This window comes from Salinirubellus litoreus, assembly GCF_037335815.1.
Taxonomy (GTDB): Archaea; Halobacteriota; Halobacteria; order Halobacteriales; family Haloarculaceae; genus Salinirubellus; species Salinirubellus litoreus.
Window position 1 is genome coordinate 1 of record NZ_CP147843.1, and the last position, 176,934, is coordinate 176,934.

109 protein-coding genes and 6 pseudogenes are annotated in these 176,934 nt (G+C 57.9%); 75 read left to right on the top strand and 40 right to left on the bottom strand.

The window, feature by feature from the left end; translation table 11 throughout:
* Positions 1-316 precede the first annotated feature (316 nt).
* Positions 317-799, top strand: a complete 483-nt coding sequence (locus WDJ58_RS25715; RefSeq protein WP_338918413.1) for a hypothetical protein — start codon at positions 317-319, stop codon at positions 797-799.
* A gap of 166 nt (positions 800-965) precedes the next feature.
* On the opposite strand, the gene WDJ58_RS25720 is transcribed toward WDJ58_RS25715, so the two are convergent.
* Positions 966-1,229, bottom strand: coding sequence for a hypothetical protein (locus WDJ58_RS25720; RefSeq protein ID WP_338918414.1), 264 nt, complete (start codon positions 1,227-1,229; stop codon positions 966-968).
* Positions 1,230-1,510: 281 nt separating this feature from the next.
* On the opposite strand from WDJ58_RS25720, the gene WDJ58_RS25725 reads away from it, so the two are divergent.
* From WDJ58_RS25725 to WDJ58_RS25750, 6 genes and pseudogenes are all read left to right on the top strand, one after another.
* Positions 1,511-1,900 carry a hypothetical protein gene (locus WDJ58_RS25725; RefSeq protein ID WP_338918415.1) on the top strand — a complete coding sequence of 130 codons (390 nt, stop codon included), beginning with the start codon at positions 1,511-1,513 and terminating at the stop codon, positions 1,898-1,900.
* A gap of 149 nt (positions 1,901-2,049) precedes the next feature.
* Positions 2,050-4,476 (top strand): hypothetical protein, encoded by a 2,427-nt coding sequence (locus WDJ58_RS25730; protein WP_338918416.1) that lies wholly within the window; start codon positions 2,050-2,052, stop codon positions 4,474-4,476.
* Positions 4,477-4,555: 79 nt separating this feature from the next.
* Positions 4,556-6,253 carry a hypothetical protein gene (locus tag WDJ58_RS25735; protein WP_338918417.1) on the top strand — a complete coding sequence of 566 codons (1,698 nt, stop codon included), beginning with the start codon at positions 4,556-4,558 and terminating at the stop codon, positions 6,251-6,253.
* Positions 6,254-6,715: 462 nt separating this feature from the next.
* Positions 6,716-8,146, top strand: coding sequence for a hypothetical protein (locus WDJ58_RS25740; RefSeq protein WP_338918418.1), 1,431 nt, complete (start codon positions 6,716-6,718; stop codon positions 8,144-8,146).
* Between the two features lie 269 nt (positions 8,147-8,415).
* A pseudogene (locus WDJ58_RS25745) lies at positions 8,416-9,320 on the top strand (replication factor A); the annotation flags it as partial.
* 970 nt (positions 9,321-10,290) lie between these two features.
* Complete coding sequence (locus tag WDJ58_RS25750; RefSeq protein ID WP_338918419.1) at positions 10,291-10,650, top strand: DUF555 domain-containing protein; 360 nt, start codon at positions 10,291-10,293, stop codon at positions 10,648-10,650.
* Positions 10,651-10,665: 15 nt separating this feature from the next.
* Here the strand turns inward: WDJ58_RS25750 and WDJ58_RS25755 are convergent, their stop codons facing one another.
* From WDJ58_RS25755 to WDJ58_RS25765, 3 genes are all read right to left on the bottom strand, one after another.
* A complete protein-coding gene (locus WDJ58_RS25755; protein ID WP_338918420.1) occupies positions 10,666-11,175 on the bottom strand; it encodes a TRAM domain-containing protein in 510 nt (169 codons plus the stop codon).
* A gap of 516 nt (positions 11,176-11,691) precedes the next feature.
* Complete coding sequence (locus tag WDJ58_RS25760; protein WP_338918421.1) at positions 11,692-12,036, bottom strand: hypothetical protein; 345 nt, start codon at positions 12,034-12,036, stop codon at positions 11,692-11,694.
* Positions 12,037-12,450: 414 nt separating this feature from the next.
* Entirely contained in the window at positions 12,451-14,220 is a 1,770-nt protein-coding gene (locus tag WDJ58_RS25765; RefSeq protein WP_338918422.1) for a hypothetical protein, read from the bottom strand.
* Positions 14,221-14,761: 541 nt separating this feature from the next.
* Here WDJ58_RS25765 and WDJ58_RS25770 point away from each other — a divergent pair.
* The 11 genes from WDJ58_RS25770 (at position 14,762) to WDJ58_RS25820 (ending at position 30,476) form a co-directional block, all read left to right on the top strand.
* The gene (locus WDJ58_RS25770) at positions 14,762-15,871 is read left to right on the top strand and encodes a Fic family protein (RefSeq protein WP_338918423.1); all 1,110 of its coding nucleotides are present in this window, start codon (positions 14,762-14,764) and stop codon (positions 15,869-15,871) included.
* A 176-nt stretch (positions 15,872-16,047) separates the two neighbouring features.
* Positions 16,048-17,022 (top strand): transcription initiation factor IIB, encoded by a 975-nt coding sequence (locus WDJ58_RS25775; protein WP_338918424.1) that lies wholly within the window; start codon positions 16,048-16,050, stop codon positions 17,020-17,022.
* A 375-nt stretch (positions 17,023-17,397) separates the two neighbouring features.
* Entirely contained in the window at positions 17,398-18,336 is a 939-nt protein-coding gene (locus tag WDJ58_RS25780) for a DNA polymerase sliding clamp (RefSeq protein WP_338918425.1), read from the top strand.
* A 53-nt stretch (positions 18,337-18,389) separates the two neighbouring features.
* Positions 18,390-19,199 (top strand): DUF6166 domain-containing protein, encoded by an 810-nt coding sequence (locus tag WDJ58_RS25785; RefSeq protein ID WP_338918426.1) that lies wholly within the window; start codon positions 18,390-18,392, stop codon positions 19,197-19,199.
* Positions 19,200-19,392: 193 nt separating this feature from the next.
* Complete coding sequence (locus tag WDJ58_RS25790) at positions 19,393-20,901, top strand: hypothetical protein (protein WP_338918427.1); 1,509 nt, start codon at positions 19,393-19,395, stop codon at positions 20,899-20,901.
* 486 nt (positions 20,902-21,387) lie between these two features.
* The gene (locus WDJ58_RS25795; RefSeq protein ID WP_338918428.1) at positions 21,388-22,578 is read left to right on the top strand and encodes a restriction endonuclease; all 1,191 of its coding nucleotides are present in this window, start codon (positions 21,388-21,390) and stop codon (positions 22,576-22,578) included.
* A 90-nt stretch (positions 22,579-22,668) separates the two neighbouring features.
* Positions 22,669-24,054 (top strand): helix-turn-helix domain-containing protein, encoded by a 1,386-nt coding sequence (locus WDJ58_RS25800; RefSeq protein ID WP_338918429.1) that lies wholly within the window; start codon positions 22,669-22,671, stop codon positions 24,052-24,054.
* A 348-nt stretch (positions 24,055-24,402) separates the two neighbouring features.
* Complete coding sequence (locus tag WDJ58_RS25805) at positions 24,403-25,878, top strand: AAA family ATPase (protein WP_338918430.1); 1,476 nt, start codon at positions 24,403-24,405, stop codon at positions 25,876-25,878.
* Positions 25,879-26,117: 239 nt separating this feature from the next.
* Entirely contained in the window at positions 26,118-28,754 is a 2,637-nt protein-coding gene (locus WDJ58_RS25810; RefSeq protein ID WP_338918431.1) for a VWA domain-containing protein, read from the top strand.
* 515 nt (positions 28,755-29,269) lie between these two features.
* Complete coding sequence (locus WDJ58_RS25815; protein ID WP_338918432.1) at positions 29,270-29,896, top strand: hypothetical protein; 627 nt, start codon at positions 29,270-29,272, stop codon at positions 29,894-29,896.
* Between the two features lie 184 nt (positions 29,897-30,080).
* Positions 30,081-30,476, top strand: coding sequence for a hypothetical protein (locus WDJ58_RS25820; RefSeq protein WP_338918434.1), 396 nt, complete (start codon positions 30,081-30,083; stop codon positions 30,474-30,476).
* A gap of 533 nt (positions 30,477-31,009) precedes the next feature.
* On the opposite strand, the gene WDJ58_RS25825 is transcribed toward WDJ58_RS25820, so the two are convergent.
* Complete coding sequence (locus WDJ58_RS25825) at positions 31,010-32,494, bottom strand: Cdc6/Cdc18 family protein (protein ID WP_338918435.1); 1,485 nt, start codon at positions 32,492-32,494, stop codon at positions 31,010-31,012.
* A gap of 586 nt (positions 32,495-33,080) precedes the next feature.
* Positions 33,081-33,365, bottom strand: a pseudogene (locus WDJ58_RS25830) (hypothetical protein); the annotation flags it as partial.
* A 562-nt stretch (positions 33,366-33,927) separates the two neighbouring features.
* Between WDJ58_RS25830 and WDJ58_RS25835 the strand changes: the two are divergent.
* The 3 genes from WDJ58_RS25835 (at position 33,928) to WDJ58_RS25845 (ending at position 36,651) form a co-directional block, all read left to right on the top strand.
* The gene (locus WDJ58_RS25835; protein WP_338918436.1) at positions 33,928-34,482 is read left to right on the top strand and encodes a DUF192 domain-containing protein; all 555 of its coding nucleotides are present in this window, start codon (positions 33,928-33,930) and stop codon (positions 34,480-34,482) included.
* Positions 34,483-34,607: 125 nt separating this feature from the next.
* Positions 34,608-35,222 carry a hypothetical protein gene (locus WDJ58_RS25840; protein WP_338918437.1) on the top strand — a complete coding sequence of 205 codons (615 nt, stop codon included), beginning with the start codon at positions 34,608-34,610 and terminating at the stop codon, positions 35,220-35,222.
* 901 nt (positions 35,223-36,123) lie between these two features.
* Positions 36,124-36,651, top strand: a complete 528-nt coding sequence (locus WDJ58_RS25845; protein ID WP_338918438.1) for a hypothetical protein — start codon at positions 36,124-36,126, stop codon at positions 36,649-36,651.
* A gap of 181 nt (positions 36,652-36,832) precedes the next feature.
* Here WDJ58_RS25845 and WDJ58_RS25850 read toward each other — a convergent pair whose 3' ends face one another.
* Positions 36,833-37,750 carry a hypothetical protein gene (locus tag WDJ58_RS25850; protein WP_338918439.1) on the bottom strand — a complete coding sequence of 306 codons (918 nt, stop codon included), beginning with the start codon at positions 37,748-37,750 and terminating at the stop codon, positions 36,833-36,835.
* A 129-nt stretch (positions 37,751-37,879) separates the two neighbouring features.
* Here WDJ58_RS25850 and WDJ58_RS25855 point away from each other — a divergent pair, with 129 nt between their 5' ends.
* The 5 genes from WDJ58_RS25855 (at position 37,880) to WDJ58_RS25875 (ending at position 48,065) form a co-directional block, all read left to right on the top strand.
* A complete protein-coding gene (locus tag WDJ58_RS25855; protein WP_338918440.1) occupies positions 37,880-40,534 on the top strand; it encodes a DUF1156 domain-containing protein in 2,655 nt (884 codons plus the stop codon).
* Positions 40,534-41,478, top strand: coding sequence for a hypothetical protein (locus WDJ58_RS25860; protein ID WP_338918441.1), 945 nt, complete (start codon positions 40,534-40,536; stop codon positions 41,476-41,478). The genes WDJ58_RS25855 and WDJ58_RS25860 overlap by 1 nt, the downstream gene beginning before the upstream one ends.
* 219 nt (positions 41,479-41,697) lie before the next feature.
* Positions 41,698-44,961, top strand: coding sequence for a DUF499 domain-containing protein (locus WDJ58_RS25865; RefSeq protein WP_338918442.1), 3,264 nt, complete (start codon positions 41,698-41,700; stop codon positions 44,959-44,961).
* A gap of 39 nt (positions 44,962-45,000) precedes the next feature.
* Entirely contained in the window at positions 45,001-47,634 is a 2,634-nt protein-coding gene (locus tag WDJ58_RS25870; protein WP_338918443.1) for a DUF1156 domain-containing protein, read from the top strand.
* Positions 47,635-47,669: 35 nt separating this feature from the next.
* Positions 47,670-48,065 carry a hypothetical protein gene (locus tag WDJ58_RS25875; protein WP_338918444.1) on the top strand — a complete coding sequence of 132 codons (396 nt, stop codon included), beginning with the start codon at positions 47,670-47,672 and terminating at the stop codon, positions 48,063-48,065.
* A 13-nt stretch (positions 48,066-48,078) separates the two neighbouring features.
* On the opposite strand, the gene WDJ58_RS25880 is transcribed toward WDJ58_RS25875, so the two are convergent.
* Both WDJ58_RS25880 and WDJ58_RS25885 read right to left on the bottom strand, forming a co-directional pair.
* A complete protein-coding gene (locus WDJ58_RS25880; protein WP_338918445.1) occupies positions 48,079-49,878 on the bottom strand; it encodes a hypothetical protein in 1,800 nt (599 codons plus the stop codon).
* Positions 49,871-51,103 (bottom strand): AAA family ATPase, encoded by a 1,233-nt coding sequence (locus WDJ58_RS25885; protein ID WP_338918446.1) that lies wholly within the window; start codon positions 51,101-51,103, stop codon positions 49,871-49,873. Before WDJ58_RS25885 ends, WDJ58_RS25880 begins: the two co-directional genes overlap by 8 nt.
* Before the next feature lie 118 nt (positions 51,104-51,221).
* Between WDJ58_RS25885 and WDJ58_RS25890 the strand changes: the two genes are divergently transcribed.
* Positions 51,222-53,081, top strand: a complete 1,860-nt coding sequence (locus tag WDJ58_RS25890; RefSeq protein WP_338918447.1) for a DUF4143 domain-containing protein — start codon at positions 51,222-51,224, stop codon at positions 53,079-53,081.
* A 316-nt stretch (positions 53,082-53,397) separates the two neighbouring features.
* Here WDJ58_RS25890 and WDJ58_RS25895 read toward each other — a convergent pair whose 3' ends face one another.
* Positions 53,398-53,928 carry a hypothetical protein gene (locus tag WDJ58_RS25895; RefSeq protein ID WP_338918448.1) on the bottom strand — a complete coding sequence of 177 codons (531 nt, stop codon included), beginning with the start codon at positions 53,926-53,928 and terminating at the stop codon, positions 53,398-53,400.
* A 21-nt stretch (positions 53,929-53,949) separates the two neighbouring features.
* Positions 53,950-56,619, bottom strand: a complete 2,670-nt coding sequence (locus tag WDJ58_RS25900; protein WP_338918449.1) for a DUF1156 domain-containing protein — start codon at positions 56,617-56,619, stop codon at positions 53,950-53,952.
* Positions 56,620-56,737: 118 nt separating this feature from the next.
* Here WDJ58_RS25900 and WDJ58_RS25905 point away from each other — a divergent pair, with 118 nt between their 5' ends.
* The 4 genes from WDJ58_RS25905 (at position 56,738) to WDJ58_RS25920 (ending at position 64,181) form a co-directional block, all read left to right on the top strand.
* A complete protein-coding gene (locus tag WDJ58_RS25905; RefSeq protein WP_338918450.1) occupies positions 56,738-58,495 on the top strand; it encodes a DEAD/DEAH box helicase in 1,758 nt (585 codons plus the stop codon).
* Complete coding sequence (locus WDJ58_RS25910) at positions 58,488-59,681, top strand: hypothetical protein (protein ID WP_338918451.1); 1,194 nt, start codon at positions 58,488-58,490, stop codon at positions 59,679-59,681. The genes WDJ58_RS25905 and WDJ58_RS25910 overlap by 8 nt, the downstream gene beginning before the upstream one ends.
* Before the next feature lie 254 nt (positions 59,682-59,935).
* Positions 59,936-61,288, top strand: coding sequence for a metallophosphoesterase family protein (locus WDJ58_RS25915; protein ID WP_338918452.1), 1,353 nt, complete (start codon positions 59,936-59,938; stop codon positions 61,286-61,288).
* The gene (locus WDJ58_RS25920) at positions 61,278-64,181 is read left to right on the top strand and encodes an AAA family ATPase (RefSeq protein ID WP_338918453.1); all 2,904 of its coding nucleotides are present in this window, start codon (positions 61,278-61,280) and stop codon (positions 64,179-64,181) included. Before WDJ58_RS25915 ends, WDJ58_RS25920 begins: the two co-directional genes overlap by 11 nt.
* On the opposite strand, the gene WDJ58_RS25925 is transcribed toward WDJ58_RS25920, so the two are convergent.
* Positions 64,182-64,565 carry a hypothetical protein gene (locus WDJ58_RS25925; protein WP_338918454.1) on the bottom strand — a complete coding sequence of 128 codons (384 nt, stop codon included), beginning with the start codon at positions 64,563-64,565 and terminating at the stop codon, positions 64,182-64,184. It abuts the gene before it with no gap.
* Between the two features lie 116 nt (positions 64,566-64,681).
* Between WDJ58_RS25925 and WDJ58_RS25930 the strand changes: the two genes are divergently transcribed.
* The 5 genes from WDJ58_RS25930 to WDJ58_RS25950 all read left to right on the top strand — a co-directional run bounded on the left by WDJ58_RS25930 (position 64,682) and on the right by WDJ58_RS25950 (position 77,096).
* A complete protein-coding gene (locus tag WDJ58_RS25930) occupies positions 64,682-68,032 on the top strand; it encodes a PD-(D/E)XK nuclease family protein (protein WP_338918455.1) in 3,351 nt (1,116 codons plus the stop codon).
* Between the two features lie 2 nt (positions 68,033-68,034).
* A complete protein-coding gene (locus WDJ58_RS25935) occupies positions 68,035-71,886 on the top strand; it encodes a UvrD-helicase domain-containing protein (RefSeq protein ID WP_338918456.1) in 3,852 nt (1,283 codons plus the stop codon).
* Positions 71,887-72,563: 677 nt separating this feature from the next.
* Entirely contained in the window at positions 72,564-74,351 is a 1,788-nt protein-coding gene (locus WDJ58_RS25940) for a DEAD/DEAH box helicase (RefSeq protein WP_338918457.1), read from the top strand.
* Positions 74,352-74,418: 67 nt separating this feature from the next.
* Positions 74,419-76,446 carry a hypothetical protein gene (locus tag WDJ58_RS25945; RefSeq protein ID WP_338918458.1) on the top strand — a complete coding sequence of 676 codons (2,028 nt, stop codon included), beginning with the start codon at positions 74,419-74,421 and terminating at the stop codon, positions 76,444-76,446.
* The gene (locus tag WDJ58_RS25950; protein ID WP_338918459.1) at positions 76,446-77,096 is read left to right on the top strand and encodes a restriction endonuclease; all 651 of its coding nucleotides are present in this window, start codon (positions 76,446-76,448) and stop codon (positions 77,094-77,096) included. The genes WDJ58_RS25945 and WDJ58_RS25950 overlap by 1 nt, the downstream gene beginning before the upstream one ends.
* Positions 77,097-77,156: 60 nt before the next feature.
* On the opposite strand, the gene WDJ58_RS25955 is transcribed toward WDJ58_RS25950, so the two are convergent.
* From WDJ58_RS25955 to WDJ58_RS25985, 7 genes are all read right to left on the bottom strand, one after another.
* Positions 77,157-77,453: a hypothetical protein gene (locus WDJ58_RS25955; RefSeq protein ID WP_338918460.1), complete on the bottom strand. Its 297-nt coding sequence runs from the start codon at positions 77,451-77,453 to the stop codon at positions 77,157-77,159.
* A gap of 90 nt (positions 77,454-77,543) precedes the next feature.
* Positions 77,544-77,744 (bottom strand): hypothetical protein, encoded by a 201-nt coding sequence (locus WDJ58_RS25960; RefSeq protein ID WP_338918461.1) that lies wholly within the window; start codon positions 77,742-77,744, stop codon positions 77,544-77,546.
* Between the two features lie 120 nt (positions 77,745-77,864).
* Positions 77,865-78,908 (bottom strand): hypothetical protein, encoded by a 1,044-nt coding sequence (locus tag WDJ58_RS25965; RefSeq protein ID WP_338918462.1) that lies wholly within the window; start codon positions 78,906-78,908, stop codon positions 77,865-77,867.
* Positions 78,908-79,381, bottom strand: a complete 474-nt coding sequence (locus WDJ58_RS25970; RefSeq protein WP_211611397.1) for a hypothetical protein — start codon at positions 79,379-79,381, stop codon at positions 78,908-78,910. The genes WDJ58_RS25965 and WDJ58_RS25970 overlap by 1 nt, the downstream gene beginning before the upstream one ends.
* A 3-nt stretch (positions 79,382-79,384) precedes the next feature.
* Positions 79,385-81,235 carry an ADP-ribosylglycohydrolase family protein gene (locus tag WDJ58_RS25975; RefSeq protein WP_338918463.1) on the bottom strand — a complete coding sequence of 617 codons (1,851 nt, stop codon included), beginning with the start codon at positions 81,233-81,235 and terminating at the stop codon, positions 79,385-79,387.
* A gap of 85 nt (positions 81,236-81,320) precedes the next feature.
* The gene (locus WDJ58_RS25980; protein ID WP_338918464.1) at positions 81,321-83,096 is read right to left on the bottom strand and encodes a HEAT repeat domain-containing protein; all 1,776 of its coding nucleotides are present in this window, start codon (positions 83,094-83,096) and stop codon (positions 81,321-81,323) included.
* The gene (locus tag WDJ58_RS25985) at positions 83,096-85,210 is read right to left on the bottom strand and encodes a vWA domain-containing protein (RefSeq protein WP_338918465.1); all 2,115 of its coding nucleotides are present in this window, start codon (positions 85,208-85,210) and stop codon (positions 83,096-83,098) included. The genes WDJ58_RS25980 and WDJ58_RS25985 overlap by 1 nt, the downstream gene beginning before the upstream one ends.
* 317 nt (positions 85,211-85,527) lie before the next feature.
* Here WDJ58_RS25985 and WDJ58_RS25990 point away from each other — a divergent pair, with 317 nt between their 5' ends.
* The 8 genes from WDJ58_RS25990 (at position 85,528) to WDJ58_RS26025 (ending at position 98,608) form a co-directional block, all read left to right on the top strand.
* Positions 85,528-87,093, top strand: a complete 1,566-nt coding sequence (locus WDJ58_RS25990) for an ATP-binding protein (protein ID WP_338918466.1) — start codon at positions 85,528-85,530, stop codon at positions 87,091-87,093.
* Between the two features lie 104 nt (positions 87,094-87,197).
* Positions 87,198-88,538: an ISH6 family transposase gene (locus WDJ58_RS25995; RefSeq protein WP_256031516.1), complete on the top strand. Its 1,341-nt coding sequence runs from the start codon at positions 87,198-87,200 to the stop codon at positions 88,536-88,538.
* A gap of 158 nt (positions 88,539-88,696) precedes the next feature.
* On the top strand, positions 88,697-93,496 hold the full coding sequence (locus WDJ58_RS26000; protein WP_338918467.1) for a homing endonuclease associated repeat-containing protein: 4,800 nt from the start codon (positions 88,697-88,699) through the stop codon (positions 93,494-93,496).
* Between the two features lie 129 nt (positions 93,497-93,625).
* Entirely contained in the window at positions 93,626-94,651 is a 1,026-nt protein-coding gene (locus tag WDJ58_RS26005; protein ID WP_338918468.1) for a hypothetical protein, read from the top strand.
* A gap of 462 nt (positions 94,652-95,113) precedes the next feature.
* The gene (locus WDJ58_RS26010; RefSeq protein WP_338918470.1) at positions 95,114-96,406 is read left to right on the top strand and encodes a tyrosine-type recombinase/integrase; all 1,293 of its coding nucleotides are present in this window, start codon (positions 95,114-95,116) and stop codon (positions 96,404-96,406) included.
* A gap of 484 nt (positions 96,407-96,890) precedes the next feature.
* Positions 96,891-97,802: a ParA family protein gene (locus tag WDJ58_RS26015; protein WP_338918471.1), complete on the top strand. Its 912-nt coding sequence runs from the start codon at positions 96,891-96,893 to the stop codon at positions 97,800-97,802.
* 14 nt (positions 97,803-97,816) lie between these two features.
* Entirely contained in the window at positions 97,817-98,257 is a 441-nt protein-coding gene (locus tag WDJ58_RS26020; RefSeq protein WP_338918498.1) for a hypothetical protein, read from the top strand.
* A 114-nt stretch (positions 98,258-98,371) separates the two neighbouring features.
* Positions 98,372-98,608, top strand: a complete 237-nt coding sequence (locus tag WDJ58_RS26025; protein WP_338918472.1) for a hypothetical protein — start codon at positions 98,372-98,374, stop codon at positions 98,606-98,608.
* 143 nt (positions 98,609-98,751) lie between these two features.
* On the opposite strand, the gene WDJ58_RS26030 is transcribed toward WDJ58_RS26025, so the two are convergent.
* Entirely contained in the window at positions 98,752-104,919 is a 6,168-nt protein-coding gene (locus tag WDJ58_RS26030; protein WP_338918473.1) for a hypothetical protein, read from the bottom strand.
* Between the two features lie 124 nt (positions 104,920-105,043).
* Here WDJ58_RS26030 and WDJ58_RS26035 point away from each other — a divergent pair.
* Positions 105,044-105,260: pseudogene (locus WDJ58_RS26035) on the top strand (AAA family ATPase); the annotation flags it as partial.
* Positions 105,261-105,338: 78 nt separating this feature from the next.
* Here WDJ58_RS26035 and WDJ58_RS26040 read toward each other — a convergent pair.
* The 10 genes from WDJ58_RS26040 to WDJ58_RS26085 form a co-directional block, all read right to left on the bottom strand.
* Complete coding sequence (locus WDJ58_RS26040) at positions 105,339-106,649, bottom strand: McrC family protein (RefSeq protein ID WP_338918474.1); 1,311 nt, start codon at positions 106,647-106,649, stop codon at positions 105,339-105,341.
* A 19-nt stretch (positions 106,650-106,668) separates the two neighbouring features.
* Complete coding sequence (locus tag WDJ58_RS26045) at positions 106,669-109,239, bottom strand: McrB family protein (protein WP_338918476.1); 2,571 nt, start codon at positions 109,237-109,239, stop codon at positions 106,669-106,671.
* 105 nt (positions 109,240-109,344) lie between these two features.
* Positions 109,345-109,734: a hypothetical protein gene (locus WDJ58_RS26050; protein ID WP_338918477.1), complete on the bottom strand. Its 390-nt coding sequence runs from the start codon at positions 109,732-109,734 to the stop codon at positions 109,345-109,347.
* 81 nt (positions 109,735-109,815) lie between these two features.
* Positions 109,816-111,387 carry an ATP-binding protein gene (locus WDJ58_RS26055; protein WP_338918478.1) on the bottom strand — a complete coding sequence of 524 codons (1,572 nt, stop codon included), beginning with the start codon at positions 111,385-111,387 and terminating at the stop codon, positions 109,816-109,818.
* A 238-nt stretch (positions 111,388-111,625) separates the two neighbouring features.
* Positions 111,626-113,620, bottom strand: coding sequence for a hypothetical protein (locus WDJ58_RS26060; protein WP_338918479.1), 1,995 nt, complete (start codon positions 113,618-113,620; stop codon positions 111,626-111,628).
* Between the two features lie 84 nt (positions 113,621-113,704).
* Positions 113,705-116,095: a VirB4 family type IV secretion system protein gene (locus WDJ58_RS26065; RefSeq protein ID WP_338918480.1), complete on the bottom strand. Its 2,391-nt coding sequence runs from the start codon at positions 116,093-116,095 to the stop codon at positions 113,705-113,707.
* Positions 116,096-116,161: 66 nt separating this feature from the next.
* Positions 116,162-117,601 carry a DUF7139 domain-containing protein gene (locus tag WDJ58_RS26070; RefSeq protein ID WP_338918481.1) on the bottom strand — a complete coding sequence of 480 codons (1,440 nt, stop codon included), beginning with the start codon at positions 117,599-117,601 and terminating at the stop codon, positions 116,162-116,164.
* Positions 117,602-117,690: 89 nt separating this feature from the next.
* Positions 117,691-118,149, bottom strand: coding sequence for a hypothetical protein (locus tag WDJ58_RS26075; protein ID WP_338918482.1), 459 nt, complete (start codon positions 118,147-118,149; stop codon positions 117,691-117,693).
* A gap of 1 nt (position 118,150) precedes the next feature.
* Positions 118,151-118,333: a hypothetical protein gene (locus tag WDJ58_RS26080; protein WP_338918483.1), complete on the bottom strand. Its 183-nt coding sequence runs from the start codon at positions 118,331-118,333 to the stop codon at positions 118,151-118,153.
* Positions 118,330-118,590: a hypothetical protein gene (locus tag WDJ58_RS26085; protein ID WP_338918484.1), complete on the bottom strand. Its 261-nt coding sequence runs from the start codon at positions 118,588-118,590 to the stop codon at positions 118,330-118,332. Before WDJ58_RS26085 ends, WDJ58_RS26080 begins: the two co-directional genes overlap by 4 nt.
* Positions 118,591-118,938: 348 nt before the next feature.
* Here WDJ58_RS26085 and WDJ58_RS26090 point away from each other — a divergent pair, with 348 nt between their 5' ends.
* The 3 genes from WDJ58_RS26090 (at position 118,939) to WDJ58_RS26100 (ending at position 123,766) form a co-directional block, all read left to right on the top strand.
* Positions 118,939-119,418: a hypothetical protein gene (locus WDJ58_RS26090; RefSeq protein WP_338918485.1), complete on the top strand. Its 480-nt coding sequence runs from the start codon at positions 118,939-118,941 to the stop codon at positions 119,416-119,418.
* A 229-nt stretch (positions 119,419-119,647) separates the two neighbouring features.
* On the top strand, positions 119,648-121,720 hold the full coding sequence (locus WDJ58_RS26095; protein ID WP_338918486.1) for a hypothetical protein: 2,073 nt from the start codon (positions 119,648-119,650) through the stop codon (positions 121,718-121,720).
* A gap of 1,563 nt (positions 121,721-123,283) precedes the next feature.
* Positions 123,284-123,766: a hypothetical protein gene (locus tag WDJ58_RS26100; RefSeq protein WP_338918413.1), complete on the top strand. Its 483-nt coding sequence runs from the start codon at positions 123,284-123,286 to the stop codon at positions 123,764-123,766.
* Between the two features lie 167 nt (positions 123,767-123,933).
* Here WDJ58_RS26100 and WDJ58_RS26105 read toward each other — a convergent pair whose 3' ends face one another.
* The gene (locus WDJ58_RS26105) at positions 123,934-124,197 is read right to left on the bottom strand and encodes a hypothetical protein (RefSeq protein WP_338918414.1); all 264 of its coding nucleotides are present in this window, start codon (positions 124,195-124,197) and stop codon (positions 123,934-123,936) included.
* Positions 124,198-124,479: 282 nt separating this feature from the next.
* Here WDJ58_RS26105 and WDJ58_RS26110 point away from each other — a divergent pair, with 282 nt between their 5' ends.
* From WDJ58_RS26110 to WDJ58_RS26135, 6 genes and pseudogenes are all read left to right on the top strand, one after another.
* Positions 124,480-124,869, top strand: coding sequence for a hypothetical protein (locus tag WDJ58_RS26110; RefSeq protein WP_338918415.1), 390 nt, complete (start codon positions 124,480-124,482; stop codon positions 124,867-124,869).
* A 149-nt stretch (positions 124,870-125,018) separates the two neighbouring features.
* Positions 125,019-126,506 carry a hypothetical protein gene (locus WDJ58_RS26115; protein ID WP_338918487.1) on the top strand — a complete coding sequence of 496 codons (1,488 nt, stop codon included), beginning with the start codon at positions 125,019-125,021 and terminating at the stop codon, positions 126,504-126,506.
* Complete coding sequence (locus WDJ58_RS26120) at positions 126,503-129,199, top strand: hypothetical protein (protein WP_338918488.1); 2,697 nt, start codon at positions 126,503-126,505, stop codon at positions 129,197-129,199. Before WDJ58_RS26115 ends, WDJ58_RS26120 begins: the two co-directional genes overlap by 4 nt.
* A gap of 489 nt (positions 129,200-129,688) precedes the next feature.
* Positions 129,689-131,119: a hypothetical protein gene (locus tag WDJ58_RS26125; protein WP_338918418.1), complete on the top strand. Its 1,431-nt coding sequence runs from the start codon at positions 129,689-129,691 to the stop codon at positions 131,117-131,119.
* Between the two features lie 269 nt (positions 131,120-131,388).
* A pseudogene (locus WDJ58_RS26130) lies at positions 131,389-132,294 on the top strand (replication factor A); the annotation flags it as partial.
* A gap of 970 nt (positions 132,295-133,264) precedes the next feature.
* On the top strand, positions 133,265-133,624 hold the full coding sequence (locus WDJ58_RS26135) for a DUF555 domain-containing protein (protein ID WP_338918419.1): 360 nt from the start codon (positions 133,265-133,267) through the stop codon (positions 133,622-133,624).
* Between the two features lie 15 nt (positions 133,625-133,639).
* On the opposite strand, the gene WDJ58_RS26140 is transcribed toward WDJ58_RS26135, so the two are convergent.
* The 3 genes from WDJ58_RS26140 to WDJ58_RS26150 all read right to left on the bottom strand — a co-directional run bounded on the left by WDJ58_RS26140 (position 133,640) and on the right by WDJ58_RS26150 (position 137,194).
* The gene (locus WDJ58_RS26140) at positions 133,640-134,149 is read right to left on the bottom strand and encodes a TRAM domain-containing protein (protein ID WP_338918489.1); all 510 of its coding nucleotides are present in this window, start codon (positions 134,147-134,149) and stop codon (positions 133,640-133,642) included.
* A gap of 516 nt (positions 134,150-134,665) precedes the next feature.
* The gene (locus WDJ58_RS26145) at positions 134,666-135,010 is read right to left on the bottom strand and encodes a hypothetical protein (protein ID WP_338918421.1); all 345 of its coding nucleotides are present in this window, start codon (positions 135,008-135,010) and stop codon (positions 134,666-134,668) included.
* A gap of 414 nt (positions 135,011-135,424) precedes the next feature.
* Complete coding sequence (locus WDJ58_RS26150) at positions 135,425-137,194, bottom strand: hypothetical protein (RefSeq protein ID WP_338918422.1); 1,770 nt, start codon at positions 137,192-137,194, stop codon at positions 135,425-135,427.
* A gap of 541 nt (positions 137,195-137,735) precedes the next feature.
* Between WDJ58_RS26150 and WDJ58_RS26155 the strand changes: the two genes are divergently transcribed.
* From WDJ58_RS26155 to WDJ58_RS26205, 11 genes are all read left to right on the top strand, one after another.
* Positions 137,736-138,845, top strand: coding sequence for a Fic family protein (locus WDJ58_RS26155; protein WP_338918423.1), 1,110 nt, complete (start codon positions 137,736-137,738; stop codon positions 138,843-138,845).
* A gap of 176 nt (positions 138,846-139,021) precedes the next feature.
* Positions 139,022-139,996 (top strand): transcription initiation factor IIB, encoded by a 975-nt coding sequence (locus tag WDJ58_RS26160; protein ID WP_338918424.1) that lies wholly within the window; start codon positions 139,022-139,024, stop codon positions 139,994-139,996.
* 375 nt (positions 139,997-140,371) lie between these two features.
* Positions 140,372-141,310 (top strand): DNA polymerase sliding clamp, encoded by a 939-nt coding sequence (locus WDJ58_RS26165; protein WP_338918491.1) that lies wholly within the window; start codon positions 140,372-140,374, stop codon positions 141,308-141,310.
* Between the two features lie 53 nt (positions 141,311-141,363).
* A complete protein-coding gene (locus tag WDJ58_RS26170; RefSeq protein WP_338918426.1) occupies positions 141,364-142,173 on the top strand; it encodes a DUF6166 domain-containing protein in 810 nt (269 codons plus the stop codon).
* A gap of 193 nt (positions 142,174-142,366) precedes the next feature.
* Complete coding sequence (locus WDJ58_RS26175; RefSeq protein WP_338918427.1) at positions 142,367-143,875, top strand: hypothetical protein; 1,509 nt, start codon at positions 142,367-142,369, stop codon at positions 143,873-143,875.
* Positions 143,876-144,361: 486 nt separating this feature from the next.
* Entirely contained in the window at positions 144,362-145,411 is a 1,050-nt protein-coding gene (locus WDJ58_RS26180; protein WP_338918492.1) for a restriction endonuclease, read from the top strand.
* A 230-nt stretch (positions 145,412-145,641) separates the two neighbouring features.
* On the top strand, positions 145,642-147,027 hold the full coding sequence (locus WDJ58_RS26185; RefSeq protein ID WP_338918429.1) for a helix-turn-helix domain-containing protein: 1,386 nt from the start codon (positions 145,642-145,644) through the stop codon (positions 147,025-147,027).
* A gap of 348 nt (positions 147,028-147,375) precedes the next feature.
* Positions 147,376-148,851, top strand: coding sequence for an AAA family ATPase (locus WDJ58_RS26190; RefSeq protein ID WP_338918430.1), 1,476 nt, complete (start codon positions 147,376-147,378; stop codon positions 148,849-148,851).
* Positions 148,852-149,090: 239 nt separating this feature from the next.
* On the top strand, positions 149,091-151,727 hold the full coding sequence (locus WDJ58_RS26195; protein ID WP_338918431.1) for a VWA domain-containing protein: 2,637 nt from the start codon (positions 149,091-149,093) through the stop codon (positions 151,725-151,727).
* A 515-nt stretch (positions 151,728-152,242) separates the two neighbouring features.
* Positions 152,243-152,869, top strand: a complete 627-nt coding sequence (locus WDJ58_RS26200; protein WP_338918432.1) for a hypothetical protein — start codon at positions 152,243-152,245, stop codon at positions 152,867-152,869.
* A 184-nt stretch (positions 152,870-153,053) separates the two neighbouring features.
* The gene (locus tag WDJ58_RS26205; RefSeq protein WP_338918434.1) at positions 153,054-153,449 is read left to right on the top strand and encodes a hypothetical protein; all 396 of its coding nucleotides are present in this window, start codon (positions 153,054-153,056) and stop codon (positions 153,447-153,449) included.
* A gap of 451 nt (positions 153,450-153,900) precedes the next feature.
* Here WDJ58_RS26205 and WDJ58_RS26210 read toward each other — a convergent pair whose 3' ends face one another.
* Together WDJ58_RS26210 and WDJ58_RS26215 are read right to left on the bottom strand one after the other, a co-directional pair.
* Positions 153,901-155,466 (bottom strand): Cdc6/Cdc18 family protein, encoded by a 1,566-nt coding sequence (locus WDJ58_RS26210; protein ID WP_338918493.1) that lies wholly within the window; start codon positions 155,464-155,466, stop codon positions 153,901-153,903.
* A 586-nt stretch (positions 155,467-156,052) separates the two neighbouring features.
* Positions 156,053-156,337, bottom strand: a pseudogene (locus tag WDJ58_RS26215) (hypothetical protein); the annotation flags it as partial.
* 562 nt (positions 156,338-156,899) lie between these two features.
* On the opposite strand from WDJ58_RS26215, the gene WDJ58_RS26220 reads away from it, so the two are divergent.
* The 3 genes from WDJ58_RS26220 (at position 156,900) to WDJ58_RS26230 (ending at position 159,623) form a co-directional block, all read left to right on the top strand.
* Positions 156,900-157,454 (top strand): DUF192 domain-containing protein, encoded by a 555-nt coding sequence (locus WDJ58_RS26220; RefSeq protein ID WP_338918436.1) that lies wholly within the window; start codon positions 156,900-156,902, stop codon positions 157,452-157,454.
* Positions 157,455-157,578: 124 nt separating this feature from the next.
* Positions 157,579-158,193 carry a hypothetical protein gene (locus tag WDJ58_RS26225; protein WP_338918437.1) on the top strand — a complete coding sequence of 205 codons (615 nt, stop codon included), beginning with the start codon at positions 157,579-157,581 and terminating at the stop codon, positions 158,191-158,193.
* 902 nt (positions 158,194-159,095) lie between these two features.
* Positions 159,096-159,623, top strand: a complete 528-nt coding sequence (locus WDJ58_RS26230; RefSeq protein WP_338918438.1) for a hypothetical protein — start codon at positions 159,096-159,098, stop codon at positions 159,621-159,623.
* A gap of 181 nt (positions 159,624-159,804) precedes the next feature.
* Here the strand turns inward: WDJ58_RS26230 and WDJ58_RS26235 are convergent, their stop codons facing one another.
* Positions 159,805-160,722 carry a hypothetical protein gene (locus tag WDJ58_RS26235; protein WP_338918439.1) on the bottom strand — a complete coding sequence of 306 codons (918 nt, stop codon included), beginning with the start codon at positions 160,720-160,722 and terminating at the stop codon, positions 159,805-159,807.
* 129 nt (positions 160,723-160,851) lie between these two features.
* On the opposite strand from WDJ58_RS26235, the gene WDJ58_RS26240 reads away from it, so the two are divergent.
* From WDJ58_RS26240 to WDJ58_RS26260, 5 genes and pseudogenes are all read left to right on the top strand, one after another.
* The gene (locus tag WDJ58_RS26240; protein WP_338918440.1) at positions 160,852-163,506 is read left to right on the top strand and encodes a DUF1156 domain-containing protein; all 2,655 of its coding nucleotides are present in this window, start codon (positions 160,852-160,854) and stop codon (positions 163,504-163,506) included.
* On the top strand, positions 163,506-164,603 hold the full coding sequence (locus tag WDJ58_RS26245) for a hypothetical protein (RefSeq protein WP_338918494.1): 1,098 nt from the start codon (positions 163,506-163,508) through the stop codon (positions 164,601-164,603). Before WDJ58_RS26240 ends, WDJ58_RS26245 begins: the two co-directional genes overlap by 1 nt.
* A 65-nt stretch (positions 164,604-164,668) precedes the next feature.
* Positions 164,669-167,930, top strand: a pseudogene (locus tag WDJ58_RS26250) (DUF499 domain-containing protein).
* A 39-nt stretch (positions 167,931-167,969) separates the two neighbouring features.
* Positions 167,970-170,600: a DUF1156 domain-containing protein gene (locus WDJ58_RS26255; protein ID WP_338918495.1), complete on the top strand. Its 2,631-nt coding sequence runs from the start codon at positions 167,970-167,972 to the stop codon at positions 170,598-170,600.
* 35 nt (positions 170,601-170,635) lie between these two features.
* Entirely contained in the window at positions 170,636-171,031 is a 396-nt protein-coding gene (locus tag WDJ58_RS26260) for a hypothetical protein (protein ID WP_338918444.1), read from the top strand.
* A gap of 13 nt (positions 171,032-171,044) precedes the next feature.
* Here the strand turns inward: WDJ58_RS26260 and WDJ58_RS26265 are convergent, their stop codons facing one another.
* Both WDJ58_RS26265 and WDJ58_RS26270 read right to left on the bottom strand, forming a co-directional pair.
* Positions 171,045-172,844: a hypothetical protein gene (locus WDJ58_RS26265; RefSeq protein WP_338918445.1), complete on the bottom strand. Its 1,800-nt coding sequence runs from the start codon at positions 172,842-172,844 to the stop codon at positions 171,045-171,047.
* Positions 172,837-174,069, bottom strand: coding sequence for an AAA family ATPase (locus WDJ58_RS26270; protein WP_338918446.1), 1,233 nt, complete (start codon positions 174,067-174,069; stop codon positions 172,837-172,839). Before WDJ58_RS26270 ends, WDJ58_RS26265 begins: the two co-directional genes overlap by 8 nt.
* A 116-nt stretch (positions 174,070-174,185) precedes the next feature.
* On the opposite strand from WDJ58_RS26270, the gene WDJ58_RS26275 reads away from it, so the two are divergent.
* Together WDJ58_RS26275 and WDJ58_RS26280 are read left to right on the top strand one after the other, a co-directional pair.
* Positions 174,186-175,523: a hypothetical protein gene (locus WDJ58_RS26275; RefSeq protein ID WP_338918496.1), complete on the top strand. Its 1,338-nt coding sequence runs from the start codon at positions 174,186-174,188 to the stop codon at positions 175,521-175,523.
* 197 nt (positions 175,524-175,720) lie between these two features.
* The gene (locus WDJ58_RS26280) at positions 175,721-176,044 is read left to right on the top strand and encodes a hypothetical protein (protein ID WP_338918497.1); all 324 of its coding nucleotides are present in this window, start codon (positions 175,721-175,723) and stop codon (positions 176,042-176,044) included.
* Between the two features lie 316 nt (positions 176,045-176,360).
* Here WDJ58_RS26280 and WDJ58_RS26285 read toward each other — a convergent pair whose 3' ends face one another.
* Positions 176,361-176,891: a hypothetical protein gene (locus WDJ58_RS26285; RefSeq protein WP_338918448.1), complete on the bottom strand. Its 531-nt coding sequence runs from the start codon at positions 176,889-176,891 to the stop codon at positions 176,361-176,363.
* Positions 176,892-176,934: the final 43 nt, after the last annotated feature.

Genomic DNA, 176,934 nt, shown 5'->3' on the forward strand with positions numbered 1-176,934 from the left:
TCTTCCCGAGATGGGTGCGGAACCATTACACTCTGGATGGTGTACTGTTCCAATTCAGCAATCATCTCTCTGTGTCCCGCGACCGCGGATCGAGAGCGACTCCGCCCGGGGCGGACTGCTTCCGCCTTACCGACCGGCCTGCTCCCTTCGTCGTAGACGGTATCTGAATATGCTTATGTACCACATTTCACCCACGATCAGGGAGTATACGGGCACTTGATCCCGACGTACGCACTGCGCACGTTCTGAGTCTTTTTCATCGAGAGGAGCAAGGCCACAAACAGGATCTGTCCACATGCCAACCGTCGCTACGATCGTGGATACAGCATTTAGACTGTTCGTCGTCGCCGAGTTGACGGCGAAGTACGTCGCACTCTGTACGCTCGTCGTCGGGCTGATGGGCTACTGGACGGCGGGGTCGAACGTCCATCGGTCGCTCCGCTATCGGGGGATGATCGTCGGGGCGTGTGCGGCACTCGTGGCGATCTTCGGTCTTGCCGCGTTCTACGACCTCGTCGCGTACGTCATGGCCGGGTCAGAGTTCCTCCCACCGGGCTGGCCGTATGGAGCCGGCGGCGCCAGCGAGCTGCTCCCGATCGCACAGGCCGCCTCTGGGATGCTCTCGTTTCTGGGGCTGGCCTGCTTCTCACTCGGGGCGGCGCTGTGGGCCGCAGGCGGACCGTACGGACAGGCAAGAACTCGTGGATACCACGGCATCACCTACGGTCTGGTGATGATCGGCGTCTCGATGGGGGGGACGCTCTTCACCGTCTTCGCAAGTGTGTTCACTTCGTTGTAGAGCCGTCGGAGACCCACAGCTGCAACAGAACAAGCGGAACCGCGAATGAGACTCGCGCTATTAGCCAACATTACAGAAGAGGAACCGAATGAGGCGCGTGTGAACAGTTGAGTAAGATGTGGGGGTTGGCTGGTGACCGGTCCTCGGGAGTTGTGACCGAGAGGCTCTAGTCGTCGTGATCGACGACTGCCTCGGTCCGGACCGACGGTTCGAAGTCATCTCGCTCAGCCGTCTCGTCACAGATCCGGGGGACGACGTTCCAGATGACGCTGTAGTTCTGGTGGATCTCGTCGGTTGTCGGAAATTCCAGCCAGTCAAGCAGTTCGTTCACCGCTTCGTCGTATGACTGATCCTGTAGGAGATTCCGATTGCTGTACGCGAGCAGGCGATCGCGGGTCCGTTCGCTGACAGGAATCGACTTCCTGCTCATGATTGGGACGACCTCCTCCTGGGGGCGGGGTCGTTGGATGGAGTCTTGGATTCCATTTGGCGTCACTATCCGTGTTAACTACCAGTCGGGTACCGCAACTACGAATCGAATATATGCAGTGTCCAGCACTCTTAACTCTTACTCTAAACCCCACAGAAACCGCATTTTGACCGGAGCAGACCGGCAATGTGCGCGATGCGTACGGGTACGCACCGCGCAAGTTTGCGCAGTGCGCATACTTGAAACTAAAATTATGCCCGCCCGACAACGTCGGTCGTGCAATGAACCTCAAGCACGCCGCCGAACGACTGCCGAACCGCCTCGCACGCCTCAAGTCGGCTGTGAGCTTCGAGACTGTCTTCATCACCGCCTTTGTTACCCTCGTGTTCTTTACCGGCGGCGCCGCTGCACAGGCGCCCACCGGCGGAACGGGCGGGGCGACGACCGGTTGGGAGACGATCCTCGACAACCTGTACAACGTCCTCTACATCACACTCCAGTACGTCGGGCTGACCGTCCTGGTGCTGGGGTTCATCGTCTGGCTCACCGCACGGAATAACTCCCAGCGCTCCGAAACCGGCATGAAGCTCACGATGGGCGGGGGTGCGATGGTGGTCGCCTACTTCGGGCTGGGCGCACTCGTCTCCCTGCTCGAGTTCATCGCCGGGTGATACCCCGTTCCCGGGGCAGCACAGCCGCCCGACTACCTCACCATTCACCTCATTCATGAGCCCATGACGCCACCAGCGCCGCATTTCGACGACCGACCACAAGACGAACAGCTCAACTCCCCCCGGGAGACATCGACGGAGGCCCGACGGTGAGTGATCAGAACCGGTCGGACCATCATGGCCGTGTACCGAGCGTCAGCGACGACGAAATCCGCACGGCTGTCGCCGCCCGCCTGCAGAGAACCGACGCGGGTCCCGGTACCACTGGGGACGAGGAAGGCCAGCCTTCCCCGGGGAGCGCGACCGGGGTCGGTCAAGAGACGTCCGACGCCAATTTCTCGACGGAGACAGGGCTGGGTGGTGACGATCCCGGTGGAAGCGAGTCAAAAGATTCCCCGGGCGAAGCAGAGCCGGACGACACGACGCGGCCATTCATCAAGATCACGCCGGCCCGTGAGCAGGTCACACCCGGTCACGTGGTTAAGGCGCTGTACGGACTCTACCGAACCGGCAGCGGCCGGCAGATGCCATTCGGCCTCGAACAACGACTCTCATTCGTCAGCACCCACCTCACCTTCGAATTCCTGATCCACAAACCGCGGGCCACCCAGCAGTTCGATTTCTACCTCGGGGTTCGCCCGTACGAGCGGGAGGCCTTCGAGACGCTGGCGGCGAACGTCCGGGCGATGTACCCCGAGTCGTTCCGCTTCGAGATCGTCCCGTTCTCCGTGGCTGAGGTGTTCGAGCCGTCCAAGTCGGGTGAGACGGCACAGCTCGACGCGTTCGAGGGGATCAATGAACTCGGCCAGCTGAAGGGCTTCGAGCCGTTGGACATCGACGCAGACCACTTACTCACGGAAGCGGGAGCGAGCGACTCAGAGGAGCAAGAGCCACCTGAACTGGTCCGGTGGCACGGCGTCGAAACAAAAAACAACGACTGGATGACCCTGCTCTCGCGGTTCAGTGAGCTGGCGCTGGACGCCGACGATGGCTATCGCTCGCCGCTGAGTGTTCTCCTCGAGCAGGCGCTCGCGACCGACGAGCCGTTCGTCTATCAGGTGGTGTTCAGGCCAAAGCACGACTGGACGAAGGATGCCGAACGCCACAAGCGCAACCTCAAGATGGGAACTACAGGGATGTGGAGCGCATTCAAGCAGGAGGCCGCAGCGACTTTGCTCGGGACATCAGAAGAAGAGCGACGCCAGCGTCACCGACCAGATACGCCCGAGCAAATTGGCGGGACCATCAGCGGGCCGGACGCCAGCGGGCAGTCCACCCAGCACAGTCGGATGGGCCAAGTCGACCTCAAACAGCCGGCCGTGACGTTCGATGTCTCCATCCGGGCCGCCGGCGATACGACCGCCATCGGCGGGATCGCGGGAGCCTTCACCGCCCTCAGCGGGCCCTACTACGGGATCGAGGGAAGTGTCCTAGGTGATGACGGCCGGGAGTATCGACAACTCACTGAAGCTGGACTCGGCCAGATCGGATTCCGGGAGCGCTTCGGTGACGACACGTCAGTTATCGTTGCCAGTCCAGACGAGCTCGCGAACTTCGTCACGGTCCCGAGTACAGGAGCACTCCCCAAGCCGAGTCGGGGAGCCTCTGGCGGGACGCCTGACGTCCGGTCACCCTTGACCGCGACCAACGAGGAACTCCTCCGAACTTTCGACACCGGAATGTGCATCGGCGAGGCCGAGACAGCCGCGCTTTCACGCCCGAATATCCCGGTCCACCTCACCGCCGAGCAGCTCACCCACCACGTCCTCCGGGCATCGACGACGGGCAGTGGGAAGACGACCGCAATGGTCAACGACGCCCTGACTGCATACGAGGAACTCGACGGCCCAACCGTTATTTTCGGCAAGAAGGGCGGCAGCATGGCGACCGAGTACAAACGGGCACACTTCCACCGGTTCGGCAACCTCGACGATATCGTTCACCTGCCAGTGCCGGGCCCGAACGGCGAACTGCCGGCGTTCCCGTTCTTCGACATCCGGCCACAACTCTCCGCCGGTATCTCGCGGGAGGCGGCCGTCCAAGAGAAAGTCGACCGGTACAACGAACTGCTCGCGTACGTCCTCGGTGAGGAACAGCACAATCAGGCGTTCGTCGCTCAAGAGATCCTCTCGAACCTGATCGTCGCGTTGTTCGACCCTATCCACGGTGAGGACGCGTACGCGATCAGCGACCTGCTGTCGGCGGCCACCCAGATGCAAGAGGCCGTGCCCGAGATGCAGCGAGCACAGAGGACAGGCGAAAAAATACAGGCCGATGAGTACCTCCCAGAGGTCGTAGATACCGATCTTAAGATAGCGCTGGAGAGACACTTTAGTGCGGAGCCACGCCGATTTGCGACCTCTATCGACGCGGTACTGAACCGAATTACCAAGCTTCGCGAACGGGATTTCGTCTGGCGGATGCTCAACTTCGTCCCCGAGTGGGATGAGAACGCAGAGACCTATGCTGACGACCAGATGCTGTTCGACCTGACGCGCTGCTCGACTCGAGGAAGGTGGTGCTTATCGATACGGGCGATCTCCGGCCAGCGTCGAGCAATCTGTTCACGGTGTTAGTGCTGGATTACCTGTGGTCGTGGGTCCGGCTGCGCAAGCGCTGGGACCGGGACGTCCCGGGCCTGCGGACGGCTACTGTGTGAACCTGATCATCGACGAGGCGGCACCAGTCCTGAAAGCGAGTCTGGTCCGCAACGAGATGATCCCCGACGCACGGGAGTTCGCGCTCGCCTTCGAGGTGATCGTCCACTTCCCCGAGCAGGTGAAACGCGACGCGCTGGACACGCGAGCGTACAAGGAAATCCTCCGGAACATCAACACCAAACTCATCGGAAAGCTCGCCATCGACGACGAACTCGCGACAACGCTGTTTCACGAGGACCTCGACGCCGAGGGACTGGCCAACCGGATCGCCTCGCTTCCCCGTGGAGAGTGGCTCGCACAACTCCCCGACACGGGATTCATGACCGACACGCCCGAGCTGGTGACACTGAAACCGCTCCCGATACCGCCGGGGCACAGCGATAGCGACGACCCCGTCGACGCCGGGACGCACCGTCCGGACTCCGGCGATCCAAGGAGTCCGGGACAGACGTTTCAGGAAGCTGATCACCTCCAGTGGTCGCGCACCCGTTTCACCTACTGTCTGTTGCCGGGGGTGAACTGTCCGCCCGACGCCGCACAGCGCACCGCCCGGTGGGGAGCCGGCGTCACGAACACCGGAGGCGGAGACGATGACGCGTCTACAACGGTCGAACACGCTGAGACGGAGTCAGATATCGACCCATCCAACAGGGTAGACGAAGATACCGACGGCGAGTCCTCGTCTGAACAGAGCGGAACACAGGGCCCGGAGACAGATGCCCGGGGACCATCCCAGTCCGGTGGAGCATCGAACCGATATGGCACCGTTCTGGGAACCGGCACGACATCCTCAACGAACGGCACGGATAGACCCGCTGACAACACGTCTGACCGGAACAGCGGTAAAGCCCGGTCAGGACGAGACTCGTCTGGCAGGGACTCCGCAGAATCAAACGACGACGCCTCACCCCCGGATGCCAGCCGGAACTCGTCAGGGGACGACCTAACCGAGCACGAGCGTCGGTTCCTCCGGAACGTGATCGCGGCGCTCAACGGCGAACTCGACGCCTACGAGCTCACCGAGTCGATGACGATCATCCGGAACCGCTCAGGAAGTAATATCGACGAGGACAAATTGGTCGAGCAGGGCTACCTTGAGAACCCCCACGTCGGGACGCGGAAGTACTACTACGTCACCGAGAAGGGCCAGCACGCGGTCGACCGGAAGCTGTACACCGGTCGTGATTACGGTGATCTCCACGAGAAGGTCCACCACAAGGTGTTCACCGAATGTTTCGCCCGGTATCTCGCGCAAACAGAGAGCCAACATGTCGAGAAGTATTACGAACCGATGGGCGGCGGAATGGTGTTCGATGTGGCTGGATTCATCGACCTTCCGGGGGGCCAGCGAAACCTCACAGCAATCGGGGAGGTCATCACGACGGTCAAACCTGAACGGGTTGTCAAGCACTACGACGACTTCGCGCAGTACGACGGTGTCACCAAGCACTGGGTCGTGAAGGATATCGACGTGACCCACGACCTCGTCCGGGCACTCCACGATGCTGGACGGGTGGAAACGGTGCCGCCGAAATCACTCCAGAATCATACACGTATCGCCGAGACGGTCTTCGGGGAGCATGGCGAGTGGCAGATTCACAGCGGAAGCGATATCGTCGAAGCTGTGCGGGCGTTCACCGCCGAATCGGAGGATGGAGCGATTGGCTGGCGGCGCCCTGAACGCGCTCAATAGCGTTGGTAGAGCGATCTGGAGCGCTGCTGGACTAGTTCCGCAAAAGACTGGCTTAGGGAGGGTATTGGGTACGCGATCAACCCCATCTCATTCCCGCTGCCGTCGGACGCTTTGGACTAGTCCATCGATGGGATCAACGCTCAACGCGTGGGCGGTTGGGCACCAGCCGTTTCGCGAGCGCGGCAACGGGGCGGAGAGACAGTTCCCAACCACCCCTACACAGCCATGTCATTGAATACTATCACCGAAGGTGCGATTCCTGATACGATCCGTACAGTCGAGCAGTGGATTTGCTGGCGCGAGGACGAGCGCGACGGCAAGCCAACGAAGGTTCCGATCAAACCGTACCGGACCAGCGGAACCCCGTTCGCGAGTGCGACGGACCCGGGGACGTGGCGGGACTTTGAGACCGCGCTGACGTATCATCGGGAACGTAATTCCCGTACCGATGGGGTCGGGTTCGTGTTCGACCCCGAGGCGGGAGTCGTCGGGGTCGACTTGGATAACTGTCGCGACGCCGACAGCGAGGAACTGGAGTCGTGGGCCACCGAGATCATCGACCGCCTCGATTCGTACACCGAGATCTCACCCTCAGGGACAGGTATCCACGTCCTCGTTGAAGGCGAACTCCCTGCAGGGCGGAATCGTCGTGGTGACGTCGAGATGTACGACCGGGACCGGTTTTTTACCGTGACTGGTGCGCACCTCCCCGGGACTCCCGCAGACGTCGCTCGCCGGCAGGACGCCCTCCTCGCTGTCCATTACGAGTTCGTCCAGACCGCTGGTGAGGACGAGGCGACCATGCTGACCGAGACAACGGCCCACGCGCCATCGAACGGCGCCGCGGGGGTTGGAGACGACGACACACCGACCCAACCGGTTGGCCCGAACTCGGGGCTGCGTCGGAAGTTCGGTCAGGACGCGCCAGCGGTGGACGACCCGGCCCTTGAGGCGGCGTTGCACGGGCTGACACCGGACGAAATCCCCGACCCTGTGCCCCGAACCATCGGCGAGGTCGCGGGGGCGGGTGTGGACCTACCGGATGCGGAGGTGCTCAGGCGGGCGACGGCCTCGAAGAGCGGGGAAACCATCCAGGCGCTTCTCGACGGCGACAGCTCGCTGTGGAGCGGGCAGGACAGCCGCTACCCGTCGCAATCGGAGGCCGACATGGGGCTGTGCTTCTTTCTGGGCTTCTGGACGGGCGGCGATCCCGAGCGGATAGACGAGCTGTTCCGGGCATCGGGGCTCTACCGGGAGAAATGGGACCGACGCCACTACGGCAACGGGGCGACCTACGGCGCCGTCTGCATCGCCCGGACGCTCTTAAAACTCGATGACTATTACAGCCCGCCGGCGAGCGACTCGTCGAAAGACGATAGCGACGGATGGCAGACATCGGGGGACTCAGCCGAAGGAGCCGACCCCTCCCCACCCATCCACGGAGCAGACCGGGGTCGTTCCACGAGGCGGTCGACGGGCGGTTCAGCGCCGTCGATCGACATGGGAGCAGTCGAGGACGCCCAGCGACTGGCGACCAGGGTGAAGCGCCAACAGGAGCAGCTTGACGCCTACGAGGAGCGGATCGCGGATCTCGAAACCCGGCTTCGATGGTACCGTATCGCGCTCGATCTCCAGTCCGGCGAGCCGCCTGTCCCTGGCGAGGACCCGCCTGAGAAGGAAGTCGCCACGCACGATAGCAACCCTCGGGGCGAGCCCGCCGCACCACCAGAGGGAGATCTCGATATCGGGGAGCAACGTACCGGTAACCGAGACGTTGCCAAGACCACAGAACAGGCACCGGGGCCACCCGAGTCGGATCACGAGGTGGAGGACTCGCTACCTGACGACAATGGGTCACGGCTGAGGCGGTGGCTCCGGCGCCGGTGGTCGTGACGAGCACGGAGCATCTCCAGCCTGGGAGCGAGACTCGATGACAGGGGTCGGGAGGGCGACCCGGTCGCTCACCGGTCCAGCCTGCCGCCCGGCATTTATCAATACCAAGGGAGTGAGGAGGCCGAGCACGACGCGAGATCCCGACGCGGTGTTGGAATCGCGAGCAGCGCTCTGAGCGTCCTCAGGAGAGCTTCGAGATGTCGCAGACCACCACGACCGAGACCGAGCTGCAGGACCGTGCGGAAACCATTACTACTCACCTCGACGCGATGACGGGGCCAGCGAGCGACGCGGCGGCTGTCGAGGCGGAAATCACCCGGCAGGAGATCGGGCAGCGGCTGGACGAGCTGGTCGCCCATCAGGTTCCGGTGGACGAGGCCGTGCGGACGGTCGTCCGCGGAATCATGCGCGACGCCAGCTTCGAGCAGTCGGACCTCCCGGCCGAACTCGCACGGCTGGCCGGGTACTCGGCGGGCTCGCGGTTCGAGCGCGCAATGCTCGAGGATGTCGAGGAAGCAGACCAGTGGATCGACGTCGTCGCCGAGGTCGTCGAGCTCTGGGAGCCCCGGAGCGAGACGATCGCCCAAGTCGGGCTGCTCGGCGACGAATCCAGCCGGCTCAAGTTCGTAAAATGGGAGAGTGCAGGGCTCCCTGAGCTGGTCGAGGGGGAGACGTACCGGTTCCACAACGTCGTCACCGACGAGTACCAGGGCCGGTACTCGGTGAGCCTCAACTCGGCGACCGTCGTCGAACCCAGTGAGACGACGGTCAGCGCGGCTGCCGAGGGCGTCACCGTCGGGGGACGCTCGTCGCCGTCCAGGAAGGCTCAGGACTCATCAAGCGCTGTCCCAAGGCGGACTGTACCCGGGTACTCTCGGGCGGGCGGTGTGGCGAACATGGCGCCGTCGAGGGCGAGTTCGACCTTCGGATCAAGGCAATCGTCGACGACGGCAGCCGGTCGGTCAACGCGATCTTCGACGCCGAGGCAACCGTCGCGGTCTCGGGGCTGTCGATGGCAGACGCCCAAAAGATGGCGATGGACGCTCTCGATACCAGCGTCGTCGTCGACGCCCTCACCGAGCGGGTGCTCGGCCGGTCGTACCGGCTGACTGGCCCGGTGGTGGGCGAGTACTTCCTCGTCGACGACGTGGCCGAGGGGCCCGCCGACGAAGACCTCAGTGACGAGGCGCTCGAGCCCGCGGTGACGGGCCGCCAGCCGGCCCAGCGAATGCTCGCGCAGGAAATCAACGCCTCGACGCACACCTTCCAGGAGTCCGACGAGGAGCGGGCCCCCGTGCTCAGCCTGTCCCCCACCGGCGTCGCGGTGAACCGTGTGCTGACCGTTGGAGCGCTCATTGAGGCGAGAGACGTCGGGTCGAGCAGCGAATACTGGCGTGGACGCGTGTACGTCGGCTCCGAGCCCGTGTTCGTCTACGCGGGCCAGTACCAGCCGGAGGCGATGCAGTTCCTCCAGCAGGCGGCTACGCCGTCATACGTCGCCGTAGTGGGGAAGCTCCGCTCCTACGAGGCGGGCGAGCGCGTGAACGTCGCCATCGAGCCGGAGTCGATCGCGACCGTCGACGAGCCGACCCGGGAGGCGTGGCTGGCTGAGGCGGTCGAACACACTGGCACGCGGATTGCGGCGTTCGAGCGCGGCGCGGCACAGGCGGCTGCAGCGGCCGAGCACTACGGCAACGATCTCGGCTCGATTGAGCAGGCTGTCACCGACGCAGCGAAGGAGCTGGGACTGGAGGACGCCAGCCCGTAGCCTGGCGCCGGCACCTCGGCGTTTGAAGAAGGGTTACCCCACACGGTCGGTTGATTAGTCCGGCGTGGGGTAACTACGGTATCAGCCGAAGACCAGACGCAGAGAGTCTCAAGCCAGTTTCGCGGTTACAAACGAGCAGGGAAGCAATCACGTCGACTCTGTAGCGAACCGTTCCCACCGATCAGTGTATAACCATTATGATAGATAGGTACATATTCTCCCGCTCCATGGAAATAGTACATGTTGCCGTAGACGGGGTGGCTCGGAGATATCCTGGGAGCACCACAGGAGACCCGTTCGCCAGGGTCTCGAAGATGGACATCCTCTAGCCCTCCGAACAGCGCCGACGTGTAACCGCTTGCCCTATACACCACCAATGACCCCCACATCCGACACGGACTGGCACGAAGTGACTTTCTCGGTCCCGTGGATCGTCCACAACGTCGCTACCGCACAGGACGCGATCAATATCGCCGTCGCCGAGCTCGGGAAGCGCGTCGCCAAGGCCGGTGAATCGATTCGGAACGCCGATATCACGGTCCAGTCGGCCTGCTGTCGTGGCTGTGAGACCGAGATGGACGTCGCGACGGTTGTCTCGGGCCGGGCGCTGGTCGGCCTGCTGTTGACCGTCGAAGTCCGGGCCAGTTGTCCCGAAGAAGGCGGTATTGTCAGCCAGCGCGAGATCGGCCCGCACGTCCCGGATACCCCCCTCACGCTCGTCGAGTCGTCTGGGTAATTCGTCGTTGTTCCCCTACGGCTCGACGACTTCAGCGAACGCGACGTTCTCGCGAACGGTCGTGATCCGGACGAGCGGCTGCTGGCCGATCTCGGTGTCAGGGACGAACACAACGTAGCCGGGACCGACACGGGCGAGACCGTCACCCTGGTCGCCGACGTCCTCGATCTGGAGACGACGCTGCTCTCCCTCTGTCACGGGGGGCTGGTCCGGTGTGCTGTCGGTCGAGGCCGACTGGCTGGCCGTCTTCGACGATGTCGACGGAGAAGAATCGCGAGCCGGATTAGGTGTCTCCCTCTGCCGAGCGAGTCGGGTATCTCGGGAATCATCGTCAGCAATTGTTGAGTTCCGGCGGTCGGTAGCCCCTGATGATGTTGACACGCCAGGATACACCCCAACTCGGTACGTCTCCTCGGATTCGAGCGTCTCTGGTTCGATTTCCGGTTGGGGAACCGTGATGACGTACTCTCCATCTCGTTCCTCGACGCGACCTGAGAACAAACACAACAGGGTGGACGAATCCATCGATACTACTTCTGACGGCACTTGGATATATCCGTCTAGTGGTCCGTCGACCGTCTATTGATGAGTTCGGTGGGTGTTCGACCCGCTCTTGGAAATCGAACGAACTGCTTTCTGTCAGAACGATCCTGCTGACTCGATGGAAATTCTGCTATCCCAGCGGAGCGTGAATCAACTATGGGACGCAAGAGACCGAGCTGTATTCCGTGCTCCAGAGCACGTGCTGCTGACTAGTCCGAGTGCGAAAGAAGCCGGGTTATGGGCGTGACAGCCCGGATGCTGCGCGTAGCGCTCAGCGGCGGGCTGGCGTCGGCGTGAGCGACAGCTCTCGCAGTTCTCGTGTCCTCCACCTGTCGGCTTCTCATCCGGCTATCGTTTCGCAGTCGTTCGGTTTTCTCTCCCTTGGTTGGGCTCGTCTCGACATCGTCCAAACAGTTATATCGTCAGTGGTAGTTTGTTCGGCCAGCAGAATTTCCATAGGTGAATACAGCGCGCGTATCGGCCAGAGCAGAGTTTGTTTTAGACGACCTCTTCGAGGACTGACTCACCACTACCATCCTTTGACTCCCATTCCCACTCGTCTTCGATGCGTACACGACCGTCGTCAAGCAGTTCAGCGGTGCCCACGGAGTGGCCACTCGCGGTTTCATTCTCTGTGTTGATCTGCGAATACCTGATGTCCCATTCATCTCCATCAAACGTTCCGACGAGATGGCCATCGACGATACTTCCACCTGTATAGTGTGCGTAAATCCGTTCGCCCTCCTGCTCAAACTCGAAGCGAGTATCTCCACTCACTTCCCCAGCATCGGTGTTTGCAACGCCAGCAAGCGTCCGACCATCAAGTGAGATATCTTCGGTCATAGACTGTTGTGCTATCCATGAGGTCAAAAAACCCCGAGAGGTGCGGACTACACCCTCTCTATCTCGCAGGCGGTGAGAGGGCTATCACCGAAACATCAATTCAAATCGCGTAATCACGAACCCATCGATCTACGGTTGACAGAACACTAACAGTACTGTACTGCTAGTTCGGCTGCCGCATCGTTCGCTATTTCGTATCGTTACCCCACAAGATCGGCGATCCACGCTCGTAGGGTGACATATGGTGAGATGCTACTTGAGATCAAGACAGAAGGTCAGCGGAGTCGGCACACACCGAATCCGGTGGCTCGTTCCAGTCAATCGGTCGGCGTCGAAAGAGAGTGTTAGAGTTCTGAGTCCGGTCAGAGACTCGCCGTGCTACAGTTCGCTACAATTCTACTCAGTCGTCAAACATCACCGATCACCACTCTTGCAATCGCTCTGATTGGCCGTCGCTCGCTCAATGATCGTCAGGGTACTGTCCCGGCGTGTTTCGAACGTCGGGTCGCCATTGTACCATCGCTTGATGACATCCTCACAGCGAACGACATCACCCTCCCGCAACTCGGGGAATCGGTGTGAACGAATGAGCGTCCGACCGTCGTCCGTTGGATCGGGCGTCGGTCGTGTCTCATCCCATTCGCTTTTGACCCACACAGCGAACTTCATCACGCCGGTATCGTCACTCAGCAGACCGGCCTGCTTGATGTCGGGATGGGTATCCTCGAACAGCCGGAGGATCGTTCCCTGGGTCGAGAATCGCCCACGCGTCGCCTCGACGGGCGTGTACCGGACGTTGCCGACTCGCAGGACGTTTCCTGAGTCGGTCGCCTCGGCGTCGGCCTGTCTGAGCAGAGCCTGTGTCGGATCGGCCCCGTCATGGAGGCGTTTCGCGAGCGCAATCGCCAGCGTCAGCCGTGACTTGCGAAGCTCAACCACTCGATCGAACTCGTCGTTCAGCAGTCGGTCTACCATCCGGGAGACCTGGTCGTGCTGTTCGGCGTCGAGGTCTGTGAGCGGCCGAATCCGCCTACGGTAGGCCTCAACCTGACGTTTCTCTCGAACGGCTGCAAGCTCGGCACTAGATGGCCTGGTCGCGGCGTATTCGTCGTACCGGTTGGCCAGCCACTTCGCATGACCCACCAGTTCGACGTCACCTGGCTGGATGTCCGGATCGGTCCGGGCAGTCAGGATGCCGTCAGTGACGCGGCGCATCTCGGCTTCGACCGCGAGAGAGTACTCGATCGATTCGAGTGAACTCCTCGCGAACTGTTCGGGTTCGTCGAACAGCTCACCGAGCGGAGTGAGTCGCCCGTCGGGCGTCTGCACTTCCAACTCTGCGGTCGGAACACCCTCGGTCGCATCTTCGGGCGTCGGGTCGGTTGGGATGTCGAGCGCACGGAGACGGTGCAGGCGCGCCTGTTCGGCAGCCGGCAGCGTCTCCAGCAGCTCGTGGTCGATACCGCTGTCCCAGTCCTGAGAACGGGAGCGAGCGGGCAGCAGCGAGGCGAGGTGACCCGGAGCAGTGTCCTGCGTCGTCGCGGAAGCTGTCCGTGCCACCATCGGCTCAAGGCCGCTCGCGATACCGATCATGCGCTCACCGTTCGGGTCGACGAGCGTCGGGCCCGCCGTGTGGTCGTAGTCGATCGCGAACGTCGTCGCCTGGTCGCCGGATCGCTCGGCAAACAGGAAACTCGCGTTCGTGCCGGTCGCCGCGGTGACTGCTCCAGCCTTGTCTGGCTGGTAGAGCGTGTCGCCGGGCGTCCAGTTGGCGTCGATGCGGCTCGCGGCGAGTCGCCCGGTCGGGGCAACCACCGGGTCACCGTCGGCTGTGTGTCCGTACACGCCGTCGACGGGTTCCGTTCGGGAGCCGTACTCGCCCTTCGAGGCGGTCCGTTCGGTGTACGCCGTCGAATCGTCAATTTCTGTCCCGTCAGTCGCGCTGCTCGCAGACGACTCGGTGTCATCATGCACGAGTGCGTGCAGCAACCCTGAGAGCATCCGCACCAGTGCGGAGCGATCCTCGGGGGAGCCGGCACGCTGGCGGCGCTTCCGGGCGGCCCGGAAGTTTTGGGATGGCGTGTCGGTCGGCCGCGTGAGAGCGGTCGCATCTGTCGTATTCGGTTCTGTCGTCTCGTCTTGAGTTCCCGATAACTTCTTATCAGGGTAGTTGCTACTGTTCATTGGAATTCCAACATTCCATTCGTGAGGCTCTTGTACAGCCTCACATTCTACACTCGTTAGCACCGCTTAGTTGTATCGCCGTTAGAGACCTCAGAAGTGGCATTTTCTGACGACCCCCACATAGACCCCACAACTGTTTCGACTGAGTTTCATCCGTCTGCAGTTACCCCACGTTACACGAGAGAGGAGGTTTGTGGGGTAACTACCGCCCGGGTCGTCACAAACGAGGACACTGGAGCCGCGTTGCTTCGGAAGAGAAAGCAGGTGCGACTGGTTGAGCATCTACAACAGGTCTCGGTATCGACTGAAAGCGTCAAGTCCTCGCTTAGACGAGAGGAGCACAAGTGACCCCCCAGCAAAATCCGCTGACGTACCCTCGGAGGTACTGAAAGCGAAGTTCGTCTATCGTTATCCTACTGACCGCTCAGCGGTACTTTAGATAACTGAAAGCCCAAACAATTATCTAAACAGGCCACAATTGAGGTGATAGATAACAATGCGGCCCGAAGATTTTGTTGAGCATTCTCCTGGCGAGATCGAGATGGTCGACGGGATCTTCACCTACAGTCCGGATCCGCTCCCGCCGGATCTCGACCCGTCACACGATCTCATTACGCAGAACGGCGAGGCAATGTACGCACTCGGACAGTTATCCGACCTCGAGACGTGGCTGGACTCCCCCGAGGTCATCCTCAGTCCGTTAGTTCACCGTGAAGCAGCTGACTCCTCGAGCATCGAGACGATTTCGCGGGTGACGCTCTCGGACCTGTACCGTCGTGAGGCCGGAGAAGATGTCGGCACGACCGACACCGAGCGCGCCGACATCGCCGAGGCGGCCAACTACATCGACGCAACACGTCTCGGAATCGAACTTCTCGAGGCTGGGGAAGAGATCGACCGGTCGCTGCTTCAGCAGCTTCACGAGGTGCTCATGAGCGGGGTCCGCGGTGCAGAGAAGCATCCCGGCGAGTTCCGTGAGGAACTCGTCGGTATCGGCGAGCCCGGACAATCACTTGATGAAGCTCGGTTCGTCCCGACGCCGCCTGCGAGCGTCCCGTACGCGCTTCGGAGTTTGTTACAGTACCTCCGGACGGAGTCGAGGTACGCACCGCTCATCGAGATCGCACTCGTCCACTACCAGTTCGAGGCGATCCATCCGTTTCACGATGGGAACGGGCGGATGGGACGGCTGTTGATCATGCTTGCGCTGTATCGGCGTGATATCCTTCCCGGGCCGTATCTGTATCCGTCGGCGTATTTCAACGAACGACGTGAGACCTACCTCGATCGGTTACTCGCAGTCAGTCAGGAAGGCGCGTGGACTGAATGGGTCGAGTTCTTTCTGGAAGGAATTGCGACCCAGAGCCGTGAGGCATACACCGTCGCCCGGGAGTTACTCGCGCTCCGGGAACGATACCGTGAGCAGTACGCAGGGGCCGGGGCGGTCGTCACTGAGCTGATTGACTTCATAATCCGCCAACCGTATTTCACCGAGCCCCAAGCGGTCGAGGCGACAGGCCGGTCCCAACCGGCAGTTAACAAGTGGGTCCGCCAGCTGTGGGACGACGGGGTCCTGCGCGAAACGACCGGTCAGCAACGAAATCGCCGGTATGAAGCGACGGACGTGTTGGATATCGTCGAGCCGTATTGAGCGGGCGCGTACTGGATGGTACGGTAGTTTCGCAATCATGTGATCCGCCCGCTTCGAATTTGTAGCGTCCTGCGTGCTCGTCTCGATGTGGGAGCGCGGTGGCCGCCTCCGATCAGATTTACCACCTACAACGGAGTGAGGGGAGCCGACCGATAGCGTCAATCCCCCCATGAACCATGTCACTGAGAGATATCTACGAACGGACGTTCGACGAGGACGTCCACAATGGAGAGCAATCTGGCCCAGCCTGTCCGGAGTGTGGTGGGATCGTCCACACCAACAGCATCGAGACGGCCTGCGAGGACTGCGGGCTCGTCGTCGAGGACCGCCCGATCGACCACGGCCCAGAATGGCGGGCATTCGACGATGACGAGCGCGACAGGCGCAAACGAACCGGACCACCACTGACGCCGACCCGCCACGACCGAGGACTGTCAGGCGAAATCGGCTTCGACCGGACCGACGCGAACGGCACCACGCTGTCGGGACAGAAGCGTCACCAGCTCGCTCGCCTCCGTCGCGAGCACCGGCGTGGGCGGTGGTCCAGCAAGGCCGAGCAGAACCTCGCCCACGGCCTTACGGAGGTTCGACGGATCGTCAGCGCACTCGACCTTCCACGGAGCCTTCGCGACCAAGCCTGCCAGCTTCACCGGACTGCTACTGAGGAGGATCTCATCCGTGGCCGGTCGGTTGAGGCGATGGCCGCCGCGAGCGTGTATGCGGCCTGTCGGTGTGCCGGACTGCCTCGGACGCTTGAGGAGGTGGGAGCGACGTCGGCCGTCTCCAACGAGCGTGTCCAGAACTCCTATGGAGTGCTCAACCGGGAACTTGAGCTTCCGACGGTGCCGATGGACCCCATCGAGTATGTTCCCAAACTGATCTCGACGCTCGATGTCTCACCGGTAACCCGGCAGCGGGCCGTTACTCTCGCCAGGAAAGTGACGACCAGCGGCGCCGCGAACGGGTGCCATCCGGCGGGCGTCGCTGCGGGCTGTGTATATCAGGCGGCCCAAGAGCAGGAGGAGCGGATCACCCAGGCGGAACTCGCCGACGCCGCCGAGGTCAGCGTAATGACAGTCCGTGCCCAGTGGAAGCAGCTCCAGACCATCCTCGACGAGCCGAGCAGCCAGTCTCAACGAGGGAACGCATGAACTCGTCGGATCGAGAAACCTCCCCGGCTGATGACCCCGAACCGTTCTTAGATCTCGAGAAAGCCGACTGGGTTCCCGGGGCAGCCTGTCCGAACTGTGGACACGGGGACGTGCACACGATTGTCCGCGCCGGGATCCTGTTCCGCGACATCGGGAGTTGGGAGGTCCAGGAGGTGTTGGGTATCTACGAAGCCTTCTGTTCGAACTGTGACTGGCTACCGCCTGTCCGTCGGGAGTGATAGTCCTGCGGCATCAGACGGAGAGTGAGAAGGTTCGAGAGCGCCATTTAACGGCTGCAAGATATCGAGGGGCCAACGAGCGAGATTCTGGATCCGATTGATCACGTCTCGCTCAGCCACGGCTCCTGTTTCTCCCATGAGTACTGAACCAGACAGCGAACCCGAGCCCGAAATCGAGCAGAGCGATACAGAACACACGGCACCGAGTGACGACGAGTCCGAGCACGGCGAGTCCACGACGGACAATCACCCCGAATCAAAAACAGACACGCCCAATGGAGATTCGGCCGAGAAGGCGTCCCCTGTCGACGATGTTCCCGATGAGCCACCGACATCGTTCCGGGCGGCGATCCGCGCGTCCCGTCTAAAGACCGTCCTCTCCCCGCTCCGGGCTCTCGTTGACGAAGCCCGAGTCCGCATCACCGAGGACGGACTGACTGTCCGGGCAGTGGACTCCGCGAATGTCGCGATGGACGATCTCGAACTCGGGGCGGCGGCGTTCGAGTCCTTCGAAGCCAGTCCGGGGACGTTAGGACTGGATCTCGACAGGCTCGCCGACCCCGTTGGCCTCGCTTCCAAGAACGACCTCATCCAGTTGTACCTCGACCCAGAGTCGGGGAAACTGATCGTTCTAGTCGACGGGCTTCGCTACTCATTGGCCTGTTTAGATGCGACGACGATCCGAGCGGAACCGACACTACCCGAGTTCGACTTGCCCGCAACGGTCAACGTCAACCGAGAGGCGCTCCAGCGGGGGGTGAAGGCCGCCGATCTCGTTGCCGACCACATCAGGATACGGATGGAGGACGGTGGCGAAGCACTTGTCGTCAAGGCTGAGGGCGATACCGACACTGTCACGCTCGAACTCGACGGTGACGACATCGACATCGTCACCGCCGGAGACGCTAGCGCACTCTTCAGTCTGGACTACCTGAAGAAGCTGGTCCGGACGATTCCGAAAGGAACCACTGTGACGATCGATCTCGGCGAGAGCTTCCCGCTGATACTCTCATACGCTCTCGCCGAGGGCGAAGGGACCATCACCCGGATGCTCGCGCCGCGGATCGAGACCTGAGTTGCGTCGAGACAGACCGTGTCACAGCTCGATCGACAGCGCCCATCTTACCTATGATAACCAACTATCGAAGATCCACGCATCGCGCCCGGAGGTATCGCGGCGAGCGAACCGTCGGTGGCTGTCTCGTCTACGCTGGCGACGACCTCCTCGACAAGCACCTGTTCGTCCATCCAGTTTCCCCGGGGGGATTCGACTGGAGCCCCGATGCCGACGACGACCGAGCCTGCCAGCTGGCGATCGCCCTGCTCGCCCCAACGTTCGGCCTCGAAGTCGCCGTCGACGACTACCACCTCTTCGCGACGAACTTTGTGAAGCGCGAACTGACCGGCAACACCTGGACAGTTCGGTCTCAGGACCTCAAGGAGGACGGGCTCCGCACGAAGTTCGCCCACCGCGAGTATCCGGAGAATACGGCACCATCACCCTCGGAAGTCAACATCGAGACAGTCGACATCGACGGTCTGAGCTATGCCGGGGAGATCGCTCTCGCCCGGCGGTATGACGACATCCTGTGGAATAAGGGCAATCGACGGGGCAACCTGCGTCGTCTCCAGGAGATACGCACCGGGGCGCTTGACCCGGCCGACGAACCCGTCTCGAAGCAGTGGGTCGGGACCCATCTCGGTTTGACGGCTGCCGCGGCGAAGCGAGCGTTGGCCGAGGAGTTCGAGACGATGGGCGAACTCGCGGCCTGGGTGTTGTACGCGACCACACTCACCGACCGCAGGAACATCGGCGAAACAACCGCTAATCGGCTCCGATCCCGACGCGGCGTTTTCATCCGGTGGTTTGGAGGCGAAGGGTACATCCCCCAGTACGATGATGACCAGCAAACGCTCTCGGGACAGCCGAGTCAATAGTCGGGAGAACTCTCCGTAAATAATTACATTACCCGCATAATGTGAGTCAAGATCCACTCTGAGAACGGCTATCCGGTCCAGCTATCCAGTGAATTTCTCTTCGACAGATGGGTGAAGAGTCCGAAAGCGGGCGATCGAACGTCTGGTGTGTCGTCTGCGGTGTCGAGGACTCTTCAGTCCACGAGACAAGATCATGGCTACCGATCAGTACACGCAAGGACGCGAGCGTAGCAACGGTTCAACGAGTAACTCCGAAGAGGCGAACGATCACGTTCCCGTTACCTCACTCCTCGCCGAGGAGCACACGCTTCGGTTCGCCGGGGTCACCGACGGCGACGCGGAGGCAGTCCCTGGAGACGACTGGTGTTCACCGGAAGCTTGGTGTGGCGACGACGACGTGACCCCGCTCGGAAAGGCACTCTCAATCCTGCCACGAGCCAGTTCCGGGGAACTCTGGGCGACCAACGAGTTCGTCGCGACTGACGGTGACGTCGACATCGCCGCTATCGAAGCAGTCCACGGCCTCGATGCCGACGCAATCGAAGAGACAACCGGGCGCTCGCTCGACGAACTGGCCGCTCAGGCTGACGCCGAGCCGGTCGTGTCCGTCGACGATCACCAGGATATCGTCGACCGGCGCCGGAAGGCACTGTGCGCGTTAGGCTACGACGTCCGGTTCCGCTGGCAGATCGCCTCCGATCGATACTCGATCATCAACCCGCAGGAGGCGTACCAGCCGATCGTCACTGCGCTTCAGCGTCGCGACGAAACCAACGCCTTCGGCTGGCTGAGCTACCGTGATTGGGGCGGTCTGTTCAAGATGTTCGTCGTCTGCCCCGGTCTCCGGCGGGAGATCGGTACACCAAACGAACCGATCGATATCGACGACGAGGCTGACCTCAACGCCCTCGGGTCGCATCCAAGTTCGGAGCGCGAAGTAGACGACAACGCGGACGAGGAGAACGAAGAACTGGTGGTCTACGGCGGCTTCGAGTCCGGCTACGACTTCCGCGGGACGCAGACGCTATGGGCCAAACCCATTCTGTACTTCCCTGACAGCGGGACGATCGTTCCCGATACGGGTCAGCGCTACACCCGCCGTCATTACGGGCGGGCGACTGATGCCGCCCACGAGCGTGCGAACGACCGGGTGCCCATCGACGAGTGGTGGGCGTCAATCTACGACGACGTCGAGACACGAATGGTCGATGTCGACCGGGCAGTACGTCAGGCCCGGGCAATCACGTACGATTTCGATGCGCTCCCGTTCTCGCCTGTCGACTGCTACCGCTACTGGGGTATCGCCGAGAAATACGCCTCCGTCGCGGCCGATCGGGCGACCAATCTCGCCGACCCTACGACTCGACCGACGGTGTTCAACCTGCAGCTGTCGCTACTGCTCGCGCTCCTCGAGGAGTACACCGGTTCGTGGGCATCGAACACCTATCAGGAGTATCTCGAAGTCGCCGGCGAGCTGCTTCGGACGCCAGCGATGATGATCCAACTGGCCATGCAGGAACACGACCGGCAAGTCGAAGACACGGCCGAACGGGTCCTCGCAGATGGCCAGCAGACGTTGAGCGATGCCCTCGAGGACATCGTCGACATCCCGGGCATCGATGTCGACACGGAAACCGCACTCTCGGACGGGGAAGCCCAGCGACTCCACGACCAGGTTCAGCAGCAGTTAGACGATATCTGATCTGAGGATTCTATCGAAACTATCACGCAGAGATATGTTTCAGTGACCGTGCTGAATAGACAGCGCTAATTCAGCGCTGGGCTGTACTCTCGAGCTAGTCATTCACTTTAGGCAGCGTAATAAGATTGAAACCTTCGAGCGATAACGTATAATTGGAGGGGATCATGCTCCGTTTTCGAAGCGGGGCTTGAGATCAATTGACATCCAATTATGAGGCGGCATAAGCCCCGTCCCTTCCGAAGGCTGTATAGCCCACAAAAAAGCTGGAGCCAATGACCGCCAGGGCTGTGAGGCCTCAATTCCCGAGGCCTTGGGGCCTCATCTCCCTCTGCGAGGGATAAATCGCTCTGCTAACTAGAACTCTTAGATTCGTCTTACCTCTGTCTGAGATAGGAGCTCTTACAAAAGCAGCGGCAACGCCTCTGTTCTCTGTCTTGAACCAGCGGGTTGCGAACCATTTTGCTACAGGGAAAGCAATCGGAGTGTATGGACGAACTGGAGTACGCATTGGCAAGTATCCGAGGCCATCCTTTCGAGAATTTTGCTATGGCGTATCTACGGGAACAGGGCTACAACGTTCATGAGAGCGGAAGGTCAGGCCCTGACGGAGGATGGGATGGCCAAGTCGAACTAGGTGGTAGGGAGGGTATCGCCCACGCCAGCGTCCAGGAAACATGGAGACAGAAGCTCCGGAGTGATGCAGAGAAAGTAGAGGATCTTGAGGAGGAGCGAGGAGAAGACTACGACCTCTTCGTCTTCGTCACCAACCAAGATGTCGGCGGCAGGCAGGAACTAGACATGGAGGACGAGATCAGGGACGAGTATGGTTGGAAGCTGAGGATTCATCACCGGGAAGAGATTCTCGGAGAACTCAGACAGAACAGCCAGGACTTGGCCGAGGACCTTCTCGACGTTGACCTGCAGAAGGACCACGATCATATCGAAGAAATAAACGAAATACTGGAGAATCAGATAGAAAACATCCAAGCCCGGGAAGGATATGCCAGCAAGCTGATTGAAGGTCCTGCTGTCGTCCTCCACATCATCCCGAACGGCGTGCTGTCGAAGAACAAAGCTCAGTCAGGGAGTATCCCGGAACCGGCCGTCCTCTTCGAGAGACTGACTTCCTACGGGGAACCCAAGGGCAAGTACACAATTTCATACGGAAGCGGAGGCTCCGGTAGCGAACACCACTCCTATGCCGTTCTTCAGAATGACGGTCTGTACGAATCAGCATCTGTTGACGCCTTCCACGAGAAACACGACGATATCTGGCTACAGGGTTTCATCCAAGAAAAAGTGGGCCTTGGTCTTGACGCATCCGTTGTGCTGGCGGCAAGGGTTACGGTCGAAGATTTGTCGGGGATGGGTTTCTCCGGCACCGCATTCGCATGGATATCTCTTCTTGACGCCGGCGACGTCAAACTGGTAACGCCGAACGACCTAGGCAGCAGTCTCCACAGAGCCCCGAAGACTATCGACACTGACCGGTACACCACAGAGTACGCCACGCTGCAGATCGGAGATCAGCAAGTGATAAAGGATCTTGAACCGATTCTCGACGAACTGTGGAGAGAGTTCGGGGCAGGCGATACCCCAAATATCGAAGACGGTCAGTGGGCGCTCGGAACCTACAACTCCAACGGAGAGACGGTTCTGCAGGAAGGCGACCGATAACACGTCCTTTCTGACCCAATTTTAATACTGAGATCTTTCCTGAGTTGCACAGTCTATTTGATGATCAAGAATCTGTTCGTTACATAAGAGATGCTTAGGGAGGAGGTAGAACAGCTGGCCGGTGAACTCACCGGCGACGAACACACTTGGGTTGACCTGAAACACCACTATCCTATCGACGAGGACAGTGGAAACGAGAAGAAAGCGGATTTCATCAAGGACATCGCCGCGATGGCTAACACAGTCTCTCTACAGCCAAATTACAGCCTCCGCTTCCTGAACGAGGATGAACGATATATTATGATCGGTGTAGATGACTCCGGCGACATAGTCGGAACCACGGAGGACCTCAGTGGATATACCAGTCTATTAGAAGTTGATACTTCCACGCCTCAGAACATACTGGCAGATTACCTGACACCGACTCCTGACATCGAGATCCACAAGTACAACGATACGGAGCCGTACCTCTGCTTGATCGTCGTCGAAGCCCACGATTCACCTCCGGTCACTATCAGTCGGGAGCTGGGGTCTGAACTATCGCGGGGAGATGTCTATATTCGAGATGGGGACAGAAACCGTCCGGCCCGACGGGAAGACTACCAAGACTTCGTCCAGTTCCACCTAGAGAAAGAGCGTGACTACATCACGGATGGGATCCAGCAGGTGGTCGGGATGAATATTGACTACCTCAGGGATCTGGGCGAAATTCGAGAAGTCGAGGCGGAAGATGATGACAACGTGATTCCCGTGAGTCCCGGCGAAGACGGACCAGACATCCAGTCCTCTTTGATCGATCCTATCGAACTTGACAGCATATCCCGGGAATTGAACGCGGACGTGACCAAATGGAGGCGCAGGGACCGACACAGCTGCAGCGAAGAAAGTCTGTACGACTACTATCTTAACACGGCCCAGTTAGATCTAGCTGAGGAGCAGCTGGCCTTCCTTGTCCAGAGTTCTTGGAACAACGGCCATCTCGGCTCCTTCTGGGTGTGGAGGATGGAGTCGAAAGATCCGCTTCTCCACGCAGTCAAGAACACGAATATCCGGTCTATGGAAAGCAACCACACGCTCTACCTGGGCCAGCTCTTGGCCTGTCTCGGCTCAGAGGATACGGCAGAGCAACTCGTAGACTACACCGGGATGAACGACCGTTCCTACAGAGGTCACGGATCGATAGTCCTCCGATGTGCAGAAGAGTCGGAACCTGATCACGCTTTGAGGGCGACAGGTACTACGGCCGCAGACGGTTTCGAGACGCCGGGTTGGACCTTGTCGACGATGGATCCTGAAGAACTGATAGATGTAATCGAGACGGCCTGTTCTGAGCTTCGCTCGGTTATTATCGAGTCTCCAGAAGCCAGTCCATCTGGTTTGAAAGGTTGGATGAGGAATGCTGAGACATATCTGGCATACCAAGATGATATGAGTGATGATCTAGATGAAAGAATCCGCTCGAACTTCGAGGCATAGCGGGGTATTGAGAATCCGTTGTTCAGGGGGAATGTGGCGGGCCCGCTGAACTCATCCTCTGTATGCAGCAGAGCGGTTCTATCATACTAACTGAATCAGCTGGACTAATTGAGACTAATCTTGAGGCAACGCGCCGATTTCTCGCTTCCAATCGAACGGCGGAGACTCCAAAAAAGGCAGTGATTGCGCCTCGACTCGGAGGCTCCAGAACGCACCCATACCATGTCATCCACAACTAGCGACGACGCGGACAGCCAGCCCGACGAACAGGCCGTCTTGAGCCACCTCGTACGACGACTCCTCCGACGTGAGGGGGGCCAGGTCCCGCTCGAACGAGTCACCCTTCGAGTGAGCGACTACGTCGATATCGGTGAACAGGCCGCCGCTGACCTCATCGACGAGGGTGTCGACACCGGGATCTACACGCTGGAGCGAGGTGCGGGCGGAACGACGACGATCACCGGCGTCACTCCCCACGGTCCCGAACCTGACGTCATCGTCGCGGCCTTCGGGGCCGCGGTGGACACGCCCGACTTCACCATCATCAGCGTCGTCACCGAGAGCATCGACGACGCCCTCCGGGAGGCGGGCTACGAAACGTTCGCGGACCTCGCTAACGCCGGTGTCGACGACCTCGTTGGGCTGACCGGGACGCTCACCGAGAGTCGGGCGGCAGCTATCCTCCAGGAGGCACCACAGCACGTCCCTGTCGGGACTCGTCTCGCATCTGCTGCCGCCCAGCGATACGCTCGCCGGCTCGACACCGAGACGGACCGCGGCGTGGCCCGAGTGGTCGATCTTGCGACTACCGATGTCGCCGTGGGCGAACCGGTCTACCGAACAGATGAGCTCGATCCCGACGCTCTCGAGACGCAGTACGTCAGCGCGGTCGATCGCAACGCCGACGATCCAGTAGCGACCGGCCTGCACGTCCTCGACGATCCAGATCATCCTGACGTGCCGAAGGCGGCGACCCACCCCGACGCTGGCGACGACGCGCTTCCTGTCGATGACGCCGGTGGGGTCGTCCCGCCGGCTGTCCCCATCGAACCGCGACTCCAACTCCCGCTCGATGAACTGCTCGCGAAGAAACTCGCTCGCGGACTGGTCCCCGTCCGCCTCGTCGGGCCGCGCGGCTCGGGAAAGAACTACCTGATCAAGTACCTCTGCCACGAGACAAACCGGGGATACGTCTCCATCGATTGTGATGAGGCGACCCACACCGAGGACCTCTTCGGACCACTGACGCCGACCGAGGACGGTCTGATTGTGCCTCGGACCGGCCCCGCCAAGCAGGCACTGCTGAACGGCTCGGTGTTGGTGCTCAACGAGTTCCCCGTGATGCGAGCCGGCGCCGCGATGGCGCTCCATCGCTTGCTCAACGAAGGGAAACTACTGGTGAAGGCTCACGGCGAGCTGGTCGAACCCCATCCGTCGGCGCGGATCGTGATCACGATGAACCCCCCAACCAGGGAGTACCGCGATTCCGAGCCGATGAACTCCGCCACCCGGGGGCGGTTCCGGGCGCTCGAACAGCCCTACATCCAAGACGTTGAGGTCGAACTCGACACGCTGGATGCTCAGGTCAACAGCGGCTACAGTGTCGTAGACAGAGGCACTCTCAGGAAGATCGTCCAGTTCGCCCATCAAACCCGCCAGAACGGTAACTGGCCCACGCTGTCGACGCGGAACCTCGTGGTCGTCTGCGAACACATTGAGGACGGCGCCGCGCCGAAGGCCGCGGTGAAGAACGAGGTGTGGGCGGTTGCTGAGCCAAATCAGTATCCCGGAGATACCTACGAGACGCTCGATGATTACCTCTGAGAGCTATCTCAACGAGTGATGGGCTCTATGGAAATCCACAGTACCTGATGGAGTTGGCGTGCTGTCCCAGTCTGTAGAGCATCCTGGGTCCGTCCCCGCACTGACGTCGTTGATTGGGTTCAGGACTGAATCCAGTAGTTACCCCACAACAGGATCACTTCCAAAGGTCGTGGGGTAACTGCTTTTGCAGATTTAGCGCCTGCAAGGGAGCGGAGAAGTTACACCTCCCGTTCCTCATCATGTCCAAGACCAACTCCGCCGGCGACTCGAATGCCCTCGTCGAAACCTTCACCCCCGACATCCACGCCCGGGTTCGGGCGTCAGCCGGTCGGCGCGACCGGCTCCGGTCCTTTCTTCAGGGTCATCTCCCGCCAAGCATCGATATCGAGATCGTGCTCACCCCTACAGTTCAGACGGCGGCGGTGTTGCCCGCCGATGTCGACGCGCTCGTCAGTAGCGACGCTACCGAACTCGAACGACGGAAAGCCGCTCAGTTACTCAAGGGCGTCGACGCCGAATTTCTCGTCCTCATCACGACTGCGCCGGCGCCGCTGGAGCGCGTCCCGCTGAACGACCAGCTCACCGCCGACCACGCCCACCAGTTCGGCCTCGCCTTCCACGAGCTCCTTCACATCCTCAAGACCGCGATTGCCCCAATCGCCACGTTGCTCGACGCCGAGGTCGATCCGGAATACCATCAGCACGTCCACGAGTTGATTAACATCGTCGAGGACGGCGCAATCGAGCACGAGGCGGTCCACGGCGCGAACTTCAGCGACACTACCGAGATCCGGCTCGAACTCACCCGCCGAATCCACTCGCAGACTCCCGACGACCTCAGAGATGGGCAGCAGGCACGCCTCTCGTTCTGGGACGCTGTGACCACCGCTCTGTACGACGCCGCGGTGTACCCGACCGGCACCACCGAAGTCCTGCTCGACGAGGGTGACGACCGCGTCGGCTTCGTCTCTGAGGCCGACGAGATCGCCTTCAAGATGGTGCGAGATGCGCTGGAACAACTCGCTGCTGATGCCCTCGCTATTCGGGGCGTCGACCTCGACGACGCAACCCACACGCACGACAAGACCGCCTCGGTCGAGCGGGCACGCCGCGTCATCGACACCTGGACGTCGACGCTCCAGCCGGTCGTCGCAGGGACCGTCGAGCCGACCGATGATTCGCAGGGGAACGAGGATACCACCTCAAGGAACGACGGTCATGACTGCTCCCCACCACAGGACGACCCGGCTGAAACCCCTGGGGCAGCCGGCGTCTCGCTCGATCGCGAGGAGACAAAGAATCCGTATCAAGACGTGTTCGACCACCCGACGGTGACGCCAGACCCCGACATAGATGATTCGAACGGCTCGGTCAGTTCACCTCCGTCAGATCTCGATGAACCCACCGGCGATCCCGCATCTCCTCCAGTCGAACAGAAAGGGAGTGGCCAGAATCGTGACGATCATCTGCCGGGGGCGGACGACGACTCAGAATCAGGGTCGGAACCAGCCATCAAGCCGGGCGAAGAGCTCGACGATCACCCATCGAGACCGCAAGCACTCGCGGCGGCTGCCGAGCGAGCCCGCGAAGACCGGGACGATCCGGGGAACAGAGGCGATCGCTCGTCTCCGTTGGGTCCTCAAAATGGTCGGACAGATGCCGACAAGGATGAAAGCCCGGCGCAGACCTCGCTTGAGGCGTTCCAGTCTGGATCGGCAGCGCCCGAGCCCTCCGAGGAAGGCCCAGAAGACGACGGGATGGGCGACCCAAAGCCGTCCAGTGAGGACGAACCAATAGACGGTCGCCCCGGCGATATCGATCACGAAGCAGCGGACGAGCCGTCGCCGGGGCCGGCTCACGGCGGCGACGAGCAGGTCGCACCGTCGCCGGCGGAGTACGAGCAGGGGCTTGAGCACGATCGAGAGGCGGCCCAGCGCGAGGCAGCACGGGAGCAGGTCGACCGGGGGGCCGTCGAACGTGAACTTCAGGAGCTCAATGGCGTGCTCGACCGGCAGCAGCGGGACAGTGAACAGTACTCTGGTGACGGGCCCAAGTCCGCGGCTGAGACGCACGACGCGAGGGGGAGCGGGGCTGGCCCAGAGAGCCTCGGCGACATCGTGTTCGCCCCGGTCACGGACGACATCGTCTCACCCGCTCAGTGGGCTGCCGTCGAGGACGGCGCCGCCCGCGTTGCGCAGGTCCTCGAGAAGGAACTCACACTCGAACGCCAGCGGGGAACCCGGACCGGTCTAACAGCCGGACAGTACGATACCCGCGCCGGGCACCGACTCGCAATCGGCGATCCGCGGGTCTGTGAGACCCCGACGCCCGGCCGGGAGAAGCGCTACGCCTTGGTGCTCGTGCTGGACCGATCGGGCTCGATGCGCAATGGCGATCCCGCGAAGATCGAGGTGGCCACCCGGGCGGTCACCCGGCTCGCCGTCGCTGCCGAAGGCTTGGGGATTCGTGTCGCCATCGTCGACTTCATTGACGGTCAGGCCCGTCTCGCGAAACCGTTCGCCGTCGAGACGCGTCACGTCCAGACGACGCTCCTCGATACCGACTGTGGTGGCGGGACGCCCCTGGCCGAGGCGATCGGTCTCGCCCGGACGGTCGTGGACACCCAGCGTGACGAGCCGTTGATCATCACCATCACTGATGACCGCCCGAGCGACGTCGAGGCCGTCAAACACGAACTCCGAGACTCGTATGCGCCGGTGTGTTCGCTAACGGTCGCGACTGACTGCGCACCGGGGACGCTCGCGCCGGACGCTTCAGCGCTGGCCCCGTACTACGAGCGGCAGGCGGCAGTGTACGATATCGACGCAATCGACGATCGGCTCGATCAGTTTGCGAGTCTCCTCACCGGATTGTGAATCTGCTATCGTCAGTCGACAGTAGTGTTCCTCGAGTGCCTTGTTCTGTCCAATCTCGTTCTTGATTTATCGATCACAAGGGGGTGAGGTAGACCCGATACTGGGTCGTCTCGAAATCCATGACGACAAGACGAATCCACACGAGTGATAGGGACCTCCCACCGCTCTCGCTCCCCCCTGGAGCGCTCGCAAAGACTGATCAGCGGCACCGCTACGATGTCGGCGACGAACCGCCCGCCATCGAGCCGATCGAACACCGTATCCGACTGGATTTGATGGCCGGCGGCCCGATCCGTCGGTCACACCTCCTCGATCAGCACAACCCATGGACGACTGATCCCGGTGAGTCCGGCCCCGACCCGTGGCGAGAGGCGGGACGGTCGAAACCGGCTGGCCTGCTGTACGCGGAGGCTTCCTGTCGGCGCACGCTCGGCGAAGAACGACGGTACTACGACCGCTTCGAGGCGAACCATTCGGCAGATTTAGACGACGTCCCCGCGTTTCTCGCCCACCGGTTGCAGGTCTGCCGGAGCGCTGAAGACCCACGTGCTGCTCTCAAGGACGAACAGGCGCGTCGCGAACGTTGGTATTCGACGATCATTCCCTGGATGAACCTCTACCACGTCCTGAAACGCTCATCGTACGGCTCGCTCCTGCCGCCCTCGGTCAGGAACGCCGCCGACATCGACGCCCTCACTGAGCAGAACGCCTTCGTCGGGATGATCGTCGTCAACGACGGCGCCGACATTCGGGCGGTGGCACAAGAGTACGGAGTCCCCGGCCGGTTCGTCGTTCGCGAGAGCGATCTCTCCTCGAATACCGTCGAATGTGCGCCGCTACCGAGCGACTTCGGAATCGATCTTCCGGCTCCGCTGCTGGTTGGGGAGTACGCCAGCGGGAGCCGGTATCCACTATTGCCCTGGTCGGACGGGTTGGTCTGTTCGTGTCCGTACAAGCACGACCGACCGTGGCGGGTTCTGTGCAAGCACGAGCTGTTCGCCGCCGTCGTTGCCAGCGGGGAAGATTCGATTTTCCTGCCGGTCACCCAGGGACTGGACATCCCGCATCGAGCGCGGCGGTTCGTGAGCCCGGCGATCGCCAGTCGGCACACGCCTCAAGCGGAGTCGAAGACTCACCGATGACCTCCGACAAGTCGGACAGGGTACGTGGAACTTCCAGAGTTACCCCACATTCCGCAGTATCTGGTTATCGTGGGGTAACGTGGAACAGTCACATCCTCCGAATCAAGCAACTGGGGTAGAGTTGGTACAGGGACTCTCATGACCCAAACCGAGTAGTTAATCGATTTCCCCGCCAAGTGGTCACATGCCACCCACCGAGGACGAAATTCCTGGTGACGACGACGCCCCTCAAAATAAGGAGGTCGATCTCGACGCGATCCGATCCGACCTGTCTGATATGCAATCGGACATCGAAGACCATCTCGCCCTGCTCAAACGCGGCCCCGAACTCCGAGAGAAACACCCCATCGAAAGCGAGGTCGATATTGACGTGCCACCAGCCGTCGCCGACTACGTTCGTGCGGTCATCCGCGAAACTGCCGCTATGACCGTCGAAGAGCGTAACCAGTTCCTCTACGAGGAGCTCCTCGGGTTTGAATTACGGACCACGCGGTACCACTTCCCCGATGGGGACGTTCTTGAAGCCGGTCCTCGCGAAATCGTGCTAAGGCACGATTCAGAGGGTGAGATCGAAGAATAGTGAGTGTCAGCTATTGGTGACCGACAGCGAATAGTTACCCCACAAAGAGAGATGTGAATAGGTTCGTGGGGTAACGTCTCGATCCCTGGAGTCGTTTCCTGGGAGCCGTGGTAGTCAGCAGGGAATGGGAGGTAGCATTGTCACCCACACGTCGGACATATTGCGGGAGGTTAACACTGACAGCGAACGAACTGATGTCTATCGGTGGTCAGAGCGTGAGAAAGTATGTGGTCCAATGAACCACGATCATTGCCCGACTGGGTTGAACGAGGATACCAGATCCTGTCGGCTGAGATTGCGGACGCCGGTAGTGAGGGGCTCCCTCGCGACCGTGCGCGTGAGCAACTCCTTGCCCACGGGGAATTTCCGGATGAGCCATCCGATGCGGAGTACGCAATAGACCACCTGCTGAATTCTGGATGGCTCTACGAAGTCGACGGCAAACTCCGGATCACAGACCCTGAACTGGAACGTGACGAAGTTTGAATTTCCAAGGGTTTCTCAACGGGGTGGTGTCCTCGTCCAACCCAAGTCTAGGTGTACCGTTCAAGCCCGGGCTGATCATCAGAGCCGATACTATCGAAGTCAATCGATGCGAATCGGGTAACGTTCTCTAGAACGTCTTTGACGATGTCCTTCTCGACTTGAAGTTCGAAGTGATACGCGGGACCACCCACCGACCCGCCGGTCTTCTTTCGAGCGTCGATGATTCCCTGCATGTCAAGCTCCTTTAGATGATCACGCATTCGTCGCTGCACCAGTTTGTCGGAGCCGACCTCCTCGGCGATGCTTTTGTAGACACCGTAGATGGGTTTGGTTCGAGCCGGCGTGTCGCCCGCCAGCTCAACAACGGTGATGGCGGCCAGAGTGAGCTGAGCCTGCGTCGTCATCTCGAGCATCGCCTCACGGACAGTTTCTTTCTCGACCTGTGATTCGGCGGCTCTAACGTGGCTGTCTTCAACCTTTGTGTCGCCAGCCCTGTCAGCGATCTCTCCCGCTTTTCGGAGATACTTGATAGCCTGCCTGGCGTCTCCTTTGTCTTGGGCGGCAATTGCCGAGACGAGCGGAATCACATCTGTCGAGAGAACACCGCTTCGGAACACGTACTCATCTCCCGAATTGTCGATCGTTACGACTTTGTCAGTGGATTCATCGACAGACGTGTTCTCGTCGATTGGAACGAGTTCTGTACCACGGAACCCTTTGGCTGCACGGCGCCTGAGGATCTGGCGCAACTGTTTGGCGTCGTACGGGGAGAAGAGAACCGAATCGTCGTAGAGAGAACTCTTGACTTTCGGGCTGAGATTATCCCGCCACTGGAGGTCGTTGCTGATGCCGATTACGCTCGGATACACGTTGTCATTCACATATCCTTGCGATCGAGCCCGAGGTAAGCTGTAGAGAATCCGGTCATCGGTTCCCAAAGAGTCGATTTCGTCGAGGACGATAATAATCGTCCCACCGATCTCGTTCATCGCGTCGTACATCATATCTACAACGGCATCTGTCGAGTAGCCAGTCGGACGGTCATTCCCTGTCAGTTCCATATAGATGCGTGAGGCCGCCCGGAAAGACGTGGAAATGTCGTGCGACTCACACGATATATATAGCGCGGTTAGGTCCAGATGATCGGACTCTTCTTTGGCGTGGTAACGGAGTTCGGAGAGTTCATGCTTAGCAGCAGCCGTCTTTCCTTGCCCAGCTTTCCCGTACAGGAAAACGTTGTTCGCTCCAACTCCTCGAGCGGCCGGGGAAAGTGCCATATGGAGCTGATCAAGCTCCTCGCTCCGTTCCGGTAATTCGTCTGGGTGGTGGTCCTCACGTAACACCTCCTCTTGATCGAAAATATTTGAATTGGATGCGTATCGTGACACTCTGGGAGATGATGAAAGCCCGAGGAATATAAACCCCCATGTCGGTAATGTCCGGGTCGTCCTCAACAGGAGGGTTGTCTCTCGGTAGTCGCCTGTCTGATTATCGAACACGGCATCTTTCCACGTTAGGAGGACTACCCCCACACACCACCATGTCCGCAATTTCAGACCTAAGAGAGAGGGGGTGGGAGAAAGCCAGACACGGTAACAAGAGACCGTGAACGGTCGGCTCTAGAACCAGAAACACGGTGGGGAAGGAGAAGTCACCGGCGCTCCTATACTATATACATATACTTTTCCACTAGGTAAGGTAAGGTAAGAGGAAGAGCAACTCTAGACTAAGTATAGGCTCGTGGTAGCAGCTGTTATCACGCGATTCATATACATCGCGCGGCTCTCGTGTGTTTTGGCGTATTCTCTCTCCCGGTGTAATTGCGGACAGGGTGGTGTGTGTGGGCTCACGTTTCCTGTCCAACGCCTCGTGAGAGCTGTCACGCTTCTACTTTTCCGGCAGCACTCTCGACAGACGCCAGTACTCCGTCAATCAATGTCTCCGTACTCTCTCGAGTTACGTTTGGATCTTGACTTCATTCACTCTTCCCTACGCTATTCGCCTTAGAGGAGAACTGAATCCTGGTTTCTGGTGTACCACTTCTGTGGCTGCAATTGCGGACACTGTGGTGGGTGGGCGATCGGCTAATCTTGGTTGGTGGGATTTTCTTCATGCGGCTCATCTCAAAGCGACATCCTCCTCGCCGTTCACAGCGAAGTCTCCCCGTACCGAGATGGGATACTTGTCGATCTGCGACACAACCTGTTCTTCCGTCTGGAACGTCCCGCTTTCGCGGTCGAACAGGTGAACCGAGGGCTGAGCTACACAACCGGTACTTCTATCCTCACCGTATGAACTCGGGGACCTGTACAAGCCACGATCGACGCGATTTACGTTTGTGTCACCACCACACCGGCCACACGTCTTCGATGTTCCCCGATCGCTTTCCTTCAACACCTCGACTCCGCATTCCTAACCCTGATGAAGATAGCCGAAATTGCGGACGTGGTGGTGGGTGCCGTCACAGCGACATCAAACAAGGTGGTGAAATTGCGGACGTGGTGGTGGGTGACTGGTGGAGAAAATACCACAATAGAATACCACGATTAGAACCTGAATGGATGGTTCCGAAATTGCGGACAGGGTGGTGGGTGCTGGGAAGATCGAGACGGGGAATGCCGAGAGTGAAATTGCAGACATAGTGGTGGGTGTCGTAGCAGCGGCATCAAACCGAGGAGGTGTAATTCCGAACATGATGGTGGGTGCTACGAGACGGTAACCGCTGCTCGGCGAGTGAAATTGCGGACACGGTGGTGGGTGCTCACGAGGGAAGCGAGGTCTGAAATGTCCGAGAAGCCGGCGTACGCAATGCGTACGCTCTGAATCTTAATGCTGCTGAGGAGCCAAAATTCGATATCTCGCGATAATGAATGACCCGGCGCTTTCAACACCAACTGCCGATCCCCCTGGTTCCGAGGAGAGTGACAAGAGATTACCAAACAATGCTCAGCTACGAGCGACGCTTGTGGCGGTCCTGGTAATCGGGGTGGCGGTCCTCGCGATTGCTGGCGCCGTTATCTTCCCGGAGATATTCGCTGAATCGCCGGGTATCGAGTCATCGGTGATCTCAGATGAGTCGCCGGCCCATCGGGTGTTCTTTGAGAACCAGCGCGGGCACACGCTGTGGGTATACGACGTGTGGGTGGCCGAGACAGGCCCCGAGCGTTACCAAGGTCTGAGTGGAACCGCGACGCTCCCCGACGATACCGGCCTGCTGTTTGTCTACGATCAAGAGGCCGACGACCGAGCGATCGTAATGCGCGAAATGAACTACCCGATCGACATCGTCTTCGTCGACGGGTCAGGGACCGTGACAACGATTCACTCGGCATCCCTCGAACCCGGTGTTCCCGAAGACGACCTGACACACTACTCCGGTCGAGCGCGGTGGATCCTCGAGATCCCCCACGGTACTGCAGAGAACCACGCCATCGTTCCAGGGACATCGGTCCGGATCACCGGGCCGACGCATTCGTTCGATTCGCAGTTGGTTCCCAATCGCGAACGTGATTTAATATGACGACACCAGCACGATCCCCCCACGAGACTACCACATCGAGCCGAACGCAGCCCCGATCTGGTCCCTCCCGCAGGCGCCTGCTGAGTGCGGTCGCGACCGCCGGACTCGGCGGGCTCGCCGGCTGTATGAATCTCTTCGGCTCTTCTGAGAGAAGTCAAGATGATTCCACGCCGGTAGGAGATTCGACGACGACCGCTCCTGAAGATCGTCCCGACCCGACGAGGTCGAACAATCCGCCGTCGACGAGTCCGACGGTCACAGGGGATCCACCCGTGACGGTCGAGTCCACGCCTGCAGTACGAACCGACGGGCCGGTTGATAGTCCCCCGTCGAACGAGTCCCCGTACGACGATCCCGTCGACGGGCTTACGGTGACCGGGGTAACCGTCCAGGTGGCCGACGAACGTCGGCGGGACAGTATGCTCCGGCTGGCTGATCAACTCACCATCGACGTGAAGGGTAACCGCTTCGAGGTGCGCGGCCGTGGGCACGTTGAGTGGGAGTGCGACACCGTCGGGCTCAGGACGGTGGTCGTCGATGGTCGTCACGCTCGAATATACGCCGAGACTCGTGAGGTGGAGTCTTGCCGGACGCCTGACAACCCGGCGGGCCGGGGTCCATGGTCTATTTCGTTCAGCATTGACGGACAGTTCGAGGGTGGTCGGCCGAATGCGTTGACCGCGAGTATCCAGGGACCGTTCATCGACAATTCGGGCGTGTTCGCCACACAATCTCTGTGAAGTTCTTGAATCGACTGGGGGGAGCCCGTTTGCCGGCAGTTTATCGATCACAATTGAGTGAGGGGCTCACCAGATGATCCTCCGTGACACCAATGACGACACCAACTGACTGCGCCAATCTCTCGACTAGTCCTCGAAATCGATCACCACGTCCTGCCAGCTCGCTACACACGACCCGGCAGACTCGGTTCGAGATCGCGAGGATTGCGATCGAAGCGCCACACATAGAGGCGACACTCACCAAACACGGTCTCCAGGTTGACTGCCGAAAACCGCAACGGAGGCTCGCGATGCCGACGAGCGAAGCGTTCGTCGACGACCGACCGGAGTTGAGGGCCAATCCCCCGGTGGCCCGGCAATAGATGCTCTTTCCGTCCAGCGATCCAACCCAGCAGACGCTTGAGGACAAGCCTGCCTCGCTCCGGTTCCTCTTTGAGGAGTAACCCATGGCTCGATTGCGAGAGCGATCCGGTTCCCATAGCTGTGTTACCCCACAATTAGGAGAGGGCCAGTTCAGTGGGGTAACTCTAATTGAACGAAGCCGACAGATCGCGCATTCGAGGAAGTTCACGTGAACAGCACAGATGACGGCGGAATTCGTGAGAAACTCCCGCCAGCAACGCTCCTCGATACCGACCAGCCACGACTCATTCGTGCCGGTGTCGCCTGCATGCACGATGTCGATACTATTCGAGCGTACGTTGCTTATGAGAATCAACACCAGAGACGGGGCTGGGTGCTCCGGCTCCTCGCCAAACGCGCAGCGACGCTTCGAGAGGATCGGTGAAACGCTGTTTCGAGCGCTCGCGGGCGCATATTCATATCACACCGGAACGAATTACTGACTACGTGGTGGAAATCTATGGCAGTTCAGCCTGGTTCGGACGGTGGTCGCGACTTCGTGACGATTTTCAAGACCGGATCGGTTGACCGCGACAACTATCCCAAGTTGGCCGAGCACTTACTCGAGGGTCGGACCCAACTCGCCGCCGAGACGGGGTATCTGATGAAGTTCGGCGATGTCTCTCACCGAGGACTGACGCCATTCGATGTCGCTTCGTTACACGATGTGCCTGCGTATCCGCTCCCAGAGGCAGCGCTAAAGTCGCTCCCGGCGCATGTCCGGGCCGATCTGGAGCGCAACGGCGCTGTCCAGCTGTTCGCTACGTATGACCGCGAAAATCACGAGTTCGAGGATATCGCGCTCGCATGGGAGGAACAGGACTTCCTCGAGCGGCTCGCCGAGCTAGTCGCTGGCGACTGCTCGCTCCACGAAGCGGTCGACTGGACGGTCGTTGAGGAGGCCAACCGTTACACCGTCGCCCAGTGGGCCGACATCAGAGGGGTCACCGAGGACGCCGTCCGCTCGAACGTCAATTCAGCCCGTGAGAAGCTACTTGCCGAAGAAGATCGCGAGTCTCTCGAATAGACCTATCGGATCTTTTGCAACAAGCTCAGCTTTGCACGTTTGCCTCAGAGAGGCCCGTGATCGGCATCATCCGTCTTTGCTACCGCCCTACATCATGCTCCAACTTCAACGTGCAAAGCTGAGCCGAATTAGGGTCCGATCGTGTGTAACCGGGACCTGATCTTGAATCGCTCTCAGAGCCTCAGAGCGAATCTCGCACCACATCGTCGAACTCGATCAATATTTGCTCGGGGACAAACTGTTCGAAGGTCACCCATCCATCCGGAAATCCGATCGTCACACGCGGATGCAGGGGTTCGCCGTGTTCCATTGAACGGACGTCCGTCGGGACGGTGACGAGTCCCGTCGCCGCGTTGAGTTCCGTATCGCCACGACGGAGTAGGTCTTCAACGATCGCGTCGGTACGAACGTCGGCTACGTTCCCAGCTTCTGGGTCCTTTGACCGGACCTCGATCTCTCGCGAGCTGTCCCGTGGATTCGTATTCCTCACTCGAAGCGTCGAATATCCATCAATACAGGCGTCTTCGAACTGTCCGCGGAATCCGGTGTCGAGGAAGGAAATTCGGGTTGCGTCATCTAAGCCAAGATAACTCAGCACAGCCTGTAGGGTTGCGTCTGCGGTACCGTCGTCGGAAGCCCGAACGGCGAGGAGCTGTGTCCTCGGTTTGAACGTCGCGACCGTAGTCGGTCGGTTTTCCTTCGAGATCGTCAGTTGCGTTTGTGACCCAGTGTCGGGGACGTTGCAGACGATATAGATGCGGTCGTGGTCTCTGATGGCTGTCTGGACTTCGGGTCCGTACGCACCCTGGGAACCTACGTCTCCGACTTGGCCGGTCGCTCCGTCGGGTGAGATCTGGCGCAGACCATCGACCTGGTAGTAGTAGACTGTCCGGTCTCCTGCAAAGCGGAGCTGTGACGCCGCCCGTCGGAGTTCGATTTGAGAGAGTTCGTCGAGTGTGTCGGCGAAGCTCCGGTCGTCGACATCGATGGGAATATCAGCCGCCTGGAGGACGCGACGACGGGCAGCTTGTGAGGGGAGATCTTGAATGAGTTCTTGTGGTGACGCGTCGTTTTGTGTCGGATCAATTGGTAAATCCACGTAGTGCGAACACCTGTCCGTGAGCAACAGTCCTCAGTTCGATGAAATAGGTATTTCGGAGAGGAACTCTGAGACGGCAGTTACGTATTTTTATATGGCTCCTGCGGAAAGCCTTCGTAAGGCTGACTCATGTCTGAGCAGGAACAATCTAAGCGGTCGGAGGGTCGTCCTGAGCTTCCTATTGAGCGTGGCTTCCCGATCGAACGAGTAAACGAAATTGCTGAGAAGGAAAGCCGGGCGAAACAGTACTACCGTCCGATTTACACGATGCACAAGTGGTGGGCGCGCCGCCCGGGCTGTCTCTTCCGTGCAATCACGATGTACTCGTTGCTTGACCAGAACACGACTGCTGACGATGTGGAAGTCTATGAACCCGGGGAGAACCAGCAGCTTGGTGATAATGGCCTGGATGAGAACGACCTTGTTGAAGCAATTGCGAATGTCGACATTGACGATCCTGAGCCACTCTGGGACTTCTATCCGAAGGATATCAGAATCAAAGATAAGAAAATTCTTGACCCATTTATGGGTGGCGGGACGTCCCTCGTTGAAGCGTCGCGTTTCGGAGTTGATTCAGTCGGTGTGGATCTGAACCCTGTTGCGTGGTTTGTCACTAAGAAACAACTTGATGCTGGCCAGACGGATGTAGAAAAACTTGAACATGCTTTTGAGCAAATAAAATCGGAGGTAGCAGAAGATATTCTGGAATATTATCGAACACCTTGCCCGAATGGTGACCACGACGCTGATGTGATGTATAATTTCTGGGCTAAGGAACTCGATTGCGTCTCTTGTGGCCATACAGTACCCTTATTTAAGGACTATCGAGTCGCCGCTGGACGTTATGAAAACGATAATAAATATAATGTCCTTTGTCCGGATTGCGGTGCTGTTACTTTAGTGGATGATTGGCAGGAAGAAAGTGAGTGTGAAGAATGCGATCATCGGTTTGTCCCCAAGGAGGGAAATGTCTCACGAGGTGGCTACTACAACTGTCCGGAGTGTGGACAAAAAGAAGCTATTTTAGATGCCATCAAGGGGGAAGAAGAATATGAACTTCAGCTCTATGCGGTTGAATATTACTGTAAAGAATGTGATCAGCAAGGGTTAGAAAAGAGTGCATATAAAGGCTATAAGCAAGCTGAGTCTGCTGATAAGCAACTCTTCGAAAAGGCAAAGCGAGAATGGAATACTAGGACAGATCTTCACGAGTATGTTCCTGAGGAAGAGATACCTCCTGGGCATATGACGGTTGACCGTAACCCCCTCTTCGATCATGGATATTCAGATTGGGTTGATATGTTCAATGAGAGGCAATTACTGTGCCTCAGTAAACTTCTAAAGTCTATTTCTGAAACCCATGACCAGAATATTCAGGAGTATTTGCTATTGACGTTTAGTGAGACGCTGAACTATAATTGTAATATGGTTGTCTACAATCCCGGCAAAAACCTTGTTGCGAATATTTTCAAGTCAAACTCTTTCGACCCTCCAAGCAGACCAATTGAAAATAATATTTGGGGTACTGCATCTGGCACAGGTACATTCTCAAACATGCGTGATATGATTCTTAAGGCAGTGAAGTATGCAAAAGCTCCTACTGATCGCTATATGGAGGATGGTGATACCAAAAAAACGGACAATTTCGCCCAACCCATCGGTATCAACTCTGAGGTTTATCAAGATGATATGCGGAATATCACTGCCGAAGATGAGTATGATGCAGTTATAACTGATCCACCATATTACGACAATATCATCTATTCAGAGGTAGCTGATTACTTCTATGTCTGGCAAAAGATCCTGCTTGAAAATGAGTATCCTGGATTTGATCGGGTGAAGACTCCGAGAGCAGAATCAATTGTTACAAATCCGTATCTGGATAAAAAAGCGGAGGACTTTGAGCATGAGATGAGTGAAGCGCTCAATGTCATTAACCGTGCTCTCAAGGAAGACGGAACGCTGGCATTCACCTATCACCATAGCGATGAAGAGTCTTGGGGTGAACTACTGGAATCCCTTTGTGAGAACGATTTTGAGGTGACCGCAACGTACCCAAGTAACTCCGATTTAAACAAATTCATCGGTGGAGAGGCCGTCGCCTTCGACATCGTCATCGTCGCCCGTCCAATGGAAAATCGTAGGCCCGTTTCCTGGGATTCGCTTCGAAGACGGATTGTTCGAACTGCAAGAGAAACTCGAGATATTCTAGAAGAACATCGAGAACTTGCAGGTGGAGATATCGGTGTTATTGAGATGGGGAAGTGTTTCCAGGAGTACTCCAAGCATCACGGCGAGGTTCACCGAGCAGGCGAATTGATGTCCGCGAAGGAGGTCGTCGATGAAATCTACGGAATCATTCAGGACAACGACCGTGGTGAGCAGGATATCTACCGAGATCTGCTTGAAGAGTGGAAGCCGACCTACGACGACCTGAATAAGCATCTCAAACGGTCTGACGCATCAGAAGAGCAGATGAAGGAAATGCAGCTGTTCCGTATGGACGGCAACGACTTCGTCCTCTGCCAATGGGACGACGAAAAACGTCAGGCGTATGTCCAGAACAAGGTTGAGGAGGGCAATGGCGATCTTACCAACCTCGACAAAGCACACTTCCTCCGCTACCACTTCGAGCAAGGAAAAGACCCGAAGGAATACCTCGAACGCTGGAACGACGACGCACTCCGTGAGCTCTGCGAGGGCCTCGCAGAAGCGACTGGTGACGAGACCTACCTAACAATGATTGGCGTGGATATGTCTCTTGATGCGTTCGGCGACGAATAATGATAGATCCGGATCAAATCGACTTCGTCAACGATATCATCGACAAGCCTGCTGTTGAGCCGTTTCTGAATGCAGAGTACGATAATGAGTGGGAAGAACAGCTTTTCGTCGATACAGTTCTCGTTCCTGTATATCTCTCGAAAAATCTCTCAGAGGCGGAATATAACTCTCTTATGTCGGACGAGCTGGTGAACTATGCTGCCTCGTTCTATGAACGATCTCGGATCTATCACTGGTTTTGGTCAGATTGGATTTCTTGGTATAGAGATGATGTTCAGAAACCGTATACTACAGCTCGTGCGGGTATCCATCTCTTTGCACCGATATATGCACAAGAGTTGGAAGGCCCCTTGCGGTATCAGATCTCCGCCTTGACTGATCTCCTAAACACGTACCGAGGTAATCACGGTGATTGGTCGGAGAGAATGTATGATGGTGATGAACGTCGGTATGTTCCTAGTGCCCTAAGCGATTGTATCCAGATCTCTCGCCAACTGCACGGGACCTCTGATAACGATGAATTGAATCAGGGGTTCGAGAATTTGACTTCGTCCCTAATTCTACTCGCCCAGCACGAATCATTCGCTGAGCAGCACGAGCAGGATATTGATTTCAGTAGCGTCCTGCAAGAATACGAAACCGACGATCATCCGAATACTGGTGATGTTCGAAATGCTATCGCACATGCTAATTACCACCTGGACTTCGAAGAAGCATTTGAATCGGATGAGAGAAATGTAGTCTTTGAATTGGGTGATCAGGAATTTTCTCTGAACGCTGATGGGGTGTTGTTGTATTTAGGAAAACAGCTTATGCTGAGCTACGCAATTAGTACGGGGATTACACTAGCTCTATTCCATGCCTCTCTTGAAACAGATTCGGACGAGTATATCTCTATTCTCTGGAATGTCCTCCCCGGAAGCGTCGACCAATCCCTCTTGTAATCTCGTATCATTAGAATCTACGAAGACAAGAGTTCCTTTCGTAGGCGATCAACTAGTCTCTCGAGATGGCTTTAGGCACGATATACGAAAGAACAACATAGTTATGTTCCTTGATGTCTATTTTGGAGTTTCTATGTTCGCTAAGATGATTTAATACTAGATTCTACCCTATTCAGATATATACTTTAATAAGATGGTCGTCCGTCGTGTCTGGTATACATGAGCGCCGAAGGAACTCTCGATACTACGATCGACGACGTGCTGACGCTCAGTCCGGAGCTCACCGAAGGGGATAGCCTCATCAAGGGCCAGATCCGCCTCTACGATGTCGACAGCGAGGCCGATACGCTGGAATCCGACGCAGAACGATTCTTCAACCGTACGCTGCTGACCGGTGGATTAGAGGACTCCCTGAAGCGACTCCGAGACACTCGTCGGGGCGAGGACAACAACCGCCTCCACGAGATGTACGGTCCATACGGGACCGGGAAGTCCCACCAGATGGTGGCGCTATACCACTGCTTCAACTCACCTGACGTGGTTGGCAAGTGGGCAGATGGTCGTATTGAGGGGCTTGGAGAAGCGCTCCCTGACGACGCATTACCGGTCGTCGTCTCCCTCCAGAAAGAGCAGTACGAGTACCTCTGGGAGCCGCTGTTCGAACAGCTGAATTACGAGCCGGACGAGGAACAGTACGACGAGGAGGGTGGTTACCCGAGCATCGACGTTATCCAAGACGCGGTCGGCGACCGTACCGTCGCGTTCTTCATGGACGAACTCGAGGACTGGTTCGGATCGCTCAGCGGTCGGCGGAAGGACGCGAACCGCGGATTCCTGCAGGCGCTCTTCGAGACGACCTCACGTCCGAACACGGAACTGTTCGCTTTCGTCTCTGTGCTCCGTGAGGGATCCGACGTCCACGATATCCTCTCCCGCGAGCCCGAGCGCGTGCAGGTCAACATGTCCAACCAAGTCGACATTCGGGACGTCCTCCGTCACCGACTCGTCGACTCTATCAACGATCGCTCGGCGATGCGCACGCTCGTCGATCAGTACATCGAAGCCTACGCGGACACGGACTACGTCGACCTTCCAGACGGGCTCCGCGAGGAGATGTACGACACCTACCCGTTCCACCCGATCCTCATCGACTCGCTGAAAACCCGCTACTTCGCGGAGACCGAATCGGGCGCGACTCGGGGGATGCTCTACCTTTTCGCGAAGGTACTCGTCGACCAGTACCAGAATACTGACCTCCTCACGCACGGCGAGGTCGACGCGGTCGAGTACAACGACGAGCTCACCCGCATCAACGTCGAACACTCTCGGCCGGACCGGTGTTACGACGACATTCGAGAGCGCCTCGCTGACGCGGACATCACCTACGGTCGACCTATCCTCAGCACCGTTCTCATCTACTCGCTCACTCCGGGGCTCGCGGAAGGCGCGACCACCTCCGACATCGTCATCGGGACCTACCACGCCGGCGACCGCATCAACGACATCATCGTCGACCTCGAGCGTCTCCAGGGAGAGGTCTACCACCTCTGGCGCTCCGACGACCGCTACGTCATCCGTGAGGATGAGAACCCGCGCTCGCTCGTGAAGAACGCTGCTCGCGACGTCGACGATGAAGACGCGATCGAGCTCGTCGGTGGCCTCATCGATGGCAATCATGAAGCTGTCACGGGCGGCGGCTTGTTTGGTTCGGGTGCCCACGCGGTCGGCTTCAACGTCGACGGCGAACTTGAGAACGTCCCTGATAGCCAGAACATCAAAACCGTCGTGAAGAACGGTCCCTGGGATGCTGACAGCGTCGGTGAGATCATCAAGAACCAGCCGGCCGGTCGGCAGTGGCGGAACACGCTCGTGTTCGTCCAGCCGAAGAACGGCAAGACCATCTCGCCCACCTCGCAGCAGGAGAAATTCCTCGGGAAGGCCAAGGAAGTCATCGGGGCGGAACTCCGAAAGGAGGACGAGAACCTGGCCGAGGAGATTCGCGAGGAGATCGGAAAGCTCCACGACGAGTACGAGGACGACCTCCTCGAACGCCTGGAGAGCGCTTACGGGGAGATCATCGACGGCGACGACCTCCTCAATGAGTTCGACTACGCGGCCGAGATGTCGCTGGAGAACTTCGTCGCCACCGAACCCGTCCTGAACGCCAGCAATATTGCCGCAGCGGCGGAGGCGGATCCCTTCGATCTCCAGCGCCACGTCTGGGACATTGTCCGCGATCGCCTCGATAGCCGCTCTGAGACGACCATCGACGACATCTACGAGCAGTTCCTGATGGAGCCGACGTATCCCATTCCGGGGAGCGCGCAGGCGGTCGTCAACGCCGTCGAGGACGGACTGGGGGACAAGCCGATCCTCGCACACGATGGCAGCGGTTTCAAAGATGAACTCCGCGGGCTGAATCAGGACACGGTACTCGTTCTAGAGAGCGACGTCGAGAAGTGGTCGACCGAGGAAGTCGAATCCGAACTCCGGGGGCGGTTCGGCGCCGGTACGAAGGAAGTCGATCTGGGTTCGTTCGAACTCGATCTTCGCCAGCGGACCGACGTGTGGATACATGACCAAGACCCAGAAGACGCGGTCAAGATGGCCGCTGGGCGGCTGGCGAACGCGGACCACTACGTCCTCATCAGCGGCAGTGAAATCCTCGACAAGGTTCGCTCAGACGCGACGCTCCGCGACGTCTCGGACGCCGAGACGATCGGGCCAAACGAAGTTCGTGACCGCATCGAAGAGACGGTTGATGCCGCCGGAGAAGCCGACACCAGCCAGGTGCTTACGACGATTCGGAACGACACCGAGGTGTACCTCCCGCAGGACAATACCGAGTCCGCGTTCCGCAGCGCGGTGAGTACGCTCCTGACCGATGGATTCAAACTCAAAACCGGGGGCGACTACGTCAGTACCCTTGGCGATCGTGAACCGACGTCCGTCGTCGTCGCGCCGATGGTTCCTGAGGATATCGGCGACCGAATTCTGAACTACATTGGTGACCTCGATGAGGAAGCCACCTTCCAGGTGCAGTCGATTCAGAGTGAATGCGCTGCGGGACAGCCCGAGGCAGCGGTCAAGCACTTCCTGCTCGCAAAGCTCGGAAAGGAGGACCCGCACTACGTTGTCGGCGCGACCGGCTCGGAGGATCCTGCAGACTGGTTCCCCGGAGCTGGGTTCCGCATCCCGCCGGAAGAGGGCTGGACCTTCGAATACCAGGGCGACAGCCCGGCCGAGATGCGCCAAGAGTGGAACGAATCACACGAATCCGGCTCCGTCTCCTACGGATCGCTTTCGTTCAACACCGATGGCGAGGGCGCGGCGCCGGGCGGGCTCCAAGGCGTTGCCGAGTTCCAGCAGGCACATACGGATCTCCAACTCGAGCTCGGGCAATCTCACGAGGTCGTCGCCGACATTCTGGAGAATATTCCTGAGTCTGCCACGAGCATCGACGTCACCATCCAGTTCGAATGACGCCCAGCTTCAAATACGAAGACGGGACCACCATTCACCATGTCTGACCCGGACGCGAACTCGCGGGATACGCTCCCTATCGAGCGGGGGTTCCCCATCGAGCAGGTGAACGACCTCGCTGACCGCGAGGGCCGCGCTAAGATGTACTACCGACCGCTGTCCACGATGCACAAATGGTGGGCGAGACGGCTCGGGAGCGTGTTCAGGGCGATCTCGCTGTACTCGTTAGTCGATGATCCTAGCGCTGTCGAAATCCATAGGGCAGACCAAGAAAATCAGAACCTTTCCGATTTCGGCGACGGCGATACAGAAGACACCACCACTGAGCATCTCGCTCAACTCATCGAGTCTGTCAGTCTCACCGAGCCAGACGCGCTCTGGGAGCTGTATCCGAAAGACGTTCGCGTTGATGGGAAGACCGTCCTTGACCCGTTCATGGGCGGCGGGACGAGCCTCATGGAGGCCATCCGATTCGGCGCAGCTGTCACCGGTGTCGATTTGAATCCTGTCGCATGGTTCATCTCAAAAAAGAGCCTTGAAGCTCACGAGGTTGATGCCGACGAGCTGCAACAGGCCTTCGACGATGTCCGAGCAACCGTCGCAGACGAACTCCAGTCTCACTATGAGACTACCTGTCCTCACGACGAGAACCACGTTGCTGACGTCGTGTATGCGCTCTGGGTACGGAAGCTAGACTGCACTTCCTGTGGCGAGACGATTCCACTGTTCAAAGATTACCGCGTCGCGAACGGTCGCTACGAGGACGACGACAAATACAACGTCTACTGCCCGGACTGTGAGTCCGTCTTTCTGACTGATGACTACCAAACCGAGTCCGTTTGTACGGAGTGTGGCTACGAGTACATCCCAGCGAACGGCCCAGTCTCTCGAGGCGGTAACTACGGATGCCCGTCGTGCGGTCTGCAGTATCCAATCGTCGATGCGATCGCCGACGGACAGTCGTACGCCGAGGATCTCTACGCGATCGAATACTACTGTACGGAGTGTGAGGACGAAGGCAAGGATCGAGCGATCTTCAAGGGCTACACCGCGGCAACTGAAAAAGATCGTACTCAGTTCGATCGCGCTAGCGAGGCGTGGCACTCTGCAGAGGAGTTAGATGCGTATATCCCTCAGAGTGAAATCCCCGAAGGTGCGATCACAGCAGCGTCCGGAATTAATGGAAACGATGTCTTCCGCCACGGCTACGAGACGTGGTCGGACATGTTCAATAATCGCCAGCTCTACTGTCTTTCGACGCTGCTCTCGGCCATCGATGACGTCGATAATCAGAGCGTCAAAGAGTATCTCCTCCTCGCTTTCAGCGACTCTCTGATGTTCCAGAATAACTTCGCACTCTACAATATCTCGGGGACGAAAATAGAGGGGATCTTCAGACAGAACTCCTACCAACCCCAGGTCGAATATGCGGAAAACAACGTCTGGGGAACGAGAGCTGGTCGAGGCACGTTCAAGAATACGTGGGAGAAAATCGTCAACGCCGTCGAGTTCGCCCACCAGCCAACAGAGCGGTACCTCGAAGATGGGGAACTCAAACAGACGGATTCGTTTGAGAACCCGGTCGGTGGTGAGTACACACTCCATCAAGGCGATGTCCGGGACGTTGAGCTCGAGTCGGAGTACGACGCCATCATCACTGATCCTCCGTACTACGACAACGTCGTCTATTCGGAGGTCTCGGACTTCTTCTACGTCTGGCAACGGCTGCTTCTCTCTGATGAATATTCCTGCTTCACGCCCGAAACGACGCCTCGTGAAGAGAGCATCGTCGCGAACCCGGCTATCGAGAAGGACGGAGCTACCTTCGAGAGGGAGCTCAAGCAGTCGTTCTCCCGGATGCGGGACGTACTGAAGGACGACGGCGTACTCACGTTCACGTATCGGCACAGTGGAATCGAGTCTTGGGGGACGCTCCTCGAGTCTCTGTGCGACGAAGGATTTGATGTGACTGCGACGTACCCGATCTCGGCCAATCTCACCGAGTTCGTAATGGGCGACGAACTCTCGTTCAGCGTGATCGTGGTCGCACGACCAATGACGGATCGCGACCCGATCAGTTGGGCTGCGCTTCGACGACAGATGTACAGGACTGCGCAGCGAACGGAAGAGGAGATTCAGGAAGGACAAACCATCTCTGAAGGCGATATCAGCGTCGTCCAACTCGGACGGTGTTTCCGAGAGTATTCCAAACACCACGGCAAGGTCCACCGTGAGGGAACCGTCATGTCCGCGACTGACGTTGTCGCCGGGATGTACGACATCATCGCTGGTGATGATGATGTCTCCCCCGACGAAATCTACCTGAGCCTCCTGTCGATGGGGGAGCCCACGTTTAACGATGTGAACCGTCTGTGTCGAGGAACTGAAGTCAGCCCAAAGGACCTCCAGGAACGGGCGTTTTTCGACACCACAGATGGCTTCACGTTATTGCGGTGGCACGATGAGCAGCGGATGGCTTACCTCCAAGCGAAAGCCCCTGACGAACTCTCTGCTCTCGAACGGGTGCAGCTCCTCCGATACGCTGCTGATGAGGAGACCAAACCCAGGGAAGAGAGCCGCGAACTGGAGGTCACAGGAGAAATGATGGACGTAGCATCCGAACTTGCGGACATCACTGGGGACGAGACGTTCCGTCAGATCCTCAGGGACTAACGTATTTCACACTCCTGTGAGACGTTCGTGATGACATGAGTGATATCGACGCAGTGGCGGGCTTGTATAACATCATCGTGAGCGGTGAGCGAGAGTCCGCCGAGTATCGGGTTCCCATCGAAGAGTTCGTGACGAAGCTCGAGAATCGAGACCTCCCCGACGAGATCTGCGTAGCCGGTCTCGAAGAAGTCCTTACCGAAGACGATGATCTCCGTGATCGGCTGGTTTCTACGATGCGGCAAGAAATGGATTATCTCAACAGCCAGCGCCCGTTACCAGCGATTCAATTCGTCGTCGACGGTGATGTTCAAGGTGCCGGTGATTCGTTCGACGTAGAGATCGATGATGAGTTCCACTCCTTGGAGCCAATTTTCGGTCGGCAAATCAAGAAGCGGGATTCGGGATGGCTTGTTGTACCGTTTCGCGTGTAGTACCCGTCAGGGGTTACATCAGGGGATATGGCCCTTCGATGCTAACCGAGGTGCCCTCTTGGTCAGATTTGAGGAAGTGCAGAGTCACTGTCCCATGATCGTCATTCCCCTCAGGTTCGTATATCGGGACGCAGGTCGTCTCGTGTTGCGGGTATTTTGGATGGTCTTCTTCGTCGGTCTTTGCACACGCCTCTTTGATTCGAGCCTTCGTCCACTGCCCCTGATTTTCTAGCTCCGGTTTGTTTGGTCCATAGGACGCGAATGCAATCGCTGCGATGACCCGGTCAGCGAACGTGGCGGCGTTGCTGATGCTGAACGGGCCATTCGTATCGTGAACCTCCGAGAGGGCCTCCTCTGAGACGCCACTGAGACTGAGGTGTGCATCGGAAGTCGCCTCGAAAACATGAAGTTCAGGATAGGTAATCGCGAGCGTCTCCAAGATGTACTTTCGGATGACCTCCTCGTAGTCCTCGCAAGTGAAATCGCCGTCAGGTGAGACGATCTCTATTTCTGCCCCAGTGTGTTGTACGGGAAGTCGAACGTTGCGATACTGCGGGCAGAGGAATGCCATCCGGTCGGTCTCCGTGAGATAGGCGTATGCGAACATCCTTGACCGGGATGCAGAGTCGTTAGCTGGGTTCTTGCCCGCTTGATAGTACTTGGAGTCCAGTACCGCGAGCGTTTGGTCTCCGTCTGTGAGGAGGTGATCGGGTTGGTGGCGGGCCTCGGCGTTTCCAGCGAAAGGATAGATCGGCGGCTCAGGCTTGCATTTGACCCCTGAGAGCTGATCCAGGTAGTCGATCTGGCGTAGAGCCTCCACTTTCCGGTTGAGAATCCGATTGGAGTAATCCTGGAACAGTTTATTCATACTCAGCGCATAGTCAACGAGGAGTTCCTCCGGGCCACCCCCAGCCTGGCCGAGCAACGTCGACGAGAGAATCGATTGACTGGTGTGGAACGCTCGACGGTAGTAATGGCGTTGTCGAGGAAGATCCTGGAGTGAGAGCCGACGATAGCCGCCGATTTGCTTCTGGCTACTCTGAATGCCCAACTTCTCCATCCGTTCCACCTCTTGGTGAACCATAGAGAGGAGTACGTCCTGACGGGGGTGCTGGTGGCCGTCCTGATCCTGCTGGAGCAACCTGAGGAGCAGCTTCCCGGCCATGTGGATTGTCGAATTCACAGGGTTAGCGTACTCGACCTGTGTTTCGATCCAAGTCGGAACCGGGTTCCCGGTTGCGTGATTCATCAGCGTTTGCTCGACGTCGATTGAACCCAGTCCTTCGAATCCGTTCCGGCGACGAATATTGAGATTTCGAACGAATCCCTCGCGTCGGATCGTTCGGACGCCATGAACGTAGTTGATCGCCAGGATGGCGATAATACGAGCGGATTCAACGCCGCTGGAAACCAACTCGTCAAGGGGGACTCCGTAATAGGACTGCGTTCTGTCGATGTCGTAGATCGTAAGCAGCATCTGGATGACGTGCTCCCAGGCAACTTTGGGTTCGACCTGGACACTCATCCCCGGGACCAGCCTCACAATGCCGACGACGTCGGAAGGCTCTACGTGGAGTGTGTCATCCACGAGGCGTACTGAAAGGACTTGAAGTGCATCAGACTCGGAATTTCGCCCGGATCGAGTCCGTAGTCGGGGGCGCTTCTTGACGAATTTGCTCCCCTCCCGAACGAAGTTTGCCGCCCGAAGTTCGTTATTGATCGTATCCGGATCGCAGTCCTCGATGATGAGCTTTCGATTCTCCTGAACGGAGCAGAGGGATGTACCGTAGTCGTAGCGGACAGCGTTACTCATAGGCGCTGACGCCCATCTCGCGTTCCTCAGCCTCCGCCTGCCGGTTCGCGAGGTCCATGGCGGGACTGAGGTCGAACGCCTCGAACTGATTGTCGAGCGTCTCGTAGTGACTCGCAAGGCGATTGATCTGGGGCAATGCCGCGGTGTTCAGGAGACGAGGCGCGATGTACGTGGCGAAGGCCTGCCCGACTGCGACATCTTCCTCACCTGTGTACTGACCCCCGTTCGCACAGGCATGCTTGAGAAACTGGGTGATGTCCTCGTAGTGCATCGGCCCGAACTCCATGATCCCGTCCTCACCACTCGTGGTGGTCCCTTCGTTGATCCCTTGATGATGACTCTCGAAGAGTTCCTGAAGCTTGTCGCGGTCAATATCCACATCGGATCCGAGTTCTCCGATCCAGCGGTCGAACAGGGAAGCCCGTTCCTCATCGCCGTAGCGGCTGAGTTCTATCATCGCGAAGCGACGAGTGATCGCATTGTCGAGTTCGTTCACTGTCCGGTCCGACATGTTCATCGTACAGATGATCTTGACGTTGTCGTTGAGCGTGAGTGGGTCGCCGTCGTCATTGCGGAAGATCACCTGGTCTTCGTCCTCGATAGCGGTATACAGCGGCCCGAATACCTGGGAGATGTCTGCCCGGGTGATTTCGTCGATAATGACGCCCCAGTTGTCCTGGTACTCGTTTGCCTTCTGAATGCCCTGGGAGACACAACCTGCCCGTCGATGGTACTCGATATCGCCGTCCTTCGTCTCCGGTTGGATACTACCGGTGATGTCCGCAGGTGTCCATGTTGGCGTCGCGGTATGGAGAGAATAGTCGATGCACGCCTCCAGTGCGAGCTGCTTTGCGAAATAGGTCTTTCCGGTACCAGTCGGGCCGTAGAGAACAATTGGCTTCCCGACTTCGATAGCGGTGAGAGCGTTTTTCTTGACTGTGTCCGGGACCAGCGTCTCGCCCAGATTGTAATTTCGTTGGGCGACGGTCTGTTTGACCTCGAACGGGGTGACATTTGAGGTCAGAAGGGCCTGTCGGACCTCATCACGATTTCCAGAGACGCGCCTGTCAATTTCCGCGTCTTCGACCAGATATCGTAATGCGTCTGGGCTAGAGGTGCGATTTATAAAGTCAGTCGCAGAAGCGCTCGAATTAACGATGAACCCTCTGAATTCCTCTGCCTCCTCGCGGTCGTAGTCCTCGAATTTCGGCGTCCCGCTACTCATTAATTGGGAAATATCGGGGGGCTACCATAAAACAACGTGTATAGATGGAAGAACGTGAGCTAGGGGGATACAAAGAAACATACCTATGTAGATTAATTGTGGAATTGAGACAGATCCCATGGCATTCGACTCGGAGTCATTCTCTTCTGGGCACACCCTCATTCAGCGACTTGAGGAATACAACCCGTGGTGGGAGCGCGGTCGAGAGGCGAGTCAAACTGGCGACTATTCATCGCTCCAGGACATCTTCTACCAAACATACGACGAGCTGCATCAGCAGCAACGGCGGTTGATTCCCATAACCGGCCCTGACGGGGCGGGAAAAAGCGCCCTCCTCGAGCAACTGGCCTCTGCGCATATCGACCCGGATTTCGTAGAGAAGTTCATTCGAGATGTAGACAGGCGTGAGCAGGCTCGAGAGCACCTCGTATCCCCCTCGAACGTCCTGTACATCCCTCTTCGAGATGATCCGGTCTTCCAACTTCAGCCGGAAGCTCAGCTCCGGGCAGCCGTGGATCACTTCGAAACGCACGTCCTGCGGCACCCCCGCTCATCCCCACACTACATCCTGTTAGATGATCTCCATACGGTTGAGCGACCAAACAAACGCGGGAATCAAGATGTCGGCCGGTGGGAACGCCTCCTTGTAGACTTGATTGCCGAGCACGATGACCGTCAGATCGTGTTCACGGCGCTTTCGAGAGGGTCCGTACGGGAGCGATTCGAGGAGACCGACCTTGCAGAAGTGAATGAAGGAATCCGCGGAGAGACACGCGAGCTGTATCCCATGGGTTTCGCCGATTTCCTCAAGATGCGATACCGGGATATCGAACTCGCGCCTTCGGCTGAGCGGTTCGATGAGGGCGCGGTTCGGAAGGCGTTACTGGACGCTGTCGAGGCGGGAGACGCTGACCGATTCGTAACCGAGGTCGAAGCCCAGAACAGCGACGCAATTGCTGACCCGTCGTCGATCCGGCGGGAGATCGCGAATTACTGTACGAGCGGGGGGATGCTGACGCTCAGAATCTCCGGTGACGGCGTCTCGATTGACGAGGAGCGATTTGTCGACGTGCTCCGTGGACGGGACGATGTCGATCTCGAAGCCCACCAACGAGAACTACTCAACGACTTCAGAGACGATCTCCTGCACGCCGCGACGAGCCTTGGAGGGGTGAAGGACGCGCTCGGCTTGGAGCGATTTTGTGGCCTCGCTGCTCACGAACACCCGACCGGGGACGTGCGGTTCGACGATCTGACCGAGGTACTCGATGTCGACCGTCGAACCCTCCGCGATAAGTATCTCAGCGTTCTCTCACGACTCCATCTGCTTTCGGCAGCACAGGAATACGACAATCAACGTCCACGGAGGCTCCGATTTTACCTGCGGGATCCGGGGATCACGAACGCGTTCCGTCGGAATGATCTCAATGACGTCCTCCGACGTGAGCCCGGACTAGACGAAGCTCTGGCGAAGGCGGTTGCATTTGATCACACAATCCGGTTGTCGAACACGCTCAACCATCCCCACGATCCGAAGCGTGGAGTAGTCAAGTTCTGGGTTGGGTCAAAGGGTACAGTCGATTTCGTGCCCAAAATACGCGGTACTCCCGTTCCGATACTATGGTCTCATAACCGTGCTCTGGACGAACTCCAGATGAGTCAAGATACGCCTGATTTCGATGCTTTACAGGAGTTCCTCGAGAGCGATGCCTACGAGAGCGAACGAGACCGAGTCGATGAGCAGATGTACAGTCCTGTGACGGACACCTTCACCAAGCAGCGGCGATCATACGTCGAGCAAGACGAGTACGGGGGTGAGCTCAGTGCTGACGGGAAGGCTGCATTCGACGCCGAACCAGCATTCGGGATGGTTCTTACAAATGCGCGGTCAGCTCTGGACGATGGAATTTCCGTCAATACTGACAGTTCGAAGCCGATCATTCAGGTTCCACTCTGGACGTATCTCCGGTTAGAATGAATGAATACAGGAATATATCTGAACATCGAGTAATTCCGATCTAAATCCGGGAGGCGTCATTCGGAACCTACTCAATTCCCATTTGTCGGACAGCGTAGCTTCGGGCGATTTAACGCCCGGAACTGTCGCGTGATTCCAACCGGGTGCCAGACGGCCCCCGACGTCGTCAGGCGCTTAGTGAGCATTTGAATACGGTAGAGATGTCAATCTATGCCGGCGAGGGGCGAGAAATCCGCAGGAAAAACACTCGGAAACGAAAGAGAGACTCAGAACACCCCGATTGTCCAGTCGCCTCTAACGAAGCGATGTTCCCTTGTCAGTTCCCCTCACGAACTATGTTTAGTAGTTGAGTACGAGTCTCGCGACCAATCGGAGCGACACCTGCTCTTTGATAGATGATGATATTCTTGACTTTGGATTCGAGTGCAGGGATGTCGATTGCATCTAATGCTCCCTTGGACGCTCCAAAACACCAAGTCGTGTTCTTTTGTGCTGTCGATAGGATATCATCCCATCTACTTCCAACTGTATTTTTGAAACTCGATGCGGAAAGAAGAACGACGATGATATCGGCAGTTTTTCCCGCCGAAACTATTGCGTTAGCGAATTCTTCCATGCTCTCCTCAGAAGAAGCGTTTTTACTCGCGATCTCTTGAATTGGGGTTTCCCCCTTCAAATAGCCGAATTCGTCGGAGAGGATGTGTAGCTCGGTTTCCGCATACTTAGATATCTCCTGCTCAAGATTTGAGATAGGCTCGAAAAGACCTTGGAAGTAGTGCTTAGCAATAACACCCTCTTCAGCATCAGCGGTAGTCTGAGCTCCTTCAGCAAAGATTGAGATGTTCATATTGTACCGTGATTGATATATTTAGAACTCCCCAAGGGTAGAGTCTGCCCCTAGGATACGACGGTAGGTGTCGTCACCGGTCGCATCGGCTAACCCTTCACAGAGTTCGCGGAGTTCGTCGTCCACGTCCCACTTAGAGAGATAATTCTGTGTGGACTTGCCCTGTTCGTAGCGATGGCGAAGTAATTGGGCCTTGTCAAGAGCGTTTAAGTCGTTACCATCACTTTTTACCCGGTCTTGAATGTAGGCTATACGCTTCTCATCATCCCACGTTCCGAGGATGAATTCACCCCCTTCAATACGGTAGAGATGCATATCTCGCATCTGTTCAGTACTTGCATCCGTTCCACGGGTGAGTTTGTTCAGATCGTTGTATGTAGCCTCCGGTATTTCAAGCAAATCAAGGAACACATCAATTTCCCCGATCTCGCTTCCCTCTTGAATAATGCCATAGATTTCATCAACTACTTCTTTTGCAGTCATTTCTTCACCTGCCCGCATCACCTTCCCGTGATGCTTGGAATATTCGTGGAAACACTCTCCCATCTCAATTACGCCGATATCACCTTGAGCAAGGTCTCGGTTTTCCTCAAGTTGCTTGTGCGTTTTCTGTGCTGTTCTGTGGATATTTCTTCTGAGACTGTTCCAAGAGATTGGCTGCCGCTCGCCCACTTTTCGGGCGACAATGACTATGTCGAACGAGACAGATTCGCCCTTCATAAATTTGTTTAGGTCAGAATTGATTGGGTACGTCGCTGTCACCTCAAAACCAGTTTCGCAGAGTGATTCAAGGAGCTCACCCCACGATTCAGAGTTGCTGTGGTGGTACGTGAAAGCAACTACTCCGTCCTCTTTCAACGCGGTATTGATGCGTGAGAACGCTTGCTTGAGTTCAGACTCAAACTCTTCGCTGCCTTTGCCCGAAGCCGGATTCACAACGATACTGTCAGCGCGCGGTGTATGTTCTGATTCAAAACATTCGTACTCCTGCTCAAGCATCGGCTGCAGCCAAACATAAAAGAAGTCAGATAATTCTGAATAGAGGACATTATTGTAGTACGGTGGATCGGTTATGATCGCATCGTACTCCTCTTCGGCGTTAATACGCCGCATGTCTCCTTGATGAATAGTGGTGTTTCGTCCGATAGGTTGGCCAAATTCTGCAGTCTCTTTCGTCTCACCGTCTTGGATATAGCGTTCCGTGGGAGAATTTGCATATTCTACGCCACGTTTTACCATATCCCAAATCGACTCAAACGTTCCTCGGCCATATTCTGCCCCCCATACATTCCCTTCGCACGCCTCACGGGGTGGATCAAATGAGTTCGATTTGAACAAGTGCTGTATTTTGTTATATGAATAATCATACCCGGTGAGCATATTGTTCGTGGGCAGAGAATTGCTTAAAGTCAGCAGTAGATATTCTCTCGCATTTTGGTTCTCGAGGTCGTTTATAGATTCTAATATTTTTGAGATGGAGAGGAGTTGGCGCTTATTGAACATATCAGTCCATTCATTGACACCGTGTCGGGGAAGGTTTCCATTCCCCGGCATTGTCCCATCAAATTGAGTAGCATCGGTCTTCCAACCGGGACGTATCGGTTTATCGGGTACAAATTGCCGCAAAGATTCACTGTCTTCCCATTCCTGTTCAGCCTCTTTATAACGCCGTCTGTCGTTGTCTGTAGCCGATTTATACCCCTTCGCCTTGGACTTTGAGGCTCCTTGTTCAGCACAGTGCGAACAATGGTATTCCAAGGCTGAGAGATGAAGGTCAAACTCTTCGCCTTCCTCAATCTGTTCTGTTATAGAGTATTTCTGCCCGCACTCAGTACAAATGTAATCCCCATAATCCACGTTACCTTGTTCCGGGACAAACTTGTATCCACACTCGTTACACGAACACTCTTCTCGCCAATCTTCTGTCAAAAACACCGACTCGCAGTCCGGGCAGAGTACGTTATACTTGTCATCATTCTCATATCTCCCTTTCCCGATACGAAAGTCTTGGTGTAGTGGGATCGTGTGCCCGCAAGACCGGCAATCAATCTGTTTCACCCAAAAGTTGTACATTACATCGGCGTCGTGGTCGCCGTGTGGGCAGGTAGTTTTGTAATAATTGAGTATATCATCTCCAACGTCAGATTTGACTTGCTTAAACGCTTCCTCAAGCTCCTCAACGCTCGTCTCACCTGCTTCGATTTCTTTCTTGGTAATAAACCAAGCAACGGGATTTAGGTCATACCCCTCAGCCTCAACACCGAATCGCGAGGCTTCCACGAGAGATGTTCCCCCACCCATAAATGGGTCGAGGATTTTCTTATTTCCAATTCGTACATCCTTAGGATAGAGCTCCCACAGGCTTTCGGGGTCAGCCATATCGACGTTTTCGATGAGTTCTTCTACTTCACTATGACCGCCCCCATATGCGTCAAGCGTCCCATTCTTTCCCGGCTCGTAGACTTCGACCTGCTCTGGGTCATCAAGGAGTGAGTAGAGCGAGATAGCGCGGAATAGACACCCCGGCCGCCGTGCCCACCACTTGTGCATCGTGTATATTGGGCGATACCATTGCTTTGCTCGCCCTTCTTTCTCAGCAATCTCATTTACCCGTTCAATAGGGAAGCCCCGCTCTATAGGGAGTTCTTTCCGTTCACTGCGTTCAGCAGAACGACCCGTTTCCTGAGACATTGTGAATACTCCATCCAATCCATCCGAGTCTCATAAATCCACTACACTTCGCGAGTTACTCTACAGGATGTACTTCCTCTACACAACCTATTTGTCGACATACCTGTTTCGTTGGACCATGGGAGAGCAGGACCTCGTTGACATCGAGGTCACACACGATGACCCAGACACTCTTGTAGACTCCTATTCCTCAGGAATTGCAGATTTTCCCTTCCACCGGCAGACCGTCGTCGCGAATCGACTCCTTTCGGGACAGCCAGACACAGAACTTCGTTCACTCTCCCGCGTCGACGAGGAGGAGGTCAAACTCCTCGAACACCAGGTCGACGCAGCTCACAGAGCTCTCTTCGAGATGGATGGGAAGGCACTCCTCGCAGACGAGGTCGGCCTCGGAAAGACGATCGAGGTCGGTATGATCCTGAAGGAGATGCACTACCGCGAGACCGACGACTCGGTGCTGATCCTCACCCCGGCCCAGCTGGCCAAACAGTGGCAAGGAGAACTCCTCGAGAAGTTCGGCCTCGAGTTCGTCTGCAACTACGACGACGAGTTTCAGGGATTCGATGCCCACAACTACATCATCGCGAGCATCGACACCGCCAAGAGCGACCGACACCGCGCGACCGTGCTCGCTCGCGACTGGGACGTCCTCGTCATGGACGAGGCTCACTACGTGAAAAACGAGGAAACCGATCGCTACGACCTCATCGACAAGCTCACCTACGACTACGCGTTTTTCCTCACGGCGACGCCAATCCAGAACGAACTGACCGACCTCTACAATATCGTCTCCTTGCTCCGGCCCGGCTTGTTCGGCAGTCGGGATACCTTCCATCACTACTTCGTCGACAATGGCCAGGAGACGCTCGTGAACCGGGACGAGCTACAGCGACGGTTGGGGCAGGTGATGATCCGAAATCGGCGTGAGGAAACGGACATCGACTTCACGGACCGTATCATTGACACGCGAACCTTCGAGCCGAGCGCAGCGGAGAAAGAACTCTACGAGGCGGTAACGGAGTACGTGCGAAGCGCGTACAGCCAGGACAGCGGCCAGAAGCTGGTGCTGATGCTGCTCCAGAAGGAGGTGGTCAGCAGCCCGGCAGCGCTGGAACAAACGATCCTCAAACAGCTCGAGGAACAGAACGAGCTAACGCACCGGGACGAACTCGAAACCATCCTCGATAAGATCGACGCGATTGATACGGTCACAAAACAGGAGCGGCTGTTCGATATCGTCGAGGAAGTCCGTGAGACCGTCGATATGGGTCGTGTTATCGTGTTCACGCAGTTCCGGGCGACCCAGCGCCAGGTCTTGCAAGCGTTGGATGAGCGGGGGTATACCACTCACGCGTTCCACGGCGGCCACTCAAGCCAGGAAAAGGAGGACATCGTAGATCAGTTCCGGGAGGAAGGTGGTGTCCTCGTGTCCACCGACGCGATGAACGAGGGTCGCAACCTCCAGTTCTGCAATATTATGGTGAACTACGATCTGCCGTGGAACCCGATGAAGGTCGAGCAGCGAATCGGGCGGATTCACCGGATCGGCCAGAAGCGCAAAGTCTACGTCTTTAATATGGGCCTGAAAGGCACTATCGAGGAATACGTACTGGAACGTCTCTACCACAAGATCGATCTCTTCCAACAGACGGTCGGAGAACTGAGCACGATCCTTACCCGGCTCGAGGACTCCGGGAAGAGCTTCGAAGACGAAATCTTCGAACGTCTCACCAATGCCGACTCTGAGGTTGAACTCGAGAATGACTTCGACTCGATGGCCATCGATCTTGAGAAGCAACAGAACCTCTCACAGAAGGTAGAGGAGTTCAACAGCGGCGTCTTCGAGAGCTTCGACCTGGGGGCAGACGATGACTGACGTGACTCACGCGGTGACACAATCCGCGCTGGAAGCATTCACTCGGGAGTATCTGAACGATCTCGGTGCAGCAATCCGTGAGAACGGAAACCGATGGCACGTGCGATTACCCACCCACGTGGACGTCGGTTTTAGTGACCGCAGCGAGTTCGAAATTGCCCTGGATGGCGAAATACGAGAGGAAGAAGAGAACTCTGTTTGTGTGCTCACGCCAGAAAGCGGATTCACGCAACAATTGCTCGATGAAGCGGCAGCGATGGCCACTGCCGGGCAACTCGCCCTGACGAACTCGATGACTGATGGTGACTATCGGTATCCCCCGTGGATTATGGAAAGTGACGCCGAGGTCGTGGACGCGAGGTTTAGCCCATACTACGATCGAACGGCCATTTGTGTGTTCGTACGTATTGACGTCGAGACGGTCAGCGAGTACCAGACTCAGTTCTTGGAAGCTGTGACGGTCGACGTTGAGTCGAAGGATCAGCTTCCCGGTGTGACAGAGATACTTGTCGACGAGTTTTTCAGCCCAAAATCAGGCTGGCGTGACGATGTAACTGTAGGGAGTGAGCAGAGCGACGTGACGATTGCTCCCGAGAAGCTGGCAGACACAATCGCTACCGGACAGAAGGTCGCTGTAGAAGGAGTACAGGAGGAGATTGACGAAATTCGTCAGTCGGCATCTCGCGCTGCTGATTCAGAATTTGAAGAGTACCGGCAGCTTCAGGAACAACGAATTAACGACCACCGCAACGAGATTGATTCGCTTTCGAACCGTCTTCAGAACTTATCTACGGACGTCGACAGCGCAGACTCGCAGCAACAACGTGTAAAGGCTCTTGAGAAGCGCCAAGAACTCAAAGCCGAAAAAGAAGACCTCGAAGCTGAACTGGAAGAACTCTTGGAGGAGAAGGAACAAGGGTACGCTCAGAAGCAACGGGAGATCTATCGCCGACACGCGATAGAGGTGAATACCAAACCCATTGCGTTCACGCTTGTGACGTACGAGCGAGGGGAAATCGAATTCACTGTGGGTGACGGTGATCGAACCGACATTATGCGTGCTCCATACGCAATCGGTGCTGGGATAACCGACGAAGTCGACTGTGAGAGCTGTGACTCGCGACTCTCGGCGGAGAATCCGGTCAGTATAGTTGCGGGAAGGCTTGGCTGTCAGAATTGTCGGTGACTCCGGTGAGGTGTGAATTCGCTCGGTAGCCGGCAGAGTCTCTGATAACGGGCTACGATAAATAGTCAGCACCACTGACCCGATGCGGTCATGTGGACATCAACGGCCGTCTGCCGATGATCGCGACAGATGGGTTCGATTAACCAACAGTGAAATCGGTTGGCGCCGCATTGTTGGTTAACGGACTCGAAAACGAATCGATCTGCCGGTGTACAGGAAACCTTGATATGAGCTTACTGTGACAGTCGTTATAAATGGGTATTCGGTTCCTGCATACCGCAGATTTCCATCTTGGCAGTCCCCTTCGTGCTGTCGAATCGGCTTCGGACCAGCTCGCAGAACAGCTTCAACGAGCGACACACGAAGCACTTCGTCAGGTAGTCCAGGTCGCAATTGACGAGGACGTGGACTTTGTCGTCGTCGCAGGCGACCTCTACGATCAAGAGGCGCGGTCCGTCTACGCGAACGAATTTCTCGTCGACCAGTTCGCTCGACTGGACGATGTCGATATTCCATGCTACGTGGTCCACGGAAACCACGATCCGTTAGGAGCCGGTGCGGAGAAGCTTCCATTGCCCGACAACGTTCACGTGCTCGGTACCGACAGCGTGGAAACCGCGCTGTACCCAAACGAAGCCGATCCCGAAGCTCGAATTCTCGGGCAGTCGTACGCGAGCCAATGGGAGAGTGACTCGCTATACTACCACTATACACCGCCGGACACAGCGATTCCGAATATCGGATTGCTCCACACGGGCCTGAATCCGGATGGGCGTCGATACGCTCCCTGTGGACCGAGCGACCTAGCACAGAAGGACATCGACTACTGGGCACTCGGACACATTCACACGCCACAGCTGGTTGATGGAGCACCGGCGGCGTACGCCGGGATTCCACAGGGGCGGCACGTCGGTGAACCCGCTGCTGGTGGCTGTCTGCTCGTCGAAGTGGAGGTCGGTACCGTCCCCGAAATCGAGTTCGTCCCGACGAGTCCGATCGTCTGGCAGGAGATTGCAGTCGATATTGATACTGCAGCAACGGACGATGGACATCCGCTGCGGAACCTCGCAGACGCGGAAGCACATCTCGATGACCGCATGTTCGATCTCCGGACCGCTGACCCGGCGACACTCACTGAAGGCCTCTCGATACCCGTTGCAGATACCGACTGGCAACCAGACGGATTCGTCTGTCGATGGACCTTGACGGGTCGGGGAGAGTTATTTGAGGCACTTGATGAGGAAGCAACGGACGTGCTTGCGAACCGCCTCCGGAATCGCAACAGCGGCGATTCTACATTCGTCTGGACCGAATCCGTCCGAGATCAGACCGCCCCACCACTCCCCGAACTCGACGAGTTGGTTGAATCTGACGAGATTATTGGCGAACTTGTCGAGTTAACCGAAGAGCTGCGAGACGACGAATCGGTCCGGGCGGACCTGCGAGCAGAGACTGGAGAGGTCTGGGAGTGGCGAACCGATGAAGAGCACGAGGACATCCCCGAAGACAGGGTTGACTTGGATGAGAACCGGCTCGACGAACTGATCGACCGGGCAGTCACACAAGCGATCAACGAACTCGCAGCACGGAGGCAGAATGCGAATTAAGAACTTCGACTTGGACGATTTCGGGTGTTTCACGCGCGCCCGTCTCCAGGATGTCAACGGAGGCCTCACCGTCATTGCAGGCCCACAGCGCGCTGGGAAGTCGACGTTCATGGAAGCGGTACGCCACCTAGGTTATGGAGTTCCGCGTGGCAAAGACCTCCCCCCGCCGACTGAGCAGTATGACCTCACGGCCGACGTTCTCGTAGACGGTGCCGAATATCAGCTGTCGCTCACAGGCTACGGCGAGCCGACCCTAGCGTCGCTTGATGGTAGCCCAGAACGGACCTTACAGGAGGTATACAGCAATCTCAGTGCAACGCAGTACCAACAACTCTTCACGATCAGTCTTGACGAACTTCGCCGCGTACCGACGAGCCTGAACGGCGACGTGAGTCTCTCCGCCGTCCTGCTGGGAGCTGCGTACGGTGACGTGCTTGAGATCCCCAAGATTCAGGAAGAGTTCAGCGAGACCGCCCGCCAAATCGGGGGCAAGCACGGCCGTGCGGTGTACGAACTCAAAGACCCGATTCAGGAGATTCAATCAGGGGTCGAAGAACGAGAGGCGGCCAACGCCCAGGTTGATGAGTTCAATCAGAAACAGGACGCTCGCAGTCAGGTGAATGAACGCATCGAGGAACTCGATGCCGAGGTCGAGGCACTTCAAACGGAACGAACGCGACTGAATACAGTTCTCGCAGAATACGAGGAGTTCGAGGCGTTTCAGGAACTGACCCAGGAACTGCACGACGTCGATGTCGACAAAATCGACTCATTCCCGTCAGAACGTCTTGACAGGGTACAACAGCTCCAGGAGCAGCTCGAAGAGGCGGATCAAGAGCAAACGACTGCAGAAGAAGAATTTACCGAACAGGTGTCAGTGGACGATTCAGAACCCTATCGTGACCGACTCCTTGATGCCCAGTCCACGATTCGGACGTATAGCCGAGAGGTAGCAGGCTGGCGTGAACGGGTCAAAACACTCACCGAACAACAGTCCGAGCTTGACTCGGAGCGTCGCGACCTCCGGTCGCGTGCAGCGGATCTCCGACCAGATTGGAACGAAGAAACGGTGCTCGACCGCGTGCGAGACATCGAGACGGATCTGTTTGCACGCGATGAAGTCCGATCGATCACGAACACCTACGAGAACATCCAGTCCGAATACGAGGACGTAGAGCGGGATCTGGTGGAAAAGGAAACACAGAAAGAACAACTCGCAGAGGATATCGAGGAGGCGACTGACGCATCATCTGGAACGGGTAACCCCATCCGTAACCAGCTCCCGATCGCCGGTGCAGGAGCCGTACTTGCGCTTCTCGCCGGGATTGTCGTTGCAGTCACCGCTGGGGCGATCTCAGGCGTTGTGGTCACACTCGTAGTTGCTTTTGCCAGTAGCGCATACGCCGCATCACGGATCGACTGGGAATCGCCTAACGTGGATGGCATGTCCGTCGAAACGCTCCGTGCTGAAAAGCGGAGTGTAGAGGCGGATATGGAAGGACTCCGTTCTCGGAAAGCAGAGCTCGAAAACGAGCGGTCATCCACAGGCGAGAAACTGGAGACGCTCCGCGATGACCTTGGGTTGCCTGCAGAGACCGGCCCAGCTGCCGTCCGTGAGTTCTATCGTGACCTCTCCGAGTTCCAAGCCGAACTCACCTCCCTCGAAGACGATGCTGAGACGCTCAAGGAGACAGAAACGGCCCTCCGGACAGAACTCCGAGACGTAGCCGAGACACTGGATGATATCGGTGCGCTCGATACAGAGGGGTTCGATCTGCTCGATGATGTCAAGAGGCTCTTTGCGGCTGTCGAACGTGCCGAAACCGACCTCGATTCAGCGGAAGCAGTCGTGGCTGCACAACGCTCCGTCAAGACTACCGAATCCGAGCTTCGTGACATCCTTTCAGAATGGGACGATGCTCCAGAGGTAGCTGATGCTGAGACGGATGCCATCATTCGTGCAGCCGATCAATTCCTCGAACGGGGCGAAGAGGTGACTGACCTAGTGGAGGCACGAGAACAGCGTGACGAGACTCACGCTCGACTTCACCGCCGTCTGACGGCTTCGGCTACCGCCGCTGCGTTTGAATCATACCGCGAATCAGCGGACGAGGACGACGAGTGGGTATTGAGAGCATTCGAACGCGTCGTCGAAGAGTATGCTGATGAAGAGGCGATCGAGACACGCATCGAGACGATCGACGAGAATATTGAGGATCGTGAAGATGAACGATCAGATTGCGTCGAACGAAGAGTCGAGTTGACGAACGAACTTGAGGAATTAGCCTCTGACGAGGACGTCCGGGAGGCCCATGCCACGATCGAGTCGGGGCGTCGTCGACTCGAACCGCTGGCCGAGGACTATGCGACATCCCGAATCGCGGAGTATCTCCTAGACGAACTCCACGAGCGGTTCATTGACCGGACGACTGGCCCATTACTCGACGAAGCGGGCGATATCTTCGCGAGGATTACAGATGGCACTTATACCGAAATCGACTCCACGAACGAGTTCGAGGATCTTGACTTCGAGTCAATCCTCGCCGATGGTCAGGCGCAACGTACGGGCGAACTATCGCGGGCAACGGCTGAACAGCTCTTTCTTGCCATTCGACTCGCCCGGATTCGCCGCCATGAGAGTTCGCTCCCGGTGTTGCTCGACGATTCTCTGACGAACTTTGATCCCGGCCACCATATCCGAACGCTTCAGACGATTTCAGAACTCGCAGACACGAATCAAGTCTTCCTACTGACGTGTCACCCTGAACTGCTTGACCGGGTCGACGCTCATACTGACACAGCCCAGTACTGGTGTCTCGAGGGTGGACGATTTGATGGCCCGTATTCGAGTCCTGACGAACCATCTGCACTCCTGCAGCCGCAACGTTCGTAACTATTCCCCGTTCTCTGCGAACTCTTCCGCATGTTGCAGGCGTGTCTCGAGATCCTCACGCGGGGACGCTGATTTACTAAGATAGCGTTCCAGAATACGCACTTCATCTTCGTATCGGTCGTCCTTCCGGTAGACGATAGCCAGATGTTTGTAGTACCACGGTGGGGGATCCGCAAACTCCTCATCCTCCTCAGCCTGAGTGATACACCATTTCAGCAACTCCTCAGCTTCGTCGTGGCGGCGTTCCCGTTTCATCTGTTTTATCGTATCGACGGCATCTGTGAAGTGATCGAACGAGTCAGTATCTGGACTCTCTGTCGCCCTATTTGTTGCACTGTCATTCTTCTCACCCTTGAGCGCACGCATCACTCGTCGGAACACCATTATCCAATACAGTCGCTGTCGCCCGCATAAAATGTTCTTTGGATAATACATCTAAAGGCCGTTTCATCGCCCGTTACTCCCGAACATTAATGCCTCGGTCGGGTAACGGATGGAGTATGTCTCGCCGGCTGTTACTTACTGGGCCTGATTTACCTGAGCTTGAATCACAGGCGTTCGATATTCTCAGTGACAGCGTGGAAACACAGCCTGAAAGTATCCTCTACCTCAGTCAACAGGACCATCCGCAAGACGCAACGAAAGATCGCTGGAAGGAATTCGGCCCTTCAGCAGGACTTCGTGTCGAGACGTTGGATAATCTTGCGTCACAGTGCTATGAACAGGACCAGTACAAGGGCCGGGTAACCCACGTCGATCGACCGCTCCTCTTCCGACTCGTTGAACTCGGTGTCGAAGGGATTTCGTCGCCTACGAATCCACTCAACACTGGCGACCAGTTCCCCCGGGCAGGGCTCGTACAGGAAGCCGAGACCCTATTCACCGAACTTGAGTTCGCTGGACTGCTCTCACCGGACGCAATGCGGCAGCGTCTCGAACAGGAGGGCGTGGGCGACCGCGCGGACTACGTCGCCGAACTGGCGGAAGAGATCGAATCTGCCCGACAGACACTCCTTGCTGATGAACTTCCGGAGACTTACCGTACCGAGCGAATGCATCACGCCACGACGGCAGAAACATCGCTCACAAACGTGTTCCCCTCAGTCGAGGCTGTTGTTCTCAGTGGGTTCACGCGATTCGACGCTCTAGAAGTAGACTTCCTCGAACGAATCGTCGATACCTGGCCGGCGATCGCTCTCCTCCCCAAGCAGATAGACGAAGACTCGGCCCCGGGTGTTGATACAGGCGCCGAACGAGCGCTAGAGACGTATTCCGACCTGGACTTCGTTCGACAGCACCACGATGAGCCTGACTCGTCAATTCTCGAAGCGCGACGGCGCATCACTCGCAGTCTCTATCGGCATCCCGACCAGTCGCCGTCGACCAGCGACATCAACGCGGCAGCGCTGGATCTGACGCTCACTGAACCGAAAACTGTCCCCGACGAGATCCGAACCGTCGCTCGAGATATCCGGAGTCGAATCTCGACAGGAACGTCGGCCGACGATATCGGCGTCGTCCTCACGAGTCCGGTTAAATACGCTGACCAGGTGCGGGAAGCTTTCGAGATGTACGAACTCCCGTTCAATCTACAAACCGAGATTCCCCTTTCCGAAACAGCCCTCGGCGATGTCGTCCAGACGGTCTGTCAACTCGCACAGGAACCTCGTAGCATCGACACGCTTCTCGATCTCCTCACGAACCCACTGGTCACCATTACGCAAACGGGAGAGAATCTCGATCACCACGAACTCGCCCGGGTGGCAGCTAGGGCAGAGACAAATCGGCTTGAATCGACTCTCGAACACGTTGACGACAGTCTCGCGGCAACGGTTACCTCTCTGACTCGGGATGCAGCCGCTCTGTCAGAGGTGTCACTCGAGGAACTCACCGGCCAACTCGAGGCCCTCCTTGAGCGTCTCGGCGTCTCAGCCGCACTAGAAGGTGAACAAGAACTCTCATCTCCATTTCGGGAACGTGAACTTCGTGCTCGTGACCGTCTCGACCGGATCCTTGAGACCCTCGCCCTCACAACACCGGTGGCGGACCCCGAAATCGGTGACAGCGTTGATCGGCTTGAACGCGCGCTCCATGGCGTCTCGATCCAGCAGAGCACCCGGCCACCCGATGATAGCGTCGTTGTCTGTAGTCTCGCCGAAGCCACTCTCCGGGAGTTCGAACATGTATACGTTCTCGGACTGACGACGACACAGTTCCCCTCAGATCCGGAGCGAACCGCTTTCACACGCCCTATCTACGATTCGCATCCCGACTTCGAGCAGACCGATGTCTCTGCAGAGGCACGGTATCACCTGAGCGTACTCCTCGGGAGTACAGCATCAATTCATCTCTCCATCCCCCAGCAGAGTGTTAGTGGTGAGCCTCACGTCGAAGCGGATATCCTGACTGAACTTCGGCGGCTTGTCGATCTCTCGGAGGTGACTATTGAGCCAGTTGACAGTGAGCCAGGATGTCAAGAAGACGTGCAGCGGGCAGTCGGCGAGGTACTTCCCGAGACATCTGAAGCACAAGTCCACGATCTACTCACTGAAGCAGTCGAAGCCGGGTCGGTTAGCACCGCCCAACAGGCCCATGTTCAGGCTGGTATTGCTTGCGCCGCGGCACGAGCAGGTCCCGAACTGACGCCCTACGATGGCCAGCTCACAGAAGAGACCGTCTCCCAGATTCACGATACGCTCAACCGCGAGCCGTACAGTCCGAGTCGATTGGAGACATATGCTGCTTGTGGGTTCAAGTACTACATGCGTCGTGTTCTCGGCATCGAAGCTCCGGATCGCTTAACGCGGGAACCCGACGCGAGCGATCGTGGCTCGTACATCCACGACGTGCTCGAACACTACTACCTGTCGTTACAGTCAGGGGGCAACGATCCAGTTCACCCAGGTGGCGACTTCGAAACACGACAACAACAGCTCCTCGACACTGCACTCGAGCGGCTTGACAATGCGTTCGATGATCGCGCCCAGACAGCGTTTCAGGAAGAATGGCTGACGTCAGTGCTCGCTGGACTCGGAACTCCGGACACCAATCCATACTATGGACCACATGAGACGCAAGACGGTCGTCCTGTTGCGCGGGGGCTATTCTATCGGTTCCTCGATCACGAGGCGGAGGAACCCGCAAAGACGACCGCTCGACCGACGTGGTTCGAAGGCCGGATCGGAAATCCCTATGATGCAGGCACGCCACTCAGCGACGACCCCGCAGAGATCGAGACACCACACGGCTCGGTCCCCATTCATGGACTCATCGACCGCGTCGAGACGGTCCCTGGAACAGACCCAACACAGGTTGTCGTCCGAGATTACAAAACTGGAAGCTCAATCCCCAGCGACAGTGATGCGCTGAGCGGGTTGAAGTTCCAACTGCAACTGTACGCGTTGATGGCCGAAGAAGCACTCGACGATGTCGAAGTAGTCGGTGGCGCGTACTACCAAGTCTCGCCCCCGAGTTCAGTCAATTCTCGCAGCGGGCTCCTCACCTCACAGGAGATGGCAGTGTATCATGGGAGCGACGATGTCGACACACCGCTGCTCCGTCACTCCTACCCGTACTTCGAGACTCATGAGGCGTTCCGACGATTCATACAAGAGACAACTCCACAACGCCTCGGGAATCTCGCCTCGGGCATCGCAGAGGGCCAATTCCACCCAACAGTCCTCGATCCATCGGACGCCGGATGTCGCTACTGTGATTACGCACACGTCTGTGACGTCCGCTCGCACCAGCGGAAGGAGGTTATCGAAGCAATCGACGACACGAGTGCGTCAGCGTACGTCCCGCTGAAAGCCAGGGGCCACGATCTCGAAGACATCGTGGAGGTGGAGTAACGATGGTCTCCTACGAGGACTTGACTGACGAGCAGCAACAGGCTGTCGATGCCCTCGACCGGAATGTGACCCTCACAGCCGGTGCAGGAACGGGCAAGACCACGACGTTGACTGCCCGATATCTGAAGATGATCGAACAGTCGCTCGCTGAACAAACCGACGGCGGTACAGGTGAGGCTCAGCTGCTTCCTGAGCACATCATTACGACGACGTTCACGGAGCGGGCGGCGAACGATCTCGAGGAGAGCGTCCGAACGGAAATCACTGATCGCATTGAGTCGCTCGATGTCGAGGAGTTCGATGCCTGGCGTACAGTTGCGGATGAACTCGAGCAAGGATACATCCACACGCTCCACGGGTTCTGTGCTCGGCTCCTGCGCGAACACGCGCTGACGATTGACGCCGTGGATCCTGGCTTCGATACGCTGGACGAAAACGAGACGACCGCACTGGTTCACGATACGGTTGGTAGCGTCCTCGAAGAATACGAGAACCACGAGGCAACGCAAACGCTAGCCCGGCGGTTCTCTCGAAGCCAGCTCCAGGACGTCCTGACCGATCTGCTGGGTGAGCGACCGGAGAGTCTTAAGTGGGCTAACCGGTGGGCAGACGCCACAGAGGAGGAATACATCTCATTCGTTGAATCGGCCTTGCATCCGATCGATCCGGATGAAGCCGCTGACCGACTTGCCCACCCCGACTTCGTCGCGGCCGCGACTACCCTGCGAGAGTTCGTTGAGAATCCCTCAGATATCGAAACCGGGGGCCAGACCTGGCAGCGTGCGGAAGGGGTTGTGGATCGACTTGACACCGGGTTCGATGATGGGGTCCCATCCCGAGCCAAGCAGTCGACGATTGCGGAACTCTGTATGCACCTCACCAAAGGTAGTGGGGAACGCTACGCGGGCTATACGGGAGCCAACACCCGGTGGAGAGACCATCCTCGAAAGACGGAGTTCGACAGCGCGTTCGAGACACTGGTCGAGACGCTCCAGCCCGAGGAGTACGCCGTCAATGTGGATCTGGAGATCGAATCGAACAGCTTCCCGTTTGTCCAAGCGCTTGCAGAGCTGACCCAAATCGCGGCTGCCGAGTACGAGGAACGGAAAGATCGGCAGAACGCTGTCGACTTCACTGATCAGATTTCCTATACCGTCGACTTCCTCAAAGCACCGGAGAACGCCGACATTCGCGAGGAGTTACGCGAACAGTTCGAGTACGTGATGGTCGACGAGTTCCAGGATACTGACCCACGCCAGTGGGACCTCATCAAGCTCCTGACGGCCAGCGACGGGGAAACGTTCGATGCCCAGAACGTGTTCGTCGTTGGTGACGTCAAACAGAGCATCTATCGGTTCCGGAACGCCGACGTCACGCAGTTCCGCGAAACGGCCACCACTCTCGAGCAGGTGTCCCGAGACGTTCGAAACACGGATACAGAAAGCGAGGACGATGACCAACTCTCGACGAACTTCCGAACGCTCCCGACGGTGCTGGAGTCGATCAACGAACTCTTCGAAGCCATCTTCGACGAGGATGGCGAGCCGTACGAAGCTGCGCCACAGTCACTGACGGCTGCGCGCGACGATCCAGCAGATCTCGGGACCGTGGAGTACCTCACGGTGCCAACCGACGCCGACCTCCGAGAGCACCACTGCGATCACTACGCGGACCTTGCCACAGCCGAGCCGGAACACGACACAGAGTTGGAGGCGATGGCGCTTGCCGCCCGCCTCTCCCAGATACTGGCAGAACCGCTTCAGGTCTACCCCGAAGAGGACGAAGCGGACGACGATAGGAGCGAGAGTGAACCTACTACCGAAAGCGGACTAAGTGACCAAGAGGGGACAGAGGAGAGTGATGAACCGCCGGAGCCACGGAATATCGAACCGAGCGATATTGCGATCCTCATCCGCAGCCGTACCCACCTCAAAAAGTACGAACGAGCGTTAGAAGAGGCGGACGTACCCTATTCGGTCGCCTCCGGGATTGGCTTCTACGAATCGACGGAAATCACCGCGCTGTTGAACCTCTTCCGGGCGCTCGCCGATCCAAGTGACGAACGCGCACTCTACGCAGCCCTTCGGTCGCCACTATTCGGGCTCACCGACGACACGCTCGCTCAGTTGAAACTCCACGACGACTCTGTGTGGGACGCACTCGCGACGAGTGAGCATCAGGAACTCCAAGATGCCTACGAACACCTGCAAGAGTGGCGTCACTTAGCGGGGGTTGGCGACAAGGAACCCGCTGGATTCGACGGGTCGTGGGCTGCGTATCTGACGCAGATCCTCGAGGATACAGGCTACTTGGTGAGTGTCAGCGCCGACGAACGTCCACAGCAGGCGATGGCGAACGTGGAGAAATTCCGCGAACAGCTTCGCGGATGGAGCAACGATGGCGTTCGGAGTCTTACGACACTTGTGAGTCGGATCGAACGCCGCATTGAGCTCGGCGGCCGGGAGAGCGAAGCTGACACGACCGGCGAGGGCGTCCAGATTCTAACGATCCACGATGCCAAGGGAATGGAATTCCCGTTCGTCGTCGTCCCGGGAATCGATCGCGAGTTCAAGGATGAAGCGGCCCTGGGCGGCGGGAAGGTCGAGTTCGAGCAGATTGGTGGCCAGCACGCAGTCGGGATGAAGGCACCAAGCCCGGACGACTTGTTCGAGATGGTGGACACGATCGCCCGTGACACGATTCGTGAGCGTCGTCGCGCCGAAGAACGCGCTGAAGAGAAACGCGTGCTCTACGTGGCCTGCACCCGGGCGCGAGACCATCTGCTCCTGAGCGGCCTCCACGAGTCAGCTGGAGAGACCGAGGAACCAACGATGACGGATCTCGAGGAGCCGGATCCTGAGTCAGCTTCAAGTTGGCGCGACTGGGTACAGCCGGAACTCCTCACCGAGGACGTGTGTACTGCCCTCGATTCCGATACCCACGTCCGGCGTACGTACGGTGACGGCGTGTACACCGTGTCGCTTCCGACACCGCCAACCGAACAGGTGCAACCTGATCCCGATATCGACCCTGATGTTGAACTGTCGCCGCGTCCGCCCAAGCCAGATGTCAGATTTCGGTTCTCCGCGACGGACCTCGCGTCACTCTTCGGGGAGTATGGCGAACTCCAGTTCGACGAAGACACGGGGACCATCTACGTCGAAGAGACCGACGATAGCGAGACGAGTCCGGAGAGTCGGCACGGTGAAGAGGAACCAACAACCGGAGAGAGTGAAGCAGACGGCCGCTCAACAGAGGAAGCTAGTGCCGAAACGGACGGCGTCGACGCGAGCGTATTCGGCGAGATGGTGCATCGACTCTGCGAACTGCGACCGCCAGAACCTCACTGGCCGCATCTCATGGAACAGACGCTTGTTGACGAGGGCGCTACGGCAGCACTCACACCCGGACTTCAGAACCGCGTGAGTACCCATGCCCAGCGCGGGATAGACTACGTTGACGAGCAAATCACGGACGTCGATGTCGAACACCAGTACGACGAGCTGTATGTTACTGCGGAATTCGAGCGCGGGGAGATATCGGGGTTCATCGACCACCTGATCATCACGCCTGACGCGTACCATATTATCGACTACAAGACAGGTGATGTCACTCCTGAGGAACTGGAAGCTGACGCTGAGTATTACGAGAATCAGATGAAGGCCTATGCGATTGCGCTGAACCAACAGGAGACTGGCCGTAGTGTCCGTGTTTCACTAGTGTTCACGACGCTCGATGATGCATGGGACGTTGAGTGGTCACCTGATGAGATTGAATCGATCAAGAAGCAGATCAGCGAAGAGATCTGGGAGCAATTCGACTCGCTTGAGCGAAAACGATCGCCATCAGTGTAGCTAAATCCCCTCGGAACACTCGCTGAGCAGATTTGAGAGTAACATGGAATTAACTCAACGAATTCCTCGTTCCACAAACCGGTCTCCTCACAGTTATCACAATCAACTGTGCGATCGCTAGCAGTGTCATCGGGCAACCACCATGGGGGGCCGTTCGCATCGACGGTCTCGGGGTCAAGTGTCCACGAGGGGATCTCGTCGTCCTCGTAGGCAAGTCGCTGACCGAGTTATTCAACACCCTCTGATGTGATGTATATCCGGCGAAGGCGTATCTCCAGTATTCGGTCCGGTATTCGTCGTCACTCTGTTCGATGACAGTGATGAAGTCGACGCCGTCGCTGATGACGGACGGCCCCGAATAATCATATCGAAGGTGAACCCCTCGAGGGTCCTGCTCTAACTCCCGGTCGTCGATCTCTATCTCCGCAACAATGTACTTCTCAGGGACGAGAATAGACGGAGTTCATAAAGAGCTTTCATATAGCTGAGGGAGAAGGTGAGAGGCTGGTTCTGTGTCTATTGAGGTTCTTCAGCGGTAATTGGTTAATGCGCTTGTTTGGGGATTGGATAAATTCAGGGCCAATAGAGCAAGGTACAGAACCCGCTAAAATACAATAGAGGGGACATTCACCAGACGCAACTTATAATTCCGTCTAATAGTTTTATCTGGTAATTAGATGGCAGCAGACGATCAATCACTCGTCGACACCACCTTCGAGTTAGAAGACTCCCCAGACATACTCGATAAGATCGGTACATCGGTTGACGAGGATCTCTCAGACCATCTCCTCAACATCGAAGCAAATCGTCTCTCGATCGCACAAAGCCAGCAAGAACTGCAATCCCTCGAAGAGATTGCGGACCAAGTCCAGCTGTTGGAACACCAATTGGATGCCGCACACCGAGCTTTGTTCCAAATGGATGGTAAGGCGCTGTTTGCCGATGAAGTTGGGCTCGGAAAAACCATCGAAGTCGGGATGGTGCTGAAAGAGATGGTGTTTCGGGAGGCTCATGATACGTTCTTAATCCTCACACCAGCACAGCTTGCAACGCAATGGCAGAAAGAAATGCGAGAAAAGTTCGGGCTTGAGTTTGCCTGCAACTATGATGATGGGTTTGAGGGTTTCAGCGAGTACAATAAAATCGTTGCCAGCATTGACACTGCGAAGCGGGATTCCTATGCCGACGAGATTCACAAGCGTTCGTGGGATGCATTAATCGTCGACGAAGCACACTATCTCCGTAACCAAGACACCAACCGCTACGATTTCGTGGATGACATCGAATATCAATATGCCTTCTTCGCCACGGCGACACCCGTTCAGAACGACATCACAGACCTATATAATGTTACAAATCTGATTCGGCCCGGGCTGTTTGGCACCGAGAGTGAATTCGAACGTCGATATCTCCCGAACGACGATTCTGGCGGGGTGCAGAATGCTGCCGAACTGAACCGCCAACTTCGGTCAGTGATGATTCGCCACAAACGTGGGGACACCGCGATTGATTTCACAGATCGCCAAGTGCGGACAAAGACATTCAAACCCAGTCAGCAGGAACAATCCCTGTACGACGCTGTCACAGACTACGTGAAGAGCCACTACTCGAAGCAGGCCGGACAGCACCTCGTGATGCTGATGCTGCAAAAGGAAGTGGTGAGTTCACCGTGGGCAGTCCTCAGTACTGTTGAAAAATGGCTGGACGGTGATGGACGAGATGTGAGGGGTCGAGAGCGCGATGAACTCCTCTCAATTGCAAAGCAGGCACGACAAATCGATCGAACCACCAAACAGGAGAAACTCTTAGAAATCATCCGTAGCGTAAACCAGCGGATGGATACCGGTCGGACAATCGTATTCACCCAGTTTCGCGCCACGCAAGACGCTATCGTAGACGCATTACATGCAGGCGCTGGCGGCGACGATGTCCCAGTACACCGTGTGAACGGGTCGTTATCAAGCGAAGATAAAGACAACCAGATTCAGCGCTTCAGAGAACGTGGGGGTGTCCTCGTCACCACCGACTCAATCAGCGAAGGCCGGAACATCCAATTCTGCAACGTCATCATCAATTACGATCTCCCTTGGAACCCGATGAGCGTTGAGCAACGAATTGGGCGGATCGACAGAATCGGTCAGGACCGAGATGTCTACGTATACAATCTCGCGTTAGAGGGTACGGTGGAAGACTACGTCTTGGAAAAGCTCTACGGGAAAATCGACGTTTTCCACCAGACTGTCGGGGGTCTAAAGGAAATTCTCTCCGAACGGGAGCAGTCCAGTGGACAGTTCGAACAGGAGGTCCTCCAGCAACTCATTGAAGCTGGCTCAGAGCGGGAACTTGAGAATAACTTCGAAGACATGGCTGTTGACCTCAAAGAAGACAAAGAAGCCGCGAAGAAGGCACAGGAGTTCAACGAAGAAGTGTTCGACGGCTTTGAGACAGGAGGCAACAAGGCATGACCTCAAGTTGTCTCTATAGAGGTCGGCTGGGGTCACAAATTACGAACGCTGTGATGCGGAGGGATGTATGAACTCAGAAGTCGATACGTCAATCCTGAATAGCGTCAACATCAAGCGCTTCACAAAAACAGTACTGGAAAACCACGGTGCGGAGGTTGACCAATCTAACAGTGCAAAATGGCAGGTCACATTCCCACGTGAACTCGCTAACCGATTGGACCGCGAAAACGGTACCCTGGTGTTTGACCCCGCAGATCGCGAATTAGGCGCTGGTGACCTGCTCGTCCAACCAGGGACGCGTGTGTTTTCGGCGCTCTTGGACCTGGTGCAGCAACCGGGCACAGTTGGGCAATTACGTTTAACGGAGGACGAATTACAGGTCAAACCTCCAACAGTACTGCAAGACTCGTCGTTGAATGTGAGCGTCACTGATTTCAGCAAACGAACTTCCGACTTTGCGCTGGCGTTCCATTTCCAAGTGCAGTTCGAGACTCCATCGTCGTTCCACAGTGAGGAGATGTTCTCCGTGACAATCGACCCAGAGAGTGGGACTCGACTCCCTGACCTCACTGCTCGACTCACGGCGCATCTCCCGCAGCTCCTCCAGCAGAACAACGAACACACCGCAGGTGAGATCCCCCAAGAGAAGATTCAGCAGGCATTTGAGGAAGCACAGCAGGCAGTAATTGATCGTTCCCGGCCTATCGTCTCCGAGATTCGGGATGAAGCTGATGAGACTGCTAGCGAACGGATAGCCGAAATTAGTGATTGGTACGAACAACGCCGAAACGAGCTTGATAAACAGATTAGTGAGCAAGAGAAGGAGATCCGAAAATGGAAGAAAAAGCGTCGAAAGGCGCGGAAAGATGAGACACGTCGTAGGTACATCAAGAGCCGAAAAGAGGCTGAACGGGAGCTAGAACAACTCAAGCAGGAGGTACAGCAAAAAAAGAACGAATTAGACTCAGAGGAGAGCCAGGAGATTGATGAAGTAATTGAACGGAACGAGGTCGACGTTGACGTATCATTGCTCGGTGTCACCGAAGTCACGTACGCTCGTGGCACACTGACACTGAACGTAAACTCGTCGCACACTGAGCGGGACATTGAAGTGTCGTATCTCCCCGCAACTGATGACTTCCAAGGATTGGACTGTGAAGTCTGCTCACAAGACCTCACCAAAGGGGTCCTACCACAGTTGTGTGCGAATGGCCATCTCGTCGGTGATCCATGTGCGACCACCTGCCGTAGCTGCGGATTATCGCACTGCGACGCTTGTGACAGTACCTCGACATTCTCTGAGTGCGAACTTTGCTGGGAGCCCGTGTGCAGCGACTGCCGGCAGACGTGCTCGTCCTGTAACTTACCAATCTGTGCTGACCACAGTGAGATCTGCCAGGCCTGTAACGCTACAACGTGCCGGTTGTGTGGCGAAGCATGTGAGACGTGTGGCGACTTCCACTGCGATACCCACTTGACGCACTGCCCGGACTGCGACGCCTATCATTGCGACGCTCATACTGAATCCTGTGATCACTGTGACTCTGTTCGTTGTCAAGCACACGTCGGACAGTGCAACGAGTGTGGCGATATCGTCTGTTCCGACCACGGAGATACCTGCGTCACATGCGGTGACATCCTCTGCGATAATCACATCGAGTACTGCACACCGTGTTCCAACGAGTCAGAGCATAGCGACCGTGGATTCTGCAGTACGCACGTAGTTCACTGCTCAGTCGGCGACGAAGCCCTATGTAGTGAACATCGTGACCTGAAAACCGTCGGCTCCGGGCAAGTGTGTGAATCTCATCGCGGATCTTGCAGTTCTTGTGATATACCTTACGCCGACACTGAATTAGATGACGGATGGTGCTCTGCATGTCGGTCAATAGGCGAGACTGACGCAGAAAAGATTCCAAGAGAGGTCGTCGATGAGTTCCGCTCAGTGAAAGCCGGGATGAACGAGGCGTACATGGTGATTCTCGGGAAGCAACTGCTTGGCCGCAACAAACTCATCGTATTTGACATCCAGTCTGGCGAAGAAATTCATCGACACAACGCAGGGATGCTGAAACAACTTATTGGAGGCTACTAATGACGGACCAGCACACTCTCAAGGAACAACTCCAAACCGCGGACTCGCTCGCTGAATTCCTGGAGACGACTGACGCATCAGACAGCGCCCAGGCAGAAACGCTCATCCAGCATCGCTGGGACCGGGAGATTCCCCACGACCGCGCTGTTGCGATCGTGCGTGAAGAACGCGAACGAATCACTTCCTACGACACGATTTCCAGGACTACGTCTGCTCGTTCCCCCCGGTACATGGACCTCACCGATCTAGAACTCGTTTCCGGATACGAGTTCGAACACATTCTCGCCGAGATTCTTAGCCGAGTCGATGGTGAAGCCCAAGTCACCAAGGCCTCCGGCGACCAAGGTGTCGACGTCGTTTGGTTTCGTGAATCTGAGACAGTCGGCATTCAGGCAAAAGCCTATGACAAGAAGAACCCGGTTGGTAACAGCGCAGTCCAAGAGATCTACACCGGTGCTACAGTACGTAACTCCGAATACGAAATCGATACTGCCGCTGTTGTCACCACCTCACGATACACCAACAGCGCCAGAGAAGCGGCCGCCAACTCAGACGTCACTCTCTACGGGCGCAAGCAGCTCGAAAAATGGCTCGATGACGCGGAACTAGATGCAGACAGTATGGGTGATATTCTTGCTGAAATACGGTAGTCCACCCCTCAGATTAGCCCGCGAATACCAAGTAGCGTTCCTACTGCTCGATAATTACACCTATTCACAGTCGTCGGCCTCAATAGCGACAACTGCCTCTCGAAGCTCACTGAGGTTTCCACCGTACTCGTCCTGTGCCTGAGCACCGAACGGGGCCTCCTCAGCCTCGAACACCTCGATCCGACCACTGGTCTGAGCCGCAGCTTCAGCAACCCCCGCTTCCCGAGTCAACTCATCAGCATCGGTGATCGACTCAGGCATGATGACGACGTTGACCCGATCTCCCAGCCCGTAGGTCCGAAGCCTGCCGACGATTGCGACGTAGGTGGGTGCCTCGGCCGCTCTGAGTGACGCCATTGCCTCGGACTGGTACTGGCCGGGGTAGACGTAGACGAGAAGTTAGCTGCGAAAACCTTCCAGTGCCAGTCCTCCGAATATTTAGCGACATCAGCAGTCTACAACGATACGCCCCACCGAGAGGTCTCGGGCCGTAGATTCTGTCCGTTCAGCGTAGACATCCTTCCGCAAATCAGAGTCCACAAGTTCAGCCCCTTTCGGTCCAACCATCCGAACTTCGACCCTCTTCCCTACCGCCTCTTCCCGGACTGGGTCGACAATGAAATGGCTACCATCGTCCTTCTCGACCACGCCATTCCCTGATTACTGAGTCGGTCAATCGTGGCCCAAAAAGTCCGACCGTCTGAGTTACCCATTATCGATAGACCTCCGTATTCATCAAAATGTTTTCCGACAATTCTGGGATGAAGCTCATTTCGTCGCCTCGTATTCGGTTGTGACTGCACGATCGCGTCGCAGTTTCTCACGAACGTTCTCGCTTCGACAATCGATATCCAGACGCCGTCGTTGCCAGTCCTCCCCAGATTTGCCGTTCCACACCCCGTATAGCGTTACCTTTGGGAGTCGCAGAACGCCGAAAAGCACCGAGAGCGTGTAGAGCGCATCCTGCAGTTCGTCCCATGTAACGGTCACCTTCCGTGGAATATCAACTGAGAAGCTCACATGTTGTGCGAGTACCCCTTCCTCGCGAGCCAGCTCGACGAACCCGTGGTCGTTGCTGAGGAGAATAACTCTCTTTCGACTATCTTGGTCGTACTCCGCGTAGGCGTCCACGATGACTTCGTCGCCCGTCTCACTCTCGATCGTATCCGCATACCGATGGTCGCGGAGACGGCGGTACTCGTAGAGTCCGAGGAACCCTTCACGATTCGCCCCAGCCGGCTGATTGTCCAGCCGCGCGAACTCGGACCCGAACGCATCCTCGAGGGCTCGCGTCTCGTAGTGATTGTAATGCCAGTTGAGTTCCTCGTAGATACCCGTCGCGAGGGCAAAGCCATTGACTGGGCTTCGTCCTTTGTCGTCACTGTATCGCTCCGCATCCAGTCGGAGTGCATCCGGCATCCGCCAAGCGAGTAAGTTCGTATCGATGCCCAGTGCCACGGGCTGATGGCCGGCGTCAAGGTCGGGATGCCCCTGGCGGCGGAAGAACGTCTCAACGTCCTCGCGATTTTCGATATCGATGAGGCCACCAGCAACGAGCGCTCGAATGTAGGTATCCTTGTCAGGCAGGTCGTCGTAGGCCTGTTCGCCGTATGTCGTGTGGAGTTCCTCGCGGGAATCCTGGTACGTGAGCGCGCCCTGTGTGAATCGGACCGTGGTTGCGACGGGATCGGAAAGGTCGATTTCGAGGAGTTCCCCGATCTCCTCACACGGATGCCGGACACTAACCGACGTGATTCCATCCGTGTACAGCGCGTTGAGGAGATGCGTGATGTGGTGGCGAGCAAGCTGCATTAGAAGACCTCCTGGAAGTCAACGAGTTCGACCACTGGTCTGGGGACATCGGGGTACAATCGGCCGTAGAAGCGGTTGTTCGAGACGTAGAGGTAGAAGACGTGGTCGGCCTCGAACTGAATCCCCGCCTGAAACGCGATCGCCGACATGAACTTTCGACCGGGAGTGACGTCGACCGCCGCCGTACCCCCCTCATCCTGTATCTGGGCAATCGGTTCACGGAAGTGCTCGACGATACCCTGGAAATCCGTCTCCGTCTCGAGGTGCGTCACGGAGAGGTCCGGGTCCTCACCGCCGTATTCGACGACCACACGCTCCATCATAGACGTGATGTCGTCGAACTGGTCACCGACGCCAGGATTATCCAGCACGTACAGTTCGTCGGGGAGGAATCCCTCTTCACAGGCCGCGATGAGAGGATTGATGACCGCCTCTAGGTTCGTGCTCATAGTTGTGAGCCACGCATCGACCATTGCTCAGCGACCCCCCGACTGAGCGGTACCGGCTTGCCATTGCTCGTGCTCGATCTCCGGATGCCGGACTGCTACTCGTCGAAGCGATTTGTACATAACGTGGAGCTCCCCGACCATCGTCTGGGCCTTATCGCGGAGGTCCGCAAGTTGAGCCTCTGGACTGGTGTCCGTCGACGTTCGTTGCTGCTGCGGGAGACGAAGCTGCGTGAGGTAATCCAGAATAGCGCTCGTACCGCTTGCTAATTGCGGGAAGATCTCGGCAACTTCGTAGACTGCACGTGGGTGGTCAGCAATGACCTCCTCAGCGACCGAGATATCGAAGGCTGCTTCGATCTCCGCTGGCGAGTCGTAGCCACCACTCTCGTTGCTTCGCAACAACGCTTCGCCGGCTTCGGCGAACGTGCCGACTAGCACTCGCGTCGCCCCCGCAATCGGATCCATGCGTTCGATGCCGACCGTGTCGGTCTCCGTTTCGGTTATCGGGTGCCGAATCCCTGCGAACGCTGCGTACGCCCGAACGAACGCGTCCGCTGCTGCCTGCCCGTCACGCTTGATTCGTTGCTGGTCTTGTTCGGGAAGTTCATCGAAGGCGTCGACGAATGGATACTGTGGCATAGGGACGAGCGTCGGCTGCGAGAAGCCCAGTTCCACATCGATGTCGATCTGTGGGCCAGCATAGGTGGAACATCGACCACTGTCGACCGCGTACGCTCGCCGTTCCCAGTCGAGCATCGCAGCCGTCGCCGGCGTCAGCTCATGGTACGCAGTTCTGATAGTGCGATGTGGCGCGGGATGAGGACGGTGTCCGATAGTCGCCTCCTGAAATTCACGAGCGGAAATGTACGCAGGTCCCTCGATTGTGCGTTCCTTGAAAACGAGCGTCCCGTCATCCATAGTGGTGTATCCCCTGCCGGGGATCTGCATCCGGATCGCCAGCAATCGCTGTGCTAATCGCTTGAGGCGGTCAGATTCCTCGATCTCTTCGATCCATCGATTCGGTATGTCGGTCGACCCGAATCGAGCGCCAGCGACAGCGCCGGCGATCGCACCGACAGTGTCCGTGTCGCCACCGCTGTTCACCGCCTGAACGATTGCTGTTTCGGCGGACTCAGCGGTCAAACCATAGTAGAGTCCAGCCTGGAGCGAGTCGACGACGTATCCAGAGGTCGCAAGCTGGGCTTCGGACGCTGCCGAGTCGCGGTCGCCGGTGACGACTTCCTGCACCTGCATGAGTGCCGTTCGAAGTTCGTCTGGAGCTGAATAGGTATTCTTGAGCGCGGTTCCGAGTGGGTCGCCTTCGTCGCGAATCAGGTTTGCGAGCGTTCGGTTGAGAATCACACAGCCCCACCTGCAGCGCGGGTCGGCATGTGTGATCGCCGACGAAAGCTGACTGACCTGAGTGAGTTCTGCATCGAAGTGCCGAAACGCGATCGCGTGCGGCGCACACCGCATCACGCTCCCGTTGCCGGCGTTGGACCCCTCTGGCCGCGATTCCCAGACGTCCGCGCCAGCGTCGTCCCACGACGTTCCCTGTCTGATCTGGGACAGGGAATCGCGCGTCATCAGTCCAATATCGAACGGGTCAGAATCGAGCCAATCGACGAACCGATCCGCCACATCGGCCGGATCGAACCCGCGATGGTCGACGAGACTCTCCGCGATACAGAGTGCCATCTCGGTGTCGTCAGTGATCGTCCCCGGTGGCTGGCCGTGTGTGCCGTGACCGAGCATCTCCGTTACTTCGCCGTGCTGGGATGCGATCTCCTCGGTGCTCTTGAATTCGACCGGTCGACCTAGTGCGTCACCACAGGCCACTCCAAGGAGACACCCCTCTGCGTTACGTTCAATTGTCATGGAATCACGATGTCATCCCTCTCGTATAATTCTGCACTAGCGAACTCTCTGGACCGAGTCAGCAAGCGGAACGTCGAGACCACCCTCATTCGTTGATCTGGGCGAGCGCCCACGATGCCCTCGTGCGGACATCGGCGTTGTCATCACCGTGTGCTCGGTCTTCCAGGGCCGAGGTCGCGTCTCGAGCACAGAGGTGCCCGAGCGCCCAGCAAGCGTTCTCACGGACGAGCGGGTTCTCGTCCGACAGCAACTCCACGAACGTCGGCGTGACGTGTTCGACCGACTCCGGGAAGTCCTCCGCTACGCGGCTAAGGGCACCGCTCGCATTGATTCGCGTGTAGGTGTCCTCGACCGTCAGCAATGCGGTGATCTCATCGGTGTATGGTTCAACTACGTCGGTGTGAACGATCGCCACGTCGCCGATTAGTCCGATCGCGTTGTTCCGGAGCTTGGGGTTGTCGACGTCGAACAGGGTCGCGACGTCGTCGACGATCTCGACGGCGATACTCGGGTACTCGCCCACGATCCGGCCGAGCCCAGCGGTCGCGTTCAACCGAACGCTGTCGGACAACGAGTCACGGAGGATGACTTCACCAAGTGTCTCGGCGACCGGTTTGACTTCTTCCGGATACTCGCGCGTGATTCGCGAGAGTGCGTACACCGCGTACTGGAGTCCGTCGGCGTCGTCCTCAACAATCGTTGCAAGCGCCGGAACGGCGTCCACAGCATCGTCGGGGTCTTCCTCGGCGATCGCGGCGATACATCTGGTCGCTTCACGCCTGACGGAGACAATGTTCGATTGCAGATACGGTACGAGTTCGTCGTTGAGCGGAGCGATTGCCCCCGGATCGGCATCACCAATGGCGCGGAGAGTGGCCAGCACGTCGGCCCGAGCGGGTAGCTCATCCCGTGCCAAGAGTGACCGTAGGATTGGAATCGCCGGCGTACAGTCCTCTGGGCGCACTGCCGCCACCCGACGAAGTGCCTGGACTGCTTCCTTCTCCCGGAACAGATCATCGTCTTCGCGATCCAGAACAGCGAGAATCGATGAAATACGGACCGCCTCTGGATTCGCATCGGCGAGCCGGCGGAGCCCGGTTGCCTCCTCGGCAGGCGTCTCTGCGCCCGCCGTGTACAGATTCGGTGGCGGATCGACCACGGAGAGCAACTTGATTGCGTCGACGGGAACGGTGAATTGGTCACTATTGGGGGCGAGCGGCGTGCATTGGAGCGCTGGCGCTGCCGAAGGCCGTTCGAGTGTCACCGCGTGCAGGGAGACGTCGTGGCACAGCTGGGTACGTTCGGTCCCATCGTCGATGTACGTGAGTTCGAATCCGGGTGCATCGGCTTGGTCGTCGAGAAACGACGACAGCATCGACGCGTTCGCAGGCATGATTCCGGCGGACGACGCGAGCCCACCGTCGGTCACTAGGTCACGAACCCAGGGGAGATCGGGATGAATCTCTCCTCGTTCGACGGCGGGAACGAACTCCCAGGCGTGGTAGTGCTCCCACCCGTCGATATCACTCAGATCGAGGTCGTCGACAACGACGTAGCCGTCCGCGTCCGGGTGCAGGTCGGCGATGAGTGATAGACGCTCGCGCCGGAGCGGGAACTGCTCGTACCGACCGTCGGGCTGTTTCTCGCCGAGCCACTCGTCCCAGTCGTCGGGGTGGCGGCCGACGATGTCGACGACACCCGGAATTGCGGCCTCCTCGGCCAGCGTCTGATTGCCGATAGCGTAGACCGCGTGCGGCGTCTCATGTGCGAGATGACGCACCCACTCCAGCGGGACGGCGTCGTGGCGGGGATGTGGATTCACGTCGACAGTCCAGTCACGGTCGAACGCGAACACGAGCATTAGTCACTCACCTCGCGCGGCGTCGCGGGCGCCTGCTGACACAGTGTTTCTAGGAGTTCCACCTCCTGCTGCATCGACTCATCATCCACAGCAGCCATCTCGTCTGCGAGGTAGCTACGAAGCTGGTCGAATCGCTCGGTATATCGATCAGGAGCGACCAGCGGTACGGACTCTCGCTCGTGCTGGCCGCGCTGGTCAGGAAGCAGCCAGTCGTCAACGCCAGTCGCGGCGTCAGCGCGGTCGTGGAGGTCCGCCGCCCACGTCTGGAGTTCGCGAGCGTACCTGGCCAGCGCGACGGCCTTCTGGACGCCCTCATGGGCGTATGTGCCGGACTCGTTGGGAACGTCGACGGTGACGCGCTCGGTGTACTCGCCACCGTCCCGTTCCGTCCACGAGGCGACCAGATCGAGATCGGCGTCCGAGCTCGTCTGCTCGAGGCGGACGAGGACGACGCCGCCCCGAGCCTCGCCATCTTGCTTGGCGGAAGGAAACAGGGTCCCGACGTGCATCAGGCGGTCAGTCGCGGAGTCCGCGGACGGCGACCCGTGAACTGCCTCGATCTCGTAGCCGTCTGCGTCGAGGTCGAGGTTCAGGTCGTACACCAGCGGGGTGACCATGTAGTCGAACTCCTCGCCCAGCCGACGCTCGAACTCTGCGGCCGAGTGGATGAAGTAGTGGTTCGCCCCACGGATGCCCGACAAGGTGTCCGCTAGCTCCGCGTTCGCGTCCAGCCCCATGCCGATGAACGTCGTGTGGACGCCCTCTGCGGCCGCGTCCGCGAACAGCTGCGTGAGTTCACTGTCCCCCGTCGTCCCCGTGTTTGGCATCATGTCGGTCATGAAGACGACACGGCGCTCAACGTCGGGACTGGGCGTCCCGTCAACCAGCATGTCGACGGCCGCCTCGAAACTGTCCGCGAGGTTCGTACTGCCGCCAGCAGCGATCTCGCGGATGTGGCGACGGATCGCCGGCATGTCCGTCGTTCCGACATCACGGAGGGGTTTCGCGACGTGGGCGCGGTGGTTGTAGAGGACGATGCCCAAGCGGTCCTCGGCGTGGAGCTGCTCGGTGAGCGCGCACAGCGACTGGGTCGCCGCGTCCAGTTTCGTCGCCGCGTCGTCCTCGGCCTCTCGCTTGCGCCCGTGTTCGTCGTAGTAGTACGCGTCAAAGGAGCTGTCCATCGAACCGGAGACGTCGAGGACGGCGACAAGATCCAGCCGCGGCCGCTCGAACTCGTCGACCGAGAGCGTCGAATCCAGCCCGACCGACAGGTACCGCTCTGTCTCCCCACTGATCGGGTGGTCGCTCATGGCAGCCGCGTAGCGCGGTGCGAACAGGGCATCCGATTCGGTCCGCGTGCCTGTCTCGAAGTGATAGTCGTAGAATAGTCCCTCGTCGCTGATCGCCTCCGGCTGTGGAGTATACCCGTTCGAGACGTTCTCCCGGAAGTTGGCCACGTCTTTCGCGCCGCCCGCGGCAAGTCCAACGGTCTCCGGGCTCGCCATGTCCGCACTTGCTGGCGCCGGTGATGCGTTCTCCATCACCTGATTTTCGAGCATCTGCTCGGCCTCGGAAGTCTCCCGATGTTCGTACGCGTCGACGTGACGCCCACAGGACTCACAGACGTAGCCAGGTGGGGTGACCGACCTATCGTCGTCCAACGGCGTCCAGTCGTTGACGAGCGACCGGTCCTCCCGAACGTGACGGACGGTCGCTCTGGCATCGATGATCCCGAACGGTTCCTCGAGGGAGAGCTGTGACGCGGCTTGCGTGACGGCTGCTCCAGCTGCGTCGACGACCTGTCCCGGTCGAAGCCGTCCTCCGCAATCAGGGCACTCGGCCCCGATGTCGTCTACTGAGGTGACAGGGGCAGCGCCCAGAAGCCCCGAGATACGGTGGGTTGCCCCAGTTTTCAGGCCTAGGAGTGCCTCACTGTCAGGCGTAGCGAGTACCGTGAACTGCTTCCCCGATTGATCGGCAACCAGTAAGCGGTGGACGTGTTCTCCGTCGCAGTCGATGGTTCGCCGAGTTATGAATTCGACTGCGATATCGTGACGCTTCCCATCCTCTATGTCCGCGTACATCGTATCCATGGTTTCTGTGTGGCCTGCCATTCCCCGGACAGCCAACGGGTAATCGACGACGGTGTGTTCGCTCGCCCCGGAAACGAGGAGGGGTAACCACCATCACGATGCGTCTTTCCCGACCTTCACACTCACCAGTGTGTACCAAGATGTGATAAATGCTTCGCCAACGGGCAAGATAGAGAAGGAATTAGATAAGAAAGGCGCACTACAGTGTTCTTTATATTGTGTCTGGAGGGTTATCTGCCTCTGGAGAATGGATTAGAGATAGATAACCGCCGCTATACTGTCGAGTATTGAGCCGAAACAATCATTGTGAAGGGCATCGTGGGTCAGCCAACAAACCCATGTCTATCGACGCTGGTGACGCTCTCGTCCGGGCGCTCCACGACCATAATCCGTGGTGGGAACAAGGGACAGAGGCATTCTCACTCCCGGCACGACAGAAGAGCGACTTCTACCATCTCGCCCGTCCCGACGAGTCCGGCAGCCAGTTCGAGGACCAACCGCTTCTCGGCCTCGTTGGACGGCGGGGCGTCGGGAAAACCACGCTCCTCCACCAGTTCATTCACCATCGCATCGAGACTGGCGACGATCCGGAACGATTCCTCTATCTTCCCTTCGACGCCGACCCGCTCTACCAACTCCAATCGGACGAACAGCTGCGACGCGCAGTTCGGTACTACGAGAGCAGGGTTCTCGGTCGCATCGAGGTAGACCGCCCACACTTCATCCTGATCGACGATATCCACCAGATCGAGCATCCGAATAAGCCGACTATCGACGGATGGGGCGTCCCCGTCGTGGAATTACTCGAGGACGTCCCGGGACGACACGTCGTCGTGACCGCCAGCGCCGGGATCCAAGTCGAACGGGAACTCGAAAGCGTCGCGATGCCGGGCGAAGACTACGATGTCCAGCCCATTCTCCCCGAGAAGTTCCGGGACTACCTCTTCACGCTGTATCCAGATCTTGAGGAAGAAGACACTCGCGTGAGCCCCACCTCTCTGCGAACCGGGGAAAACAGCCTGCCAGCGGCTCTCCAGAGTGGCGAGATCGAGTCACTCGTCGCAGAGCTTCGGCAGAAGTACGAGAAGGTTGCAGACGTCGAACGACGCATCCAGTCACAGGTCATCGACTACCTCGCGATGGGCGGCACCATCAGCTACGACCTTGACGGCGCCGCCGAGTCGGCAGCAGACCTGACGCCGGATGACTACGCGCAGCTGCGCGAGGACGTTCGCGATGCCCTCTACCAGGAGGTTCCTGGCTTCGAATCGATTCAAACGATCGCGGATCTCGAACGCCTCTGTGCGCTCGCCGCTCGGAATCGGGGGGTTGAGCCGTTCCGGTATCAGGACCTCGTCGAACTGTTCGACGTCGACCGGCGGACGATCGCCGATAGCTATCTTCCCGCGCTGGCAGAGCTGTATCTGTTGACCGGCGTTACCGAGTACGACAACAGTCGTCCCCGGTCGGTGCGACTCTACCTCCGTGACACTGGGCTAGTGACCGCGCTCGCCGACGGCGATGCCTCGACCGTCCGCAACGATTTTGACCGCGAGGCCGACCTGGCCCGCGTCGCGGCGTTCGACCACACGATGCGGTTCGCCTACGGGATCAACGCCATCCAGGGCAATAACGAGACGCCCGCCGTCCAGTACTGGCGCGGGCGAGAGGGTGAGGTCGACTTCGTCTTCGAGGTGGACGGAACCCCCGTCCCGATCGGGCTAACGTATCAGTCACGCGAGCGTGAGGAGTCACTGGAAGCCGTTCGAGAATTCAAAGAAGCGTACGACGTGCCACTTGGATTCATCCTCGCTGGTGATACGGTTCGAGGGAAACAACCTATTGAGGATCTCGGTGAGGGGATCGTCCAACTTCCGTACTGGTTGTACTTGCTCCTATGCTAGGTCGATACCTAATCGGTTGGTCGTGTCGCAAAGTCCTCTAGAATTCAGTAGTAACTGACTCCCCTGAGCAAGGGGACGCCTCTGGTGTCCACCCGAGGTGTCCCATGCACGCCACAATCGACGTGCGGTTGACCGTTAGCATCGATGACGACAAAACGATACCGCTGGCCACGCTTGCCGAGTTCATTACCGACCAAAACATCGAATCGGTCCTTCTCGAAGGACTCATCGAAAGCCTCGACGCGGGCCGCGTCGAGGCGCTCTGTGGCGAAAAACACGCTCACGGCAACGGCGAAAACCGGTTCCAACGAGCCGGTACTGATACTCGCACAGCCGTCACAACTGCCGGTGAACACGAGTTCGACCTTCATTACGTCAAAGACACAGCTGCTGATCACGACGAATCCAGTTACTTCCGGCCCGTCGAAGACGTTCTCGGCTTCGACGGCCAAAACCGCTATCAGCAAGACATCGCCGCCCAAAGCGTCGACCTCGCTACCTCACTCAGTTATCGTGATGCGGCAGATCACGGCGACGGCATCTTCGAGAGGATGCCGTCGCCGACCACCATCAACCGTCGCACCAAAGAATACGGCACCAAACTCAAGCAGTTTCTTCCCGACTGTGTCGCTGACACCGACGCTGACGCCGTTATTCCTGACGGCACGCACTGTTACAGCCAAGACGAAGACCGATCGTACCACTCTGTCCAAGCCACGCTTGGCGAAAACACCGCCAAGGATTCACGCTCTCTGCTCGATCTCTCGGTCAACGCTGACTGGGACGAGACAGCCGCCGAGCTCGAAGACATCGGTGCAGTCACTGACGACGCGACGGTCGTCAGTGACGGCGATAGTGGCATTGTCACAGCCTTTACCGACGAACACAGCGATCACCAACTCGATCTCGTCCACGTTGGCCGAACGCTTGACTACAACCTGTGGGACGACGGTGTCTTTTCGTTGGATCGGCGTAACCAGATCGTTTCGGAAGTAATTGAAGAAGTGTTCCATCTGAAGAACTCGGTCATCAAGCATCGGCCAGACGAGGAGTTCGCGGTGATCCGCGAGCGGATCACGCGAACGACCGAGCGTATCGAGAAGACAGCGTGGCAGTTGGATCAGTACGGGTCGGAGAAGGCGGCGAGGTATCTTCGGCGGTGGCTGCCGTCGATAGTGACGTTTGCCAAGCAGGCCATCGAGGGGTTCGAGGTGCCATGGACCTCGAACCCCGTCGAACGACTGATGGGCGAAGTCAGCAAGCGATGCAAGAATCAGTGGATGCGCTGGACGAAGGAAGGATTAGAGGCAATACTCCAGCTTCGGTTGGTGAAATACGCCGATCCACCTTACTATCAGTCGTTCCTCGACGAACTGCTCCAGCGACCGACCAAAACAGCAATGAACTGTGACCTCTCAATTGAGAGCACCAGAGGCAAACTCTAGACCGCTTTGCGACACGACCAATCGGTTGTGAGAACGGAACGGGAGATCTGTCGATTGCTGCCCCTGATGGAAGTCGTGATGGGCCGACGTACCAGGAGACGACAAAGCGTGTTCCTCACGAAAACATTCATACGATTGATAGGTAATAGGTGAGACGAATGGGTGGACTGGTTGATTACGACTACGACTTTTTCGACGAATACCAGTCCGACGTCCTCGCTGATCTGCCGTCCATAGAGCAACTCATTCGATTAGATGATGAGGTCGCAAATAAGGTCACGATGCCCCGATATGAGGGGCCTGTCGATCCGATCGAATGGAAATTCTTAGAAAAATATTACAGCAGCTTATTTGCAGACTTCATTACTGACCGCATTCAGGGCATCGTCGATACGGAACCCATCGAGACAAATCGAGACAGATTCCACGGATTCCGAGAGGACATTGTATCCTTAAATCAGAACCTCCCCGCACAGCGGTCAGCGCAAACAGGTGTGATTTCGAAGCCTGCAGAAACGGTTCTTCTCAAACGACTGCGACAGCTTAGCTTCGATCCGAGTGCGCTAGACGTCTCTCATATTGGGAGTGGTGGCGGTCTCTATCTGTTGGAGCTGTTCGTGACCGCCGCCCAGCAAGAAGCACTGTCAGATTCAGAACTCCTGACAGCCCTCCTTGACGAAGCCGATTCGCTGGGCAGCATGAGTAAAGATGCGGCCATGTCCCGCCTGCATCGGCCTGTCCTGATGGTCTCCCTCTGGGATAACCAAGAAGAAGGCCTCAACAAGTGGCTGGACAACGGCCGACACGGAATTCTCGAGATGGCGACGGCCACAGGGAAAACTGTGGCTGGAATCGCCGCCATCGCCGAGTGCTGCGGCGTCCTTCCGGAGGACCCCGACCACGAACCACGGACTGACGACGCGAAAATCATGATCGTCGCCCATTCGAACGCGATCCTCAAGCAGTGGGAGCAGGAGATACAGGAGAAGCTTGGCCTCCCGATGCCTGCCGGACAGACGGGTGAACAGGCAGACCGCGTGTCGTTTAGTAGTGGAGAAGTGGAGTTCTATACTGCACAGTCCCTCCTGCCACGATACGACCGTGATCTCGCCGACCAGTACGATCTCGTTATCTACGACGAAGTACACCACTACTCTAATTTAGATGGGTACGGGGCTGCCATCGACAGACCAAACTATCGGGCTGCGATGGGCCTTTCAGCAACGATCGGCGACGACGGTGAGCTGAAACGAGAGCAGCTTACCGAGCTGTTGGGTGATGTCGTCCACACGTACGGGGTCGAGGACGCTCGTCGCGACGGAATCATACCCGAATTCGACTGGACTGTACACCCAACGCCGCTCGACCCTTACGAACGGGAAGAGTGGGATGAGGCAACAGAGTCGATCTCCGACCAATTCAAGCACATCCGGCGATCGACAGCAACCAAGCGGATTCTCAAACAGATTCCTGTCCCGTTTACCGAACTCGAAGACCTCGGGGACTTCATTCGCGCACACGAGGCTGCGTCGATGGTCTTCGACGATGAGGACATACCCGATGAATGGTCGAACCTCCAGGCGACGATTCATTCGCGGACCTGGATCCGCCACCGATCACAGCCGAAGATCGAAGAGGCAATCGAACTGGCGAAGGACTATCTCGAAGACCCAGACCAGCCTGTCAAGCTCGTCATCTTCGCAATGGACATCGACACGGCCGACGAAATCGCAGACCAACTCGGGGAGGTGTCCGATCACGTCTATCGGGCACACAGCCAGCTTGAGACCTCCTCCAAGAAGAACAACGAGACGGTCCAACGTAACATCAACAAGTTCGGGAAATGCGAGAATGGCGTACTCGTCTCTCCTAAGATGCTGGACGAGGGGATTGACGTCCCGGATGCGGAAGTCGGCATCAACGTCGCGGGGACCAAAACGAAGCTTCAGCTCGTACAGCGGATGGGACGGGTCCTCCGCAAACACGGCGATCAGCGGCCCCACTTCCACCATTTCATCGCCATGCCCGACGAGAACTACATTGCGGGGCTGGACTCGAAGGAGTATGTGCAGGAGCTCAACTGGGTTCGGGAGCTGGGGGAGACGATTGGGGTGCAGCCGATCATCAAGGAAGCCGGCGTCGACGCCGAATTGCTGGAACGCGCCGAGCAGCGGGGACACGAACTCTGGGCCCGAGATCTGCTTGAGGATCTCGAGGTAGAGACCGTTCAGGGGAACGTCAATCTGGAACAGTTGCTTGATGAACTGACCGTCGAAGCGACAGAAATTCTGCTGGATGAGTTATGGCTGGAGGGGGATCGAGTGGCGCAGGATGACTGGGAAGCCGCAATGGAAACACTCCGTGACTCGGAAGCTCTCTCCGTCGAAGGCCTCCAGCGCGTCTGGTGGCTTTTCCCCATCTATCGAGAGCGACCGACGGAGTTGGATGAGCTATTGACAGCGTCGTTAAGCGCGCTCTCTGAGGAGGCGTCGTCGGGTCAGCAGTCACAAGAAGGAGCAACCACCAATCAAGAAGGAACACCGACCGACGGCGAGTCAGCTGATGAGAGCACAAGTGGGGAGAGCGATACACCGCAGCAGAAGTCACCATCGTCGACGTCAGAAGACGACGAATCACATGAAGAGACAACTTCGTCTCAAGGCCCTGATTCACCGGAGCCACCCAGTTCCGAATCGACAGAAGCTGAGTCGGAGCCACAGGCTCCTGAGATCGAGGAGGAGGCCGGCAGCGATGAGGCGGTGGGGAGTGCCAGCGTGTTTGACGTACTGGGAGTCGGTGAGCCGCCCAGCGCTATTTCGAGACGGCTGCAAGTCGAACCTGGCACAGACGCATCCCTCGACGAAACCCTCCTGACGAGCACGGGCGACGGTGGCCTCTTCTCGACAGGCTATCTGCACCAGCGATCGCTCCAAACCTATCTGCTGAATGGCGAAGAGGTAATCTTCCTGCTGGCATCGAAGCGCCAGGCTCCGGACTACACCGGCCAGCAGTTGCCAGATCTAAACGGGCATCGGGCGATTACTGTAATCACCCCCACGCGGGTGCTCTGCGTCGTCGGGAATGATCCTGAGAATCAAGCGATCCAGATCCGCCACGAGGACGTCACGAGTGTCGATGTTCAGCAGGCCGGCCAACTCTTCTGGAAGCATCGCACAATCCGAATCCAGACGGACGACCAGACGCTCACAATCCCCGACGGTACCGATACCGATCTCGAAGCTGCTGAGAGATACATTCGTACCGCTGCGTATGAGGAACGGTGTGCCGCAGGCGAGCGGCTCCTCGGATGCTGCGACGTCGTCGCGACCAGTAACGGGTTCACTGCAGTTGAGGCCGTGTTGGACGCAGCCAAGGCGCGGTTCGAATCCGCTGTGGACTGGGGCGAGCGGTACGATCTTGACACAGCCAGGGCGGAAGCCGGTGTGGAGTTCACCAACACCTGTCTCGAGAGAGCTGACCGGCAGGTGCGATTCGAGGAATCGCTCACAGAGGCTCAGCGACTCGTCAGTGATGCGCGGACAGCCTCGATAAACGGCGAGGAAGATCGGGCACAGCAGCGGTATCGTGAGGCGAAGTCGAAGCTTGAGGCGGTGCTGTCCGCCTCAGATAAGAAACCGAGTTCCTCGGTGGTGGAAGCCAAACAACTCCATGCGAAACTTGAGGAGGCTCTTGCGGCGGAACCCGACAGCAGTGGGACAGAGGAGAAATCGAGTCCTGAGACCGAGACTGGGACGCCGACCGCTGAGCAGTCAACGGGAAGTGATAATCACCAACCCACGCGGGACGATCTCATCGACGAGCTCCAGACCTTGACAGAGGACCTCGGTGGCGCCCCAAAGGCACCCGAGATGGACGATCAAGGATCGTACTCGACTCACGAGTATTATCGGGAGTTCGGATCGTGGAACGATGCACTGGATGCTGCCGGTATCGATCGCAGGGAGTCGCTTCTCACTGAACTGGAGCGTGTTGCTGCTGAAATCGGAGAGGTCCCGTCGACCACTCAGATCGACGAACACAGTCGATACAGCTCCGGAATGTATGCCGACGAGTTTGGGACGATAACTGCAGCACGCGAAGCCGCCGACTTCGCCAGCGGTGAAGATTCCGAACAGGAATCGCAAGCCCACGATTCGACCGATGAACCCCACGGTCAGCCTGACGACAGCGCCACGTCGCCCACCCCTGATTCTGGACCATCTCGGCAGGCACTCATCGACGAGATTCAGCGTCTTGATGACGGTGAGAACCTCGTGCCGTACGCGTCGGAGATGGATTCTGACGGCGCGTACAAATCGTATGACTGTCTCCAAGAATTCGGCTCGTGGGATGAAGCGCTGGAAGCTGCGGGGATCGACAAGCGAGAGCGACTCCTTGAGGAACTCCGACGTGTTCGTGACGAACTCGGACATATGCCGAAAACGACGGAGATGAACCATCACGGGCGAGTCTCCGCGGGAATGTACTCCAACTTCTTTGGATCGTGGACGGAAGCAACCTCCCTGATTGATGCGAGCGAAGAGTCGACTAACGAGACGACTGAGTCCGATCTATCTCCCGATACCAGAGAGGAATCAAATTCATCGCCCGTATTGAATGGTGACAGGGATTCCATTCTCACCTGGGAGGATATCCCCGGGAACAGTCGGCTTCCGTCTTCGATCGCAGTTCAGGTGAAAGAGAAGAAACGGACCCGGTCAGATCGTGTAGATGGCCGGTATCTGGTCGCCGATCTCAACGGCAAAGAGTTCGAGCTCAAAGTCTGGCAAAAACACGGGCTCGAGATCGAGTGGGAAGTCGATACCTGGTATATCCTGCGTGAGGCCAGAGGGACAGTCTGGGAGAGCGATGGCGAGGTATACCGACTACTCGATAGCACGAGAGACCTTACGGCAATCGAATGTGGATCAGAGCTACCGGTAGAAACGAAATCGTGACTGGAGTGAGTTGAGAAGGTAAGTAACTCAACAAATATGCCATATCTTGGACTGTCTGACGGTGACGAGGTACTACCTCCACAGGTCCCGGACGGATCGACAGTTGCATGTCCAGTTTGCGGTGAGGAGATGTCAGTGGTCCGGTCCTACAACCGCGGGAGCACGTTCGTCTCTCGGCACTTCAGTCACAAGGGCGGCGGGAAAGGAGATGGCAGCGGAGCCGGTAGTGGTGATGGTGACTGTCCAGGGGAATCCGAAATCCATCACAAGATGAAGGCCATCGCATACGCGCGCCTGGAGAACGACTACCCCGAGGCGACTATTGAACTCGAATCCAACCTCGAGGGGCGCATTCCTGACGTGCTATTGGAATTCCCCGAGCCGTGTGATCCATACGGCAAGGGAATTGCTGTTGAAGCCCAGTACCGGAATAAGGGAAAAGACAAAGAAGCAGTCGTAAGGCACTATCTGGATCGGGAGTACAGCGTTGCCTGGCTCGAGGAAGACGACTTTACGACTCACGATGTTGACCTCTCCGGCATTCTCTCGGTGTGGCCGTACACCCTCCCGGACCGATACGGGACGGAGGGGTATCCCGACGTGACGCGGTGGCTCTGGCAGGAGAAGAACCCAACTGTAGAGATTGAAGTCCCGATTCCTGCAGACTACTGGATGTCGTTCGACAAGTCGGGAGAGTGGGTTACTATCGCGGAGAAAAACATCAAGCAACGAGGAAGCGCTCGAATTTCCAGAACGCCAGACGGGCATCTAACGTTCTCACTTGGGAAGGCAAAGAGCTGGGGCGAGAGCGAGTCGCTTTCCGTACAGGTTGTTCCTAATGACGTTATGAAACTCAGGTCCTTTGCCGATGATTTGGAGCGAAAGGCGTCCGGGAAGGACCGACCGTCACCGGAAGAGTGTGATCCGGAGTGGCATGAACTCAGTAAGAGATGGTTGAAGGGGTCGCCAACCGTGACAGCATGGATTACAGCGGCACTCCCAGACCCGCGTGATGATGCCGATGTCGTGGTGACGCTGTGGAAGAAGCAGAAGGAAACGGAACGTGTGGCAATGCGAGTGGAATCGTATGCTGCAGAAAATCTACGCGATCTCGCAGATCTCCTTGACCAAGCCTTCGAGATTGAGAAAAGCTGAGGCCGCCACAACCTCGGAGGATGGATTCGATGCGTGCCTTCTATTCTCCAGAAGTAGCTGTTAAAGAGGTGCTGTCTTGCGGTTCCTAATCACCATCTCTCAGAAAACATTTCTGGGTGACATTCGCTGTAGTGAGCTACTAATCGCCAGATGAAAGCCTATCCAGCCACATCTGTCGTGAAACAAAGGCACGCATCACAACCTATCCTCCGAAACTGTGGGCCGCTTCCCCCGCCAAATTTGTATAGCGATATAGGATTTATACAATTTCGGGGCACTACAACACCTATTTTCGGTGTTCACACAGACTCCAACAGTCTGTTTGTCCCCAAAAACTATATTCTATCTGTGGGAAACACGCTATCAGCCAAAAATGCCGGGCTTAGAATTGAGAACTGACTCAGTGAGGTTTCTCTCCCCGATTCATAGCCTCGAACAGCGGACACCGTGGAGGCCAACACAGTGAGCGACGCAACGACACCAGAAATCGATCGGGACTGGGAGAACATTGACGACGTCTCGTGGACCCTCCTCGATCTCGACGAGCTCGTCGGCGCGTACTGGGCTGTCGTCGCTCCGGTGATGGAGACAGACGGGATAGATCCAAAACGAGAGAAGCCGACACACAGCTGGCTCCGCGACCACGGCTTCCGACCGCTCCTTTACGCCCTACGGGAGTATCACGACAGGACCTTCTCGGAGTTTTGGCGCGAGGACCTCGAGCTCGACGCCGTAGAATCGGGCTACGACTGGGCAACCGACCACGAACGGACGATCGAGGCACTCGAGTCCTTCCTCACGTCACGGCGAGAGCGCAAGGGCCTTGCAGACTCGTCAATCGATACCCTCCGCTACCGATTGAACCGCTATGTCGCCGCCTACGGCGAAGAGAATGACACCGATGACCTCGTGACCCCCGTTGCTCGGGATGGTGATATCCCAGCCTACAAAGCAGTCGATGCGTGTTGGGCAGCGTTCGACCGCCTGCACGAGGATCTCGACGGTGGGCAAACCAAACGCCGGATTCATCTCGCAGTTTCGAACTGGTATGCGCATCTGGTGCGTCGGAAATGGGCTGCGGTGAACCCTGCTGACGGCCTCGACGACGAGTTTGACTGGTCGAACGGCAATGACGACGATACTGATACACCATGTCTCGCCACCGAGCACGTTCGAACGCTCTACAAGGCGGTAGACGACCAGGAGGACCGCCTTCTTGTACTCGCCCTGTGTGCATGGGGTCTTCGTCCGAATGAGGTGGCTAGCCTACGAGCGCGTCAATTTGTCCTTGATGTCTCTACCGACGAAGTCCCGTATATTACGTTCGAGGAGCGGAAGAACGGGCCTGGCGAGGTGTCGCTGCTCTACGGCCTGGAAGAACTTGAGGATCGCTTCGCAACGTTCGCTGATCACGACGACTGGAACGGGTACCTGTTTCCGTCCCCACACGCCTCAGGCGGCCCAATATCCCGGTGGACGGTTTGGAATCGGTTTACACAGCTCGCTGATCAAGCGGGTCTTCCTGACGAGATTGACGGGGTATCTCCCTCGCCAAAGATGGGGCGACGCTTCTGGTATGATGCCTATTCCTCGTCACTAGACGTCGTCCTTGGAAGCCTCAACGAGATAGCGGCCGAACAAGGAAGCGCGAGTGCCGACGTCGTATTGCAAAATTACCTCTCGGATTCACGGGCCCGGAAGCTCCGTCGAGAGTATATGCGTGACCAGCTAGCTGCCGCCTTTGAGGGGGATTGAGGATATACTGAACGCCATCGTGGCCTCGTCCGTGTCTGTTATCTGGTGAATGCTTGAGTGACATAACTCAGTGAATCATATAGTCAGTGAATCAGTGAAATAGTGAATCATAGAGTCATGGAATACTTGATTCCTGGAATCCAGTAGACCATAAGGAATCGTGGAGTTAGTGAATAGTTGAAGCACTGAATCAATGAATCAGTGAATCCAAGAGATAGTGATTCAATGAATCACCCACCCTAAGAAGTGCTGAATCACTGATTCAGTAACTGCCAGTAGCAGGCCCCATTCCTCGAGGGTTCAGGCATAGCGAAGAGTCGAGAATGCACTAACTCAATGATTCATTGATTCATTGATCACCAGCAGAATAGTGGAATCAGTGTCTGTTAAAGGCGTATACCCCGAAATTCAGCGCTTTAGAAGTTCTAGAGCGGCATTGGATGTCTGACGTGGATTTATGAGTCATTGAATCAATGATCGGACTATGACTGAGTCACCTCGTGGCTGGGGCGTCACACCATCGACCGGTATTCCCACGATCGCCTTCGGCAATCAGAAAGGTGGGACTGGGAAGACAACGGCGACAATAAACAGTGCAGCGGCACTGGCCTCTCGAGACCACGATGTCCTCGCGATCGATATGGACCCACAGGCCGATATGACGAAAGGGCTGGGACTGGGTCCAGGCGACGACAACGACCCGTCAAGCCCGAAGAACGACCTTCCAAATACGCTTGCGACCGATGACGCAAACCTCCTTGACGTCCTCGTCGACAATCCGCGCACACACGACACGAAACTTTCAGAAATCGTGATCCACAACGACGATTACGAACACCTGAACTTCGATCTCGTTCCGAGCCACAAGGACATGGGGCTCGCCCGGGATTGGATGGACGATGCAAGTGCTCGTCTCTCGTTGAAAGCTGCTCTCGAGGAGTTGGTGGACGACGGCTATGACTACGATTTTATCTTGATCGACTGCCCACCAGATCTCTCGGTTCTGACGGATGCAGCGTTCATCGCGGCACAGAACGTGTTCCTGGCCGCTCAAACCCAAGCGACATCACGAGATGCCTTGAACGACCTCTGGGACCAACTGGAATCCATCGAGGACAACCAACAGATCGAGATTGCGATCGTGGGGCTGCTGGCAAACATGTATAGAGACGATGGTCAATCACAGAAGTTCTTGGAGGCATTTGACGAATCATATGCGTCTCTAGCGCCGATTTTCAAGCTACCAATGCGGGTGGCGATACAGCGCGCGTGGGACAACGGCTGCGATATTTTCGAATGGGAGGACGCGAACGACCAGCAAGTGGAGCGCGACCTCTTTCTTGAGGTTGCTGAGACAATGGAACGGGCGTTCGACAAGACGCAGGTGGAGGTGTAAGTATGCCCCGGGGAATGGACGAACGATTTGAGGATCCGTCAGAGGAAGCAGAAGACGAAGAAGTCGCGGGAGACGACGAGACGACGGAGGCGACGTCGGACACAGAGAGACAAGACCGCGAACCTGCAGCCGCCAAAGAGGAGCAATCAGGTCAGCAGAGGGGTGCTGGCTCGGCGGATACTAAATCCCCTACTGATGAGGCAACGGAAACGGATGATGAACCGTTGAACATTCGGGAGGACTGGGATTCAGCCACGATATACGTTGAGCCGGAACAGAGCGAGGACATCGAGGTTACATTCACGCGACTAAAAAAACAGTTGAAACGGGAGGACGTCACGCTTGAAAAGAACAAGCACTTCTACCGTGGGATTTTCGAGGTTGCGTTCGGCGAGCACCGAGAAGAGACGAAAGAGAAGATTCGTGAGCTGGCAATGAAAGACACCGATCAATGAATCAGTGATTCACTGAAATTCGGATATTGTGTGGTCAAGAGCCAAAAGGCCTCGTCGACAATCATGTATAGAGTCAAGTTATTTACACAGATAGTACGAACGCTCTCGTAATAGATGGCTACCATCAACGTCGACAAATTAGAGCTAACCCAGGAACATCAGGTTGCTCTCACGGCGGTCATCTGGGGATGGTTTCTTCGAACTCATCACCCGTACCTTTGGCAAACGGTCAATCTGGCCTTCGATTCAGCGGAGGCGACCAAAGAGTGGGCAATGAAGTTGCCAACCAAACTCATTGAGGCATACCTCCTGAACGAAGCCCTCAAAAGACTCCCAGATATCCAATTGTGAAACACACAGAGGGTTCACAGCAAACAGCGATAGAGATGAGGTATATCAACTCTTCCGAGCTTTTACAGATCGGATTTGACTGACTCTTAGCAACCAAAGAGGCTACTAATTCCGGCAGCTATCAGGTACTCACGCCTGGGAAATCATTCGATATCAAGGCTGATCGTTCCCTGCCGAACGTTCCGCTCAAATTCGCGTAGGGGGATCAACTCCCGAAGGTCGGCTTTCGACTCTATAACTATATCCTGCTGTAGCGTCGCATTAGCCACACGGTTGTCCGACTCAGGGACGTAGACCAATCGGAGGACATAATCCCGGCCGGGTGTCGTTACGAACTTCAGGCATTGTTGATACTCGTTGGTGGTAAGCCGAATACTGTAGGGAGGATCACGCCCAACAGCCTTGACTTCGATCGGGGAGGAAGCGAGTTCGCGGTCGGCCGTCTCGTCCTGTGGCGTTGGGCCCAGTGGATCGATCATATCGAAGCCGGGTCCGCCCTCCTGCGACACATCGAGCATTCGGAAAAGGGGAGAATCGTCAAGTGACCCCTGTTCGAGGTCAGTCCGCCAGCTCAAGAACCGTGCCTCGATATCGTCAGCGGTCAAGCCCGACTCTAACAGGTCGAGAATCTGTTCCCCCCAGACATTGCTCTTGTGCCAAGCGTAGTCGCATTCGCTTTGCTCGTCGTGAAGACTGTACATGTGCTTGACGAACCTGTCGTAGTGCGTTTCTGGGTCACGTTTAATCCACTCCGTCAGATCGTCGAGGATCTTTATCGCTGTCGCGATTTCAGCGTCTTCGCCACGCCCCTTAGTCGGATAGCCGCTGCTATCTTGATGCACACTCCCCGACACACTTTGGCCCTTCTCCTGAATCGACGACTTCTGTGAGGATCCGCCAGACGATGACGACGTCTGAAGGATTGAGAAGTCACGCTCTGCGTCTTTCGACACATCGCCAGCCCGACTCATCGAATCTGCTCGGAACTCACGATCGGTTTTGGTTTGGAGTGACCCCGTTCGGATGTACTCCTCCAGAAACGCGGGGAGGTCATCATTACTGGCTTCACTCTGGATTCGATCCAACCATGCCGATAGTCCATCTTCGAAGCTCGCCGGACTGACCTCTATCCATCGGGTATCAGTGCTGGTATCAGTTTGGATCTCAGCCGGCACCACGTCCTGCCACTGGACATTGGCAGTGACTGAATCTAGCTCCGTCTTCCAGTCGATTGGGTCCGCAGAAGCAATAGAGAGGGAGTCATTGACCTCTGAGACTTCAGCCAACCGTCGAGCTGTAGTCCGATCAATATCGGCAGTGAGATCCGCTGGGAGGAATCGTTCGTTGGTGACCCACCATTTGATGACGAGTCCGACTCGATCTCGCTCAAAGAACTGTAAAAGCGACCGCCAGTCGCGGTCCGACGTATCTACGTAGAGTCCCTCAACCAGTCTTCGGTAGGGGTCCGGCAGGCTCTGGACAGTCCGAACGTATTCAACGATCGGTTCGGGGCTATTATTGGAGTGGTTGATGTTGAACACAGCTTCGAGTCCACCGACAATTCGTGCATCACTCTCTCGGCTCTCTAGTGCCTGAACGATGGTCTCGAGATCGGGGAGTGACAGATCTCCAGGCGCGATGTTTTCGACGAGGTCACTCGATGCTCGCACCCGCTGTCGGACCGAGTGCTCGAAGTCACTCTCTAAGTGGCTCCGGACCTCTTCAATGGGGAAGGTGTCCTTCTTGAGCCGTTTGATCAGGTCCGCTTTGTCCTCCGTGAGATCAAGAATGGATTCGAAGTCATTACGTGCACGGTAATTCTCGGTCACGAGCGCGAATCCCATTCCCAGTTCAGGAACGATACCACATCGTTTCAGCTCGGGCCACGATAGCTCGCTCAGGTCACTAGCAGAGGAGATCTCGTCGATGCCTCCCAAATTCAGTACGAGCCCTTTGGTCTCCTCGCTGTCTCCTCCCTCCTGCAAGTAGTACGTTCCCGATCCGGTTTTCGAGAGGGGGTTGGTCGTCTCATCCGGGAGCGACTTAACGACTGCAAGATTTTCGATTGCTATCCCGAGTTCCGTCCGACTTTCATCAATCGAGTCCTGCGTTTCGAGTTCCTGAATCGCGATCAGTAAATCGAGCCGGTTCTGAAGTTCACGACGGATATTCCGCAAACATGCATTGAGTCCATCCACGTCGCACTGTCGTGTCTTGAACTGGTCCGCATCAAGTGTAGGGTCCGGTGCCTTGACTAACCCGACACCGAGGATCGTCGTGAACTCGTCGAAGCCTCTGTGTTCCTGGCGTCTGAGCTCGTATACCCGCTTCGAGTATACGTCACTGTCTGGATCAGTTAGAGCCCGTTTTTCCCAGGGCGTCGGGGTGGACGAGAGATACTTGACTAAGGCATCGCGGTCGTCGCCCGCAATCCAGTTGATCGGAGCACTGAACCACGCCGTTCCCCGACGGAGCGGAAGATGAGTAAGCATGGGGAGGTCGACATCCTCCCAGGAATCAGCGTCGGAGTGCTCGTCGACATATTCGAGGATCGGTTCGAAGAGTTTCGTCCGAGCACTATCCCAGTATCTCTGATTCGGGATATCCAATTGCGTGGGTGCATCGTCGTCGAGTCCAGTAGGGGCGTCGGCGAACGCTTCCTGCACTTGCTGGAGTTTCTGTGCTGCCTGGGAGGCGTTCAACTCTCCCAATCGTTTCACGCCCAGATCTTCCAGCAAGGCTTCGTCAGGAACCCGATCGCTATCGGGATCGATGTACGGGAAGAGCCGCCAGCCTAGCGCTTGGTCTGCCCCCCTGATGATGGCGCTGTCTAGGGTATCACTGTCCCAGCCGCGGTTTGCAGAGTCCGCGGAGTCTGACAACTGGAGGATCTCGCTCCAGATTGGTTGGGTTCGGAGTTGCCAGTTAGCAAGTGTCGGAATCGTGCGTTCCTTCTGGTGGGAACACCCCTTTCCGCCCTGACAGTACCAGTACGTCCGCAGAAGCCCCGATTGATAGGCTTCAGGGTGGTCCAGCAACGCGTCGAGTACTGCGTCCGGATGAGATGCTATCCACTCAAGTCCATCGTCGGTGAACCAGACCCATGTGGCCACGTACGAGCCGCTGCTGCCTGCCGTGGAGACCGGATCGACGTTACAGGTCTTGTTGTGATCGATGACGGCACGGGTCTGGTATCGACCGTTCGTGATCCAGGCCTTGTACTCATCACGCCCTTCGAGAGCCGTGGCCAGTGTCTCATGAAGTTCCCGCCCGACATCTGTCGGAATCTTCTCTCGCTCCCACTCGGTGGGCCACCAGTGGGGGTTCTCTCCGGTATCGCCGGTCGTATCGTAATCCATGTCGGGATCCGGGTGGAGGCGGCGATCCAGCAACCAGCCGTACCGGAGTCCGGGTAGACGGCTCGAACCTAGCAACGAAAGGACTCTGGCGACGTTCCCGACAGGCACGTCTTGATCAGCTAGTAAGGTGTCTATCTTCCCATTCACCAGTGCGTCAGGCTCAGGAAGCCAGCAGTCCGTCGGTGGAGTGGTACAGCTGTCAGGCACAGAGCCGGTTTCGGCAGTATCGGCGTCCGTAGCCCGCGCTCGTTCTCGTATTGCAGCCCACATTGGCGAGAGGGCAATGTCAGCGATACACTCGCTCTTGCCGTCAATTTCGAGATCGATTCCTCGGAGGTTCGTCCGCAATCGTTCGTCACGCCTGTCTTGCCCACTGCTTCGGACTTTCTCGAAAAGATTGTCAGTATCGAGGAAGGCCAGTTCGCCCGAATTCAGCGTCTCCGCGCGGTTTTCGTTGTAGCAGGTCACTAGATCGGCAAGTCCAGCTATCTCCGCTTCTCCAACACGTGCATCTTCCCTGTCCGGTAGCGGTTCTAAGAGAGATTTGTACAGTTCTGCGGGGCTATCACCCTTTCGCACGCCCCAAGCTTGACCAGCGTTTGCCAGTGTGTTACGGGTGTCCCCATTGGTAGACTCCGGATCCAGGAAGTAAACGTCAAAATCGCCGTATTCAGGCGGGAAACTGTAGTCACGCGATTCAGTCTCGTAATCCCAAATGACCGTCCGGGAGGATCGTCGGCCACTCTCCCACACCCCTCCCTCTCCCTTGCGACGGGATTCTGTGGCGACGAGCTGTGAATTATCGTCACTTTCAGCCAAGCACGGGAGGAGGTATACACCGTCGAGGCGCTGTTCGTTCTCGTCGTTGCGCAGAATCGCCTCCATGTCCGTGTCACTCTCCTCTCGATAGTCCTCAAGGACGCGAACCGTTCCGTAGAACAATCGCCGTGCATCCGAGGCAGTGACAGTCACGACATCGTCTCCCCACTGTTCCGCGTCGAGGTGCACAGCGAGCCAGTCTACCCACGCTTCGAACTCTGACTCGGGTGAGGGGTGGTCCAGCAGTTCCCCAATACGCGTATTCCAATCGGAGACGCTGTCGAGTGCCTCTGTCAGAGCCTGTAAGGATGTCCGCGTTGGGAGGGATCTCGTCTCTGTACCCTCCCCCGTGGGGTTATTGGGGTGGCGTGACGCCAGGCTCGCTCTAATGGTGGCAGCTGACTGGACTCCCTTCCTGACCGTGTTTGACGTCCCAATGAAAACATCCGTCGGCAAGACAGGGGAAGTTCCAGTGGAGATACAGGCTGAATCCGAGAGTCCGTCATAGATCCGAGCTTTACAATACGCCAGTAGTTCCGGAGCATCAATGGGATCCGATGGAGGCTCCGATTCGGGTGGCTCCGGTGGGAGTAACAGCCAGGGGTAGACCTCCCACCATGGGCTCTCCGGAGACAGTTCTGCCGTTGTCTCCCCAATGTACCTGATGAGGTCGCTTCCCTTCTCGAGTACCTGGTGGTTCTTCTCGTCGTCACTGAAATCCTGCCTGTTTGTCGCCACCCGAAAGCGACCGTGGAGACAAAACGGAAACCGCCCCTCGCTAGTGGCATCAATTGGATAGTAGAGATGCAGTGGATACTCGATTCGTCGATCGAGATCGGCGTCTGGTGTCGGTTCACTCGATAACGGGGTCTCCACGGCATCTGCGAGGACAGGCAACTCCGGCGTCCGGTCGACAAGCACGCTGACGTGCGTTTCCGGGGCGTTCTGGTGTTCGAACTCGTCGAAGCACCGGTAAGTCGGCGATTCACCTTTGATCCGGGCTTCGACGAAGACTCGCTCGTAGCTTAGCATCTCATGGGGAACGGATTTACTCGCGTCCCGGCGGATAGACCAGTGTTCCGCCGCTTCGACGCGGTCGTCATCCCCAATATTTTCAATGTAGAAGTCATCGATCCCTTGGAAGTGGATCAACGTCTCGACATCGAGCGACGACGACCGTTCGCTATGGATGGAGAGCGTCTCCCAGACGGATTCGCGGTCGCCTCGGGGCTTTTCATCGAGGCCTTTCTCGGGCTCGATCCCCAACTCAGCGAGGAGATCACGCCAATGGTCGTCCCGAAACTCGATGAACAGCGCCGTCGTAAATGATTCTGCGGGCGGGTCGTCGAACACCTCGAAATCAGACTCGCTATTGGAGACGAGGCTTCGACAGCGGCGGGCGAGTTCACTGTCGGCCGTGTTCGGATCGAGCGCTACTGGATACCAAAATAACGGGATGCCACCGACGACATCTGGGACGTCCCGTTTCTCAATCGTGTTCGGCTCAGGGAAAAGTTCAGTGTCGATGTTCCCCTCGAAGGAATCGTGGAAGTTTGATTTTAGCTCTCGCGTGTCGACCGACCGGCCACAGTAGCGGGCGATAGCAGCAGATAGATAGGATCGACTATATCTGACGCGAAGCGGTTCGGCCAGTTTGTCGACATTCGACCAGACCTCAAAGGTGTCTCCGATGGAGAGTATCGACTTGAGACCAACGCCGATATGGCCGACAGTGTTCGTCGTCGGCCCTAGTTCCTCGTCGTCGTCAGTCTTGTTCGATTCGCCGACCATGCGGACGGCCCGTTCGACATCGTCGTCCAGAAGATCGAACGAGTCCCCAGTATTTGCGACGACGAGTCCTTCGTCGTGGACACCAATATAGATCTCGCCGGCGAGAGAGTCATCGGCTTGATCCTTGGCGGCGACGATCTCATCACGGGCATTTTGAATGAGCTCGAGGAGTTCCCGTCCCGTGTGGTTTTCGGCTAAGAGACGTTCGGTATTGCCGTTGTTTTTCAGCTTGTCGACATCGTCACCCGCCTCGGTTGTGATCGTTGCCGCTTCGGAGGTGAGTTTCTCATACCAGGTTGCATATTCATTGATCGCCTCCACTCGCCCCTCGGAAACATCCATATCCCACTCGTATCGGGTACGCATCAAAAAAACTGTGAGGGAACTTCATCAATGGACCATCGATTAATTTCAAAGACGCGCTCAGAAGTTCTTCAAATATCGGTTTCTGGAAATGTCTGAAAATATGATTCGCGATGCTCGCGTTCTCGTGGCTAGGTTCGTTCCTCGCGATCCTGAACATCATCACGAACGACTAACCTGCGGACACTGCTATCGTCACCGAGTCTAGCGGGGCCGGTAAGACCTGTATCCCAACATTCGTGACTGAACACCTTCGTGGAGAGATCCTCAACGTCAAAACCACCTACGTCAACTGCTGGCGTAACTACACCAAATTTCGAGGGCGATGGTATCCATACATACCTGAGCTCTGAAATCGAAGTTGTCAAAATGGATGCTCAGGCGCGTTCGGTATCCAGTCAGAGAACCGTTTTCATTTCCTCCGACCAGGAACGAACAAGTTGTGCACCGAACTGGTCGTAAGTAGTAGAGCGTTTTGTTGGTAATTCGACGACGGAGAGTGTCCCTGCATCCTGTACTGTATATGTGGTAGATAACTCCTCATCTTGTTCGGGGAAGATTAGCAGTCCAGGGACAGAGTATGTCGATTGATAGGCGACAAGTTGATATACGTCATTATTGCTCACTTTGCTCGGGGTTTTCCACTTCGCGTCGGCGACTAAAACCACATTGTCACTCGTATCACGAACGAGTACGTCCGGTCGCATCGTAATCGGTGGATCACCGCCAGAAACGACACCGGAGATTGAAGCCTGAGTTTCGACGGTCCACCCTGATCTATCGGCGACCGCTTCAGTGACGACTCGTTCGACCACATCCTCAAACACCTCGTTCATGTCTACGAGCAGTGCGAATGAATCGCGCCCACCAGTCCGGAGATTTTCGACGAAAACGCTTTCGAGTATCAGACGGGTGAGTCGAAGCAGATCGGCATAGTGTTCGTTGAGATGCGTCACCTCGATGTCGTCCAACTCAGCAGCACGAACGTGACGGAGGCTGACCTTCCGTTGGAGCCGTTGCCGGTAGCGAGACAGTTCATTTTGGACGGACGAATCCTCAACGAACCACGAAAGAACCGTTGTGGCGTAAAGGACGGCCTGATTAGTCGTCGTGTCGATGGTGAGTTCGTCGTACTCACATTCAAACTGAGTTGCGCCGACTGGATGGCGTTGGATTTGCTGCTGTACGTCAAGGCGACCACGCAGATATCGCTCTGTACTGTTCTTGGATTGGTACTCGCGGTGGAGACCGCGAGTGAGAACGGAATCAAGTTCAGTGGCGTAGAGCGCTCCGAGAACGTCTAAGAACGTGTCGCCCTCTGTCAGTCTCGTACGACGGTCATACGTTGTTGCGTCGAGTCCTTGCGCGTACTGGAGCAACGACAGGAGATTCTTCCCGGCCGCCTTAGGTTGGATCTCTATAGTCGGACCGTCTGGCAACGAGACGATCCCGACATACTGGGTGCTTCGGAGTATGGGAGGTCCCTCTCGTCGGTAATCGACGGCTAATCGGGATGACTCGAGTTCGTCAGTGAGAAAATCATGTGCTACATCGGAGAGATCATCATCCAACTGTACGGAGCTATGTTCTGACAAGACAACATCGGGATCGCGACCGAACTGGGAGAGTCGTCGGTCACCGACCGATCGCTCTGCTACGGACGACCGTTCTGTCGAGCCGCCATCGGCCGTCGAATGCGTGTTGTTCATTGGTCTTCTGCCCTGAAGATCAGACTGATTCAGAGTCGTCCAACACCGCTTCTCGAAGTTGGTAGAGGTTCTGGCCGTCGTATTCGGGATGTATCCAGTGGTCTGCTTGACCGATAATATCTATCTCATTATCCGATATTTCCTCGAGGACTGCTTCCGCTGCCGCTGAAAGTGAATATCGATTGCCGTCGTGCCGCCAACGAATCTCCCCCGTCGACTCTGTTTCCTCAATCACTTCGCATTGCCAAAATTCATTAGGTCGACTATCTATCGCTTGTTCCACTGTTTCCGTCTCGATGCTAGTACCGTTACGAAGTCGGCCTCGGTTGATTTCGAGAACATTGCCCGGTTCGAGGACGCCCGAATCAGTGAGAACGTCAACCGTCCGACCCGCTCCTTGATCTTCAGGGTTCACAGAATTAGAGTCAACGACTTCGCCAGTGTATCCAGTCAGTGAGGTAAGCGCACCTCGAAGATCGGATTCGTTAAAGTCCGCAACTTGTCGGTGTTCCGCGTCAAGCAAGTCATCCCCGTCTCCCGCAAAGACCTCCTGTTGGAGGCGATCAAACTGCCCGAAGAAGTACTCCTCCAAGAGTGGAAGTATTTCGTACTTCCACGTGTCGACCAGCGACTGGACGTTGGACGACACGTCGTCGGCCGTAGCACAGTTCCAGAGGTACGAGTGTCCGATCTGTTTCCCCTTACCGAGCTCGGCGCGATCAAGAATCCGTGAGTTGATGATCTCGAGAGCTTCGATTGAGAGCGCGAGCAGGACGCGATCACGAGATGATCCCGCCTCAGCGATTTCGCTGACTGTATCACGGTCGTCGAAGTCGTGCCGAGTGGCGAGCGCCTCGTAATCTGGTGGAAAGTACATGAACCGGAAGCGACGTCGAAGTGCAGCGTCGACGAGTGCGATCGACCGATCGGCAGTGTTCATTGTGCCGATAACATAGAGATTCGGCGGAACTACGAACGGATCGCCCGAATGGGCGAGGGTCACCTCTAATTCGTTGGGAGCGTCAAGTCGTTTGTCAGTCTCGAGTTGCGTGATGGTCTCACCAAAGATCTGAGCGAGGTTACCACGATTGATCTCGTCTATCACCAGGACAAACCGGGGCGGGGGTTCGTCACCAGCGTTCTCATAGGACTCTTTTGCGTCCTCAGCGATATCCTTGAAGATGCCAGCGTCCATCCCATACTCGACCATGCCCTCGTCGGTTGCATCGGCTGAGAGGCCTTCCAGGAAATCTTCGTAGGCAAACGATGGATGGAACGTGACCGCACGGAACTGTTCGACATCCTCATCGGCAGACGGTCCCTCGCTGGTCCACCACTTGGCGAATTTTTCAGCTTGGTAGGTCTTCCCCGTTCCCGGTGGACCGTAAAACACGAGTTGGCCGTTTTGTTCAAGCTGCCGGGCGAACGTTTCCGCGTCTTTCGGGGGTTCGAGATCGTCCCCCGGTGGATCTTTAGGTCCAGGGTCTTCTTGGAGTTCGTTGAGGACCATATAGCCACCTTTGACCGCACGGAGTTTTTCGAGTACACCGTCGATGGAAACGGATTCCGACGAGTCCTGTTTGGTAACGTCGCGGTCCTGTTTCCACTCACCGTTGTCGTCACGCAGATTGCTTCCAACGTGGAGACCGTAGCTCAGATGGGACGGCTCGATACCGAGATAGAGCTGATACTCGTCTTTATAATCCTCCTCCCCAGGATATAGTGCAATCCACGAGAACTGTGTGAGCTGGTTGCGAGGTTCGACGAAATTGCAGGTATGCCGTGAATGGCTCTCGATATCGAGTTCGTCCCGAAGGTAGTTGGTGAGTCTGTCAAGATATCCATTAATTCGGAGTTTAGCGTAGTCGTAGTAGAGTTGCCCGAGTACAGAGTACGGAGAGTAGCCAGTCATAATCGCCGTATCGTGTTTCTCGTTTTCCTCCTGGCAGAGGTCGTGAAATTGACTGGTTGAGAGTTCTTCTCCGGAAAGAAATGCATCTGCAACACGGCGCCGAATTGCTCTGATTTTTGCGTGGCCCTCGTATTGGGCTCGCTTCACGTCCAGATACTCGTCGGGGAGATCCTCTATCGCATCCAAGAAATCTTGGAGTGGATCGTCAGGGTCTTCCTCAGCATTGTCAGGGTCGAATTCAGCCAAGTACTTGGAGTACGACGAGAGAAATTGGAGTAGAAACTCCGCTAGTTCCGGAAGCGTCTCGTCTGCTGTAAGTGCCTCGGCGAATCGCTTGACATCCGTCTCTGTAACTTCGGTATCATACTGGTTATGAAGGGATTCGGATATCTTCTCACAGCAGTTAAGATAGAACTCCCGCTTTTGATCCTCGTTGAGATCTGTCAGCGAGTTCGTAGCATCCGTGTTGAGAGTAGAATAGACGTCATCAGGAGAGTCGTACACCCGTGCAGGACTCCAATCGCAGAATAAATCGAGAAGGGCTTTGAGTGCTTCTTCATCGAATTCGGACACCTCTGATTCGGAGGGCAGTTCGAGATGAGAATACGCCCGCTGGAGAGCCCACGTATCAAAGAAATGCCCGTCGACACGGAGTGTGGTATATCGATAGGTGCTCATATTATCGCCTATTGAGGGGATACTGAATAGTTTTTTATAATGAATAAGACAGTACTTAGGTATTCAAGATGGGCGTGTCGTATACTACCGTGATCCGACAACGTCCTACTCTTGTGGATTTACCGGCGCAATGTACTCATTCTTCCAAGAATCGCCTTCCCGCCACTGCCAATAGTAGTACCTATACTCTTTCTGGTCGGTCTGTTTGGTCGTCTTGACCGTGATGTACGCGCCGCTGGCAGGGACATCGTCGTAGTCTGTAGGGTCGGTCGAGACTTCCTGGTCTTCGAGTTCGGCGAGCTGTTCTTCGTCGACTTCTTCTTCGGCACGACGCCGTTCAAGCTCATCCTGGCGCTCCTGTCGCTTCCATTCGGCGAGCTCCTGTGCATATGTCGCGACTGTCTCCAACCGCTCTGGCGACTGCTTTTCGAGTGGCTCACGGAGATACTTCGGGAGATCCGGCGCCGGTGGCTTTCCCGATGACTCCTCAGACATAGTTACCCCACGTAGCGGGATACTCATTAGTTTGTGGGGTAACGTTCAGCAATTCCACGCTGCCCACTCGACTTGCGTCACTCACTGGAATCCGACTGCAGAGTCATCTTCGTGGTCCTCTGGTGACGGTCCAATCGCCTCTTGATCACCCGAGTCGGCATCCGAGATCGGGTTGAGATCGGTGTCGTCCGAGTCCGTCCCGAGGTCTTCGACCGTCGGAAAGTCCTCGAATGAGACTGCATCGGCGTCGCGTCTTGCTGCTCGGCGCTTCGCATCCGTAACCAACTCCTCGATGTCGGCGCCGCTGCAGCCGTCGGTGTAACTCGCCAGTATCGCCAGCTGGTCACTAGTGAGGTCGTGTGGCACGTCCTCCAATTTCGCCTGGAGTATTGCGTGTCTGCTCTCCTCACGAGGAAGTCCGATCTCGACGTGCGTCGCAAGTCGTCCAGGGCGGAGGATCGCGGGGTCGATATCTTCCGAGCGGTTCGTCGCCCCGATAACGATCGCCGTCCGGTCCTCGGCGGTGAGGTGGACGAGAAGTTCGCTGGTGATCTTCCGGTCCTCGGCGTGGGCTCCGCCAGCGCCGACGTCGCGCCCGCCGAAGAGGTGTTCGGCCTCATCGAGGAAGATCACACAAGGGCCGACCGACGACGCCTCCTCGAACAGCTGACGCACCCGTTGAGGACCCTCGTTGATCCACTTGCTGGTCACGTCCGCCGGTCCGAGTTCCACGAACGGGATGCCGAGTTCGCCGGCGAGTGCGCGGGCAAACAGGGTTTTCCCAGTCCCCGGAGGCCCGTGGAAGAGGATTCCTTGGGAGGGTTCGATCCCGAAGCGGTCGTAGCGATCGTCGCCGCGTGCAGTCGCTCGAACCGGCTGGAGAACTTCCTCGGCAAGTCGCTCTTTGACCTCGTAGTAGCCGCCGATATCATCGAAGCTGAGGTCCGAACGAGTCCAGTTATACTTGTACTCTAGATCGTCGGGTACTTTCGCCGGTGCTCGTGATGTTTCCGGGGAGTCCCTATCAGAGGTTTCTGACTTAGCCTCCGGAGTCACTGAAGCATCGGATACCGTTTGTCCGTCATCCATAATCTCGCGAAATTTCTCGTAATCAACAGATGGCTGGTGGTATTTTCCAGTAGCGTAGTAATAGCCGTTCTCTCCTCTGGGATCGTAGAAGGTCAGAGCGACGAACGAAGACGCGATTCCCAGTCCAAGTACCGCTTGGATTTGAGGATCATTCGGACTAATGTTGGTCAAGAAACCCAGCTGTGGTGCCGTCACAAAGGACGCAGCCAGCGTGGCTCCCTCAGCGAGGAGTAACAGTATCACGAACAGTTCGTACACCTGTGCGAACGGATACAATCCGATTCCTCCCACCGATTTCAGACCCGGGACACCGAGACCGCCTGTGATGAAGACGAACAGAAGACCGAAACCCAGGCCAACGGCAGCGGTTGGCGGCAGCTCAAGCAGAGGTGCGATTACCCACATATGAACGAACGCCAGCGTTGTCCACGCGAGCATGAAGAACAGTCGATAGATGTCCCGCTTCCGGTGCTCTCGCTCCATGACTCGGTAGGTCGCATACTCCACTATCGCGAAGAATCCGAGAAAAGCAATGACGGCGAGTGCGGTATCGAGAATACTCATCGCATCACCCGAAGGAAGGCCTCCGAATGTCCGTGAAAGCGTGAGTGTAGCGGTCGGCACGGCCGAGCCGCGCCAAGGGGTGTAGTCATGCGATCTGCGAAGTTATTACCACCGAGAACGCCGTCGACAGATTCGCTCGCGATGGTCTACGTTCGTCTCATGCCGGTCCTGAGATATAACGTCTCGCCCCGGGAGTCGGCTCAGGTGAGACAAACGGTAACTAGGCATCTCGATAGATTCACATCGTCTCGGAGGATCCACCTTCGTCGTCGTCCCACGGGGGATCTGTGGCCTGTCCAGGGCCATCACGTCGGGTCGACCAGTCGATGTCGGCATCGTCCGACGAGTCGTCCGGCTGGGGACTAGCTCCGGGGCCGATGAGGTGGTTCCCGCCGCGTTTGCCGATCTGGTACGCCGCGTATGGACTTCGCGTCATCGCGCCTGTGAAAACGATTCCGCTGGCCTTCCCTGTCTGAACACCGGCTTTTCCGACCCGCTTGCCGACTCGGCCGGTCGAGACCGCAGCTTGTCCGGGTGTCTTCGCGGCGGCTTGAGCGGTCCTGATTCGTTTCACGCTCCGGGCAGATTTCGAGGCATCCTCCCTGAGCGTGTGCGCTTCCTCCCCGAGTTGCTGGGCCCTATCGTTGATGTTCATCGTCGTCTCGCCACCTGCGGCGGTCTCGTAGGTTACATTCCCCCCGGCATCGGGAACGACTGTCGAGACCCCATCTGCGGGTTTCTCGGAGCCGGTCAGGATGCCACGGTCGGCAGCCTCGGCGATATCGACCTCGCCGTTCTGGTACGCCTCGGCTAAGAAGTCGCGGTTCGCATCCGTTTCGGCGGCAGCGTCCATCTGCTGAGAAATCGTTCGTCGGTGTGCGTCGATGCTCTCGGACCCGACTGCTTTTCGAGCGCCGGTTACTCCAGCACCCTTTGCTTTGGATCCCAATTTCTTCATCGCTGCACTAGTCTGACTCGCTGTCGTTCGGGCTGTCCGCACACCAGGAACACTTGCCGCCTTCCGCGATGCAGATCCCTTATCGATCGAGAAAGCCCCTGGCGCCGTATCCACGCTGTCTTCAGCTGGTGGCTCGCGCGTGCGGAGGGCGTCCGAGATGCTGTTCCGCATCGTCCCGCCGACGCTCGAGTTGGCGGTCCCTGCAGAGGGGTCGGTCGCCGTCCCAGCTGAGGAGCCACTGCCGCTTCCACCGGAGCTACTGCTGGAGCCACCACCTCCGCCACTTGACCCTCCGCCCCCGCTCGCACCGGCGGCAGAGGACTTCGAGGCACTACTCACAGCGCCAGACCCCGCACCGGCGCCGACGGCAACTGCCCCGACCCCCGTAGCGGCGATCGCGGCGGCAACTGTCGTGGTAAACGCGGCGTCGACGCCGAGTGGCTGGCCGGCCCAGCCGATGGTCTTCCAGATCACCACGAACAGGATGATCGGGAACATCAGCGCCAGCGCCGACGCGATGTAAAACGATGCGATAGCGTCGCCACCAGAGGCAGCGATCCCACCGGTCGCGATCACGTCGAACACCCGCATCACCAGCGCAATAATCGGTCCGACCAGCAGGCCGTAGATACCCATCCTCAGCCACGTCGCAGCGAACTTACTGACCGACTTCATCGGTCCCCAGTTGGCGTACCAGAGGACAGCAAAGAACGGTGCGCCGAGCGCCACCGTAACCACCAGGAACTGCCGGAGCGCCAGCAAGAGCGTCGCGAGGATAGTCGCGATCAACATCAGCGGAACTGCAACCAACAGAGCGATCAGTTGGACCCCCATTCCAAGGGTCGAGCCCCAGCTGCCACCGAGGTCAGCATCGAACGTCATTTTGAACGTCGCGGGGGCGAGAGCGGTCGTTACGCCGTTCGAAGCCTCGATCATGAACGCAAACAGTGGCTTCGAGATGGCGATGAAGACGATGACCGCGACGATCCGGGCGACCATCTGCCAGAGCGACGCCTCTCGATCCTCGCTGAACGGCATCACGATCAGCCCGGCCGCAATGAGGATCGGCAGCAGGGCGATCGACAACTCGAAGACGTCGTCCCAGGCGGCGACGAACTGAGCGTCGGTCAGGATGCCCGGGTTGATCGTGATCAGCGGCTTCAACCCGAAGTTGAACATCGCGTTGATCGCCCCGACCAGCAGGTTACGGATGAACTCGAAGATCGCCCGGACGATTGCGTCCGGCAGCCAGCCGAAGTCCAGCAGGTCACCCACGACGCTCACCCGCCGTCGGTCGCGACCGCCGCCTGGCGGAGACGAAACGGGAGGGAGACGGGTCGCCGGCGGGCCGGGCCCGCATCAGCTGTCCTCCCCGGAATCCGGCGGGTGGTCGTAGTCGTTGTCGTCCGGGCTATCCCCGTTATTCACATCGGAACTATCGTTCTCTAATCCCTCGATGGCGACGTTGATTCCGTCCTCGTGAGACTCTTGCATCGCCATCTCGAGATCCATGTCCCGGTTCATCACGTGCGGAAGGTCGATCAACTCGATATCCGCCGGTAGTACGTCGTCTCCCGGGGCATCCACACCGGTGATGCCCTCCGTCTCGGCCAGCCAATCCCACGGGTCGAGCGCGTCGTCGAGGACGTGGTGCTCGAACGGGCCACTTCGCACCTCCAGCCGACGCCGGCCGTGGACGCTGGTCGCGAGTAGACACTCCGAGTAGTCTGAGTCTTGCCCGCGGGCGGCTGACTGGATGAATCTGATCTCGTCGCTCGACAACCCGTAGTACTGCTGGGTCTGCTCGGAGACGGACTCGGCGTAGAACAGGCACTTCACGTCACAGTTCTCGTACACCTCCCGGCGCTCGTTCGTCCGGACGAACTCATGAGAGGTCTGGCTCATTAGCGTCAGCCCGGCCTCGTAGTGCCGGGCGTGGCGGATGTACAGGTTGATCAGATCGCGAGCGGCGGGCCGCCCTAGCAGGTAGTGGGCCTCGTCGAACGTGACGTCGACCTTGTACGGCGAGCGCTTGGCTTCGAGGTAGGCCCACGAGAGCATTGCGTGCAGAATCAGTGGCATCTCGCCGGTGTCCGCGAACGAACTCATGTCCATCACGACCAGCCGCGAGGAGAGGTCCAGATTCGTCTGGCCGTTCAGATTGTTGTTGATACCGCCCGGCTTGAACGATTCGAACTTCGGCTGGAGGTTCCGCGCGAGTTCCTGATGATGGTCGGTCGGCGTGACGATCGTATCTGAGATCGAGATACTTCCGCTGCTGTGCGGTGTCTCCCCGGCAGGCTGCTCTCCGTTGTTCCCAGTGCCGGTCACCCCGTAGGATTGGAATAGTTTGAGCTCGGCTTCGTCGATAACTTCTGCTTCCCGCGCCGCCTCGAGCCCGCCGGCAGCGATCACGTTGACACCGCGGATGAGGTCGTCGAGCGTGGGCGACTCTTGATCGTAGGTCTCGTAGTCGCCGAGGATGATCCCCCTCGAGATGTAGGCGTAATGCGCCGCCTGGATGAGCACGCCCTCCTCGCCAGCAGACATCCCGTCACGCTGGTCGAAGTGGGTGTGAAGCATCTCGATCACCGACCGGATCGTCAGCGCGTAGGTGTCGTCGCCGGTCTCCTGCTCGGCCGGCGCAGGCGGTGAGATGTCCATCGGGTTAACCGTGTAGTTCCCGCCGAAGCGGATCACCTCCCCTCCGAGGGACTGTGCGAACCGCGGGTAGTCGTCGCCGGCGGGGTCGAACAGGATGCACTGGACGTTTGGATCTGCGAGCAGCCGACGGTAGATCTCCAGCTTCCGGAAGTAGCTCTTGCCCGATCCGGTCTTCCCCGAGATCGCCATCGAGTGACCCGACAGGGCGTACCGATTCAGGATGACCGGGCGCTTGGTGTCGTCGAAGCCCAACAGTACCCCATTCGGGTCATAGATGGACGGTTCGACGAGGTTGAAAAACGTCCCAAGCGCCTCCAACTGGATCGGGTGGGTATTGTCAACGGGGTCAGTAACTACCGGCGCGACGGCGTCCATCGCGTCGAGTTGCTGGTGTTTGACCGGGCTCAGTTCGACGTCTTGCTCGGCGAGAATCGCTTCTACCCTGTCGAGCATCCCGTCTAGGTCGTCTCGGGAGTCCGCGACCAGTTCGAGGTAGATCGCGACATCGTACAGCTTGGTGGTGCCACGGATGGTCCGCTGGAGTAAGCGTTCGAGGTCTTCCCGATCGAGTTGGTCCTGATAGGTGTCGGTCCGCCCGCGTTTCTGCTTGAGCGCGAGCGAGGTGACCGCCTGCGTGTACCGCTTCTGGAGCTGGCGGCGAACGTCCTTTGGCTCGCGTGGCCGGACGTGGAAGGTGAGCCGGAGGTCGACGTCGGCGAGGGTCAACGGGACGAGCCATCCGAGGCCCACCTTCCGGGGCAGGGAGGTGACAGTCAGAATCTGCGAGACGGTGTCGTCACGGATTTGAAACTGAGGGTGGTCCTCGACGAGTCGTGGAGCAACGAGACGCTTGTCGAGTTCGCCGCGTTCTTCGAGCGTCTCCATTGCGTTCGCGAGGCCGACCTCGTCAGCCTGCAACTGGTAGGCCGCCCACTCGATGTTCTCGGTAGTGGTCTCGCGGTCGAGGAGGTGCAGGTAGTCGATGGCGTGCTGGGTCTCCTCGCCGGACAGGTCGTCGATCGGGACGGACTCGACGTCGTCGTCGGGGCTGTCGATGCCGAATGCGTGTTTGAATCGTTGGATCATGAGTGAATAGGAGTGTTCAGAGCCGGGGAGAGTGTTCGAGCGCGGTCCCGCTTCGGGCAAGGCGCCTCAGTCATCGCTCTCCTCTGGACGGGAGGTGATGTCCTCGGATGCGGCGGTTTCCTCTCGCGCTGGCGTCTCCTCTACGTGGTCGAGCGCGGCCCGACGCGAGCGAACGGCGAAGCCGACGGCCACCACGAGAACGAACAGACCAACGGCGTACACCGGCACTACGACCGCCGTCTGTCCCGTCGGGGTACTGCTCCACTGCGCTGGATACGCCGCCTCGAACAGCGCGATGGCCGCAGCAGTCACGCCGGTCCCGAGCACGGCGAGAGCCTTCGCTAACCGCCGTGACGGGAGTAGGACGACCAAGCTCAGCAGGAACGTCGGGAGACTTCCCGCGGCGAGGCCGAACGACAGTTCCCGCACCACAACCGGTGGGGCGTCAATGGGGTGGTTTTGTGCACTGCCGAGGAAGAGGCCGAGTGCGACGACTGCAAGGACGAGGCTCACGACAAACGCACCGGTCCCGAGATAGACCGACATCGGCGAGTGGTACTGTTCGCCTCGCCCGATCGGCCCGACGTTGCGGACGTACCACTGCAGGAGGCGCGATCTGTCGACAGTCTCGACGTACTCCTCCTGGACGCGTCCGTCGTACGGAAGGTCCCCGACCGTCTCGGGACGCACTTCGGGGTCAGTCTCCTCGGCGGCGGTTGCTTCCTGTCGGTCGGCGTCCTCGAAGGCGTCCTTCAGGTCAAGAGGATCGCCAGCAGCATCGGTGAGCGCGTCGTCAGCGGCTCGGACGAGCGTGCCCTGATTGAACGCAACCGGTGGCTCCCGTCCCCTGTACACACGATACAGGACGTTCATTACTGCCTCGCGGGAGTCGAGGATGCTCGCTTCGACGCGGGTCCGAGGCAACTGGGAAGCGACGCGCTGGGCGCGAGCCCACACCTCGTCCAGATAGAACTCCTCGGCGTCGACCGACCGGGACTGCGTGGGAAGTGGGAGGGCGTCACGGATCCCATCGAATCGCCTGCCACCCTCGCCGTCGTCCTCTCCCTTGTCGACCGCGACTGCAACGAAGAATCGTCGATCGCGGACGTTCGCCATCCGTAGCGTTCGATCCAGCCACTCGGCGTGGGCCAGTCGACCGTACTCGAGTACCGCCGAGCCGGCCACGGAATCGGAATTCGCTCCGGTTGCGACGCCGCCGTCGGTCGCCGATACCTCACTCAACGAGTCGTTTGTACTGGGATCGGTCGCATCGGGGTCTGCCGCATCAGAGTCCGCCACTGGCGTGGTTGTCCCGCTCGGGGTGCTCGGCGACTCCGGGCCAACGAACTGTTCGAGGTACTGCTCGCCGTCGAACTCGGTGGTCATCGTCAGGAACTGTACCGGGAACTGGAGCCCCCGAAGGAACGTCAGGAACGAGACGTAGACACCCGACCGCCGTTCCTCGGAGAGGGTGAGCCACTCGCGGGGTTCGACCTCGACGAGCATCGCGTAGGCCGTCGGAGTCTCGACGACGCCCCCGTCGCGGACGTTCTCGAAGTTCACGAGGTCGAGCGTCGAGCGGCCGCCAGTCGACATCAGCGGGCCTCCTCGCCGATATCAAGGCCGGCGGATCGGTCGGCACTTCCTCGATTGGCGGTGGCTGCAGCGTCCCCAGTATGCTTCGGGCGGTGGGTTGTAACGCCAGGGTTGGGCGGCTGGGTCAGCCAGTCGTCTTGGCGGGCCCCACTCGCGAGATCATTCTCCAGCGTGTTCGAGGGCGCCCAGACGTAGACGTTCTCCCCCGTACGGTGGCGAAAGACCGCGTGGGTGTACCGGAGTGGGCGCTGTCCGGGCGGGGTCTTCAGGAAGATAAGTACCCCGACGCCGATCCCCACGACGAACAAGGGGAAAGTGAACAGAAGCGGGAACCTTAGGATGTGGAGGATAGCGCAGGGGGCGACCGGGATCGCCATCGACTCCAGGAGGCGGCGGACCGAGAACCCGAGGAACTTCGAGTCCAGCAGGTTGCTCGCGACTGGCACCGGGTCGGGCATCTCAGTCCTCCTCCTCCTCTGAATCCAACTGCGAGCATCCGTGCTCGCTTGGGAACACAACGCCGGCCTCGAGGCGCTCGGCACCCTGGATCAGCATGCCGCGCCAGTTGACGCCGTGATGCGTCCGAATAGCTTCGAGGGCTGCGAACTGGTCGTCGTCGACTTCGATACGTGTGGAAGTCATCGGGACTCGGAGGATCGCCGCCGATCGACGTCGGCATCGGCGTTGGTGGTGTCGTTCTCGATCGGTCGCCCGGTACAGCCGGGAGAGACGTTGCGTTCCCGAGAGGACCGGGACAGCGCCCTCGTGTGGCGGCGGTCTTCCAGTCGCCTCGCGCCCAGGATGAGCATGCCCCGCCACTGGACGCCGTACTTGTCCCGGATGTGACGGAGTCGTTCGTACTCCCGGTCGCTGGCGAAGCGAATCTCGATCTCAGGCATCGGCCTTCTCCGCCCCGACTACCGGTGGGTGCCGAGTAGCATCGAGATCGTCTTTCCTCGATCTTGAGCGCAGCCGTCGGGTCAGGCCGTCGACCGGCGTCCGCCGAGGCGGTCCGCCTCGAATCAGATGGTAGGTCATCACACATCCTCTGGCCGGGCAACAGTCTTGTTAATTTCAGAAGTACGTATTCCGCAACTGTACGCGGGCCGTACCTGTGCGCAACGCGTACGTGTACGTCACTCGCAACTCTGGAGCCGCTTTGTTCCCGGTGGTCTATCCTCAGTGTAGCCGACGGTTCGGATTCCCCGTGATCCTCGATCTCGCCATCTCCGGACCGTGACACCACCATGATCCGACAACTCCTCACGTTCCTCGCTTACGTTCACCCGGCCCGGATCGCCGAAGTCACCAGCACGGTCGATCCTCCCGGGTCGATGTCTAGCATGTCCTCGATGCTTCGAACGGTCGCCGAGCAGCTGCTTCCCATCAGCGGGCCAATCGTCTTCCCCGAGTACCTCACGCGGGAGATGCTCGGGACGGTCGTAAAGAACGTCCCATCACGGGGACTCTCAGGTGGGTGGGAGACGACAGTACTCGCGAGCAGTGTCGATTTCGGGGCGCTCATCGACTTCCCGGACTGGACTGCTCAGGTGTTCATCTACGCCGGGCTCTGTCTGCTCCTGCTCGGACTGATGGCATGGCTCGGGAGTCAACGACTCCAGCGGCGGGCCTGGGGTCGACGACTCACCCTCTCTGGCGGGGGACTGTTCGTTGTCGGCTCGGCATGGAGCACGTTTCTGGATCTCCTGAGGTATGTCCTCGGCTGATCCACGGAGGCGTCCGTCGCGAGGGCAATCCCACGAGGGGCCGGCAGCTAGTCGAGGAAGGGTCCGCGTCCGGCTCCGTCGGGCCGCCGGTCGGCTCTCGTGGCTCACCACCATCGGGGTAGTTGTCCTGCTCGTCGCGAGCACGCTTACGGGAGCGGCGTTCGGTGGCGGGCTGACGATTCCTGACCCCGAACCGGGCGTCGATCGGACCTACGACGACACGTTTCGAGTGCTGGCCAGCAACGATCCCGACCCGGGCCGTGGATCGAGCACGGTTCGGCTGTACGAGTACGACAATGGGACCATTCGGGAGGTCAACCGAACGGTCGTCACCCAGCCAGTTCAGCTCTGGGAGGACAGCATCCGGCCGCGTGACGCTCTCATCATCGCCAACGAGTCGGATATGTACCAGAGCGGGGTCACCGGCTACTACACGATCCCCTACCGCGACCGCTGGTACACGCTGGAGGAGTGGAACACCAGGTGGGGGCAACGAGAGCTCCGCATCCTCCCGCTCTACGATGCCGAACCGAACCGGGCGACCGACATCGACGGCGAGTACACCGTCGAGGTGCGCAACCCGAATGGCTGGTGGGACCCCGTCTACGATGCCGAGGTCGAACTGAACGGGAGCGAACTCGAGGTGACTAACCCCGGGACTGCGATGGTCCATACCGCCGAGTACCAGACGATCGTCGACCGCAAGATCGATATCGTCGAAGGACTCCTCCGGTACTCCGAACTCGCGCCCAGCGAGGCAGCTGCCCGGAGTACCTCGGCAGTGCCTACAGACAACGGCAGAGAGGTGTTCCCGACGGTTGATGGAGCGTCGACCTCGCTCGTGTGGCGCAGCGGATCACACGATCTGGTGCGAGACGCGTACGTGGGCTTCATTGACGTCACTCCGGGTGTCTGGTACCGGAGCCGGTACGTCACCCAGAACTGGCAGGTGAACACACACGTCCCCTGGGACTACCGGGTCGACGTGCCGTCGGATCATACCGAGAGCGGTTCCTGCACCATCGGGAACAACACCTACTCACTCACACGGTGGGCGGACTACCGCTTGCTGGACTCCGAGGCGGCCGTGGTGAACGTCACGGCAGGGAATATCAGCATGCAGCAGTGGGGGCCGGGAGCATGGACGACGCTGAACTACACCTCGCCGCTGTCCGAGCCGAGACCGCTGCCCATTGGCACCCACACGATGACCGCCGAACTCCGGATCGACGTCGAACTCGAGAAGCACTACGGCGTTTCGAGCGCCCGGTGTTCTGAGTGGGACCGAATACGGACGGAGAATCGATCGGTGACGCTCACCCGGTCGGTCCCGATCGAGACGGTCAACAGCGACGACCTCTCTGTCGATGTCCACGTCTACGACCGGCCCGGTGACGACGTCGTCTCGGTCGAGTGGACTGGCCGGCAGGGGCTGGCCGCCGGCGCCGCCGGCTGGGAGTACGTCGAGGTCCAGGTCGGCGAGAAGACGGTGTACGTGACCGCCCCGTGGCGGTTCTTTTCGGTCTCACGAAACACTGCCGTCGAAGAACGAAGCGAGAGCGGGACATCGGAAGTCGCCGCATCACACTCTTACAATGGGCGGTACCCGGCGATGCTGCGGTACCGGATGAGTCCCGCGAACGTGAGTGTCCTCGCCGACCAGCCTGCAGACCGTCGTATCTGGTGGGAGACGACCCGAGTCGTGGAGAACGGGTCGGTCGCGGCAACGCCGCTCCCCGCCACGATCGTCGCGACGGAGAACACCAACCCCACTCCGCTGTACGACCAGTACACGGGGGTGCTAAAGAGTACGGGCGACGTGACCGGAGAATCGGTTTCCGCCAGTTCCGTTGATGTCTGGGGAATGCCGATTACGACGGACCAGCAGGTCACGCGTTACGAAGAGCCAGAGCTGGATGTAGTGATCGACGACGCGGCAGGGACTGCCGAAATCGTCCTCAGCGACACGGACGGTAATCCGGTCGGGGGACGAGAGATCTACGTCGACGGGGCAACGGTCCCGGTAGTGGTCACGAACGCGAGCGGCGCCGCGACAGTCGACATCAACAGCCCGATTGTCCAGGCGCGATTCACTGGCGACGACTGGTGGGAGTCACACTCGACCTATTACTTGCGGACACAGGCAGTGAGCGTTTCGAGCGCTTCGGTGGTCGTTGACGCGATTGAGGTCGTCGGCTATCTGAGTGATGCAGTTTCGAACGTGATGATCTTCGTCGAGTGGTTGGTGCTCGGGATCTTCGCGCTGTTCTGGATGCGATACATGCGGCGCCGTCCGGCGTAACTCACTGATTTTTTAACCGTCGATCAGAGGTTTGGTGATCTACAAGCCGGAACATTCGTATTCCGTTAACACTGCCAGTAATATTTTTGAGCAGTGATAATCAAACGGGTTCGCTGAACTTGCCAAATTCGGCTGCTTGAACGTGACTAGTCAGAGTTGGTACTCGAACGATCTGGCGCTCTCGGCGTTAACCGAACACCAATGCAAGCCGGAAAAGGGCTCATTATCTGACAGAAACAGCATGCAAGAATAAGGGGTAGATCCAGTACGGCTTCTAAGACCTAACACCTATTAAGAGTCTCAACGCCAGAATTCTCTATTCAAGCGTGTCCCACACTATCTTCCGGATAATTATAATGGCTCTTACCGAACTCAGTGAAACAGCGGTATCTATCTATGTGTTGTCAGATGTGTCATTTAATTGAACGCAGGTGCTAAGTTCCCTTCCTCAAGGAGCAACGCAGGCCGAAGTCCGAGTAGCACAGTAGGGAGGCGATTCAAAACTACGACACTTACCGGAGGCGCCTGCCGCGGAGTGGCCCGTACTCCTCCAAAAGCACCGGCCACAGGGGGAACACCCTCCAAGAAGTTCCTAAGTGACACAAGCTACTTCATTCAGACGAGAGCGAGTCTGTCACTCATCCGCGCAGACGCTCCTTTCCGGGTGCCATAATCATACAGCATATGAAAGTACACACTTGCTTGATATAGCCTTTGGGTCGAAGCCGATATTCTTGAGGCCATTCACCCCCAAGTATTGAGCGGCCTCGGTGAATACACCCCGTAGTCGTATTATAAATCAGTACAATACGGTTGATTCAGGCCGTTTCAACCAAGATCTGTCTAACAGACGTAACAAGCGAATCGATAGCGTATCGCCGCTCAGGATCAACATACATCACTCAGATAATAACTATTTATATATTTAATAGAATTACTATATATAATCTAATTGATATTTAACGCAGATATGGTCAAATGAACTCCGGCCGCTACCCGAGTGGATTCAGGATGCCTACGAGATTTTAATTTCTGGAACTGCTGATCACACGGAGGGGTTCTCCCATGACCGAGCCCACGACCTCTTACTTGCGCACGAGGCACTCCCGAGCGAGGCTGGCGACGCCAAGTATGCCATCGAACGCCTGCTCAATTCCGGCTGGCTGTACGAAGTTGATGGCGAACTCCGAATCACCGATGCAGAGGCATAACGAGCCCACATCTGCTCAGTTCCTATTGTCGTTTCTCTTTCCCGAGATGGGTGCGGAACCATTACACTCTGGATGGTGTACTGTTCCAATTCAGCAATCATCTCTCTGTGTCCCGCGACCGCGGATCGAGAGCGACTCCGCCCGGGGCGGACTGCTTCCGCCTTACCGACCGGCCTGCTCCCTTCGTCGTAGACGGTATCTGAATATGCTTATGTACCACATTTCACCCACGATCAGGGAGTATACGGGCACTTGATCCCGACGTACGCACTGCGCACGTTCTGAGTCTTTTTCATCGAGAGGAGCAAGGCCACAAACAGGATCTGTCCACATGCCAACCGTCGCTACGATCGTGGATACAGCATTTAGACTGTTCGTCGTCGCCGAGTTGACGGCGAAGTACGTCGCACTCTGTACGCTCGTCGTCGGGCTGATGGGCTACTGGACGGCGGGGTCGAACGTCCATCGGTCGCTCCGCTATCGGGGGATGATCGTCGGGGCGTGTGCGGCACTCGTGGCGATCTTCGGTCTTGCCGCGTTCTACGACCTCGTCGCGTACGTCATGGCCGGGTCAGAGTTCCTCCCACCGGGCTGGCCGTATGGAGCCGGCGGCGCCAGCGAGCTGCTCCCGATCGCACAGGCCGCCTCTGGGATGCTCTCGTTTCTGGGGCTGGCCTGCTTCTCACTCGGGGCGGCGCTGTGGGCCGCAGGCGGACCGTACGGACAGGCAAGAACTCGTGGATACCACGGCATCACCTACGGTCTGGTGATGATCGGCGTCTCGATGGGGGGGACGCTCTTCACCGTCTTCGCAAGTGTGTTCACTTCGTTGTAGAGCCGTCGGAGACCCCCTAGCTGCAACAGAACAAGCGGAACCGCGAATGAGACTCGCGCTATTAGCCAACATTACAGAAGAGGAACCGAATGAGGCGCGTGTGAACAGTTGAGTAAGATGTGGGGGTTGGCTGGTGACCGGTCCTCGGGAGTTGTGACCGAGAGGCTCTAGTCGTCGTGATCGACGACTGCCTCGGTCCGGACCGACGGTTCGAAGTCATCTCGCTCAGCCGTCTCGTCACAGATCCGGGGGACGACGTTCCAGATGACGCTGTAGTTCTGGTGGATCTCGTCGGTTGTCGGAAATTCCAGCCAGTCAAGCAGTTCGTTCACCGCTTCGTCGTATGACTGATCCTGTAGGAGATTCCGATTGCTGTACGCGAGCAGGCGATCGCGGGTCCGTTCGCTGACAGGAATCGACTTCCTGCTCATGATTGGGACGACCTCCTCCTGGGGGCGGGGTCGTTGGATGGAGTCTTGGATTCCATTTGGCGTCACTATCCGTGTTAACTACCAGTCGGGTACCGCAACTACGAATCGAATATATGCTAGTGTCTAGCACTCTTAACTCTTACTCTAAACCCCACAGAAACCGCATTTTGACCGGAGCAGACCGGCAATGTGCGCGATGCGTACGGGTACGCACCGCGCAAGTTTGCGCAGTGCGCATACTTGAAACTAAAATTATGCCCGCCCGACAACGTCGGTCGTGCAATGAACCTCAAGCACGCCGCCGAACGACTGCCGAACCGCCTCGCACGCCTCAAGTCGGCTGTGAGCTTCGAGACTGTCTTCATCACCGCCTTTGTTACCCTCGTGTTCTTTACCGGCGGCGCCGCTGCACAGGCGCCCACCGGCGGAACGGGCGGGGCGACGACCGGTTGGGAGACGATCCTCGACAACCTGTACAACGTCCTCTACATCACACTCCAGTACGTCGGGCTGACCGTCCTGGTGCTGGGGTTCATCGTCTGGCTCACCGCACGGAATAACTCCCAGCGCTCCGAAACCGGCATGAAGCTCACGATGGGCGGGGGTGCGATGGTGGTCGCCTACTTCGGGCTGGGCGCACTCGTCTCCCTGCTCGAGTTCATCGCCGGGTGATACCCCGTTCCCGGGGCAGCACAGCCGCCCGACTACCTCACCATTCACCTCATTCATGAGCCCATGACGCCACCAGCGCCGCATTTCGACGACCGACCACAAGACGAACAGCTCAACTCCCCCCGGGAGACATCGACGGAGGCCCGACGGTGAGTGATCAGAACCGGTCGGACCATCATGGCCGTGTACCGAGCGTCAGCGACGACGAAATCCGCACGGCTGTCGCCGCCCGCCTGCAGAGAACCGACGCGGGTCCCGGTACCACTGGGGACGAGGAAGGCCAGCCTTCCCCGGGGAGCGCGACCGGGGTCGGTCAAGAGACGTCCGACGCCAATTTCTCGACGGAGACAGGGCTGGGTGGTGACGATCCCGGTGGAAGCGAGTCAAAAGATTCCCCGGGCGAAGCAGAGCCGGACGACACGACGCGGCCATTCATCAAGATCACGCCGGCCCGTGAGCAGGTCACACCCGGTCACGTGGTTAAGGCGCTGTACGGACTCTACCGAACCGGCAGCGGCCGGCAGATGCCATTCGGCCTCGAACAACGACTCTCATTCGTCAGCACCCACCTCACCTTCGAATTCCTGATCCACAAACCGCGGGCCACCCAGCAGTTCGATTTCTACCTCGGGGTTCGCCCGTACGAGCGGGAGGCCTTCGAGACGCTGGCGGCGAACGTCCGGGCGATGTACCCCGAGTCGTTCCGCTTCGAGATCGTCCCGTTCTCCGTGGCTGAGGTGTTCGAGCCGTCCAAGTCGGGTGAGACGGCACAGCTCGACGCGTTCGAGGGGATCAATGAACTCGGCCAGCTGAAGGGCTTCGAGCCGTTGGACATCGACGCAGACCACTTACTCACGGAAGCGGGAGCGAGCGACTCAGAGGAGCAAGAGCCACCTGAACTGGTCCGGTGGCACGGCGTCGAAACAAAAAACAACGACTGGATGACCCTGCTCTCGCGGTTCAGTGAGCTGGCGCTGGACGCCGACGATGGCTATCGCTCGCCGCTGAGTGTTCTCCTCGAGCAGGCGCTCGCGACCGACGAGCCGTTCGTCTATCAGGTGGTGTTCAGGCCAAAGCACGACTGGACGAAGGATGCCGAACGCCACAAGCGCAACCTCAAGATGGGAACTACAGGGATGTGGAGCGCATTCAAGCAGGAGGCCGCAGCGACTTTGCTCGGGACATCAGAAGAAGAGCGACGCCAGCGTCACCGACCAGATACGCCCGAGCAAATTGGCGGGACCATCAGCGGGCCGGACGCCAGCGGGCAGTCCACCCAGCACAGTCGGATGGGCCAAGTCGACCTCAAACAGCCGGCCGTGACGTTCGATGTCTCCATCCGGGCCGCCGGCGATACGACCGCCATCGGCGGGATCGCGGGAGCCTTCACCGCCCTCAGCGGGCCCTACTACGGGATCGAGGGAAGTGTCCAGGTGATGACGGCCGGGAGTATCGACAACTCACTGAAGCTGGACTCGGCCAGATCGGATTCCGGGAGCGCTTCGGTGACGACACGTCAGTTATCGTTGCCAGTCCAGACGAGCTCGCGAACTTCGTCACGGTCCCGAGTACAGGAGCACTCCCCAAGCCGAGTCGGGGAGCCTCTGGCGGGACGCCTGACGTCCGGTCACCCTTGACCGCGACCAACGAGGAACTCCTCCGAACTTTCGACACCGGAATGTGCATCGGCGAGGCCGAGACAGCCGCGCTTTCACGCCCGAATATCCCGGTCCACCTCACCGCCGAGCAGCTCACCCACCACGTCCTCCGGGCATCGACGACGGGCAGTGGGAAGACGACCGCAATGGTCAACGACGCCCTGACTGCATACGAGGAACTCGACGGCCCAACCGTTATTTTCGGCAAGAAGGGCGGCAGCATGGCGACCGAGTACAAACGGGCACACTTCCACCGGTTCGGCAACCTCGACGATATCGTTCACCTGCCAGTGCCGGGCCCGAACGGCGAACTGCCGGCGTTCCCGTTCTTCGACATCCGGCCACAACTCTCCGCCGGTATCTCGCGGGAGGCGGCCGTCCAAGAGAAAGTCGACCGGTACAACGAACTGCTCGCGTACGTCCTCGGTGAGGAACAGCACAATCAGGCGTTCGTCGCTCAAGAGATCCTCTCGAACCTGATCGTCGCGTTGTTCGACCCTATCCACGGTGAGGACGCGTACGCGATCAGCGACCTGCTGTCGGCGGCCACCCAGATGCAAGAGGCCGTGCCCGAGATGCAGCGAGCACAGAGGACAGGCGAAAAAATACAGGCCGATGAGTACCTCCCAGAGGTCGTAGATACCGATCTTAAGATAGCGCTGGAGAGACACTTTAGTGCGGAGCCACGCCGATTTGCGACCTCTATCGACGCGGTACTGAACCGAATTACCAAGCTTCGCGAACGGGATTTCGTCTGGCGGATGCTCAACTTCGTCCCCGAGTGGGATGAGAACGCAGAGACCTATGCTGACGACCAGATGCTGTTCGACCTAGACGCGCTGCTCGACTCGAGGAAGGTGGTGCTTATCGATACGGGCGATCTCCGGCCAGCGTCGAGCAATCTGTTCACGGTGTTAGTGCTGGATTACCTGTGGTCGTGGGTCCGGCTGCGCAAGCGCTGGGACCGGGACGTCCCCGGGCCTGCGGACGGCTACTGTGTGAACCTGATCATCGACGAGGCGGCACCAGTCCTGAAAGCGAGTCTGGTCCGCAACGAGATGATCCCCGACGCACGGGAGTTCGCGCTCGCCTTCGAGGTGATCGTCCACTTCCCCGAGCAGGTGAAACGCGACGCGCTGGACACGCGAGCGTACAAGGAAATCCTCCGGAACATCAACACCAAACTCATCGGAAAGCTCGCCATCGACGACGAACTCGCGACAACGCTGTTTCACGAGGACCTCGACGCCGAGGGACTGGCCAACCGGATCGCCTCGCTTCCCCGTGGAGAGTGGCTCGCACAACTCCCCGACACGGGATTCATGACCGACACGCCCGAGCTGGTGACACTGAAACCGCTCCCGATACCGCCGGGGCACAGCGATAGCGACGACCCCGTCGACGCCGGGACGCACCGTCCGGACTCCGGCGATCCAAGGAGTCCGGGACAGACGTTTCAGGAAGCTGATCACCTCCAGTGGTCGCGCACCCGTTTCACCTACTGTCTGTTGCCGGGGGTGAACTGTCCGCCCGACGCCGCACAGCGCACCGCCCGGTGGGGAGCCGGCGTCACGAACACCGGAGGCGGAGACGATGACGCGTCTACAACGGTCGAACACGCTGAGACGGAGTCAGATATCGACCCATCCAACAGGGTAGACGAAGATACCGACGGCGAGTCCTCGTCTGAACAGAGCGGAACACAGGGCCCGGAGACAGATGCCCGGGGACCATCCCAGTCCGGTGGAGCATCGAACCGATATGGCACCGTTCTGGGAACCGGCACGACATCCTCAACGAACGGCACGGATAGACCCGCTGACAACACGTCTGACCGGAACAGCGGTAAAGCCCGGTCAGGACGAGACTCGTCTGGCAGGGACTCCGCAGAATCAAACGACGACGCCTCACCCCCGGATGCCAGCCGGAACTCGTCAGGGGACGACCTAACCGAGCACGAGCGTCGGTTCCTCCGGAACGTGATCGCGGCGCTCAACGGCGAACTCGACGCCTACGAGCTCACCGAGTCGATGACGATCATCCGGAACCGCTCAGGAAGTAATATCGACGAGGACAAATTGGTCGAGCAGGGCTACCTTGAGAACCCCCACGTCGGGACGCGGAAGTACTACTACGTCACCGAGAAGGGCCAGCACGCGGTCGACCGGAAGCTGTACACCGGTCGTGATTACGGTGATCTCCACGAGAAGGTCCACCACAAGGTGTTCACCGAATGTTTCGCCCGGTATCTCGCGCAAACAGAGAGCCAACATGTCGAGAAGTATTACGAACCGATGGGCGGCGGAATGGTGTTCGATGTGGCTGGATTCATCGACCTTCCGGGGGGCCAGCGAAACCTCACAGCAATCGGGGAGGTCATCACGACGGTCAAACCTGAACGGGTTGTCAAGCACTACGACGACTTCGCGCAGTACGACGGTGTCACCAAGCACTGGGTCGTGAAGGATATCGACGTGACCCACGACCTCGTCCGGGCACTCCACGATGCTGGACGGGTGGAAACGGTGCCGCCGAAATCACTCCAGAATCATACACGTATCGCCGAGACGGTCTTCGGGGAGCATGGCGAGTGGCAGATTCACAGCGGAAGCGATATCGTCGAAGCTGTGCGGGCGTTCACCGCCGAATCGGAGGATGGAGCGATTGACTAGTTGCGGCGCCCTGAACGCGCTCAATAGCGTTGGTAGAGCGATCTGGAGCGCTGCTGGACTAGTTCCGCAAAAGACTGGCTTAGGGAGGGTATTGGGTACGCGATCAACCCCATCTCATTCCCGCTGCCGTCGGACGCTTTGGACTAGTCCATCGATGGGATCAACGCTCAACGCGTGGGCGGTTGGGCACCAGCCGTTTCGCGAGCGCGGCAACGGGGCGGAGAGACAGTTCCCAACCACCCCTACACAGCCATGTCATTGAATACTATCACCGAAGGTGCGATTCCTGATACGATCCGTACAGTCGAGCAGTGGATTTGCTGGCGCGAGGACGAGCGCGACGGCAAGCCAACGAAGGTTCCGATCAAACCGTACCGGACCAGCGGAACCCCGTTCGCGAGTGCGACGGACCCGGGGACGTGGCGGGACTTTGAGACCGCGCTGACGTATCATCGGGAACGTAATTCCCGTACCGATGGGGTCGGGTTCGTGTTCGACCCCGAGGCGGGAGTCGTCGGGGTCGACTTGGATAACTGTCGCGACGCCGACAGCGAGGAACTGGAGTCGTGGGCCACCGAGATCATCGACCGCCTCGATTCGTACACCGAGATCTCACCCTCAGGGACAGGTATCCACGTCCTCGTTGAAGGCGAACTCCCTGCAGGGCGGAATCGTCGTGGTGACGTCGAGATGTACGACCGGGACCGGTTTTTTACCGTGACTGGTGCGCACCTCCCCGGGACTCCCGCAGACGTCGCTCGCCGGCAGGACGCCCTCCTCGCTGTCCATTACGAGTTCGTCCAGACCGCTGGTGAGGACGAGGCGACCATGCTGACCGAGACAACGGCCCACGCGCCATCGAACGGCGCCGCGGGGGTTGGAGACGACGACACACCGACCCAACCGGTTGGCCCGAACTCGGGGCTGCGTCGGAAGTTCGGTCAGGACGCGCCAGCGGTGGACGACCCGGCCCTTGAGGCGGCGTTGCACGGGCTGACACCGGACGAAATCCCCGACCCTGTGCCCCGAACCATCGGCGAGGTCGCGGGGGCGGGTGTGGACCTACCGGATGCGGAGGTGCTCAGGCGGGCGACGGCCTCGAAGAGCGGGGAAACCATCCAGGCGCTTCTCGACGGCGACAGCTCGCTGTGGAGCGGGCAGGACAGCCGCTACCCGTCGCAATCGGAGGCCGACATGGGGCTGTGCTTCTTTCTGGGCTTCTGGACGGGCGGCGATCCCGAGCGGATAGACGAGCTGTTCCGGGCATCGGGGCTCTACCGGGAGAAATGGGACCGACGCCACTACGGCAACGGGGCGACCTACGGCGCCGTCTGCATCGCCCGGACGCTCTTAAAACTCGATGACTATTACAGCCCGCCGGCGAGCGACTCGTCGAAAGACGATAGCGACGGATGGCAGACATCGGGGGACTCAGCCGAAGGAGCCGACCCCTCCCCACCCATCCACGGAGCAGACCGGGGTCGTTCCACGAGGCGGTCGACGGGCGGTTCAGCGCCGTCGATCGACATGGGAGCAGTCGAGGACGCCCAGCGACTGGCGACCAGGGTGAAGCGCCAACAGGAGCAGCTTGACGCCTACGAGGAGCGGATCGCGGATCTCGAAACCCGGCTTCGATGGTACCGTATCGCGCTCGATCTCCAGTCCGGCGAGCCGCCTGTCCCTGGCGAGGACCCGCCTGAGAAGGAAGTCGCCACGCACGATAGCAACCCTCGGGGCGAGCCCGCCGCACCACCAGAGGGAGATCTCGATATCGGGGAGCAACGTACCGGTAACCGAGACGTTGCCAAGACCACAGAACAGGCACCGGGGCCACCCGAGTCGGATCACGAGGTGGAGGACTCGCTACCTGACGACAATGGGTCACGGCTGAGGCGGTGGCTCCGGCGCCGGTGGTCGTGACGAGCACGGAGCATCTCCAGCCTGGGAGCGAGACTCGATGACAGGGGTCGGGAGGGCGACCCGGTCGCTCACCGGTCCAGCCTGCCGCCCGGCATTTATCAATACCAAGGGAGTGAGGAGGCCGAGCACGACGCGAGATCCCGACGCGGTGTTGGAATCGCGAGCAGCGCTCTGAGCGTCCTCAGGAGAGCTTCGAGATGTCGCAGACCACCACGACCGAGACCGAGCTGCAGGACCGTGCGGAAACCATTACTACTCACCTCGACGCGATGACGGGGCCAGCGAGCGACGCGGCGGCTGTCGAGGCGGAAATCACCCGGCAGGAGATCGGGCAGCGGCTGGACGAGCTGGTCGCCCATCAGGTTCCGGTGGACGAGGCCGTGCGGACGGTCGTCCGCGGAATCATGCGCGACGCCAGCTTCGAGCAGTCGGACCTCCCGGCCGAACTCGCACGGCTGGCCGGGTACTCGGCGGGCTCGCGGTTCGAGCGCGCAATGCTCGAGGATGTCGAGGAAGCAGACCAGTGGATCGACGTCGTCGCCGAGGTCGTCGAGCTCTGGGAGCCCCGGAGCGAGACGATCGCCCAAGTCGGGCTGCTCGGCGACGAATCCAGCCGGCTCAAGTTCGTAAAATGGGAGAGTGCAGGGCTCCCTGAGCTGGTCGAGGGGGAGACGTACCGGTTCCACAACGTCGTCACCGACGAGTACCAGGGCCGGTACTCGGTGAGCCTCAACTCGGCGACCGTCGTCGAACCCAGTGAGACGACGGTCAGCGCGGCTGCCGAGGGCGTCACCGTCGGGGGGACGCTCGTCGCCGTCCAGGAAGGCTCAGGACTCATCAAGCGCTGTCCCAAGGCGGACTGTACCCGGGTACTCTCGGGCGGGCGGTGTGGCGAACATGGCGCCGTCGAGGGCGAGTTCGACCTTCGGATCAAGGCAATCGTCGACGACGGCAGCCGGTCGGTCAACGCGATCTTCGACGCCGAGGCAACCGTCGCGGTCTCGGGGCTGTCGATGGCAGACGCCCAAAAGATGGCGATGGACGCTCTCGATACCAGCGTCGTCGTCGACGCCCTCACCGAGCGGGTGCTCGGCCGGTCGTACCGGCTGACTGGCCCGGTGGTGGGCGAGTACTTCCTCGTCGACGACGTGGCCGAGGGGCCCGCCGACGAAGACCTCAGTGACGAGGCGCTCGAGCCCGCGGTGACGGGCCGCCAGCCGGCCCAGCGAATGCTCGCGCAGGAAATCAACGCCTCGACGCACACCTTCCAGGAGTCCGACGAGGAGCGGGCCCCCGTGCTCAGCCTGTCCCCCACCGGCGTCGCGGTGAACCGTGTGCTGACCGTTGGAGCGCTCATTGAGGCGAGAGACGTCGGGTCGAGCAGCGAATACTGGCGTGGACGCGTGTACGTCGGCTCCGAGCCCGTGTTCGTCTACGCGGGCCAGTACCAGCCGGAGGCGATGCAGTTCCTCCAGCAGGCGGCTACGCCGTCATACGTCGCCGTAGTGGGGAAGCTCCGCTCCTACGAGGCGGGCGAGCGCGTGAACGTCGCCATCGAGCCGGAGTCGATCGCGACCGTCGACGAGCCGACCCGGGAGGCGTGGCTGGCTGAGGCGGTCGAACACACTGGCACGCGGATTGCGGCGTTCGAGCGCGGCGCGGCACAGGCGGCTGCAGCGGCCGAGCACTACGGCAACGATCTCGGCTCGATTGAGCAGGCTGTCACCGACGCAGCGAAGGAGCTGGGACTGGAGGACGCCAGCCCGTAGCCTGGCGCCGGCACCTCGGCGTTTGAAGAAGGGTTACCCCACACGGTCGGTTGATTAGTCCGGCGTGGGGTAACTACGGTATCAGCCGAAGACCAGACGCAGAGAGTCTCAAGCCAGTTTCGCGGTTACAAACGAGCAGGGAAGCAATCACGTCGACTCTGTAGCGAACCGTTCCCACCGATCAGTGTATAACCATTATGATAGATAGGTACATATTCTCCCGCTCCATGGAAATAGTACATGTTGCCGTAGACGGGGTGGCTCGGAGATATCCTGGGAGCACCACAGGAGACCCGTTCGCCAGGGTCTCGAAGATGGACATCCTCTAGCCCTCCGAACAGCGCCGACGTGTAACCGCTTGCCCTATACACCACCAATGACCCCCACATCCGACACGGACTGGCACGAAGTGACTTTCTCGGTCCCGTGGATCGTCCACAACGTCGCTACCGCACAGGACGCGATCAATATCGCCGTCGCCGAGCTCGGGAAGCGCGTCGCCAAGGCCGGTGAATCGATTCGGAACGCCGATATCACGGTCCAGTCGGCCTGCTGTCGTGGCTGTGAGACCGAGATGGACGTCGCGACGGTTGTCTCGGGCCGGGCGCTGGTCGGCCTGCTGTTGACCGTCGAAGTCCGGGCCAGTTGTCCCGAAGAAGGCGGTATTGTCAGCCAGCGCGAGATCGGCCCGCACGTCCCGGATACCCCCCTCACGCTCGTCGAGTCGTCTGGGTAATTCGTCGTTGTTCCCCTACGGCTCGACGACTTCAGCGAACGCGACGTTCTCGCGAACGGTCGTGATCCGGACGAGCGGCTGCTGGCCGATCTCGGTGTCAGGGACGAACACAACGTAGCCGGGACCGACACGGGCGAGACCGTCACCCTGGTCGCCGACGTCCTCGATCTGGAGACGACGCTGCTCTCCCTCTGTCACGGGGGGCTGGTCCGGTGTGCTGTCGGTCGAGGCCGACTGGCTGGCCGTCTTCGACGATGTCGACGGAGAAGAATCGCGAGCCGGATTAGGTGTCTCCCTCTGCCGAGCGAGTCGGGTATCTCGGGAATCATCGTCAGCAATTGTTGAGTTCCGGCGGTCGGTAGCCCCTGATGATGTTGACACGCCAGGATACACCCCAACTCGGTACGTCTCCTCGGATTCGAGCGTCTCTAGTTCGATTTCCGGTTGGGGAACCGTGATGACGTACTCTCCATCTCGTTCCTCGACGCGACCTGAGAACAAACACAACAGGGTGGACGAATCCATCGATACTACTTCTGACGGCACTTGGATATATCCGTCTAGTGGTCCGTCGACCGTCTATTGATGAGTTCGGTGGGTGTTCGACCCGCTCTTGGAAATCGAACGAACTGCTTTCTGTCAGAACGATCCTGCTGACTCGATGGAAATTCTGCTATCCCAGCGGAGCGTGAATCAACTATGGGACGCAAGAGACCGAGCTGTATTCCGTGCTCCAGAGCACGTGCTGCTGACTAGTCCGAGTGCGAAAGAAGCCGGGTTATGGGCGTGACAGCCCGGATGCTGCGCGTAGCGCTCAGCGGCGGGCTGGCGTCGGCGTGAGCGACAGCTCTCGCAGTTCTCGTGTCCTCCACCTGTCGGCTTCTCATCCGGCTATCGTTTCGCAGTCGTTCGGTTTTCTCTCCCTTGGTTGGGCTCGTCTCGACATCGTCCAAACAGTTATATCGTCAGTGGTAGTTTGTTCGGCCAGCAGAATTTCCATAGGTGAATACAGCGCGCGTATCGGCCAGAGCAGAGTTTGTTTTAGACGACCTCTTCGAGGACTGACTCACCACTACCATCCTTTGACTCCCATTCCCACTCGTCTTCGATGCGTACACGACCGTCGTCAAGCAGTTCAGCGGTGCCCACGGAGTGGCCACTCGCGGTTTCATTCTCTGTGTTGATCTGCGAATACCTGATGTCCCATTCATCTCCATCAAACGTTCCGACGAGATGGCCATCGACGATACTTCCACCTGTATAGTGTGCGTAAATCCGTTCGCCCTCCTGCTCAAACTCGAAGCGAGTATCTCCACTCACTTCCCCAGCATCGGTGTTTGCAACGCCAGCAAGCGTCCGACCATCAAGTGAGATATCTTCGGTCATAGACTGTTGTGCTATCCATGAGGTCAAAAAACCCCGAGAGGTGCGGACTACACCCTCTCTATCTCGCAGGCGGTGAGAGGGCTATCACCGAAACATCAATTCAAATCGCGTAATCACGAACCCATCGATCTACGGTTGACAGAACACTAACAGTACTGTACTGCTAGTTCGGCTGCCGCATCGTTCGCTATTTCGTATCGTTACCCCACAAGATCGGCGATCCACGCTCGTAGGGTGACATATGGTGAGATGCTACTTGAGATCAAGACAGAAGGTCAGCGGAGTCGGCACACACCGAATCCGGTGGCTCGTTCCAGTCAATCGGTCGGCGTCGAAAGAGAGTGTTAGAGTTCTGAGTCCGGTCAGAGACTCGCCGTGCTACAGTTCGCTACAATTCTACTCAGTCGTCAAACATCACCGATCACCACTCTTGCAATCGCTCTGATTGGCCGTCGCTCGCTCAATGATCGTCAGGGTACTGTCCCGGCGTGTTTCGAACGTCGGGTCGCCATTGTACCATCGCTTGATGACATCCTCACAGCGAACGACATCACCCTCCCGCAACTCGGGGAATCGGTGTGAACGAATGAGCGTCCGACCGTCGTCCGTTGGATCGGGCGTCGGTCGTGTCTCATCCCATTCGCTTTTGACCCACACAGCGAACTTCATCACGCCGGTATCGTCACTCAGCAGACCGGCCTGCTTGATGTCGGGATGGGTATCCTCGAACAGCCGGAGGATCGTTCCCTGGGTCGAGAATCGCCCACGCGTCGCCTCGACGGGCGTGTACCGGACGTTGCCGACTCGCAGGACGTTTCCTGAGTCGGTCGCCTCGGCGTCGGCCTGTCTGAGCAGAGCCTGTGTCGGATCGGCCCCGTCATGGAGGCGTTTCGCGAGCGCAATCGCCAGCGTCAGCCGTGACTTGCGAAGCTCAACCACTCGATCGAACTCGTCGTTCAGCAGTCGGTCTACCATCCGGGAGACCTGGTCGTGCTGTTCGGCGTCGAGGTCTGTGAGCGGCCGAATCCGCCTACGGTAGGCCTCAACCTGACGTTTCTCTCGAACGGCTGCAAGCTCGGCACTAGATGGCCTGGTCGCGGCGTATTCGTCGTACCGGTTGGCCAGCCACTTCGCATGACCCACCAGTTCGACGTCACCTGGCTGGATGTCCGGATCGGTCCGGGCAGTCAGGATGCCGTCAGTGACGCGGCGCATCTCGGCTTCGACCGCGAGAGAGTACTCGATCGATTCGAGTGAACTCCTCGCGAACTGTTCGGGTTCGTCGAACAGCTCACCGAGCGGAGTGAGTCGCCCGTCGGGCGTCTGCACTTCCAACTCTGCGGTCGGAACACCCTCGGTCGCATCTTCGGGCGTCGGGTCGGTTGGGATGTCGAGCGCACGGAGACGGTGCAGGCGCGCCTGTTCGGCAGCCGGCAGCGTCTCCAGCAGCTCGTGGTCGATACCGCTGTCCCAGTCCTGAGAACGGGAGCGAGCGGGCAGCAGCGAGGCGAGGTGACCCGGAGCAGTGTCCTGCGTCGTCGCGGAAGCTGTCCGTGCCACCATCGGCTCAAGGCCGCTCGCGATACCGATCATGCGCTCACCGTTCGGGTCGACGAGCGTCGGGCCCGCCGTGTGGTCGTAGTCGATCGCGAACGTCGTCGCCTGGTCGCCGGATCGCTCGGCAAACAGGAAACTCGCGTTCGTGCCGGTCGCCGCGGTGACTGCTCCAGCCTTGTCTGGCTGGTAGAGCGTGTCGCCGGGCGTCCAGTTGGCGTCGATGCGGCTCGCGGCGAGTCGCCCGGTCGGGGCAACCACCGGGTCACCGTCGGCTGTGTGTCCGTACACGCCGTCGACGGGTTCCGTTCGGGAGCCGTACTCGCCCTTCGAGGCGGTCCGTTCGGTGTACGCCGTCGAATCGTCAATTTCTGTCCCGTCAGTCGCGCTGCTCGCAGACGACTCGGTGTCATCATGCACGAGTGCGTGCAGCAACCCTGAGAGCATCCGCACCAGTGCGGAGCGATCCTCGGGGGAGCCGGCACGCTGGCGGCGCTTCCGGGCGGCCCGGAAGTTTTGGGATGGCGTGTCGGTCGGCCGCGTGAGAGCGGTCGCATCTGTCGTATTCGGTTCTGTCGTCTCGTCTTGAGTTCCCGATAACTTCTTATCAGGGTAGTTGCTACTGTTCATTGGAATTCCAACATTCCATTCGTGAGGCTCTTGTACAGCCTCACATTCTACACTCGTTAGCACCGCTTAGTTGTATCGCCGTTAGAGACCTCAGAAGTGGCATTTTCTGACGACCCCCACATAGACCCCACAACTGTTTCGACTGAGTTTCATCCGTCTGCAGTTACCCCACGTTACACGAGAGAGGAGGTTTGTGGGGTAACTACCGCCCGGGTCGTCACAAACGAGGACACTGGAGCCGCGTTGCTTCGGAAGAGAAAGCAGGTGCGACTGGTTGAGCATCTACAACAGGTCTCGGTATCGACTGAAAGCGTCAAGTCCTCGCTTAGACGAGAGGAGCACAAGTGACCCCCCAGCAAAATCCGCTGACGTACCCTCGGAGGTACTGAAAGCGAAGTTCGTCTATCGTTATCCTACTGACCGCTCAGCGGTACTTTAGATAACTGAAAGCCCAAACAATTATCTAAACAGGCCACAATTGAGGTGATAGATAACAATGCGGCCCGAAGATTTTGTTGAGCATTCTCCTGGCGAGATCGAGATGGTCGACGGGATCTTCACCTACAGTCCGGATCCGCTCCCGCCGGATCTCGACCCGTCACACGATCTCATTACGCAGAACGGCGAGGCAATGTACGCACTCGGACAGTTATCCGACCTCGAGACGTGGCTGGACTCCCCCGAGGTCATCCTCAGTCCGTTAGTTCACCGTGAAGCAGCTGACTCCTCGAGCATCGAGACGATTTCGCGGGTGACGCTCTCGGACCTGTACCGTCGTGAGGCCGGAGAAGATGTCGGCACGACCGACACCGAGCGCGCCGACATCGCCGAGGCGGCCAACTACATCGACGCAACACGTCTCGGAATCGAACTTCTCGAGGCTGGGGAAGAGATCGACCGGTCGCTGCTTCAGCAGCTTCACGAGGTGCTCATGAGCGGGGTCCGCGGTGCAGAGAAGCATCCCGGCGAGTTCCGTGAGGAACTCGTCGGTATCGGCGAGCCCGGACAATCACTTGATGAAGCTCGGTTCGTCCCGACGCCGCCTGCGAGCGTCCCGTACGCGCTTCGGAGTTTGTTACAGTACCTCCGGACGGAGTCGAGGTACGCACCGCTCATCGAGATCGCACTCGTCCACTACCAGTTCGAGGCGATCCATCCGTTTCACGATGGGAACGGGCGGATGGGACGGCTGTTGATCATGCTTGCGCTGTATCGGCGTGATATCCTTCCCGGGCCGTATCTGTATCCGTCGGCGTATTTCAACGAACGACGTGAGACCTACCTCGATCGGTTACTCGCAGTCAGTCAGGAAGGCGCGTGGACTGAATGGGTCGAGTTCTTTCTGGAAGGAATTGCGACCCAGAGCCGTGAGGCATACACCGTCGCCCGGGAGTTACTCGCGCTCCGGGAACGATACCGTGAGCAGTACGCAGGGGCCGGGGCGGTCGTCACTGAGCTGATTGACTTCATAATCCGCCAACCGTATTTCACCGAGCCCCAAGCGGTCGAGGCGACAGGCCGGTCCCAACCGGCAGTTAACAAGTGGGTCCGCCAGCTGTGGGACGACGGGGTCCTGCGCGAAACGACCGGTCAGCAACGAAATCGCCGGTATGAAGCGACGGACGTGTTGGATATCGTCGAGCCGTATTGAGCGGGCGCGTACTGGATGGTACGGTAGTTTCGCAATCATGTGATCCGCCCGCTTCGAATTTGTAGCGTCCTGCGTGCTCGTCTCGATGTGGGAGCGCGGTGGCCGCCTCCGATCAGATTTACCACCTACAACGGAGTGAGGGGAGCCGACCGATAGCGTCAATCCCCCCATGAACCATGTCACTGAGAGATATCTACGAACGGACGTTCGACGAGGACGTCCACAATGGAGAGCAATCTGGCCCAGCCTGTCCGGAGTGTGGTGGGATCGTCCACACCAACAGCATCGAGACGGCCTGCGAGGACTGCGGGCTCGTCGTCGAGGACCGCCCGATCGACCACGGCCCAGAATGGCGGGCATTCGACGATGACGAGCGCGACAGGCGCAAACGAACCGGACCACCACTGACGCCGACCCGCCACGACCGAGGACTGTCAGGCGAAATCGGCTTCGACCGGACCGACGCGAACGGCACCACGCTGTCGGGACAGAAGCGTCACCAGCTCGCTCGCCTCCGTCGCGAGCACCGGCGTGGGCGGTGGTCCAGCAAGGCCGAGCAGAACCTCGCCCACGGCCTTACGGAGGTTCGACGGATCGTCAGCGCACTCGACCTTCCACGGAGCCTTCGCGACCAAGCCTGCCAGCTTCACCGGACTGCTACTGAGGAGGATCTCATCCGTGGCCGGTCGGTTGAGGCGATGGCCGCCGCGAGCGTGTATGCGGCCTGTCGGTGTGCCGGACTGCCTCGGACGCTTGAGGAGGTGGGAGCGACGTCGGCCGTCTCCAACGAGCGTGTCCAGAACTCCTATGGAGTGCTCAACCGGGAACTTGAGCTTCCGACGGTGCCGATGGACCCCATCGAGTATGTTCCCAAACTGATCTCGACGCTCGATGTCTCACCGGTAACCCGGCAGCGGGCCGTTACTCTCGCCAGGAAAGTGACGACCAGCGGCGCCGCGAACGGGTGCCATCCGGCGGGCGTCGCTGCGGGCTGTGTATATCAGGCGGCCCAAGAGCAGGAGGAGCGGATCACCCAGGCGGAACTCGCCGACGCCGCCGAGGTCAGCGTAATGACAGTCCGTGCCCAGTGGAAGCAGCTCCAGACCATCCTCGACGAGCCGAGCAGCCAGTCTCAACGAGGGAACGCATGAACTCGTCGGATCGAGAAACCTCCCCGGCTGATGACCCCGAACCGTTCTTAGATCTCGAGAAAGCCGACTGGGTTCCCGGGGCAGCCTGTCCGAACTGTGGACACGGGGACGTGCACACGATTGTCCGCGCCGGGATCCTGTTCCGCGACATCGGGAGTTGGGAGGTCCAGGAGGTGTTGGGTATCTACGAAGCCTTCTGTTCGAACTGTGACTGGCTACCGCCTGTCCGTCGGGAGTGATAGTCCTGCGGCATCAGACGGAGAGTGAGAAGGTTCGAGAGCGCCATTTAACGGCTGCAAGATATCGAGGGGCCAACGAGCGAGATTCTGGATCCGATTGATCACGTCTCGCTCAGCCACGGCTCCTGTTTCTCCCATGAGTACTGAACCAGACAGCGAACCCGAGCCCGAAATCGAGCAGAGCGATACAGAACACACGGCACCGAGTGACGACGAGTCCGAGCACGGCGAGTCCACGACGGACAATCACCCCGAATCAAAAACAGACACGCCCAATGGAGATTCGGCCGAGAAGGCGTCCCCTGTCGACGATGTTCCCGATGAGCCACCGACATCGTTCCGGGCGGCGATCCGCGCGTCCCGTCTAAAGACCGTCCTCTCCCCGCTCCGGGCTCTCGTTGACGAAGCCCGAGTCCGCATCACCGAGGACGGACTGACTGTCCGGGCAGTGGACTCCGCGAATGTCGCGATGGACGATCTCGAACTCGGGGCGGCGGCGTTCGAGTCCTTCGAAGCCAGTCCGGGGACGTTAGGACTGGATCTCGACAGGCTCGCCGACCCCGTTGGCCTCGCTTCCAAGAACGACCTCATCCAGTTGTACCTCGACCCAGAGTCGGGGAAACTGATCGTTCTAGCCGACGGGCTTCGCTACTCATTGGCCTGTTTAGATGCGACGACGATCCGAGCGGAACCGACACTACCCGAGTTCGACTTGCCCGCAACGGTCAACGTCAACCGAGAGGCGCTCCAGCGGGGGGTGAAGGCCGCCGATCTCGTTGCCGACCACATCAGGATACGGATGGAGGACGGTGGCGAAGCACTTGTCGTCAAGGCTGAGGGCGATACCGACACTGTCACGCTCGAACTCGACGGTGACGACATCGACATCGTCACCGCCGGAGACGCTAGCGCACTCTTCAGTCTGGACTACCTGAAGAAGCTGGTCCGGACGATTCCGAAAGGAACCACTGTGACGATCGATCTCGGCGAGAGCTTCCCGCTGATACTCTCATACGCTCTCGCCGAGGGCGAAGGGACCATCACCCGGATGCTCGCGCCGCGGATCGAGACCTGAGTTGCGTCGAGACAGACCGTGTCACAGCTCGATCGACAGCGCCCATCTTACCTATGATAACCAACTATCGAAGATCCACGCATCGCGCCCGGAGGTATCGCGGCGAGCGAACCGTCGGTGGCTGTCTCGTCTACGCTGGCGACGACCTCCTCGACAAGCACCTGTTCGTCCATCCAGTTTCCCCGGGGGGATTCGACTGGAGCCCCGATGCCGACGACGACCGAGCCTGCCAGCTGGCGATCGCCCTGCTCGCCCCAACGTTCGGCCTCGAAGTCGCCGTCGACGACTACCACCTCTTCGCGACGAACTTTGTGAAGCGCGAACTGACCGGCAACACCTGGACAGTTCGGTCTCAGGACCTCAAGGAGGACGGGCTCCGCACGAAGTTCGCCCACCGCGAGTATCCGGAGAATACGGCACCATCACCCTCGGAAGTCAACATCGAGACAGTCGACATCGACGGTCTGAGCTATGCCGGGGAGATCGCTCTCGCCCGGCGGTATGACGACATCCTGTGGAATAAGGGCAATCGACGGGGCAACCTGCGTCGTCTCCAGGAGATACGCACCGGGGCGCTTGACCCGGCCGACGAACCCGTCTCGAAGCAGTGGGTCGGGACCCATCTCGGTTTGACGGCTGCCGCGGCGAAGCGAGCGTTGGCCGAGGAGTTCGAGACGATGGGCGAACTCGCGGCCTGGGTGTTGTACGCGACCACACTCACCGACCGCAGGAACATCGGCGAAACAACCGCTAATCGGCTCCGATCCCGACGCGGCGTTTTCATCCGGTGGTTTGGAGGCGAAGGGTACATCCCCCAGTACGATGATGACCAGCAAACGCTCTCGGGACAGCCGAGTCAATAGTCGGGAGAACTCTCCGTAAATAATTACATTACCCGCATAATGTGAGTCAAGATCCACTCTGAGAACGGCTATCCGGTCCAGCTATCCAGTGAATTTCTCTTCGACAGATGGGTGAAGAGTCCGAAAGCGGGCGATCGAACGTCTGGTGTGTCGTCTGCGGTGTCGAGGACTCTTCAGTCCACGAGACAAGATCATGGCTACCGATCAGTACACGCAAGGACGCGAGCGTAGCAACGGTTCAACGAGTAACTCCGAAGAGGCGAACGATCACGTTCCCGTTACCTCACTCCTCGCCGAGGAGCACACGCTTCGGTTCGCCGGGGTCACCGACGGCGACGCGGAGGCAGTCCCTGGAGACGACTGGTGTTCACCGGAAGCTTGGTGTGGCGACGACGACGTGACCCCGCTCGGAAAGGCACTCTCAATCCTGCCACGAGCCAGTTCCGGGGAACTCTGGGCGACCAACGAGTTCGTCGCGACTGACGGTGACGTCGACATCGCCGCTATCGAAGCAGTCCACGGCCTCGATGCCGACGCAATCGAAGAGACAACCGGGCGCTCGCTCGACGAACTGGCCGCTCAGGCTGACGCCGAGCCGGTCGTGTCCGTCGACGATCACCAGGATATCGTCGACCGGCGCCGGAAGGCACTGTGCGCGTTAGGCTACGACGTCCGGTTCCGCTGGCAGATCGCCTCCGATCGATACTCGATCATCAACCCGCAGGAGGCGTACCAGCCGATCGTCACTGCGCTTCAGCGTCGCGACGAAACCAACGCCTTCGGCTGGCTGAGCTACCGTGATTGGGGCGGTCTGTTCAAGATGTTCGTCGTCTGCCCCGGTCTCCGGCGGGAGATCGGTACACCAAACGAACCGATCGATATCGACGACGAGGCTGACCTCAACGCCCTCGGGTCGCATCCAAGTTCGGAGCGCGAAGTAGACGACAACGCGGACGAGGAGAACGAAGAACTGGTGGTCTACGGCGGCTTCGAGTCCGGCTACGACTTCCGCGGGACGCAGACGCTATGGGCCAAACCCATTCTGTACTTCCCTGACAGCGGGACGATCGTTCCCGATACGGGTCAGCGCTACACCCGCCGTCATTACGGGCGGGCGACTGATGCCGCCCACGAGCGTGCGAACGACCGGGTGCCCATCGACGAGTGGTGGGCGTCAATCTACGACGACGTCGAGACACGAATGGTCGATGTCGACCGGGCAGTACGTCAGGCCCGGGCAATCACGTACGATTTCGATGCGCTCCCGTTCTCGCCTGTCGACTGCTACCGCTACTGGGGTATCGCCGAGAAATACGCCTCCGTCGCGGCCGATCGGGCGACCAATCTCGCCGACCCTACGACTCGACCGACGGTGTTCAACCTGCAGCTGTCGCTACTGCTCGCGCTCCTCGAGGAGTACACCGGTTCGTGGGCATCGAACACCTATCAGGAGTATCTCGAAGTCGCCGGCGAGCTGCTTCGGACGCCAGCGATGATGATCCAACTGGCCATGCAGGAACACGACCGGCAAGTCGAAGACACGGCCGAACGGGTCCTCGCAGATGGCCAGCAGACGTTGAGCGATGCCCTCGAGGACATCGTCGACATCCCGGGCATCGATGTCGACACGGAAACCGCACTCTCGGACGGGGAAGCCCAGCGACTCCACGACCAGGTTCAGCAGCAGTTAGACGATATCTGATCTGAGGATTCTATCGAAACTATCACGCAGAGATATGTTTCAGTGACCGTGCTGAATAGACAGCGCTAATTCAGCGCTGGGCTGTACTCTCGAGCTAGTCATTCACTTTAGGCAGCGTAATAAGATTGAAACCTTCGAGCGATAACGTATAATTGGAGGGGATCATGCTCCGTTTTCGAAGCGGGGCTTGAGATCAATTGACATCCAATTATGAGGCGGCATAAGCCCCGTCCCTTCCGAAGGCTGTATAGCCCACAAAAAAGCTGGAGCCAATGACCGCCAGGGCTGTGAGGCCTCAATTCCCGAGGCCTTGGGGCCTCATCTCCCTCTGCGAGGGATAAATCGCTCTGCTAACTAGAACTCTTAGATTCGTCTTACCTCTGTCTGAGATAGGAGCTCTTACAAAAGCAGCGGCAACGCCTCTGTTCTCTGTCTTGAACCAGCGGGTTGCGAACCATTTTGCTACAGGGAAAGCAATCGGAGTGTATGGACGAACTGGAGTACGCATTGGCAAGTATCCGAGGCCATCCTTTCGAGAATTTTGCTATGGCGTATCTACGGGAACAGGGCTACAACGTTCATGAGAGCGGAAGGTCAGGCCCTGACGGAGGATGGGATGGCCAAGTCGAACTAGGTGGTAGGGAGGGTATCGCCCACGCCAGCGTCCAGGAAACATGGAGACAGAAGCTCCGGAGTGATGCAGAGAAAGTAGAGGATCTTGAGGAGGAGCGAGGAGAAGACTACGACCTCTTCGTCTTCGTCACCAACCAAGATGTCGGCGGCAGGCAGGAACTAGACATGGAGGACGAGATCAGGGACGAGTATGGTTGGAAGCTGAGGATTCATCACCGGGAAGAGATTCTCGGAGAACTCAGACAGAACAGCCAGGACTTGGCCGAGGACCTTCTCGACGTTGACCTGCAGAAGGACCACGATCATATCGAAGAAATAAACGAAATACTGGAGAATCAGATAGAAAACATCCAAGCCCGGGAAGGATATGCCAGCAAGCTGATTGAAGGTCCTGCTGTCGTCCTCCACATCATCCCGAACGGCGTGCTGTCGAAGAACAAAGCTCAGTCAGGGAGTATCCCGGAACCGGCCGTCCTCTTCGAGAGACTGACTTCCTACGGGGAACCCAAGGGCAAGTACACAATTTCATACGGAAGCGGAGGCTCCGGTAGCGAACACCACTCCTATGCCGTTCTTCAGAATGACGGTCTGTACGAATCAGCATCTGTTGACGCCTTCCACGAGAAACACGACGATATCTGGCTACAGGGTTTCATCCAAGAAAAAGTGGGCCTTGGTCTTGACGCATCCGTTGTGCTGGCGGCAAGGGTTACGGTCGAAGATTTGTCGGGGATGGGTTTCTCCGGCACCGCATTCGCATGGATATCTCTTCTTGACGCCGGCGACGTCAAACTGGTAACGCCGAACGACCTGGCAGCAGTCTCCACAGAGCCCCGAAGACTATCGACACTGACCGGTACACCACAGAGTACGCCACGCTGCAGATCGGAGATCAGCAAGTGATAAAGGATCTTGAACCGATTCTCGACGAACTGTGGAGAGAGTTCGGGGCAGGCGATACCCCAAATATCGAAGACGGTCAGTGGGCGCTCGGAACCTACAACTCCAACGGAGAGACGGTTCTGCAGGAAGGCGACCGATAACACGTCCTTTCTGACCCAATTTTAATACTGAGATCTTTCCTGAGTTGCACAGTCTATTTGATGATCAAGAATCTGTTCGTTACATAAGAGATGCTTAGGGAGGAGGTAGAACAGCTGGCCGGTGAACTCACCGGCGACGAACACACTTGGGTTGACCTGAAACACCACTATCCTATCGACGAGGACAGTGGAAACGAGAAGAAAGCGGATTTCATCAAGGACATCGCCGCGATGGCTAACACAGTCTCTCTACAGCCAAATTACAGCCTCCGCTTCCTGAACGAGGATGAACGATATATTATGATCGGTGTAGATGACTCCGGCGACATAGTCGGAACCACGGAGGACCTCAGTGGATATACCAGTCTATTAGAAGTTGATACTTCCACGCCTCAGAACATACTGGCAGATTACCTGACACCGACTCCTGACATCGAGATCCACAAGTACAACGATACGGAGCCGTACCTCTGCTTGATCGTCGTCGAAGCCCACGATTCACCTCCGGTCACTATCAGTCGGGAGCTGGGGTCTGAACTATCGCGGGGAGATGTCTATATTCGAGATGGGGACAGAAACCGTCCGGCCCGACGGGAAGACTACCAAGACTTCGTCCAGTTCCACCTAGAGAAAGAGCGTGACTACATCACGGATGGGATCCAGCAGGTGGTCGGGATGAATATTGACTACCTCAGGGATCTGGGCGAAATTCGAGAAGTCGAGGCGGAAGATGATGACAACGTGATTCCCGTGAGTCCCGGCGAAGACGGACCAGACATCCAGTCCTCTTTGATCGATCCTATCGAACTTGACAGCATATCCCGGGAATTGAACGCGGACGTGACCAAATGGAGGCGCAGGGACCGACACAGCTGCAGCGAAGAAAGTCTGTACGACTACTATCTTAACACGGCCCAGTTAGATCTAGCTGAGGAGCAGCTGGCCTTCCTTGTCCAGAGTTCTTGGAACAACGGCCATCTCGGCTCCTTCTGGGTGTGGAGGATGGAGTCGAAAGATCCGCTTCTCCACGCAGTCAAGAACACGAATATCCGGTCTATGGAAAGCAACCACACGCTCTACCTGGGCCAGCTCTTGGCCTGTCTCGGCTCAGAGGATACGGCAGAGCAACTCGTAGACTACACCGGGATGAACGACCGTTCCTACAGAGGTCACGGATCGATAGTCCTCCGATGTGCAGAAGAGTCGGAACCTGATCACGCTTTGAGGGCGACAGGTACTACGGCCGCAGACGGTTTCGAGACGCCGGGTTGGACCTTGTCGACGATGGATCCTGAAGAACTGATAGATGTAATCGAGACGGCCTGTTCTGAGCTTCGCTCGGTTATTATCGAGTCTCCAGAAGCCAGTCCATCTGGTTTGAAAGGTTGGATGAGGAATGCTGAGACATATCTGGCATACCAAGATGATATGAGTGATGATCTAGATGAAAGAATCCGCTCGAACTTCGAGGCATAGCGGGGTATTGAGAATCCGTTGTTCAGGGGGAATGTGGCGGGCCCGCTGAACTCATCCTCTGTATGCAGCAGAGCGGTTCTATCATACTAACTGAATCAGCTGGACTAATTGAGACTAATCTTGAGGCAACGCGCCGATTTCTCGCTTCCAATCGAACGGCGGAGACTCCAAAAAAGGCAGTGATTGCGCCTCGACTCGGAGGCTCCAGAACGCACCCATACCATGTCATCCACAACTAGCGACGACGCGGACAGCCAGCCCGACGAACAGGCCGTCTTGAGCCACCTCGTACGACGACTCCTCCGACGTGAGGGGGGCCAGGTCCCGCTCGAACGAGTCACCCTTCGAGTGAGCGACTACGTCGATATCGGTGAACAGGCCGCCGCTGACCTCATCGACGAGGGTGTCGACACCGGGATCTACACGCTGGAGCGAGGTGCGGGCGGAACGACGACGATCACCGGCGTCACTCCCCACGGTCCCGAACCTGACGTCATCGTCGCGGCCTTCGGGGCCGCGGTGGACACGCCCGACTTCACCATCATCAGCGTCGTCACCGAGAGCATCGACGACGCCCTCCGGGAGGCGGGCTACGAAACGTTCGCGGACCTCGCTAACGCCGGTGTCGACGACCTCGTTGGGCTGACCGGGACGCTCACCGAGAGTCGGGCGGCAGCTATCCTCCAGGAGGCACCACAGCACGTCCCTGTCGGGACTCGTCTCGCATCTGCTGCCGCCCAGCGATACGCTCGCCGGCTCGACACCGAGACGGACCGCGGCGTGGCCCGAGTGGTCGATCTTGCGACTACCGATGTCGCCGTGGGCGAACCGGTCTACCGAACAGATGAGCTCGATCCCGACGCTCTCGAGACGCAGTACGTCAGCGCGGTCGATCGCAACGCCGACGATCCAGTAGCGACCGGCCTGCACGTCCTCGACGATCCAGATCATCCTGACGTGCCGAAGGCGGCGACCCACCCCGACGCTGGCGACGACGCGCTTCCTGTCGATGACGCCGGTGGGGTCGTCCCGCCGGCTGTCCCCATCGAACCGCGACTCCAACTCCCGCTCGATGAACTGCTCGCGAAGAAACTCGCTCGCGGACTGGTCCCCGTCCGCCTCGTCGGGCCGCGCGGCTCGGGAAAGAACTACCTGATCAAGTACCTCTGCCACGAGACAAACCGGGGATACGTCTCCATCGATTGTGATGAGGCGACCCACACCGAGGACCTCTTCGGACCACTGACGCCGACCGAGGACGGTCTGATTGTGCCTCGGACCGGCCCCGCCAAGCAGGCACTGCTGAACGGCTCGGTGTTGGTGCTCAACGAGTTCCCCGTGATGCGAGCCGGCGCCGCGATGGCGCTCCATCGCTTGCTCAACGAAGGGAAACTACTGGTGAAGGCTCACGGCGAGCTGGTCGAACCCCATCCGTCGGCGCGGATCGTGATCACGATGAACCCCCCAACCAGGGAGTACCGCGATTCCGAGCCGATGAACTCCGCCACCCGGGGGCGGTTCCGGGCGCTCGAACAGCCCTACATCCAAGACGTTGAGGTCGAACTCGACACGCTGGATGCTCAGGTCAACAGCGGCTACAGTGTCGTAGACAGAGGCACTCTCAGGAAGATCGTCCAGTTCGCCCATCAAACCCGCCAGAACGGTAACTGGCCCACGCTGTCGACGCGGAACCTCGTGGTCGTCTGCGAACACATTGAGGACGGCGCCGCGCCGAAGGCCGCGGTGAAGAACGAGGTGTGGGCGGTTGCTGAGCCAAATCAGTATCCCGGAGATACCTACGAGACGCTCGATGATTACCTCTGAGAGCTATCTCAACGAGTGATGGGCTCTATGGAAATCCACAGTACCTGATGGAGTTGGCGTGCTGTCCCAGTCTGTAGAGCATCCTGGGTCCGTCCCCGCACTGACGTCGTTGATTGGGTTCAGGACTGAATCCAGTAGTTACCCCACAACAGGATCACTTCCAAAGGTCGTGGGGTAACTGCTTTTGCAGATTTAGCGCCTGCAAGGGAGCGGAGAAGTTACACCTCCCGTTCCTCATCATGTCCAAGACCAACTCCGCCGGCGACTCGAATGCCCTCGTCGAAACCTTCACCCCCGACATCCACGCCCGGGTTCGGGCGTCAGCCGGTCGGCGCGACCGGCTCCGGTCCTTTCTTCAGGGTCATCTCCCGCCAAGCATCGATATCGAGATCGTGCTCACCCCTACAGTTCAGACGGCGGCGGTGTTGCCCGCCGATGTCGACGCGCTCGTCAGTAGCGACGCTACCGAACTCGAACGACGGAAAGCCGCTCAGTTACTCAAGGGCGTCGACGCCGAATTTCTCGTCCTCATCACGACTGCGCCGGCGCCGCTGGAGCGCGTCCCGCTGAACGACCAGCTCACCGCCGACCACGCCCACCAGTTCGGCCTCGCCTTCCACGAGCTCCTTCACATCCTCAAGACCGCGATTGCCCCAATCGCCACGTTGCTCGACGCCGAGGTCGATCCGGAATACCATCAGCACGTCCACGAGTTGATTAACATCGTCGAGGACGGCGCAATCGAGCACGAGGCGGTCCACGGCGCGAACTTCAGCGACACTACCGAGATCCGGCTCGAACTCACCCGCCGAATCCACTCGCAGACTCCCGACGACCTCAGAGATGGGCAGCAGGCACGCCTCTCGTTCTGGGACGCTGTGACCACCGCTCTGTACGACGCCGCGGTGTACCCGACCGGCACCACCGAAGTCCTGCTCGACGAGGGTGACGACCGCGTCGGCTTCGTCTCTGAGGCCGACGAGATCGCCTTCAAGATGGTGCGAGATGCGCTGGAACAACTCGCTGCTGATGCCCTCGCTATTCGGGGCGTCGACCTCGACGACGCAACCCACACGCACGACAAGACCGCCTCGGTCGAGCGGGCACGCCGCGTCATCGACACCTGGACGTCGACGCTCCAGCCGGTCGTCGCAGGGACCGTCGAGCCGACCGATGATTCGCAGGGGAACGAGGATACCACCTCAAGGAACGACGGTCATGACTGCTCCCCACCACAGGACGACCCGGCTGAAACCCCTGGGGCAGCCGGCGTCTCGCTCGATCGCGAGGAGACAAAGAATCCGTATCAAGACGTGTTCGACCACCCGACGGTGACGCCAGACCCCGACATAGATGATTCGAACGGCTCGGTCAGTTCACCTCCGTCAGATCTCGATGAACCCACCGGCGATCCCGCATCTCCTCCAGTCGAACAGAAAGGGAGTGGCCAGAATCGTGACGATCATCTGCCGGGGGCGGACGACGACTCAGAATCAGGGTCGGAACCAGCCATCAAGCCGGGCGAAGAGCTCGACGATCACCCATCGAGACCGCAAGCACTCGCGGCGGCTGCCGAGCGAGCCCGCGAAGACCGGGACGATCCGGGGAACAGAGGCGATCGCTCGTCTCCGTTGGGTCCTCAAAATGGTCGGACAGATGCCGACAAGGATGAAAGCCCGGCGCAGACCTCGCTTGAGGCGTTCCAGTCTGGATCGGCAGCGCCCGAGCCCTCCGAGGAAGGCCCAGAAGACGACGGGATGGGCGACCCAAAGCCGTCCAGTGAGGACGAACCAATAGACGGTCGCCCCGGCGATATCGATCACGAAGCAGCGGACGAGCCGTCGCCGGGGCCGGCTCACGGCGGCGACGAGCAGGTCGCACCGTCGCCGGCGGAGTACGAGCAGGGGCTTGAGCACGATCGAGAGGCGGCCCAGCGCGAGGCAGCACGGGAGCAGGTCGACCGGGGGGCCGTCGAACGTGAACTTCAGGAGCTCAATGGCGTGCTCGACCGGCAGCAGCGGGACAGTGAACAGTACTCTGGTGACGGGCCCAAGTCCGCGGCTGAGACGCACGACGCGAGGGGGAGCGGGGCTGGCCCAGAGAGCCTCGGCGACATCGTGTTCGCCCCGGTCACGGACGACATCGTCTCACCCGCTCAGTGGGCTGCCGTCGAGGACGGCGCCGCCCGCGTTGCGCAGGTCCTCGAGAAGGAACTCACACTCGAACGCCAGCGGGGAACCCGGACCGGTCTAACAGCCGGACAGTACGATACCCGCGCCGGGCACCGACTCGCAATCGGCGATCCGCGGGTCTGTGAGACCCCGACGCCCGGCCGGGAGAAGCGCTACGCCTTGGTGCTCGTGCTGGACCGATCGGGCTCGATGCGCAATGGCGATCCCGCGAAGATCGAGGTGGCCACCCGGGCGGTCACCCGGCTCGCCGTCGCTGCCGAAGGCTTGGGGATTCGTGTCGCCATCGTCGACTTCATTGACGGTCAGGCCCGTCTCGCGAAACCGTTCGCCGTCGAGACGCGTCACGTCCAGACGACGCTCCTCGATACCGACTGTGGTGGCGGGACGCCCCTGGCCGAGGCGATCGGTCTCGCCCGGACGGTCGTGGACACCCAGCGTGACGAGCCGTTGATCATCACCATCACTGATGACCGCCCGAGCGACGTCGAGGCCGTCAAACACGAACTCCGAGACTCGTATGCGCCGGTGTGTTCGCTAACGGTCGCGACTGACTGCGCACCGGGGACGCTCGCGCCGGACGCTTCAGCGCTGGCCCCGTACTACGAGCGGCAGGCGGCAGTGTACGATATCGACGCAATCGACGATCGGCTCGATCAGTTTGCGAGTCTCCTCACCGGATTGTGAATCTGCTATCGTCAGTCGACAGTAGTGTTCCTCGAGTGCCTTGTTCTGTCCAATCTCGTTCTTGATTTATCGATCACAAGGGGGTGAGGTAGACCCGATACTGGGTCGTCTCGAAATCCATGACGACAAGACGAATCCACACGAGTGATAGGGACCTCCCACCGCTCTCGCTCCCCCCTGGAGCGCTCGCAAAGACTGATCAGCGGCACCGCTACGATGTCGGCGACGAACCGCCCGCCATCGAGCCGATCGAACACCGTATCCGACTGGATTTGATGGCCGGCGGCCCGATCCGTCGGTCACACCTCCTCGATCAGCACAACCCATGGACGACTGATCCCGGTGAGTCCGGCCCCGACCCGTGGCGAGAGGCGGGACGGTCGAAACCGGCTGGCCTGCTGTACGCGGAGGCTTCCTGTCGGCGCACGCTCGGCGAAGAACGACGGTACTACGACCGCTTCGAGGCGAACCATTCGGCAGATTTAGACGACGTCCCCGCGTTTCTCGCCCACCGGTTGCAGGTCTGCCGGAGCGCTGAAGACCCACGTGCTGCTCTCAAGGACGAACAGGCGCGTCGCGAACGTTGGTATTCGACGATCATTCCCTGGATGAACCTCTACCACGTCCTGAAACGCTCATCGTACGGCTCGCTCCTGCCGCCCTCGGTCAGGAACGCCGCCGACATCGACGCCCTCACTGAGCAGAACGCCTTCGTCGGGATGATCGTCGTCAACGACGGCGCCGACATTCGGGCGGTGGCACAAGAGTACGGAGTCCCCGGCCGGTTCGTCGTTCGCGAGAGCGATCTCTCCTCGAATACCGTCGAATGTGCGCCGCTACCGAGCGACTTCGGAATCGATCTTCCGGCTCCGCTGCTGGTTGGGGAGTACGCCAGCGGGAGCCGGTATCCACTATTGCCCTGGTCGGACGGGTTGGTCTGTTCGTGTCCGTACAAGCACGACCGACCGTGGCGGGTTCTGTGCAAGCACGAGCTGTTCGCCGCCGTCGTTGCCAGCGGGGAAGATTCGATTTTCCTGCCGGTCACCCAGGGACTGGACATCCCGCATCGAGCGCGGCGGTTCGTGAGCCCGGCGATCGCCAGTCGGCACACGCCTCAAGCGGAGTCGAAGACTCACCGATGACCTCCGACAAGTCGGACAGGGTACGTGGAACTTCCAGAGTTACCCCACATTCCGCAGTATCTGGTTATCGTGGGGTAACGTGGAACAGTCACATCCTCCGAATCAAGCAACTGGGGTAGAGTTGGTACAGGGACTCTCATGACCCAAACCGAGTAGTTAATCGATTTCCCCGCCAAGTGGTCACATGCCACCCACCGAGGACGAAATTCCTGGTGACGACGACGCCCCTCAAAATAAGGAGGTCGATCTCGACGCGATCCGATCCGACCTGTCTGATATGCAATCGGACATCGAAGACCATCTCGCCCTGCTCAAACGCGGCCCCGAACTCCGAGAGAAACACCCCATCGAAAGCGAGGTCGATATTGACGTGCCACCAGCCGTCGCCGACTACGTTCGTGCGGTCATCCGCGAAACTGCCGCTATGACCGTCGAAGAGCGTAACCAGTTCCTCTACGAGGAGCTCCTCGGGTTTGAATTACGGACCACGCGGTACCACTTCCCCGATGGGGACGTTCTTGAAGCCGGTCCTCGCGAAATCGTGCTAAGGCACGATTCAGAGGGTGAGATCGAAGAATAGTGAGTGTCAGCTATTGGTGACCGACAGCGAATAGTTACCCCACAAAGAGAGATGTGAATAGGTTCGTGGGGTAACGTCTCGATCCCTGGAGTCGTTTCCTGGGAGCCGTGGTAGTCAGCAGGGAATGGGAGGTAGCATTGTCACCCACACGTCGGACATATTGCGGGAGGTTAACACTGACAGCGAACGAACTGATGTCTATCGGTGGTCAGAGCGTGAGAAAGTATGTGGTCCAATGAACCACGATCATTGCCCGACTGGGTTGAACGAGGATACCAGATCCTGTCGGCTGAGATTGCGGACGCCGGTAGTGAGGGGCTCCCTCGCGACCGTGCGCGTGAGCAACTCCTTGCCCACGGGGAATTTCCGGATGAGCCATCCGATGCGGAGTACGCAATAGACCACCTGCTGAATTCTGGATGGCTCTACGAAGTCGACGGCAAACTCCGGATCACAGACCCTGAACTGGAACGTGACGAAGTTTGAATTTCCAAGGGTTTCTCAACGGGGTGGTGTCCTCGTCCAACCCAAGTCTGGTGTACCGTTCAAGCCCGGGCTGATCATCAGAGCCGATACTATCGAAGTCAATCGATGCGAATCGGGTAACGTTCTCTAGAACGTCTTTGACGATGTCCTTCTCGACTTGAAGTTCGAAGTGATACGCGGGACCACCCACCGACCCGCCGGTCTTCTTTCGAGCGTCGATGATTCCCTGCATGTCAAGCTCCTTTAGATGATCACGCATTCGTCGCTGCACCAGTTTGTCGGAGCCGACCTCCTCGGCGATGCTTTTGTAGACACCGTAGATGGGTTTGGTTCGAGCCGGCGTGTCGCCCGCCAGCTCAACAACGGTGATGGCGGCCAGAGTGAGCTGAGCCTGCGTCGTCATCTCGAGCATCGCCTCACGGACAGTTTCTTTCTCGACCTGTGATTCGGCGGCTCTAACGTGGCTGTCTTCAACCTTTGTGTCGCCAGCCCTGTCAGCGATCTCTCCCGCTTTTCGGAGATACTTGATAGCCTGCCTGGCGTCTCCTTTGTCTTGGGCGGCAATTGCCGAGACGAGCGGAATCACATCTGTCGAGAGAACACCGCTTCGGAACACGTACTCATCTCCCGAATTGTCGATCGTTACGACTTTGTCAGTGGATTCATCGACAGACGTGTTCTCGTCGATTGGAACGAGTTCTGTACCACGGAACCCTTTGGCTGCACGGCGCCTGAGGATCTGGCGCAACTGTTTGGCGTCGTACGGGGAGAAGAGAACCGAATCGTCGTAGAGAGAACTCTTGACTTTCGGGCTGAGATTATCCCGCCACTGGAGGTCGTTGCTGATGCCGATTACGCTCGGATACACGTTGTCATTCACATATCCTTGCGATCGAGCCCGAGGTAAGCTGTAGAGAATCCGGTCATCGGTTCCCAAAGAGTCGATTTCGTCGAGGACGATAATAATCGTCCCACCGATCTCGTTCATCGCGTCGTACATCATATCTACAACGGCATCTGTCGAGTAGCCAGTCGGACGGTCATTCCCTGTCAGTTCCATATAGATGCGTGAGGCCGCCCGGAAAGACGTGGAAATGTCGTGCGACTCACACGATATATATAGCGCGGTTAGGTCCAGATGATCGGACTCTTCTTTGGCGTGGTAACGGAGTTCGGAGAGTTCATGCTTAGCAGCAGCCGTCTTTCCTTGCCCAGCTTTCCCGTACAGGAAAACGTTGTTCGCTCCAACTCCTCGAGCGGCCGGGGAAAGTGCCATATGGAGCTGATCAAGCTCCTCGCTCCGTTCCGGTAATTCGTCTGGGTGGTGGTCCTCACGTAACACCTCCTCTTGATCGAAAATATTTGAATTGGATGCGTATCGTGACACTCTGGGAGATGATGAAAGCCCGAGGAATATAAACCCCCATGTCGGTAATGTCCGGGTCGTCCTCAACAGGAGGGTTGTCTCTCGGTAGTCGCCTGTCTGATTATCGAACACGGCATCTTTCCACGTTAGGAGGACTACCCCCACACACCACCATGTCCGCAATTTCAGACCTAAGAGAGAGGGGGTGGGAGAAAGCCAGACACGGTAACAAGAGACCGTGAACGGTCGGCTCTAGAACCAGAAACACGGTGGGGAAGGAGAAGTCACCGGCGCTCCTATACTATATACATATACTTTTCCACTAGGTAAGGTAAGGTAAGAGGAAGAGCAACTCTAGACTAAGTATAGGCTCGTGGTAGCAGCTGTTATCACGCGATTCATATACATCGCGCGGCTCTCGTGTGTTTTGGCGTATTCTCTCTCCCGGTGTAATTGCGGACAGGGTGGTGTGTGTGGGCTCACGTTTCCTGTCCAACGCCTCGTGAGAGCTGTCACGCTTCTACTTTTCCGGCAGCACTCTCGACAGACGCCAGTACTCCGTCAATCAATGTCTCCGTACTCTCTCGAGTTACGTTTGGATCTTGACTTCATTCACTCTTCCCTACGCTATTCGCCTTAGAGGAGAACTGAATCCTGGTTTCTGGTGTACCACTTCTGTGGCTGCAATTGCGGACACTGTGGTGGGTGGGCGATCGGCTAATCTTGGTTGGTGGGATTTTCTTCATGCGGCTCATCTCAAAGCGACATCCTCCTCGCCGTTCACAGCGAAGTCTCCCCGTACCGAGATGGGATACTTGTCGATCTGCGACACAACCTGTTCTTCCGTCTGGAACGTCCCGCTTTCGCGGTCGAACAGGTGAACCGAGGGCTGAGCTACACAACCGGTACTTCTATCCTCACCGTATGAACTCGGGGACCTGTACAAGCCACGATCGACGCGATTTACGTTTGTGTCACCACCACACCGGCCACACGTCTTCGATGTTCCCCGATCGCTTTCCTTCAACACCTCGACTCCGCATTCCTAACCCTGATGAAGATAGCCGAAATTGCGGACGTGGTGGTGGGTGCCGTCACAGCGACATCAAACAAGGTGGTGAAATTGCGGACGTGGTGGTGGGTGACTGGTGGAGAAAATACCACAATAGAATACCACGATTAGAACCTGAATGGATGGTTCCGAAATTGCGGACAGGGTGGTGGGTGCTGGGAAGATCGAGACGGGGAATGCCGAGAGTGAAATTGCAGACATAGTGGTGGGTGTCGTAGCAGCGGCATCAAACCGAGGAGGTGTAATTCCGAACATGATGGTGGGTGCTACGAGACGGTAACCGCTGCTCGGCGAGTGAAATTGCGGACACGGTGGTGGGTGCTCACGAGGGAAGCGAGGTCTGAAATGTCCGAGAAGCCGGCGTACGCAATGCGTACGCTCTGAATCTTAATGCTGCTGAGGAGCCAAAATTCGATATCTCGCGATAATGAATGACCCGGCGCTTTCAACACCAACTGCCGATCCCCCTGGTTCCGAGGAGAGTGACAAGAGATTACCAAACAATGCTCAGCTACGAGCGACGCTTGTGGCGGTCCTGGTAATCGGGGTGGCGGTCCTCGCGATTGCTGGCGCCGTTATCTTCCCGGAGATATTCGCTGAATCGCCGGGTATCGAGTCATCGGTGATCTCAGATGAGTCGCCGGCCCATCGGGTGTTCTTTGAGAACCAGCGCGGGCACACGCTGTGGGTATACGACGTGTGGGTGGCCGAGACAGGCCCCGAGCGTTACCAAGGTCTGAGTGGAACCGCGACGCTCCCCGACGATACCGGCCTGCTGTTTGTCTACGATCAAGAGGCCGACGACCGAGCGATCGTAATGCGCGAAATGAACTACCCGATCGACATCGTCTTCGTCGACGGGTCAGGGACCGTGACAACGATTCACTCGGCATCCCTCGAACCCGGTGTTCCCGAAGACGACCTGACACACTACTCCGGTCGAGCGCGGTGGATCCTCGAGATCCCCCACGGTACTGCAGAGAACCACGCCATCGTTCCAGGGACATCGGTCCGGATCACCGGGCCGACGCATTCGTTCGATTCGCAGTTGGTTCCCAATCGCGAACGTGATTTAATATGACGACACCAGCACGATCCCCCACGAGACTACCACATCGAGCCGAACGCAGCCCCGATCTGGTCCCTCCCGCAGGCGCCTGCTGAGTGCGGTCGCGACCGCCGGACTCGGCGGGCTCGCCGGCTGTATGAATCTCTTCGGCTCTTCTGAGAGAAGTCAAGATGATTCCACGCCGGTAGGAGATTCGACGACGACCGCTCCTGAAGATCGTCCCGACCCGACGAGGTCGAACAATCCGCCGTCGACGAGTCCGACGGTCACAGGGGATCCACCCGTGACGGTCGAGTCCACGCCTGCAGTACGAACCGACGGGCCGGTTGATAGTCCCCCGTCGAACGAGTCCCCGTACGACGATCCCGTCGACGGGCTTACGGTGACCGGGGTAACCGTCCAGGTGGCCGACGAACGTCGGCGGGACAGTATGCTCCGGCTGGCTGATCAACTCACCATCGACGTGAAGGGTAACCGCTTCGAGGTGCGCGGCCGTGGGCACGTTGAGTGGGAGTGCGACACCGTCGGGCTCAGGACGGTGGTCGTCGATGGTCGTCACGCTCGAATATACGCCGAGACTCGTGAGGTGGAGTCTTGCCGGACGCCTGACAACCCGGCGGGCCGGGGTCCATGGTCTATTTCGTTCAGCATTGACGGACAGTTCGAGGGTGGTCGGCCGAATGCGTTGACCGCGAGTATCCAGGGACCGTTCATCGACAATTCGGGCGTGTTCGCCACACAATCTCTGTGAAGTTCTTGAATCGACTGGGGGGAGCCCGTTTGCCGGCAGTTTATCGATCACAATTGAGTGAGGGGGCTCACCAGATGATCCTCCGTGACACCAATGACGACACCAACTGACTGCGCCAATCTCTCGACTAGTCCTCGAAATCGATCACCACGTCCTGCCAGCTCGCTACACACGACCCGGCAGACTCGGTTCGAGATCGCGAGGATTGCGATCGAAGCGCCACACATAGAGGCGACACTCACCAAACACGGTCTCCAGGTTGACTGCCGAAAACCGCAACGGAGGCTCGCGATGCCGACGAGCGAAGCGTTCGTCGACGACCGACCGGAGTTGAGGGCCAATCCCCCGGTGGCCCGGCAATAGATGCTCTTTCCGTCCAGCGATCCAACCCAGCAGACGCTTGAGGACAAGCCTGCCTCGCTCCGGTTCCTCTTTGAGGAGTAACCCATGGCTCGATTGCGAGAGCGATCCGGTTCCCATAGCTGTGTTACCCCACAATTAGGAGAGGGCCAGTTCAGTGGGGTAACTCTAATTGAACGAAGCCGACAGATCGCGCATTCGAGGAAGTTCACGTGAACAGCACAGATGACGGCGGAATTCGTGAGAAACTCCCGCCAGCAACGCTCCTCGATACCGACCAGCCACGACTCATTCGTGCCGGTGTCGCCTGCATGCACGATGTCGATACTATTCGAGCGTACGTTGCTTATGAGAATCAACACCAGAGACGGGGCTGGGTGCTCCGGCTCCTCGCCAAACGCGCAGCGACGCTTCGAGAGGATCGGTGAAACGCTGTTTCGAGCGCTCGCGGGCGCATATTCATATCACACCGGAACGAATTACTGACTACGTGGTGGAAATCTATGGCAGTTCAGCCTGGTTCGGACGGTGGTCGCGACTTCGTGACGATTTTCAAGACCGGATCGGTTGACCGCGACAACTATCCCAAGTTGGCCGAGCACTTACTCGAGGGTCGGACCCAACTCGCCGCCGAGACGGGGTATCTGATGAAGTTCGGCGATGTCTCTCACCGAGGACTGACGCCATTCGATGTCGCTTCGTTACACGATGTGCCTGCGTATCCGCTCCCAGAGGCAGCGCTAAAGTCGCTCCCGGCGCATGTCCGGGCCGATCTGGAGCGCAACGGCGCTGTCCAGCTGTTCGCTACGTATGACCGCGAAAATCACGAGTTCGAGGATATCGCGCTCGCATGGGAGGAACAGGACTTCCTCGAGCGGCTCGCCGAGCTAGTCGCTGGCGACTGCTCGCTCCACGAAGCGGTCGACTGGACGGTCGTTGAGGAGGCCAACCGTTACACCGTCGCCCAGTGGGCCGACATCAGAGGGGTCACCGAGGACGCCGTCCGCTCGAACGTCAATTCAGCCCGTGAGAAGCTACTTGCCGAAGAAGATCGCGAGTCTCTCGAATAGACCTATCGGATCTTTTGCAACAAGCTCAGCTTTGCACGTTTGCCTCAGAGAGGCCCGTGATCGGCATCATCCGTCTTTGCTACCGCCCTACATCATGCTCCAACTTCAACGTGCAAAGCTGAGCCGAATTAGGGTCCGATCGTGTGTAACCGGGACCTGATCTTGAATCGCTCTCAGAGCCTCAGAGCGAATCTCGCACCACATCGTCGAACTCGATCAATATTTGCTCGGGGACAAACTGTTCGAAGGTCACCCATCCATCCGGAAATCCGATCGTCACACGCGGATGCAGGGGTTCGCCGTGTTCCATTGAACGGACGTCCGTCGGGACGGTGACGAGTCCCGTCGCCGCGTTGAGTTCCGTATCGCCACGACGGAGTAGGTCTTCAACGATCGCGTCGGTACGAACGTCGGCTACGTTCCCAGCTTCTGGGTCCTTTGACCGGACCTCGATCTCTCGCGAGCTGTCCCGTGGATTCGTATTCCTCACTCGAAGCGTCGAATATCCATCAATACAGGCGTCTTCGAACTGTCCGCGGAATCCGGTGTCGAGGAAGGAAATTCGGGTTGCGTCATCTAAGCCAAGATAACTCAGCACAGCCTGTAGGGTTGCGTCTGCGGTACCGTCGTCGGAAGCCCGAACGGCGAGGAGCTGTGTCCTCGGTTTGAACGTCGCGACCGTAGTCGGTCGGTTTTCCTTCGAGATCGTCAGTTGCGTTTGTGACCCAGTGTCGGGGACGTTGCAGACGATATAGATGCGGTCGTGGTCTCTGATGGCTGTCTGGACTTCGGGTCCGTACGCACCCTGGGAACCTACGTCTCCGACTTGGCCGGTCGCTCCGTCGGGTGAGATCTGGCGCAGACCATCGACCTGGTAGTAGTAGACTGTCCGGTCTCCTGCAAAGCGGAGCTGTGACGCCGCCCGTCGGAGTTCGATTTGAGAGAGTTCGTCGAGTGTGTCGGCGAAGCTCCGGTCGTCGACATCGATGGGAATATCAGCCGCCTGGAGGACGCGACGACGGGCAGCTTGTGAGGGGAGATCTTGAATGAGTTCTTGTGGTGACGCGTCGTTTTGTGTCGGATCAATTGGTAAATCCACGTAGTGCGAACACCTGTCCGTGAGCAACAGTCCTCAGTTCGATGAAATAGGTATTTCGGAGAGGAACTCTGAGACGGCAGTTACGTATTTTTATATGGCTCCTGCGGAAAGCCTTCGTAAGGCTGACTCATGTCTGAGCAGGAACAATCTAAGCGGTCGGAGGGTCGTCCTGAGCTTCCTATTGAGCGTGGCTTCCCGATCGAACGAGTAAACGAAATTGCTGAGAAGGAAAGCCGGGCGAAACAGTACTACCGTCCGATTTACACGATGCACAAGTGGTGGGCGCGCCGCCCGGGCTGTCTCTTCCGTGCAATCACGATGTACTCGTTGCTTGACCAGAACACGACTGCTGACGATGTGGAAGTCTATGAACCCGGGGAGAACCAGCAGCTTGGTGATAATGGCCTGGATGAGAACGACCTTGTTGAAGCAATTGCGAATGTCGACATTGACGATCCTGAGCCACTCTGGGACTTCTATCCGAAGGATATCAGAATCAAAGATAAGAAAATTCTTGACCCATTTATGGGTGGCGGGACGTCCCTCGTTGAAGCGTCGCGTTTCGGAGTTGATTCAGTCGGTGTGGATCTGAACCCTGTTGCGTGGTTTGTCACTAAGAAACAACTTGATGCTGGCCAGACGGATGTAGAAAAACTTGAACATGCTTTTGAGCAAATAAAATCGGAGGTAGCAGAAGATATTCTGGAATATTATCGAACACCTTGCCCGAATGGTGACCACGACGCTGATGTGATGTATAATTTCTGGGCTAAGGAACTCGATTGCGTCTCTTGTGGCCATACAGTACCCTTATTTAAGGACTATCGAGTCGCCGCTGGACGTTATGAAAACGATAATAAATATAATGTCCTTTGTCCGGATTGCGGTGCTGTTACTTTAGTGGATGATTGGCAGGAAGAAAGTGAGTGTGAAGAATGCGATCATCGGTTTGTCCCCAAGGAGGGAAATGTCTCACGAGGTGGCTACTACAACTGTCCGGAGTGTGGACAAAAAGAAGCTATTTTAGATGCCATCAAGGGGGAAGAAGAATATGAACTTCAGCTCTATGCGGTTGAATATTACTGTAAAGAATGTGATCAGCAAGGGTTAGAAAAGAGTGCATATAAAGGCTATAAGCAAGCTGAGTCTGCTGATAAGCAACTCTTCGAAAAGGCAAAGCGAGAATGGAATACTAGGACAGATCTTCACGAGTATGTTCCTGAGGAAGAGATACCTCCTGGGCATATGACGGTTGACCGTAACCCCCTCTTCGATCATGGATATTCAGATTGGGTTGATATGTTCAATGAGAGGCAATTACTGTGCCTCAGTAAACTTCTAAAGTCTATTTCTGAAACCCATGACCAGAATATTCAGGAGTATTTGCTATTGACGTTTAGTGAGACGCTGAACTATAATTGTAATATGGTTGTCTACAATCCCGGCAAAAACCTTGTTGCGAATATTTTCAAGTCAAACTCTTTCGACCCTCCAAGCAGACCAATTGAAAATAATATTTGGGGTACTGCATCTGGCACAGGTACATTCTCAAACATGCGTGATATGATTCTTAAGGCAGTGAAGTATGCAAAAGCTCCTACTGATCGCTATATGGAGGATGGTGATACCAAAAAAACGGACAATTTCGCCCAACCCATCGGTATCAACTCTGAGGTTTATCAAGATGATATGCGGAATATCACTGCCGAAGATGAGTATGATGCAGTTATAACTGATCCACCATATTACGACAATATCATCTATTCAGAGGTAGCTGATTACTTCTATGTCTGGCAAAAGATCCTGCTTGAAAATGAGTATCCTGGATTTGATCGGGTGAAGACTCCGAGAGCAGAATCAATTGTTACAAATCCGTATCTGGATAAAAAAGCGGAGGACTTTGAGCATGAGATGAGTGAAGCGCTCAATGTCATTAACCGTGCTCTCAAGGAAGACGGAACGCTGGCATTCACCTATCACCATAGCGATGAAGAGTCTTGGGGTGAACTACTGGAATCCCTTTGTGAGAACGATTTTGAGGTGACCGCAACGTACCCAAGTAACTCCGATTTAAACAAATTCATCGGTGGAGAGGCCGTCGCCTTCGACATCGTCATCGTCGCCCGTCCAATGGAAAATCGTAGGCCCGTTTCCTGGGATTCGCTTCGAAGACGGATTGTTCGAACTGCAAGAGAAACTCGAGATATTCTAGAAGAACATCGAGAACTTGCAGGTGGAGATATCGGTGTTATTGAGATGGGGAAGTGTTTCCAGGAGTACTCCAAGCATCACGGCGAGGTTCACCGAGCAGGCGAATTGATGTCCGCGAAGGAGGTCGTCGATGAAATCTACGGAATCATTCAGGACAACGACCGTGGTGAGCAGGATATCTACCGAGATCTGCTTGAAGAGTGGAAGCCGACCTACGACGACCTGAATAAGCATCTCAAACGGTCTGACGCATCAGAAGAGCAGATGAAGGAAATGCAGCTGTTCCGTATGGACGGCAACGACTTCGTCCTCTGCCAATGGGACGACGAAAAACGTCAGGCGTATGTCCAGAACAAGGTTGAGGAGGGCAATGGCGATCTTACCAACCTCGACAAAGCACACTTCCTCCGCTACCACTTCGAGCAAGGAAAAGACCCGAAGGAATACCTCGAACGCTGGAACGACGACGCACTCCGTGAGCTCTGCGAGGGCCTCGCAGAAGCGACTGGTGACGAGACCTACCTAACAATGATTGGCGTGGATATGTCTCTTGATGCGTTCGGCGACGAATAATGATAGATCCGGATCAAATCGACTTCGTCAACGATATCATCGACAAGCCTGCTGTTGAGCCGTTTCTGAATGCAGAGTACGATAATGAGTGGGAAGAACAGCTTTTCGTCGATACAGTTCTCGTTCCTGTATATCTCTCGAAAAATCTCTCAGAGGCGGAATATAACTCTCTTATGTCGGACGAGCTGGTGAACTATGCTGCCTCGTTCTATGAACGATCTCGGATCTATCACTGGTTTTGGTCAGATTGGATTTCTTGGTATAGAGATGATGTTCAGAAACCGTATACTACAGCTCGTGCGGGTATCCATCTCTTTGCACCGATATATGCACAAGAGTTGGAAGGCCCCTTGCGGTATCAGATCTCCGCCTTGACTGATCTCCTAAACACGTACCGAGGTAATCACGGTGATTGGTCGGAGAGAATGTATGATGGTGATGAACGTCGGTATGTTCCTAGTGCCCTAAGCGATTGTATCCAGATCTCTCGCCAACTGCACGGGACCTCTGATAACGATGAATTGAATCAGGGGTTCGAGAATTTGACTTCGTCCCTAATTCTACTCGCCCAGCACGAATCATTCGCTGAGCAGCACGAGCAGGATATTGATTTCAGTAGCGTCCTGCAAGAATACGAAACCGACGATCATCCGAATACTGGTGATGTTCGAAATGCTATCGCACATGCTAATTACCACCTGGACTTCGAAGAAGCATTTGAATCGGATGAGAGAAATGTAGTCTTTGAATTGGGTGATCAGGAATTTTCTCTGAACGCTGATGGGGTGTTGTTGTATTTAGGAAAACAGCTTATGCTGAGCTACGCAATTAGTACGGGGATTACACTGCTCTATTCCATGCCTCTCTTGAAACAGATTCGGACGAGTATATCTCTATTCTCTGGAATGTCCTCCCCGGAAGCGTCGACCAATCCCTCTTGTAATCTCGTATCATTAGAATCTACGAAGACAAGAGTTCCTTTCGTAGGCGATCAACTAGTCTCTCGAGATGGCTTTAGGCACGATATACGAAAGAACAACATAGTTATGTTCCTTGATGTCTATTTTGGAGTTTCTATGTTCGCTAAGATGATTTAATACTAGATTCTACCCTATTCAGATATATACTTTAATAAGATGGTCGTCCGTCGTGTCTGGTATACATGAGCGCCGAAGGAACTCTCGATACTACGATCGACGACGTGCTGACGCTCAGTCCGGAGCTCACCGAAGGGGATAGCCTCATCAAGGGCCAGATCCGCCTCTACGATGTCGACAGCGAGGCCGATACGCTGGAATCCGACGCAGAACGATTCTTCAACCGTACGCTGCTGACCGGTGGATTAGAGGACTCCCTGAAGCGACTCCGAGACACTCGTCGGGGCGAGGACAACAACCGCCTCCACGAGATGTACGGTCCATACGGGACCGGGAAGTCCCACCAGATGGTGGCGCTATACCACTGCTTCAACTCACCTGACGTGGTTGGCAAGTGGGCAGATGGTCGTATTGAGGGGCTTGGAGAAGCGCTCCCTGACGACGCATTACCGGTCGTCGTCTCCCTCCAGAAAGAGCAGTACGAGTACCTCTGGGAGCCGCTGTTCGAACAGCTGAATTACGAGCCGGACGAGGAACAGTACGACGAGGAGGGTGGTTACCCGAGCATCGACGTTATCCAAGACGCGGTCGGCGACCGTACCGTCGCGTTCTTCATGGACGAACTCGAGGACTGGTTCGGATCGCTCAGCGGTCGGCGGAAGGACGCGAACCGCGGATTCCTGCAGGCGCTCTTCGAGACGACCTCACGTCCGAACACGGAACTGTTCGCTTTCGTCTCTGTGCTCCGTGAGGGATCCGACGTCCACGATATCCTCTCCCGCGAGCCCGAGCGCGTGCAGGTCAACATGTCCAACCAAGTCGACATTCGGGACGTCCTCCGTCACCGACTCGTCGACTCTATCAACGATCGCTCGGCGATGCGCACGCTCGTCGATCAGTACATCGAAGCCTACGCGGACACGGACTACGTCGACCTTCCAGACGGGCTCCGCGAGGAGATGTACGACACCTACCCGTTCCACCCGATCCTCATCGACTCGCTGAAAACCCGCTACTTCGCGGAGACCGAATCGGGCGCGACTCGGGGGATGCTCTACCTTTTCGCGAAGGTACTCGTCGACCAGTACCAGAATACTGACCTCCTCACGCACGGCGAGGTCGACGCGGTCGAGTACAACGACGAGCTCACCCGCATCAACGTCGAACACTCTCGGCCGGACCGGTGTTACGACGACATTCGAGAGCGCCTCGCTGACGCGGACATCACCTACGGTCGACCTATCCTCAGCACCGTTCTCATCTACTCGCTCACTCCGGGGCTCGCGGAAGGCGCGACCACCTCCGACATCGTCATCGGGACCTACCACGCCGGCGACCGCATCAACGACATCATCGTCGACCTCGAGCGTCTCCAGGGAGAGGTCTACCACCTCTGGCGCTCCGACGACCGCTACGTCATCCGTGAGGATGAGAACCCGCGCTCGCTCGTGAAGAACGCTGCTCGCGACGTCGACGATGAAGACGCGATCGAGCTCGTCGGTGGCCTCATCGATGGCAATCATGAAGCTGTCACGGGCGGCGGCTTGTTTGGTTCGGGTGCCCACGCGGTCGGCTTCAACGTCGACGGCGAACTTGAGAACGTCCCTGATAGCCAGAACATCAAAACCGTCGTGAAGAACGGTCCCTGGGATGCTGACAGCGTCGGTGAGATCATCAAGAACCAGCCGGCCGGTCGGCAGTGGCGGAACACGCTCGTGTTCGTCCAGCCGAAGAACGGCAAGACCATCTCGCCCACCTCGCAGCAGGAGAAATTCCTCGGGAAGGCCAAGGAAGTCATCGGGGCGGAACTCCGAAAGGAGGACGAGAACCTGGCCGAGGAGATTCGCGAGGAGATCGGAAAGCTCCACGACGAGTACGAGGACGACCTCCTCGAACGCCTGGAGAGCGCTTACGGGGAGATCATCGACGGCGACGACCTCCTCAATGAGTTCGACTACGCGGCCGAGATGTCGCTGGAGAACTTCGTCGCCACCGAACCCGTCCTGAACGCCAGCAATATTGCCGCAGCGGCGGAGGCGGATCCCTTCGATCTCCAGCGCCACGTCTGGGACATTGTCCGCGATCGCCTCGATAGCCGCTCTGAGACGACCATCGACGACATCTACGAGCAGTTCCTGATGGAGCCGACGTATCCCATTCCGGGGAGCGCGCAGGCGGTCGTCAACGCCGTCGAGGACGGACTGGGGGACAAGCCGATCCTCGCACACGATGGCAGCGGTTTCAAAGATGAACTCCGCGGGCTGAATCAGGACACGGTACTCGTTAGAGAGCGACGTCGAGAAGTGGTCGACCGAGGAAGTCGAATCCGAACTCCGGGGGCGGTTCGGCGCCGGTACGAAGGAAGTCGATCTGGGTTCGTTCGAACTCGATCTTCGCCAGCGGACCGACGTGTGGATACATGACCAAGACCCAGAAGACGCGGTCAAGATGGCCGCTGGGCGGCTGGCGAACGCGGACCACTACGTCCTCATCAGCGGCAGTGAAATCCTCGACAAGGTTCGCTCAGACGCGACGCTCCGCGACGTCTCGGACGCCGAGACGATCGGGCCAAACGAAGTTCGTGACCGCATCGAAGAGACGGTTGATGCCGCCGGAGAAGCCGACACCAGCCAGGTGCTTACGACGATTCGGAACGACACCGAGGTGTACCTCCCGCAGGACAATACCGAGTCCGCGTTCCGCAGCGCGGTGAGTACGCTCCTGACCGATGGATTCAAACTCAAAACCGGGGGCGACTACGTCAGTACCCTTGGCGATCGTGAACCGACGTCCGTCGTCGTCGCGCCGATGGTTCCTGAGGATATCGGCGACCGAATTCTGAACTACATTGGTGACCTCGATGAGGAAGCCACCTTCCAGGTGCAGTCGATTCAGAGTGAATGCGCTGCGGGACAGCCCGAGGCAGCGGTCAAGCACTTCCTGCTCGCAAAGCTCGGAAAGGAGGACCCGCACTACGTTGTCGGCGCGACCGGCTCGGAGGATCCTGCAGACTGGTTCCCCGGAGCTGGGTTCCGCATCCCGCCGGAAGAGGGCTGGACCTTCGAATACCAGGGCGACAGCCCGGCCGAGATGCGCCAAGAGTGGAACGAATCACACGAATCCGGCTCCGTCTCCTACGGATCGCTTTCGTTCAACACCGATGGCGAGGGCGCGGCGCCGGGCGGGCTCCAAGGCGTTGCCGAGTTCCAGCAGGCACATACGGATCTCCAACTCGAGCTCGGGCAATCTCACGAGGTCGTCGCCGACATTCTGGAGAATATTCCTGAGTCTGCCACGAGCATCGACGTCACCATCCAGTTCGAATGACGCCCAGCTTCAAATACGAAGACGGGACCACCATTCACCATGTCTGACCCGGACGCGAACTCGCGGGATACGCTCCCTATCGAGCGGGGGTTCCCCATCGAGCAGGTGAACGACCTCGCTGACCGCGAGGGCCGCGCTAAGATGTACTACCGACCGCTGTCCACGATGCACAAATGGTGGGCGAGACGGCTCGGGAGCGTGTTCAGGGCGATCTCGCTGTACTCGTTAGTCGATGATCCTAGCGCTGTCGAAATCCATAGGGCAGACCAAGAAAATCAGAACCTTTCCGATTTCGGCGACGGCGATACAGAAGACACCACCACTGAGCATCTCGCTCAACTCATCGAGTCTGTCAGTCTCACCGAGCCAGACGCGCTCTGGGAGCTGTATCCGAAAGACGTTCGCGTTGATGGGAAGACCGTCCTTGACCCGTTCATGGGCGGCGGGACGAGCCTCATGGAGGCCATCCGATTCGGCGCAGCTGTCACCGGTGTCGATTTGAATCCTGTCGCATGGTTCATCTCAAAAAAGAGCCTTGAAGCTCACGAGGTTGATGCCGACGAGCTGCAACAGGCCTTCGACGATGTCCGAGCAACCGTCGCAGACGAACTCCAGTCTCACTATGAGACTACCTGTCCTCACGACGAGAACCACGTTGCTGACGTCGTGTATGCGCTCTGGGTACGGAAGCTAGACTGCACTTCCTGTGGCGAGACGATTCCACTGTTCAAAGATTACCGCGTCGCGAACGGTCGCTACGAGGACGACGACAAATACAACGTCTACTGCCCGGACTGTGAGTCCGTCTTTCTGACTGATGACTACCAAACCGAGTCCGTTTGTACGGAGTGTGGCTACGAGTACATCCCAGCGAACGGCCCAGTCTCTCGAGGCGGTAACTACGGATGCCCGTCGTGCGGTCTGCAGTATCCAATCGTCGATGCGATCGCCGACGGACAGTCGTACGCCGAGGATCTCTACGCGATCGAATACTACTGTACGGAGTGTGAGGACGAAGGCAAGGATCGAGCGATCTTCAAGGGCTACACCGCGGCAACTGAAAAAGATCGTACTCAGTTCGATCGCGCTGCGGCGTGGCACTCTGCAGAGGAGTTAGATGCGTATATCCCTCAGAGTGAAATCCCCGAAGGTGCGATCACAGCAGCGTCCGGAATTAATGGAAACGATGTCTTCCGCCACGGCTACGAGACGTGGTCGGACATGTTCAATAATCGCCAGCTCTACTGTCTTTCGACGCTGCTCTCGGCCATCGATGACGTCGATAATCAGAGCGTCAAAGAGTATCTCCTCCTCGCTTTCAGCGACTCTCTGATGTTCCAGAATAACTTCGCACTCTACAATATCTCGGGGACGAAAATAGAGGGGATCTTCAGACAGAACTCCTACCAACCCCAGGTCGAATATGCGGAAAACAACGTCTGGGGAACGAGAGCTGGTCGAGGCACGTTCAAGAATACGTGGGAGAAAATCGTCAACGCCGTCGAGTTCGCCCACCAGCCAACAGAGCGGTACCTCGAAGATGGGGAACTCAAACAGACGGATTCGTTTGAGAACCCGGTCGGTGGTGAGTACACACTCCATCAAGGCGATGTCCGGGACGTTGAGCTCGAGTCGGAGTACGACGCCATCATCACTGATCCTCCGTACTACGACAACGTCGTCTATTCGGAGGTCTCGGACTTCTTCTACGTCTGGCAACGGCTGCTTCTCTCTGATGAATATTCCTGCTTCACGCCCGAAACGACGCCTCGTGAAGAGAGCATCGTCGCGAACCCGGCTATCGAGAAGGACGGAGCTACCTTCGAGAGGGAGCTCAAGCAGTCGTTCTCCCGGATGCGGGACGTACTGAAGGACGACGGCGTACTCACGTTCACGTATCGGCACAGTGGAATCGAGTCTTGGGGGACGCTCCTCGAGTCTCTGTGCGACGAAGGATTTGATGTGACTGCGACGTACCCGATCTCGGCCAATCTCACCGAGTTCGTAATGGGCGACGAACTCTCGTTCAGCGTGATCGTGGTCGCACGACCAATGACGGATCGCGACCCGATCAGTTGGGCTGCGCTTCGACGACAGATGTACAGGACTGCGCAGCGAACGGAAGAGGAGATTCAGGAAGGACAAACCATCTCTGAAGGCGATATCAGCGTCGTCCAACTCGGACGGTGTTTCCGAGAGTATTCCAAACACCACGGCAAGGTCCACCGTGAGGGAACCGTCATGTCCGCGACTGACGTTGTCGCCGGGATGTACGACATCATCGCTGGTGATGATGATGTCTCCCCCGACGAAATCTACCTGAGCCTCCTGTCGATGGGGGAGCCCACGTTTAACGATGTGAACCGTCTGTGTCGAGGAACTGAAGTCAGCCCAAAGGACCTCCAGGAACGGGCGTTTTTCGACACCACAGATGGCTTCACGTTATTGCGGTGGCACGATGAGCAGCGGATGGCTTACCTCCAAGCGAAAGCCCCTGACGAACTCTCTGCTCTCGAACGGGTGCAGCTCCTCCGATACGCTGCTGATGAGGAGACCAAACCCAGGGAAGAGAGCCGCGAACTGGAGGTCACAGGAGAAATGATGGACGTAGCATCCGAACTTGCGGACATCACTGGGGACGAGACGTTCCGTCAGATCCTCAGGGACTAACGTATTTCACACTCCTGTGAGACGTTCGTGATGACATGAGTGATATCGACGCAGTGGCGGGCTTGTATAACATCATCGTGAGCGGTGAGCGAGAGTCCGCCGAGTATCGGGTTCCCATCGAAGAGTTCGTGACGAAGCTCGAGAATCGAGACCTCCCCGACGAGATCTGCGTAGCCGGTCTCGAAGAAGTCCTTACCGAAGACGATGATCTCCGTGATCGGCTGGTTTCTACGATGCGGCAAGAAATGGATTATCTCAACAGCCAGCGCCCGTTACCAGCGATTCAATTCGTCGTCGACGGTGATGTTCAAGGTGCCGGTGATTCGTTCGACGTAGAGATCGATGATGAGTTCCACTCCTTGGAGCCAATTTTCGGTCGGCAAATCAAGAAGCGGGATTCGGGATGGCTTGTTGTACCGTTTCGCGTGTAGTACCCGTCAGGGGTTACATCAGGGGATATGGCCCTTCGATGCTAACCGAGGTGCCCTCTTGGTCAGATTTGAGGAAGTGCAGAGTCACTGTCCCATGATCGTCATTCCCCTCAGGTTCGTATATCGGGACGCAGGTCGTCTCGTGTTGCGGGTATTTTGGATGGTCTTCTTCGTCGGTCTTTGCACACGCCTCTTTGATTCGAGCCTTCGTCCACTGCCCCTGATTTTCTAGCTCCGGTTTGTTTGGTCCATAGGACGCGAATGCAATCGCTGCGATGACCCGGTCAGCGAACGTGGCGGCGTTGCTGATGCTGAACGGGCCATTCGTATCGTGAACCTCCGAGAGGGCCTCCTCTGAGACGCCACTGAGACTGAGGTGTGCATCGGAAGTCGCCTCGAAAACATGAAGTTCAGGATAGGTAATCGCGAGCGTCTCCAAGATGTACTTTCGGATGACCTCCTCGTAGTCCTCGCAAGTGAAATCGCCGTCAGGTGAGACGATCTCTATTTCTGCCCCAGTGTGTTGTACGGGAAGTCGAACGTTGCGATACTGCGGGCAGAGGAATGCCATCCGGTCGGTCTCCGTGAGATAGGCGTATGCGAACATCCTTGACCGGGATGCAGAGTCGTTAGCTGGGTTCTTGCCCGCTTGATAGTACTTGGAGTCCAGTACCGCGAGCGTTTGGTCTCCGTCTGTGAGGAGGTGATCGGGTTGGTGGCGGGCCTCGGCGTTTCCAGCGAAAGGATAGATCGGCGGCTCAGGCTTGCATTTGACCCCTGAGAGCTGATCCAGGTAGTCGATCTGGCGTAGAGCCTCCACTTTCCGGTTGAGAATCCGATTGGAGTAATCCTGGAACAGTTTATTCATACTCAGCGCATAGTCAACGAGGAGTTCCTCCGGGCCACCCCCAGCCTGGCCGAGCAACGTCGACGAGAGAATCGATTGACTGGTGTGGAACGCTCGACGGTAGTAATGGCGTTGTCGAGGAAGATCCTGGAGTGAGAGCCGACGATAGCCGCCGATTTGCTTCTGGCTACTCTGAATGCCCAACTTCTCCATCCGTTCCACCTCTTGGTGAACCATAGAGAGGAGTACGTCCTGACGGGGGTGCTGGTGGCCGTCCTGATCCTGCTGGAGCAACCTGAGGAGCAGCTTCCCGGCCATGTGGATTGTCGAATTCACAGGGTTAGCGTACTCGACCTGTGTTTCGATCCAAGTCGGAACCGGGTTCCCGGTTGCGTGATTCATCAGCGTTTGCTCGACGTCGATTGAACCCAGTCCTTCGAATCCGTTCCGGCGACGAATATTGAGATTTCGAACGAATCCCTCGCGTCGGATCGTTCGGACGCCATGAACGTAGTTGATCGCCAGGATGGCGATAATACGAGCGGATTCAACGCCGCTGGAAACCAACTCGTCAAGGGGGACTCCGTAATAGGACTGCGTTCTGTCGATGTCGTAGATCGTAAGCAGCATCTGGATGACGTGCTCCCAGGCAACTTTGGGTTCGACCTGGACACTCATCCCCGGGACCAGCCTCACAATGCCGACGACGTCGGAAGGCTCTACGTGGAGTGTGTCATCCACGAGGCGTACTGAAAGGACTTGAAGTGCATCAGACTCGGAATTTCGCCCGGATCGAGTCCGTAGTCGGGGGCGCTTCTTGACGAATTTGCTCCCCTCCCGAACGAAGTTTGCCGCCCGAAGTTCGTTATTGATCGTATCCGGATCGCAGTCCTCGATGATGAGCTTTCGATTCTCCTGAACGGAGCAGAGGGATGTACCGTAGTCGTAGCGGACAGCGTTACTCATAGGCGCTGACGCCCATCTCGCGTTCCTCAGCCTCCGCCTGCCGGTTCGCGAGGTCCATGGCGGGACTGAGGTCGAACGCCTCGAACTGATTGTCGAGCGTCTCGTAGTGACTCGCAAGGCGATTGATCTGGGGCAATGCCGCGGTGTTCAGGAGACGAGGCGCGATGTACGTGGCGAAGGCCTGCCCGACTGCGACATCTTCCTCACCTGTGTACTGACCCCCGTTCGCACAGGCATGCTTGAGAAACTGGGTGATGTCCTCGTAGTGCATCGGCCCGAACTCCATGATCCCGTCCTCACCACTCGTGGTGGTCCCTTCGTTGATCCCTTGATGATGACTCTCGAAGAGTTCCTGAAGCTTGTCGCGGTCAATATCCACATCGGATCCGAGTTCTCCGATCCAGCGGTCGAACAGGGAAGCCCGTTCCTCATCGCCGTAGCGGCTGAGTTCTATCATCGCGAAGCGACGAGTGATCGCATTGTCGAGTTCGTTCACTGTCCGGTCCGACATGTTCATCGTACAGATGATCTTGACGTTGTCGTTGAGCGTGAGTGGGTCGCCGTCGTCATTGCGGAAGATCACCTGGTCTTCGTCCTCGATAGCGGTATACAGCGGCCCGAATACCTGGGAGATGTCTGCCCGGGTGATTTCGTCGATAATGACGCCCCAGTTGTCCTGGTACTCGTTTGCCTTCTGAATGCCCTGGGAGACACAACCTGCCCGTCGATGGTACTCGATATCGCCGTCCTTCGTCTCCGGTTGGATACTACCGGTGATGTCCGCAGGTGTCCATGTTGGCGTCGCGGTATGGAGAGAATAGTCGATGCACGCCTCCAGTGCGAGCTGCTTTGCGAAATAGGTCTTTCCGGTACCAGTCGGGCCGTAGAGAACAATTGGCTTCCCGACTTCGATAGCGGTGAGAGCGTTTTTCTTGACTGTGTCCGGGACCAGCGTCTCGCCCAGATTGTAATTTCGTTGGGCGACGGTCTGTTTGACCTCGAACGGGGTGACATTTGAGGTCAGAAGGGCCTGTCGGACCTCATCACGATTTCCAGAGACGCGCCTGTCAATTTCCGCGTCTTCGACCAGATATCGTAATGCGTCTGGGCTAGAGGTGCGATTTATAAAGTCAGTCGCAGAAGCGCTCGAATTAACGATGAACCCTCTGAATTCCTCTGCCTCCTCGCGGTCGTAGTCCTCGAATTTCGGCGTCCCGCTACTCATTAATTGGGAAATATCGGGGGGCTACCATAAAACAACGTGTATAGATGGAAGAACGTGGCTAGGGGATACAAAGAAACATACCTATGTAGATTAATTGTGGAATTGAGACAGATCCCATGGCATTCGACTCGGAGTCATTCTCTTCTGGGCACACCCTCATTCAGCGACTTGAGGAATACAACCCGTGGTGGGAGCGCGGTCGAGAGGCGAGTCAAACTGGCGACTATTCATCGCTCCAGGACATCTTCTACCAAACATACGACGAGCTGCATCAGCAGCAACGGCGGTTGATTCCCATAACCGGCCCTGACGGGGCGGGAAAAAGCGCCCTCCTCGAGCAACTGGCCTCTGCGCATATCGACCCGGATTTCGTAGAGAAGTTCATTCGAGATGTAGACAGGCGTGAGCAGGCTCGAGAGCACCTCGTATCCCCCTCGAACGTCCTGTACATCCCTCTTCGAGATGATCCGGTCTTCCAACTTCAGCCGGAAGCTCAGCTCCGGGCAGCCGTGGATCACTTCGAAACGCACGTCCTGCGGCACCCCCGCTCATCCCCACACTACATCCTGTTAGATGATCTCCATACGGTTGAGCGACCAAACAAACGCGGGAATCAAGATGTCGGCCGGTGGGAACGCCTCCTTGTAGACTTGATTGCCGAGCACGATGACCGTCAGATCGTGTTCACGGCGCTTTCGAGAGGGTCCGTACGGGAGCGATTCGAGGAGACCGACCTTGCAGAAGTGAATGAAGGAATCCGCGGAGAGACACGCGAGCTGTATCCCATGGGTTTCGCCGATTTCCTCAAGATGCGATACCGGGATATCGAACTCGCGCCTTCGGCTGAGCGGTTCGATGAGGGCGCGGTTCGGAAGGCGTTACTGGACGCTGTCGAGGCGGGAGACGCTGACCGATTCGTAACCGAGGTCGAAGCCCAGAACAGCGACGCAATTGCTGACCCGTCGTCGATCCGGCGGGAGATCGCGAATTACTGTACGAGCGGGGGGATGCTGACGCTCAGAATCTCCGGTGACGGCGTCTCGATTGACGAGGAGCGATTTGTCGACGTGCTCCGTGGACGGGACGATGTCGATCTCGAAGCCCACCAACGAGAACTACTCAACGACTTCAGAGACGATCTCCTGCACGCCGCGACGAGCCTTGGAGGGGTGAAGGACGCGCTCGGCTTGGAGCGATTTTGTGGCCTCGCTGCTCACGAACACCCGACCGGGGACGTGCGGTTCGACGATCTGACCGAGGTACTCGATGTCGACCGTCGAACCCTCCGCGATAAGTATCTCAGCGTTCTCTCACGACTCCATCTGCTTTCGGCAGCACAGGAATACGACAATCAACGTCCACGGAGGCTCCGATTTTACCTGCGGGATCCGGGGATCACGAACGCGTTCCGTCGGAATGATCTCAATGACGTCCTCCGACGTGAGCCCGGCTAGACGAAGCTCTGGCGAAGGCGGTTGCATTTGATCACACAATCCGGTTGTCGAACACGCTCAACCATCCCCACGATCCGAAGCGTGGAGTAGTCAAGTTCTGGGTTGGGTCAAAGGGTACAGTCGATTTCGTGCCCAAAATACGCGGTACTCCCGTTCCGATACTATGGTCTCATAACCGTGCTCTGGACGAACTCCAGATGAGTCAAGATACGCCTGATTTCGATGCTTTACAGGAGTTCCTCGAGAGCGATGCCTACGAGAGCGAACGAGACCGAGTCGATGAGCAGATGTACAGTCCTGTGACGGACACCTTCACCAAGCAGCGGCGATCATACGTCGAGCAAGACGAGTACGGGGGTGAGCTCAGTGCTGACGGGAAGGCTGCATTCGACGCCGAACCAGCATTCGGGATGGTTCTTACAAATGCGCGGTCAGCTCTGGACGATGGAATTTCCGTCAATACTGACAGTTCGAAGCCGATCATTCAGGTTCCACTCTGGACGTATCTCCGGTTAGAATGAATGAATACAGGAATATATCTGAACATCGAGTAATTCCGATCTAAATCCGGGAGGCGTCATTCGGAACCTACTCAATTCCCATTTGTCGGACAGCGTAGCTTCGGGCGATTTAACGCCCGGAACTGTCGCGTGATTCCAACCGGGTGCCAGACGGCCCCCGACGTCGTCAGGCGCTTAGTGAGCATTTGAATACGGTAGAGATGTCAATCTATGCCGGCGAGGGGCGAGAAATCCGCAGGAAAAACACTCGGAAACGAAAGAGAGACTCAGAACACCCCGATTGTCCAGTCGCCTCTAACGAAGCGATGTTCCCTTGTCAGTTCCCCTCACGAACTATGTTTAGTAGTTGAGTACGAGTCTCGCGACCAATCGGAGCGACACCTGCTCTTTGATAGATGATGATATTCTTGACTTTGGATTCGAGTGCAGGGATGTCGATTGCATCTAATGCTCCCTTGGACGCTCCAAAACACCAAGTCGTGTTCTTTTGTGCTGTCGATAGGATATCATCCCATCTACTTCCAACTGTATTTTTGAAACTCGATGCGGAAAGAAGAACGACGATGATATCGGCAGTTTTTCCCGCCGAAACTATTGCGTTAGCGAATTCTTCCATGCTCTCCTCAGAAGAAGCGTTTTTACTCGCGATCTCTTGAATTGGGGTTTCCCCCTTCAAATAGCCGAATTCGTCGGAGAGGATGTGTAGCTCGGTTTCCGCATACTTAGATATCTCCTGCTCAAGATTTGAGATAGGCTCGAAAAGACCTTGGAAGTAGTGCTTAGCAATAACACCCTCTTCAGCATCAGCGGTAGTCTGAGCTCCTTCAGCAAAGATTGAGATGTTCATATTGTACCGTGATTGATATATTTAGAACTCCCCAAGGGTAGAG

What these genes read in the sequence shown, in the direction of transcription:
- WDJ58_RS25755 (WP_338918420.1), bottom strand. Translation starts at nt 11,175, where the DNA reads ATGGATTCGTCCACCCTGTTGTGTTTGTTCTCAGGTCGCGTCGAGGAA.
- WDJ58_RS26015 (WP_338918471.1), top strand. Translation starts at nt 96,891, where the DNA reads ATGACTGAGTCACCTCGTGGCTGGGGCGTCACACCATCGACCGGTATT.
- WDJ58_RS25890 (WP_338918447.1), top strand. Translation starts at nt 51,222, where the DNA reads ATGGCATTCGACTCGGAGTCATTCTCTTCTGGGCACACCCTCATTCAG.
- WDJ58_RS26080 (WP_338918483.1), bottom strand. Translation starts at nt 118,333, where the DNA reads ATGACTTCCACACGTATCGAAGTCGACGACGACCAGTTCGCAGCCCTC.
- WDJ58_RS25870 (WP_338918443.1), top strand. Translation starts at nt 45,001, where the DNA reads ATGTCTGACCCGGACGCGAACTCGCGGGATACGCTCCCTATCGAGCGG.
- WDJ58_RS26070 (WP_338918481.1), bottom strand. Translation starts at nt 117,601, where the DNA reads ATGCTCGTCGAGGTCGAACCCCGCGAGTGGCTCACCCTCTCCGAGGAA.
- WDJ58_RS26270 (WP_338918446.1), bottom strand. Translation starts at nt 174,069, where the DNA reads ATGAGTAGCGGGACGCCGAAATTCGAGGACTACGACCGCGAGGAGGCA.
- WDJ58_RS26180 (WP_338918492.1), top strand. Translation starts at nt 144,362, where the DNA reads ATGGACGAACTGGAGTACGCATTGGCAAGTATCCGAGGCCATCCTTTC.
- WDJ58_RS25765 (WP_338918422.1), bottom strand. Translation starts at nt 14,220, where the DNA reads ATGAACAGTAGCAACTACCCTGATAAGAAGTTATCGGGAACTCAAGAC.
- WDJ58_RS26255 (WP_338918495.1), top strand. Translation starts at nt 167,970, where the DNA reads ATGTCTGACCCGGACGCGAACTCGCGGGATACGCTCCCTATCGAGCGG.
- WDJ58_RS25915 (WP_338918452.1), top strand. Translation starts at nt 59,936, where the DNA reads ATGGGTATTCGGTTCCTGCATACCGCAGATTTCCATCTTGGCAGTCCC.
- WDJ58_RS26090 (WP_338918485.1), top strand. Translation starts at nt 118,939, where the DNA reads ATGATCCGACAACTCCTCACGTTCCTCGCTTACGTTCACCCGGCCCGG.
- WDJ58_RS25895 (WP_338918448.1), bottom strand. Translation starts at nt 53,928, where the DNA reads ATGAACATCTCAATCTTTGCTGAAGGAGCTCAGACTACCGCTGATGCT.
- WDJ58_RS25910 (WP_338918451.1), top strand. Translation starts at nt 58,488, where the DNA reads ATGACTGACGTGACTCACGCGGTGACACAATCCGCGCTGGAAGCATTC.
- WDJ58_RS26155 (WP_338918423.1), top strand. Translation starts at nt 137,736, where the DNA reads ATGGTCGACGGGATCTTCACCTACAGTCCGGATCCGCTCCCGCCGGAT.
- WDJ58_RS26105 (WP_338918414.1), bottom strand. Translation starts at nt 124,197, where the DNA reads ATGAGCAGGAAGTCGATTCCTGTCAGCGAACGGACCCGCGATCGCCTG.
- WDJ58_RS25750 (WP_338918419.1), top strand. Translation starts at nt 10,291, where the DNA reads ATGACCCCCACATCCGACACGGACTGGCACGAAGTGACTTTCTCGGTC.
- WDJ58_RS25875 (WP_338918444.1), top strand. Translation starts at nt 47,670, where the DNA reads ATGAGTGATATCGACGCAGTGGCGGGCTTGTATAACATCATCGTGAGC.
- WDJ58_RS25885 (WP_338918446.1), bottom strand. Translation starts at nt 51,103, where the DNA reads ATGAGTAGCGGGACGCCGAAATTCGAGGACTACGACCGCGAGGAGGCA.
- WDJ58_RS25795 (WP_338918428.1), top strand. Translation starts at nt 21,388, where the DNA reads ATGGACGAACTGGAGTACGCATTGGCAAGTATCCGAGGCCATCCTTTC.
- WDJ58_RS26150 (WP_338918422.1), bottom strand. Translation starts at nt 137,194, where the DNA reads ATGAACAGTAGCAACTACCCTGATAAGAAGTTATCGGGAACTCAAGAC.
- WDJ58_RS25965 (WP_338918462.1), bottom strand. Translation starts at nt 78,908, where the DNA reads ATGCAGCTTGCTCGCCACCACATCACGCATCTCCTCAACGCGCTGTAC.
- WDJ58_RS25785 (WP_338918426.1), top strand. Translation starts at nt 18,390, where the DNA reads ATGATAACCAACTATCGAAGATCCACGCATCGCGCCCGGAGGTATCGC.
- WDJ58_RS26030 (WP_338918473.1), bottom strand. Translation starts at nt 104,919, where the DNA reads ATGGATGTTTCCGAGGGGCGAGTGGAGGCGATCAATGAATATGCAACC.
- WDJ58_RS26040 (WP_338918474.1), bottom strand. Translation starts at nt 106,649, where the DNA reads ATGAACAACACGCATTCGACGGCCGATGGCGGCTCGACAGAACGGTCG.
- WDJ58_RS26185 (WP_338918429.1), top strand. Translation starts at nt 145,642, where the DNA reads ATGCTTAGGGAGGAGGTAGAACAGCTGGCCGGTGAACTCACCGGCGAC.
- WDJ58_RS26225 (WP_338918437.1), top strand. Translation starts at nt 157,579, where the DNA reads ATGAATCTCTTCGGCTCTTCTGAGAGAAGTCAAGATGATTCCACGCCG.
- WDJ58_RS25945 (WP_338918458.1), top strand. Translation starts at nt 74,419, where the DNA reads ATGAACTCAGAAGTCGATACGTCAATCCTGAATAGCGTCAACATCAAG.
- WDJ58_RS25800 (WP_338918429.1), top strand. Translation starts at nt 22,669, where the DNA reads ATGCTTAGGGAGGAGGTAGAACAGCTGGCCGGTGAACTCACCGGCGAC.
- WDJ58_RS26135 (WP_338918419.1), top strand. Translation starts at nt 133,265, where the DNA reads ATGACCCCCACATCCGACACGGACTGGCACGAAGTGACTTTCTCGGTC.
- WDJ58_RS26285 (WP_338918448.1), bottom strand. Translation starts at nt 176,891, where the DNA reads ATGAACATCTCAATCTTTGCTGAAGGAGCTCAGACTACCGCTGATGCT.
- WDJ58_RS26000 (WP_338918467.1), top strand. Translation starts at nt 88,697, where the DNA reads ATGGGTGGACTGGTTGATTACGACTACGACTTTTTCGACGAATACCAG.
- WDJ58_RS25860 (WP_338918441.1), top strand. Translation starts at nt 40,534, where the DNA reads ATGATAGATCCGGATCAAATCGACTTCGTCAACGATATCATCGACAAG.
- WDJ58_RS26175 (WP_338918427.1), top strand. Translation starts at nt 142,367, where the DNA reads ATGGCTACCGATCAGTACACGCAAGGACGCGAGCGTAGCAACGGTTCA.
- WDJ58_RS26085 (WP_338918484.1), bottom strand. Translation starts at nt 118,590, where the DNA reads ATGCCTGAGATCGAGATTCGCTTCGCCAGCGACCGGGAGTACGAACGA.
- WDJ58_RS26195 (WP_338918431.1), top strand. Translation starts at nt 149,091, where the DNA reads ATGTCCAAGACCAACTCCGCCGGCGACTCGAATGCCCTCGTCGAAACC.
- WDJ58_RS25980 (WP_338918464.1), bottom strand. Translation starts at nt 83,096, where the DNA reads ATGCTCGTGTTCGCGTTCGACCGTGACTGGACTGTCGACGTGAATCCA.
- WDJ58_RS26055 (WP_338918478.1), bottom strand. Translation starts at nt 111,387, where the DNA reads ATGAGTATTCTCGATACCGCACTCGCCGTCATTGCTTTTCTCGGATTC.
- WDJ58_RS26065 (WP_338918480.1), bottom strand. Translation starts at nt 116,095, where the DNA reads ATGATCCAACGATTCAAACACGCATTCGGCATCGACAGCCCCGACGAC.
- WDJ58_RS26260 (WP_338918444.1), top strand. Translation starts at nt 170,636, where the DNA reads ATGAGTGATATCGACGCAGTGGCGGGCTTGTATAACATCATCGTGAGC.
- WDJ58_RS25975 (WP_338918463.1), bottom strand. Translation starts at nt 81,235, where the DNA reads ATGACAATTGAACGTAACGCAGAGGGGTGTCTCCTTGGAGTGGCCTGT.
- WDJ58_RS26005 (WP_338918468.1), top strand. Translation starts at nt 93,626, where the DNA reads ATGTCAGTGGTCCGGTCCTACAACCGCGGGAGCACGTTCGTCTCTCGG.
- WDJ58_RS25970 (WP_211611397.1), bottom strand. Translation starts at nt 79,381, where the DNA reads ATGGTCGATGCGTGGCTCACAACTATGAGCACGAACCTAGAGGCGGTC.
- WDJ58_RS25950 (WP_338918459.1), top strand. Translation starts at nt 76,446, where the DNA reads ATGACGGACCAGCACACTCTCAAGGAACAACTCCAAACCGCGGACTCG.
- WDJ58_RS26045 (WP_338918476.1), bottom strand. Translation starts at nt 109,239, where the DNA reads ATGAGCACCTATCGATATACCACACTCCGTGTCGACGGGCATTTCTTT.
- WDJ58_RS25995 (WP_256031516.1), top strand. Translation starts at nt 87,198, where the DNA reads ATGCACGCCACAATCGACGTGCGGTTGACCGTTAGCATCGATGACGAC.
- WDJ58_RS25940 (WP_338918457.1), top strand. Translation starts at nt 72,564, where the DNA reads ATGGCAGCAGACGATCAATCACTCGTCGACACCACCTTCGAGTTAGAA.
- WDJ58_RS25840 (WP_338918437.1), top strand. Translation starts at nt 34,608, where the DNA reads ATGAATCTCTTCGGCTCTTCTGAGAGAAGTCAAGATGATTCCACGCCG.
- WDJ58_RS26245 (WP_338918494.1), top strand. Translation starts at nt 163,506, where the DNA reads ATGATAGATCCGGATCAAATCGACTTCGTCAACGATATCATCGACAAG.
- WDJ58_RS25865 (WP_338918442.1), top strand. Translation starts at nt 41,698, where the DNA reads ATGAGCGCCGAAGGAACTCTCGATACTACGATCGACGACGTGCTGACG.
- WDJ58_RS25770 (WP_338918423.1), top strand. Translation starts at nt 14,762, where the DNA reads ATGGTCGACGGGATCTTCACCTACAGTCCGGATCCGCTCCCGCCGGAT.
- WDJ58_RS25820 (WP_338918434.1), top strand. Translation starts at nt 30,081, where the DNA reads ATGCCACCCACCGAGGACGAAATTCCTGGTGACGACGACGCCCCTCAA.
- WDJ58_RS26170 (WP_338918426.1), top strand. Translation starts at nt 141,364, where the DNA reads ATGATAACCAACTATCGAAGATCCACGCATCGCGCCCGGAGGTATCGC.
- WDJ58_RS26020 (WP_338918498.1), top strand. Translation starts at nt 97,817, where the DNA reads ATGGACGAACGATTTGAGGATCCGTCAGAGGAAGCAGAAGACGAAGAA.
- WDJ58_RS25925 (WP_338918454.1), bottom strand. Translation starts at nt 64,565, where the DNA reads ATGGTGTTCCGACGAGTGATGCGTGCGCTCAAGGGTGAGAAGAATGAC.
- WDJ58_RS25930 (WP_338918455.1), top strand. Translation starts at nt 64,682, where the DNA reads ATGTCTCGCCGGCTGTTACTTACTGGGCCTGATTTACCTGAGCTTGAA.
- WDJ58_RS26050 (WP_338918477.1), bottom strand. Translation starts at nt 109,734, where the DNA reads ATGTCTGAGGAGTCATCGGGAAAGCCACCGGCGCCGGATCTCCCGAAG.
- WDJ58_RS25900 (WP_338918449.1), bottom strand. Translation starts at nt 56,619, where the DNA reads ATGTCTCAGGAAACGGGTCGTTCTGCTGAACGCAGTGAACGGAAAGAA.
- WDJ58_RS26240 (WP_338918440.1), top strand. Translation starts at nt 160,852, where the DNA reads ATGTCTGAGCAGGAACAATCTAAGCGGTCGGAGGGTCGTCCTGAGCTT.
- WDJ58_RS25780 (WP_338918425.1), top strand. Translation starts at nt 17,398, where the DNA reads ATGAGTACTGAACCAGACAGCGAACCCGAGCCCGAAATCGAGCAGAGC.
- WDJ58_RS26280 (WP_338918497.1), top strand. Translation starts at nt 175,721, where the DNA reads ATGAGTCAAGATACGCCTGATTTCGATGCTTTACAGGAGTTCCTCGAG.
- WDJ58_RS25920 (WP_338918453.1), top strand. Translation starts at nt 61,278, where the DNA reads ATGCGAATTAAGAACTTCGACTTGGACGATTTCGGGTGTTTCACGCGC.
- WDJ58_RS25955 (WP_338918460.1), bottom strand. Translation starts at nt 77,453, where the DNA reads ATGGCGTCACTCAGAGCGGCCGAGGCACCCACCTACGTCGCAATCGTC.
- WDJ58_RS26140 (WP_338918489.1), bottom strand. Translation starts at nt 134,149, where the DNA reads ATGGATTCGTCCACCCTGTTGTGTTTGTTCTCAGGTCGCGTCGAGGAA.
- WDJ58_RS26165 (WP_338918491.1), top strand. Translation starts at nt 140,372, where the DNA reads ATGAGTACTGAACCAGACAGCGAACCCGAGCCCGAAATCGAGCAGAGC.
- WDJ58_RS25855 (WP_338918440.1), top strand. Translation starts at nt 37,880, where the DNA reads ATGTCTGAGCAGGAACAATCTAAGCGGTCGGAGGGTCGTCCTGAGCTT.
- WDJ58_RS26025 (WP_338918472.1), top strand. Translation starts at nt 98,372, where the DNA reads ATGGCTACCATCAACGTCGACAAATTAGAGCTAACCCAGGAACATCAG.
- WDJ58_RS26075 (WP_338918482.1), bottom strand. Translation starts at nt 118,149, where the DNA reads ATGCCCGACCCGGTGCCAGTCGCGAGCAACCTGCTGGACTCGAAGTTC.
- WDJ58_RS25760 (WP_338918421.1), bottom strand. Translation starts at nt 12,036, where the DNA reads ATGACCGAAGATATCTCACTTGATGGTCGGACGCTTGCTGGCGTTGCA.
- WDJ58_RS26275 (WP_338918496.1), top strand. Translation starts at nt 174,186, where the DNA reads ATGGCATTCGACTCGGAGTCATTCTCTTCTGGGCACACCCTCATTCAG.
- WDJ58_RS25810 (WP_338918431.1), top strand. Translation starts at nt 26,118, where the DNA reads ATGTCCAAGACCAACTCCGCCGGCGACTCGAATGCCCTCGTCGAAACC.
- WDJ58_RS26205 (WP_338918434.1), top strand. Translation starts at nt 153,054, where the DNA reads ATGCCACCCACCGAGGACGAAATTCCTGGTGACGACGACGCCCCTCAA.
- WDJ58_RS25790 (WP_338918427.1), top strand. Translation starts at nt 19,393, where the DNA reads ATGGCTACCGATCAGTACACGCAAGGACGCGAGCGTAGCAACGGTTCA.
- WDJ58_RS25935 (WP_338918456.1), top strand. Translation starts at nt 68,035, where the DNA reads ATGGTCTCCTACGAGGACTTGACTGACGAGCAGCAACAGGCTGTCGAT.
- WDJ58_RS26145 (WP_338918421.1), bottom strand. Translation starts at nt 135,010, where the DNA reads ATGACCGAAGATATCTCACTTGATGGTCGGACGCTTGCTGGCGTTGCA.
- WDJ58_RS26265 (WP_338918445.1), bottom strand. Translation starts at nt 172,844, where the DNA reads ATGAGTAACGCTGTCCGCTACGACTACGGTACATCCCTCTGCTCCGTT.
- WDJ58_RS25775 (WP_338918424.1), top strand. Translation starts at nt 16,048, where the DNA reads ATGTCACTGAGAGATATCTACGAACGGACGTTCGACGAGGACGTCCAC.
- WDJ58_RS26160 (WP_338918424.1), top strand. Translation starts at nt 139,022, where the DNA reads ATGTCACTGAGAGATATCTACGAACGGACGTTCGACGAGGACGTCCAC.
- WDJ58_RS25990 (WP_338918466.1), top strand. Translation starts at nt 85,528, where the DNA reads ATGTCTATCGACGCTGGTGACGCTCTCGTCCGGGCGCTCCACGACCAT.
- WDJ58_RS25985 (WP_338918465.1), bottom strand. Translation starts at nt 85,210, where the DNA reads ATGGCAGGCCACACAGAAACCATGGATACGATGTACGCGGACATAGAG.
- WDJ58_RS25725 (WP_338918415.1), top strand. Translation starts at nt 1,511, where the DNA reads ATGAACCTCAAGCACGCCGCCGAACGACTGCCGAACCGCCTCGCACGC.
- WDJ58_RS25905 (WP_338918450.1), top strand. Translation starts at nt 56,738, where the DNA reads ATGGGAGAGCAGGACCTCGTTGACATCGAGGTCACACACGATGACCCA.
- WDJ58_RS25720 (WP_338918414.1), bottom strand. Translation starts at nt 1,229, where the DNA reads ATGAGCAGGAAGTCGATTCCTGTCAGCGAACGGACCCGCGATCGCCTG.
- WDJ58_RS26110 (WP_338918415.1), top strand. Translation starts at nt 124,480, where the DNA reads ATGAACCTCAAGCACGCCGCCGAACGACTGCCGAACCGCCTCGCACGC.
- WDJ58_RS25880 (WP_338918445.1), bottom strand. Translation starts at nt 49,878, where the DNA reads ATGAGTAACGCTGTCCGCTACGACTACGGTACATCCCTCTGCTCCGTT.